Origin of the sequence: Pseudomonas sp. S9, assembly GCF_000222125.1 — a bacterium.
GTDB lineage: Bacteria > Pseudomonadota > Gammaproteobacteria > Pseudomonadales > Pseudomonadaceae > Aquipseudomonas > Aquipseudomonas segetis.
Genome location: NZ_AFFX01000001.1, coordinates 57,672 through 288,357, shown reverse-complemented (window position 1 = coordinate 288,357; position 230,686 = coordinate 57,672). Strand labels below are relative to the sequence as shown.

199 protein-coding genes, 12 tRNA genes and 6 pseudogenes (1 of these 217 running past the window's edge) are annotated in these 230,686 nt (G+C 56.8%); 96 read left to right on the top strand and 121 right to left on the bottom strand.

Annotated elements, in window-relative coordinates:
- Positions 1–51: 51 nt before the first annotated feature.
- Positions 52–809: pseudogene (locus tag PSES9_RS22880) on the top strand (YciK family oxidoreductase).
- Positions 810–1,024: 215 nt separating this feature from the next.
- Positions 1,025–1,951, top strand: coding sequence for a GGDEF domain-containing protein (locus PSES9_RS0101385; RefSeq protein WP_010483268.1), 927 nt, complete (start codon positions 1,025–1,027; stop codon positions 1,949–1,951).
- 78 nt (positions 1,952–2,029) lie between these two features.
- Here PSES9_RS0101385 and rluB read toward each other — a convergent pair whose 3' ends face one another.
- From rluB to PSES9_RS0101355, 6 genes are all read right to left on the bottom strand, one after another.
- On the bottom strand, positions 2,030–3,193 hold the full coding sequence (gene rluB, locus PSES9_RS0101380) for a 23S rRNA pseudouridine(2605) synthase RluB (protein WP_010483266.1): 1,164 nt from the start codon (positions 3,191–3,193) through the stop codon (positions 2,030–2,032).
- Between the two features lie 341 nt (positions 3,194–3,534).
- On the bottom strand, positions 3,535–4,524 hold the full coding sequence (gene scpB / locus PSES9_RS0101375; RefSeq protein ID WP_010483265.1) for an SMC-Scp complex subunit ScpB: 990 nt from the start codon (positions 4,522–4,524) through the stop codon (positions 3,535–3,537).
- Positions 4,511–5,227, bottom strand: coding sequence for a segregation and condensation protein A (locus PSES9_RS0101370; RefSeq protein ID WP_176443136.1), 717 nt, complete (start codon positions 5,225–5,227; stop codon positions 4,511–4,513). The genes scpB and PSES9_RS0101370 overlap by 14 nt, the downstream gene beginning before the upstream one ends.
- Before the next feature lie 127 nt (positions 5,228–5,354).
- Positions 5,355–6,569 carry a tryptophan--tRNA ligase gene (locus PSES9_RS0101365; RefSeq protein ID WP_036988025.1) on the bottom strand — a complete coding sequence of 405 codons (1,215 nt, stop codon included), beginning with the start codon at positions 6,567–6,569 and terminating at the stop codon, positions 5,355–5,357.
- Positions 6,570–6,679: 110 nt separating this feature from the next.
- Positions 6,680–7,306 carry an L-threonylcarbamoyladenylate synthase gene (locus PSES9_RS0101360; protein WP_010483260.1) on the bottom strand — a complete coding sequence of 209 codons (627 nt, stop codon included), beginning with the start codon at positions 7,304–7,306 and terminating at the stop codon, positions 6,680–6,682.
- 1 nt (position 7,307) lies between these two features.
- Positions 7,308–8,183, bottom strand: coding sequence for a PHP domain-containing protein (locus PSES9_RS0101355; RefSeq protein WP_010483259.1), 876 nt, complete (start codon positions 8,181–8,183; stop codon positions 7,308–7,310).
- Positions 8,184–8,601: 418 nt separating this feature from the next.
- Here PSES9_RS0101355 and PSES9_RS0101350 point away from each other — a divergent pair, with 418 nt between their 5' ends.
- From PSES9_RS0101350 to PSES9_RS0101330, 5 genes are all read left to right on the top strand, one after another.
- Positions 8,602–8,901, top strand: a complete 300-nt coding sequence (locus PSES9_RS0101350) for a YciI family protein (RefSeq protein WP_010483258.1) — start codon at positions 8,602–8,604, stop codon at positions 8,899–8,901.
- A 47-nt stretch (positions 8,902–8,948) separates the two neighbouring features.
- The gene (locus tag PSES9_RS0101345) at positions 8,949–9,341 is read left to right on the top strand and encodes a hypothetical protein (protein WP_010483257.1); all 393 of its coding nucleotides are present in this window, start codon (positions 8,949–8,951) and stop codon (positions 9,339–9,341) included.
- Positions 9,342–9,346: 5 nt separating this feature from the next.
- Positions 9,347–10,030 (top strand): response regulator transcription factor, encoded by a 684-nt coding sequence (locus tag PSES9_RS0101340; RefSeq protein ID WP_010483255.1) that lies wholly within the window; start codon positions 9,347–9,349, stop codon positions 10,028–10,030.
- A 124-nt stretch (positions 10,031–10,154) separates the two neighbouring features.
- Positions 10,155–10,544 carry a Spy/CpxP family protein refolding chaperone gene (locus PSES9_RS0101335; RefSeq protein ID WP_010483253.1) on the top strand — a complete coding sequence of 130 codons (390 nt, stop codon included), beginning with the start codon at positions 10,155–10,157 and terminating at the stop codon, positions 10,542–10,544.
- A 252-nt stretch (positions 10,545–10,796) separates the two neighbouring features.
- Entirely contained in the window at positions 10,797–12,122 is a 1,326-nt protein-coding gene (locus tag PSES9_RS0101330; RefSeq protein ID WP_010483252.1) for a HAMP domain-containing sensor histidine kinase, read from the top strand.
- 24 nt (positions 12,123–12,146) lie between these two features.
- On the opposite strand, the gene PSES9_RS0101325 is transcribed toward PSES9_RS0101330, so the two are convergent.
- Together PSES9_RS0101325 and PSES9_RS0101320 are read right to left on the bottom strand one after the other, a co-directional pair.
- Positions 12,147–12,707 (bottom strand): nitroreductase family protein, encoded by a 561-nt coding sequence (locus PSES9_RS0101325; protein ID WP_010483251.1) that lies wholly within the window; start codon positions 12,705–12,707, stop codon positions 12,147–12,149.
- A 170-nt stretch (positions 12,708–12,877) separates the two neighbouring features.
- Entirely contained in the window at positions 12,878–13,249 is a 372-nt protein-coding gene (locus PSES9_RS0101320) for a YkgJ family cysteine cluster protein (protein ID WP_010483250.1), read from the bottom strand.
- Between the two features lie 162 nt (positions 13,250–13,411).
- Between PSES9_RS0101320 and PSES9_RS0101315 the strand changes: the two genes are divergently transcribed.
- Positions 13,412–14,866 (top strand): TrkH family potassium uptake protein, encoded by a 1,455-nt coding sequence (locus PSES9_RS0101315; protein ID WP_010483249.1) that lies wholly within the window; start codon positions 13,412–13,414, stop codon positions 14,864–14,866.
- Positions 14,867–14,952: 86 nt separating this feature from the next.
- A complete protein-coding gene (locus PSES9_RS0101310) occupies positions 14,953–16,413 on the top strand; it encodes a TrkH family potassium uptake protein (RefSeq protein ID WP_010483246.1) in 1,461 nt (486 codons plus the stop codon).
- A gap of 112 nt (positions 16,414–16,525) precedes the next feature.
- Here the strand turns inward: PSES9_RS0101310 and PSES9_RS0101305 are convergent, their stop codons facing one another.
- Complete coding sequence (locus PSES9_RS0101305) at positions 16,526–17,527, bottom strand: AraC family transcriptional regulator (RefSeq protein WP_029529312.1); 1,002 nt, start codon at positions 17,525–17,527, stop codon at positions 16,526–16,528.
- Positions 17,528–17,837: 310 nt separating this feature from the next.
- Here PSES9_RS0101305 and PSES9_RS0101300 point away from each other — a divergent pair, with 310 nt between their 5' ends.
- The 3 genes from PSES9_RS0101300 (at position 17,838) to PSES9_RS0101290 (ending at position 20,293) form a co-directional block, all read left to right on the top strand.
- Complete coding sequence (locus tag PSES9_RS0101300; RefSeq protein WP_010483242.1) at positions 17,838–18,155, top strand: Mpo1-like protein; 318 nt, start codon at positions 17,838–17,840, stop codon at positions 18,153–18,155.
- A gap of 13 nt (positions 18,156–18,168) precedes the next feature.
- A complete protein-coding gene (locus tag PSES9_RS0101295) occupies positions 18,169–18,741 on the top strand; it encodes an HD domain-containing protein (RefSeq protein WP_010483241.1) in 573 nt (190 codons plus the stop codon).
- Between the two features lie 211 nt (positions 18,742–18,952).
- Positions 18,953–20,293 (top strand): adenylate/guanylate cyclase domain-containing protein, encoded by a 1,341-nt coding sequence (locus tag PSES9_RS0101290; RefSeq protein WP_010483239.1) that lies wholly within the window; start codon positions 18,953–18,955, stop codon positions 20,291–20,293.
- 59 nt (positions 20,294–20,352) lie between these two features.
- Here PSES9_RS0101290 and PSES9_RS0101285 read toward each other — a convergent pair whose 3' ends face one another.
- Entirely contained in the window at positions 20,353–21,372 is a 1,020-nt protein-coding gene (locus tag PSES9_RS0101285) for a glycosyltransferase family 4 protein (RefSeq protein ID WP_010483237.1), read from the bottom strand.
- Positions 21,369–22,184, bottom strand: a complete 816-nt coding sequence (locus tag PSES9_RS0101280; protein WP_010483235.1) for a UDP-2,3-diacylglucosamine diphosphatase — start codon at positions 22,182–22,184, stop codon at positions 21,369–21,371. Before PSES9_RS0101280 ends, PSES9_RS0101285 begins: the two co-directional genes overlap by 4 nt.
- Before the next feature lie 164 nt (positions 22,185–22,348).
- On the opposite strand from PSES9_RS0101280, the gene PSES9_RS0101275 reads away from it, so the two are divergent.
- From PSES9_RS0101275 to PSES9_RS0101265, 3 genes are all read left to right on the top strand, one after another.
- A complete protein-coding gene (locus tag PSES9_RS0101275; RefSeq protein ID WP_010483233.1) occupies positions 22,349–23,104 on the top strand; it encodes an AraC family transcriptional regulator in 756 nt (251 codons plus the stop codon).
- 81 nt (positions 23,105–23,185) lie between these two features.
- Positions 23,186–23,521 (top strand): tRNA-binding protein, encoded by a 336-nt coding sequence (locus PSES9_RS0101270; RefSeq protein WP_010483230.1) that lies wholly within the window; start codon positions 23,186–23,188, stop codon positions 23,519–23,521.
- Positions 23,518–24,369, top strand: coding sequence for a DMT family transporter (locus tag PSES9_RS0101265; RefSeq protein ID WP_010483228.1), 852 nt, complete (start codon positions 23,518–23,520; stop codon positions 24,367–24,369). The genes PSES9_RS0101270 and PSES9_RS0101265 overlap by 4 nt, the downstream gene beginning before the upstream one ends.
- Positions 24,370–24,398: 29 nt before the next feature.
- On the opposite strand, the gene PSES9_RS0101260 is transcribed toward PSES9_RS0101265, so the two are convergent.
- The 4 genes from PSES9_RS0101260 to recQ all read right to left on the bottom strand — a co-directional run bounded on the left by PSES9_RS0101260 (position 24,399) and on the right by recQ (position 29,877).
- Positions 24,399–24,692, bottom strand: a complete 294-nt coding sequence (locus PSES9_RS0101260; protein ID WP_010483227.1) for a SelT/SelW/SelH family protein — start codon at positions 24,690–24,692, stop codon at positions 24,399–24,401.
- Between the two features lie 66 nt (positions 24,693–24,758).
- Positions 24,759–26,855 (bottom strand): FimV/HubP family polar landmark protein, encoded by a 2,097-nt coding sequence (locus PSES9_RS0101255; protein WP_010483225.1) that lies wholly within the window; start codon positions 26,853–26,855, stop codon positions 24,759–24,761.
- A 309-nt stretch (positions 26,856–27,164) separates the two neighbouring features.
- Positions 27,165–27,599 carry a MarR family transcriptional regulator gene (locus PSES9_RS0101245; protein WP_010483221.1) on the bottom strand — a complete coding sequence of 145 codons (435 nt, stop codon included), beginning with the start codon at positions 27,597–27,599 and terminating at the stop codon, positions 27,165–27,167.
- Between the two features lie 142 nt (positions 27,600–27,741).
- Positions 27,742–29,877 carry a DNA helicase RecQ gene (gene recQ / locus PSES9_RS0101240; RefSeq protein WP_010483219.1) on the bottom strand — a complete coding sequence of 712 codons (2,136 nt, stop codon included), beginning with the start codon at positions 29,875–29,877 and terminating at the stop codon, positions 27,742–27,744.
- 286 nt (positions 29,878–30,163) lie between these two features.
- Here recQ and PSES9_RS0101235 point away from each other — a divergent pair, with 286 nt between their 5' ends.
- The 4 genes from PSES9_RS0101235 to lapD all read left to right on the top strand — a co-directional run bounded on the left by PSES9_RS0101235 (position 30,164) and on the right by lapD (position 34,246).
- Complete coding sequence (locus tag PSES9_RS0101235) at positions 30,164–30,751, top strand: UPF0149 family protein (RefSeq protein WP_010483216.1); 588 nt, start codon at positions 30,164–30,166, stop codon at positions 30,749–30,751.
- A gap of 15 nt (positions 30,752–30,766) precedes the next feature.
- Positions 30,767–31,174 (top strand): YbaN family protein, encoded by a 408-nt coding sequence (locus PSES9_RS0101230; protein ID WP_010483215.1) that lies wholly within the window; start codon positions 30,767–30,769, stop codon positions 31,172–31,174.
- Between the two features lie 420 nt (positions 31,175–31,594).
- The gene (lapG, locus tag PSES9_RS0101225) at positions 31,595–32,284 is read left to right on the top strand and encodes a cysteine protease LapG (RefSeq protein ID WP_010483212.1); all 690 of its coding nucleotides are present in this window, start codon (positions 31,595–31,597) and stop codon (positions 32,282–32,284) included.
- 9 nt (positions 32,285–32,293) lie between these two features.
- Entirely contained in the window at positions 32,294–34,246 is a 1,953-nt protein-coding gene (lapD, locus tag PSES9_RS0101220) for a cyclic di-GMP receptor LapD (protein WP_010483210.1), read from the top strand.
- Between the two features lie 172 nt (positions 34,247–34,418).
- On the opposite strand, the gene PSES9_RS0101215 is transcribed toward lapD, so the two are convergent.
- Together PSES9_RS0101215 and PSES9_RS0101210 are read right to left on the bottom strand one after the other, a co-directional pair.
- On the bottom strand, positions 34,419–34,757 hold the full coding sequence (locus PSES9_RS0101215) for a hypothetical protein (protein WP_010483209.1): 339 nt from the start codon (positions 34,755–34,757) through the stop codon (positions 34,419–34,421).
- Between the two features lie 106 nt (positions 34,758–34,863).
- Positions 34,864–42,144, bottom strand: a complete 7,281-nt coding sequence (locus PSES9_RS0101210; RefSeq protein WP_010483207.1) for a retention module-containing protein — start codon at positions 42,142–42,144, stop codon at positions 34,864–34,866.
- A 457-nt stretch (positions 42,145–42,601) separates the two neighbouring features.
- On the opposite strand from PSES9_RS0101210, the gene PSES9_RS0101205 reads away from it, so the two are divergent.
- From PSES9_RS0101205 to PSES9_RS0101195, 3 genes are read left to right on the top strand one after another with little or no spacing between them, the layout of a single operon-like run.
- Entirely contained in the window at positions 42,602–43,957 is a 1,356-nt protein-coding gene (locus PSES9_RS0101205) for a TolC family outer membrane protein (protein WP_010483205.1), read from the top strand.
- A 30-nt stretch (positions 43,958–43,987) separates the two neighbouring features.
- Complete coding sequence (locus PSES9_RS0101200; RefSeq protein ID WP_036988023.1) at positions 43,988–46,138, top strand: type I secretion system permease/ATPase; 2,151 nt, start codon at positions 43,988–43,990, stop codon at positions 46,136–46,138.
- Between the two features lie 9 nt (positions 46,139–46,147).
- Positions 46,148–47,494, top strand: a complete 1,347-nt coding sequence (locus PSES9_RS0101195) for an HlyD family type I secretion periplasmic adaptor subunit (RefSeq protein WP_010483201.1) — start codon at positions 46,148–46,150, stop codon at positions 47,492–47,494.
- A 270-nt stretch (positions 47,495–47,764) separates the two neighbouring features.
- Here the strand turns inward: PSES9_RS0101195 and PSES9_RS0101190 are convergent, their stop codons facing one another.
- Complete coding sequence (locus tag PSES9_RS0101190) at positions 47,765–48,370, bottom strand: tRNA-uridine aminocarboxypropyltransferase (protein ID WP_010483200.1); 606 nt, start codon at positions 48,368–48,370, stop codon at positions 47,765–47,767.
- A gap of 12 nt (positions 48,371–48,382) precedes the next feature.
- Positions 48,383–49,294: a LysR family transcriptional regulator gene (locus PSES9_RS0101185; protein ID WP_010483199.1), complete on the bottom strand. Its 912-nt coding sequence runs from the start codon at positions 49,292–49,294 to the stop codon at positions 48,383–48,385.
- A gap of 166 nt (positions 49,295–49,460) precedes the next feature.
- On the opposite strand from PSES9_RS0101185, the gene speB reads away from it, so the two are divergent.
- Positions 49,461–50,420 carry an agmatinase gene (gene speB / locus PSES9_RS0101180; protein WP_010483198.1) on the top strand — a complete coding sequence of 320 codons (960 nt, stop codon included), beginning with the start codon at positions 49,461–49,463 and terminating at the stop codon, positions 50,418–50,420.
- A 124-nt stretch (positions 50,421–50,544) separates the two neighbouring features.
- Positions 50,545–51,939, top strand: a complete 1,395-nt coding sequence (locus PSES9_RS0101175) for a sodium:solute symporter (protein ID WP_010483196.1) — start codon at positions 50,545–50,547, stop codon at positions 51,937–51,939.
- Positions 51,940–52,177: 238 nt separating this feature from the next.
- On the opposite strand, the gene PSES9_RS25470 is transcribed toward PSES9_RS0101175, so the two are convergent.
- The 4 genes from PSES9_RS25470 to PSES9_RS0101150 all read right to left on the bottom strand — a co-directional run bounded on the left by PSES9_RS25470 (position 52,178) and on the right by PSES9_RS0101150 (position 57,235).
- Positions 52,178–52,312 (bottom strand): PA1414 family protein, encoded by a 135-nt coding sequence (locus PSES9_RS25470; RefSeq protein ID WP_010483193.1) that lies wholly within the window; start codon positions 52,310–52,312, stop codon positions 52,178–52,180.
- 119 nt (positions 52,313–52,431) lie between these two features.
- Entirely contained in the window at positions 52,432–54,468 is a 2,037-nt protein-coding gene (locus PSES9_RS0101160) for a TonB-dependent receptor family protein (RefSeq protein ID WP_138942982.1), read from the bottom strand.
- A 49-nt stretch (positions 54,469–54,517) separates the two neighbouring features.
- Positions 54,518–56,248: a bifunctional isocitrate dehydrogenase kinase/phosphatase gene (gene aceK, locus PSES9_RS0101155; RefSeq protein WP_010483191.1), complete on the bottom strand. Its 1,731-nt coding sequence runs from the start codon at positions 56,246–56,248 to the stop codon at positions 54,518–54,520.
- Positions 56,249–56,356: 108 nt separating this feature from the next.
- Positions 56,357–57,235: a LysR family transcriptional regulator gene (locus PSES9_RS0101150; RefSeq protein WP_010483190.1), complete on the bottom strand. Its 879-nt coding sequence runs from the start codon at positions 57,233–57,235 to the stop codon at positions 56,357–56,359.
- 105 nt (positions 57,236–57,340) lie between these two features.
- On the opposite strand from PSES9_RS0101150, the gene PSES9_RS0101145 reads away from it, so the two are divergent.
- The 5 genes and pseudogenes from PSES9_RS0101145 to PSES9_RS22870 all read left to right on the top strand — a co-directional run bounded on the left by PSES9_RS0101145 (position 57,341) and on the right by PSES9_RS22870 (position 62,538).
- Positions 57,341–58,693 (top strand): acyclic terpene utilization AtuA family protein, encoded by a 1,353-nt coding sequence (locus tag PSES9_RS0101145; RefSeq protein WP_029529310.1) that lies wholly within the window; start codon positions 57,341–57,343, stop codon positions 58,691–58,693.
- A complete protein-coding gene (locus tag PSES9_RS0101140) occupies positions 58,693–59,016 on the top strand; it encodes an AtuA-related protein (RefSeq protein ID WP_010483186.1) in 324 nt (107 codons plus the stop codon). Before PSES9_RS0101145 ends, PSES9_RS0101140 begins: the two co-directional genes overlap by 1 nt.
- A gap of 86 nt (positions 59,017–59,102) precedes the next feature.
- Complete coding sequence (locus PSES9_RS0101135) at positions 59,103–60,416, top strand: CitMHS family transporter (protein WP_010483184.1); 1,314 nt, start codon at positions 59,103–59,105, stop codon at positions 60,414–60,416.
- A gap of 167 nt (positions 60,417–60,583) precedes the next feature.
- Positions 60,584–60,907: pseudogene (locus PSES9_RS22875) on the top strand (EamA family transporter); the annotation flags it as partial.
- Positions 60,908–60,945: 38 nt separating this feature from the next.
- Positions 60,946–62,538 (top strand): recombinase family protein, encoded by a 1,593-nt coding sequence (locus PSES9_RS22870; protein WP_085987568.1) that lies wholly within the window; start codon positions 60,946–60,948, stop codon positions 62,536–62,538.
- On the opposite strand, the gene PSES9_RS25610 is transcribed toward PSES9_RS22870, so the two are convergent.
- On the bottom strand, positions 62,456–62,848 hold the full coding sequence (locus tag PSES9_RS25610; RefSeq protein ID WP_083840230.1) for a KilA-N domain-containing protein: 393 nt from the start codon (positions 62,846–62,848) through the stop codon (positions 62,456–62,458). The two genes, PSES9_RS22870 and PSES9_RS25610, sit on opposite strands and share 83 nt — an antisense overlap.
- 867 nt (positions 62,849–63,715) lie before the next feature.
- On the opposite strand from PSES9_RS25610, the gene PSES9_RS25605 reads away from it, so the two are divergent.
- The 6 genes from PSES9_RS25605 (at position 63,716) to PSES9_RS0101105 (ending at position 66,954) form a co-directional block, all read left to right on the top strand.
- Positions 63,716–63,940 (top strand): DUF2116 family Zn-ribbon domain-containing protein, encoded by a 225-nt coding sequence (locus PSES9_RS25605; protein ID WP_083840229.1) that lies wholly within the window; start codon positions 63,716–63,718, stop codon positions 63,938–63,940.
- A complete protein-coding gene (locus PSES9_RS0101120; protein WP_010483179.1) occupies positions 63,930–64,187 on the top strand; it encodes a hypothetical protein in 258 nt (85 codons plus the stop codon). Before PSES9_RS25605 ends, PSES9_RS0101120 begins: the two co-directional genes overlap by 11 nt.
- The gene (locus tag PSES9_RS24850; RefSeq protein ID WP_010483177.1) at positions 64,187–64,420 is read left to right on the top strand and encodes a hypothetical protein; all 234 of its coding nucleotides are present in this window, start codon (positions 64,187–64,189) and stop codon (positions 64,418–64,420) included. The genes PSES9_RS0101120 and PSES9_RS24850 overlap by 1 nt, the downstream gene beginning before the upstream one ends.
- A 13-nt stretch (positions 64,421–64,433) precedes the next feature.
- Complete coding sequence (locus tag PSES9_RS0101115; RefSeq protein WP_010483175.1) at positions 64,434–64,913, top strand: hypothetical protein; 480 nt, start codon at positions 64,434–64,436, stop codon at positions 64,911–64,913.
- A 143-nt stretch (positions 64,914–65,056) separates the two neighbouring features.
- Positions 65,057–66,334: a primase-helicase family protein gene (locus PSES9_RS0101110; protein ID WP_010483173.1), complete on the top strand. Its 1,278-nt coding sequence runs from the start codon at positions 65,057–65,059 to the stop codon at positions 66,332–66,334.
- Between the two features lie 362 nt (positions 66,335–66,696).
- Positions 66,697–66,954: a hypothetical protein gene (locus tag PSES9_RS0101105; protein WP_010483171.1), complete on the top strand. Its 258-nt coding sequence runs from the start codon at positions 66,697–66,699 to the stop codon at positions 66,952–66,954.
- A 280-nt stretch (positions 66,955–67,234) separates the two neighbouring features.
- Here the strand turns inward: PSES9_RS0101105 and PSES9_RS0101100 are convergent, their stop codons facing one another.
- Positions 67,235–68,605, bottom strand: coding sequence for a hypothetical protein (locus PSES9_RS0101100; RefSeq protein ID WP_238530348.1), 1,371 nt, complete (start codon positions 68,603–68,605; stop codon positions 67,235–67,237).
- A gap of 664 nt (positions 68,606–69,269) precedes the next feature.
- On the opposite strand from PSES9_RS0101100, the gene PSES9_RS0101095 reads away from it, so the two are divergent.
- Both PSES9_RS0101095 and PSES9_RS0101090 read left to right on the top strand, forming a co-directional pair.
- Complete coding sequence (locus PSES9_RS0101095) at positions 69,270–69,629, top strand: hypothetical protein (protein WP_010483167.1); 360 nt, start codon at positions 69,270–69,272, stop codon at positions 69,627–69,629.
- A gap of 180 nt (positions 69,630–69,809) precedes the next feature.
- Positions 69,810–70,382, top strand: coding sequence for a recombinase family protein (locus tag PSES9_RS0101090; protein ID WP_010483165.1), 573 nt, complete (start codon positions 69,810–69,812; stop codon positions 70,380–70,382).
- Positions 70,383–70,613: 231 nt separating this feature from the next.
- Here PSES9_RS0101090 and PSES9_RS0101085 read toward each other — a convergent pair whose 3' ends face one another.
- Both PSES9_RS0101085 and PSES9_RS24225 read right to left on the bottom strand, forming a co-directional pair.
- Positions 70,614–70,988, bottom strand: coding sequence for a hypothetical protein (locus tag PSES9_RS0101085; protein WP_138942980.1), 375 nt, complete (start codon positions 70,986–70,988; stop codon positions 70,614–70,616).
- A gap of 64 nt (positions 70,989–71,052) precedes the next feature.
- Positions 71,053–71,508 carry a hypothetical protein gene (locus tag PSES9_RS24225; RefSeq protein WP_010483162.1) on the bottom strand — a complete coding sequence of 152 codons (456 nt, stop codon included), beginning with the start codon at positions 71,506–71,508 and terminating at the stop codon, positions 71,053–71,055.
- An 802-nt stretch (positions 71,509–72,310) separates the two neighbouring features.
- Between PSES9_RS24225 and PSES9_RS22860 the strand changes: the two are divergent.
- The 3 genes and pseudogenes from PSES9_RS22860 to PSES9_RS0101065 form a co-directional block, all read left to right on the top strand.
- Positions 72,311–72,934 (top strand): annotated as a pseudogene (locus tag PSES9_RS22860) (DMT family transporter); the annotation flags it as partial.
- Positions 72,935–73,350: 416 nt separating this feature from the next.
- The gene (locus PSES9_RS0101070) at positions 73,351–74,499 is read left to right on the top strand and encodes a M20 metallopeptidase family protein (protein ID WP_010483159.1); all 1,149 of its coding nucleotides are present in this window, start codon (positions 73,351–73,353) and stop codon (positions 74,497–74,499) included.
- 32 nt (positions 74,500–74,531) lie between these two features.
- Positions 74,532–76,088 carry an AbgT family transporter gene (locus tag PSES9_RS0101065; protein ID WP_010483158.1) on the top strand — a complete coding sequence of 519 codons (1,557 nt, stop codon included), beginning with the start codon at positions 74,532–74,534 and terminating at the stop codon, positions 76,086–76,088.
- Between the two features lie 227 nt (positions 76,089–76,315).
- Here the strand turns inward: PSES9_RS0101065 and cysK are convergent, their stop codons facing one another.
- A complete protein-coding gene (cysK, locus tag PSES9_RS0101060) occupies positions 76,316–77,290 on the bottom strand; it encodes a cysteine synthase A (protein ID WP_010483157.1) in 975 nt (324 codons plus the stop codon).
- Between the two features lie 196 nt (positions 77,291–77,486).
- Here cysK and PSES9_RS0101055 point away from each other — a divergent pair, with 196 nt between their 5' ends.
- From PSES9_RS0101055 to PSES9_RS0101045, 3 genes are all read left to right on the top strand, one after another.
- On the top strand, positions 77,487–78,551 hold the full coding sequence (locus PSES9_RS0101055; protein WP_029529305.1) for a DUF748 domain-containing protein: 1,065 nt from the start codon (positions 77,487–77,489) through the stop codon (positions 78,549–78,551).
- A gap of 150 nt (positions 78,552–78,701) precedes the next feature.
- Entirely contained in the window at positions 78,702–79,547 is an 846-nt protein-coding gene (locus PSES9_RS0101050; protein ID WP_010483153.1) for an AAA family ATPase, read from the top strand.
- 140 nt (positions 79,548–79,687) lie between these two features.
- Positions 79,688–80,866, top strand: a complete 1,179-nt coding sequence (locus PSES9_RS0101045; protein ID WP_010483151.1) for a vWA domain-containing protein — start codon at positions 79,688–79,690, stop codon at positions 80,864–80,866.
- 41 nt (positions 80,867–80,907) lie between these two features.
- On the opposite strand, the gene PSES9_RS0101040 is transcribed toward PSES9_RS0101045, so the two are convergent.
- The 3 genes from PSES9_RS0101040 to PSES9_RS0101025 all read right to left on the bottom strand — a co-directional run bounded on the left by PSES9_RS0101040 (position 80,908) and on the right by PSES9_RS0101025 (position 82,952).
- A complete protein-coding gene (locus PSES9_RS0101040) occupies positions 80,908–81,432 on the bottom strand; it encodes a DUF2937 family protein (RefSeq protein ID WP_010483150.1) in 525 nt (174 codons plus the stop codon).
- A gap of 24 nt (positions 81,433–81,456) precedes the next feature.
- A complete protein-coding gene (locus PSES9_RS0101035; RefSeq protein ID WP_010483149.1) occupies positions 81,457–82,233 on the bottom strand; it encodes a class II glutamine amidotransferase in 777 nt (258 codons plus the stop codon).
- A 245-nt stretch (positions 82,234–82,478) separates the two neighbouring features.
- Entirely contained in the window at positions 82,479–82,952 is a 474-nt protein-coding gene (locus tag PSES9_RS0101025; protein WP_010483148.1) for a hypothetical protein, read from the bottom strand.
- A gap of 113 nt (positions 82,953–83,065) precedes the next feature.
- Here PSES9_RS0101025 and PSES9_RS0101020 point away from each other — a divergent pair, with 113 nt between their 5' ends.
- Together PSES9_RS0101020 and PSES9_RS0101015 are read left to right on the top strand one after the other, a co-directional pair.
- Entirely contained in the window at positions 83,066–85,096 is a 2,031-nt protein-coding gene (locus tag PSES9_RS0101020) for a S9 family peptidase (protein ID WP_010483147.1), read from the top strand.
- 104 nt (positions 85,097–85,200) lie between these two features.
- The gene (locus PSES9_RS0101015; RefSeq protein ID WP_010483146.1) at positions 85,201–85,674 is read left to right on the top strand and encodes a cyclic nucleotide-binding domain-containing protein; all 474 of its coding nucleotides are present in this window, start codon (positions 85,201–85,203) and stop codon (positions 85,672–85,674) included.
- A 99-nt stretch (positions 85,675–85,773) separates the two neighbouring features.
- Here PSES9_RS0101015 and PSES9_RS22855 read toward each other — a convergent pair whose 3' ends face one another.
- Positions 85,774–86,121: a hypothetical protein gene (locus PSES9_RS22855; RefSeq protein WP_010483145.1), complete on the bottom strand. Its 348-nt coding sequence runs from the start codon at positions 86,119–86,121 to the stop codon at positions 85,774–85,776.
- 133 nt (positions 86,122–86,254) lie between these two features.
- On the opposite strand from PSES9_RS22855, the gene PSES9_RS0101005 reads away from it, so the two are divergent.
- Positions 86,255–86,626, top strand: a complete 372-nt coding sequence (locus tag PSES9_RS0101005) for a YajD family HNH nuclease (protein ID WP_010483144.1) — start codon at positions 86,255–86,257, stop codon at positions 86,624–86,626.
- A 56-nt stretch (positions 86,627–86,682) separates the two neighbouring features.
- Positions 86,683–87,150, top strand: coding sequence for an RNA methyltransferase (locus PSES9_RS0101000; RefSeq protein ID WP_010483143.1), 468 nt, complete (start codon positions 86,683–86,685; stop codon positions 87,148–87,150).
- 91 nt (positions 87,151–87,241) lie between these two features.
- On the opposite strand, the gene PSES9_RS0100995 is transcribed toward PSES9_RS0101000, so the two are convergent.
- From PSES9_RS0100995 to PSES9_RS0100980, 4 genes are all read right to left on the bottom strand, one after another.
- A complete protein-coding gene (locus tag PSES9_RS0100995) occupies positions 87,242–87,979 on the bottom strand; it encodes an S-methyl-5'-thioinosine phosphorylase (RefSeq protein ID WP_010483142.1) in 738 nt (245 codons plus the stop codon).
- Positions 87,980–87,989: 10 nt separating this feature from the next.
- The gene (gene nagZ, locus PSES9_RS0100990; RefSeq protein ID WP_177313034.1) at positions 87,990–88,988 is read right to left on the bottom strand and encodes a beta-N-acetylhexosaminidase; all 999 of its coding nucleotides are present in this window, start codon (positions 88,986–88,988) and stop codon (positions 87,990–87,992) included.
- A gap of 21 nt (positions 88,989–89,009) precedes the next feature.
- Complete coding sequence (locus PSES9_RS0100985; protein WP_010483140.1) at positions 89,010–89,534, bottom strand: L,D-transpeptidase; 525 nt, start codon at positions 89,532–89,534, stop codon at positions 89,010–89,012.
- Between the two features lie 312 nt (positions 89,535–89,846).
- Positions 89,847–90,554 (bottom strand): TetR/AcrR family transcriptional regulator, encoded by a 708-nt coding sequence (locus PSES9_RS0100980; protein WP_010483139.1) that lies wholly within the window; start codon positions 90,552–90,554, stop codon positions 89,847–89,849.
- 258 nt (positions 90,555–90,812) lie between these two features.
- Between PSES9_RS0100980 and lexA the strand changes: the two genes are divergently transcribed.
- Together lexA and sulA are read left to right on the top strand one after the other, a co-directional pair.
- A complete protein-coding gene (gene lexA / locus PSES9_RS0100975) occupies positions 90,813–91,421 on the top strand; it encodes a transcriptional repressor LexA (RefSeq protein WP_010483137.1) in 609 nt (202 codons plus the stop codon).
- 10 nt (positions 91,422–91,431) lie between these two features.
- Positions 91,432–91,905 carry an SOS-induced cell division inhibitor SulA gene (sulA, locus tag PSES9_RS0100970; RefSeq protein ID WP_010483135.1) on the top strand — a complete coding sequence of 158 codons (474 nt, stop codon included), beginning with the start codon at positions 91,432–91,434 and terminating at the stop codon, positions 91,903–91,905.
- A 153-nt stretch (positions 91,906–92,058) separates the two neighbouring features.
- Here sulA and PSES9_RS0100960 read toward each other — a convergent pair whose 3' ends face one another.
- The 6 genes from PSES9_RS0100960 to fadB all read right to left on the bottom strand — a co-directional run bounded on the left by PSES9_RS0100960 (position 92,059) and on the right by fadB (position 99,456).
- Positions 92,059–92,292 (bottom strand): hypothetical protein, encoded by a 234-nt coding sequence (locus tag PSES9_RS0100960; protein ID WP_010483133.1) that lies wholly within the window; start codon positions 92,290–92,292, stop codon positions 92,059–92,061.
- Positions 92,293–92,368: 76 nt separating this feature from the next.
- On the bottom strand, positions 92,369–92,887 hold the full coding sequence (locus tag PSES9_RS0100955; RefSeq protein ID WP_010483131.1) for a DUF6586 family protein: 519 nt from the start codon (positions 92,885–92,887) through the stop codon (positions 92,369–92,371).
- 124 nt (positions 92,888–93,011) lie between these two features.
- Positions 93,012–95,624 (bottom strand): type I DNA topoisomerase, encoded by a 2,613-nt coding sequence (gene topA, locus PSES9_RS0100950; protein WP_010483129.1) that lies wholly within the window; start codon positions 95,622–95,624, stop codon positions 93,012–93,014.
- Positions 95,625–95,727: 103 nt separating this feature from the next.
- Positions 95,728–95,976, bottom strand: coding sequence for a DUF1653 domain-containing protein (locus tag PSES9_RS0100945; RefSeq protein ID WP_010483127.1), 249 nt, complete (start codon positions 95,974–95,976; stop codon positions 95,728–95,730).
- A gap of 127 nt (positions 95,977–96,103) precedes the next feature.
- Complete coding sequence (gene fadA / locus PSES9_RS0100940; RefSeq protein ID WP_010483125.1) at positions 96,104–97,279, bottom strand: acetyl-CoA C-acyltransferase FadA; 1,176 nt, start codon at positions 97,277–97,279, stop codon at positions 96,104–96,106.
- Between the two features lie 29 nt (positions 97,280–97,308).
- A complete protein-coding gene (fadB, locus tag PSES9_RS0100935) occupies positions 97,309–99,456 on the bottom strand; it encodes a fatty acid oxidation complex subunit alpha FadB (protein WP_010483123.1) in 2,148 nt (715 codons plus the stop codon).
- A 478-nt stretch (positions 99,457–99,934) separates the two neighbouring features.
- Here fadB and PSES9_RS0100930 point away from each other — a divergent pair, with 478 nt between their 5' ends.
- Positions 99,935–100,756 (top strand): hypothetical protein, encoded by an 822-nt coding sequence (locus PSES9_RS0100930; protein ID WP_029529304.1) that lies wholly within the window; start codon positions 99,935–99,937, stop codon positions 100,754–100,756.
- A 110-nt stretch (positions 100,757–100,866) separates the two neighbouring features.
- Here PSES9_RS0100930 and PSES9_RS0100925 read toward each other — a convergent pair whose 3' ends face one another.
- Positions 100,867–101,304 carry a hypothetical protein gene (locus PSES9_RS0100925; RefSeq protein ID WP_010483119.1) on the bottom strand — a complete coding sequence of 146 codons (438 nt, stop codon included), beginning with the start codon at positions 101,302–101,304 and terminating at the stop codon, positions 100,867–100,869.
- An 88-nt stretch (positions 101,305–101,392) separates the two neighbouring features.
- Here PSES9_RS0100925 and PSES9_RS0100920 point away from each other — a divergent pair, with 88 nt between their 5' ends.
- A complete protein-coding gene (locus PSES9_RS0100920) occupies positions 101,393–101,833 on the top strand; it encodes a universal stress protein (protein WP_010483117.1) in 441 nt (146 codons plus the stop codon).
- A gap of 51 nt (positions 101,834–101,884) precedes the next feature.
- On the opposite strand, the gene PSES9_RS0100915 is transcribed toward PSES9_RS0100920, so the two are convergent.
- Together PSES9_RS0100915 and PSES9_RS0100910 are read right to left on the bottom strand one after the other, a co-directional pair.
- A complete protein-coding gene (locus tag PSES9_RS0100915) occupies positions 101,885–102,571 on the bottom strand; it encodes a DUF6901 family protein (protein WP_010483116.1) in 687 nt (228 codons plus the stop codon).
- 109 nt (positions 102,572–102,680) lie between these two features.
- On the bottom strand, positions 102,681–104,603 hold the full coding sequence (locus tag PSES9_RS0100910) for an ATP-binding cassette domain-containing protein (RefSeq protein ID WP_010483115.1): 1,923 nt from the start codon (positions 104,601–104,603) through the stop codon (positions 102,681–102,683).
- Positions 104,604–104,919: 316 nt separating this feature from the next.
- On the opposite strand from PSES9_RS0100910, the gene PSES9_RS0100905 reads away from it, so the two are divergent.
- Positions 104,920–106,848, top strand: a complete 1,929-nt coding sequence (locus tag PSES9_RS0100905; RefSeq protein WP_010483113.1) for a transglycosylase SLT domain-containing protein — start codon at positions 104,920–104,922, stop codon at positions 106,846–106,848.
- A gap of 63 nt (positions 106,849–106,911) precedes the next feature.
- On the opposite strand, the gene PSES9_RS0100900 is transcribed toward PSES9_RS0100905, so the two are convergent.
- Positions 106,912–107,718 (bottom strand): MOSC domain-containing protein, encoded by an 807-nt coding sequence (locus PSES9_RS0100900; RefSeq protein ID WP_010483111.1) that lies wholly within the window; start codon positions 107,716–107,718, stop codon positions 106,912–106,914.
- 64 nt (positions 107,719–107,782) lie between these two features.
- Between PSES9_RS0100900 and PSES9_RS0100895 the strand changes: the two genes are divergently transcribed.
- Positions 107,783–108,259, top strand: a complete 477-nt coding sequence (locus PSES9_RS0100895) for a DUF1499 domain-containing protein (RefSeq protein WP_051120900.1) — start codon at positions 107,783–107,785, stop codon at positions 108,257–108,259.
- A 24-nt stretch (positions 108,260–108,283) separates the two neighbouring features.
- On the opposite strand, the gene PSES9_RS0100890 is transcribed toward PSES9_RS0100895, so the two are convergent.
- Together PSES9_RS0100890 and yegS are read right to left on the bottom strand one after the other, a co-directional pair.
- Positions 108,284–109,210, bottom strand: coding sequence for a chemotaxis protein CheV (locus PSES9_RS0100890; protein WP_010483107.1), 927 nt, complete (start codon positions 109,208–109,210; stop codon positions 108,284–108,286).
- Positions 109,211–109,352: 142 nt separating this feature from the next.
- Positions 109,353–110,249 carry a lipid kinase YegS gene (yegS, locus tag PSES9_RS0100885; RefSeq protein ID WP_010483105.1) on the bottom strand — a complete coding sequence of 299 codons (897 nt, stop codon included), beginning with the start codon at positions 110,247–110,249 and terminating at the stop codon, positions 109,353–109,355.
- Between the two features lie 292 nt (positions 110,250–110,541).
- Here yegS and PSES9_RS0100880 point away from each other — a divergent pair, with 292 nt between their 5' ends.
- Together PSES9_RS0100880 and gliR are read left to right on the top strand one after the other, a co-directional pair.
- Entirely contained in the window at positions 110,542–111,240 is a 699-nt protein-coding gene (locus tag PSES9_RS0100880) for a pirin family protein (protein ID WP_010483103.1), read from the top strand.
- 126 nt (positions 111,241–111,366) lie between these two features.
- The gene (gene gliR / locus PSES9_RS0100875; RefSeq protein ID WP_010483102.1) at positions 111,367–112,392 is read left to right on the top strand and encodes an AraC family transcriptional regulator GliR; all 1,026 of its coding nucleotides are present in this window, start codon (positions 111,367–111,369) and stop codon (positions 112,390–112,392) included.
- On the opposite strand, the gene PSES9_RS0100870 is transcribed toward gliR, so the two are convergent.
- Positions 112,389–113,603 carry a molybdopterin molybdotransferase MoeA gene (locus PSES9_RS0100870; RefSeq protein WP_010483101.1) on the bottom strand — a complete coding sequence of 405 codons (1,215 nt, stop codon included), beginning with the start codon at positions 113,601–113,603 and terminating at the stop codon, positions 112,389–112,391. The two genes, gliR and PSES9_RS0100870, sit on opposite strands and share 4 nt — an antisense overlap.
- Positions 113,600–114,139, bottom strand: a complete 540-nt coding sequence (moaB, locus tag PSES9_RS0100865; RefSeq protein ID WP_010483100.1) for a molybdenum cofactor biosynthesis protein B — start codon at positions 114,137–114,139, stop codon at positions 113,600–113,602. The genes PSES9_RS0100870 and moaB overlap by 4 nt, the downstream gene beginning before the upstream one ends.
- Before the next feature lie 68 nt (positions 114,140–114,207).
- Here moaB and mobA point away from each other — a divergent pair, with 68 nt between their 5' ends.
- Both mobA and PSES9_RS0100855 read left to right on the top strand, forming a co-directional pair.
- Positions 114,208–114,810: a molybdenum cofactor guanylyltransferase MobA gene (mobA, locus tag PSES9_RS0100860; protein ID WP_010483099.1), complete on the top strand. Its 603-nt coding sequence runs from the start codon at positions 114,208–114,210 to the stop codon at positions 114,808–114,810.
- A 68-nt stretch (positions 114,811–114,878) separates the two neighbouring features.
- On the top strand, positions 114,879–115,100 hold the full coding sequence (locus tag PSES9_RS0100855; RefSeq protein ID WP_010483098.1) for a YgdI/YgdR family lipoprotein: 222 nt from the start codon (positions 114,879–114,881) through the stop codon (positions 115,098–115,100).
- A gap of 51 nt (positions 115,101–115,151) precedes the next feature.
- On the opposite strand, the gene PSES9_RS0100850 is transcribed toward PSES9_RS0100855, so the two are convergent.
- On the bottom strand, positions 115,152–116,057 hold the full coding sequence (locus PSES9_RS0100850; protein WP_051120894.1) for a chemotaxis protein: 906 nt from the start codon (positions 116,055–116,057) through the stop codon (positions 115,152–115,154).
- A 22-nt stretch (positions 116,058–116,079) separates the two neighbouring features.
- A complete protein-coding gene (locus PSES9_RS0100845; RefSeq protein WP_010483096.1) occupies positions 116,080–116,316 on the bottom strand; it encodes a glutaredoxin family protein in 237 nt (78 codons plus the stop codon).
- Positions 116,317–116,694: 378 nt separating this feature from the next.
- Between PSES9_RS0100845 and PSES9_RS0100840 the strand changes: the two genes are divergently transcribed.
- The gene (locus PSES9_RS0100840) at positions 116,695–117,963 is read left to right on the top strand and encodes an OprD family porin (RefSeq protein WP_010483095.1); all 1,269 of its coding nucleotides are present in this window, start codon (positions 116,695–116,697) and stop codon (positions 117,961–117,963) included.
- A 58-nt stretch (positions 117,964–118,021) separates the two neighbouring features.
- Here PSES9_RS0100840 and PSES9_RS0100835 read toward each other — a convergent pair whose 3' ends face one another.
- Entirely contained in the window at positions 118,022–119,230 is a 1,209-nt protein-coding gene (locus PSES9_RS0100835) for an ammonium transporter (protein ID WP_010483094.1), read from the bottom strand.
- A 371-nt stretch (positions 119,231–119,601) separates the two neighbouring features.
- Here PSES9_RS0100835 and PSES9_RS0100830 point away from each other — a divergent pair, with 371 nt between their 5' ends.
- From PSES9_RS0100830 to PSES9_RS0100800, 7 genes are all read left to right on the top strand, one after another.
- Positions 119,602–119,916 (top strand): DUF883 family protein, encoded by a 315-nt coding sequence (locus PSES9_RS0100830; protein WP_010483093.1) that lies wholly within the window; start codon positions 119,602–119,604, stop codon positions 119,914–119,916.
- 16 nt (positions 119,917–119,932) lie between these two features.
- Positions 119,933–120,316, top strand: coding sequence for a phage holin family protein (locus PSES9_RS0100825; protein ID WP_010483092.1), 384 nt, complete (start codon positions 119,933–119,935; stop codon positions 120,314–120,316).
- A complete protein-coding gene (locus PSES9_RS0100820; protein WP_010483091.1) occupies positions 120,313–120,639 on the top strand; it encodes a hypothetical protein in 327 nt (108 codons plus the stop codon). Before PSES9_RS0100825 ends, PSES9_RS0100820 begins: the two co-directional genes overlap by 4 nt.
- Positions 120,640–120,734: 95 nt before the next feature.
- Positions 120,735–121,895 carry an EAL domain-containing protein gene (locus PSES9_RS0100815; RefSeq protein WP_010483090.1) on the top strand — a complete coding sequence of 387 codons (1,161 nt, stop codon included), beginning with the start codon at positions 120,735–120,737 and terminating at the stop codon, positions 121,893–121,895.
- Positions 121,896–121,993: 98 nt separating this feature from the next.
- Complete coding sequence (locus PSES9_RS0100810) at positions 121,994–123,325, top strand: deoxyguanosinetriphosphate triphosphohydrolase (protein ID WP_010483089.1); 1,332 nt, start codon at positions 121,994–121,996, stop codon at positions 123,323–123,325.
- A gap of 54 nt (positions 123,326–123,379) precedes the next feature.
- Positions 123,380–124,384, top strand: a complete 1,005-nt coding sequence (locus PSES9_RS0100805; RefSeq protein WP_010483088.1) for an FUSC family protein — start codon at positions 123,380–123,382, stop codon at positions 124,382–124,384.
- Between the two features lie 96 nt (positions 124,385–124,480).
- Positions 124,481–127,474: an HD domain-containing phosphohydrolase gene (locus PSES9_RS0100800; RefSeq protein WP_029529301.1), complete on the top strand. Its 2,994-nt coding sequence runs from the start codon at positions 124,481–124,483 to the stop codon at positions 127,472–127,474.
- A gap of 79 nt (positions 127,475–127,553) precedes the next feature.
- On the opposite strand, the gene PSES9_RS0100795 is transcribed toward PSES9_RS0100800, so the two are convergent.
- Positions 127,554–127,895: a YggL family protein gene (locus PSES9_RS0100795; protein WP_010483086.1), complete on the bottom strand. Its 342-nt coding sequence runs from the start codon at positions 127,893–127,895 to the stop codon at positions 127,554–127,556.
- Between the two features lie 241 nt (positions 127,896–128,136).
- On the opposite strand from PSES9_RS0100795, the gene dacB reads away from it, so the two are divergent.
- The gene (gene dacB / locus PSES9_RS0100790; protein WP_010483085.1) at positions 128,137–129,579 is read left to right on the top strand and encodes a D-alanyl-D-alanine carboxypeptidase/D-alanyl-D-alanine endopeptidase; all 1,443 of its coding nucleotides are present in this window, start codon (positions 128,137–128,139) and stop codon (positions 129,577–129,579) included.
- Positions 129,580–129,679: 100 nt separating this feature from the next.
- Here the strand turns inward: dacB and rlmKL are convergent, their stop codons facing one another.
- Positions 129,680–131,926 (bottom strand): bifunctional 23S rRNA (guanine(2069)-N(7))-methyltransferase RlmK/23S rRNA (guanine(2445)-N(2))-methyltransferase RlmL, encoded by a 2,247-nt coding sequence (gene rlmKL, locus PSES9_RS0100785; RefSeq protein ID WP_010483084.1) that lies wholly within the window; start codon positions 131,924–131,926, stop codon positions 129,680–129,682.
- Between the two features lie 426 nt (positions 131,927–132,352).
- Between rlmKL and rmf the strand changes: the two genes are divergently transcribed.
- Positions 132,353–132,568, top strand: a complete 216-nt coding sequence (gene rmf, locus PSES9_RS24415; protein ID WP_010483083.1) for a ribosome modulation factor — start codon at positions 132,353–132,355, stop codon at positions 132,566–132,568.
- Positions 132,569–132,652: 84 nt separating this feature from the next.
- Here the strand turns inward: rmf and PSES9_RS0100780 are convergent, their stop codons facing one another.
- Both PSES9_RS0100780 and PSES9_RS0100775 read right to left on the bottom strand, forming a co-directional pair.
- Positions 132,653–133,678 carry a quinone-dependent dihydroorotate dehydrogenase gene (locus tag PSES9_RS0100780; protein ID WP_010483081.1) on the bottom strand — a complete coding sequence of 342 codons (1,026 nt, stop codon included), beginning with the start codon at positions 133,676–133,678 and terminating at the stop codon, positions 132,653–132,655.
- Between the two features lie 158 nt (positions 133,679–133,836).
- The gene (locus PSES9_RS0100775) at positions 133,837–134,058 is read right to left on the bottom strand and encodes a DUF2835 domain-containing protein (protein ID WP_010483080.1); all 222 of its coding nucleotides are present in this window, start codon (positions 134,056–134,058) and stop codon (positions 133,837–133,839) included.
- Between the two features lie 129 nt (positions 134,059–134,187).
- On the opposite strand from PSES9_RS0100775, the gene PSES9_RS0100770 reads away from it, so the two are divergent.
- Entirely contained in the window at positions 134,188–135,063 is an 876-nt protein-coding gene (locus tag PSES9_RS0100770; protein ID WP_010483078.1) for a DUF6685 family protein, read from the top strand.
- Between the two features lie 141 nt (positions 135,064–135,204).
- On the opposite strand, the gene PSES9_RS0100765 is transcribed toward PSES9_RS0100770, so the two are convergent.
- Positions 135,205–140,055, bottom strand: coding sequence for an NAD-glutamate dehydrogenase (locus PSES9_RS0100765; RefSeq protein ID WP_010483076.1), 4,851 nt, complete (start codon positions 140,053–140,055; stop codon positions 135,205–135,207).
- A 709-nt stretch (positions 140,056–140,764) separates the two neighbouring features.
- Here PSES9_RS0100765 and PSES9_RS0100760 point away from each other — a divergent pair.
- The 7 genes from PSES9_RS0100760 (at position 140,765) to PSES9_RS0100730 (ending at position 148,340) form a co-directional block, all read left to right on the top strand.
- Positions 140,765–141,751 (top strand): AAA family ATPase, encoded by a 987-nt coding sequence (locus PSES9_RS0100760; RefSeq protein ID WP_010483074.1) that lies wholly within the window; start codon positions 140,765–140,767, stop codon positions 141,749–141,751.
- 4 nt (positions 141,752–141,755) lie between these two features.
- A complete protein-coding gene (locus tag PSES9_RS0100755) occupies positions 141,756–142,697 on the top strand; it encodes a DUF58 domain-containing protein (RefSeq protein ID WP_029529299.1) in 942 nt (313 codons plus the stop codon).
- On the top strand, positions 142,694–143,188 hold the full coding sequence (locus PSES9_RS0100750; protein ID WP_010483071.1) for a DUF4381 domain-containing protein: 495 nt from the start codon (positions 142,694–142,696) through the stop codon (positions 143,186–143,188). The genes PSES9_RS0100755 and PSES9_RS0100750 overlap by 4 nt, the downstream gene beginning before the upstream one ends.
- On the top strand, positions 143,181–144,206 hold the full coding sequence (locus PSES9_RS0100745) for a vWA domain-containing protein (protein WP_010483069.1): 1,026 nt from the start codon (positions 143,181–143,183) through the stop codon (positions 144,204–144,206). The genes PSES9_RS0100750 and PSES9_RS0100745 overlap by 8 nt, the downstream gene beginning before the upstream one ends.
- The gene (locus tag PSES9_RS0100740; protein ID WP_010483067.1) at positions 144,199–146,022 is read left to right on the top strand and encodes a VWA domain-containing protein; all 1,824 of its coding nucleotides are present in this window, start codon (positions 144,199–144,201) and stop codon (positions 146,020–146,022) included. The genes PSES9_RS0100745 and PSES9_RS0100740 overlap by 8 nt, the downstream gene beginning before the upstream one ends.
- The gene (locus tag PSES9_RS0100735) at positions 146,019–147,665 is read left to right on the top strand and encodes a BatD family protein (RefSeq protein WP_010483066.1); all 1,647 of its coding nucleotides are present in this window, start codon (positions 146,019–146,021) and stop codon (positions 147,663–147,665) included. Before PSES9_RS0100740 ends, PSES9_RS0100735 begins: the two co-directional genes overlap by 4 nt.
- A 141-nt stretch (positions 147,666–147,806) precedes the next feature.
- Entirely contained in the window at positions 147,807–148,340 is a 534-nt protein-coding gene (locus PSES9_RS0100730; RefSeq protein ID WP_010483063.1) for a DUF2780 domain-containing protein, read from the top strand.
- A 125-nt stretch (positions 148,341–148,465) separates the two neighbouring features.
- Here the strand turns inward: PSES9_RS0100730 and PSES9_RS0100725 are convergent, their stop codons facing one another.
- The 10 genes and pseudogenes from PSES9_RS0100725 to PSES9_RS0100680 all read right to left on the bottom strand — a co-directional run bounded on the left by PSES9_RS0100725 (position 148,466) and on the right by PSES9_RS0100680 (position 162,785).
- A complete protein-coding gene (locus PSES9_RS0100725; RefSeq protein WP_010483062.1) occupies positions 148,466–150,826 on the bottom strand; it encodes an efflux RND transporter permease subunit in 2,361 nt (786 codons plus the stop codon).
- 18 nt (positions 150,827–150,844) lie between these two features.
- Positions 150,845–151,936 (bottom strand): WD40/YVTN/BNR-like repeat-containing protein, encoded by a 1,092-nt coding sequence (locus tag PSES9_RS0100720; RefSeq protein WP_177313031.1) that lies wholly within the window; start codon positions 151,934–151,936, stop codon positions 150,845–150,847.
- A 195-nt stretch (positions 151,937–152,131) separates the two neighbouring features.
- Positions 152,132–153,502, bottom strand: coding sequence for a DUF1329 domain-containing protein (locus PSES9_RS0100715; protein ID WP_010483058.1), 1,371 nt, complete (start codon positions 153,500–153,502; stop codon positions 152,132–152,134).
- A 93-nt stretch (positions 153,503–153,595) separates the two neighbouring features.
- Positions 153,596–155,557, bottom strand: a complete 1,962-nt coding sequence (locus PSES9_RS0100710) for a DUF1302 domain-containing protein (RefSeq protein WP_010483056.1) — start codon at positions 155,555–155,557, stop codon at positions 153,596–153,598.
- Positions 155,558–156,111: 554 nt separating this feature from the next.
- Positions 156,112–158,771 (bottom strand): annotated as a pseudogene (gene pepN / locus PSES9_RS22850) (aminopeptidase N).
- A 131-nt stretch (positions 158,772–158,902) separates the two neighbouring features.
- Positions 158,903–159,733: a DUF2797 domain-containing protein gene (locus tag PSES9_RS0100700; RefSeq protein ID WP_010483050.1), complete on the bottom strand. Its 831-nt coding sequence runs from the start codon at positions 159,731–159,733 to the stop codon at positions 158,903–158,905.
- 21 nt (positions 159,734–159,754) lie between these two features.
- Positions 159,755–160,018 carry a YeaC family protein gene (locus PSES9_RS0100695; protein ID WP_010483048.1) on the bottom strand — a complete coding sequence of 88 codons (264 nt, stop codon included), beginning with the start codon at positions 160,016–160,018 and terminating at the stop codon, positions 159,755–159,757.
- Between the two features lie 38 nt (positions 160,019–160,056).
- Positions 160,057–160,923, bottom strand: coding sequence for a rhomboid family intramembrane serine protease (locus PSES9_RS0100690; protein ID WP_010483046.1), 867 nt, complete (start codon positions 160,921–160,923; stop codon positions 160,057–160,059).
- Positions 160,920–161,894, bottom strand: a complete 975-nt coding sequence (locus PSES9_RS0100685) for a metallophosphoesterase (protein ID WP_010483044.1) — start codon at positions 161,892–161,894, stop codon at positions 160,920–160,922. The genes PSES9_RS0100690 and PSES9_RS0100685 overlap by 4 nt, the downstream gene beginning before the upstream one ends.
- On the bottom strand, positions 161,895–162,785 hold the full coding sequence (locus PSES9_RS0100680; RefSeq protein ID WP_010483042.1) for an NAD(+) kinase: 891 nt from the start codon (positions 162,783–162,785) through the stop codon (positions 161,895–161,897). It lies immediately after the preceding gene.
- Between the two features lie 218 nt (positions 162,786–163,003).
- Here PSES9_RS0100680 and PSES9_RS0100675 point away from each other — a divergent pair, with 218 nt between their 5' ends.
- Entirely contained in the window at positions 163,004–163,963 is a 960-nt protein-coding gene (locus PSES9_RS0100675) for a DUF1853 family protein (protein ID WP_010483040.1), read from the top strand.
- A 97-nt stretch (positions 163,964–164,060) separates the two neighbouring features.
- Here PSES9_RS0100675 and PSES9_RS0100670 read toward each other — a convergent pair whose 3' ends face one another.
- From PSES9_RS0100670 to PSES9_RS0100650, 5 genes and pseudogenes are all read right to left on the bottom strand, one after another.
- Complete coding sequence (locus tag PSES9_RS0100670; protein WP_010483038.1) at positions 164,061–165,257, bottom strand: lytic murein transglycosylase; 1,197 nt, start codon at positions 165,255–165,257, stop codon at positions 164,061–164,063.
- Between the two features lie 79 nt (positions 165,258–165,336).
- Positions 165,337–166,304, bottom strand: a pseudogene (locus PSES9_RS22845) (1-aminocyclopropane-1-carboxylate deaminase/D-cysteine desulfhydrase).
- A gap of 6 nt (positions 166,305–166,310) precedes the next feature.
- The gene (locus tag PSES9_RS0100660) at positions 166,311–167,681 is read right to left on the bottom strand and encodes a chromosome segregation ATPase (protein ID WP_010483033.1); all 1,371 of its coding nucleotides are present in this window, start codon (positions 167,679–167,681) and stop codon (positions 166,311–166,313) included.
- 371 nt (positions 167,682–168,052) lie between these two features.
- The gene (locus tag PSES9_RS0100655) at positions 168,053–168,466 is read right to left on the bottom strand and encodes a nuclear transport factor 2 family protein (RefSeq protein ID WP_010483031.1); all 414 of its coding nucleotides are present in this window, start codon (positions 168,464–168,466) and stop codon (positions 168,053–168,055) included.
- 26 nt (positions 168,467–168,492) lie between these two features.
- Positions 168,493–170,526 (bottom strand): NADPH-dependent 2,4-dienoyl-CoA reductase, encoded by a 2,034-nt coding sequence (locus tag PSES9_RS0100650; protein ID WP_010483029.1) that lies wholly within the window; start codon positions 170,524–170,526, stop codon positions 168,493–168,495.
- A 266-nt stretch (positions 170,527–170,792) separates the two neighbouring features.
- Here PSES9_RS0100650 and PSES9_RS25600 point away from each other — a divergent pair.
- Positions 170,793–171,961: pseudogene (locus tag PSES9_RS25600) on the top strand (nitrilase-related carbon-nitrogen hydrolase).
- Positions 171,952–172,995: an AraC family transcriptional regulator gene (locus PSES9_RS0100640; RefSeq protein ID WP_010483027.1), complete on the top strand. Its 1,044-nt coding sequence runs from the start codon at positions 171,952–171,954 to the stop codon at positions 172,993–172,995. Before PSES9_RS25600 ends, PSES9_RS0100640 begins: the two are co-directional and overlap by 10 nt.
- Positions 172,996–173,233: 238 nt before the next feature.
- Here the strand turns inward: PSES9_RS0100640 and PSES9_RS0100630 are convergent.
- From PSES9_RS0100630 to leuC, 19 genes are all read right to left on the bottom strand, one after another.
- Positions 173,234–173,310: transfer RNA gene (locus tag PSES9_RS0100630), tRNA-Asp, on the bottom strand.
- A gap of 102 nt (positions 173,311–173,412) precedes the next feature.
- Positions 173,413–173,489 (bottom strand) — tRNA-Asp (locus PSES9_RS0100625).
- Positions 173,490–173,522: 33 nt separating this feature from the next.
- Positions 173,523–173,598: transfer RNA gene (locus PSES9_RS0100620), tRNA-Val, on the bottom strand.
- 213 nt (positions 173,599–173,811) lie between these two features.
- Positions 173,812–174,579 (bottom strand): SDR family oxidoreductase, encoded by a 768-nt coding sequence (locus PSES9_RS0100615; RefSeq protein WP_036988039.1) that lies wholly within the window; start codon positions 174,577–174,579, stop codon positions 173,812–173,814.
- A gap of 20 nt (positions 174,580–174,599) precedes the next feature.
- Positions 174,600–175,811: an O-succinylhomoserine sulfhydrylase gene (locus PSES9_RS0100610; protein WP_010483024.1), complete on the bottom strand. Its 1,212-nt coding sequence runs from the start codon at positions 175,809–175,811 to the stop codon at positions 174,600–174,602.
- Between the two features lie 51 nt (positions 175,812–175,862).
- Positions 175,863–177,368: an amidophosphoribosyltransferase gene (purF, locus tag PSES9_RS0100605; RefSeq protein WP_010483022.1), complete on the bottom strand. Its 1,506-nt coding sequence runs from the start codon at positions 177,366–177,368 to the stop codon at positions 175,863–175,865.
- A 58-nt stretch (positions 177,369–177,426) separates the two neighbouring features.
- Positions 177,427–177,972, bottom strand: a complete 546-nt coding sequence (locus tag PSES9_RS0100600; protein WP_010483021.1) for a CvpA family protein — start codon at positions 177,970–177,972, stop codon at positions 177,427–177,429.
- 67 nt (positions 177,973–178,039) lie between these two features.
- Positions 178,040–178,675: an SPOR domain-containing protein gene (locus tag PSES9_RS0100595; protein WP_010483019.1), complete on the bottom strand. Its 636-nt coding sequence runs from the start codon at positions 178,673–178,675 to the stop codon at positions 178,040–178,042.
- Positions 178,659–179,966 (bottom strand): bifunctional tetrahydrofolate synthase/dihydrofolate synthase, encoded by a 1,308-nt coding sequence (gene folC, locus PSES9_RS0100590; RefSeq protein ID WP_010483017.1) that lies wholly within the window; start codon positions 179,964–179,966, stop codon positions 178,659–178,661. The genes PSES9_RS0100595 and folC overlap by 17 nt, the downstream gene beginning before the upstream one ends.
- A complete protein-coding gene (gene accD / locus PSES9_RS0100585) occupies positions 179,963–180,862 on the bottom strand; it encodes an acetyl-CoA carboxylase, carboxyltransferase subunit beta (RefSeq protein ID WP_010483015.1) in 900 nt (299 codons plus the stop codon). The genes folC and accD overlap by 4 nt, the downstream gene beginning before the upstream one ends.
- A gap of 165 nt (positions 180,863–181,027) precedes the next feature.
- Entirely contained in the window at positions 181,028–181,651 is a 624-nt protein-coding gene (locus PSES9_RS0100580; protein ID WP_010483013.1) for a phosphoribosylanthranilate isomerase, read from the bottom strand.
- Positions 181,652–181,743: 92 nt separating this feature from the next.
- Positions 181,744–182,628 carry a tRNA pseudouridine(38-40) synthase TruA gene (gene truA / locus PSES9_RS0100575; protein WP_010483012.1) on the bottom strand — a complete coding sequence of 295 codons (885 nt, stop codon included), beginning with the start codon at positions 182,626–182,628 and terminating at the stop codon, positions 181,744–181,746.
- Positions 182,629–182,631: 3 nt separating this feature from the next.
- Entirely contained in the window at positions 182,632–185,469 is a 2,838-nt protein-coding gene (locus PSES9_RS0100570; RefSeq protein WP_010483010.1) for a FimV/HubP family polar landmark protein, read from the bottom strand.
- A gap of 154 nt (positions 185,470–185,623) precedes the next feature.
- Positions 185,624–186,634, bottom strand: coding sequence for an aspartate-semialdehyde dehydrogenase (locus tag PSES9_RS0100565; RefSeq protein WP_010483008.1), 1,011 nt, complete (start codon positions 186,632–186,634; stop codon positions 185,624–185,626).
- A 305-nt stretch (positions 186,635–186,939) separates the two neighbouring features.
- Positions 186,940–188,052 carry an aspartate-semialdehyde dehydrogenase gene (gene asd / locus PSES9_RS0100560; protein WP_010483005.1) on the bottom strand — a complete coding sequence of 371 codons (1,113 nt, stop codon included), beginning with the start codon at positions 188,050–188,052 and terminating at the stop codon, positions 186,940–186,942.
- Positions 188,053–188,104: 52 nt separating this feature from the next.
- A complete protein-coding gene (gene leuB / locus PSES9_RS0100555; protein WP_010483003.1) occupies positions 188,105–189,187 on the bottom strand; it encodes a 3-isopropylmalate dehydrogenase in 1,083 nt (360 codons plus the stop codon).
- A 54-nt stretch (positions 189,188–189,241) separates the two neighbouring features.
- Complete coding sequence (locus tag PSES9_RS0100550; protein WP_010483001.1) at positions 189,242–190,000, bottom strand: class I SAM-dependent methyltransferase; 759 nt, start codon at positions 189,998–190,000, stop codon at positions 189,242–189,244.
- Between the two features lie 46 nt (positions 190,001–190,046).
- Positions 190,047–190,694 (bottom strand): 3-isopropylmalate dehydratase small subunit, encoded by a 648-nt coding sequence (gene leuD / locus PSES9_RS0100545; RefSeq protein WP_010482999.1) that lies wholly within the window; start codon positions 190,692–190,694, stop codon positions 190,047–190,049.
- Positions 190,695–190,704: 10 nt separating this feature from the next.
- A complete protein-coding gene (leuC, locus tag PSES9_RS0100540) occupies positions 190,705–192,132 on the bottom strand; it encodes a 3-isopropylmalate dehydratase large subunit (protein WP_010482998.1) in 1,428 nt (475 codons plus the stop codon).
- Between the two features lie 132 nt (positions 192,133–192,264).
- Here leuC and PSES9_RS0100535 point away from each other — a divergent pair, with 132 nt between their 5' ends.
- The 3 genes from PSES9_RS0100535 to PSES9_RS0100525 all read left to right on the top strand — a co-directional run bounded on the left by PSES9_RS0100535 (position 192,265) and on the right by PSES9_RS0100525 (position 197,805).
- Positions 192,265–193,158: a LysR family transcriptional regulator gene (locus PSES9_RS0100535; protein ID WP_010482996.1), complete on the top strand. Its 894-nt coding sequence runs from the start codon at positions 192,265–192,267 to the stop codon at positions 193,156–193,158.
- 81 nt (positions 193,159–193,239) lie between these two features.
- Complete coding sequence (locus PSES9_RS0100530; protein ID WP_010482994.1) at positions 193,240–196,911, top strand: PAS domain S-box protein; 3,672 nt, start codon at positions 193,240–193,242, stop codon at positions 196,909–196,911.
- 147 nt (positions 196,912–197,058) lie between these two features.
- Positions 197,059–197,805 carry an SDR family oxidoreductase gene (locus PSES9_RS0100525; RefSeq protein ID WP_010482991.1) on the top strand — a complete coding sequence of 249 codons (747 nt, stop codon included), beginning with the start codon at positions 197,059–197,061 and terminating at the stop codon, positions 197,803–197,805.
- A gap of 113 nt (positions 197,806–197,918) precedes the next feature.
- Here the strand turns inward: PSES9_RS0100525 and PSES9_RS0100520 are convergent, their stop codons facing one another.
- Positions 197,919–198,890, bottom strand: a complete 972-nt coding sequence (locus tag PSES9_RS0100520; RefSeq protein WP_010482990.1) for a tRNA dihydrouridine synthase — start codon at positions 198,888–198,890, stop codon at positions 197,919–197,921.
- 294 nt (positions 198,891–199,184) lie between these two features.
- On the opposite strand from PSES9_RS0100520, the gene PSES9_RS0100515 reads away from it, so the two are divergent.
- Complete coding sequence (locus PSES9_RS0100515; protein ID WP_010482988.1) at positions 199,185–199,595, top strand: hypothetical protein; 411 nt, start codon at positions 199,185–199,187, stop codon at positions 199,593–199,595.
- Here PSES9_RS0100515 and PSES9_RS0100510 read toward each other — a convergent pair.
- From PSES9_RS0100510 to PSES9_RS0100465, 10 genes are all read right to left on the bottom strand, one after another.
- Positions 199,592–200,041 carry an acyl-CoA thioesterase gene (locus PSES9_RS0100510; RefSeq protein ID WP_010482986.1) on the bottom strand — a complete coding sequence of 150 codons (450 nt, stop codon included), beginning with the start codon at positions 200,039–200,041 and terminating at the stop codon, positions 199,592–199,594. The two genes, PSES9_RS0100515 and PSES9_RS0100510, sit on opposite strands and share 4 nt — an antisense overlap.
- A 198-nt stretch (positions 200,042–200,239) precedes the next feature.
- Positions 200,240–200,779, bottom strand: coding sequence for a TetR/AcrR family transcriptional regulator (locus PSES9_RS0100505; RefSeq protein WP_010482984.1), 540 nt, complete (start codon positions 200,777–200,779; stop codon positions 200,240–200,242).
- A gap of 161 nt (positions 200,780–200,940) precedes the next feature.
- Positions 200,941–201,016 (bottom strand) — tRNA-Glu (locus tag PSES9_RS0100500).
- 75 nt (positions 201,017–201,091) lie between these two features.
- Positions 201,092–201,167: transfer RNA gene (locus tag PSES9_RS0100495), tRNA-Ala, on the bottom strand.
- Between the two features lie 52 nt (positions 201,168–201,219).
- Positions 201,220–201,295 (bottom strand) — tRNA-Glu (locus PSES9_RS0100490).
- Between the two features lie 75 nt (positions 201,296–201,370).
- Positions 201,371–201,446, bottom strand: a tRNA-Ala gene (locus PSES9_RS0100485).
- 52 nt (positions 201,447–201,498) lie between these two features.
- Positions 201,499–201,574 (bottom strand) — tRNA-Glu (locus PSES9_RS0100480).
- A gap of 70 nt (positions 201,575–201,644) precedes the next feature.
- A tRNA-Ala gene (locus PSES9_RS0100475) sits at positions 201,645–201,720 on the bottom strand.
- A gap of 144 nt (positions 201,721–201,864) precedes the next feature.
- Positions 201,865–203,346, bottom strand: a complete 1,482-nt coding sequence (gltX, locus tag PSES9_RS0100470) for a glutamate--tRNA ligase (RefSeq protein WP_010482982.1) — start codon at positions 203,344–203,346, stop codon at positions 201,865–201,867.
- Positions 203,347–203,424: 78 nt separating this feature from the next.
- Positions 203,425–204,345: a LysR family transcriptional regulator gene (locus PSES9_RS0100465; RefSeq protein WP_010482980.1), complete on the bottom strand. Its 921-nt coding sequence runs from the start codon at positions 204,343–204,345 to the stop codon at positions 203,425–203,427.
- A gap of 107 nt (positions 204,346–204,452) precedes the next feature.
- Between PSES9_RS0100465 and PSES9_RS0100460 the strand changes: the two genes are divergently transcribed.
- The 3 genes from PSES9_RS0100460 (at position 204,453) to PSES9_RS0100450 (ending at position 208,041) form a co-directional block, all read left to right on the top strand.
- Positions 204,453–205,502: an HlyD family secretion protein gene (locus PSES9_RS0100460; RefSeq protein ID WP_010482978.1), complete on the top strand. Its 1,050-nt coding sequence runs from the start codon at positions 204,453–204,455 to the stop codon at positions 205,500–205,502.
- Positions 205,492–207,048: an MDR family MFS transporter gene (locus PSES9_RS0100455; protein WP_029529295.1), complete on the top strand. Its 1,557-nt coding sequence runs from the start codon at positions 205,492–205,494 to the stop codon at positions 207,046–207,048. Before PSES9_RS0100460 ends, PSES9_RS0100455 begins: the two co-directional genes overlap by 11 nt.
- Positions 207,049–207,141: 93 nt before the next feature.
- The gene (locus PSES9_RS0100450) at positions 207,142–208,041 is read left to right on the top strand and encodes an EamA family transporter (RefSeq protein ID WP_010482974.1); all 900 of its coding nucleotides are present in this window, start codon (positions 207,142–207,144) and stop codon (positions 208,039–208,041) included.
- Positions 208,042–208,159: 118 nt separating this feature from the next.
- Here PSES9_RS0100450 and uvrB read toward each other — a convergent pair whose 3' ends face one another.
- Positions 208,160–210,175: an excinuclease ABC subunit UvrB gene (gene uvrB, locus PSES9_RS0100445; RefSeq protein WP_010482973.1), complete on the bottom strand. Its 2,016-nt coding sequence runs from the start codon at positions 210,173–210,175 to the stop codon at positions 208,160–208,162.
- A 185-nt stretch (positions 210,176–210,360) separates the two neighbouring features.
- Between uvrB and PSES9_RS0100440 the strand changes: the two genes are divergently transcribed.
- The 4 genes from PSES9_RS0100440 to PSES9_RS0100425 all read left to right on the top strand — a co-directional run bounded on the left by PSES9_RS0100440 (position 210,361) and on the right by PSES9_RS0100425 (position 211,863).
- Positions 210,361–211,557 (top strand): amino acid aminotransferase, encoded by a 1,197-nt coding sequence (locus tag PSES9_RS0100440; protein WP_010482971.1) that lies wholly within the window; start codon positions 210,361–210,363, stop codon positions 211,555–211,557.
- 66 nt (positions 211,558–211,623) lie between these two features.
- A tRNA-Asn gene (locus tag PSES9_RS0100435) sits at positions 211,624–211,699 on the top strand.
- 5 nt (positions 211,700–211,704) lie between these two features.
- Positions 211,705–211,781, top strand: a tRNA-Pro gene (locus tag PSES9_RS0100430).
- Positions 211,782–211,787: 6 nt separating this feature from the next.
- Positions 211,788–211,863 (top strand) — tRNA-Lys (locus tag PSES9_RS0100425).
- Positions 211,864–211,984: 121 nt separating this feature from the next.
- On the opposite strand, the gene PSES9_RS0100420 is transcribed toward PSES9_RS0100425, so the two are convergent.
- Positions 211,985–212,302: a ComEA family DNA-binding protein gene (locus PSES9_RS0100420; RefSeq protein ID WP_010482970.1), complete on the bottom strand. Its 318-nt coding sequence runs from the start codon at positions 212,300–212,302 to the stop codon at positions 211,985–211,987.
- Positions 212,303–212,520: 218 nt separating this feature from the next.
- Here PSES9_RS0100420 and PSES9_RS0100415 point away from each other — a divergent pair, with 218 nt between their 5' ends.
- Complete coding sequence (locus tag PSES9_RS0100415; protein ID WP_029529294.1) at positions 212,521–214,083, top strand: glycoside hydrolase family 17 protein; 1,563 nt, start codon at positions 212,521–212,523, stop codon at positions 214,081–214,083.
- Between the two features lie 3 nt (positions 214,084–214,086).
- On the opposite strand, the gene PSES9_RS0100410 is transcribed toward PSES9_RS0100415, so the two are convergent.
- Positions 214,087–214,476: a hypothetical protein gene (locus PSES9_RS0100410; protein ID WP_010482966.1), complete on the bottom strand. Its 390-nt coding sequence runs from the start codon at positions 214,474–214,476 to the stop codon at positions 214,087–214,089.
- A gap of 119 nt (positions 214,477–214,595) precedes the next feature.
- Here PSES9_RS0100410 and PSES9_RS0100405 point away from each other — a divergent pair, with 119 nt between their 5' ends.
- From PSES9_RS0100405 to PSES9_RS0100385, 4 genes are all read left to right on the top strand, one after another.
- Positions 214,596–215,099 carry a GNAT family N-acetyltransferase gene (locus PSES9_RS0100405; RefSeq protein ID WP_010482964.1) on the top strand — a complete coding sequence of 168 codons (504 nt, stop codon included), beginning with the start codon at positions 214,596–214,598 and terminating at the stop codon, positions 215,097–215,099.
- 60 nt (positions 215,100–215,159) lie between these two features.
- Entirely contained in the window at positions 215,160–216,458 is a 1,299-nt protein-coding gene (locus tag PSES9_RS0100400; protein WP_010482962.1) for a serine protein kinase PrkA, read from the top strand.
- Positions 216,451–217,230 carry an MlaA family lipoprotein gene (locus tag PSES9_RS0100395; protein ID WP_010482961.1) on the top strand — a complete coding sequence of 260 codons (780 nt, stop codon included), beginning with the start codon at positions 216,451–216,453 and terminating at the stop codon, positions 217,228–217,230. Before PSES9_RS0100400 ends, PSES9_RS0100395 begins: the two co-directional genes overlap by 8 nt.
- Positions 217,231–217,416: 186 nt before the next feature.
- Positions 217,417–218,271: a pirin family protein gene (locus PSES9_RS0100385; RefSeq protein WP_010482959.1), complete on the top strand. Its 855-nt coding sequence runs from the start codon at positions 217,417–217,419 to the stop codon at positions 218,269–218,271.
- A 78-nt stretch (positions 218,272–218,349) separates the two neighbouring features.
- Here PSES9_RS0100385 and PSES9_RS0100380 read toward each other — a convergent pair whose 3' ends face one another.
- The 10 genes from PSES9_RS0100380 to ccmA all read right to left on the bottom strand — a co-directional run bounded on the left by PSES9_RS0100380 (position 218,350) and on the right by ccmA (position 225,661).
- Positions 218,350–218,673, bottom strand: a complete 324-nt coding sequence (locus PSES9_RS0100380) for a hypothetical protein (RefSeq protein WP_010482957.1) — start codon at positions 218,671–218,673, stop codon at positions 218,350–218,352.
- Positions 218,670–219,890 carry a c-type cytochrome biogenesis protein CcmI gene (gene ccmI / locus PSES9_RS0100375; protein ID WP_010482956.1) on the bottom strand — a complete coding sequence of 407 codons (1,221 nt, stop codon included), beginning with the start codon at positions 219,888–219,890 and terminating at the stop codon, positions 218,670–218,672. The genes PSES9_RS0100380 and ccmI overlap by 4 nt, the downstream gene beginning before the upstream one ends.
- Positions 219,890–220,387, bottom strand: coding sequence for a cytochrome c-type biogenesis protein (locus PSES9_RS0100370; RefSeq protein WP_010482955.1), 498 nt, complete (start codon positions 220,385–220,387; stop codon positions 219,890–219,892). Before PSES9_RS0100370 ends, ccmI begins: the two co-directional genes overlap by 1 nt.
- The gene (locus PSES9_RS0100365) at positions 220,384–220,920 is read right to left on the bottom strand and encodes a DsbE family thiol:disulfide interchange protein (RefSeq protein WP_010482954.1); all 537 of its coding nucleotides are present in this window, start codon (positions 220,918–220,920) and stop codon (positions 220,384–220,386) included. The genes PSES9_RS0100370 and PSES9_RS0100365 overlap by 4 nt, the downstream gene beginning before the upstream one ends.
- Positions 220,917–222,890: a heme lyase CcmF/NrfE family subunit gene (locus PSES9_RS0100360; protein WP_010482952.1), complete on the bottom strand. Its 1,974-nt coding sequence runs from the start codon at positions 222,888–222,890 to the stop codon at positions 220,917–220,919. Before PSES9_RS0100360 ends, PSES9_RS0100365 begins: the two co-directional genes overlap by 4 nt.
- Before the next feature lie 11 nt (positions 222,891–222,901).
- Entirely contained in the window at positions 222,902–223,360 is a 459-nt protein-coding gene (gene ccmE / locus PSES9_RS0100355; RefSeq protein ID WP_010482950.1) for a cytochrome c maturation protein CcmE, read from the bottom strand.
- Complete coding sequence (gene ccmD, locus PSES9_RS0100350) at positions 223,357–223,533, bottom strand: heme exporter protein CcmD (protein WP_010482948.1); 177 nt, start codon at positions 223,531–223,533, stop codon at positions 223,357–223,359. Before ccmD ends, ccmE begins: the two co-directional genes overlap by 4 nt.
- The gene (locus tag PSES9_RS0100345; protein WP_085987573.1) at positions 223,530–224,288 is read right to left on the bottom strand and encodes a heme ABC transporter permease; all 759 of its coding nucleotides are present in this window, start codon (positions 224,286–224,288) and stop codon (positions 223,530–223,532) included. Before PSES9_RS0100345 ends, ccmD begins: the two co-directional genes overlap by 4 nt.
- Before the next feature lie 72 nt (positions 224,289–224,360).
- Positions 224,361–225,032 (bottom strand): heme exporter protein CcmB, encoded by a 672-nt coding sequence (ccmB, locus tag PSES9_RS0100340; RefSeq protein ID WP_010482946.1) that lies wholly within the window; start codon positions 225,030–225,032, stop codon positions 224,361–224,363.
- On the bottom strand, positions 225,029–225,661 hold the full coding sequence (gene ccmA, locus PSES9_RS0100335) for a cytochrome c biogenesis heme-transporting ATPase CcmA (RefSeq protein ID WP_010482944.1): 633 nt from the start codon (positions 225,659–225,661) through the stop codon (positions 225,029–225,031). Before ccmA ends, ccmB begins: the two co-directional genes overlap by 4 nt.
- Before the next feature lie 330 nt (positions 225,662–225,991).
- Between ccmA and fliK the strand changes: the two genes are divergently transcribed.
- Positions 225,992–227,533, top strand: a complete 1,542-nt coding sequence (fliK, locus tag PSES9_RS0100330) for a flagellar hook-length control protein FliK (protein ID WP_029529292.1) — start codon at positions 225,992–225,994, stop codon at positions 227,531–227,533.
- A complete protein-coding gene (locus PSES9_RS0100325) occupies positions 227,530–227,838 on the top strand; it encodes an EscU/YscU/HrcU family type III secretion system export apparatus switch protein (protein ID WP_010482941.1) in 309 nt (102 codons plus the stop codon). The genes fliK and PSES9_RS0100325 overlap by 4 nt, the downstream gene beginning before the upstream one ends.
- Here PSES9_RS0100325 and PSES9_RS0100320 read toward each other — a convergent pair.
- The 5 genes from PSES9_RS0100320 to PSES9_RS0100300 form a co-directional block, all read right to left on the bottom strand.
- Positions 227,835–228,296: a rhodanese-like domain-containing protein gene (locus PSES9_RS0100320; protein WP_029529291.1), complete on the bottom strand. Its 462-nt coding sequence runs from the start codon at positions 228,294–228,296 to the stop codon at positions 227,835–227,837. The two genes, PSES9_RS0100325 and PSES9_RS0100320, sit on opposite strands and share 4 nt — an antisense overlap.
- 194 nt (positions 228,297–228,490) lie before the next feature.
- Positions 228,491–228,895, bottom strand: coding sequence for a DUF2802 domain-containing protein (locus PSES9_RS0100315; RefSeq protein WP_029529290.1), 405 nt, complete (start codon positions 228,893–228,895; stop codon positions 228,491–228,493).
- Between the two features lie 3 nt (positions 228,896–228,898).
- A complete protein-coding gene (locus PSES9_RS0100310; protein ID WP_010482934.1) occupies positions 228,899–229,378 on the bottom strand; it encodes a chemotaxis protein CheW in 480 nt (159 codons plus the stop codon).
- A 53-nt stretch (positions 229,379–229,431) separates the two neighbouring features.
- Positions 229,432–230,334 (bottom strand): CheW domain-containing protein, encoded by a 903-nt coding sequence (locus tag PSES9_RS0100305; RefSeq protein WP_010482932.1) that lies wholly within the window; start codon positions 230,332–230,334, stop codon positions 229,432–229,434.
- 72 nt (positions 230,335–230,406) lie between these two features.
- Positions 230,407–230,686: the 3' portion of a ParA family protein gene (locus PSES9_RS0100300; RefSeq protein WP_010482930.1), read on the bottom strand. 509 nt of this gene lie beyond the right edge of the window; the window shows 280 of its 789 coding nt (coding positions 510–789); the start codon falls outside the window, past its right edge; the stop codon is at positions 230,407–230,409.

The following is a 230,686-nucleotide window of genomic DNA, read 5'->3' as shown; positions in this document are numbered from 1 at the left end:
GAATCCGGCGACGACGCAGCCGCGACGCCGCCAAACAAGCGAGACCGAGTCATGTTCGATTACACCGCCCGCCCCGACCTTCTCAAAGACCGCGTTATCCTTGTGACCGCGTTATCCTTGTCACCGGTGCAGGCGGGGGTATTGGCGCAGCAGCAGCCAAGACCTTTGCCGCACATGGCGCGACGGTATTACTGCTGGGCAAGACTGAAAGCAACCTGAGCAAGGTCTATGATGAAATCGAAGCAGCCGGCCACCCGCAAGCTGCGGTAATTCCATTCAACCTCGAAACCGCCCTGCCACATCAGTACGATGAGCTGGCAGCAATGATTGAAAGCGAATTTGGCAAAGTTGACGGCCTGCTGCACAACGCTTCGATCATCGGCCCGCGCACTCCGGTCGAGCAGCTGTCTGGCGAAAACTTCATGCGTGTAATGCAAGTCAACGTCAACGCCATGTTCATGCTGACCAGCACCTTGCTGCCCCTGCTCAAGCTTTCAAGCGACGCCTCGGTGGTGTTCACCTCAAGCAGCGTTGGCCGCAAGGGCCGTGCCTACTGGGGCGCCTACGGCGTATCGAAATTTGCCACCGAAGGTTTTATGCAAACCCTGGCGGATGAACTGGAGAATGTTGCTCCGGTCCGTGCCAACAGCATCAACCCCGGTGCAACCCGTACCGACATGCGTGCCCAGGCCTATCCGGGTGAAAACCCGGACAACAACCCAGTACCAGCCGACATCATGCCGGTCTACCTGTACCTGATGGGCCCGGACAGCACTGGCGTCAGCGGCCAGGCATTTGACGCGCAGTAACGCTCGATAGTGGCAAAACAATGCCAGTTTATTGGCAGCCGACCGGCAAAGGTTTGCCGGTCTTTTGTCATCAGCATCAGCCGCTCCTTTGGCTTTAGCCACCCAACCGCCATAAGTGATTGAGTTCACAGTTTTTTTCATGAAAATGAAACGGCTGGCACGAAAATCGCTCTAACCGACCATTGCCGCATTTTAGCGCCAGAGGTTTAGCGTTCATGGCCCCCCCAAACTCCAGCAACACAATTGATTTCGATGCGGCCAAGCTGCAGCGTCTCGGCTATTCGAGCAAGCGAAAGCAATCACTGCAGCCCCTTACCCTTGCCCAACTGCGCCAGCACCTGAATTTGCAACTGCAAACCAGCCTTGATGCAGAACGCACACTGAACCTGTTTTTCAGCGAAGTTCAGCGCCTGGTTGCACTGGACGGCTTGTCTTACCAGCACAATATCAGCGATCTGAACCTGGAGTTCGGCCAGGCTGCAGGCAATGCAGCCAGCTACCGCCTGAGCCACGAAGGCGAATACCTTGGCGAGTTGATATTCCGGCGCAAACTGCGCTTTAGCGAAGAAGAACTTCATCAGTTGGAGGCTTTGCTTGGCAGCCTGCTCTATCCGCTGCGCAATGCCTTGCTGTATCGCACAGCCATCCAGAATGCATTACGCGACCCGCTGACCAATACCGGAAACCGTATTGCGATGGAGCAAATGCTGCATCGTGAAGTGGATATGGCGCGACGCAATCTTCAGCCCTTGTCGCTGCTGATGCTCGACCTTGACCACTTCAAGCAGATCAACGACAACCATGGGCACGGTGTTGGCGATGAAGTCCTAAAGGCCGTGGCGACCACCATCAAGGCGCAACTGCGCAATGTGGATATGATTTTCCGCTACGGCGGCGAAGAGTTCCTGATATTGCTGTCAGGAACCGGGCGTGACGCCTCGGCAATGGTCGGCGAGCGCCTGCGGCATTCGGTCGAGCAACTGCAGTACATCAACCAAGGCCAGCCACTTGCACTGTCGATCAGTCTTGGCGGTGCCAGCCTGTTGCCAGGCGAGTCCGATGAAAGCCTGCTGCGCCGTGCCGACAATGCGCTCTATATCTCCAAGCGCGATGGCCGCAATCGCTTGAGCATGGCCGGATAATCCCGCCCCTCGCAATTGAGAACCCATAGAAAGCAAAAAGGGTCGCACAAGGCGACCCTTTTCTATTTGCGCTTGAGCTTATGCCTTTGGCCCAGGCTTGCGACCGCGACCAAAGCCAGGACGCTGCCCGTCTGCTGCTGGTGCGCCACGACGCTTGGCCGGTGCACCCGCTGGCTTGCGCCCACCGCGCTCGCTCGACTCTGAACCCGCGCGCTCAGGGCGCGGCTTGCCGGAGGTCCGCTGCTTGTTCATGTCGCTTGGACGCTCGGCAACCGCAGACGACTTGCCTGCACCGCCACGGGACTGGTCCCGCGAACCGCGACCTGAACGTCCATCGGCTTCAGCCGGGCCACCATGGGCAGGACGCAAGGTGCGCGCCGAACGCTCACCGCGACCGACCGGCTTGGCCGACTTACGCTGCTGGCGATCCAGCTTGTCGCGCGCCTTCTCTTTCATGTCCGGCAAGGCAACAGGCTTGAGGCCGACTTCTTCGCTGAGAATATCGACTTCGCGCTGGCTCATTTCACGCCACCGGCCCATGGTCAGGTCGGAGGTCATGAATACCGGGCCGAAACGTACACGCTTCAAGCGGCTGACCACCAGGCCCTGGGATTCCCACAAGCGGCGCACTTCACGGTTGCGGCCTTCCATCACCACGCAGTGATACCAATGGTTGAAGCCTTCACCGCCGGGGGCTTCCTTGATGTCGGTGAACTTGGCTGGACCGTCTTCGAGCATCACACCTGCCTTGAGGCGCTCGATCATCTCTTCATCGACCTCGCCACGCACACGCACCGCGTATTCACGGTCCATCTGGTAGGAAGGATGCATCAGGCGGTTGGCCAGTTCACCGTCGGTGGTGAACATCAACAAGCCCGTGGTGTTGATGTCGAGACGACCGATGTTGATCCAGCGACCTTCTTTAGGACGCGGCAGGCGGTCGAACACGGTCGGACGACCTTCAGGGTCGTCACGGGTGCAAATCTCGCCATCGGGCTTGTTGTAGATGATCACACGACGCAGGTTTTCAGTCGCTTCTTCGCGCTTGATAACCTTGCCGTCGAGGGCAATCGCGTCATGCAGGTCGACACGTTGACCCAGGCTTGCGGCTACGCCGTTGACCTTGACGCGACCGGCGTCGATCCAGGTTTCGATCTCGCGGCGCGAGGCCAGGCCCATGCGCGCAAGGACCTTCTGCAGTTTTTCGCCTGCAGGGCTGGTTTGTTCAATTTCTTCACTCATCTGGGCACCTCCCGGTGTTTCTCTGTGATGCGACGACATCTCGTCGAGGGCGCGCATCATACGCGCCCGCTGAAAGAGTAGCCAGTCGTAAAGACCTTATTGGAATTTCTGCCGACCGGAACTCCTGGCATTTGAACCATGGTGGACAAGCTTCGCGTTGTCACACCCTACGAAACCTCGAAGCGTAGGGTGGAAGACGCTTCACCCTTCCACCATAGTCAGAGCCCCCGGATGCGCGGTGGACAAGCTTCGCGTTGTCGCACCCTACGAGGCCTCGAAGCGTAGGGTGGAAGACGCTTCACCCTTCCACCATTGTCAGCCGCATCCCAGGACTCCAGCGACTAATAGTTGCCGTTAAGCTCATCGGCGATAGCGGCCTGCAAGGCGCGCTCGGCTTCGGCCTCTTCATCCAGCGCAGCCTGGACCGGGTCATAAGGCGTCAGATCCGGTCGGGCGGGCTCAATGCTGCCAGCACCGATTGCCGGGGCTGGCGCTTGTGAGTCCTGATTTTCAGCTTGCATGTCAGGCTGCTCGGAAGACTCTGGCGGCTCATCATCAGGAAGCGACGGTTCTAGATCATCGAAATCTATTTTCAGCCCTTGCTCCATGTCATCCAACTCGGCCAGCAAGCTGCTGAAACTGGTTTCTTCCGGGACTTTCTCGGCCACAGGCGCCATATCGTCATCGCCCTCTTCCCCGGCCAATGCCAAGTCGGCCCGCGCCTGCAAGCTGGCTGGCACCGGCGCCTCACCTTCTGCATAGCCGACAAACTCAGGTTCTGGCTCGGCGCTCGGCTCCAGCTCACGCAGGTCAGCCAGTGGCGGCAGTTGATCAAGGCTTTTCAGGTTGAAATGATCGAGGAACTGCTTGGTGGTCGCCAGCATCGCCGGTTTTCCAGGCACCTCGCGGTAACCGACCACGCGGATCCACTCACGCTCAAGCAGGGTTTTGACAATGTTGCTGTTGACTGCAACACCGCGAATATCTTCAATTTCACCACGCGTAATTGGTTGACGGTAGGCAACCAGCGCCAGGGTTTCGAGCATTGCCCGGGAATAACGCTGAGGCCGTTCTTCCCACAAGCGACCAACCCAGGGAGCAAATTTTTCACGCACCTGCAGGCGATAGCCACTCGCTACCTCGACCAGCTCCACCGCTCGCCCGTCACAGGCCTTGCGCAACACTTCGATGGCTTTCTTGAACACCGCAGATTCCGGCCGCTCGCCCTCCTCGAACAGTTCATACAAGCGCTCAAGCGTTTGCGGCTTGCCGGAAGCCAGCAAGAAGGCTTCAAGCAAGGTGGCCAGGTCTTTGGGTTCATTCAAATTCATTTATTTGCTCAGCTCGCGCCCGGACGTGAATTGGACCATAGGGCTCATTTTGCACTAACTCAGCCAGGGATTCCTTGATCAACTCAAGCACCGCCATAAAGGTTACCACCACCCCCAGGCGCCCTTCCTCGGCGACAAACAACCCGACAAAGGGAACGAATTCACCGCCCCTGAGCCGTTCGAGCACATCACTCATGCGCTCGCGGGTCGAGAGGGTTTCGCGGGTAATCTGGTGGCTCTCGAACATATCGGCACGGCGCAGTACCTCAGCCATGGACACCAGCAACTCCTCCAGGCTGACGTCTGGCAGCAACTTGCGCGCTTTGGCTTGGGGCGCATCCAGGCGTGGCACCGTGAGATCGCGGCCAACCCTGGGAATGCCGTCCAGGCCTTCGGCTGCCGCCTTGTAGCGCTCATACTCCTGGAGACGGCGGATCAATTCGGCACGCGGATCGTCTTCTTCCTCTTCGGCATTGGCCGAGCGCGGCAGCAGCATGCGCGACTTGATCTCGGCCAGCATGGCCGCCATCACCAGGTATTCGGCTGCCAGCTCCAGGCGCACGCTGTGCATCAGTTCGACATACCCCATGTACTGGCGGGTAATCTCGGCAACGGGGATATCCAGCACATCAATATTCTGCTTGCGGATCAGGTACAGAAGCAGGTCCAGCGGCCCTTCAAACGCCTCGAGAAAGACTTCCAGGGCGTCTGGCGGAATGTACAGGTCCAGAGGCATCTCCGTGAGCGCCTCGCCGTACACCTTGGCAAACTGCAGCTCTTGCTGGGCATTGGCCTGATCTGCCGCTGGCGTGGCTTGGCTCATGACAGGCTCACCGGTAATTCATGCCAAGTGCCTGGCGCACTTCGACCAAGGTATCGCGCGCTTCATCGCGAGCACGCTCGGCGCCGCTGGCGAGAATGCCGCGCACCACGTCGAGATTATCCTCATATTCAGCAGCGCGCAGCTGGATCGGCTGCAGGTCCCGCTGCACTGCCTCGATCAGTGGCTGCTTGCACTCCACACAACCGATGCCCGCGCTGGTGCAACCCTGCTGCACCCAATCACAGGTGGTCTCGCTGGAATACAGCTTGTGCAGCGGCCACACCGGGCAGCGTGCGGGTTCACCCGGGTCATTGCGGTGCACGCGGGCCGGATCGGTCGGCATGCGCTTGATCTTCTCTTCGACCTGTTCCTGGGTGTCGCGCAGGTAGATCGCGTTGTTGTGCGACTTGGACATCTTGCCGCCGTCCAGCCCGGTCAGGCGTGGCGACTCACTGAACATGGCCTGGGGTTCAGGCAGCACCAGCTTGCCGCCGCCTTCGAGGTAACCCAGCAAGCGCTCCTTATCACCCAGGGTGATGTTTTGCAGTTCCTTGAGCAGCGCCCTGGCCGTGTCCAGCGCCTCGCTGTCGCCTTGTTCCTGGTAGGCCTGGCGCAAGCTGTTGTAGAGCTTCGAGTTTTTCTTGCCGAGTTTGCGGATTGCAGCCTCGGCCTTGACTTCGAAGCCAGGCTCGCGGCCATAAAGATGGTTGAAGCGCCGGGCCACATCGCGGACAAACTCGATATGCGCCAACTGGTCGGAACCGACCGGCACTATTCCAGCGCGATAAAGCAGGATGTCAGCGGCTTGCAACAAGGGATAGCCGAGAAATCCATAGGTTCCCAGGTCACGCCCCTGATGTTGTTCCTGCGACTCTTTGTACGAAGGCACACGCTCCAGCCAGCTCAGCGGACAAAGCATCGACAACAGCACATGCAACTCCGCATGCTCAGGCACCTGTGACTGGATAAACAGGGTTGCCGAGCTTGGGCTCAAGCCGCAGGCCAGCCAGTCGATCGCCATGTCCTGCACATGCTTGGACAGCAGGCTGACATCTTCATAATCGGTGGTCAGCGCGTGCCAGTCGACGATGCAAAAAAAACAGTCATAGCTGTGCTGCAGCTTGACCCAGTTTTTTAATACGCCGTGATAATGGCCAATATGCATCTGGCCGCTTGGACGCATGCCTGAAAGTACGCGCCGCTCAGAGTCTACAAGGTTCAAACCGGGTTTCCCGCTAAAAGCAATTGCACAGACATTACCAAGTCACAGCGCATAACGACAGCCTGGCGAACCACGGGTTCTTCAGCCTGCATCACAGTCCAATCAATGCTTCAAGGATTCTCGAAGGGTTGCGGATCGCCACAGCCGACACGCACGATCTCGGGCTCTGCTTCAGACAGATTGATTACTGTAGAGGCTTCCAGGCCACCGAAGCCGCCATCGATGATCAACTCCACATGATGCTCAAGCAGCGAGCGCATTTCATAGGGATCACTCATTGGCAGCGTCTCACCCGGCATGATCAGGCTCACGCTCATGATCGGCTCGCCCAGCTCCTCAAGCAAGGCCTGGGCAATCGGGTGGCTCGGCACCCGCAGGCCAACAGTCCTGCGCTTGGCGTGCAGCATGATACGCGGCACCTCACGCGTGGCATTGAGGATAAAGGTATAGGGCCCCGGCGTATGGGTCTTGAGCAGACGAAAAGCCCCGGTGTCGACCTTGGCGAAGGTACTCAGTTGTGACAGGTCCCGGCAGACCAGGGTGAAATTGTGCTTGTCATCGAGCTGACGCAAGCGACGAATTCGCTCCAGGGCGTTCTTGTCCCCCAGGCGGCAACCAATGGCATAGGATGAGTCGGTCGGATAGACAGCCACGCCACCGCCTCGGATGATTTCCGCAGCCTGTTTTATCAGGCGCGACTGTGGGTTCTCCGGGTGGACCTGGAAGAATTGACTCACATTAGCTCCCTGCTCGTATGACTGCTGATTGTTGAACATGCTCAAAGCGCGTCCATAGTGGCAAGAGGTCTTCTGGCACGGGGCGATACATTCCCAGTTCCGACCAGTTGCCCGGTGCATGAAAGTCACTGCCGGCACTGACCAGCAACTCAAACTCACGGGCCAATATGGCCAAGCCGCCAACTTGCTCAGGTGGCTGCATGCCATTACAGACCTCAAGTGCATGCCCACCTGCTTCTGAAAATGCGGCAACCAAACGGCGTCGCTTACTACGAGTAAAGTCGTACTGCCACGGGTGCGCCAGACTAATCAATGCATCGGCCTGCCGTAAGGTCGCGACGGCCTCGTCAAGCGTTGGCCAGTGCTGCTTCACATCGCCCAACTTGCCGGAGCCAAGCCATTTGCGAAAAGCTTCGGCGCGATCTTTCACAAAGCCTGCACGGACCATGAATTCGGCGAAATGCGGCCGCGCAGGTGCATTGCCGCTATCGCCCAGCTCTTGCTGAATCGCACGTGCACCTTCAAGCGCGCCGGGCATGCCCTTGGCGGCGAGGCGCTGGTCAATTTCCGCAGCACGTAGCCAGCGACCCTGATGCAAATCTGCAATGGCCTTATTCAATGCAGGCGCATCGCTGGCAAAGGCATAGCCCAACACATGAATGGTCGCACCACCCCACATGCAGGACAGTTCAATACCATTGACCAGTTGCATACCATGTTCATTGGCGGCGGCACGGGCCTCATCAAGCCCCTCAATCGTGTCGTGATCGGTCAATGCGAGCAGCTTGACCCCACGCTCATGTGCCCGCGCCACGACCACTGCCGGCGCCAGCGCGCCGTCGGATGCAGTGCTATGACAATGTAAATCGACATCCATATGGGCACTATCTCAATAATCTAGGGTTGATATTATGCAGACAGATGGAGATTCTTGCTGGATTAAGTCGCACTCAGGAAACCTATGAAAGACTAGTGCACCAGGTGTTACTGGGGTGCCATTGCTACGGCCCCCAAGGGGTGAGCAACGCGAATCAAGTGTTTATTCAGACCAACTAAAGTTGAGCGTGCCTCCAGTTGTTTTCGCACTTTTATTCGCTGGCGCTTGCCCTTAACCCAGTACTTGGCTGTTAATCCAGTTGGTCGTTACCTCCTGCACTGCCGTCGCTCGTTAGCTTTTTCAGAGGTTCCACAACTGTTTCATAGACGCAAAGGTTATGATTCCCACAGCATGCTTCCTGCAACTGTGTAACTTAAGCTTAGGCCACCGCGCCCACCATTATTGAATGAGGATCAAGATGCTCTACGCCATTATCGCCACTGATGTAGAAAACTCCCTGGAAAACCGTATGGCTTCGCGCCCGGAGCACCTTGCGCGTCTTGAACAGCTTAAAGCTGAAGGTCGTCTTGTTCTCGCTGGCCCGCACCCGGCCATCGATAGCAACGACCCAGGCACTGCTGGTTTTTCTGGTAGTTTAATCGTAGCTGAGTTTGACTCGCTGACAGCCGCACAAGAATGGGCCAGCGCCGATCCCTACAAGGCAGCTGGCGTGTACAGCTCGGTTGTAGTCAAGCCTTTCAAGCGAGTCCTGCCTTAAACACCACACCTGCTCGAGCCAATCAACAGTAGGACTAAGGAGCTCTAATGCGCCCTACTACGCTCACCTTGTCACTTGCTCTATGTTTGCTCGCGCCTGCCCTGCATGCCGAGCAAGCCCCAGAAGAAACCGAAGCAACCCAAGCCCGGATTGATGCACTGGAACAACGCCTGGCCTTGAGCGAAGACCAACGCGTACAACTCAGTGAGCAACTACAAGAGCAGAGCGCCGAGCGCGAGAGCATTCAACTGCAACGCCTGCGCCAGGAAAACCAGCGGCTCAAGCTCCAACTCAAAACCGCCCAGGCCCAAACCCCGCCACCGCTGATCAATGAGCGCCAGCAATGGTTTGCGGTGGGCGCTGGCGCAGGACTACTGGGCGTACTGATTGGCGCGTTGTTGCGCGGCAGTCGCCGTAAACGCCGTGAATGGACCAACTGATCAACATGAGCGCACTTTTACTCATTGACGATGACATCGAACTTTGTGAGCTGCTGAGCCACTGGCTGACCCAGGAAGGCTTCGAAGTGACAGCCTGCCATAATGGCCAGCAGGCTCGCGAAGCCCTGGGCCACTCGGCGCCCGATGCCGTGGTACTGGACGTGATGCTGCCCGACGGCAGCGGCCTGGAGCTGCTCAAGCAATTACGCAGCGAGCATGCCGAGTTGCCGTTACTGATGCTCTCCGCGCGAGGCGAGCCCCTTGACCGGATCCTCGGGCTTGAGCTGGGCGCCGATGATTACCTGGCCAAGCCCTGTGATCCCCGTGAATTGACGGCCCGTTTGCGCGCGGTATTGCGCCGCAGCAGCACTCCAGCCTCGACCACACCACAGCAACAGTCATTAGGCGACCTGCAACACAGCCCTGCCCGTGGCATCGTCAACATTGGTGAAACCGAGGTATTGCTCACCCTTTCCGAAAGCCGGGTGCTCGAGGCGTTGCTCAATACGCCGGGCGAGCCGGTCGATAAACAGGAGCTGGCGCAACTGGCCCTGGGCCGCAAGCTCACACTCTACGACCGCAGCCTTGACATGCACGTCAGCAACCTGCGCAAGAAGATCGGCCCCCACCCAGACGGCAGGCCACGCATCATGGCCCTGCGCAGCCGTGGCTACTACTACAGCCTGTAGAGCGCTTGCGGGTTGGTTTGCGATCTTTACCTTGGCTTTACCGTTCGCTGACCGCGCTTGACCAAGACCTGCATAAACTGAGCTCATCCGGTAACGAACCGGCCTTGAGATTAGGAGATACATCATGCGCAAGACTCTCACTGCAGTATTACTCGCCCTGACTCTGCCAACACTGGCCATGGCTGCAACAGATGGCGGTCACCATGACGGCAAAGGCCCAGGTCATCGCGGTGCCATGTTCAAGGACCTGGACCTGAGCAAGGAACAGCGCCAGAACATGCGCAAGCTGATGGGCGAACAGATGAAAACCCGCCACGAAATCACCAAGCGCTATCTGGAAAAACTGCCCGAGAAAGAGCAACAAGCCATGAAGGCTGAGCTTAAGGCATCTTTCGACAAGCAACAGGCCGCCATCCGCAGCTTGCTGACGCCCGAGCAGCAAAAGAAGTTTGATGAGCATGTAAAGAAGATGGAAGAGCGTCGTGCTGAAAAGCACAAAGCCAAAGCCGAATAAATAGCCAGACCACAGCCTCGCTTGCGAGGCTAACTAATCTACTGTCAAGCCCGGCAATTTCATGTTGCCGGGCTTGAGGGCTTCTGAAAAACATAGCGAGCGAAGATAGAACGAGGCAAAAACTGTGAAAAATCGACCGGGGTCGCGCTCGACTTTAGGTGCTGTAAATGAGCATTTTGAACAGTTCTTAACGCCCTGATATCAAGCGAAGTAGTTTTTCGGAGTGTCCTTAACTGCAACAAGGAGTTATTCGTGCGGTCATTGTTCTGGCGAATCTTTGCGAGTTTCTGGCTGGCCATCGCCCTGGTTGCAGGTTTGTCCATGCTCCTCGGCCGCGCCCTCAACCAGGACAGTTGGATACTCAATAACACCCCGGCCCTGCAGGGGATTGCCGAAACCTGGACCGAACGCTACGAAAGTGCCGGCAAAGGCCCCGCACAAGCCTTTCTCAGGCAACACAAGGATCAATATCAGGTAGACGTACAGGTACTCGGTGAAAACGGCCAACAGTTGGTCCCCGGTACATTCCCGGCACGCGCCGCAGCCTTTGAGTCGCGGCAAAAGAACAAGCGCCTGCCTTGGCGACGCTTGACCACCGAATACGTAAGCCCCAGCACCGACAAAACCTACCTGTTTATCTATCGCATTCCCTATCCGGTACTCAACGCCTGGCACCGCGACAGCCTGCTCTGGCCGATCAGCGCACTGGCCATTGCCTTGGTGGTATTAACGGCACTAAGCCTGCTCCTGACCCTGTCGATCACCCGGCCGCTGAACCGATTGCGTGGCGCGGTGCACGACCTCGGCCAAACCAGTTACCAGCAAAATAGCCTGGCGCACCTGGCCAAACGCCGCGATGAGCTGGGCGTACTGGCAAGCGACTTCAATCGCATGGGTGCCCGCCTGCAAGGCCTTATTGGCAGCCAGCGCCAGCTATTGCGCGACGTATCCCATGAACTGCGCTCCCCCCTGGCTCGCCTGCGCATTGCCTTGGCGCTGGCCGAACGTGCCAGCCCCGAAGAACGTGAAAAACTGTGGCCGAGACTGACCAAGGAATGTGATCGCCTGGAAGCATTGATCAGCGAGATTCTCGAACTGGCCCGCCTCGATGCCAATCCAGGCGCAGTTCAACCGATCAGGCTGGAGGGGATTGTGCAAAAACTGGTTGAATATGTGCATATCAGCGCCCCGGAACAACGGGTCGCAATCAACATAGCCCCAGGTCTTGAGCTACAAGGTTGGCCCAACATGCTAGAGCGCGCGCTGGACAACCTGCTGCGCAACGCCCTGCGCTTCAACCCTCCTGGCCAGCCGATCGAAGTCAGCGCACAGGCTAAAGATGGCGCGGTGCTGATCCGCGTACGCGACCACGGCCCTGGCGTCGATGAAAAACACCTGGGTCAACTGGGCGAGCCATTTTTCCGTGCTCCCGGGCAGACAGCACCTGGCCACGGCCTGGGGCTAGCCATCGCACGCCGCGCAGCAGAGCGCCATGGTGGCAAGTTGATCCTGGAGAATCACGAGGACGGTTTTTGCGCCAGCCTGGTCATTGCAACCCAGCCGAACGCAAAATCCTGATATTTCCCGGCCAGCCTTGATGATCTAGCCTGGCCAGGCGCTGACAAAGTCATCGATATTGAGTGTCGGCGGCGTGCGCAACTCCCGCTCAGGCGTCCCCAGATACAGATAAGCCACGACCTGCTCGTTTTCCGACAACCCCAGGCCATTAGCCACATGGGCATTGGTCGCCATATCACCGGTACGCCAGACGGCACCGATACCCTGGGCATGTGCCGCCAGCAAAATGCTGTGTGCGGCGCAGGATGCGGCTATTACTTGCTCCTGCGCCGGTATTTTCGGCGATGCCTTGATGCTGGCAATCACCACCACCATCAATGGAGCCCGCAAAGGCATCGCATGGGCCTTGTTCAGCGCTTCAACGCTGGGCTGCGAGCCTGAAGCCGATAACGCCTGGGCAAACAACTCCCCAAGCTGCTTGCGCGCATCACCTTCGACCGTCAGGAATCGCCAAGGTCTCAGTTGCCCGTGATCCGGGGCTCGCAGTGCAGCACGAAACAACACCTCACGCTGCGCCGCATCAGGAGCGGGCTCGCTCAAGCGCGGTACAGAAACTCGGTTTATAAGTGCGTCTAGCGCGTCCATCGATCACCTCTCGCAGAACATGAAGCTAAATTCTAGAGCCTGCGAGATAGCCTGTGGGAAAAACCTGCTCGAAGCGTTCGGCCCGAAATGCATTCGCTTGGCCCTGCACAATGAAAAATGCGCCCAGTGGCAAGCCACTGGGCGCATTTTATTTCGTGCCTTGGATTGCCTCAGGCAACCCGGTTCGGTGACACGCTCGGCTGCAAGGGTGGTGTCAGCGGCGGTAGGCCGTAGGCCTTGCGCGCATCGTCACAACGAGCATTGTGTTCACCGTTGGCCCAGGAGGCTTCAAACTCACGGCACGGGCTGGAACGTTGTTCATATAATGTACAACGCACCCCTTCTCCGACATTCCCCAGCAGTGCATTGCAGCGTGCTGGTTTATGTTCAGTACCACGCATGGCAACACGTTGCGGGGTAATCAATACAACTTGATCATCCGGTACCGTACCGCCAGCAGACTGGCACTCGCCCCAAAAGAAAGACACACGAAAATACGCGCAGCAGGCGCCACACGTTAAACACGGATTAGTTTCAGACATGATTATAGGACTCAGAAACCGGCAAGGGCCGGCACCTGGCGGCTATTCTATGCTTACCCGAGGCGTTGTAAAGCACAGATAATGGTGGTTTACAGCTTTCTTGTCCCGGGTAGAATGGCGCCCTTTGTAACTTTCCGTCTGTCCTCCACTTGAGCCCCCTTTATGGCCTTGGCGACACTGCGAATTATTGGCTTCATCCTCGGTATCTTTTTATTGACACTGGCGCTCAGCATGATGATTCCGCTGCTGACGCTACTGGTATACGGACGTACCGAAGACCTCGACCCATTCCTCTGGTCAAGCCTGATCACCGCCGGTGCCGGTATGGCGCTGGTCATCCCGGGACGCCCGGAAAACGCCCAGCTGCGCCCACGCGACATGTACCTGCTGACCACTGCCAGTTGGTTGGTGGTGTGCATATTTGCGGCATTGCCAATGGTGCAAATCCACCATATCAGCTACACAGATGCATATTTTGAAACCATGTCGGGCATCACCACCACCGGCTCTACCGTGCTCAGTGGTCTCGACAGCGCCTCTCCGGGCCTGCTTATCTGGCGCTCGATGCTGCAGTGGCTTGGTGGCATTGGCTTTATCGGTATGGCGGTCGCGATTCTGCCGCTGCTGCGGGTCGGTGGCATGCGCCTGTTCCAGACCGAATCCTCGGACTGGGGCGAGAAAGTCATGCCGCGCTCGCACATGGCTGCCAAGTACATTCTGATTGTCTACCTGGGTTTGACCTTGCTTGGCTTTGTCAGCTATTGGCTGGCGGGCATGACGCCATTCGAGGCGATCAACCATGCCATGACCTCGATCTCCACTGGCGGCTATTCAACTTCGGACTCATCGCTCGCCCACTGGGATCAACCTGCGGTGCACTGGGTTGCGGTTGTCATGATGATTTCCGGCAGCCTGCCCTTCACCCTTTACGTTGCCAGTGCACGAGGCAATCGGCGCGCACTGGTTCGCGACCATCAGGTCCACGGTTTCCTGGGTTTCCTGGTCTTGACCTGGCTGGTCTTCGGTACCTGGTTGTGGATCAACTCGGACTACAGCTGGATGGACGCTGTGCGTATCGTGGCGGTCAACGTCACTTCAGTGGTTACCACCACAGGTTTCGCCCTGGGCGACTACACCCTTTGGGGCAGTTTCGCGGTAATGCTGTTCTTCTACCTGACCTTTATCGGCGGATGCTCGGGTTCAACCGCTGGCGGCCTGAAGATATTCCGGTTCCAGGTGGCCTATGTCCTGCTGCGCGCCAACCTGCAGCAACTGGTTCATCCCCGGGCAGTGATCAAGCAGCAGTACAACAACCACAACCTCGACGAAGACATTGTTCGCTCGCTGATTACCTTCTCGTTCTTCTTCACCATCACCATCGGCGTCATTGCCCTGGGCCTGGCGCTCTTGGGCCTCGACTGGATCACCGCCCTGACCGGTGCGGCAACGGCCGTATGTAACGTTGGCCCTGGCCTGGGGCCGATCATTGGCCCGGCGGGCAACTTCGCCAGCCTGCCTGATGCAGCCAAATGGTTGTTGACCCTGGGCATGCTGCTCGGCCGACTGGAAATCCTGACGGTGCTGGTCTTGGTCACTCGCTCGTTTTGGCGTCACTGATATCAGCAGACTAGAATGCCAGGAAAAGAACCACAGGGAAGTCGGTTCCATAATGAAAACCATATTGCGCGCGGGGGTTGAACTGGATGTCTAAATCGACACTGCGCATTCTCGCCTTCATCAACGGTGTGTTTCTCGTGACCCTGTCGGTGAGCATGCTGGTGCCGGTCATTACCCTGCTCGTGTTCGAGCGACCTCACGAAATCAACTCATTCCTTTGGTCGAGTCTGATCACCTTTGTCAGCGGCTTGATCCTGATTGCCCAGGGCCGTAGCCGCCAGCAGGCCTCGCAATTACGCCCTCGCGACATGTACATGCTGACGGTTTCGAGTTGGGTGCTGGTTTGCCTGTTCGCCACGCTGCCATTTATTTTCAGCCAGCACATGGGCGTCACCGACGCCTTGTTTGAAAGCATGTCCGGTATCACCGCAACAGGCGCGACCGTGCTCAGCGGCCTGGACAACATGTCGCCGGGCATCCTGATCTGGCGCTCCCTGCTGCACTGGCTCGGCGGCGTCGGCTTTATCGCCATGGCCGTTGCCATTTTGCCGATGCTGCGTATCGGTGGCATGCGCCTGTTCCAGACCGAGTCGTCGGACCGCTCCGACAAGATCATGCCGCGCTCGCACATGGTCGCCAAATATATGGTGGCCGCCTATGTTGGCCTGAGCATTTTCGGCGTCGTGGCACTGTGGCTGGCGGGAATGGGCTGGTTTGATGCGATCAACCACACCATGTCTGCAATTGCCACGGGCGGCTTCTCAACCTCGGACAGCTCCATCGGCCATTGGCAGCAACCTGCGGTGCATTGGGTAACCGTGTTGCTGATGATTCTCGGCAGCCTGCCATTCGTGCTCTATGTCGCGACGCTGCGTGGCAACTTCCGGGCGCTGTATTACGACCAGCAGGTTCGTGGCTTCCTGGGGATCTTGCTCAGCACCTGGCTTATCCTCGGCACCTGGTATGCGCTGACCACTGACCTGCATTGGCTGGAAGCGGTGCGCCACGTTGCGGTCAACACCACCTCGATTATCTCCACGACCGGCTTCGCCTTGGGCGACTACACCCTTTGGGGCGGCTTTGCCGGCATGCTGTTTTTCTACCTGGGCTTTATTGGTGGCTGCTCAGGCTCAACCGCAGGCGGCTTGAAGATCTTCCGCTTCCAGGTGGCCTATATCCTGCTCAAGGCCAACCTCAAGCAACTGGTCCACCCCCGGGCGGTGATCAAGCAGCAATACAATCAACACCGCCTGGACGAGGACATCGTCCGCTCGATCCTGACCTTCTCGTTCTTCTTCACCACCACCATCGCGGTCATGGCCCTGGGCTTGAGCCTGTGTGGGCTGGACTGGATCACCTCGCTTAGCGGCGCTGCCAGTACTGTCTCCGGGGTTGGTCCGGGAATGGGACCGATCATCGGGCCGGCGGGTAACTTTTCCAGCCTGCCGGATGCCGCCAAATGGATACTGACCTGCGGCATGCTGCTCGGCCGCCTGGAAATCCTCACGGTGATGGTGGTACTGATGCCTTTGTTCTGGCGACATTAAACGGCAGAACAACTGGAAGCACTCGGCATCTGCGCCGATTGAGGGCATAAAAGCGGCATTTATCACCGAAAACCCAACATGACCTCATGTTCTCAGGCGACCAATGGCCGGGCTAGATGCGTGCCCGATATTCACTGGGCGTTAGCTCGAACCAGCGACGGAACGCGCGGAAGAAATTACTCGGATCGGCAAAGCCCAGCAGATAGGACACCTCCAGCAGGGTCAGGTTTGGCTGCGCAAGATACTGTTGCGCCAGCTCGCAGCGGGTGTCGTCGAGCAACTGCTGGAAACTGGTGCCCTCTTCCTGCAAACGCCGCTGCAGGGTGCGCTGCGACATGTGCAATGTTTGCGCGACAACTTCACGCTTCGGCTCGCCCTGGGGCAGCAATCGACAAATCACCTGGCGCGCCTGGTGAGTGACCCGACTTTCCGAGAACCTCGCCAGAAATTCGCCGGCAAAACGATCATGTAATTGCGCCAGCGACGGATTGGCCGTGGGCAAGGGCATTTCCATGTCGGCACCCTCGAACAGTAATCCGTAATGACTGGCATTGAACTCCAGCGGCGCTTGAAACACCTGCTGGAAGGGTTCGATATCCGCCGGCGGCTCACCTTGCAGAAGAATTCTGCGCGGACGAATCAACTTGCCGGTCATCCACCGGCAAAAAGCCAATGCATAGGCCAGGGACGCCTCCGCGCTCTGACGTGCCGGCGGCAGGCGATCACCATGGATCGCCAGCACCAGCTCATAGCCATCGGGAGTTGGCCTGAAGCTCAGGTCCGCGCCCTCGGCAATAATCCGTTGATAACGCACCAGCCGCGCCAGGCCTTCCTTGAGCGAACTGCTCGACATCAGCGCATAGCCAACCACATGAAACGAGGCGGGACGCACCACCTTGGCCATGTTCAGGCCAATGGCGGGATTTCCCGAGAGCTCGACGGCACGGGTCCAGAGCCGAGTCATGCCGTCTTGCGGAAACCGCGCATCCGGATCCTCGAGCAATGCGTAGTCGAGGCCAAGCTCGGGAAAGATCGAGCGACAGTCTACACCGCCCATCTCTAACGCCTGAACGATGCCTAAAGCCCAATTGGAAGATGTTGTGCGCTCACTCATTGTGGATTCTTATTCTAAAAGTTCGACATATAACCGCTAAGGAACCTCTGAAAAACTACTGCGCTCGATATTACTGCGTTAAAAAACTGCTCAAAATGCTCGTTTAGGCCAACTAGACTCCGATTTTTCGCACTTTTTTGCCTTGTACTCTCGTCGCTCGCTACCTTTTTCAGAGGTTCCCTAAGCGTAACCGACTGCAATGGCGGGCAAGGATACTAATGTGGCACTTAATGTCACTGGTTGATCGTTGTCCAGCGCCTAGACTGTAAGCATTAGTGAGCCTGACTAAAAGAACAACAGGAGGCACGCCATGACTGCCCAAACGACTGACCGCTTTCACTCCTTTGCCGATTTCTACCCTTACTACCTGCAAGAGCACAGCAACCCTACCTGCCGGCGCCTGCATTATGCTGGCAGCACCCTGGTGTTGCTGATACTGGCCTACAGCTTGCTCAGCCAGCAATGGCTTTGGTTGCTGGCAATCCCCCTTGCCGGCTACGGATTTGCCTGGGTGGGGCACTTTATCTTTGAAAAAAATCGCCCGGCGACCTTCAAGTATCCCCTGTACTCACTGATGGGGGACTGGGTGATGCTCAAGGATGCCTGCACGGGTCGCATTAAATTTTAGTAGGGGCTCAGTAATGAATATGCATGCACGCTTTACCCATATGGAAAACGGCACACAGGACGACTGGGCCATTATCGCCAAGGACTTTCGTGCCTTTGCCGATCAGCTACCTGATCGCATTCTCACCCACCTCAAGCTGTTGGACGGTGACTTTGGCGGCTTCCCGGTTGATCGCCTGACCCATTCACTGCAAACCGCAACCCGCGCGCACAAAGATGGTCGCGACGAGGAGTACGTGGTCTGCGCCCTGCTGCATGATATTGGCGACACCCTGGGCAGCTACAACCATGCCGACATTGCTGCGGCCATGCTCAAGCCTTTTGTCAGCGCAGAAAACCATTGGATGGTCGAAAAGCACGCGATCTTCCAGGGCTACTATTTCTTTCACCACCTGGGCATGGATCGCCACTTGCGCGAGCAGTTCAAAGACCACCCGCAGTACCAGGCGACTATCGACTTTTGCGCCAAGTATGACGCCTCGGCCTTTGATCCCGAGTATGAATCCCTGCCGCTGGAGTTTTTTGAACCTATGCTGAGGCGCGTCTTTGCCCAGCCCAAAAACTCAATCTACCGTGATGCAAAATAAAGCGCTTTGACAACCGGTAATCCGCCAAAATGATGCATTCGTCATTGCAGCTTGGCGGGTAAGCTGCGCTTGGTTATGATCCCTGTTTGGCCGGAGCCGGTTAGTTCCAGGCCAATTAACGCCCAACTAGAGGCGTTCCTTTATCAGGGATCATTGCCGTACCATGACTGTCCGCACCGCTACCCTACCCAGCGTACTACCGGGGCCGGTGATGCGTGAATACTATTCGCGCGTCCTAGCCTACATCTCTATTGCAGCCAGTATTGCTGCGGGTACCTACGTCCAGTATTTTTCCTACAGTATTCTCTGGATTGTTCCATACGCCCTGCTTTATCCGCATTTGGCGCATCAGATTGGCCAATACTACAAGCGCCAGTACCCTGAAAAAGCCACCCAAGGCTTGATGATTGTCGACGCGATTCACTGTGGTTGCCTGGCCGCCCTGCTGAACTTCTCCCCGGTCCTGAGCCTGATGAGCCTGCTGACCCTGCTGTTCAGCTCCCTGGTTGTCGGCGGCCTGGCCAATATGACCCTGGTGCTTGTGACCACGCTGATCAGCACCTTGGCCTGCTCGGCCCTGATCGGCCCGAAATTCATAGGCCAAACCCCGACAGCAGTGTCACTGGTGTGCATTTTGTTCACCACCTTCCACATCACTATTACCGCGTACTTTGTCCACCAGCAAGGCTTGCATCTGGCCCAGGTGCGAAGCGATATCAGGCGCGAACAGGAAAAAGCCGCGCGCCTGGCCCGCAACCTTGCCAAATACCTGTCTCCGCAAGTCTGGGAATCCATATTCAGCGGCAAAAAGTCGGTGCGCCTGGAAACCCAGCGCAAGAAACTCACGGTATTTTTCTCCGATATCAAAGGTTTCACCGAGCTATCGGAGGAACTTGAGGCAGAGGCACTGACCGACCTGCTCAACACCTACCTCAATGAAATGTCGAAGATCTGCCTCAAGTATGGCGGCACCATTGACAAGTTCATTGGCGATAGCGTCATGGTGTTCTTTGGTGACCCCGCCAGCAAAGGCGCAAAAAAGGATGCCGTGGCAGCCGTTTCAATGGCCATTGCCATGCGCAAGCACATGAAGGTGCTGCGCCAACAATGGCGGGCCCAGGGCATCACCAAACCCCTTGAGATTCGTATGGGTCTCAATACCGGCTACTGCACCGTGGGTAACTTCGGGGCCGATACGCGCATGGACTACACCATAATTGGCCGCGACGTAAACCTGGCCAGCCGCCTGGAAAGTGCTGCCGAATCAGGCGAAATCCTGATCTCGCACGAAACCTACTCCTTGGTCAAAGACGTCATCATGTGCCGTGACAAAGGCCAGATCACCGTCAAGGGCTTCACCCGCCCGGTGCAGATTTACCAGGTTGTGGATTTCCGTCGCGACCTCGGCGCAACCTCGAGCTATGTCGAGCATGAACTGCCTGGCTTCTCAATGTACCTGGATACCAATGGCATTCAGAACTTCGACAAGGAGCGGGTGATCCAGGCGTTGCAACAGGCCGCCAAAGAGCTACGCGACAAGGTCATCATGTAGCCCCGCCAACAAAGCCGCCCATTGGCGGCTTTGTTATTGGCGGTACGTATCGCCAGCAGTCAGGCCAACTGCTGCTGCAACTCGGCATCAAGCCACGGTTGTTCTGCCAGGAACTCTTGTGCGCAGACCTGCCATGATTGACTGGCCGACTCAGCGGCACAGCATGCTCGGCTTAACTTGAGCGCCTGCAAGCACGCATGGCCGAGGTCTTCATGCATAAAGCCGGTGATGCCCTGTTGCAGCACATCAAGCGGCCCGCGCACGGCAAATGCGGCAACGGGCGTGCCGCAGGCCAGCGCTTCAAGCATGACCAGGCCATAGGTGTCGGTCAGCGATGGGAATACCAGCACGCTTGCCTGTTGGTATTCCCTGGCCAACTCTTCAGCATGCCGATAACCCGTAAATTCAACCTGCGGATACTGGTGCTGCAATGCCTGGCGCTGGGGCCCATCCCCCACCACTCGCTTGATACCGGGTAAATCCAGGCTTAAAAAAGCCTCAAGGTTCTTTTCCGGGGCGAGTCGTCCAACATAGAGAAAAACCGGATCGGCACCGACCTCCCGGGGTTCAAGCGGCTTGAACAGCCTGGGATCGACCCCTTTGCGCCAGAGTTTAAGGCGCTGTATCCCCCAGTTGGAAAACTCGCTGCGCAGGTGCTCGGTTGTCACCAGAACCGCCTGGCTGGAGCGATGAAAGCGACGCAGGTAGGCATAGCCCCAGCTCAGGGGAATCCAGGGGCAGCGTGTGCTCAGGTATTCCGGGTAACGGGTATGGATGGCACTTGAGAAAGCCAGGTTACGCTTGTCCAGCCAACGCCGCGCCGCCCAGCCCAGAGGCCCTTCCGTGGCCAGGTGTATGCAATCGGGCTGAAAAGCCCTGATTGCAGGTCCCACTCGCCAAAGATCCCAAGCCAACGAGATTTCCGGATAGGTCGGGCAAGGTATGGAGCGAAAGTCAGTCGGTGACAGCAGTTTTACCTCATGCCCCATGCCCCGCAACTCGCTCATCAAGGCCTGCAGGCTGGTGACCACGCCATTGACCTGCGGCGTCCAGGCATCACTGACGATAAGCACCCTCACGCGACAGGCTCTGCAGCCGCAGCGAGTTGTTGCGCCTGCCGCGCTTGATCATCAGCCAGGCGGTAGAGCTCGATATGCCCGTCAATGTGCTCGATCAGCGCGGTACAGGACTCGACCCAATCACCGCAGTTCATGTATTCCACATCACCCATGGGGCGGATTTCAGCGTGGTGGATATGCCCGCAAACCACACCGTCGAAGCCACGCTTGGCGCATTCATGGGTGATGGCCTGCTCGAAATCACTGATGAAGTTAACCGCGCTTTTGACCTTGTGCTTGAGATAGGCAGACAGCGACCAGTAGCCGTAACCGTAACGGCGACGCCAGTGATTCAGCCAACGGTTCAGGGTCAGGGTGAACTCATAGGCTGAGTCCCCCAGAAATGCCAGCCAGCGGTGATAACGCGTGATAACGTCAAACTGGTCACCGTGAATCACCAGCAATCGGCGACCGTCGGCGGTGAGGTGCTCGGCCTCGTCGACCAGGTGGATATTGCCCAGGATCAGCTTGGAGTAGCGGCGTAGAAACTCGTCATGGTTGCCGGTGACATAGACCACTTCGGTACCGCGCTTGCTCATGGTCAACAAGCGCCGGATAACGTTGCTATGGGCCTGCGGCCAGTAGACGCCGCTGCGCAGCTTCCAGCCGTCGATGATATCGCCAACCAGATACACCTTATCGGCCTGGTAGCGCTTGAGAAAGGCAGACAAGTGCTCCGCCTGGCAATCACGGGTTCCCAGATGGACATCCGAGATCCATAGCGTCCTGACACGTTGCTTGCGGCTTGGCTTGATCAACTGTGCACTCGTCATCCGGGCATCCTCAGGCAGAGTTTTACTGAGCTTGCGTGAGACCGGTGAACGCAATATGACGCCATGACTTCAATTCAATGACAGCTGCACGCTTGTGCACTGACTCGCCTGCCGGAGTACGCCGGGTACTGATAGAATCCCCAGACCTTAGGGGGAACACTGGTATGCATCCACTACTGTCACTGCGTCATTACAGTCACGACCTGCTGAGCCACAGCCACGATCACGCACAACTGGTGTTCGGCCTTAACGGCCTGCTCGAATTCCAGGCCGCGGGCGTCGGCAGCCGGGTGGTTCGTCAATCCGTGGCGATAGTTCCAGCGGCAACCGAGCATGCCTGTGGCAGCCCGGCTGGCAGTGACTGCCTGGTCCTGGATGTTCCCTCAGAGCACTGGCTAAAAACCCATCTGGGCGCCCATGCCGATGCCGGCCTGCGCCTGACCGACACCACCCGCTCCTTAACGTTGAATGATGCACAGGGCCAACTGGTCAGCTGGTTGGCTGCCAGCCCGATCAACGACCCGGTGATCGCCGAGCAAGGCGCTGCATTGTTGCTGGCGAGCCTGCTGAGTGAACAATCCTGCGCCGCTTCAAGCGAAATTCGCCTACCGCTGCAGGCGATAGATAAGTATATCCATGAGCACGCAGCGCACCCCTTGCAGGTGGCGGATCTTGCACGCCTGGCCGGGCTGTCGACCGCACGCTTTCACAGCCGCTTCCTGGCCGAAACAGGGCGCACGCCCATGGAGTATGTGCGCAATCAACGGCTCGAACTGGCGCGCCAGATGCTGCGAACCAGCCATCTTGGTATCGGTGAAATTGCTGCGCGGGTTGGCTACTCGTCACAAAGCGCTTTTGGCGCGGCCTTGTCACGCTACTTTGGCTGCAGTGCGCGCTCCATTCGCGCAGCGCAACAGTAGCGCGACAAAAATCGATACTCCTGCGACAGACGTCTGCCCTGCACCCCTCTAGAATGGCGCCAAATAAACCCCGGAGGCGTTATGCAGCAGATTGAATGGCAAGATTTTGCCCGTGTTGAACTGCGTGTTGGCACCATTATCTCGGCCGAACCCAACAGCAAGGCGATCAAGCCTGCGTACGTGCTTGAGGTTGATCTAGGCGAGCATGGAATCAAGACCTCAAGCGCGCAAATCACCGCTCACTATAAGGTCGATGAGCTGATTGGCCGCCAGGTGTTGTGCGTCTGCAATTTTGCGGCAAAGCGCATTGCAGGTGTCCGCTCGGAAGTATTGGTCACTGGTGTTTACGACGAAGCGAACAAGGTGGTGCTGGCAAGCTTTGACAAGCCAGTCGCCAATGGTGCTCGCCTGGCATGACTGAACGTCAGGCGTTATTCGCCATTCACCTGGGCGCCCTGATGTTCGGGCTTTCAGGCATTTTCGGCAAACTAGCCACGACCTCGCCCCTGAACATATCGGCCGGCAGGGCCGTGTTTGCAGTGCTTGCGCTGGCCCTGTTTGCACAGCTGTCGAAGCAGTCCCGTGGCATGCGTCCAAGCGCGCGGCAACTGGGTCTATTGGCACTTGGCGGACTGCTGCTCGGCAGCCACTGGATCACCTTCTTTGAATCGGTAAAGGTTTCCGGCGTCGCCATCGCAACGCTCGGCTTCGCCAGTTTTCCTGCTTTCACCGTACTCCTCGAAGGCTTGTTGTTTCGCGAACGCACCCGTGGTCGAGAGTTCTTGATGGTTGGCGTGGTCTGCCTCGGCCTGATTCTGGTGACACCCGAGTTCAACCTCGGCAGCGAGGCCAACATCGGCCTGTTGTGGGCGGTGCTATCAGGCTTCTTGTTTGCACTGTTATCACTGCTCAACCGCGCCAGCACCCAGGGCCTGGACCCGGTAAAGGCTGCGTTGTGCCAGAACCTCACGGTGATGCTGTTGTTTATGCCGCTGGCTTGGCAGCAACTTCCAGAAGTTACACTGGTCAACTGGTTCTGGCTGGCGTTGTTGGGCGTGTTCTGCACCGGGCTCGCACACAGCTTGTTCGTTGCCAGCCTGCGGGTGATAAAGGCTCGCACCGCGGCAGTGATCTTCGCCCTGGAGCCGGTCTACGGCATTGCCTTCGCATGGTGGTTGTTCAGCGAGCAGCCGAGCCTGCGCATGCTCGCAGGCGGCACCTTGATCATCCTGGCGATAGTTGTATCTGCACGAATGGCCAAATAGCCCACCGCTGCCGACGCCAAGGCGACTCTTCAGTGGATCTTGCGATCATCGTTATGACCAAGATCGCGCTGGGGATCGAACTGATCACGCACCCGTTGCTTGAGCACCTTGGCCTCGGGAAAGCCCCCATCGGCTTTGCGCTCCCAGATCTGCACGCCGTTGCAGACAATCTTGAACACACCGCCGGTTGCGGGCTCAAGCGTCACTTTTGCCAGGTCATCGGCGAAGGTCGAGAGCAGTTCCTGAGCCAACCAGGCGGAGCGTAGCAACCACTGGCACTGGGTGCAGTAGGTGATGGTGATTTCAGGTTTGGCGCTAGGCATAGTGGTTCTCAACTGTCACGGACAGCCCATGATAGCGCGTGCTCGCCTGCTTGATCTGGAAATGAGTCAAGCAATTTTGGCCAACAGCTTGCGGGCCTCCTGCTTTTGCTTGTCATCACCGTCATTAAGCACTTCGTTGAGTATATCGCAGGCACTTTCGATACTGCCTTGCTCGATATAGGCCAACGCCTGATTGAGCTTGAGCATGTTGCTGGCATTTGTGTCGAAATCAGACAAATTGTTGAGATTGGCAGGCGAACGGGGATCATCTTCAAACCAGGCCCCAAGCGCAGCGTCGTTTTCTGCCGTCAGCGCGGCGAACTCATCGTCATCATGGGGCAACTCTTCAAGGCTGGGTAGATCACGCAAGTTTGTATCTATATCCACCTGCTCGGGTGTGGCCGGCTTTGCCTTGGTTTTGGGCGAGAACGGGCTCACCAGATCCCAGTCTGCATCCAGGGACAGGTCGTCAAGGTTGAGCTGATAATCATCCGCCGGACTCGGCGCTGGCGCCAAATCGGCGGGCTCATCAAGCTCCAAAGCATCGAAATCGAGCTCTTCACCATGTAACTGCGGATAACGCGCATTGAGCTGGTCAATGCGCTCAGGCGCAAAGCTGCTCTGGCGCAACAGCGCTTCTTCTGCCTGGTAATGCTGTGCATCGCCTTGCAAGGCCAGGACCTCAAGCAAGCGAAAGCGAATATCGTGACGCTCAGGATGAGCCTGCAAGGCCTTGCGCAAAGCACTGACCGCTTCGGGGTAGCGACCGTAGGTTATGTAGATATTGGCAGCCTCAATGGCGTCCACCGGCAATTTCTGACGACTGGCCGCAGGTGCAGGTGCAGGTGCAGGTGCAGGCTCAGTAACCGGGGCTTGAGCATTGAGTGCAACCGGTTGGAAAAGCGGTTCTTGCGGCTTCTCCACACTGGCCACGGCGATTGCAGGCGCTTCAGGCGCTGGTGTTCGCTCGCGCTTGGAGCGCCACAACAGCGCCAGCAAACCAGCAAGCAACAAGGCGAGCAAGCCATAGAGGTAAGGCATCCAGTCAGTGGGCTGCTCAACCGGCTCCACCGGGGCTGGCGCTGTCACCTGAGGCTGACCACTGGTTTGCGGCGCAGGTCCGGCGTCAAGCTGAGATTGCAGCTCGGCGAGCCTCTGGTCCTTGGCCTCGACCTGGGTTTGCAGCGCCTGCACCTGCGCCTGCAACTGGGAAATGCTCTGCTGCAGCTGCAAGCTCAGGTTCGACTGATTGGCCAGCTCGAGATCCAGGCGCTGCTGGATCTCGGCCAAGGCCTGAGCATCCGCCCTGTCTCCAACCACTGCAGGGGCGACCTCCGCACTGCCAGCGCTGGATGGCTGGCCACTGGCAGCATCGTCTTGGCTTGCACTAATCGCGCGTTGATTCGAGTTGCTGTTGGGTGATGATCCTGCCTGGCTGGTATTTACAGCGCTGTCGGGCAAGCGCAAATCAACGCCTGCCTTGAGTCGATTGATATCACCATTGGCAAACGCCTGGGGGTTGAGGGCATAGATATCATTCATCAGGGACTGCTGCGAAGCATTGCTGCCTTGATCACGCAGTTGTGATGCCATCTGCCACAGGGTATCGCCACTGCGCACCTGGTAGGTCTGGCCGAGTGTGGCGGCGGGCATGACCTTTGGCGGCGCCGGACGTACAGGTTGTGCAAGCTCAACGGCAACGGTCGAAGTCGAGCGAGTGCTGTACTGGCTGCTTGGCGCAGGTGAAGCCGAGCCATAGATCGAGGTAATGGGTGGATCAAGCAGTACGGTGTACTCACGCAACAACTGGCCATTGGGCCGTGAGACTTCGACAATAAAATTCAGGTAGGGCTCGCGCACCGCCTGGCGCGAAGTGACCCGCACAATACTGCGCCCGTTGCTCAATACCGGGGTAAAGCTCAAATCATTGAGAAAAACAAAACGCTCGACGCCTGAACGACTGAACGCCTCCGCCGATGCAAGCTTGACCTTGATTTCGTTGGCGCTCAGATCACCCACCTGGAGCAGCTGGATATCAGCCTCGAGAGGCTGGTTCAAAGCCGAATGCAGGGTTATTTCACCAAGTCCAAGTGCCGGGGCAAAACTCGAATACAGTGCTGAGCCAGAGGCTAGGCCGATTAATACATGGCGAACTCGAGACATGGATACTCCTAACGCTTAACAACCCAGTATCCGCCACAAGCCCAGTGCGTAAGCACCATTCACAGCGGATCTGCCTGTAGTTGTAGAACTTCGTTCGGGAGTAACGTTCCATGTGCAACCCGGCTGCAGCGAAGTATAGCCATTATTCAAATAGCCAGCCTACAGGGGCCGGGGCCTTTTTTAAGGCAAATAGCCATCACCCATTCGAGGCAATGGCCACAAACCCTGCAGGGTTAATTAAGTTGATCGAGATCACATTCCTGCAAACGAGCGCAGTTTTTATCAGCGATGCGGCTGATGCAGGCTGATTTAGCGCCGCTCCAGGTTGCTCAATATCTTGGCATGGACCTGCTGGCAGCGGTCCAGGTCCTGCTCATCGATTCCGGCAAAGAGCTCTTGGCGCAACTCGGTGGAAATTGCTTCGATTTTCTTGATCAAAGGTTCAGCTTGCGGGCTGAGGGCAATTTTCTTGGCGCGACGATCTTCGGGCACGGCCTGGCGACTGACCAGGCCCTGGGCTTCCAGGCTGTCCAGCAGGCGCGCCAGTGTCGGCCCTTCGACGCCAACGCTCTGGGCCAGTTCGCGCTGGGTTGGCAACTCATCGAAGCGAGCCAGATGCAGTAGCACCAGCCAGCGCGCCTGGGAAAGGCCAAGGCCGACAAGGCGCCGGTCGAGCTCGGCACGCCAGGCACGGGACATTTGCGCAATTTGCATAGCAAAACGATGTTGGTCTGATGACGACATGATGAAACGGCTCTTATAACTATAAAAAACTAATTATTAGCGAGCTAATCATAACCTTGGCGCCAGAGCAAGGTTCATATCGGCCAATGACTTACAAGATATTCCAAAGCGTGCACCAAGGTCCAAAAATGTCGCCTTTGCGCTACTCAAGCCCACCTTCGAATTCGGCATGCAATGCCGCACGCACGCAGTGCAGGACACCCTCTTCGACCCGTCCTGAGAGCAAGGCGCTAACTTCAGCAGCAGTCGGCAACTCGCCATCGCCGCTCAAAAAGGCATCTTGCACCTCGCCCAACAGGGCCTCTGGAATATCCAGGGCTTGCTCAAGGGATAACTGCTGGCGACCTATGGCTTCGGCGAGCATGCCATAGACACTTTTAGTGCCGCATTGCAGTTGGTTGGCAATCTGTTCCGGGGTCATGCCCGCTCGTGCCAGGCTAACCAGCTCATGACGCATGTCGGTTACCACTCGCGGCGCTTCAGCCTTGCCGCCGAGCACGTCCAGGAAAGCCGCACCGTAACGTTCAAGCTTGCGTGCACCAACACCACTGACCTGGGCCATTTCACTCAGGCTGCCAGGTTTGCTGCGAAGCATTTCAAGCAAGGTTGCATCAGGGAAAATAACGTAAGGCGGTACGGCGTGTTCCTCGGCAAGTTTGCGCCTAAGTGTACGCAGCGCCTCCCACATTTCTCGCTCTTCGCCCCGCACAAGCTGGCTGGCGGCGCTGCTCGAAGCCTTGGCGCTTTGCTGGGGCTTGAGGTCGCGACGCAGCTCAAGTTGCACTTCGCCACGCAACAGTGGCCGGCAACTCTCGGACAGACGCAGGCCGCCAAAGCCTTCAAGATCGACATCCGCCAGCCCACGCGCCACCAACTGGCGGAACAGTGAACGCCAATCCCCTTCAGCCCGGTCCTTGCCTACGCCAAATATGGACAGGTGCTGATGACCCAGACTACGCACCTTATCGTTATCACGCCCCAGCAACAGGTCGACCAGGTGGCCCACGCCATAACGCTGCCCGCTGCGGTAAATAGCCGACAATGCCTGGCGCGCCGGCTCGGTGGCATCCCAGGTTTGCACACCATCGATGCAGTTGTCGCAGTGCCCGCAAGGCTTTTCCAGGACTTCATCGAAGTAACCCAACAGCACCTGGCGGCGACAGCGCGTTTCTTCACAAAGGGCCAGCATGGCATCGAGCTTATGCTGCTCGATTCGCTTGTGACGCTCGTCACCATCGGAGTTGTTGAGCATTTGCTTGAGCAGCAATACGTCTTGCAGGCCATAGGCCATCCACGCATCGGCGGGCAAGCCATCACGCCCTGCCCGACCTGTTTCCTGGTAATAGGCCTCAAGGGATTTTGGCAAATCCAGGTGCGCAACAAAGCGCACGTTGGGTTTGTCGATGCCCATGCCGAAGGCAATGGTCGCGACCATGATCAGGCCTTCCTCATTGAGGAAGCGCTTTTGATGGTAGGCGCGAAGCTCGCTGGGCAAACCGGCGTGATAAGGCAATGCCGGGAACCCTTGGGCACTGAGAAAGGCTGCAACCTCATCGACTTTCTTGCGCGACAGGCAATAGACAATGCCGGCATCGCCCTTGCGCGCTGCCAGAAACCCCAGCAATTGCTTGCGTGGCTGCTCCTTGGGCACGATGCGGTAAAAGATATTGGGCCGGTCAAAACTCGACAGGAACCGCTCTGCATCCTGCAGGTGCAGGCGATTGATGATTTCTTCGCGGGTGCGCATGTCTGCCGTCGCCGTCAGGGCGATACGCGGCACCTGCGGGAAGTACTCGGCCAGTTGCCCCAGCTGCAAGTATTCCGGACGGAAATCATGCCCCCATTGCGATACGCAATGCGCCTCGTCAATGGCAAACAGGGCAATCTCCAGGCGCTGGAGAAAAGCCAGCATGCGCGGCTGCACCAGGCGTTCAGGCGCCAGATAAAGCATCTTGACCTCGCCCCGGCGAATCCGGTCGGCAATATCGCGCTGCGCATCGCTGCTCAAGGTCGAGTTCAAGGCGACGGCTGCAACCCCGAGTTCATCAAGGGTTGCAACCTGGTCATCCATCAAGGCAATAAGAGGTGAAACCACTACTGCCAAGCCGTCACGCATCAATGCAGGCACCTGGAAGCACAACGACTTGCCGCCGCCGGTCGGCATCAGCACCAGGGCATCACCGCCGCTGGCCACACGTTGAATAATCGCCTCCTGACGGCCACGAAAGCTGTCATAGCCAAAGATGTCTTTGAGGATGCGTTGTGCCGCGTCTTGCATGAAAGGCCTCCAAATCGAGGTCGGCATTATACGCACGTGCTCGACTCAGAAAATTTCGCATCTGTAATTTGTCGAAGGTTAAGCCATGGATAGAGGTCAAAAGCGCATGCCAGAGGTGCTTTTCGGGCTTAAATACGCCTTATATCAATGATCCGGATCAAATAAACCAGCGAATAACACCCACCACCCCGCAAGCGTTTATGCATGGGTTAGACTAGAGCTATGGCCGCTGCGCGCTGTCTAGACTAGAATCCAGCCTCGTTTACTTCTTCAAGGTAGCCCTACGATGTCCTTTGCCGAGCAACTGTCCCGCCTGCAAGCCTTCCTCGATGCCGATGAGTTGCACGAAGAAGCCCTGGACTACGTCGCCGCCCATGGCTACCTCACTGCCCTGTCGATTTGTACGGAGCAGGTGCCGGAGCGTGAGTGGATCGACGCCCTGTTCTCTGAAGCACCTCACTATCGCAGCGATGCCGAGCGCGAGGAAATCGAAGCCACGCTGGTGCTGCTCAAGGCTCATATTGCCCGCCAGTTGGCGAGTGACGACGAGCCGGAAATGCCTTGCGAGCTCGATCTGGGTGAAGACCCGGATGACTCGGACCTGCGCGGCTGGTGCATCGGTTTCATGGAAGGCGTGTTCCTGCGTGAATCTGTCTGGTTCGAAGACTCGGAAGACGAAGTCAGCGAGTTGCTGTTGCCGATCATGGTCGGCTCCGGCTTGTTTGACGAGCAACCCGAATTTGATGAAATCGCCCGTGACCGCGACTTGGTAGACAGCATGGTCGAGCAGATTCCTGAACTGCTGACCGCACTGTTTCTTCTGTGCAACGCCCCCGAAGAAAAACCGGCGCTGCTCAAGCCGCGTCACCACTAATCCTCTGCCGTCCGCATGACGGGTAAGATCAAGCACAACCCTGCAGTTCGCTACGCCCTACTGGCCATAGGCTGGTTGAGCGTAGCGCTCGGGGTGATTGGCATATTCCTGCCCGTCCTGCCCACAACCCCCTTTCTCCTGCTGGCTGCCGCCTGCTTCATGCGCAGCTCCGAACGCTTTTACCATTGGCTGGTCGATCACCCAAGGCTGGGGCCCTGGATTCGCGACTACCTGGAAGGTGAAGGCATTCCGCGCAAAGCCAAGATCTACTCGATAAGCCTGATGTGGCTGAGCATTGGCCTGTCCTGCTACCTGGTCCCGATGTTCTGGGCCCGACTGTTTATGCTGACCAGCGCGGTCTGCGTGACTGTCTATATCCTGCGCCAGAAAACCCTGGCAACACCGCCTTGCCCCAAACGCTAAATAGTCAATCCGTGTGAAACCTTCGGCAGACAAGCTTCGCGTTGTCACGCCCGCATGCCCGTAGGGTGGAAGGCGCTTCACCCTTCCACCAGCATTCAACACCGATATTTCGCCGTGCCCTTCGGTGGACAAGCTTCGCGTTGTCACACCCTACGCATGCCGTAGGGTGGAGGCGCTTCACCCTTCCACCAAGCATTCAACGCCGATATTTCGCCGTGCCCTTTGGCGGGCAGCTGAGCGTTGTCACACCCACATGCCGCAGGCTGGAAGGCGCTTCACCCTTCCACCAGCATTCAACGCCGATATTTCGCGGTGCCCTTCGGCGGACAGCTGCGCTTTGTCACCGCCAGGGGTGTTTTTCTGAGGCACAAAGCCATTACTGCACCTAGACTTTGAACGACCTCCAGCGAGTCGTTGCAGATGCAGCCATGCCCGTCCAGCACCTTTGCCCTGCGTTTCAGCCACCTATGGCTGGGCACGCTGGTCTTTGCCCTGGGTTTAGCCACCGCTGCGGCCAATTGGGATTTCGCCCTGATCATCCAGAATGCGCAGGCGCGCTATGGCTCCTTGGGCCCCGCCGAACAGCGCCTGCAGCAGTGGCAGCAACTGATCGAAAGCAATCTGCAAAGCCCCGAGAACCAGCAATTAAAAACGGTCAATGCATTTTTCAACCGGCAACTGCGCTTTGCCGATGACCGTCGCACCTGGCGCCAAACCGACTACTGGGCAACGCCCGTGGAGTCACTGGTCAAAGGCGCTGGCGACTGTGAAGACTACTCCATCGCCAAGTACTTCACCTTGCGCCGTCTTGGTATTGCCAGTGAAAAATTACGTATTACCTACGTCAAGGCGCTCAAGCAAAACCAGGCGCACATGGTGCTCACCTACTACTCAAGCCCCAGCAGCGAACCGCTGGTACTCGACAACCTGATTGGCGAGATCCAACCGGCATCACAGCGCAAGGATCTGCTACCGGTTTACTCATTCAACGCTGAAGGTGTCTACCTGCCAGGCTCGAACAGCAAGAAGAGCGACACCAAGAAATTATCGCGCTGGCAGGAACTGCTCAAGAAAATGCGTACGGAAGGCTTTGCCATAGGCGAAGGCTAGGAGACCCCGATGTCATTACTAAAACAACTGTTCATCGCCATTTGCCTGTTCCTGGTGGTGGCATTCACCGGCAGTTTCATCAGCGGCATGGAAAGCTCGCGCGAACAGTTATTGAGCCAGTTGCGCTCGCATGCACAGGATGCCGCAACCGCACTCGGACTGTCGTTGACACCTCATATCGATGACCCGGCGATGATCGAACTGATGGTCAGTTCGATATTCGACAGCGGCTACTACGCGACAATCCGGGTGGTCAACATTGCCGACAACAGCGTGATTGTCGAGCGGCGTACCACCACGGCGCCAGAGAATGTACCGGCCTGGTTTGTCGACCTGGTCGACCTGACTCCGGAAGGCGGCGATGCCTTGATCATGCGCGGCTGGGAACAAGCTGCACGGGTTGAGGTGCTCAGCCACCCGCAATTCGCCCTGACCAGACTCTGGGACAGCGCCATCGGCAGCCTTGGCTGGCTACTGGCCTGCGGACTGGTTAGCGCCGTACTCGGCGGATGGTTGCTGCGCACCCAGTTGCGACCGCTGGACGATATGGTCAAGCAAGCCCAGGCCATCACTCGGCGCGAGTTCCTGAGCATGCCCAAGGTGCCACGCACGCCTGAACTGAAACGTGTAGTGCTGGCCATGAACCTGATGGTCGAGAAACTCAAGAACCTGTTCGCCGAGGAGGCTGCGCGCAGTGAAAAATTGCGGGAAGAGGCCTACCAAGACAGCCTCACCGGCTTGGCTAACCGGCGCTTGTTCGATCTCAAGCTGGCTCAACAGCTAGAGGTCTCCGAGCAGAATACCGACGGTTACCTGATGCTCTTGCGCGTCAATGACCTTGGCGGTCTCAACCAGCGTCTTGGCGGACAGGAAACCGACAACCTGATCCAGGCGATTGGTCTGCAACTGACCCAACTCATGCAGCAGCACCAGGCCAGCGGTTGGCTTGCATCCCGTAATCGCGGCGGCGAATTCACCCTGCTCGCCCCCAGTCTCAGCGCCGAAGACGCCGACAAGCTAGCCCTGCAACTTAGCGAACAACTGCAAAGCCTGCACCAGACCGGCGCCAGTGACTGCAACCCGGTGGCGCACATGGGCATTGCCGCCTATCGCCCGGGAGAAAGCCCGGGCACGGTTATCGGCCGTGCCGACCAAGCGCTCGCACAGGCGCAAAGTAAAAAGCCGGAACAACCCTGGGAGCGCCTCGATGACTTCAACCTGGCAACGGGCCAGGGTATTCACGAATGGCGCCTATGGCTCGACGAAGCCTTGACTGGCGAGAAGATCCAGCTCTACTTCCAGCCGGTGAGCCGGTGCGACGACACCCGCCAGTTGATACACCAAAAAGTTCTTGCGCGTTTGCTCGACCAGCAAGGCCAAGCCATTACCGCAGGACGCTTTATCCCCTGGATCGAACGGCTCGGCTGGGCGGCAAGATTCGACCTGGCCATGCTTGAGCACAGCCTCAGCCATTTGCGCCTGCACCCCGAGCCACTGGCCCTGAGTTTATCCGCGGCCACCCTGCGCGAGCCTGAAAGCTGGGCCAGGCTGCTGGATGTGCTTAAACAGCATCCTGAACAGGCAGCCTTGATGACCCTGGAACTGGATGAACGTCACTTGCCCTCGGCACCGGAGCTGGAAACCCTTGGCCAGCAGATACGCGCGACGGGCTACCAGCTTGGCCTGCAACACTTTGGCGGACGCTTTAGCTTGATCGGCAACCTGACCAATCTTGGCCTGGCCTACCTTAAGGTTGATGGCAGCTATATTCGCGCAATCGACCGGGAAAGCGATAAGTGCTTGTTTATCGAAGCCATCTTCCGCACGACCAACAGTATTGACCTGCCGCTGATTGCCGAGATGGTGGAAACCGAGGCTGAACTCAAGGTGCTCAACGAGCTGGGTATCGAGGGTGCCATGGGTCGCCTGATTGGCGCGCCAAGCCCCTGGCAGGGTTCATAATGCGGAACTCCGGTGGGTGACATTTTTCACCCAGGCTTGGTTATCGCGCACAGGACTTGGCGGGCAAGCTTCGCATTGTCGCACCCTACGCATCGCCTGTAGGGTGGAAGACGCTTCAGCCTTCCACCAGCTTTCGTCGTGGCCCTTGGTGAGCGAACTGAGCATTCGCAGCCTATGGAATGCGTTCGTCTGCATCACCGAGCAAGCCACTCAAGCCATCCAGGGTGGCCCGTGCCTCTGCGCGAACATGCAGCTTGCGTCGCGCCGCCTCGGGCAGGTCGGTGTAGCGGATAACACCGCGGTCGACCAGTACCGTGACCAGGTCTTCGAGTACGCGCACCATTTCCAGGTCTGAGCGCTGTAGGTCAATCAGTCGATTGTTCAAGGCATGGCTGGCCAACCAGGCCTGTACATCAGGATTATCTTGCGGCAAGGTTTTCGTCATGCTCGCAAACGGCTCTTGTTCAACACGCAGGATTCGTTGTTTCTCATCAAGCTGAACATAAACCATGGCATTGCCTCGTGCAGACCCGAAAAAGCCCGCCAGCCTTGCAGCTGACGGGCCTTATTAAGGTTAGACGCTGTTTACAAAACAGCACCCTGCCAGGCAGGTGGTTTCAGGATACCAGCGTGTGGTTATCCAGCATGTTTTGAATAATGCTCGCGCTATCCCCTCCCGAGAGCGTGACATTGGCCAAGGTTACCGTCTGATCGATGCTCCCTGGATCTGCTACCTGCCCGGTGCTGGAGATGTTGATTTGCGTGTCGCTGCCGCTCGGCGCAAAACTCAAATACGCACTGAGTTCAGCCGCACTGCTGTGATCAACCACGCCAACCAACAGGGATGACAGGTCCAAGGCGTCCCCATCAGCCATGTTGAAGTCACGCACCACATCATGGGAGCCGCTGTCTCGGTCAGCACTGTTCCAGACAAAGGTATCCGCCCCGGTTCCGCCAAATAGCTGGTCATCGCCGATACCGCCAATGAGCAGGTCATCACCACCCTGGGCAAACAGCCAATCATTGCCACTGCCGCCTTCGAGCAGGTCATTGCCGCCCGAGTTGGGTACTGAAGCCCCAAGGGCCAGGGCATTGTTTTCGATAAAGCTGATCAGTTGCGCCTGACTCGGCGCCGTACCGCCGTTGACATCGGTCAGGTGGCTGACCAACACCTGGAAGCTCGGCGCTGTGGTTTCATAGCCTGCAATCCAGGTGGTGTTAAGTGCATCACCAAAGATCAGGTCATCGCCTGCACCGCCGACTAGATGATCATTACCCAATGGCGACAAGGCTCCCGGCGTTACATGCCCAGGGTCGAGCGTTGCCAAGAGCTGGTCAGCTGTGAGTACGATCTCGGGCTGGCCAACCTGCGCGTGAACAGTACCGCCCACAACATTGGTGCTGACATTGCCGGTGAGCTGGTCGGTATTGTCGAAGTAACGCAGCACGTCGCTGTTGATACCCGAGCCGATGCCAATTGCATGCAGCTCGGCACGGCCCATCAGGACGCTTGCGTCATCCAGCGCACGGGTTACGTCATTGATATTGACGGTACTGCCGGTATCGCTGTTGTCACCGCTGTAGGTTGTCGGGTCCCCATCGGTCAGGAAGTAGGCCAGGTTTTCATAGTGATTGCCCTCGATACCGGCAAACCATGCGTTGGTGGTTTTGAATGCCGCCTCATAGTTGGTGCCGCCATCCGCGGTGACCCTGGCCAAGGCATCATTATTGCCACTTAGCGCCGCTTGCACATCGTCCAGCGTTCCGCTGAGCAGTATCGATGAGGTCGAGGAAAACACCACCAGGGCGATATTGATATTGCCCGGGTGCGCATCGAGCTTATCCAGGAAGGAACGCACTGCATCCTTGAGCAGGCTCAAGCGTCTGCTGTAGCCCCCGCTTCCATCCGGATCGTCGGCCATGCTGCCTGAACGGTCGAGGATCAATGCGATGTTGTAGTTTTTCGCAGGGTCGACGGTTGGCGCACCAGCCCCGCCGATATCGCCCACCAGGGTGTCATTGCCACCCACACCCGCAATCAAGCCCTTGCCGTCACTGTCAAACGGGCTGGCGATAAAGTGCGGCGTGGTCGAACTGCTGGCCCCAGTGCCAAAGTCGCTGGCATTGTTGCCGACCACCAGCACCGATTGGTCGCTGCGGATACAGATATCCAGGTTGGCGCTGCTTGGATCGCCATCACCATCGACCACTGTGTAGGTGAATTGCTGGGTAACCTGGCCGGTTTCTCCAAACACCAGATCGGCATTGGCCACAAAGCTGAAATCCCCCGCAGCGTGGCCAGCGGAGCTGTCAAGATAGATAGCCAGCTTGCCTGTGGCAGTGGTCAGGGTCAGTTTATCGGTAGCTGCATCGTAGCTGTTTGTGACCGGGCCAGCCCCGCTGCTGATGATGCCATTGCCAGCTGCATTGAGGCTGAAGGTTTGCGTGCCAACGGTGATCGACTGGATATGGTCGATGCCATCGGCGCCCGGTTGATCGTTAGCCAGCACATTGCCCGAGACATCACCGCCCACGCCAGCGAGATCGGCCAGCGTCGCCGACAGGTTCTCCGGCGAGGTGTTGATCACCACATTGCTGCTGGAGATTTGTTGCAGGTAGGAACCGCTGAAACTGATGCCGACCGAATAGGCCTGGAAGTTGTTGGTCGCCGGGTTGCCATCACCGTCGATATCGCCGATGAAGTTGCTCCAGTTGTGGTTGATCCAGTTGGTCAGTGCTTGGCCGGTCTTGCCCGCGGTGGGTTCGCCATCGGAGATGAAATACAGCTTGTTTTGCTGTGCGGGGTCGGCACCAAATGCCGCCAGATCATTGCCGATTTCTGTTTTAGCAACGCCCAGTGCGGCCTCATAGTTGGTGTTGCCGCTCGCACTCAAGCCCTGCACCTTGGCCAGCAAGTCGATATAGCCCTGGTCAGTGGTCGATGAAAAGCTGTAGTCGCCAATCTCGGATGCCGATCCGGCAAAGGCAATCAAGTTTATATGAACCGCAGTGCCCAGTTCGGCATAGGCAAGTGCAAGGTTGGCCACGGCGGCCTTCAATGCAGTCAGCTTGGCGCCTTGCATGCTGCCGGAGACATCCAGCACCAGGGTCAGGTTCACCTCTGGCAGCGCTGACTGAACAATGCAGGCTGGCTTGTCATCAACGGCGGTCGGCACATCGTCGATCACCGTCACATCCAGCGTTGCGCTATCAGTATCCCCATCGAGGTCGGTAACCTTGATGGCAAACTGCTCGACAATGGTGTTTTCGCCATTGGCTGCTGGATGCATCGACGGGTCTTGCAAGGTATAGGAATAACTCACAGTACCGCCGGCAATAGTGCCGGTGAAGCCCGTGATATGCAGAACGCCGGCCGGGCTGTCGATAGTCAAAGGAGCGCCCGGCGTAGCGCCTTGCAGTTGCGCAAAAGTAAAGCTGTTGCTGCCAATCTCAACGCTGGATATTCCATCGCCCGCAGTGATGGTGAAGGTGCCGCCATCACTGAGCAGCGCTGCATTGGGTGAGCTGCCGTTGGCCAGGTTTTCTTCGTTGAAGCTCAGCTCGCCGCCTTCTACATTCAAGCCTTCTACCGTCACTCCCGTGTCGCTGCCGACAATCTTGATAGTCAGGGTTGCGGTTGAAATATCACCATCGAAGTCACGCATGGTGTATTCGAGACTCTGGCTGATCTTTTGCCCGTCGGCCAGCGCGATAGTATCTGGATCGCTGTTGTCGAGGGTAAAGCTGTACTCACCGGTGACAGGGTTCAGCACCAGGGTGCCGTACTTGCCCAGCTCGGCCATGGCAGCGCTATTGAGCGTGTTATTCCAACCGACGAAGGCTTTGCCACCGTCATTGCCTGCCTGGTCGTTGGTCAACACAGAACCGGAGGCGACATTGCTGGCATTGCCCTCGACCAGGGTTTGCGCACAATCGTCGTTCGCCGTTGGCGCGTCGTCCCTGAAGCTGATCAGCTTGCCCAGATCCAGGGTGCTGTCTACCGAGTCGCCATCATTGTCGGTTGCGGTTGCGGTCAGGTGGATCAGGTCGCTGCCCAGCACCTTGACTTCATCAGGGTCGCTGCTTGGGTGAACAATGGCCCGCACCTGATCAAGGGTCACGACACCCGCCGCGCTTACGCTGACAGTGAACACCAGGTCACCAGAACTGGTACGCCCCTCGACCTCGCCAGCGGAATTTACCGAGAGCAGCACCGCTTGGTTACTCAGCGAGTCGACCAAACCCGAATCAAGGATACCGAACACAGGGTCGGCAATACCCAGCGAATATTCCAGGCTGCGCAAGCCATCGGCACCGGCTTGAACGTTGAAGATGCCGCTGAAGTCACGACTGACATCAATATCAAGACGTGTTTCGTCGACCTGTAGTTGCCCGCCCCAGGTGACCGAGGTGCTGACGTCGTTGTAGTCGAAGTCGGAGCTCAGTGTCTGGTCTTCCCAGTTCTGGTTGCCAGGGTCCGCGGTATCCTGCAGGTGTGCCCCGCCCGGATTGAGGGTCGCATCACTGAACAGCACATTGGCGCCATCGGCCCCGGTCAGCGCAGCGCCACCGAGTTGGGCCTGCCATTTACCGTCAACCAGGGCGAACGTCAGCTCGGCGCCGTCTGCCAGGCTCGCATTTGCGCCACCGTTTGGAATGATAAAGAAGCCAACATCTTCAGGGTTCAAGCCATTCAAGCTGGCGGTTTGCCCCGGATCCACATCCTGAACGTTTGCCCAGATCACCTTGCCTTGCGCCGGTGTTCCATCCGGATTCTTGACGTAGTAGCCATAGCTGTTGGCATACCCGGCATCACTGCCGTTGAAGGTCACGAACGAGGTATCGGCAATCGCGCTTTGTTCGATCGTTGGGGTGTCATCGTCGATGGTGACTTGCAGGGTCTTGGTCACTGCATCCGAGTCGCCATCGGTGACGGTGAAGTCGATGTTGAGCAGCGCATCATTTTCTGCACCGCCCTCTGCATGCAGCACCGGCTGCAACAAGGTCAGGGTATAGGCGCCAGTCGCAGGGTTGAGCACCATCGTAACCAGATCACCCCGTGAGGAAGATAGAGTCAGCGTGTTGCTGCTGGCATCCCACTTCGACACAACATCTTCATTGCCCAGCTTGTCCGGGCCGCTAAGCACCACTGACTTCAAGCCATCGGCGCCTGCGGCATAACTGAGCGTGCCACTGACGCTGGTGGCGGCGTCCGGGGTGTCGCCAACGCCTCCGTTGATCCCGCCGTACAAGCCTTCATCATCAAGGATCAATGGCGCAGTCGCATTTTGCGCAACTGGCACATCATCCTCGATATTGATGGTGAAGGTATTGGCCGCGAATCCGCCGACCAGCGGGTCGCCATCGCCATCGGTAGCGCTGAGAATGCCCGAGAAGTCGATGCCCAGCCCCGGCAGGGTTTCGGCATCATTGCCATCGGCTTGCGGATGATCAATAGGGCCTTTGAGCACGAATTCGTAGCCGCCGCCAGCGCTGACACTCAGGGTGAAAATCGTATGGCCATTGGCGCTGGCGGTCAGTGTATTACCGGAGAAGGAATAGCTCAGTGCCGTGCCTTCACTGGTCAGGTTTTGCGCCAGCAGCGATGCGGTCTTGCCGTTCAACGAGAACTCGCCCGGACCATCGGCACCGAAACTGACCAATGCCTTGAGCACGCCATCCGCGCCCTGTGCTGTGACTGTCTGGCCGCCTTCGGCATTGCCTTGGTAAGGCGCGCCATTGGCGCTGAGCAACGCATCTTCCTGCACGCTACCACCGACCACCGGGCTGTTTTCGCTGCCGATCAGGATCGGCACGTCATCTTCGATATTGATGGTGAAGGTATTGGCCGGGAAACCGCCAGCCAGCGGGTCGCCATCGCCATCCGTCACCCCGAGCGATGCAGAGAAATCGATGCTCAGAACCGATTGATCCTCGCTGTCATCGCCATCGATGAGCGGATGGTCAATCGGGCCCTGGAGCACAAAGTCATAGCCGCCGGCAGCAGTCACCGTAAGGGTAAAGATCGGATGGCCATTGGCGCTGGCAACAAGGCTATTGCCGACCAGAGCATAGCTCAGAGGCGTGCCTTCGCTGGTCAGGCCCTGGGCATTGAGCTGGCTGACATCGGCCTTGAGGAAAAACTCGCCCGGACCATCGGCTCCAAACTTAACCAGGCTGCCAAGCAGGCCTGCATCACCATGGGCGGTGACCGTTTGCCCACCCTCGGGATTGCCTTGATACGGCGCGCCAGCCGATGTTTCCAGCGCATCCTCCTGGACGTTGCCATGCACCCCAAACGGCTGAGCGGCAGCAAGTGACATGCGTCCTGCATCCTGGCCGCCTTGAGGCCCGGCAAATACCGGTACATCGTCTTCAATGTTGACGGTAAAGCTACCGGCCGGGAAAGCCGTTGCCAGGGAGTCGCCGTCGCCATCGGTTGCAGTGATCAGCGCAGAAAGATCGAGCGGGAAGCTCAGCAGCTCATCGTCGTTGCCATCAGTAACCGGGTGGTCGACAGGGCCGCTGAGGGTGAAGTTATAGCTGCCGTCTGCGCCCACCACAAAGGTGAAAATGGTTTCGCCGTTGGCCTCTGCGGTCAAGGTATTGCCCACCACGCTGTAACTCAGGGCTGCTCCGCCCGAAGTCAGACCCTGGGCAGTAAGCGAGCTGATTGCCGCGCCGCTGTTCGACAGGCCAAATGAGCCAGCACCGTCGGCACCGAAGTTGACCAGTGTATTGAGCGTACCGGGCGCGCCCGAGGTGACATTGGTGGTGCTATCGCCATCGGTATTACCCTGGGCGGTTTCATCTTCATCGACAAACAGGTGAATCTGCGCCGCCTCGCCCACCGCAGCAACAGGCCCGTCGTCATTGACCAGCACGTCCAGGGTTGCGATTGGGGAAACATCGCCATCCAGATCAGTAACCCGTACGCTGAAACTCTCGCCGACCTGGTCATCAGCACCTGTTGCGTTCGGATTGGTGTGATCCAGGGTATTGGCGCTCAGCACGTAGTTCCAGTTGCCGTTGGGGTCAATCGTCAGCACGCCGTATTGGCCTTGTACTGTGCCGCCTTGGGTAACATTGACCCAATTGCCATTGACATCCATTACTTCAAGCGCCGAGACGCCATCACGGGACTCGACCACCAGCTTGCCACTGGCTTGCTCGCCATTACTCGCCGGGTTGGTGCCCTGGGCCAGGGCGGATTCCTCGACTATGGCCGGGCCGGCAATTACGCTGCCGACAAAGTCCTGGTAGTCCACGGTGACCACAGGCGTGAAATCAGTCGGTTCCGGCTCTGTAGGCGGCACCACGACCGGAGGTTCGACCGGTGGCTGGACCACGGGTGGCTCAGGTGTTTCAGCAATCGGCAACCGTGGATCGACCTCAATGTCGGGATCGACAAATTCAGGGCCGTCGTTGAAACCTGCAGTAGGAAAACCCAGTTCAGGATCGACAGAGCCACCGATCGCATCCAGCAACACAAAGCTGTGCCCGCCACCAACACCTCCCGCGCCACCAGAGCTGCCGGGGCCAGCTGCGGTTGCTTCAGCCTCCTGAGTGGGGTCGACACCAGCCTCGATCGCGGCCTGCAGTTTTTCAACCTCGGTCAGGTCATTGGCAGTCGGCGCCGGGGTGTCCTGCTGCGGCGCGTTAGAACCCTCCCCGACCTGGGCGAGCATCTGCTCGGACAGCGCCAGGCTGCTGTCACGGCCCAGGGTCAGCAGCTCACCATTGCTCAGCTTGACCGCCAAGGCGCCGGTAGCACCGGTATTGATTTGCTCCCCTGCGAACAGGCGATCGCCTTCAACCAAGGGGCGCCGTGAACCGTTGCTGGCTACAACGAATACTTCGCCAACTACCTGGGTTACTACACCAATCAACGTCGCCATGGTCTCGTCCTCATCTACGGCAGCCGGTGTTCAACCGGCCTGTTTCGTTGACGACGAACACACAGATTTCGGGTATCGAGCGTTGCAAAAAAACAGATTCAAATGGCGCGGCAGGCAATCAAGAAAACGACATGCCAAAAAAATGTCGCATAAAGATTTGCCTGCCACGTCCATCTGAATCAACCCCGCCCTAATACTTGTTTCTTGGTATTCGTCTTAGCACTCAAGTTCCAGAAAATGCGCCAAACCCATTATTTGCTGGCTCACTTACCAGTAACAATGTGCCGATTTTCTCAGAGTACCTAAGATTTTTTAGGAATAACCCTTGTGAGAAATTTTTATGAGGCTGGGCCAAAGATGTTCTTAGCTTTGTTGTTACAAACCTGAAACGGTTTAACACTAAAAAACGTCAACTAATTGGCGACAAGACTAGGGCACGGAACAAGGAGTTCTTCAAATGCGCGCATTAAACTTACTCTACAGCAGCATTCTCATCGCACTTTCGTGCTCTCAGGCCCAGGCAATGTCCTTGTCTGAAGCCATCCAAAGCACGCTCGACAATCACCCTGAACTGCATGCGGGCATGAACAGCCGGCTATCGGCCGACGAAGAGGTCAAGATCGCCAAGGGTGGCTATCAACCCAGCATCGACCTGCTGGCCGGTTATGGCCGGGAAAATACTGACAGTCCAAGCACCCGGGCATTGGGCAATCACAATGACGAAACCCTGAACTACGCGACATCGGAACTGCGCTTGCGGCAGATGCTCTTCGATGGTTTCAACACCCCCAACGAAGTCGCGCGCACCGAGGCCGTAGTCAACTCCCGCGCCTACTACGTGCGCGGCACTGCCGAGAGCCTGGCGCTGCGTACCGTTGAGGTATACCTCGATGTGCTCAAGCGTCGCGAAATGGTCAACCTGGCCAAAAACAACCTGCAAGCACACCAGCGCATCAACGACCAGATCGACCTGCGCAGCAAACAAGGCGTCGGCAGCACGGCGGACTTTGATCAGTCCAGCGCGCGCCTGGCCCTGGCGGAAAACAACCTGTACACCGAGCAGGTCAACCTTGCTGATGCCGAAGCCAATTTCTTCAGCGCAGTCGGTCCTCCTGCCGATGACCTGGAGAGCCCCGCCACCATCCGGGGCAGCATGCCGCAAGACTTGCTCACGGCCAGGCAAACCATGATGGAGTCCAACCCCTACCTCAAGTCCGCGCAAGCGGATGTCAATGCCGCCGAGAAACAATACGAGGTTGCCAATTCGCCGTTCTACCCTCGTTTCGAGGGTGAACTGGCCACCACAGCTGACAACAATATCCAGGGCGATGAAGGCGACTACAACACATGGCGAGCCGCGGTGGTGATGAACTACAACCTGTACAACGGCATGCGCGACAAGGCGCGGATGCAATCCTCTGCGCACCAGGTCAACCAGTCGATGGACATTCGCAACAATGCATTGCGCATGCTCAACGAAAACCTCTCCCTGGCCTGGAACGCCTTGCAAAACGCCCGGCTGCAAACGCCCAAGGCGCGTGACTACGCCAACTACACCGCCAGCGTGCGCGAGGCTTACCAGCAACAGTTCAGCCTGGGGCAACGGACCCTGCTCGACTTGCTCGACAGCGAAAACGAACTGTTCACCGCCAACCGGCGCTACACCGACGTGCGCTACACCGAAGAATTTTCGATGTACCGCGTCATCGCGACCATGGGTGATTTGCTCCAGCAACAGCAAGTGATTGTTCCGGCCGAGGCCATCGCCTTGAGCGAAGTGAAAAGTGAAGCACGACTGCCAGAAATGAAATAGCCAGCGCGAGGAGCACTGACCTTGACCACCATGGAGCTGCCAGCAAGTCACGGCGACCCGCGCTTGAGCCACGACGATCCATTACTGGATGGTCTGTTGATTCTATGCAGGCTACACGGCTGCACTGTCAGCCGGGGGAGCTTGAGCGCGGGCCTGCCCATGCCCAAACAGTGCCTGACCCCGGAACTGCTGGCCCGCTGCGCGGCCAGGGCTGGCCTGCAAGGTCGCTTGTTACGCCGTGACTTGAACGCAATATCCGCACTGAACCTGCCGGTGCTGTTGCTGCTGAACGACGGTCGCAGCGCGGTTTTGCATAAATGGCTTGATGCCGACCAGGCCCAGATACTGCCCTGCGAAGCTGACGGCGGCGAACAGACGGTCAGCCGTGACGAGCTTGCCGCGGTCTACACCGGACATGCGTTTTTTGCCCGCCCACGGCATGAACTCGAAGAAGCCCGGCAACCGCTTGTGCCACGAATCGAAGCCTGGTTCCGCGACACCTTGAAACTCTCGCGCTGGCTGTATGCCGATGCGGTCCTGGCCAGCCTACTCATCAACCTTCTGGGCTTGCTGGTGCCCTTGTTCGTCATGCAGACCTACGATCGCGTAGTGCCCAACCAGGCAACCGCGACCTTGTGGGTATTGGCCATCGGCTTGTTTGTCGGCACCAGCTTTGAACTGTTGCTGCGCATACTTCGCGCGCACCTGCTCGACACAGCGGGGAAAAAGACTGACGTGGTGCTCTCGGCGACTCTGTTCGAGCGCATCACCGGGATGTCGATGAGCTCACGCCCCAGCAGTATTGGCGGCTTTGCGCAGAGCATCCATGACTTCCAGGGGCTACGAGAATTCCTGACCGCTGTCACCTTGACCAGCCTGATTGACCTGCCATTTTCCCTGCTCATGATTACCGTGATCGGCCTGCTGGGCGGCTGGCTGGTGGTGATCCCGCTGCTGGCTTTCCCGATTACCGCGGTGTTTGCCTTGATCATTCAGGTGCAACTGCGCGACACCGTGGAAAAAAGCCTGGCACTGGCCTCGCGCCGCCAGGCGCTGTTGATCGAGACCCTCGGCGGGCTGGAAACCCTCAAGGCCTGTGGCGCCGAAAGCGAGCGCCAGCATGATTGGGAAAAAACCCACGGCGCCCTCACCCGCCTCGACACCCATGCGCGCTTTCTCGCCTCACTGGCAACCAACGGCACCCTGTTCCTGCAGCAGTTCGCCGGCATGGCGACCATAGTCGCCGGGGTCTACAGCATCATCGCCGGATCACTGAGCGTCGGCGCACTGGTTGCCTGCTACATGCTCGGCAGCCGGGTATTGGCACCACTTGGGCAAATCGCGGGTTTGATCACGCGCTACCAACAAGCACGCCTGACCATGACCAGCACCGACGCACTCATGGCCATGCCCCAGGAGCGCCAGGCCAAGCAGCGGCCACTTGAGCGCACGCACCTGTCTGGCGCCATACAGGTTCGCCAGGTCAGCTTCAGCTATCCCAACCAGTCCAGCCCGGCATTGAACGATGTCAGCCTGCAGCTGGCGGCGGGCGAAAGGGTCGGCATCATCGGTCGCAGTGGCTCTGGCAAAAGCACGCTGGCCAAGTTGATCATGGCGTTCTACATGCCGACAGAAGGCCAGGTGCTGCTCGATAACCTGGACCTGCGCCAACTCGATGTTGCCGACCTGCGTCACCAGATAGGCTTCGTCTCCCATGACTTGCCGCTGCTCAGCGGCAGCTTGCGCGACAACATCACCCTGGGCGCACGTTACGTCAGTGATACGCGCATGCTCGAAGTGGCCGAACTGACCGGAGTCAGCGAGCTGGCCAAGCAACACCCGCAGGGTTTTGATCGCCCGGTTGGCGAACGCGGCCAGTTGCTTTCTGGCGGCCAACGCCAGGCCGTGTTGATGGCCCGCGCCATGCTGCTCGATCCACCCATAATGCTGCTGGATGAACCAACCAGCGCCATGGACAACACCAGCGAAGAAATCCTGCGCAACCGCCTGCAAACCTGGACGCAAGGCAAAACCCTGCTGCTCATCACCCACCGCGCATCAATGCTCAGCCTGGTAGACAGGCTGATCGTCCTGGATAACGGGCGCATTGTCGCCGATGGCCCGAAAGAATCGGTTATCGAAGCCTTGCGCAAAGGCCGCGTCGGCCCGGCAGCGGTCTAGGAAAACATCATGAGCCAGCAGATCCTGAGTAACTACTTCGCCCACGGCAAAGGCGACACCGAGTTCATGCCCGAGGTCGACGGCGCAGTGCTTGAAGACACGCCATGGTTTGCCCGCATTACCATCTGGGTCGTCACAGCCTGCATCCTCAGTGCTGTGGCCTGGGCCAATTTCGCAGTGCTAGATGAGGTCACCACCGGCCAGGGCAAGGCCATTCCCTCGAGCAAGATCCAGGTCATCCAGAACCTTGAGGGCGGAATTGTCAGTGAGATTTTTGTTCGTGAAGGCCAGGTGGTTAGCAAGAACGATGTCTTGCTGCGCCTCGATGACACACGTTTTTTGTCCAACAAGGGTGAAAGCGATGCCGACCGCTTGGCGCTGATTGCCCGCGTGGAGCGCCTGAGTGCAGAGGCGGAAGGCCGGCCGCTGGCAATGCCCGAGGAAATAACCCGCAGCGCCCCACAACTGGCCGAGGACGAAGCAGGCTTGTACAGCTCACGACAACAACGGCTGCAAAGCGAACAACGGACACTTGGCGAGCAGCTTCGGCAAAAGAACCAGGAGCTGGCAGAGTTTCGCTCCAAGGCGCAACAGTATCGGTCCAGCCTGGGCTTGATTCAGCAAGAACTGAACATGTCGACCCCCCTGGTCAAGGCCGGCGCCATTTCACCGGTCGAGATTCTCAGGCTGCGGCGCAGCGCGGTTGAAGTCCGTGGCTCGCTCGATGCAACCAACCTGGCAATTCCAAGGGCGGAATCGGCAATCAGCGAGATCAAAAGCAAGATCGAGGAATCCGAATTGGGCTTCCGTGCCGATGCCTTCAAGGAGCTCAATGATGCCCGCACTGAACTGAAGAAGATCAACGCCAGTGGCTCGGCGATTGACGACCGCGTCAGCAGAACCACGGTAATTTCACCCGTCAACGGCATCATCAAGCAACTCAAGGTCAACACCATTGGCGGCGTCGTCCAGCCCGGCAGCGATATGCTTGAGATAGTGCCACTGGAAGACAATTTGCTGATCGAAGCCAAGGTGCGTCCGCAGGATGTGGCATTTCTTCATCCGGGCCAGAAAGCCATGGTCAAGTTCAGCGCCTATGACTACACCATTTATGGCGGCCTCAAGGCCAACCTGGAACTTATCAGCGCGGACACCATTACCGATGATGAAGGCAACAGCTTCTATCTGATCCAATTACGCACCGATAAGAGCCATTTAGGCAGTGATAAACAACCGCTGATGATCATCCCCGGCATGGTTGCCACTGTCGATATCATTACCGGCCAGAAGAGCGTGCTTGACTACCTGCTCAAGCCGGTGCTCAAAGCCCGCACCGAGGCGCTGCGTGAACGCTAAGGAACCTCTGGACAACTACTGCGCTCGATAATACGGCGTTGAAAAGCTGCTCACAGCCTTTAGGCTGAACGAACTTCAGTTCGGCCCCGAAGGGGTGAGCAACGCGAATCCAATGCTCATCTAGGCCACTAGAGTCGAGCGCGACCCCGGTCGCTTTTTCGCACCTTTGACTCGCTGGCGCTCGCCCTCCGGGCCAACCTTTGGCTGTTACTCCCGTTGGCCTTGTACTCCCGTCGCTCGCGACCTTGTTCAGAGGTTCCCTAAGGCCCCCTATGTCTTGTTTGAATGATTACGCGCAAAGGTGTGAGCGCCCATGGCCCTGATCTGCCCCTCGATCAAGGCATCGAAAGGCTGCAACAGCGCGGCAAATGATTGCTCCGGCTCAAGCAACTGCAAGGCAGCGGTGACCGCCTCGATAGTCGATAACGAGCCCTCCATCGGCGCCTTTCGCAGGCGATAGCGCGACTGCTGGCCAGGCGGCAAGGTTACGCGCGGCAGGTTTGCCAACAGCGAATTAAGGTACAGCAACTTGCGCGCCTTGCGCCAAGTGCCATCGGGAACCACCAGGCGCACGGGCATCTGATCGGCCTCTTGCCGAACAGCAGTCAAGGGCTGCGCAGCCTCCCCCGGAAACAGCAGGTAACTGCGGTAACCGGGTTGCGCCAGGTATGCGGCCAGTTGCTCGAACTGCTCGCCAACCCACAACTCTGCATTCTGCAGTCCAAGCGCCAGCAAACCTGCGGTATTGAGCGCGTGCCTGACCTCGCTTGGGTGCTGCAGGATCAATACCTGGGTGCGGCTATGCAGGCTTGGAATCAATGCGCAAAGGCAATGCTCAAGCGGTCGAGCACATCGCTCGCAGCGGGGGCGAGGCATAAAAATAACTCCTTAGCCAGCGACGTTCTTATCAGCCGCGTTCAACTGCGTCTTGAGCAGATCGCGAAAGGTTTGAATCAAGGGCTCGCGCGAACGGCCTCGACGCAGGATCAACGAAAACGGTGCTTGATAACCAAAGGTCGCTGGCAGCAATACGCGCAACTGCTGCAACTCGACCCAATGCTGTGCGTAGTGCTCGGGCAAATAACCGATGTAGGCGCCTGACAACACCAGGATCAGCTGGGCCTCCATCGACTCGACAGTCCCCGCGCTGTGCTTGAAGCCATGGCGCGCCAGTTCTGCCTGGCTCCAATAGCCACGCCCCACCATGCGTTGCTGGGTAATGACCTCGGCGGGAATGCGCCGCTGCTTGAACAGCGAGTGACGCTCGCTGCAGTACAGCCAATGCTGTTCGCGGTACAAAGGCTGGTACAGCAAGCCATTCATGCGGGTCGAGAACGCACCGATGGCAATATCCAGGCGATTGTCCAGTACCGCAAGCTGTAATTCATAAGGGCTCAATACAGACAAATGCAGGTGCACCGCCGGGTGTTCATGGCTGTAGGCACCAATTACTTCAGCCAAAGGTAAAGCCATATCACTTACCGTTGAGTCGAGCACCCCGAGATTCAGGGTTCCGCGCAGCTCGCCCTTGAGCGCTGCCGAGTAGCGTTCAAAACCCTCCAGCTCACTCAGCAGGCGCAAGGTTTCCTGATGAAACAACTCGCCCTTGCTGGTCAGACTGAAACCGCCACGCCCTCGGTGGCACAGGCTAAGCCCCAGCGAACTCTCGAGTTGGCTCATGTAGGTGCTGATTGCAGAAGTCGATAGCTTCAACTCCTGCTGAGCCGCAGCAAAGCCCTGGTGGCGCACCACGCTGGCAAAAATCCTGAGCAACTTCAGGTCGGGTAACGCCTGACTCATAACCACTCCGCAACACCAGAAATCAACTAATCGACGATTCTAAGCCCTGCGCCATTAGTTTAGAAATTTATGAACTAATTTTTTGCTCTCAGCGATTTGTCACAGCGCAGCGATGGCCAAGAATCGGCGCACTTTATTAAAACCATAACAACCGTGAGGCCATCCCATGGACAAGATTTTGCACCAACCCCTGGGCGGTAACGAAATGCCGCGTTTCGGCGGCATCGCCACCATGATGCGCCTGCCGCACATCCAAACCCCTGAAGAACGCAAGCAACTCGATGTGGGCTTTGTCGGAGTCCCGCTGGATATTGGCACCTCGCTGCGTTCCGGCACCCGCTTTGGCCCGCGTGAGATTCGCGCCCAGTCGGTGATGATTCGCCCCTACAACATGGCAACCGGTGCCGCGCCCTTTGATTCGCTGAACATTGCCGATATTGGCGATGTGCCCATCAACACCTTCAACATGGCTGAAGCGGTGCGTATTATCGAGGATGCCTACGACCAGATTCTCGAAGACGGCATCCTGCCCCTGACACTTGGCGGCGACCACACCATCACCTTGCCGATCCTGCGGGCGATCAAGAAGAAGTTCGGCAAGGTCGGGCTGGTTCACATTGATGCTCATGCTGACGTCAACGACCATATGTTCGGTGAAAAAATCGCCCACGGCACAACCTTCCGCCGCGCCGTCGAAGAAGACCTGCTCGACTGCGATCGCGTGGTGCAGATTGGCCTGCGCGCCCAGGGCTATACCGCCGAGGATTTCAACTGGAGCCGCAAGCAGGGCTTTCGCGTGGTCCAGGCCGAAGAATGCTGGCACAAGTCACTTGAACCATTGATGGCTGAAGTGCGCGAGAAAGTCGGTGGCGGCCCGGTTTACCTGTCATTTGATATCGATGGTATCGACCCCGCCTGGGCACCTGGCACCGGCACCCCGGAAATTGGCGGCCTGACTACCATCCAGGCAATTGAAATCATCCGCGGCTGCCAGGGCCTGGATCTGATCGGCGGCGGCCTGGTTGAAGTCTCCCCGCCCTATGACACCACCGGCAACACCTCGCTGCTCGGCGCCAACTTGCTTTACGAAATGCTCTGCGTGTTGCCTGGCGTGAAAAATCGCTAGCACAAGCCTGTTGGTCGAAGCCGTCCATGCACCAAGACCGCTTCGACCAAGACGCCAACACCTGAATTAAAGATTTGCACTCAGACAAGTGCGAACATAAAAACAATTAAAAGAGACACTGCAAATGACTCTGGATCTTCTAGTAATTCTTATCTACGTAGCTGCGATGCTTGGCCTGGGTTTCTATGGCATGCGCCGCAGTAAAAACCGTGAAGACTATCTGGTTGCCGGGCGCAACCTTGGCCCCATGTTCTACCTCGGGACGATGGCGGCAACCGTACTCGGCGGTGCTTCAACCATTGGTACCGTGCGCCTTGGCTATGTCTACGGTATCTCCGGCTTCTGGCTCTGTGCATCACTGGGCCTGGGCATCATCGGCATCAGCCTGCTGCTGGCCAAGCCGCTGCTGAAACTCAAGATCTACACCGTCACCCAGGTCCTGGAGCGCCGCTATAGTCCGACGGCGCGGCATGCAAGCGCAGCCATCATGCTGATCTATGCACTGATGATCGGCGCCATTTCAACCATTGCCATCGGCACTGTCATGGAAGTGCTGTTTGGCCTGCCGTTCTGGGTGAGCATCCTGATTGGTGGCGGTATTGTCGTCGCCTACTCGACCATTGGCGGCATGTGGTCACTGAGCCTGACCGACATAGTGCAATTCCTGATCATGACCATTGGCCTGGTGTTTATCCTGATGCCGATGTCGATCAGCGATGCGGGCGGTTGGAATGCCCTGGTTGCAAAACTGCCTGCCAGCTACTTTTCGTTCACCGCGATTGGCTGGGACACCATCATCACCTACTTCCTGATCTACTTCTTCGGCATCTTTATCGGCCAAGACATCTGGCAGCGGGTGTTCACTGCGCGCAGTGAGAAGATTGCAAGGTTCTCCGGTACAGCCGCTGGCGTCTACTGCATTCTCTACGGCTTGGCGGCCGCACTTATCGGCATGGCGGCCAAAGTGGTATTGCCCGACCTGGATAACGTCAACAATGCCTTCGCCAGCATCGTCCAAACCAGCCTGCCAGATGGTATTCGCGGCTTGGTGATCGCTGCTGCACTGGCTGCATTGATGTCAACCGCCAGCGCCGGGCTGTTGGCTGCCTCGACCACTGCCGCGCAAGACCTTTGGCCAATGTTCAGCAAGCGCAAGAACACAAGCGAAAGCGCAATGACCAACCGGATCTTCACTTTATTGCTAGGTTGCCTGGTACTTGCGATTGCCTTGGTTGTCAGCGACGTTATCAGCGCCCTGACCCTGGCCTATAACCTGTTGGTTGGCGGCATGTTGATTCCACTGCTGGGTGCAATCTACTGGAAGCGTGCGACCACCGCAGGCGCCATTGCCAGCATGGTGCTGGGTAGCCTGACGGCGGCATTCTTCATGTTCAGCGATGGCCTGGAAGCCAATACGCCGATTTATTACAGCCTGGCAGTTGGCGCAATCAGCTTTATTGCGGTCAGCCTGTTTACTCCCCAACTGGCCAAACAGCAAGGCTTGGCCACCAACGATTAATCGACAAAAATTAATGCCTCGACTGACAATAATCGCCGCACTCATGCGGCGATTATTGTTTCTGCGGCGCGAAAACCATTGCGCGCCGCAGGTTCGTTAGAGATAAGAAATGCTGCAAGTGAAGGCTGCCAGCGCAATCAACAACGGCTGGCGAGAAGAATATTCAGTTGCCCGAGCGATTGAACAGCGACACTAAAGCCACTGTTCAACACGGGCGACGTGAACGACTGAGCAATACTCAGCGCTGGCGGCGCGGCTCTCGTGGCCGACGAGGGTCGTCATTGCGCACGGGAATGGGTTGCAGCTTGGGCCGGTCAAGCAGCCCCAGCGCGACCAGAAGATCGTGAAAAGCATTCTGCATCTTGGCGATCATTTAACGTCCTCCTGCCAAGGCTTACGGATAAGACGCATAGCACGTCTTGCATAAGCATAGATTACCTCGAATCACTCTGCCTCGATTGATACTCGTCAGTTATCCGTCAGCAACTTTGCTCAAAATGTTACACGCAGCCCTGTATAGACCGTACGCCCGGGCCCCGGTTCATAATAACGACTGTTGGCATCGTTGATTCGCACGTTGTCGTAATACTCACGGTCAAACAGGTTGTCGACGCCCAGGTACGGCTCCCAGGTCTGCCCGCCCGCCTTTATCAGCTTGCCGATGCGCAAGTTGGTCAGTGCATAGCCGCTGACTTCCACATTATTGGCATCGTTGGCATACATGGCGTCATAGGCACTCATATTCAAGCGCGCATAGTTGCCCTCGTGCTCGTAGGCCACTTCGGTGAATAAGGTTTGCCGAGGAATACCGGCCAGTGAGTTGCCATGGTAATCATTGTCGTCAACCTGATAGTCATCGAACTTGAAGCGGCTGTAGGCATAGGCACCGGTCAGGCGCCAGGCATCCGCCATTTGCCAGCTGAGGCTCATCTCCAGTCCGTCGCGGCGCGACTTGCCAGCATTACGATAGTAATTGCGCCCCGATTCGCCCGGCAAACTGTAGCCAACCAGCTCGTCATCGAGCTTCATGCTAAACAGCGCCACGTCATAACGCAGCGTCGACCACTCACCTTTCAGGCCAATTTCGCGATTGAGCGTGTGGACGGGTTCAAGCGATGAGTTAAAGCCACCACCATTTGGATTGGCCAGCTCACTGATGGTCGGCGTCTCGAATGAAGTACCCACCTTGGCGTATAGCGACTGATGAGGATCAAGCCTGTAGCTCAGGCCCGCGCTGTAGTTCCAGTCTTCCAGGTTGCGTGAGCCGGAATTGTCGCCATCGCTGAGGAAACGGTCGTCAACCGACAGGCGTACCCGGTCGTAACGCACGCCCAGGGTCGCTTGCCAGGCATCTGTCAGGTCAATCTGGTCTTCGATAAAGACGCCGCTGCTGTCGGCATTTTCATCTTGCTTAAGGGTCTCGTCACCGCGCTCGCCGAGCAAATTGTCGTAGCGCCTGCGGTCATCACGCTGCACTTCAAGATCGAAACCGCCGGTGAATTTATGCGACATGCCCAACAGCTCTTCGCGGTGGCTGTATTGCCCACCCATACCGGCAAACAGGCGATCAAAGGTAGTTTGGCCGCCATTGGTGAACGACAAGCTGTTACCAAACTGGCGCTGGCCCACATAGCTGCGCAGCTGATATTCATCGTCACCGGCACCGTAGCCATCCCAGACAGCACTCAGACGTTGCTGGCGAATCCATTCATCGGCGTCGTAGCGCAGGTTATTCGGCGCGGCCTGTCCGCGATCATCAGCGACTTCACTGGCCCTGAGCCCGCCTGGATCTTCAGCGCGATTGTCGATGGCATTGAAGTTGATGCCCAGCCGACCGTAGTCGCTGTACCAGCTCAGCTTGCCGGTCAGGCTATTGGTTTCAGCTTTTGCATGGTCGCGATAGCCCTCTGACTGGGTGCTGTTGAATGCCAGCAAAGCACCGATATCCCCTGCAGTGCCGCCGGTTTCCACCCGTGCGCGCTGATAACCCAGTTCGCCGACGCTCAGGTCAAAAAAGCTGTAAGGCGTGGCAGGCGGCTGGCGCGTTTCAATATTGAGCACACCGCCCGCCGCGTTGCCGTAAAGCACCGAAGAAGGGCCGCGCAAGACTTCCATGCGTTCGACCAGGCCCAGATCCAGGCCATCCAGCTCGGTTTGACCGTCAGGCATGGTCAGCGGTACGCCATCGACCAACACGCGCACGCCACGGACGCCAAAGTTACCACGCGAGCCATAGCCCCGAATCGAGGGGCGCAAGCCTTGCGCAAGGTTATATTGGTTCTGGCTGAACACCCCGGGAACAGAGGCCAGCAGTCCCTGTAGAGCGAGGTTCTTCTCCGCGCCGGACTGATTGGCTTCAACCACGCTTACCGCCGCTGGCGTGCTCAGCCAACGCGTGCTTGTGCGGGGTGAAACAATCACCAGGGGTGCCATTTCAAGGGTCTCATCCGTGCGCGGCTGAGCCGCGTTCAGTACGCCTGCATTCGCGCCAAGCAGCACGCCAGCCGCCGTTACCATGGTTAATCTCAAAACAACCTCATGCCTACTTGAGAATCCCTAGCTGAACACATCAACCGGGCTATTCGGATTTGCGCCGATACGGAAACACATCGATGACCTTGCCTTCAACAATTGCCGCCTGCAGGCTCTTCCAGTAATCGGCATCGTAAAGCTCACCGTGCAGCTGGCTAAAGAGCCGCCGCTGTTTGATATCGGCAAATAGGAACGGAGGAAACTCCTCCGGAAACACGTCGTTGGGTGCAACTGAATACCAGGGCTCGGACGCCATTTCATCTTCTGGATAACGTGGCGGCGGAATGCGCCTGAAGTTGACCTCGGTCAGAAAACAGATTTCGTCGTAATCATAGAACACCACCCGGCCATGGCGAGTCACACCAAAATTTTTCAGCAACATGTCTCCGGGGAAAATATTCGCCGCTGCCAACTGTTTGATTGCCAGGCCATAGTCCTCCAGCGCTTCACGCACCTGTGCCTCGCTGGCACTTTCAACATAGAGGTTAAGCGGCGTCATGCGTCGTTCAGTCCAACAGTGGCGAACCAGCACTGTATCGCCTTCGATCTCGACGGTGGATGGCGCGACCTCAAGCAACTCAGCCAAACACTCGGGGCTGAACTTGGCCTTTGGGAAACGAAAATCCGCAAACTCCTGGGTATCGGCCATGCGCCCTACCCGGTCGACGCTTTTAACCAGGCGATACTTCTCGATGACAGTGTCACGCACCACCGTCTTGGTGTGCGAGAAGCGATCCTTGATGATCTTGAATACCGTATTGAAGCCCGGCAAGGTGAACACGCTCATCACCATGCCACGCACACCTGGCGCCATGATGAACTGGTCATCGGTCGTCGCCAGGTGGTTGATCAGCGCCCGGTAGAACTCGGACTTTCCATGCTTGTAAAAACCAATGGAACTGTAAAGCTCGGCAATATGCTTGCCCGGTAGAATGCGCTTGAGAAAGCCGACAAATTCAGCGGGAATCTCCACATCGACCATGAAGTACGAACGGGTGAAGGAGAAAATAATCGACACCTCCGCCTCGTCGGTAATCAGCGCATCAACCTGGATACCCAAGCCTTCGCGGTGCAACAGTGGGAACACCAGCGGCCATTGTTCGTCCCGGTTGAACACGCGCCCGACCAGATACGCCCCCTTGTTGCGATAGAGCACCGAATAGAACAGCTCGATGGTCAGCTCCGGGTCTTTGCACACCCAGTCCGGCAGGCTCTCGCGCATTTTCGCCTCTAGCCGGGCCAGGTCACGCGGCAAGTCTTCAAAGGGCGCGCTGAAACTGTAGTCATTGAAGATTGACTCAAGCATCCGGGCCAGCCCCCGGGCGTTCCCATGATCCGGGCCGAGGCTGTAGAGACGCGTCTGCGCTGCGCGCTGGCGGCTGTGTATGGATGGCCGCGTGGTATGAATGAACATGCAGTCATCGCTGATTTGATCATGACTGAACAAACTGCAAAAAATCGAGTTGAACCAGGTTTCGGAGAGTTCATCGTCGAAACGGCTGTCGATCAGCTGGATATAGTCCGACTTGACTTGCGACCAGTGGCTGATATCCAGCAACTCGACGCCAATCCCGTCGCGCAGGCGCAGGTTGAACTCCCTGACCTTCTCTTCGTAGAGGTTGATACGCGCCGCAGAAGCCTGTTGACCGGCCTGCCATTGCGCTTGCTCGAAGCGTGTTCGGGCACCGTCGGTGATGCGGCGAAAATGCTCGCGATAATCATCAAAGCCATCAAGAATCAGGCGAGCGATATCCGCCGTTAGCGCTTGCTGAGTCATGGGCAAACCTCTGCTGGACCTGTTGCGTTGCAACCGAGCTTAGCCAGATGCCAGCGCCAGCGAAAGCACAACCGAGCCGCCAAGTGAATCGAAGCGGCTCCGGCACGTCTAGGCAAATGCCTGGCTCAGGCGACTATCGAGGTACTGCATAAAGATTTGCAGCGCTGGGGTTTGCCTGACCGGTTTACGTTGCAGCAGCCCCAGGGAGCGCTGCACCGGTTGTGCCACGGGCAGCACCAGCAGGGCTTCGCCGAACTGCAAGAAGGATGAGCAGCTTGCCGGCAGTAGCGTAAAGCCCAGGCCCTCGCGAACCATGGCGGCTGCGGTGCTCATGTGTGCTACTTGCCAGGTCGGCTGGGCATTTACGCCCAAGCTGAGCAGTGTCATGTCCGCCAGCGGGCGAATACTGGTGTCTGCCGCCAGAGCGATATAGGGCTTGGTCTTCCAGCTTTCGAGATCGCCGCCTTCATCGCGCACCAGCAATACCAGGTTATCGTTGACCAAATGCTTGAACTCAAGCCCGAGCATGTCTTGCGGCAAGGAGGTAATACCCACATCGACCTCGCCCGCCAAGACCCAATCCCTGACCTCCCCGGCGCGGCCATCGAGCAAGGACACCTGAACCCCCGGATGTTCACGGCTATAGGCTGCAATCACCCGAGGCAGGAATGATGCAGCCGCAGTGGGCAAGGCCGCCAAGCGCAATGTGCCGCTGTCCAGGTTCAACAGTTCCTGCGCATCGCTGACCGCATCGCCCATCACCCGGAGCAATTGCTGGGCCTGCGGTAAAAAATGCTCACCGGCTGGAGTTAACTCAACACTACGTGTGTTGCGCGCGAGTAGCTTTAGCCCCAACGCCTCTTCCAGCCGGCGGATGCTGTAGCTCAGTGCCGGTGGCGACAAATGCAGGAGTTCCGATGTCCGGGTGAAACTCAGGGTTTGCGCGACCAGGGTAAATGCCCGCAACTGGCGAAAGCTGATATCCACGACGACTCTATTAAATTTTATGGAATAGTTATTCTTATAATTAAAATTCACAGAAATATCAATTGACGCCACTATGGCCGGGCCACAGATACCGAGCCTTGAGCCATGACAAATATAATCCACATCGGTTGCGGAGCCGGGTTTGCCAGTGATCGTCCAGACGCAACATTGCGCCTGGCCCGAAGCCTGGCGACGCGCTCCGGAAAACGCTATTTGATGCTCGAGCTGCTTGCCGAGCGAACCCTGGCTGAAGCACAACTGCGCAAACAGCTGGATCCCAGCAGCGGCTATGCCAGCCGCCTGTTCGATTTCCTCGACCCTATTCTCGATATCTGCCTCGAAGCCTCCATCCCGATCATTACCAATGGTGGCGCAGCCAATCCCCAGGCGGCGGCGCTGAGCCTGCGCAACAAGCTGGCCGGGCGCCATGCAGACCTGAAAATTGCCTGTGTGCTGGGTGACGACCTGCTTGCACTCGGTCAAGCGCATTTCCAGCAATGGCTTGCGACCTCTGACCTACCCGGCGAACTGGTGTCGGTTAACGTCTATACCGGCGCCGACGGCATTACCCAGGCGTTGGCGCAAGGTGCCAATATCGTCCTCTGCGGCAGAGTGTCCGACCCATCACTGGCGGTCGGTCCAATTCGCCATGGGCTGGGCTGGGCCTTTGATGACTGGCAAAAAATGGCGATCGCCACAACCGCTGGGCACCTGCTGGAATGCTGCACACAGGTGACCGGCGGCTACTTTGCTCACCCCGGAATCAAGGATGTGCCCAACCCGGCTAACCTGGACTGCCCGATCATAGAAGTCAGTGCCGATGGCGACCTGGTCGTGACCAAGGCCGAAGGCAGTGGTGGCTGCGTCAATGAGCGCACGGTCAAGGAACAATTGCTTTACGAGATCCATGATCCACGCCGCTACCTAACCCCCGACGTGGTACTCGACCTGGGCCAGGCGCAGGTCGAGCTTGTTGCTGAAGATCGCGTGCGGGTCAGCGGCATTCAAGGCCACCCGCGCCCGGAAAAACTCAAGGGACTGGCGGGCGTACGCGGACTCTGGTTTGGCGAAGCCTCCATCAGCTATGCCGGGCCTGGGGCTGTTGAGCGCGCCAGCCTGGCCCGCGAGATCCTGCAACAACGCTTCGCACAACTAGGCCCGTCGCTAACCCCCTGGATTGACCTTGTTGGCGTTGCCAGCTTGTTCAATGACCAGCACGGCGACTACCTGGACAAGCGCCTGGCCTGCCCCCCGGTGGTGGAAGATGTACAGGTCCGTGTCGGCATCGTTGATGAGAATCGCCAGCTGATAGAGCAACTCCAGGCCGAGGTGGAGTCGCTCTACACCAACGGCCCAGCTGGCGGCGGCGGTGTGCGTAGGCACCTCAGCGAATCCATTACCACTCGCGATTTCCTGATCCCGCGCAGCGCCGTTCAAACCCGACTGGAGTGGTACTGATGAATACGAGCATTACCCTGGCCGACTATGCCCATGCCCGTGCCGGCGACAAAGGCAACATTCTGTGCGTCGCCGTGTTCCCTCTGAACCCCGATCACTATCAGTGGCTCAAGCGCGAATTAACGCCAGAGCGAGTGGCCGCGCAATTTTCGGGGCGACGCCCGGCGTCCATCAAACGCTATGAAATCGATTCACTGCAGGCCTTGAACTTCGTCCTGGAGGGTGCACTGGAAGGCGGCGTGACCCGCAGTCCGGGGCTTGATCGCCACGGCAAAAGCTTGAGTTACCTGCTCCTGGCCATGCAATTGCCGCCGCCAGCTTGAGCGCGCCCGAACCAGACAGATAAAGGTCGCCGCACTGAACAACGCGGCATGTTGAACAATAAAAACAATGATTGAGGTTGAACACAATGATCACAACCCTGGGTTTTGTGATGATGCTTGGCATCATCTCGTTGATTCTGCTGCGCAAGATGAGTCCGGTAGTGGCTTTCACCACCATCCCTGTCGCGATCTGCCTGCTGGCCGGTTTTACGCCTGGCGAAACCGGCGGCTTTATCAAGAGCGGTCTGATAACAGTAGCTCCGACTGCCGCACTCTTTTTTTTCGCCATTTTGTATTTCGGCATCATGCGTGACCGGGGACTGTTCGATCCGCTGGTCAACTTCCTGATTCGGCGCACGGGCGGCAAGCCGTTGGCTGTGGCACTGGCCACGGTATTGATCACGGCATCGGTGCACCTCGATGGCGTTGGCGCCGCGACGTTCCTGCTGGTCATCCCAGCGTTGCTGCCCATCTACAAGCGCTTGAACATGAGCCCCAACCTGCTGTTGATGCTGGTGGGCACGACAGCCGGGGTCATCAACATGGTGCCCTGGGGTGGCACCACCGCCCGAGCAGCGGCCACCACCGGGCTGGACGCCACCGAACTGTGGCTCGGCCTGATCCCGGTGCAACTGCTTGGCCTGGGCATGATGCTACTGATTGCCGCCTGGCTCGGCCTGCGCGCCCAACGCAGGGTCCCCAAGTCCCTCGGTGCCGCGGCGACCTTCGACACCAGCCTGGGGCAGCCCGAGTCGCGGGAGTTCGGCTTGTCGCCGCGTTCGGTGCGCTACTGGTGCAACGTCGCGCTCACCGCTGCAATCCTGGCCTGTCTGTTTACCGGTACATTCCCACTCTATGCATGCTTCATGGTCGGGCTTGGCATAGCCTTGCCGCTGAATTTCCCGGATCTCAACCTGCAGACCGAGCGCATCAAGGCCCATGCCGCCGACGCCCTGCAAATGTCGCTGGTGATGATGGCAGCCGCGGTGCTACTGGGTGTGTTGTCCGGGGCCAAGATGTCTGATGCCATGGCCCTGTCGATCATCGACATCCTGCCCCATGGATCAGCTCAATACCTGCATGTGCTGGTTGGCTTCTTCGGTGTCCCGCTGGGCATGATCTTCTCGCCCGATGCCTATTACTTTGCCTTGCTGCCGGTTATTCGTGATGTCGCCGTAGCAGCTGGCGTGCCCTTGGAATCGGTCGCGCGGGCCATGCTGATTGGTGAAAACACCGGTTTTGCAATCAGCCCGGTTGTGCCGAGCGTCTATCTCGCCCTGGCACTGGCGGGCGTAGAGTTGCGCAAGCACATTACCTATACCTTCTTCTGGGCCTGGAGCGTAAGCCTGTTGATGCTGACTTTCGCCCTGCTGACTGGAGCGGTGCAATTGGGCTCCTGATCAGGCGAGCACGAGTGATAACCGCCGAGACGCCAATGGCGCTCGGCGGTTTTATGCCTTGATCGGGGCTACAGCAAGCAAATAAAAAGATTCAAGAGCAATTTTCGGATTGCTATCGCGCCTGTAGATGGAAACACTATGCGCCTTGCCTGCCCTGGAGTTTCACCGTGCGCCTGACTGATCTATGCCGACTGCTGTTGCTTGCCGCCATCTGGGGCGCCAGCTTCATGTTCATGCGTATCGTCGCGCCCGTGCTTGGCAGCATGCCGACCGCATTCTTTCGCGCCACGCTCGGCGCTCTGGGCTTGCTGGTTATTCTGCTGGTGATGCGGGTCGACTGGGATTTTCGCGGCAAACTCAAGCAGTGCCTGGCACTTGGCGTGATCAACGCGGGCCTGCCTTCGGCAATGTATTGTCTGGCCGCCCTAGTGCTGCCAGCGGGTTACTCATCGATCTTCAACGCGATGACCCCGAAGAAATCCGCAATGTTATGATTGGTGCTCGACACTCAACAGCGTGAGCGTTTCCAGTGCCTACAGCCTACTCCTACATCAGATTTTCCAGTGCACAACAGGCACATGGTGCCAGCCTTGCTCGACAAGAAAGCATGGTTGCAACTTGGCTACAGCATCACTCTGATTACCAGCTCAGCACCTCCAGCTTTGAAGACCTAGGCGTCTCTGGATTCTCTGGCAAGCATTTAGATAATGGCTTCGGAAAACTCCTAGCAGCTATCGAGAACGGAGCAATCAAATCAGGCGATTGCATCCTGATTGAAGCTATCGACCGTGCTGGGCGTCTGGAGCCATTAGAGATGCTCCCTCTGATTTCCCAGATCGTTAAAGCTGGCGTTGACATCGTCACTTTGGATGACGGCATTACATACACACGGGAGAGTGCCAACAGTAACCACCTGTTTATGTTGGTTGCCAAAATCCAACAGGCACACCAATACAGCGACACTCTCAGTCGTCGGGTAAAGGATGCTTACGCTCGCAAACGCACTAAGGCTAAAGCTGGTGAAGGTGTAACCCGTCGCACGCCAGCTTGGCTAGACAGGGATAACAATCTGATTCCTGAGCTTGTCCCGTTGGTTAGACAGGCATTTGAGGATTACGCCTCAGGCATTGGAGAGCGTCGTATTCTGAGCCGCCTACGTGGTAAGCACCCATTGCTAGACACGATCAACCCCAGCACGATCAAACGTTGGTTCAACAACAAGATTGCTATAGGGACATGGTCAAACAGCCACCTCAGAGACAAAAACGGCAAGCTTCCTCCTACGATCCCAGAGGCTGACGACATCCCGAACGTCTACCCTCCTGTGGTCAGTGAGGAGTTGTTCTATCGTGTGCAGGAACGTCTGAGACAGCGGTACAAGCCAAAGTCTGCATCATCCCTGTATCTCCTTTCGGGCCTAGTTGCCTGTGCTGTCTGTGGCTCCAAATTTTGTGTGCTCAAGTCTCCAGTGTCTCCCCTCGCAATGGTGTGTATGAATCGTCATCGCTTGGGTGTTGAGCACGGTTGCACTAACAGTAAATCCATTCCATACGCAGTGCTTGAATACATCCGGGTTACAACGTGCAACGACGCAGTACTGAAGGCCATGCAGAGCCAGCAACTCAGCACCAGCGGTAAGAGACTGATAGCTCTTGAGGCAGAGCTTATGGAGCAACACACAGCCTCAGAGAGGCTCACAGACTTAGTTGCTGAACTAGGCGCTGATATTCCAGCCTTGGGCGTAAAGTTACGTGAGGTGGCTACAAAGATACGAGAGCTTGAGCTTGAACGTACGCTGCTCGCATCGACAGAGACCGCAATCGATTACATAGACGCAGCAGACTTTGAGGACACTTTACGGATTGACGAGAATGACACTGTGAAGCTCAACGCCTTGCTCCAGAACGTCGGCTACGTCATCCAGTGCAATGGCTCCACGATTACAGTTGACCAGCCTTCAATCGATGACGGAGCTGCTCAACAGGTCTATGAGTATGTATTTGCCAGTCGCTCAAAGAATGCTTACATCCTGCGACACCTCAACACCCAGACAGAGCACCATCTGCCGATCCCAAACAGCCGTACGACTCAGGAGTACGCAGAAGCACTTTCACAGCTTTGAGGTGATATTCCGCAGGAGACACGACAGTGACGACCATCCACATTGCATATGCATACACGAGTTCTTTTACGGCGTAGGTGCCGCCATAGCGACCCTTCTTGGATGTCAGGGGTTCAAAGCACGGATATCCGTGCTTTAGTTCAGTAATAAGTTCTGCGGTTTCTCCTAGAGATTTCCAGCGCCAGACTTTCGTCTGCTCACTGCCACCAGCTGCTCTGTGCAAGTCGTTGAGGCAATACCGGCCCTCGGCATCCTGCTGCACAACCCAACCATCAATCACCACAACTTTATCGTCCTGTGGCTGCTTCATTTGCAAAATCTTACTCAGTGATGAGCACCGCCAAGCACGGTCTCAAACCCACTTATAACGCTGCAGCGATATTGGGCGTCACCAATGACGCCGAACTATACCTGTGATGCCCATATATCTGGGGTGCCTAAAAGACATACCTATATAAGGCAGTTTTCCCGAGCAGGGGAAGCTGCCCCTCTACTGGGATTTATCCTCACTGGGAATCTCAATTCTTGGGATGTTTACCCGGTGCTACGCACAGACAGAATAGGATGTGTATTCCATACACTGCTAACCCTCAACACCAACGCCTCCCTTCCGGTCGTACGTAGATCAATCAAAAGAAGTCAACGCAAAACCGCATTTGCTTTTGATCTTGATTACTGTGTGCATCACTTGGCAGGATGCCCCACAAAGCCACAGGAAGGCCATTACGCCAAAATCCCAGCAAAAATGGGTATAGGAAATCCTCTAGCGAAGTCTCAGGCATTTCACGCACTCTCGGCATGCACAACATAGAGAGACAACTAAGCGACCCGCAGATCGCTTATCATATATTTTTCATTTTGTACACATATTTATTGACAAGTGGCACTAACGTGCTATACTATGTGGGTAGGGTACGAAAGGTTTATCGCTTCTCCTTCTCTTGGCCCTTCGCATGGATCGTCCTCCTAGTACCAGCAGCCTCATCCTGCTCTCCAGTGCCCCGCAGTGCACAGTACGTTACTGCCCAAATTCTTAGGCCTCCTCGTGGGGCACACTTGAAGAGATTCGTTTCGGCGGTCTCTTTTCTTTTCGCCTCACACTGTGACGTTGCGTTCTCAACTGCACGGAAAATCAAACTCAAATCAAAACTATCACCAATTAAATGGAGGGCACTTTATGCCTACGATTCAACAACTCGACGCTCTGCTCAACTTCGCAGAGCTTCAAGAGCGCTTCAAACCAGTATTACACCGTACATGCGTAATTTGCGGTGAACCCCTTGCCCGAGATCAACGACCACACACTAAAACCTGTTCTTCGAAGTGCCGCTCTCGTTTATATCGTGCACGGCAGGAAGTACGTAATCGATTGCAACATGAGGAACTTCCAAATGTCGCCTAAACAGAAACGATTGCTTGAGAAACTGGAGACATCGGCCATTAAAGCGATATCAGTTCTCAATCGTGCGATTGCTGACGACTCCATGTCAGCTGCCAAAAAAGCAACCGCCGCTAATTCCCTGCTTTCCCTGTACGAGAAGTTGGCTCGATTACTGAATGAACAACACCCAGCTACGCCATCGACCACCCAAGCAGACAGCGGCATAGCTGACTTGAAAACCAAGATCAAAGCCTTAGGAGATAAATAATGAAAGACCACGAAGAAGCACTTGAAGTATTCGGATACTTGCACGCTGTCATCGATAACCCAGACTTGCCGGGAGCTATCACAGACGAGGCTAATACAAAACTTGCACAGCTACTTACTAATACAACGGTAGGCGAGCCAGTAACACGAGACGGCAATTACTTGATTCCTTCTGGATCGTGGGTACATCCCAGCCTTATCCATCCCTCAAATAACAATGTAGTTCGATACTAAAAGGAGAACACCGATGAAAATTACACACAACTTCGTTCAACAAGACTTGGACGCTTTAATTGATAATGCAATTGCTTGGTACAACTCTCGAGAGGATGTGACAAACGAGCGTGGAGCTATTACATACGTCAGCACCAATACGGCAATGGAACACCTGACAGCCTACGGAGAGTACCTTACAGCCGGGTACACGTTGCACCCAACCTATCCCGTAAGTGCTGGATTTACCAACGGTGTCGGCCTCTTCGGTTTCTATGTGGTGAAGCCTCAAGCATTACGCGACTCAGATATTGAAGCTATCAAGGCAGAGGTTGAAGCTGACTATCGTGCAAGTTTGAAAGTTAAGTATGACGCACACGTCGCTTCAATCGTGTCCGAGTCTGTAGCTCGTGCCGAAAATGAAGCTCAACGCAAGGCAGAGCAAGCACACGAGAAGCTTGTTGCAAAAGCGAAGGCGGATGCCATAAGTGCACTCGGTGAGTTCCATGCGTAAGACATGCACATGTAAAGAGTGCGGCCATGTATTCATAGCCAAGAAAGTCCAGCCATTTTGCAGCGGCCAATGTCGCTGCAATTACTCAACAACAAACCCAAAACCAAACACCCCAAACAACGCTAGCCAAGAAGGAGCATATAATGCAGAACGTAGTACAACTAGTCACTAACACCCCCGCCGCCCTATCTCAATCAACCACCAACGCCCTAGAAGCTCTCACAGGTCGTTTTGTAAGAGTCCCTAACACTACAGCATCTTATCCGAAATTTCGTGACCTACTAACAGGCTTAGATCAAGCTGACGCCGATATTCTGTGCAACTTTTACTATGGAGCAGCCAAAGGCACCGTAGATAAATTAGATAAACAGACATTACTATCTAAACTGCATTGGTGTTATGGAGAAGACTTTAAGCCAAACGGCTCAGCAATCTTAGAAGGTGGTCTGGCCAACATGTGGCAACCTCCAAAATTGAAGCCAACCGGAACGAATGACAAAGAAGAAGTCGCATTGTTCTTAGAGTTCTTAGAGCGTTGGTTTCCTGACCGCCAACAACGAAAGTACTTTTTATGGTGGATTGCTCATAGTGTAAGACGCCCTGAACAACGCATTACGGCCACCCTCTTGCTTCGTAGCGAGCATGGTGTAGGCAAAGGGTTCTTTGCCGAAACTCTAATGGCAAACTTACTTGGCCGATCATCAGTAGTTTTGTGCTCACTGAAAGACGTTGTTGGTGATTTTAATGACGTCATCGAAGGTAAGACATTCATCTTGATTGATGAAGTGTACCGATCAAAGAAAACCACAGTTGACGCACTAAAAGCAATCCAAGGCAATGCAACGTTCACACTCCGCAGAAAACATAAGCCAGTTGTGTCAATCGAGAACTATATAAATTTTGCGATCACATCTAACGACCATATCCCTCTGATGCTAGAGAGCGAGGATCGACGCTTCTGGGTTCCTGATTACATCACCCACAAAGAGGACAAGCACGAGACCGAGCAATTTATTAACAATGCTCTCAAGCCTTGGCTTGTCTCTGGTGGTTTTCAGAAGGTGCGAAACTTCTTAGAAACTATCAACTTAGATTGGTACACCCCCACAGCACCCGCACCGATGACGGAAAGCAAACAGGCCCTTATGGGCTATTCCACTGCTGACCAGATTGACGGGATACTTGAAAGCTATTTGGAAAGCCTCCAAGTGGTGACGCTGTCTTGGCTCAAACATGCATTGGAACCAAAGCTGGATCGTGAACTAACAGACATGCAAGTAAGTGGTTCGTTATTGAAGCAAGGGTGTGTAATGAAAAGAGCCAAGACTCAACGCTATTACATTACGCCCAAAGGTATCGCAGCCGGTCTAAGTTCTACGTCTAAACCTAAAGATTTAGATGCTCTCCTCCCACAAAGGTGACAGCTAAAGGTGACAGGGTGACACCTCATATCAAAGCCGTCACCCAAGCTGTCACCCTCTACAGACCCCGCCAATGCTGGGGCTTAGACCCAAAGGTGACAGGGTGACACCTGAACAAGGTCTTTTATTAGTATTGATTATGGTTCTGCGTTAATGAGGACGTAGTCCGAGTGATAGCAGAATAGTTGAGGGACGTAGTCCTGAGACGAGTTGAGTGCGTTTTCTCTCCCGCCCATCTATGGGCACATCACGCACAAAGCTATTCCCGTTGGCGTCAGCCAGCATTCTCACACACAAAACTAAAGCCACTGCTATCAGGAAAGCCATTCCTGTGGCGGAGCCATGCACAAAGGAAACCCAAGATGAAAATCGATCACACCCGCGAGCTATTGCTCGCTCAATACCACCCAGCAGCCCATAAGCCAGCTCCTGTGGAGCAGGAAGTCACCAAGGCTGCTGCCTCAGTTGATGAACAGCTAGCCTTGCTAGCCCAGCACATGCCCAACGCCGTGACCAAGGCGCTCACACTGGAAGACCTCAGCACAACCCTAGCAGCCCTGCCATTTGCCGACCGCCGTAAGGTGTTGGCAATGGCCCTCACAAGTGAGACTGCACAATGAAAACAATCACCATCCACAACTTCACTTACGGTTCTCTTGGGTCACGAACACCTCAACCAGCGAGATATGGACATCCATTGAGTTGAGTTTCTTAGGGACTGGGTAATCACACAGACCTGCACATCTATGTGCACTCGGCCTGACCAATCATTTACATCAGACTTGGCCGGATTGATTCGCGACCCTGACTTGCAGAGAACGAGCCGAAGCTACCAGTCGCGACAGGCAGCAATCCACCAGAAGCAGTCAATTACGTATCAACGAAATTAGGAACGATCCATCATGGATTGCCCGGATAGTCTTTGCTCGGAAAGATGAAAGGAGCTGCGGCGGCGTCAAGCTTATCTATTGTGATAGTAATATCATCGTCATCGGAGTCCATGCCATCAGCTACCCCAACGCTGCTGATCATAAATCCCTTCTTGAGAGCACTCGCAAAAGGGTTCATGGGGTTCGCAGGGTCATCCCATCCGTGCGCACGAGTGAAATCTTCAGTAGAAATCTCCCCTGCAAGAAGCCTAAGTAGTCCTCTAGATGAGATTGTGAATTTATTGCCTTCCATAGAATAGTTTCCCAAGTGATCGCATCCAACGCCAAGAGTTTTCAGTAGCGAGGCAGAATGATAGGCAGGGCGTAATGGCCTCGGCAAGTATGTTAAAGCGTCATTCAACGCTGCGACTAATGATTCGATTGACTTGTTCGTAGCTCGGAGAGAACGGTCTTGAGGTGGAGCGCAGACTAGCTCGTAGTTCATTTGATATTCTGCTGAGATACCAAGTGAATAATGTTGCTCATCTACGGTGACTAGTAATACAGCATCAATATTACTATTCTGACGAAGAAAGTCTTCTGAAACCTCTCTCGCAGTATAGGTATCGTGTGATACCCCTCTATTACCTCTTCTAATTAAGTCACACCCACCATCGCAAGCGATGACAACACGAAGAGAGTCTTCCGGCGCGCCGTTTAACTGCTTAACTTTGCCTTTGAGAGCGCTAAACAAAGGGTTAATATTTTTTGATGTGGCTACAGTGTAGCTAGTATGGCTGCCACCACCATTCTCCCGGTTCGGATCATAAATTATTTTAAGATTGATATTGTTTTCGTTAACTTCAAATATGGACTTTATCGAGGGGGATTCTCTGATGCTATAAATCCAAGGTTCAAGCCTTGTTTTGATGAAACTACTTATCGCAGATTTTTCAGGCAACATCAGGCGCATTTTGCTTCTTTGGCGAGGCCCTGTCGTCTCTCCACGAACATCAGTCCAAAAATTTCCGGGACGCAATCCAAGCTTAGATGCAAGTCGGATGGTTTCGTCAGTTAAATAATTTAGGGGATTCTGAGCGTCAAGCCCATCATCGGATATTGTAGTGATATCGCCAAAAATCGTTAGTGCACTGCCGTCTTTTTGTTTTATAATCCAGGGGATATCTGGACGACGTCCATTCGGCAGCGTTAGTTCGTGCTTGAGGTGCCCCACCTGTGAGAGTCCATGTAGTATTACTAACTCCCACATCATATGGAGCCGGGTGGCATCCGCAGCATTAAGTCTATTAATGATTGCAGTGAGTTGAGTGGAGCTAAGGGTTTTCGCAAGATCATTAATACGAGCTTGCATTGCTCTACGTGAAAATACGAAATTAGTCACTCATTGTCCCCACAAGCCAGTCATCGTCCGTGGGAGCATTATGACACTTCACTCGGCGAAGGGCAGTTATCGATCGAAAGCTGGCTATTAGGAGCATTCGCTTCAGCGATCGGCTTGTGTAAAACGTTTGCGTATCAAGCACCAAAGAATGGACTGGAAATCGCGCATCTATGCAAAATCTTGGTTAGCTCGAATGCGATCGACTGTCAGTGGTTGTGCAAATGGATATCAAAACGAAAAACGCAGCCACCAACAACCCACTGATAACCCATTGAAAACATAGGAAAACCGTACCAATTTCCCGCCTTCAGCACTCCCGCAGTGCCCTCCTCCTCTCCCAGCTATAAGCCACAGCCCAGCATTTTCAGGCCTTGCATGCCTTATTGCTAAACCGGGTGATTTTTCTCTCTCAGCTGGCACTCAGAATGATTTTTTACACGCAAATGCAAAATCCTCTCTCTGAGATATTCCAGACACGCACAGGAATGCTAGACGGCAGACAGAGTCAGCATCTTGTTTGGTTTGCAGGAGCTTAGGAGGCGGAGGGATAGCTTGGCGAGGTCGCGATTATACACCCAAGCAAGACACGTGCCAAGTCTAGACGACTATATGCAACTAGCGCATTATGTATCAATCACAACCAAGCGCAGAGAGCAAGAACTTTATGAACGCGAACGACAAAGAAGTGTATGAGGCACTGGCGCAGGTTCATTGCCTTAAAAAATATACTGGTCTCAGTGAAACCTTGATTCTCAAGTCCCTCATTACCGCTGGCTATATCAGCACTGTTCGTCATCAACCTATCTCTGGTGCCGTGTGGCTTTGTAATCCAGAACTGACGCATGCAGGTGTACAGCGACTTGAAGGCCTTAAGGACGCCTCAACGTTTGTATTGGTACGCTCCAGCTTCTGGCACTCTCTGCCACTTAAAATAGTTAAGCCCCTACTTTCGTGCTCCATGGAGGTATTTGTCGGCGTGCTTATAATTGTTCTGGCTGCGCTGATTACCCCAATCATTACCTAGAACCCCAGAAGTACAGACTTTAAAATCACTGCCGAACGCCAGTGTCATAAACGGTCGTTTTTGAACCCAGTTCAGACCAGTGGTATATAGGTGTCATAAAATAGAGTTGATACTTTTGACACTATCAGTCATTATGACTCTACGTTATTGACACCAGTCAACCACTAGAGGATTTCAGCCATGTCACGCACTTTTGCATATTGCCGTGTTTCCACCACAGGCCAGACCACAGCTAACCAAGTGCAAGAGATCAAAGCAGCTGGATTCGACCTTGAGCCACAGCGTGTTATTGAGGAAACAGTCTCAGGCTCTACAAGTGCCAGTGAGCGTGCAGGCTTCCATAAGCTGCTAGACCGCATGGAAGCTGGCAATGTTCTAGTTGTAACCAAGCTCGACCGCTTAGGTCGTAACGCCATTGACGTGCAATCAACAGTCCAACTGCTGGAGAGCAAGGGTATCAAGGTTCACTGTCTGGCCTTAGGTGGTGTAGACCTCACCAGTGCCGCAGGTAAGATGACTATGGGCGTACTCGCCTCTGTAGCTCAATTCGAACGTGACCTACTTATCGAGCGTACTCAAGCTGGCCTAACTCGTGCCAAATCCCAAGGTAAGATTCTCGGACGCCCTGCTGCTGTAAGTGCTGACAAAGTGCAGCTACTCAAGAATCAAGGCCTTTCGCAGAGTGCAGCGGCCAAAGAGCTTGAAGTCAGCTTGAGTACGATCAAACGTCTCTGGACAGCCAAAGCGGTCTAATCCCAGCAGACTCAGTACACCAATCTCCTCTCTGTGTGCCTGAGGCCCTGCTTATGCGGGGCTTTTTGCTTTCTGACGACTCAGATATTTTAAATTTACGACCGGCATGCATAGGCCCTAGTGGGCTGTGTTAAGCAGCGCTCCTATAGCGAAGCCCTCAACAGATATTTTCAGTATTGAAGCACCAGCAATCGCTCGATGTGCTCGGTTTTTCTGGCGGGGAAATGGGGATTAAGTTTTAAGTGGTTTGTCTCGTACCATGAGGGTGAAAGCCAAGATCATGAGAGCTATCCCTAGGATGATATGCAACCAGAAAGGCACGGAAAACCCTACGAAAAACGATGCCCCAACGATAGACAGAAATGGTGTCAGGAACGCCAGTATCGTGGCCCCAGTAAAAGAGTTAAGCGCCCAATTGGCAATTTTAGGCATCCGTCTACCAATTACTTTAAAGAGTGAACAGAGGAGGATTGCCACGGTGGTGACCATTGCAGCCAACATGCCCACTCCCCTCTCGCTACTTGGGTAACTCACGCACAACCACGGCATTGCCACCCCCGCGATAAAGGCCAACATTGGAACCCACATCCAATTATCTTTGCTCATCGCAGTACCTTAAGGGGGGATTTTTTGTATGGTTGCATCAGGCAGCTAAGCCTTTTCACTGCACTTATTGCCAGAAGCATTTACTGCGTTTTGCCTCCATCAACTGGATGGTTAGATCAAGCTCGTCATGAAGTCGTGTCCTCTTACTCTCGGGCCCGTAGTCCTTCCAGTCTTCTTTTAATCCTTTCAGAATACGCAAGCTCACCGGGAAGTACTCTTTGAAATTTCGGAGTTCAAAGACAACAGCAATCTGTCTGTCGATACGCAGTGGCATGTCATTACGTTCACGCTCAACCAGTTGTTGTATCAGTTTGTGGTATGCGTCGAAACGCCTCTCTTTGAGGTCTTGTTTCTTGATGGAAAGGTGCGTGTAGACGCTCCAGCAGAGCGGTAGAAGTACTAGCAACAACGCTAGAACACCTGAGTTAGCGTTTAGCCACGCCCACATAATTTCGAAAACATTTTTGTCTATCGGGGCCAATACGCCAAAAGGTTTGTCCGGTATGTCGTCAAAGCGCATTACATCTCCATATTGCCACTCAGGCCAAGTTAGTATTATTGGGCTTCAGAGAGCTTTAAATCGTCATTACGGTTGCTCTGAGTCTGCTAAAAAGCCAAGAGTCCCAAGCGGTACGCAGAGTACCACTTGAGTAGCAATTGAATTGCTACCATCAGCTGTCAGTCTGGGGCAGGGCTTCACAAGGATATCTGTGTAGCACAGTGTTGGAACGGGGCAGCATTGCCACCCCGCCCGTATCAGTTAGAAATCAAACTCAAACTGATACGGCTCTTCGTCACGGTGTCCGACCTTAGCCGGGTCTAGAGGGTGCAACTCTGTTTCATGCTCAAGCATGGTTGTGAGTCCTATGCATCACCGTGCCGCTCGGGTAAAGAGTCTGCGATTCAATGCCACGATATTGAAATACCGCAGCGTGTATCCCATACTCTAAACCTAAGTCGGTTACGGCTTAGTTGTGGTTAAGCGCTTGGGTATCGGTCTGCAAAACTACACCCAAGAGCGGTTCGAAAGCCCGGGGCCTTATGGCTCTGGGCTTTTTTATGCCTGCAACAATCTCAGGCAAAACGGTTTTTAGCGATCTTCTGCCCCTTGGTCAAGGCACACGAGCATCAGTAGCCAAGCCAAGAAAACTGCCTCCCATATCTAAGGATAGTTCGGAATCTTATAAGTCAAGGAAACGAGAACAACCCCTTAACAAGCCCTCCGCAACCTGCTGCTAGATCATAACTGCAAACACCAACCAAAGTGCTGTCATCCCTGCACAACTGGGGAGATTGGATATCTCAATCATAATATTGCAGACACTAGCCCGCTTATGGGCGTGCTCATCGGCATGCTGTTCTTCAGCGAAGCCCTGACCACCAGCAAGGCAGTCGGTGTTGCGTTGGGTTTATTTGGCGTCTGGCTCTTCACTCAGACCGGCCCCATCAGCGTCGACCTGCACATGCTGCTCGGCGCGGCCGCCTGCCTGGTAGCAACCACCTGCTATGGCTTCGCCGGGTTTCTGACCCGCAAGTGGATTGGACAGCAAGGCGGCCTCGACAATCGTCTCACCGCCTTTAGCAGTCTGGTGGGCGCCAGCTTGTTCCTGACCCCCTTGTTTATCGGCTCCCTGGTGATGCAGCCGCCTGTCTCCTGGGGTGGCGCCGGTGAATGGCTGTCATTGGCGGGTCTTGGCTTTATCTGCACGGCGTTCGCCTACGTGCTGTATTTCCGCTTGATCAGCGACATAGGTCCGGTTCAGGCATCAACCACGACCTTCTTGATCCCCGTGTTCGGCGTGCTTTGGGGCTGGCTGTTGCTGGACGAGCCGTTATCCTGGGCCTATGTCTATGGCGGCGCGGCTATTGCGCTGGCCTTGTGGCTGGTGGTGCGCCCAAGCCGGCCCGCTCCTGTGCCCTCGACCACACAAAGTACTGCCCGCTAATGCCATTGGCGGGGCAGTAGTGCCCTGCCCCGCTTGATGCCGAACCCTGCCGCATCGGCCGAGGCGTTTGGAACGCAACCGGAATGTGACGCAGCCAACTGGACGCGACACTCCTGCCCGACAGGCAAATACCATCATCAATATCAGGGGCTGGTGACTGTGCCAGCACTGATAGCCCGCGTTCAGTCAGCTTGATTGATGGACATGCCCACCTGCCTATGGCGGCACTGCAACTGCGCGCTCGCCCAGCACAATCCCCGTCCATGAATGTGTCGCTTGCCGAAAGATGCGCAATAGCTGGCGTTAACAGCCCGCACTCGTCATTCAGCTAGCCAAAAGGCTGGCGCGTTAATGCTTGGGTATTTCTTATATGTGACTGGCTAGTCAGTTCGTTCACTTAGAGAGCAATAACAACAATGATTGACACTAACAAGTACGTGGAACTCCGGCATGAAATCCACAAACACCCCGAACTCAAATATGAAGAAACCAAGACCGCGCAATTGGTGGCCAGAACCCTGAGAGATCTGGGCTATGAAGTCTGCGAAGGACTGGGCAAGACAGGGGTAGTTGGCATGCTGGATACCGGTAGGCCAGGCCCTTGCATTGCGTTTCGCAGCGACATGGATGCGCTGCCCATCCATGAGCAAAACTGCATTCCCTACAAGTCGACCATCGATGGAAAGATGCATGCCTGTGGCCATGACGGGCATACCGCAGCCTTGTTATGCGCCGCTGAGGCACTGCTGCAGAGAAAGGACCGGTACGTCGGAAAAATCAAGCTCATATTCCAACCTGCTGAAGAAGGTGGCGCTGGCGCCAAGGCCATGATTGACGACGGCGTTCTGCAAACCCCACAGGTGGACATGATCTTCGGCTTCCATAACCGTCCGGGCTTCGAGCAGGGCTATATCTTTGCCAAACCCGGCTCTGCAATGGGTGGCGACACCTCCATTGAAATCACCATTACCGGCAAAGGCGGACACGCCGCCATGCCTCATCTGGCCCATGACCCCATCGTTGTGGCGGCGCAGTTCATCAATCATGTCCAGGCGGCGGTTGCCAGGCAGTTATCGCCTTTGCGTTCAGGCGTGATAACGGTGTCGAGCATCCAGGCCGGTAGCAGAAAGGGCATCAATGTCATCCCGAACAACTGCAATCTGACCATCAGCTTGCGCTCCGACTCGCTGGAAACCCGTGACATGCTGGTCGCGGCAACTGAAAACGCACTGAAATCGGCATGCCTTGCAGGCGCCTGCGACTATGGCTTCAACATACTGCTGGACATCCCCGCGCTGATCAATGATGCCCAGGCAACCGACACGGCAATCAATGCCTTCCGCAAGCACATGCCTGATCGCAGGGTCGAGAAAATTGACTACATGCCCACCATGGGCGCCGAAGACTTTAGCTTTTACCTTCAAGAAGTTCCCGGGTGCTACTTCTTTATCGGCAACGGCATGGATTCAGCCTACCTGCACAACCCTCACTATGACTTCAATGATGCACTTATCGCGGTTGCAACGGATTGCTACCTGAGCCTTGCCGACGCGTTGCTGTCTTAATCTTAAAATAAAATACAAGAAGGAAAAGGCACATGAGTAAATCTGCCGAAATGGCACTGCCTGAAATGGAACATTCATCTGGCGTGCTAGGGGCAATTGAACGGGTTGGTAATAAGCTTCCACACCCGTTCTTTTTATTCTTTTACTTATCACTTATCACCCTGGTGCTTTCAGCAGTATTAAATTATTTCGGGGTTCACAGCATCAACCCTAAAACCGGTGAAGCGGTACTGGTTAAAAGCCTGGCCAGTGGCGAAGGTATTGTTCATATCTTTACCAGCCTGGTCAGCAACTTTGTCAACTTCCCGGTACTGGGCACCATTATCATTGTGATGTTCGGTATCGGTGTTGCCGATCACGTCGGGCTCATTTCAATCGTGATGAAGCAGACCGTGACCAAAGCGCCAAGGCACCTGCTGACCTTTCTGGTGTTTATCACCGGGGTTTCGTCATCCATTGCTTCAGATGCCAGCGTTTTGATTTTCACCCCCTTGGTCGCAATGATCTTCCTCTCTGTCGGCCGCCACCCTATCGCCGGAGCCGCGGCAGCATATGCAGCGGTAAGTGCTGGTTATGACGCCAGCCTCTTTGTTACCGCCGGTGATGCAATCTTCTCCGGACTTGCAACGGAAGCAGCAAGGATCATTGACCCAAATGCCTATGTGTCGCCAGTCGACAATTATTATTTTGCCGCCTGCTCGGTTGTCATTCTCGCCATTGTCGGCACCGTCATCGTCGACAAGATCGTTGAACCTCGGCTCAATCGAATCCTGCCAATGTCGGTATTGACCATCAACACAAAGGCTCAGACTTCACTGGAAGCTGCAATCACCCCTGAGGAGAAACGCGGATTAAAGCATGCGGGCCTGTTCACCCTGGCGTTCGTAGGCTTGATACTTCTGATATTGCTACCTGCGGACTCGGCATTTCGAAATGCCGAGGGCGGTCTGATTCCCTCGCCGTTCATGAAGTCATTTGTGCCCTTCCTGTTTATTTACTTCCTGGGCGTGGGCTATGTGTATGGCAAGGCGACGGGGGTAATCAAGAAGGCTGAAGATATTCCGGAAATCATGACCGGGTGCATAAAGAACCTCGCCTCGATCTTGGTGTTGTTCTTTATGATTTCACAGTTTATCGCGCTGTTTAAATGGAGCGGGATCGGCAGTTTGATTGCCTTTGAGGGCGCAACTTTTCTGACTTCGCTGGGATTAACCGGTTATAGCTTGATCGTCGGCTTCATTTTGCTCACCGCGCTGATGAATATCTTCATGACATCAGGTTCTGCGCAGTTTGCCTTATTCGCACCGATTTTCATCCCCATGCTGATGCAGTTGAATATCGAGCCTGCATTCACCATGGCCATGTTCCGCGTGGGAGACAGTACGACCAATATCATTTCCCCGCTGTCGCCATATTTCGCCGTGGTATTGGCCTTTATGCAGCAATACTATCCGAAGTTGAGACTAGGGACTCTGATGGCGACCATGTTGCCGCTGTCGCTGGGTTTCCTGGTGTGCTGGACAGCGTTCATGCTGTTGTGGACGATGCTTGGCTTGCCGGTGGGGCCGAATATCTATATGCACATGTAGCCGCTACAACCCGGGGTGGTCGAGGCATGGAACTCGACCGCCCTGGTCCAGGTTAATGCGTTGTAGTGCGTGCCTGTGAGCATAGATGCGGCGATGCGGCACCCGGCCACAAAGGCAAGCACATTGGGAGCGCGCTAGCCTTGAGGAAAATCATGCCGGTGCATTGCTCGGGCGCGCGGCTTTCATGCAGAGCAGCCGCATCCTTAGCGGCTGCGGCCTTCAGGCTACTACTGGACCATTTCCTGATCGCTGAACATATCGCTGAACAACATGCTCGACAGGTAACGCTCGCCAGAATCCGGCAGGATAACCACGATCGTCTTGCCTTGCATGTTCGGCTCATTGGCGATTCTCATTTCCACGGCCATGGCCGCGCCACAGGAAATACCGCAGAGAATGCCCTCCTCGCGCATCAGGCGCAGCGCAACGGCTTTTGAGTCTTCGTCACTGACCTGCTCAACCCGGTCAACCATGTCCAGATCAAGGTTTTTCGGTACGAACCCCGCGCCTATGCCCTGGATCTTGTGCGGACTCGGCTTGACCTCGTCACCCGCGATGGTCTGGCTGATAACCGGGGAACTGGTGGGCTCGACAGCGACCGAAAGGATCGGCTTGCCCTGGGTCTTCTTGATGTAGCGCGAAACCCCGGTAATGGTACCGCCAGTACCTACGCCGGAGACCAGCACATCAATTGCACCTTCGGTGTCATTCCAGATTTCCGGGCCCGTGGTCTTCTCGTGAATCTCCGGATTTGCCGGGTTCTCGAACTGCTGTGGCATAAAGTATTTGCCACTGTCCGACTGGGCAATTTCAGTGGCTTTTTCGATAGCGCCCTTCATGCCTTTGGCTGGCTCGGTCAGCACCAACTCGGCACCAAGCGCTTTAAGTACCTTGCGTCGCTCAAGGCTCATCGACGCTGGCATGGTCAGCAACAGTTTGTAGCCACGCGCAGCGGCCACAAACGCCAGGCCAATACCGGTGTTACCGGAGGTTGGCTCGACAATGGTCATGCCGGGCTTGAGAACGCCGCGTGCTTCCGCATCCCAGACCATGTTGGCGCCAATCCGGCATTTGACTGAGTAGGCAGGGTTGCGACCTTCGATCTTGGCAAGAATGGTCACCCCTTTGGGGCCCAGGCGATTAATCATCACCAGCGGTGTATTGCCGATGGCTTGTGCGTTGTCTGCAAAGATGCGGCTCATGATGGGATCCTTGTACGGAGTTAGCTGATTAGCCTATGACGCAAGCTTGCGCGCGTCCAGTAGCCAGGCAACTTCTGCAACATTAGGCCGCGAATAATCACAACCGTACAGGCCAGCACGGCGCTCCAAGCGTGCACATCCAGCCCAATGGGTTGATTACTGGAAACCAATTACGCGTTAGCGAGTCAGTTTAATTATGAGAAAACGTTTCGCTATACCTCTGTGGACTCTAATCAGCATCGCCTGCCTGTTGGTGGTGCTGCACATTATGCTGCCATCATTGGTGCGTGATTACCTTAATGAACAGCTCGCCGACATGGGTGATTATCGCGGGCATATCACCGATGTCGACCTTGCGCTGTGGCGCGGCGCCTATCGCATTAACCAGTTGAACATCAGCAAGGTCAACGGCAAGGTCCCGGTACCGCTGCTGGAGGCACCATCAATTGACCTTTCGGTGAGCTGGAGCGCTCTGTGGAACGATCATGCCGTGGTTGCGAGTGTGGTGTTCGAGCAGCCTAAATTGACCTTTGTCGATGGCGGCAATGCCGCAGCCTCGCAAACCGGTGAAGGGGTCGACTGGCGCCAGCAACTCAAAGCCTTGTTGCCCATCACTCTCAATGAAGTCAGGGTCAACCAGGGCACCCTGGCCTTTCGCAACTTCAACTCGAAACCGCCGGTGGATATAAAAGCCACCCAACTGAATGCCACGCTGTTGAATCTAAGCAATACCAACGCCAGCAAAGCGCTGTTGCCGGCGAGTTTCGAGGCCACCGCTAAAATCTTCGGCAACGCGCCACTGCAAACCAGCGCCAAACTCAATCCGCTGGGCAAGCTGGATGATTTTGACCTAAAGCTGCGCGTTACCGATATCGAACTCAAGCAACTCAATAGCTTCACCCGCACCTACGCCGACTTTGACTTTGTCAAAGGCAATGGCGACTTCGTCATGGAGCTAGAGGCGCGTAAAGGCAAGATCGATGGCTATGCCAAGCCATTGCTGCGTGACATGGAGATTTTCGACTGGCAACAAGATGTCGAGGCCGAGGATAAAAACTTTTTCAGCGGTATCTGGGAAGCCCTGGTTGGCAGCGGCGGCTGGCTGCTGAAAAACCACAGCAAGGACCAATTCGCCACCCGCATCGAGATTGCCGGCGACCTCAACGCCTACGACGTCAGTAACTGGCAGGCCTTCAAATCGATTCTGCGCAATGCCTTCGTCAAGGCATTCAGTAATCGTTTCGACTCAACCCGGCAATGACCGGTCCCAAGGAACGTTTGCAAGGTGACTCGCCATTCAGTGACTGAATACCCCGTCTTCGTTCACAGCGGCCCAACCGGCACGGTATAGTTGGGCTTTAACCCATTGACCCGTGGCGATTACCCGGGCGTACCGGTGTGAGGATTTAGCATGAAGTTCGAAGGCACTCAGTCATACGTCGCAACCGACGATCTCAAGCTTGCGGTTAACGCTGCCATTACCCTGGAACGCCCGTTGCTGGTCAAGGGTGAGCCTGGTACCGGCAAGACCATGCTGGCCGAGCAACTGGCCGAGTCCTTTGGCGCGCGCCTGATCACCTGGCACATCAAATCAACCACCAAGGCCCACCAGGGCCTGTATGAATATGACGCGGTCAGCCGCCTGCGCGACTCGCAACTCGACTCCGACAAGGTCCACGATGTACGCAACTACATCAAGAAGGGCAAACTCTGGGAAGCCTTTGAATCCCAAGAACGAGTCATCCTGCTGATCGATGAAATCGACAAGGCCGACATCGAATTCCCCAACGACCTGCTGCAAGAACTCGACAAGATGGAGTTCTACGTTTACGAGACCGATGAAACCATCAAGGCGGTCCAGCGCCCGATTATCATCATCACCTCGAACAACGAGAAGGAACTGCCGGATGCCTTCTTGCGCCGCTGCTTCTTCCACTACATCGCCTTCCCCGATCGGGACACCTTGCAGCGCATCGTTGACGTGCACTACCCGACCATCAAGAAAGACCTGGTCAGCGAGGCCCTCGACGTGTTCTTCGATGTGCGCAAGGTGCCGGGCCTGAAGAAGAAGCCTTCGACCTCCGAACTGGTTGATTGGCTGAAACTGCTGATGGCCGACAACATCGGCGAAGCGGTATTGCGTGAGCGCGACCCAACCAAGGCGATTCCGCCGCTGGCCGGGGCCTTGGTCAAGAACGAGCAGGATGTTCAACTGCTCGAACGCCTGGCCTTTATGAGCCGCCGCGCCGGTCGCTAATTGTCCGATCGTGGCGACTCCGCTCGGCCGGTCGCTCTCGGGCGAGAGCCCGTGTAGAGAGTCCTCGCTGGCCAGCCAAGCCTGCCTGCGAGGGCCGAAGCGCAGCAGCCCGATCCGAACCTACACATGAGGGTGCAGCCATGCTGCTTAACCTATTCAACGAAATGCGTGCAGCCAAGGTGCCGGTCTCGGTGCGTGAGTTGCTCGACCTGATCAACGCGTTGAAACACAACGTGGTGTTCGCTGACATGGACGAGTTCTATTACCTCGCCCGCACTATTCTGGTTAAGGACGAGCGCCACTTCGACAAGTTCGACCGCGCCTTCGGCGCCTATTTCAATGGCCTGGAAAACCTCAACCAGCATATTGAAGCGCTGATCCCGGATGAATGGCTGCGCAAGGAGTTCGAGCGTTCGCTCAGCGAAGAAGAACGCGCCAAGATCGAATCCCTCGGCGGCCTGGACAAACTCATCGAAGAGTTTAAAAAGCGTCTCGAAGAACAGAAAGAGCGCCACGCTGGCGGTAACAAGTGGATTGGCACGGGCGGCACAAGCCCCTTCGGTTCAGGCGGATTCAACCCGGAAGGGATTCGTGTTGGAGATGCCGGCAAGCGCCAGGGTAAAGCCGTGAAAGTGTGGGACCAGCGCGACTATAAGAACCTCGACGACCAGGTTGAGCTGGGCACGCGCAACATCAAGGTTGCACTACGCCGCCTGCGCAAGTTTGCCCGCCAGGGCGCCGAAGATGAGCTGGATCTCGATGGCACCATCGACCATACCGCCAAGGACGCAGGCCTGCTCAACATCCGCATGCGACCGGAGCGACGCAACACGGTCAAACTGCTGATCCTGTTCGACATCGGCGGCTCGATGGACGCCCACGTCAAGGTTTGTGAAGAGCTGTTTTCCGCGTGCAAGACCGAGTTCAAGCACATGGAGTACTTCTACTTTCACAACTGCATTTATGAGTCGGTGTGGAAAAACAACCTGCGCCGCACCTCCGAGCGTTTCTCCACCCAGGACCTGCTGCACAAGTATGGCGCTGATTACAAAGTCGTATTTGTCGGGGATGCGGCCATGGCGCCCTATGAAATCACCCAGGCCGGTGGCAGCGTCGAGCACTGGAACGAAGAACCAGGTTATCTGTGGATCAAGCGCTTCATGGAGAAATACAAGAAACTCATCTGGATCAACCCCTACCCCAAAGACACCTGGGGCTACACCGCCTCGACCAACATCATTCGTGAACTGGTCGAGGACAAGATGTATCCCTTGACCTTGCAAGGCCTAGAAGACGGCATGAAGTTGCTGTCCAAATAAGCAAATGCCGCAGGCTCACCTGCGGCAGCGCTTGAGCATGCTTATCGCCAATGACGGTCACGCACGCGACGATTCTGGCCACCGCCAAGCAGTTGTACAATGGTCACCAGCAACAGTTCGACCAGCAACGCCAGCAACAAGGCGCAGACAATTCCCCAGGCAATCGCCTCGGGCACCAGTAACACCTGGAAGCTATAGGCCGCGTAGGTTTCCCTGAGCAACTCGGAATCGGCAGCGGTAGCCAGATGCCAAACCTGCTGATACCAGGGGCCATGCATGGCTTTGGATTCAGCCTTAAGCCAGTCCGAACGCATCACCAGGGTATTGACGCTCTTTGCATCGCTTTGCATCACCGGATCATCACTGGCCTGATAATGCGCCACCAAGGCAAGCATATCGCCCTTGAAAAAGCGTTTTGCAGTGTCACGGAAGCCTTGCAGGCTTTGCTCGGACTCCTGCAGGTGCGCATCGACACGCTTGCTGTAATCGTCGATATAGCCAGGCACCTGCACACCGACCAGCAAGCCCAAAGCAAACAGCGCCAAGCGTAGATAGCTTTTAAACATCCGCCCCCTCCCCTTTATTCCTGGTTAATCCGCCAGGCCTTGTGCGATACATTCCCCCGCGCGCCACAAACGCCACTCTCCCGGCTGGTACAAATTCCAGCTCTCGTTATTGGTCAATGGCGCCGTTGCCAGCACTGTGACTATGTCATTGGGCGTGGTTTCTGACTGAAAATCGACCTGCACATCAACATCCGTCAACTGTGCCGGCCCGAAAGGTGCGCGACGGGTGATATGGGCTAGCTTGCTTGAACAAAAGCTAAATAGCCAATCGCCATTACTGAGCAGGCAATTGAAAACGCCCTTTCGCCGGTAGGCGGCACAGGCCTGAACCAAGGTCGGCAACATTTGCTCGACCTCAACCGCACAGGGAAACTCAGCCCGTAGCCGGTTGAGCAAATCGCAAAAGGCCGCTTCACTGTCCGTATCGCCAATGGGCTGGTAGAAGCCCAGTTCGGGAGCAAAGTCCGCCAACTGGCCGTTGTGGGCAAAACACCAGCTACGCCCCCACATTTCGCGTACGAAGGGATGAGTATTGGCCAGGCAGACCCGGCCAACATTGGCTTGGCGAATATGCCCGATCACCACTTCGCTCTTGATCGGGTAGCGCTGCACCAACTTTGCCACTTCCGACTCATAACTGGCGCTGGGGTCTTGGAACAAGCGCAGACCGCGCCCTTCATAAAAACCTATCCCCCAGCCATCGCGGTGCGGGCCGGTACTGCCACCGCGCTGCATCAGCCCGGTAAAGCTAAAAACAATATCAGTCGGCACGTTGGCACTCATGCCCAACAGTTCACACATCCTGTTTTCTCCAACCGCTGTAGTAACCTGGACGCACTATGGTTTTCAGGGATTTCTCAGCGCCTTGCCATTGCGCAAAGTGCGTTTGCACAAGATTAGCCCAGGCGCTACCCGGCAGTCGCCCGCCATATGCAGGTTGCGATAGTTTTTGTTCGGCGGGGTAAGCTTTGCCAGTCGCACTCAGTTGCCAGCAAAAGCAAGAAAATCAAGCCACTTGCCGGTGCGGGCAAGCGGCTTGATCAAGGCTAGAGTCTTGGCTCTACACGCATGCCGTGGCGGTCATGCTGGGCATAGGTGGGCTCGGCATCGCCATCATCCATGATTTCACGCAGGGTGCGTGGGTCTTGCTCCTCTTCAGGCTCCAGCCTGGCCTGGCGACGTTCTTTCCACCAACGCTCGATTGGCCAGCGAATGGCCACGAAAACCAGGTAGGCGGCAAAGGCAATCATGCCGTAAAGGGCCAGATCAGCCACTGCACGCCAGAGGTTATTACCCACCTTGAATAAAATATCCAGGGCACTAACCGCGATAGCCGGGGCAAACAGCTCCTTACCCGGGTCGACAATGGTCGGGCTGAATAACAAGACCGCGACCAGAACCCGCAAAGGTTCGCGCACGTAACGCCACATCCAGCGGGTTAAACGGAACCAAACCAGTAGGCAGCCCAACGCGGCAACGGCGTAGACGGCCCATGCGAGTAGGTTTTCGTTCTCAAACATAAGGTGGCAAATCCCTGGCAAGATGGCGGGCATGTATGGTGGCCCTTATGATAACGACTTTTACGCCCAACGGCGCCCCTGCCGTCGGTACTCAATGATTCCGGAGTAATCCCATGGCCAACGCCCCTATCGCCCGCAGTGAGGCTGGCAGCGATCCCTATCGCTGGCTGGAAAATCGCGACAGTGAAGATGTTCTCCAGTATCTACGGGCCGAGAATGACCACCTCGAAGCGCAACTGAGCGATCAGGCCGAGCTGCGTGAGCACCTTTTCCAGGAGATTAAAGGCCGCATCCGCGAGACCGACCTGTCGCTGCCCTCGCCCTGGGGGCCTTATTTGTACTACCAGCGCACCACCGCCGGTGATGAATACCCGCGCCACTACCGCTGCAAACGCCCGGCAGATGGCTCCCACACTGTCGATGAAAGCAGCGAGCAATTGCTGCTCGACCCAAACGAACTGGCCGACGGCGGATTCTTTTCCCTCGGCGCCTTTAGCATCAGTCCTGATCATCAGCGCCTGGCTTACAGCACCGATACCAGCGGCGAAGAAATTTACCAGCTGCATGTCAAGCAACTCAGCGATAACAGCGTCCAGACCCTGGCTTTTGAAGATTGCGATGGCAGCATGGTCTGGGCCAACGACAGCCAAACGCTGTTCTTTGTCGAACTCGATGAAACCCATCGCCCGCATAAGCTTTACCGCACCAGCCTGGGCAGCGACAAGGCCGAATTGGTGTTTCATGAGCCCGATGGGCGTTTCTTTATGCACTGCTACCGCGCCTCATCGGAACGCAAGCTGATCCTGATGCTGGGCAGCAAGACCACCAGCGAAGCCTGGGTTCTGGATGCCGAGACGCCCGGGCAAGCCTTCAGCTGCGTGGCCCCACGCCAGGAGGATCACGAATACGACGTTGATCACGGCCTGCACCATGGCGAATGGCAATGGTTTATTCGCAGTAACCAGAGCGGTATCAACTTTGCGCTGTACCGCGCGCCCGAGCATGCCTTCACCCGCGATCACTGGATTGAACTGCGCACCCATGACGACCAGGTGATGATCGACGGCATGACGCTCAATGCCAATGCATTGCTGCTAAGCCTGCGTGAGGGCGGCTTGCCGATCATTGAAGTAACACCCACCGGCTTGCCGAGCTATCGCGTCAGCCTGCCGGATGCGGCCTACAGCCTCTATGTGCAGGATGCGCTGGAGTTCGAGAGCGACAACATGCGCCTGCGCTACGAGGCGCTCAATCGCCCCGCCCAGGTTCGCCAGCTGAACCTGGCCACGGGTGCGCAGCAGGTGCTCAAGGAAACGCCGGTCGAAGGCCCGTTTGATGCCGATGCCTATGTCAGCCAAAGGGTCTGGGCAACGGCAGGAGATGGCCAGCAAATCCCGATTAGCCTGGTCGCACGCAAAGACTTGATCGGCACGCCCTGCCCGCTTTACCTCTATGGTTATGGCGCCTATGGCGAATGCCTCGACCCATGGTTCTCCCACGCACGCCTGAGCCTGCTTGATCGCGGTGTGGTATTTGCCATCGCCCATGTACGCGGCGGTGGTGAGTTGGGCGAAGCCTGGTACCGCGCAGGTAAACTGGAGCACAAGCACAACAGCTTCGATGACTTTATCGCCTGCGCCGAACACCTGTGCGCAATCGGTTACACCCGCCGTGAACAACTGGTCATCAGCGGCGGTAGTGCCGGGGGCTTGTTGATGGGCGCGGTGCTTAACCAGCGCCCGGATCTGTTCGCCGCTGCCATTGCTGAAGTGCCTTTCGTCGATGTGCTCAACACCATGCTCAACCCGGACCTGCCGCTCACTGTCACCGAATACGATGAATGGGGCGACCCGAACCAACCCGAGGTGCATGCCACCATCAAGGCCTACGCGCCTTATGAGAACGTCAGCGCCCAAGCCTATCCGGCCATGTTGGTGGTGGCCGGCTACAACGACAGTCGAGTTCAATATTGGGAAGCAGCTAAATGGGTGGCCAAGCTGCGGGCCAGCAAAACCGACCAGAACCTGTTGTTGCTCAAGACCGAGCTGGATGCGGGCCATGGCGGCATGAGCGGTCGCTACCAGGCGCTCAAGGACGTTGCCCTGGAATACGCCTTTATCTTCAAGGTTCTGCAGCTTGGCTAGCGGCCTCAAGATATCTTGTGAGCACCCGCCTGTGCGGGCGTTCACAACTTTGACCACGCCAGGACTGGCATGCTTGAGCCACCTGGAAACGGCCTTGAAAGACGATGACTGAGCGCTCATACCTGATCAACGAAATACGCGACATGCTGCTCGACAGCGGCCTGTTCAATAGCTTGCACCCTGCCGATGTCCTGGCGGCGGCGGGCTATTTCAGCATCAGCAAGTATGAGCCTGAACAATTGATATGCAGCGAAGGTGAGGCTGGCACCTTTATGTGCGTCATTCATTTCGGCGCCGTATCGGTCTGCAAGACCAATTCAAACGGCGACACTGTTGAAATCGCCAAGCTGCGCAAGGGGCGCGCCTTCGGTGAAATGGCAGTGCTCGACGGCGAGCGCCGCTCAGCCAGTTGCGTGGCGGTGAGTGACTGCACCTTAGTGGTTCTATCACGGGACTCGCTGGAAAAAATGATCAACGAATCGCCAAAGGCCGCCGCCAAACTCGTCCGAGCGATTGCCGTGGCCATGTCCAAGCGCTTGCGCATGGTGGACGGTCAACTTGTGGAACAGCAGCTTTGAGAGCGTTACAACCACTCCGTAGGGTGCGACAACGCGAAGCTGGGCAAGCACGTACTTGAACGCGCTGGCCAGCGGTGACTGAAAAAAGCGTAAGCCACCCTACTGTTCGGGCTTTTGCTCTTGCTTGAACCCCTCGCGGTTGCGCTGCAGTTGCTCTTCAAGCTCGGGAATAGGTTCGTCCGCCGGGCTCAAGGTGGTGGTTGGCCTTTGCTGGCGGATCGGTTGGTTAACCGAATTGTTAAGCAGGCGTGGGCTACTGGCTGGCGCACCACCTGGCGTTGAACGCAGTCGCGGTTGATCATAGGGCTGTGGGGTTGGGCTGCCCGGTGCACCTGCAGACGAACCACTGCCGGAACCGAGAGTGCCGTAATTCTGTGCCAGCGCCGGCGCCGCCGTGGCGCATAGACTCAGCGCCACAGCGCCGATAATGGGTTTCATGCCTTGCATAGCAACCTCCAATAATCCCCGACCTCAGTTTAGCGCCTCTGCCTGACATTGGACGGCAGGTTATCAAGACAGTTCTCGCTGAGCGACACTGGCGCTAAACTGACAGCCAAGGTCACTTACTCGGACAACCTCCATGAATTCGCAAAAGCCACCAGCCACCGCCAAGCTAGACCGTATCCTTGCTGACGCCCAGCGCAGCCGCGAAGAAGGCTATCGCGACAAGGCACTCAAGATGTATCCGCACGTCTGTGGTCGCTGCGCTCGTGAGTTCTCCGGCAAGCGCCTGAGCGAGCTGACCGTTCATCACCGCGATCACAACCATGACAACAACCCGCAGGACGGTTCCAACTGGGAACTGCTTTGCCTGTTTTGCCACGACAACGAGCACTCGCGATACACCGACCAGCAATACTTCTCTGAGTCATCGACCGGCTCGCCGAAAAAAACCCAGGTCACCCACAACCCATTTGCCGACCTGGCGGCGCTGCTTAAAAGCAAAGAGTAATCACCGGCGCGCAACTGCACGTATAATCAGCGCCTTTTGCGCAAAGGGCACAGGCCGTGGCGAACAAACGATACAGTTGCATTGGCTTGGTCAACCCGAAGTCACCCGACAACGTAGGCTCTATCATGCGGGCTGCAGGTTGCTACAGTGTCAGCAGCGTGTTTTATACCGGCACCCGCTATGACCGCGCCAAGGACTTTGTCACCGACACCAAGCGCGTGCATCTTGATATTCCATTGATCAATATCGACGACTTGCAGAAGATCATTCCGCTGGGGTGCACGCCCGTGGCCGTGGAGTTGGTTGATGGCGCCCACGCCTTGCCGGAATACACCCATCCTGACCGCGCGATCTATATCTTTGGCCCGGAAGACGGCTCGCTCAGCAAGGAAATTCGCGCCTGGTGCGAAGATGTGGTGTACATCCCCACTCAAGGCTGCATGAATCTCGCGGCGACGGTGAATGTAGTGCTCTACGACCGCATGGCCAAGGGCAATAACACCAAATCCGGGCCAAAGTTCTAGGTCGGATAATACCGCAGGGCTTGATTAGCACTAACCAGGCAGGCAACTCGACAGGGTGTGCAACGCCAAGCGCGCCCACCCTTTACCCGAATCAGGCGCTCAGCACCCGCGCCAGGACGGCCTTGACCTTGTCCATCCCCTCGACCAGCGCCTGCTCGATCTGGGCCATGGTAATCAGCTCATTGCTCTTGCCGGCAGCCGGGTTAACCACCAGCGACAGACAGGCATAAGGCAGCGTCAACTCACGCGCCAATACTGCTTCCGGCATGCCGGTCATGCCAACAATATCGCAGCCATCGCGCTCCATGCGGGCGATCTCGGCCATGGTTTCAAGACGCGGACCTTGGGTCGCACCATAAACCCCATGATTACTGAATTCACAGCGCTCGGCAGCCAATGCCTGGCAAAGCTTGCTGCGCAGCGCCTCATCATAAGGATGACTGAAGTCGATATGGGTCACGTGCTCCAGCTCGCCGGCGAAGTAGGTGTGCTCGCGCCCGCTTGTGTAGTCAATGATCTGATGCGGCACGCAGAAGTGCCCGGTCCCCATGGCCATATGGATACCACCGACGGCGTTGACCGCAACAATGGCCTGGGCTCCCGCCTCTTTCAACGCCCACAAATTGGCGCGGTAATTGACCTGGTGCGGTGGAATTCGATGCGGATGACCATGGCGCGCCAAAAACAACACTTCGCGTCCTGCGTATTCACCTCGCAGCACCGGTGCGGACGGTGCACCAAAGGGCGTATCGATATTCAGCGCAGCGGTAATGGTCAAGCCTTGCAACTGCGTCAGGCCAGTGCCACCAATGATCGCGTAGACAGTCATCTCGTTATCCTTATTCAACCAACTGTGCAGCGCGCAATGCGCCAATAGCCTCAAGCCAGCGCGGACTCTGACGGTATTCTATGCCCGGGAATGCCTGGCGACGCATCCGCCCCAAACCGTCAGGCGCGACTACATTGAGGCGCTGCGCGGCACTCAAGGCCAACTCGGCTGCTGCTCGATCATTGCAGACCAGGCCCATGTCGCAACCGGCATTGAACGCCGCTTCGATTCGGCACGCCGCATCGCCAACTACATGGGCGCCCGCCATCGACAGGTCATCACTGAAGATCACACCCTCGAAGCCAAGTTCGCCACGCAGGATGTCTTGCAACCAACGGCGTGAGAAACCGGCAGGCTGATCATCGACTTTCGGATAGATAACGTGCGCTGGCATCACCGCGGCCAGCTGATTTCCCAACTGGGCAAATGGCTGCATGTCCTGGCTGCGGATCTGCTCAAGGCTGCGCTCATCCACGGGAATTGCTACGTGCGAATCAGCCTCTGCCCATCCGTGCCCGGGGAAATGCTTGCCTGTTGCAGCCATGCCTGCCTGGCCCATGCCACGAATAAACGCACTGGCCAGTTGCGTCGCACGCTGCGCATCGCCCTCGAAGGCGCGGCTACCGACCACGGCACTGCGCTGATGATCGAGATCCAGCACCGGTGCAAAGCTCAAATCCAGGCCTGCGGCCAACACTTCGACAGCCATGATCCAGCCACAATACTCGGCAAGCTGCTCGGCATTGGCATTATCGGCAATAGCACGCATTGCAGGTAATCGCACAAAACCCTGGCGCAATCGCTGCACCCGACCGCCTTCCTGATCGACAGCAATTAATAAATCCGGGCGAATTTGCCGAATAGACGTACTCAATTCACGCACCTGGCGCGGATCTTCAATATTGCGTGCGAATAAAATCATGCCGCCAACTTGCGGTTGACGCAGAATCTGGCGGTCTTCGGCAGTCAGCCAGGTGCCGTCAATGTCGAGCATCAACGAGCCTTGCAAAGGTGAGCTCACAAGAAATCCTTAATCAAGAGGTATAGCGGCCCAGTCAGGGCACGGTGCTTCATCTATCACCAGCGCGCAGTTGACCGGCACTTGCGGGAACAGTTGCTCAATGTCGACGTTGCGCAAACGAATGCAGCCGTGGGAAAGCGGCCTTCCCATCGGCTCGGTATCCGGCGTGCCATGCAGGTAAATATAGCGGCGGAAGGTATCGACATTGCCCATGCGATTGCGTCCGGGCTCACAGCCACTGAGCCAGAGAATCCGGGTCAGTATCCAGTCTCGCCCAGGAAACGCTTCGGCCAGCGCTGCCGACCAAATCTCCCCGGTCCAGCGGCGGCCGCGCAATACAGCAGCCAACGGCAGGCCAGCGCCGATTTTAGCGCGCACCTGATGTCGCCCACGGGGCGTACAGCCGGAACCGTTTTTCTCGCCAACACCATTAAGTGCGGTTGATACCGGCAGGCGCAGCAACAGTCGTCCATCAGCAAAACCATAGAGGCGCTGATCGGCAATTGAGATATGTATGAAATCAAGAGTAGCCATGGGCAGCTAGCTTAGCGGATCAGCCCCGCCAAGCCCACCCGGGAACCTCTGAAAAAACTACTGAGCCAGAGATAAGGGCGCTAAATAATCCGCACTGACTTCAGGCTGGACGAACTTCAGCTGGGCAACCCTTGCTGCCCCCCCGAAGGACTGGTAGAGCGAATCAAGTGCTCATTTAGTTCGCTATGACGAAGTGCAAAATCGGTCGCTTTTTCACATTCTTCGACTCGCTGCGCTGACCCTTCAACGGCTATTTCCGCGTGTCGCTTGCACCATAGTCACTCGTGACCGGTTTCAAGGGATGCCAAGACATCAAACCTTGGCTGCGACGGGCGGATTTTTTACCCGTGGACGCAACTGTGCAGCCGCCAAAGCCGGATCACTCAAGCCTGATTCCGAACGCATACCGGCGGCGAGAAACGGCACCATCAGGCGCATCACCTGTTCGATCGAAGTATTGACCCCAAAATCGGTTTCCGACATTGCCCGCAGTGCCTTGATCCCGGACATACTGAATGCCGCGGCGCCCAGCATAAAGTGCACGCGCCAGAACAGTTCGAGCGGCGGGATACGCGGCGCGGCCTCGTGAACCAGCATCATGTAGCGGCGGAACACCTTGCCATAGACTTCTTCGAGATATTTACGCAAGTGGCCCTGGCTCTGACTGAATGCCAGGCCGAGCAGACGCATGAAGATAGAGAGATCGTTACCACTACGCGGCTTGACCGCAAGCGCATGCTCGACCAGCAGTTCAAGGAGCTCTTCGAGCGTTGCCTGGGTGTCTTGCTTGGCCTGGCGACGGTCCAGTTCACGCTCGAGACTGGCACAAAAAGGCCCGAGAAAGCGCGAGAACACCGCTTGAATCAGGGCTTTTTTCGAACCGAAATGATAGTTCACTGCAGCGAGATTGACCCCAGCCTTGCTGGTAATCAAACGCAACGAGGTTTCCGCAAAACCTTTTTCGGCAAACAGTTGCTCTGCAGCATCCAGAATGCGTTCAACAGTTTCCGACTGGGCCATTATCTATCACCTAACAAACACTTGTTTGAAACATACGTTTCAGTTCTATGCATTGTCAAGCATTGCAATGCTGTCTTTTGCATCGACCCTCAGGGTTGAGGAATCACGTCTATGCAAGACGTCCAGCAAAGCCATCAAGTAACAGGTCCGCACAGAGAAAATAGCACGATTAAATTAACCAATTGCAAAAGTATGATTGCCAAGCCGCTTTCACTGTATATAATTCCAGTCACTGTATATAAAAACAGAGCCAACCCAATGATAAAGCTGACGCCCCGCCAAGCTGAGATTCTCGCCTTCATCAAGCAATGCCTTGAAGACAACGGCTTCCCACCTACCCGTGCGGAAATTGCCCAGAAGCTCGGTTTCAAATCTCCAAACGCCGCCGAAGAGCACCTCAAGGCGCTGGCCCGCAAAGGCGCAATAGAGATGACCCCCGGCGCCTCGCGTGGCATTCGTATTCCTGGCTTCGAACCTAATGCAGAAGAAGACGGCCTGCCCGTCATCGGACGAGTGGCCGCTGGCGAGCCGATTCTGGCGCAGCAACATATCGAGGACTCATGTCGCATCAACCCCGAGTTCTTCCACCCCAAGGCTGACTACCTGCTGCGCGTTCGCGGCATGAGCATGAAGGACATCGGCATATTCGATGGCGACCTGCTGGCCGTGCATACCACCCGCGAAGCGCGCAATGGCCAGGTTGTCGTGGCACGCATTGACGACGAAGTCACGGTAAAACGCTTCAAGCGCGAGGGCAGCAAAGTCTGGCTGATCGCCGAAAACCCGGAATTTGCGCCAATAGAAGTCAATCTCGAAGAGCAGGATCTGGTTATTGAAGGGCTAAGTGTCGGCGTCATCCGCCGCTAATGGAGTATTTATGCAGCTGTCTCAACCGCTAAACCAGACACAACTTCCACTGTTCGAGGCTTTTATGGCTGCCAGTGCCCCCGCACTGCCGCAGGAAGCACTCAAGGATGCCTGGCAGGAACAACCCCAGGCATTTAGCGAATTGTCGCTCAGAGGCGCTACGAGACACTGCCTGACTCTGCTCGCCCCGATCCTGCGTGAACTCAGCGAAAATGACAGCGAACGCTGGCTGACCCTGATTGCACCGCCCAGCAACCTGACCCAAAGCTGGCTGCGCGAGGCCGGTCTGAACCGTGAACGCATCCTGCTACTGCACCCGCGCGGCGAGCAAAGCGCACTGCATCTGGCAGAAGAAGCGCTCAAGCTGGGCCGTAGCCACACCGTTGTCAGCTGGTTTCACCCACTTGAGCGTGCAGCGCGCCAGACACTTGAAAATGCCGCCCGTGAAGGCGCTGCGCAAAGCCTGAACATCAGCCTGGGCTGAATGCGCAGAAAGGTGGACGGCCTTTTCTTGCCCCACCCTGCTCCTGCGCAACTATGCTGGGCTGCGAGCCAGACAGTCGCCTCGGGCGAACAGGTAGAGGATGACTTGATTGAGCACTAACGGGCCTTTTACAGGGCGGTAGATGCGACTGACTCAGTGAAGAACCCGCGCTTCGCCTTCATGCTGAAAATCATTCTCGGCCAGGCGACCTGCCATTTGCACACCCACATTAAGCATCGCCTTGGCTACTTCTACGTGCTGACCTTGCAGGAATGACTTCGCGTCTGATGAGAAATCCAGCACTACAAGCGCCTCCTCATCGTCTGCACGGCGCAAGGCGATACGGCCATCTGGTAGTTCTACGATTTCTAAAAACGAAGTAGGCATAGGTTTGAGTCTCCACGTTAGCGGTGCATTGTAGCAGCCGACGGGAGCCTCACCCTAGCCCGCTGATCAATAAGACCTACCACTCGCTGAGCGTTTCGCGGAAACGTCGTGCCAAGGCAGTGATATCTTTGCGCCAGGCCTCGAGTGTTTCACGCTCAAGCAACTCCGGCTCATGATCAATACTGACCGCCACTATCAAAGGCGTAGCCGGATCGACCTTGGCCTTGTGTGGCATCTGTGGCGGCTTGTGCAGGTTTTTGTAGGCTTCGAGCAATTGCGCCAGCCAGGTCTCAGGGTTGGCTGCCAATTCAATCAACTCGGAAAACTCGGGGCTTGGCGCAGCCTCCAGCATCGAAACATCTAGCAAAACCTCAATCCGGGTCGACTGGCTGTTGGCCAAGCGATAATAACCGGCGATCTCGTGACACAGGCCCAATACAGCGCCGAACAGATGGAACAACGCAGCTTCGCGCTCAGCCTGAACCAGGCCCTGGGCATTGATCGCGCGCGACTCTTCAGCCTTGCGCCAGGATTCCAGCGCCAGGCCCGCGTAAAAGATTTTTTGGTTGGTGCGGGTATACAACTCGTTAGCCATGACTCACCACTCCTCGACAGATCAGCGATCAACGCCCGACCAGGCTGAACGACCCGGCCAGGTCAACTCTGGGCCAGCTACAGGCCCAGCCGTGCCGGCCCCAAGGCTTGCACGGCTGCTCTGATCAACGCTTCTTGTCTTCGACCTTCCACTTACCGCCGTCAAAGAATGCTTTCCAGCCTGTAGGCTTGCCATCGACCTCAGTCTGTACATATTGCTCTTTGGTTTTGCGACTGTAACGAATAACTGCCGGACGGCCTTCCGGATCTTTCTGTGGCGCACTGAACAGGAACTCGTACTTCGGGTCGATCTCGTCTTTGTGCGGCAGGATCTCGATTACCAGTGGAGCACGAGTCTCGCGATTCTTTGGAAACTGGCTGGCGGCCAGGAACAGACCCGAGGCACCGTCGCGCAGCACGTAGGTGTCATCCACCTTCTCGCACTTGAGTTCCGGCATCTTCACCGCGTCCATCTTCGGTGGCGCGGGCTCGCCGCTGCGCAGCAATTTACGAGTGTTTTTGCAGGCGCTATTGGTGCAACCAAAGAACTTGCCGAAACGGCCGGTCTTCAGTTGCATCTCGCTGCCGCATTTATCGCACTCAAGGCTCGGGCCCTCGTAACCCTTGATCCGGTATTGGCCTGTCTCGATCTCGTAGCCCGCACAATCCGGGTTGTTACCGCAGATATGCAGTTTGCGCGTTTCGTCCAGTAGATAGGCATCCATGGCGGTGTCGCAAATTTTGCAGCGATGCTTGCCGAGCAACACCAGGGATTCCGACTCACCCTCATCGTCCGCGGCAATTTCATCGCCAGGCACCAGGTTGATGGTCGACTTGCAACGCTCTTTGGGCGGCAAGCTGTAGCCAGAACAACCAAGGAACACCCCGGTCGATGCGGTACGAATCATCATCGGACGACCGCACTCGCGACAGGCAATGTCGGTCAAGGTCGGCGTATTGGCACGCATGCCAGTGTCACCGTCGGCCGCCACTTCAAGCTTTTTCTTGAAATCGCCGTAGAACTCGTCAAGCACGTTCTTCCACTCGCGCTCGCCCTGGGCAACGTCATCGAGATTCTCTTCCATGCCGGCGGTGAAGCCGTAATCCATGAGATTGGAGAAGCTCTCAGAGAGTCGCTCGGTAACGATGTCGCCCATCTTTTCCGAATAGAAACGACGGTTATGCAGGGCAACGTAGCCACGATCCTGAATAGTCGAAATGATCGCCGCGTAGGTCGATGGGCGACCAATGCCACGCTTTTCCATTTCCTTGACCAGACTGGCTTCGGAGTAACGTGCAGGGGGCTTGGTGAAGTGCTGGCTAGGATCGAGCTTGATCAGCTTGAGCGCCTCGCCCTGCTTCATCTCAGGCAACACAGCGTCATCGCCGGCCTTGCTCAGCTGTGGCAATACGCGGGTGTAACCATCGAACTTGAGAATCCGGCCCTTGGCGCGCAACTCGAAATTCCCAGCCTCGACGGTAACGGTCGTCGAAAGGTACTGCGCTGGCGGCATTTGGCATGCGACGAATTGGCGCCAGATCAGCTCATAAAGCCGCTCGGCATCGCGCTCCATGCCACTCAACTGAGTTGGCTTGGTATTGACGTCGGAGGGACGAATCGCTTCGTGGGCCTCTTGCGCGCCTTCCTTGCTGCTGTACATGTTTGGTTTTTCCGGCAGGTACTTCTTGCCGAATTCATCCTCGATGAAGCCACGCACCATGCTCACCGCATCAGCCGACAGGTTGGTCGAGTCGGTACGCATGTAGGTGATGTAGCCAGCCTCATACAAGCGCTGAGCCATCATCATGGTCTTCTTTACGCCAAAGCCCAGGCGATTGCTCGCCGCCTGCTGCAGGGTCGAGGTGATAAAGGGCGCAGAAGGCTTGCTGCTGGTCGGTTTGTCTTCACGCTTGGCGACACTGTAGCTGGAAGACTTGAGCGTCTCCAGCGCAGCTGTAGCCTGTGCTTCGTTGAGCGGCTTTAAGGCTGCGCCGTTTTCACGGGCGACTTCAAAACGTACGGTGTCTTTTTTGTCGGTGGCCAGGTCAGCGTGCACTTCCCAGTATTCTTCCGGGACAAAGGCACGGATCTCTTTCTCACGCTCAACCACCAGCTTGACCGCCACCGACTGCACACGACCGGCCGATAGACCGCGCGCGATCTTCGCCCACAGCAGCGGTGAAACCATGTAGCCCACGACGCGATCAAGAAAGCGTCGGGCTTGCTGGGCATTGACTCGATTGATATCGAGCTCGCCCGGCTTGGAGAATGCCTCTTGAATGGCTTTCTTGGTGATCTTGTTGAACCCCACGCGCTTGTAGCGGCTGTCGTCACCACCAATGGACTCGCGCAGGTGCCAGGCAATGGCTTCCCCCTCGCGATCCAAGTCGGTTGCGAGATAGATGGTGTCGGCGTCTTTGGCTAAGCGGCGCAGTTCATCAACGACTTTCTCTTTGCCGGGGAGGATTTCGTACTTGGCTTTCCAGCCATGTTCGGGGTCGACTCCCATGCGCGCAACCAGTTGGCGCTTGGCTTTTTCCTTCGGTGACAGAGCCGGAGCCTCGCCCGCAGCGGCTTTTCCGCGCTTGGCCGGTTCTTTGGCCGCACTTGCCGAACCACTAGTAGGCAGGTCACGGATGTGGCCGATGCTCGACTTCACCACGTACTCGTTGCCCAAGTACTTGTTGATTGTCTTGGCCTTGGCCGGGGATTCCACGATGACCAGCGATTTACCCATGGATCAGAAAATTCCTGAATGTGAAGAAAAGAAAAGGCAGCAGACGCCTTGTCTGGCACCGCTATATATAGTGGCGCTTAAGGCAAGGTCAAGCTTAGGTGTTCTACTGAGTGCTTTGAGGTTGGTCAAAAAGTGGCGCTTCGGCTTCAATCAGGGCAAAGCGCGGAACGCTTTCTCCGTCGACATCAACACGCTCACAAAACATATCAAGCGGCCGGACCCAAAGCCCATAATCACCGTACAACGCCTGATAGACAACGACCTGCTGCTCAGTTTCGGAATGTTGGGCGACACCAAAAACGCGGTACTCGGGGCCTTTGTAGTGGCGGTAAAGTCCGGGTTTTATCTGCATCGCTGTGTATCCTTAAATTAAAATTTATCGCGGCGCGCCCCCTGAAAAGATAGCGCAGTATTGCTTCGATGATTTGCGAACAAACAAAAACCGGGGCACATGGCCCCGGTTTCACATCTCTAGACGATTAAACGCGTTCGAAGATGGTGCTGATGCCCTGACCGAGGCCCACGCACATGGTTGCAACACCCAAGGTGCCGTTGTTTTGCTTCATCACGTTGAGCAGGGTACCGGAGATACGTGCACCGGAACAACCGAACGGATGACCCAAGGCAATCGCGCCACCGTGCAAGTTAACCATCTGATCCATCTTATCAAGCACTTTGAGATCCTTGAGCACAGGCAATGCCTGGGCTGCGAAGGCTTCGTTGAGCTCCATAAAATCGATATCAGCCATGGTCAGGCCAGCACGCTTCAGCGCTTTCTGGGTCGAAGGCACCGGACCGTAACCCATGATTGCCGGATCAACACCTGCAACGGCCATTGCACGCACTACGGCTATCGGCTGGATACCCAGGTCCTGGGCACGCTGCGCCGACATCACGATCATGCATGAAGCGCCGTCAGTGATCTGCGAGGAAGTCCCCGCGGTAACGGTGCCGCCTTTCGGGTTGAACGCTGGACGCAGGGTTGCCAGGCTCTCAAGGGTTGTTTCCGGACGAATGGTCTCGTCGTAGTCGAAAACCTTGAGGAAACCATTCTCGTCGTAGCCTTCCATCGGGATGATTTCATCCTTGAAGTTGCCTGCGACTGTGGCCTTGTGCGCCAAGCGGTGCGAACGCTCGCCAAACGCATCTTGCTGCTCACGGGTAATGCCGTGCATTTTACCGAGCATTTCAGCAGTCAGGCCCATCATGCCCGACGCTTTGGCGGCATACAGCGACAAATGCGGGTTCGGATCGACGCCGTGCATCATGCCTACGTGGCCCATGTGCTCGACACCGCCAACCACGAATACATCGCCGTTACCGGTTTGAATAGCCTGCACGGCAGTGTGCAGGGCGCTCATTGAAGAACCGCACAGGCGGCTAACCGTCTGGCCTGCACTGGTGTGCGGGATCTGAGTCATCAGCGACGCCATGCGTGCGATGTTCCAGCCCTGCTCCAGCGTCTGGTTTACACAGCCCCAGATCACGTCTTCGACTTCAGCCGGATCGATCTTCGAGTTGCGATCCAGCACGCCGCGAATCAGGTTTGCCGACATGGTCTCGGCACGGGTGTTACGGTGCATGCCGCCTTTGGAGCGCCCCATCGGGGTGCGACCGAAGTCGACAATCACTGCATCTCTTGGGTTCAAGCTCATAATTTTACCCTCGCTAAATCGTTGCGCGATTAACCGAAAAACGTCTGGCCGTTCTTGGCCATTTCACGCAGCTTTTCAGTTGGCTGGTACAACGCGCCCAGATCGGCGTACTTATCGGCCAGGGCTACAAATTCCGCTACACCGATGCTATCGATGTAACGCAGTGCACCACCACGGAACGGCGGGAAGCCGATACCGTAGATCAGGCCCATATCGGCCTCGGCAGCGGTTTCGACGATGCCGTCTTCGAGGCAACGAACGGTTTCCATGCACAGCGGAATCATCATGAAGTTGATGATGTCTTCATCAGTCAATTCACGCTCTTCACGCACGATTTCCTTGAGCAGCTCGTAGGCTTTAGGGTCAACGACCTTTTTCGGCTTGCCGCGCTTGTCGGTCTCGTAGGCATAGAAGCCCTTGCCATTCTTCTGGCCCAGGCGATCTGCCTCGTACATCACATCAACCGCAGTACGGCCTTCAACGGCCATGCGATCCGGGAAGCCTTCAGCCATCACGTCACGGCCGTGGTGGCCAGTGTCGATGCCGACAACGTCAGACAGGTACGCCGGGCCCATTGGCCAGCCGAACTTTTCCATGACCTTGTCGATACGGGTGAAATCAACACCGAACTCAAGCAGCTTGGAGAAACCACCGAAGTAAGGGAACAACACACGGTTGACCAGGAAGCCTGGGCAATCGTTGACCACAACCGGGGTCTTGCCCATCTTCTTGGCATAGGCAACGGTAGTAGCGATGGCGGTTTCGCCAGATTTCTCACCGCGGATAACTTCAACCAGCGGCATCATGTGCACAGGGTTGAAGAAGTGCATGCCACAGAAGTTTTCCGGGCGCTTGAGCGCCTTGGCCAGCAGGCTGATGGAAATGGTCGAGGTGTTGGAAGTCAGGATCGCATCCTCACGAACCACGGCTTCAACCTCAGCCAGCACAGCTTGCTTGACCTTCGGGTTTTCAACTACAGCTTCAACCACGATATCAACGTGACCAAAGTCACCGTAAGACATGGTTGGGCGAATGGCGTTAAGCGCCTCAGCCATTTTGGCCGGGGTCAGGCGACCTTTTTCGACGCGCTTGCCGAGCAGCTTGGAAGCCTCGCTCAAGCCCATCTGGATACCCTCTTCGCGGATATCCTTCATCATGATCGGCGTACCTTTGACCGCCGACTGGTAGGCGATACCGCCACCCATGATGCCAGCGCCGAGCACGGCAGCCAGTTTCACGTCTTTTGCGATTTCGTCGTAGCGCTTGGCTTTTTTCTTCAGTTCCTGATCATTCAGGAACAGGCCGATAAGGCTTGCTGCAACCGGTGTCTTGGCCAGTTTCACAAACCCTTTAGCTTCAACTTCCAGCGCTTTGTCGCGACCGAAATTTGCAGCTTTCTGAATGCTCTTGATCGCTTCAACCGGCGCCGGGTAGTTCGGGCCAGCCTGACCAGCAACGAAACCTTTGGCGGTTTCAAAGCACATCATCTGCTCGATTGCGTTGAGTTTGAGCTTTTCCAGCTTAGGCTGACGCTTGGCCTTGTAATCGAGCTCACCGCTGATGGCACGCTTGATCAGGTCCAACGCAGCGGCTTGCAGCTTGTCAGCCTCGACAACGACGTCGACAGCGCCAGCTTTGAGTGCATCTTCAGCACGGTTTTCCTTGCCGGCGGCAATCCACTCGACAGCATTGTCGGTACCGATTACACGCGGCAAACGCACGGTGCCGCCGAAGCCCGGGTAGATACCCAGCTTGACTTCAGGCAAACCGACTTTAGCGCTGGTGGCCATGATGCGGTAATCCGCGGCCAGGCACATTTCGAAACCACCGCCCAATGCGATACCGTTGATAACGGCTACGGTCGGAACGCCAAGGTCTTCAAAATCGCTGAAGATCTTGTTGGCTTCAAGGTTGCCCGCGACCAACTCTTCGTCAGGCAGCTTGAAATTCTCAACGAATTGGGTGATATCGGCACCGACGATAAATACGTCTTTGCCGCTGGTAACAATCACGCCCTTGATCGAACCATCGGCCTTGATTGCATCTACGGACTGACGCAATTCGTTCAGGGTAAGACGGTTGAACTTGTTGACGGATTCACCCTTGAGGTCGAAATTCAATTCGACGATGCCACTTTCAAGAGCTTTAACCGTGATGGCTTTACCTTCGTAAATCATCAACTGATCTCCACGATATGGAAGCTAAACAGTACACATCAGAGCCAACCAGCAAGCTGCTCCACGGCTGAGCCGTCTAGAGTAGCGTGAAAATGCCTGGCACACCCACTGACGCGATATTCGAGCAGTAAAGGCGTTGTTTATGACAAACAAACGCTCAATTCATACGCCCGTTTGATTTGGGTCGGCACACATTCAGGGAAAAGACTGAACTTGTCAATTGTCGATCTGCGGTCGCAGTTTGGCAAAAGCCCTCTAAAACAGGCAAAGACCCAGTTACGGCGGGGCTTGCAAAGGATAATCAGCTAATCTTTTAGCGCATAATTCAGCACCGACAGCCAGGCAAGCCAAGGCGAGATCAGGCTGGCAAATCACTCTGCGGCCCGGTACATTTGACCGCAGATGTCAGGCAAGGACTCACCTTGGCTTGGCACCCAAAACAACAACGAACCCTAGCAAAGGGTCTATGGAGCACCGCATGACAAGCCAAATGCTTGCCATTTCCCTACGCACCTTGTTTGTATCCGCCCTGCTTCTGGTCAGCACACTCAGCCAGGCAGCAACCGCCCCGGCAGACAGCCTGCTAACGCTCCATCAAATGCGCCTGGACAGTCAAAAAAACCTCAGTAGCTTCTACATGTACAACAACATGGAGGGCGACCAGCGCTATGCGCAGATGATCAATGAATCGCTCAGCAACGCCAGCCAGGCCCTGGCCACCTTGCAAGACCTGAGCGGTGACAGTTCCAAAGCCCTGAGCGGCCAGTTGGTTGGACTCTGGAATGACTACCAGAACAACCTCAAGAATCTGGTCGAGACACTCAAGACGCAAGGCTATACAGACCTGCAACCAGTAGCAGACCTGGCTGAGCAGAATCAAAAAATCATGGCGCTGAGCGAGGAGCTGTACAACAAAATCCAGCAGGAAACTGGCTACAGCGTGCCACCCTTGATTCAGCAAAGCCGCAAGCAAAGCTTGCTGATGCAGGCTATTGCAGTCGATTACTCATCGCGCAGTGCATCCGTGGGGGCAACCTTCATGGGCGGCGGCGACAGTCGTAGCATGGAGGAGCTGGTCAACGAGTTTGCCGCCACCCTCAAGGCGCTCAGCCAGGCCCCCGAAAACACCGCCCAGACCACTAAAACACTGAACAATGTGGGCACCAAGTGGCATTACATTGAAAAATCATTGAAGAACTACAATGAAAACAGTGTACCCTTCTTGGTTAGCAAGTACTCCGACAGCATTATTGATGAGCTGGAACAGCTATCCTCGCAGTACGCGGCAGCATCGACTTAAGAGCTCAAGCAACAATGTCTATGAGTCACGTCGATATGCACACACAGAATTTACCGGCCTGCCTGGCCAACCTTCCAGCCCGGTGCTTGCATCGGGCTTTTCTTTGCCCGCTAGAAATAGCTTTTGAGAAAGTCCCTGATTGCCTCCAGCCCCTGCCCTTTGGCTTGCTCGCCCCAGCACACGGCGACCATTTGCGGGCTAAGTTCAGCCTTGTAGACATCTGCCGGCAAGCTCGCCAGGCGTTGCGCCAGTTCGCTGTCCGCGCAGGGCTCGCGCCACTGGTTGCACCATTTTCCTGGCTCAACCTGCCAATAACACCAGCTGTCTTGATGCCCCCGGCGACGCGCAAGATGATACTGCGGGCACGTCGCAGCCTGCCCGCGCTGCATCCAGTGCGGCCATTGCTGTTGCGAAAGGTTCATGGCCAGGCCGAACTGCCTGGCCTGCATGCGCACATCCATGCGGCCACGCAAACGCCTGGAGGGCATCAGCATCGCCAAGGGACTGAGCACACAAAAAAGCAATGCCAGTACTATCCACGTGGTCATAAGTTATATCTCTGCCGTAAAAGCCTGCCGCAAGCACCCATTAAGGTTCATACTTATATTCATCGACTGTCCATTTAAGGAGTCTCTCATGTCCTACACACACATTTTGGTCGCCGTTGACCTAACCGAAGAATGCGACCCGGTCATGACCCGCGCGCAAGTCCTGGCACGCAACAACCAAGCGAAGCTGTCGGTGGTGCATGTCGTCGAGCCAATGGCCATGGCGTTTGGTGGTGACGTGCCAATGGACTTGTCGATGCTGCAACAACAGCAATTTGATCAGGCCCGTGAGCGCCTTGATGCATTTGCCGTGAAATACAACGAACTGGCTGCCGACCAGCGCCACCTGACCTATGGCCAGCCGCGCCAGGAAATCCATCGCCTGGCCGAAGAACAGGGTTGTGACCTGATCATCGTCGGCAGCCATGGTCGCCATGGCCTCGCCCTGCTGCTGGGTTCCACCGCCAATGACGTCCTTCACGGTGCCCCCTGCGACGTACTTGCAGTGCGGCTGAAAAAGCCCGAGTAACACGCGAAGCACCGCCTGGGCCTGCCGCTTGGCTGGCAGGCCCGGGTAGTTTTATTCTGGACTCTCACCCGCACTCATCACCATTGGCCGGATTTTCTGCAATTGCGTCTCCAGCGAATAGGTCATGCTCGAAGACATCGAAAAGAAGGTCAGGAACGCCTTCAAGTTGGAGTCTCCCTTGCAGGTGTCGTGAATACGCTGCCAAAAGGCCTGGTTGACCAGTTGCAATTGCTGGAACATGCGCACCAACCCCTTCAGCTCCCAATCAGCATGGCGCCCTTCTCGCGAATTGAAGTACTGGCGAGACAAGTAGAGCGAAAATGCCCGCAGGATAAACTCCTGGTTACTGGCAAAGGGCAAGTGATTCTGCGCCATTGGCTTCAGCTTACCCAGTACCGGGCAGGCACTGGTTGCCATTATCACCCCGAGCAACGCCCGAAGGCCTTCTTCAAGCCCGGCGTGCTTGGTGTATTCACGCTCAGGTGTGCGCACCCAGACCATGGCCTTGGTGAAGGCCGGTAACCCTTGAAAATCTTCAACCACGCGGTGCAGATCGACCGCTGCCGGGCAGTGACTGAAACTGTCTTTGCTCAAAGGGCAGTTGCTGCATTGCTGGTTGCCAAGGCGAGTCCATGCCGGGGCGCTGCTTGCTTCAACTGGATCGTATTGGCGTTCCAGCTCGATGCGATAACTAAACTGATGACTGTCGTCGAGAGTAATGCGGTACTCGATAGACATTAAATTCTCCAGCAGGCGTAGGCATTGCAGTCAACGACTGCATACATGCCCAGCCCTCTAGGGCGAGGACTGGGACCTTATATTCAAGACAGCCCAGACTATCGGAGAATTAGCCTTCCAGCTCTGCCCAACGTTCCAGTAAGTGATCCAGTTCTTCTTGCAGCGCCGGCAATTTCGCCAAGACCTCGGCTGTTGTCTCTGCAGGCTGCTGATAGAAAGCCGGGTCAGAGATTTGCGCCTGGATCGTAGCCATCTTTTGCTCGACAGCATCAATCTGTGCCGGCAACGCTTCAAGCTCGCGCTGAAGTTTGTAGCTGAGTTTTTTCTTGGCTGGAGCGCTCTGCTCCGGCAAAGGCGAAGCTACTGGTTCAGGCGCCGCGACCACTGCCGAAGCCAGTTCGGGCTTACCCGCTTTACTTTCGCCAACACCCAGCAAGCGCGCCGAGCCGCCTTGGCGAATCCAGTCCTGGTAGCCACCGACATACTCACGCACGCGACCCTCGCCTTCAAATACCAGGGTGCTGGTCACTACGTTGTCGAGGAATGCCCGGTCGTGGCTGACCATCAGCACGGTCCCCGGGAACGTAAGCAAAACCTCTTCGAGCAATTCAAGGGTTTCAACGTCGAGGTCGTTGGTCGGTTCGTCCAGCACCAGCAGGTTGGCTGGCTTGCTGAACAACTTGGCCAGCAACAGGCGCGCACGCTCACCACCGGACAATGCCTTGACCGGCGTACGCGCACGCTGTGGGCTGAACAGGAAGTCACCCAGATAGCTGAGGACGTGACGGTTCTGGCCATCGATCTCGATAAAGTCGCGACCTTCGGCGACGTTGTCGATAACGGTTTTTTCCAGGTCCAGCTGATGACGCAACTGGTCAAAGTAAGCCACGTCAATACGCGTGCCTTCCACGACCGAACCACTGGTAGGCTGCAAACCGCCGAGCATCAGCTTGAGCAAGGTGGTTTTACCCGTGCCGTTGGCTCCCAGCAAACCAATGCGATCGCCACGCTGCAGCACCATGGAGAAATCCCTGACCAGCATTGGGCCGTCCGGATGGGCGAAGCTGACATTTTCGAGAACCATTACCTGCTTGCCGGATTTCTCGGCAGTTTCCAGCTGGATATTGGCCTTGCCGGTACGCTCACGGCGCTCACTGCGCTCGACACGCAGCGCCTTGAGCGCTCGCACGCGACCTTCGTTACGGGTGCGGCGCGCCTTGATCCCCTGCCGGATCCACACTTCCTCTTGCGCCAGACGTTTGTCGAACAGGGCATTGGCCGTTTCTTCAGCCGCCAGCACAGCCTCTTTATGCACCAGGAAGCTTGCATAGTCGCCGTTCCAGTCGATCAGGCCGCCACGGTCCAGTTCGAGAATGCGTGTGGCCAGGTTCTGCAGGAATGAACGGTCGTGGGTAATAAACAGCACCGCTCCCTGAAAACCAACCAGCGCCTCTTCCAACCAGGCAATCGCACCGATATCCAGGTGGTTGGTTGGCTCATCGAGCAGCAACAGGTCGGGCTCGGAAACCAATGCCTGGGCCAACAGCACACGGCGACGCCAGCCACCGGAAAGCTCGGCCAGGGTCTTGTCCGCCGGCAACTGCAAGCGACTCAGGGTGCTGTCGACCAATTGCTGCAAGCGCCAGCCATCACGTGCTTCAAGGTCTTGCTGCACATGCATCAACTTATCGAGGTCAGCATCACTGTGGATGTTCTGGCTCAGGTGGTGATACTCGGCGAGCAAGGCACCGACGCCATCCAGACCTTCGGCCACCACATCAAATACGGTACGACCGTCGGCACGGGGCAACTCTTGCGGCAACTCGCCAATTTTAAGTCCGGGTGCGCGCCACACAGCACCGTCATCGGGCTTTTGGTCGCCCTTGACCAGCTTGAGCATGCTTGATTTGCCCGTGCCATTACGGCCGATGATGCAAACCCGCTCGCCTCTGGCAATCTGCCAAGACACCTTGTCCAGCAGCGGCATGGCGCCGTACGCCAGGGAAACATCGGTGAACTTAAGCAGGGTCATGGTACGCCTCAACATTTATGCAACGAATGCGCTAGCACTGTTATTCACAGAAAAGCCGCAAGTCAGGTGGCAACTGCAGGCAACGCCTTTGAATACAGTGTTCGCATCGCGAAATTTGATTAACGGAGCCTCAAAGCTCCGATAAAAAACTGGGCGCGCATTCTAACCGAGTTGAGCCTGCTTATTGCGGGCATTTTTCATTATTAGCGCTGCAAGGGGCCAACCGACTTTCGCCCACCCCTGGCAAACAGCTAAGCTAGAGCAATCAAGCACCAAGCTGTACGGTGCTCAATTGACCCCCACACCCGGAAGTGTCATGTCCCGCCGATTTCTAAAACTATTTTCTTGCTTGATTATCTCGGCCACAGCGCTGTCCACTGCGCAGGCCGCAAGCCTGAGCCAGCAACGCCAATACTACGATGAAGCCAAGCGCGCCCTTGATAAGGGCGACAGCGGCCCGTACCGGCGTTACGCCAGCGCCTTGAGCGATTACCCCCTTGAGCCTTACCTGGCCTACACCGAACTGACTGCACGACTGAAATCCGCCAGCAATGCAGAAATCGAACGTTTCCTGGCTGATCACGGTGACCTGCCCCAGGCCAGCTGGATGAAACTACGCTGGTTGCGCTGGTTGGCGGAGCGTGGCGACTGGTCGACCTTTGCAAAATATTACGACCCCGGGCTGAATTTCACCGAACTCGACTGCCTCAATGGCCGCTACCTGATGAGCCATGGCAAGGTTGCTGAAGGTTACGCCGCGGCGGAAAAACTCTGGCTGGTGGGCAAGTCCCAGCCCGAGGCTTGTGATCGCTTGTTCGACGAATGGGCAGCGGCAGGCCAGTTGACCGAGAGCAAGCGCTGGCAACGTGCCAAGCTGGCGGCCGAAGTGCGCAACTATGGCTTGGCCAGCTACCTGACGAAAAACTCACCGACGCTCAGCGAAGAAGGCAAGTTGCTGATTGAAGTTGCGCAAAAGCCACAACTGCTAAGCAACCCTGCACGCTTTACCCCGGTCGATGAGCCAATGTCCGACATTGTCGGCCTGGGTTTGCGCCGCCTGGCACGCCAGGACCCGGAAAAAACCCTGAGCCTGCTCGATAGCTATGCCGAACGCATGCATTTCTCTGATGCCGAGAAGCTCTCAATCGCCCGTGAAGTGGGTTTATCCCTGGCCAAGAACTTTGACCCCCGCGCACTTGCCGTCATGGCCAAGTACGACCCCAAGCTGCAAAACGACACCGTCAGCGAATGGCGCGCTCGGTTGTTGATGCGCCTGGGCCGTTGGGAAGAAACCTACAAACTGACCCAGCAAATGCCAACCGAACTGGCCCATACCAGCCGCTGGCGCTACTGGGCTGCGCGTAGCTTGCAGCTGGCCAAGCCCGACAGCGCGCAACCGGCAAAGCTTTATCGCAGCCTGGCCAGTGAGCGCGACTTCTACGGTTTCATGGCCGCCGATCAGGTCAAGGTGCCCTACAAGTTTAATAACAAGCCACTGGCCCTGGACCCTAAAGTGGTCAAGAAAGTGCGCAATACACCAGGCATACAACGTGCCCTGGAATTCCACGACCGCGGCCAGATTGTCGATGGCCGTCGTGAGTGGTATCACGTGAGTCGCCAGTTCAACCGCGACGAGCTGGTGGCTCAAGCACGCCTGGGTTATGAGCTTAAATGGTACTTCCCGGCGATTCGCACCATCAGCCTGGCCAAATACTGGGATGATCTTGATGTACGCTTTCCCATCACCCATCGCTCATCGCTGAACAACGAGGCCAAGAAACGCGGCCTTCACTCCAGCTGGGTGTTTGCGATCACCCGCCAGGAAAGCGCTTTTATGGCCGATGCAAAATCCCCTGCCGGAGCCATGGGCCTGATGCAGCTGATGCCCGCCACGGCCAAGGAAACCGCGCGCCGTTACGATATTCCGCTGAGCAACCCCAACAACGTGCTGATTCCCTCGGTCAACATTCAACTTGGCGCGGCTTACCTGAGCCAGATCTACGCACAATTCAACGGCAATAGGGTGCTGGCGACTGCGGCCTATAACGCGGGGCCGGGTCGTGTCCGTCAGTGGCTGCGCGGCGCCGACCACCTGCCTTACGATGTCTGGGTTGAAAACATCCCCTACGACGAAACCCGTCAATACGTGCAGAACGTGCTGTCGTATGCCGTCATCTATGGCGAAAAGCTTAACGCTCCACAGCCGCTGATAGCCTGGCATGAGCGTTACTTTGATGATCAGTAAGCATTGAGCCAATAACAAAAGGGGCCTTGTGGCCCCTTTTGTTATTGCAGCCTGCGCCAGTGGTTATTCGAGCACTTCAACCGGCATTCCAAGCTCCAGTTGCCCCGAAGACAAGGCAATCAGGTTTTGCCCAAAGAACACATCCCCTTCTATCTGCCGATAGGTTTTCAAGGTGGTCAGTGGCTCGCGGTCAGCACTGCGCTCGCCCGTAACCGGATCAAGGGTGGTCATGATGCAACGCGAGCAGCCCTTGGCAACCTTGAACTCGATACCGCCAATGGCAATGCGCTTCCAACTGTCTTCCCCATAGGGCTCACTGCCCTGAACCACCAGATTGGGACGAAAGCGCAGCATTTCCAGGTCGCGCCCCACCCGCCGGGACAAATCCTCAAGCGAGGCCTGGCCAATCAGCAGCAAAGGAAAACCGTCGGGGAATGCCACTTTCTGGCCGATCTCGGCGTACACCGGATCGATCTGCCTGGCCCGCTCTGGCGCGACGTACACCAGCCGGCAATCGCGTTGCAAAAACTGGCTCAACCACTGGGCGGCGGCATCGCCGGCATCCGGCACCCGCAAACTGTCACGCCAGATGTGCACACCGCGCAAATCACCATCGCCCTGCGGTACCGCAACCGGTAGATCGGGCATACCTGGCGCGCTCAAAAGCAATTGCTCGGCATTTTGCCAGCGTGCTGTGATCCTATTCATTGTGCCCAGAAGGCGCTGGGTAATGAAGCGTCCGCTCTGCGCATCGACTACCATCCAACGACGATCACCTTGCACACCCAGCGAATCCAACTGAGTGCCTTGCAGCGGTTCGGCAGCGCCAGACTTAAGCGGATAACGATAAAGACCAGAGAGATGCAACATGAGCCAGCACTCCAAAACTGAAAACCTTGTTATACGAGCATGCGCCAATGCTCACAAGCCTCCAATGGGCCTATGGCGTGCCGCAAACAATAATCCCCTGGTCAGGCGCGGGATTCTGCCCCTGATGATGGGCCTGGCACTCAGCGCTTGCAGCGCCAGCCCGCCGGCCAGCCTCGGCGTCCATGCCGGACGCTTCGAGCCCTGCCCAAGCTCGCCAAACTGCGTAAACAGTCAGGCAACCGACAGCGAACATAGGATTGCGCCCTTGGCGCTCAATGGCGACCCCGCTGAAACACAGGCCCTGCTATTGCAAGTTATTGCCGAGCAGCCCCGGGCGACCCTGATCAAAGCCGAAGGCAATTACCTGCGGTTCGAGTTCACCAGTGCATTGCTGCGCTTTGTCGATGATGTCGAATTCCTGGTTGGCATGCATCAAGTCGAGGTGCGCTCAGCCTCACGCCTGGGTTACTCCGACATGGGGGTAAATCGCCAGCGGATTGAAACTATCCGCAAGGCACTTGCAACAGCCAAGCGGCCTTGAATAGCCGCGAGGTTGTTCAAGGCTTCAGGCGTCCTGCTCGAGACGTTGGCGCACCACATCAACCAATTTGTCGGGCTGGAATTTCGACAAGAAATTATCGCAGCCCACCTTCTTGACCATGGCATCGTTAAAGCTGCCCGACAGCGAAGTGTGCAAGACGATATACAAACCGGCCAAGCGCGGGTCCTGGCGGATTTCGGTGGTGAGTCGGTAACCGTCCATTTCCGGCATTTCCGCATCGGTAAAGACCATCAGCAGCTTGTCCGTAAGCACCTCGCCCGCGTCGGCCCATGCCTTGAGCATGTTCAGGGCCTTCAACCCATCACTGGCGACATGCATCTTCACCCCCAACTGCCCGAGGGTTTCACGCAACTGAGACAGCGCAACACTGGAATCATCGACCAGCAGCACCTCGCGCCCACGCGCCTTGTGCAGCAGCGGATCATTCAGGCGATCACTTGAGATTTTGGCGCTGTAGGGCACGATTTCGGCCAAGACCATCTCGACATCGATGATTTCTACCAGTTGTTCCTCGACCTTGGTAATGGCCGTCAAGTAATGCTGACGTCCTGCCCCGCCGGGCGGCGGCAGTACAGCTTCCCAATTGAGGTTAATGATGCGCTCGACCCCTCCTACCAGAAACGCCTGGATTGAGCGGTTGTACTCGGTCACTATGATGGTGCTTTGTTCGGTTGGCACAATCGGGCGCATGCCGATCGCTTGCGACAAATCAATCACTGGCAAGGTTTTGCCACGCAAGTTGACCACCCCACAGACACAGCGGTGACGGTTGGGCATCAAGGTTAACTTGGGCATGTGCAGGACTTCCTGCACCTTGAAAACGTTGATCGCAAACAGCTGACGCCCGTTCAATCGGAACATCAGAATTTCCAGACGATTTTCACCCACCAACTGCGTACGCTGATCCACCGAATCGAGAATTCCGGCCACTGCAAGCTCCTGTTATGTAGGCATCAACACCGACTACAAAAGCTGTATCGGCAGGCCTTTGCATAACTGGAGCGCGCCCTGAAAAATTCATCAGGCGGTCAGCCGCCACGCACGGCAACATTTGCAGATGCAGGGCATGTTTTTAATGCGTCAATAACGGTGAATAGGCTGGCAAATGCACACGCAACGCCTTGGCGCGGGCCTTGAAACTCAGTTTGGTGGCGCTCATCGGCTCGCCATCAAGATTCAGGTCAAGCCCCTCGGGCGCTTCTACCTCAAGCCAGGCAACACGCGTCATCTGGGACACGCTTTCGACCCCATTCATCGAGCCTGACAACATAGTCCCCAAGGTACCCACCACATCTGGCGCGGCAGGCACTATGCACACATCGAGCAAACCGTCATCGATCCGCGCCTTCGGACACAACACATGGCCTCCACCCGCTTGGGAGCCATTGCCAATGCCCAGCGCTAGAAACTCGCCTTCCCAACTGAAGTCCGGCCCCTTGAAGCGACCAAACGCCGAGTGGACTTCCGCAAAGCGGCTCAAACCGGTGAGGAAATAGGCCGCACCGCCGAGCAACTTCTTCAAGTCTTCCGGGGTGTTTGTAGTCACGCTGGTGCCAAAGCCGCCGGTAGCCATGTTCAGGAACAACTGCCCGTTCACTTCACCCAGGTCGATGGCAGTAGGCTCGATGTCGAGCAAATCAAGCGCCTCGTTCAGATCAACCGGCACACTGGCGGCCGTGGCAAAGTCGTTGGCGGTGCCCAGGCCCAGTAAAAGCAGGCTGGCATCACTGTCAGAAAGTGCAATCACCTCTGCAACCGCGCGCAGGGTGCCATCGCCACCACCGGCGATCAGCGTCGGGTAGCCTTCGGCAAGCGCTTCGCGGGCCAAGCGTTGCGCATCACCTGCTTCCCAGGTCACCCTCACCGCAATCTCCCAGCCCTGCTCGCGCTTGGCGTAGACAGCAGTGCGCAACACCTCGTTCATTGCCTGCTTGCCATGCAAAATCAACAGCGCTTTGCGTTCACTCATTGACCGCTCCTTGTAGAACCTAAAGCTCGGTAGATAGAGGGGAAACCTAGTTAACAGACCACAACAGCAGGCATTTGTCCCTGGCGGCCAAATATTCTTCAACCCGAGGACTATAGCCTGCACCAACAGCACAGTGCTGACTTAAATCATGACTCAAAAAATATCGATTAATTAGATAAATTAAATCCACAAATAGCGCTATTAACAACAATTAAACTGATAGAAAATCACCTCATGACCACTTGATAGCGTACCGCTTACCGGTTGCGTATCACTCACTGAGGATCTCGAAATGATTGAAGTTCGCGCTTTTGCAGAACTCGGCGGCGCCGAGCACGGCTGGTTGAATGCTCGCCACCATTTTTCTTTCGCTGAGTACTATGACCCGCAGCGCATGGCATGGGGCGATCTGCGCGTATGGAATGATGATGAAATCGCACCGCACTCAGGCTTTCCACCGCACCCGCACCGCGACATGGAAATCATCACCTATGTGCGCCAGGGCGCGATTACCCATAAGGACAACCTGGGCAACCATGGCCGCACCGAGGCGGGTGATGTACAGGTCATGAGCGCAGGAACCGGTATTGCCCACAGTGAATACAACCTGGAAGACGACACAACCAAAATCTTCCAGATCTGGATCACGCCGAACCAGTTTGATTCACCACCGTCATGGGGCGCCAAACCTTTTCCAAAAGGCGACCGTGCTGGCAGTTTCGTAACCTTGGCAAGCGGTGACAGCGACGACCAGGATGCGCTGCCTATCCGCGCCAACGCACGCGTTGCAGCGGCGACCCTGAAGGCCGGGCAAACCACCGAGTATGTACTTGGTGCCAAGCGCAAAGCCTATCTGGTGGCCTCAACCGGTGCGTTCGAAGTCAACGGTGTTGCCGCCCAAACCCGCGATGGCGTTGCCGTTCGCGACATTGAGGTGCTGCATGTAACAGCGACCGAAGACACTGAAATCGTCTTGGTCGATGTTGCCTGATTAACACTTCGTTGCCTGTAAAAGCCTCCAGCCAGCTTTATGGCTGGAGGCACTATTCGGCTATTTGAATCTATTTGCTTATACTGGCCGCAGCCAACACTCGGATTGGCTATTGAGCCTAATAACATGAACAGTCTTGGTTTCACCGCCGCGCCTGCCCTGCTTAAATACCTGCGCCATGCCGAATCCCTGGGCCTGGATACCGACCTGGCCTTGCAGGCAGCACAGCTGTCCCGCGAAGACCTCAGCGACAACGCCAAACGCATCCCCGGCGACAGCCATGAACGCTTGCTCAAGTATCTGCTGAACCAATGCGACGACCCGTTGTTCGGCCTGCACAGTGCCCGCTATGTACAACCAGGATCATGGAGCGTGCTGGGATATATCACCCTGAACTGCGCCACGCTCGGTGAAGCCATCAGTAGAATAGTGCCCTACGAAAAGCTGGTTGGCGACATGGGCGTCAGCCGTGTGGAAAGCGATGCTGAGCACACCCGGTTGATCTGGAGCTGCCGCCATGACGAACCACTCATCCGCCGGCACATGGTTGAAAATGTACTGGCGTCCTGGCTGCTGTATGCCCGCTGGATAGCCGACAAGGACTACTCACCGACAGCGGTATGGTTCGAGCATGCCCAGCCCAATGGCGTGCACAAGCAAGCCTATCAATCTGCATTTGGCTGCGAGGTATTATTCGAACAACCCTGCAATGCGCTGATAGTTCCTGATCAGTTACTCGCCATAGAGCTGCGCCAGGCAGATCCGAACCTGCTACGCACACTGGAGGAGCATGCCCTGGCGCTGATGGCAAAACTTGATGATGAGCAGCCATTGACGGCACGGGTCAAGGGTACGTTGCGCCTGCTGCTCAAAGATGGCCTGCCGCGTAAAGAGCGGGTTGCCGAGCGATTCGGTATGACCGTGCGCACCCTGCAAAGACATCTGCAACAAGCGGGCACAAGCTACCAGTCAATCCTTGATGAGCTGCGCCAGGAACTGGCCGAGCATTATTTATTGCGCAGTGACTTGCCGGTGCAAGAGATCGCCAGTTACCTGGGCTTCAGTGAATCGCGCTCGTTTCATCGCAGCTTCAAAACCTGGACGGGGCAAACACCTGGCGAGTACCGGCAAGCGCAGCGCCCCGTCCGTTAACCGAGAATCTCACTCATTGGGATAAACCGCAGGCTATCGCCCTCTGCCAGGGTCTTGCCTTCAAGGATCTCAGCCAGCCCTTCGGCCCATGACGCACTGCGCAGCACTCCGGAGCTCTGGTTTGGATGCATCACCACCCGGCCATTTTCAATCCGCGCGCGCACGTACTCGCGACGATGACCAGCATGACTCCAAACGAACCCAGCAGGCATCGGAAAACCCAATGGCTCGACCTTGGAAGCCCCCATCCGTCGCAACAGATACGGGCGCGCCAGCAAACCAAATGTCACCAATGTAGAAGCTGGGTTGCCGGGCAAGCCCAATACTGGCACGCCTCGAAAAGCGCCAAAGGTCAAGGGCTTGCCAGGCTTGATTGCGAGTTTCCAGAGCGCCAGCTCGCCCTCTTCGCGCAGTGCAGCGCCAAGAAAATCAGCCTCGCCCACGGAAACGCCGCCGGTTGAAAGAATCAGGTCCACATCATCGAGTGCAGCCAGTGCATCGCGAGTCAGCTGCAGGTCATCGGCCAGAATCCCGGCATCAATCACCTCACAACCCAAGCGCTGCAACCATGCACAAAGAAGACGCCGATTGCTGTTGTAGATCTGCCCTGGCCCCAGAACCTGGCCTGGCTCGATCAACTCATCCCCAGTCGAGAGCACAGCAACCCTGGCCCGCCGATAAACCACCAGGCGGTCCGCGCCCAGCGACGCAGCCAGACCCAGCTCGATAGGCCCCAGGCGTATACCGGCCGGCAACACGCAATCGCCAACCTTGGTCTCCTGGCCTTGTGCCCGAACGTTCTGGCCAAAGCGCATGCCCTGGCTGAAGCTGACGCGTTGATCGTCGCCCACCTGCACATTTTCCTGCATTTCAACGACGTCCGCGCCCGCGGGCAAAGGCGCGCCGGTAAATATCCGGGCGCAGGTGCCGGGCTCAAGGGCTGACGGCAAGGTGCCTGCAAGAATACGCTGGCTGACAGGCAGTGGCTCGCCTTGCCAGTCAGCAAGACGCAGCGCATAACCGTCCATTGCGCTGTTTGCCCAAGGCGGCAAATCCAGTGATGAGACCAGCGCTTCGGCGAGCACTCGACCATCGGCCTGCTCCAGCGTGACTGATTCCGTCTGGTTGATCGGCGCAGCATCCGCCATCGCCAACAAACGCTCCAGGGCCGCTTCTACCGGCAGTAATCCCGGCTGATCACAACTGCTCATCCACGGCTCTCGCAAGCGGCGGCTTGTTTAAGGTGAGGAACAAAATTACAAGGACGATGGCTGGCGTCCAATTGCTCGGCAAGAATCCCATCCCAGGCGGTACGACATGCATTTGTCGAGCCCGGCAAGCAACACACCAGGGTGCCATTGGCCAACCCTGCCAAGGCCCTGGACTGAATGGTCGAGGTGCCGATATCAGGCACCGAGATTTGCCGGAACAACTCGCCGAAACCATCAACCTGCTTGTCCAGCAAGCAGCTCACCGCTTCTGGCGTGCTATCGCGCGCGGTGAATCCCGTGCCGCCGGTGATCAGCACCACTTGCACCTGATCTTCGGCAATCCAGGTGGCCACCTGGGCGCGAATCTTGTAGAGATCGTCCTTGAGCAACACGCGGCACGCCAGGGTGTGGCCTGCAGTCTCAAGGCGATCAACCAAGGTCTGGCCCGAGGTATCGGTGTCCAGGCTGCGGGTGTCGCTGACGGTCAATACTGCGATATTCAACGGGACAAAGGCGGTGTCGAGTTTATGGCCCATAACAGACTTCCGGTTGTTCAAATAATAGGTCAATGTTATATCACAGGCCCACTTTGAGAGACTGCCCTATGTCAACTCCATCCCCGATCAATGCCTGCTCGATATTGCTGCTGGCAGGTGGTCGAGGTCAACGCATGGGGGGCCGTGATAAAGGACTGGTGCTCTGGCATGAGCGACCACTGATTGCTTGGCTGCATGACTTGGTGCGTCCACTTAGCGATGACCTGATTATTTCCTGCAATCGCAATGAGGCCCAGTACGCCGCCTATGCCGATCAAGTCGTTGCCGATGATGACACCGGCTTCCAGGGACCGCTTGCAGGTATCCGCGCCGGGCTGAAAGTGGCCCGCCACCCCTATATGCTGATACTGCCCTGTGATGCTCCGATGCTTGACCGAGCGCTGTTGACGGACCTGATGATGCTTGCCGGGGACGCCCCTGCCGTGGTGCGTCAAGGGCAATACCTTGAGCCATTATTCAGCGTGATCCCATGCCAGCTTCGCAGCCAATTGGAAAATGCATGGCTGGCCGGCGAGCGCAGCCCGCAGCGTTGGCTGCGCAGCCTCGATCCACGCCCCCTTGACTGCCCTGACCAGGATCCGCGACTGGCCAACATGAACACGCCCGAACTCCTCGACACCTCCAAAATCAAGCAATATCACGGAAATTGACGGAACTTTGGCGCCAGCACCCTATCTTAAGTTTGGTACGCAATTTCAAACCCATGAGGAGATACACCATGAGCCAACGGACAATCGCAGCACTATTTCTGAGCTTGGGCCTTGCAACTCTGGCAGGCTGCGCTTCACCGACGGTAATCACCCTCAACGACGGTCGTGAAATTCAGACTGTTGACGAGCCTGATTTTGATGATGACACAGGCTTCTACGAATTCGAGCAACTTGATGGCAAGCGCGCACGCGTCAACAAAGACGAAGTTCGCACCGTTAAAGAGCTGTAAGTTTCACCCCAACCGCCTGTTGCCAAGCCAGCAGGCGGTTGGGTTCCCCGCCTAACTGAGCGCCTGGAATGCCCTGACCAGAGCATTGCTCAAATCTACCGTTGAGAATTTGGTCAGCATATCGTTGGCCCCCACTGAACGTGCTTTTTCAGTATTCATCGTGCTGTCGAGCGAGGTGTGCAACAACACGTAGGTGTGGCCTATGTCCGCGGTCTTGCGAATCTCACGCACCAGGCTGTAGCCATCCATCTCTGGCATTTCAATATCTGAAACCAGCACTTCAATCGGCGTACCCGCCTGGTGTTGCTCCTGCAGTACCGCAAACGCACTACCAGCGCTGCGCACAGATTGGCAATCAAGACCCAGTTTGCGCAAGGTATTGACCGTCTGATGCAACGCCACGTGCGAATCATCCACCACAAGCACCCGCCGTCCTTCCAGCATTTGCAGGTCGGCACTGGAGATCAGTGATTCATCAATTTCTTCGGGTTCAGCCGGGGCGATGTCATGCAGGACCTTTTCGATATCGAGTACCTGCACTATTGCACCGTCGATCTGGGTAACCCCGGTGATAAAGGCGCGACTGCCAGACCCGGCCGGTGGCGGCTTAACATCCCGGGTCGAACACTGCACGATACGCTCTACATTCTGTACATGCAGGCCCTGGCGCGAGCGGCTGAGTTCGGTAACGATCAGGCAGCCTTCCTGACTCGCGTTATTGCCACGCTCACCTATCGCTCGGGCCAGATCGATTACAGTCAAAGAAGCGCCACGCAAACTGGCGATGCCCCGTACATGCGGATGCCGGTTAGGCAACTTGGTCAAGGCCGGGCAGGCAATAATTTCATTAACCTTGAGCAGGTTAATCCCCAATAAACGACCACTGTGCAGACGAAACAACAGCAGCGACAAGGAATCTCCCAAAACTGCATTCACCGCGCCACTCCCCTTCGTCATTAAATAATGCTGAGCAAATTAATCAGCTCAGAAATGCGACCACCTGTTCAGCTTCGAATGGCCAATCCAGTTCGGCCCCGGTATCACACCGGCGCAGTACCGGAATACGCAAGCCATAACGCTCGACCCATACCTCGTCTTCAGCAATATCCACCAATTCGACGAGCAGACCGTGCTCGACAAAGGGCATCAACAATGCTTCGGCCACTTCACACAGGTGACATCCTAGGGTGCCAAAGAGTTGGCATTCGGGCAGCATTTGAGGATCTCCTGTTTCAGTTCAGGCTTTGAAGCCAGCAGTTTAAACACAGCTGCCGCCCAAAACATCCAGGAACCTGCTATCGCTCGCCCAATCAATGCGTCCGGCCAGCCACTGCCAAACCAGGACCCTGAAGGTTCCCCTAGCGATCTAATTAACGTTGACGGCTGCTTCAGGGAAAACTTTAACGGCAAAAGTACAGTACTCGGCGACCAACCCGACGAACTGCCAAATGCCTGCAAATGGCCTGCTGGCAAGCACCGCAAATACCGGCCAGGAACACGCCGACTAAATTCAAAAAGCAGCCCGCCAAATCTCATGCTTTATTCAACAGCGCCGTACCAGATGGTCCCGCACCCACTCGAGGAGAAAACAATAATGATTCGAACTCCCCTTGCCCGTGCCGTGGCTGCAGCCACGCTAGGCGCTTGCTGCGCATTGCCTGCGATTGCCCATGCTGAGTTTTTCAAAGACAGCAAAGCTACCATCGAGGCTCGTAACTTCTACTTCAACCGTGACCTGCGTGACACCACATCCGCCCAGCAGTCAAAACGCGAAGAATGGGCACAGGGATTTATCGTTAAAGCCGAATCGGGCTTTACCGAAGGGACTGTTGGCTTTGGCCTGGATGCCTATGCAGGGCTTGGCCTGAAGCTTGATTCATCGGCCGATCGGACAGGTAGCGGCCTGCTACCCGGAAGTTTCGGCAATGAAGCCCCAGACGACTATTCGGAAGCCACCGCCACCGCCAAAGTGAGGATTTCCAAGACAGTCGGCAAGTTTGGTGGCCTGACGCCAAAACTGCCCACCATCTCGGCAAATGATTCGCGCCTGCTGCCGCAAACTTTCCTCGGCGGGCACATCAATTCACAAGAAATTGCCGGCCTGAACATTGATGGTGGTGTAATCAAGGAACAAAACCAACGCGACTCATCCAACTTTGAAGACCTGAGCATCAACGGCGGCGGCAAGCGCAATATTGTCTTGGGCGGCAGCCAAGCCGACGATTTCAATTTTGCCGGGGTATCCTACAAATGGAGCGACAACCTCACCACTGGCTACAACTACGGTGAACTGGAAGAAATCTACAAGCAACATATCGTCAACCTGGTCCACGTATTGTCGATTGGTGACAAGCAAAGCCTCAAGACCGACCTGCGCTATGCCCGCTCCACGGACGATGGCAATACCAACGTCGACAACAACGCATTTGGTGCCATGTTCACCTATTCCCTAGGTTCCAGCAGCTTTGGCCTGGGTTATCAGTCAATGAGCGGCGATACCGGTTATGCCTACATCAACAGCACGGACCCGTTCCTGGTCAACTACGTGCAAATCGGCGATTTCGCCAACAAGGACGAGAAATCCTGGCAGGCACGCTTTGACTATAACTTTGCCGGCATGGGCATTCCCGGCCTGACCTTTATGACGCGCTACCTCAGCGGCGACAATATCGACCAGCTGAGCGCGACCACCAATGAAGACGGCAAGGAGTGGGAACGCAACACCGACATTGCCTATGTATTCCAGGACGGCCCATTGAAGGACCTGGGAATCAAATGGCGCAACGCCACGGTACGCAACAACTTTGCCAATGACCTGGATGAAAACCGCCTGATTATCAGCTACACACTGGCCCTGCAGTAAGCTGCAAACAGGCAATAAAAAACCCGGGATAACCGGGTTTTTTATTGCCTGCAAATCATCAATCCTGGCTGACGGCACCAATCTTGTGAACCGACAGATCGGCACCGTTGTATTCCTGCTCCTGGCTCAAGCGAATCCCCATGGTCAGCTTCAGTAGACCATAGACAGCAAAACCACCTATCAACGCCACAACCACGCCAAGGCCGGTACCGAGCAACTGGCTGATCATGCTTACCCCGCCGAGACCGCCCAGGGCCTGCTGACCAAACAGGCCACAGGCAATACCGCCCCAGACGCCGCACAAGCCATGCAGGGGCCACACGCCGAGCACGTCATCGATTTTCCAGTTTGCCTGCGCTGCAGTGAACGCCCAGACAAACAAGGCACCGGCTATGGCGCCCGTAGCCAAAGCCCCAACCGGGTGCATCAGGTCTGAGCCCGCGCACACCGCAACCAAGCCGGCCAGCGGACCGTTGTGCAAAAAACCGGGGTCATTGCGACCAACAAACAACGCAGCAATGGTACCGCCCACCATCGCCATCAAGGTGTTGACCGCGACCAGGCCACTGACACTGCCAAGGGTTTGTGCGCTCATCACGTTGAAACCAAACCAGCCGATAATCAATATCCAGGAGCCCAGCGCCAGGAAAGGAATATTCGACGGCGCGAATGCCACCAGGCGACCGTCACGATAACGCCCGTCTCGACGCCCCAACAAGATCACCGCGCCAAATGCTAGCCAGCCGCCCATTGCATGAACCACCACGGAGCCGGCGAAGTCGTGAAATCCTGCACCGAACTGCGCCTCAAGCCAGGCTTGAAAGCCAAAGTTAGCATTCCAGATCAACCCCTCGAAGAAGGGATAGATGAAAGCAACAATCAACACAGTCGCGCAGAGTTGCGGACCGAATTTTGCGCGCTCGGCAATACCACCGGAGATGATCGCCGGGATTGCCGCTGCGAAGGTCAATAGGAAAAAGAATTTGACCAAGGCATAGCCATTGCCTTCGGTCAGCACCGTGGCGGGCTGAAAAAATGTCACGCCATAGGCAATCCAATAGCCTATAAAGAAATAGGCCAATGCAGAGATTGCAAAGTCGGAAAGAATCTTCGACAAGGCGTTGACCTGATTTTTCTGGCGCACCGTCCCCACCTCAAGGAAGGCAAACCCAGCATGCATCGCTAAAACCATTACAGCACCCAGCAGAATAAACAGGGTGTTGGAACCATGAATCAGCGTCTCTACAGCACTGTTGATGTTTTCCATCGGCAGGTAAAACTCCGTCTACAGACCAAGAGCACCAATTCGGATCTTTTTATCAATGCACGCACCAAAAACAGGCGTACTGAGTTGAAAGCGCATCGCGTCGACCGCTCCAGATGCGCCAATTGCGTGCTGTCCGAATTTAGCTAAATTCAACTTAGTCGTTATTTATCAATAGGTTAGTTTCGCACCAAGGCCCTAGACCGAGAACTCTGAAAGCCCCAATTAGGCGCGCATGCGCGCCGGCCCGCACCAGGACAATGCAAGCGCTGTACCAAGCAAATAACAGGGGCTCAGGCTGATATCAGATTGAACCCTTCTAATGGATGCCACTCGAAGTACACAGGCGTTCTAAAACATCAAGGAGAGTAGAAATGGCACGTAAAAAAACCGCTTCGAACCAAGATGAACTGCTAAACGAATTCCAAGCACTGGTACGTGACACAGAGTCACTGCTCCAGCAATCCGCCAACCTCGCAGGCGATCAGGGCGAAGCACTGCGCGATCAGATACGCAACAGCCTGGATCGTGCACGCTCAACCCTGCACTCAGCCGAAGAAGCCGTGATGGAGCGAGGCAAAGCTGCCGTCGACGCCACCGAAGGCTATGTGCAAACCCATCCTTGGCAATCTATTAGTATCGCTGCCGGTGTTGGTATGCTACTGGGTATGTTGATAACCAAACGCTAAACGGACATCTCTTTACATGGAAGCCAGATCACAGCCCAGTGCCGGGAACAATCCTTCACCCCGCAGATTTGCAGGAGCCCTTCTGGGGCTCCTGCAGGGCCATGTTGCGCTGTTCGGAGAAGAGCTCAAGGAGCAGCAGGCCCACGCAGTTCGCCTTCTGCTGCTCACCAGCTTGAGCCTGGTTTTTGGCTTGCTGCTGGTAATAGGATTGTCGGCAACCCTGTTGATCTGCTTCTGGGATGATTACCGTATCCCTGTGATTATGGGCTTGTGTGTATTTTATTCAGTGGCGCTGATTGCCAGCCTAGTGACACTGATCAATTATCTGCGCAACGCCCCGAGTCCTTTTAGTGCAAGCCTTGAAGAGCTTGCACGCGACCGCGAGCAATTGTTGCCATGAACCAGACGCCTTTGCCGCCACTGCCCGTAAATGCATCACGCCGTGAACTGCGCAAAGCCATGCTACGCATGCGCCTGGAGATGCATCGCCAGGAACTGCGCCACGAAACCCTGGTCATGCTCGAACCACTGCGCAAGGCCAAGAGCTTCGGCGGCCAGTTGGCTGGTGGCGGTTCATCATTGTGGATTACCGGCGGCGCAGTGCTGCTTGCAGGCTTGGGCCTGAAGAAAAGCAACTGGCGGCGCTGGATCAAAATCGCCCTGATTGCCCTGCCGCTGCTGCGCCGCTCCCCTCCCCGTCAGCAGCCTCCCGCTAACCACTAGCGGCACGCCATCCAGTCTTTGCACCTCGGCCCTGCAGATTGGCCACGTTCTTGCTTTAGCTCTTGCATGCTGCCCCAACTGCTAAGGACGCCTAAGTGCTCGACGGCCAACCCACTGTTGTGTTTCAACCCTTTATCGACACTGCCACCGGGCAGATTGCAGGTGTTGAAGCGCTTGCACGGTTACGTGACAGCAAGGGGCAACTGCACTCGGCAGGACCGCTGTTCAGCGACCCGAAAACACCTCTGCCCGGCTTGCGCAGGCTTGACCGAACCATTCGCCAGCAAGCCCTGCAGCGCTTTCACCAGGCGCCTGGCGAGTGGTTCCTTAGCCTGAATATCTCCCCACGCTGGGTGAGTCGCTTGCGCATTGGCCAACCCCTGCCCAGCCTCAAACAATTGCAAAGAAGTGGTGTTGCCCCAGAACGAGTGGTATTCGAAATCACCGAACTGGGCGGCGCCAGCCAGCGCTTGCCAGCCGTGGTAGCGGCCTATCGGGCAGCTGGTGCGAGGGTCGCGATTGATGACTTTGGCGCCGGCTATTCGCAACTTGATCGAGTGCTGGCCTTGCAGCCCGATATCCTCAAGCTTGATATGCGCCTGTTCAAGGCCGCAGCGCTTGGCGGTCCCAGTGAGCAAATTGTCAAGGCACTGGCACAGATGGCCGAGCGCACCGGATGCTGGATCATCGCCGAAGGCGTTGAAACCGAAGCAGAGCTCAGCTTTGCCCTGGAGTGCGGCGCTCGCTACGTCCAGGGATACCTGTTTGCCAAACCAGAACTGGAGTTCTTTTCCACCGACGCCTTTGTCCAGCGTTTTGCCCAACTGCGTAACCAGTACGTCAAACACAAACTGCGTGAGCGCGCACAGCTTATGCAATTACGCCAACAACTAAGCCTGCTGATGGCAGAGCTATACCTGTGGGCACACAAGAGTGAGGGTCGTGAACGACTGCCCGCACCGGACGCCTATCCCTGGTTGCGACGCGTCTTTATCTGCGACAGCCAAGGCACACAGCTGTCCCCCAACCATGAGTGGCGTAACGCAAGCTGGCACACCGATAATCGCTATGTTGGCCACAACTGGTCGTGGCGACCTTACTTCTATCAATTACTGGCTGAAGGTTGGGATGAGCGACGCTTGATCCTGTCAGCGGTCTACCGCGACGCGACCAGCAACCAGTATTGCCTGACCGCCGGGAAATTTATCGATAACAACCGGCTGATACTGGTCGACATAGACGCCGCTGGTTTTTAAATCAGCATCTCGCAAGTATTTCTCCGACTAACCCCTTGCAGGGAGACGCTGCTACCCTGAAGCTAGCGATATTAGCCACGTAACGGCGAGGAGCTGCCTTGGACTGGCAAACACTGTTGAACCGCGAACGACTGGGCAAACCATCCCATAGTGCCGAAGAGCTTGGCCGCAGTCCGTTCCACAAAGATCACGATCGGATCATTTTCTCAGGCGCATTCCGGCGCCTGGGTCGCAAAACCCAGGTTCATCCTGTTTCCAGCAACGATCATATCCATACGCGCCTGACCCATTCACTTGAAGTCAGCTGCGTGGGTCGGTCACTGGGTATGCGGGTGGCCGAGATGATTCGCGACAAACTGCCCGACTGGTGCGAACCCAGCGACCTGGGCATGGTCGTGCAATCCGCCTGCTTGGCGCACGACATTGGCAACCCACCCTTTGGCCATTCTGGCGAAGACGCCATTCGGCACTGGTTTCAACAAGCGGCCGGGCGTGGCTGGCTTGACTCCATGACCAGCATCGAGCGCAGCGACTTCCTGAGTTTTGAGGGCAACGCCCAGGGTTTTCGTGTGCTGACCCAGCTCGAATACCACCAGTTCGATGGCGGCACCCGCTTGACCTACGCGACCCTGGGCACTTACCTGAAGTACCCCTGGACGGCTCGTCATGCTGAAGCCCAGGGGTACAAGAAACACAAGTTCGGCTGCTACCAGAGCGAGTTGCCATTACTTGAGCAAATTGCCAACAAGCTCGGACTGCCGCAAATCGAGGAACAGCGCTGGGCACGTCACCCACTGGTTTATCTGATGGAGGCAGCAGACGATATCTGCTACGGCTTGATTGATCTCGAAGACGGCCTGGAAATGGAGCTGCTCGAATACAGTGAAGTTGAAGCCGTGCTACTGGATCTGGTTGGCGACGACCTGCCGCAAACCTACCGTCAACTGGGGCCCAGTGACTCGCGCCGACGCAAGCTTGCAATACTGCGGGGCAAAGCCATCGAACACCTGACCAATGCAGCCGCCCATGCATTTGTCGAGCAGCATGATGCGCTGCTGGCGGGCACCTTGCAGGGAGATCTTGTCGAGCATATGCATGGCCCGGCTAAACGCTGCGTGCAGAGTGCAAAGAATATGGCCCGGCAGAAAATCTTCCAGGACAAGCGCAAAACCCTGCATGAAATCGGCGCCTATACCACCCTGGAAATCCTCCTCAATGCCTTTTGCGGCGCGGCACTGGAACAACATGGCGGTCGAAGACCCTCGTTCAAGCACCGGCGCATCCTGGATTTGCTTGGCAACAATGCGCCTGATCCAAATGGCCCCTTATACACATCCTTTTTACGCATGATCGACTTCATCGGGGGCATGACTGACAGCTATGCTACTGAAATGGCCCGTGAAATGACGGGACGCTCAAGTCCGGTGTAACCCATGGCAAATGAACACAGATCACCACGCCAAAGGCTGACGGGGCCTCCCACCATGGGACCGGCGATAATTGCTGGCATGGGCTGCGCCCTACCATTGCTATTGGGATTGTTCAGCGGCCACCCGGGGTTTCTATGGGCATCGGCCGGCGCCTTTCAAGCGGCTCAGATCAATCCTTTGCATCGCCTTGGCATGTTGCGCATGCTGCTGATCATTTTCCTCGGTGCTGTATGCGCCGGTTGGGGGTTCTGGGCTGCAGCATATCCGGGCCTGAGTTTTGCGGTATTTGCAGCCTTTGGCTTTATCCTGGCCTGGCTGCAGCGCTTTGGCGCCGAGGCCGGAAAACTCGGTGCGGGGCTGGCGGTGTGCATGTGCCTTGGCCAGGGTGAAACAGCGGGAAGCCACCTCAATAATCCCTATGCCATCGCCATGCTTTTTATCCTTGGCGGGCTTTGGGTCACCCTCCTGGCTTTTGGCTTGCGTGGTGTGCATGGCTTACGCATGTGGCCACAGGCACCACGTGTGATTAGCATCGTCAAGGTTCTCAAGCGCTATGCCAAACGGCTGCCGGAACAACGCTGGCGTCAGCATGCGTTGCGTTGCACCCTGGCCTTCGGCTTGGCCGGCTTGCTCGTCAGCCTGAAAAACCTGCCACACGGTTATTGGCTGACCATGATAGTGATCGGCACCTTGCAATTTGAGCTATCCAACAGCCTCAAACGCCTGCTGATCCCCCATTTGGTCAGCCTCACGCTTGCGACAATCATGATTGCGGTGGGCTATAGCCTGCAGGACCCGCTAATCATGGTCAGCGCAACCTTGTCGCTGATTGTCTTGTGCCGAACCTTCCAGGCCCATCATTATGGGCTTTACTTACTGCAGCTATTGGTCTGCTTCATGGTGCTGGTCGAAAGCCTTTCACTCGACTGGCAACTGGCACCGCAACGGCTGTTTAACAGCCTGTTTGGAGTGGCGATTTCGCTTGCAGTGGCAATGCTGATTTATGCACTAAACAAGGGCCTTCTCAGGATAAAAAACAGGGCCTCTGCACATCAGTAATAGGCTAGAAAAATAACTATAAGATCTATTAGCGCATAGTTCATTATTCACTATGCTTTCATTCTGCCATCACCGCAGTTTCGGGAGCAATTCTGCATGACAGTTAGTGAACTAACCGGAAATAGGCGTTTTCCGCTTCACGTCCATATTAGTTTTCTATTTACTTTGCTACTGCTTAGTACCGGTATCGTGCTGGGTATTTTTAATTATCAGCAAACCAGCCGAATTATTCTTTCAAGCAGCCTCCAGCTATTCGAACATATCAGCGATCAAGTCGATCGCGATCTGCACGATACCTATATCCCAGTCGACAACCTGCTCAACCTGCTCGCCCTGGATGAGCGCAACATGGGCGAAACCCGCGACGCACGCTTGTCAATGCTGCCCGTGTTTGCCCAGGCCCTCAATGACCACCCGAAACTTGCCTCCTTGTACCTGGGCTATACCGACGGCGACTTCTTCATGGTGCGTCCACTGCGCACCGAAAAGCTGAAGAAAATCTTCGACGCCCCGGACAATGCTGCCTTTCAGGTGTGGAGCATAGAGCGCACCAAAGGTGCTCCAACCAAGGCTACGCACCTCTACTTTGATACCAAGCTCAACTATCTGGGTGAACGCGAGATTAACAACGAGCCCTATGATGCGCGAACCCGGCCCTGGTACCAGGAAGCGATGCATAGCAATGCAATGTTTACCACCGAGCCCTATGTGTTCTTCTCCTCCGGCGATGTCGGAACCACAGTTTCGCGGGTCAGCATGGGCCGCAGCGTTATTGGTGCGGACATCACCCTGGCTGACCTTTCACAAACACTTGCCAAGCACGAGATTACCCCCTCGACCGAAGTCGCCCTGTACAGCCCGGATGGTTTGGCCGTTGCCTATCCAGACATTAGGAAACTCATTACAGGGCACGATAAAGCCCACCGCGCCAGGTTTGCAGAACTCAGCCCAGTAACCGCCAGCCTCAGCAAAAAAGATCCAGATGGTTCGCTCCAGGGTTCGATTGAACTTGATAAGCGCGATTGGCTGGTTTCCCAGATGAAGCTGGACATGGGTGGGCCCGAGGGGTTGCGCCTGACCATTATGGCGCCAGAGGACGAGCTGCTTGCAGAAGCCCATAGGATGCGCTGGATAAGTGCAGTAATCACCTTGGGCATTTTATTGCTGTGCATTCCGCTGGGCTGGTCCCTGTCCCGGTTGCTGGTAAAGCCGCTGCGTGGACTGGTCAGTGAAGCAGAAGCGATACGTCGCTTCGACTTTAAGCATCCCTCCTGCGCCAGCTCGCCAGTGCTCGAAATAGAACTCCTTGCCGTGGCGATGGCGCGGATGAAGGAAACCATCTCCAGCTTCCTTGAGATCGCAGCCAGCCTTTCGGCTGAAACACGCTTTGAGGCCCTGCTCGAGCGCGTACTCGAAGAAAGCTTTGAGGCCCTGCTCGAGCGCGTACTCGAAAAACCCGCCGGGATCAGCCAGGCGCACGCCGGCTTGATCTACCTGAACGACGCCGATGGCAAACACCTGGAAGCCAAGGGCTTGTACCTCGACGGCCCGCCAATGAGCCTGGAAGACCTGCAAATCAGCAGCTTTGCAATCGACGATGAGCGCATGCCGGATTGGCTGAAAAATCCGGTCAGAGGAGGCGCAAGCAGTATCGCCTCTATCGGTTTTGACCAGGCGGGCGATTACCAGAAACTGCTGCAAGCGATGGACTCACCACGCACTCATATCGTTGCCACGGGCTTGCATAATCGTCAGGGCGATACTGTTGGAGTGCTGGTGCTGCTGCACAAAGACAGCGGCACCGAAGCAGACATCCCGTTCCAGAGCCCGGCGCGGGTCGCATTTGTCGAAGCCGTGTCCGGGGTTGCCGCACTGTGCATTGAAAGCCAACGCCTGCTGGATCGACAAAAACAACTGCTCGACGCCTTTATCCAACTGATTGCCGGCGCAATCGACGCCAAGAGCCCCTACACCGGCGGGCATTGCCAGCGAGTGCCGGAAATCACCATGATGCTGGCCAAGGCTGCGGCCAGGAGCCAGGCCCCGGCCTTTCGCGACTACAGCCCCACCGAAGAAGAGTGGGAAGCACTGCATATTGCGGCGTGGCTGCATGATTGCGGCAAGGTCACCACACCTGAGTACGTGGTCGACAAAGCGACCAAGCTTGAAACCCTGTACGACCGTATCCATGAAATTCGCAGCCGCTTCGAGATCCTCAAGCGCGATGCCTGGATCAGTTATTGGCAAGCGCGCGCGGAAGGCGGCGACGATGGGGTGCTGTTAGCCGAGCGCGACCAGTTACTGGCTGAACTCGATGATGAGTTCAGCTTTGTTGCACGCTGTAACCTTGGCGGCGAAGCCATGGCCGAAGCCGATATCCAACGCCTGCAGCGTATCGCAGAACGAAAATGGTGGCGCACCCTGGACGACCGGCTCGGACTGTCATGGGAAGAAAGCCAACGGATGGAAGGCACCCCATCACCCGAGCTTCCCGTATTGGAAAACCTGCTGGCCGATCAGCCCCGGCATTTGGTCGAACGCCCCGCAGGTGAGCTGATTGCCGAAAACAACCCTTGGGGCTTCAAGCTTGAAGTCCCGCAATACAAGTTCAATCGTGGCGAACTCTATAACCTGAGCATAGCGCGAGGCACATTGACCGCCGAAGAGCGCTATATCATCAACCACCACATCGTCCAAACCATACTCATGCTTGATCACCTGCCCTTCCCCAAGCACCTTAAGAACGTAGCTGAAATCGCCGGCGGGCATCATGAAAAAATGGATGGCACCGGTTATCCAAAACGCTTGCTTCGCGAAGAGATGAGCCTACCGGCAAGGATGATGGCAATTGCCGATATCTTCGAAGCCCTGACCGCAGTCGATCGTCCCTACAAGAAAGGCAAGTCACTGTCAGAGGCAATTGCGATCATGGCTGGCATGTGTAAAGGCGCGCACATTGACCCCGACCTGTTTGGCCTGTTTATCCAGGGCAAGATCTATAGGCAGTATGCAGAACGCTTTATGCGGCCGGAACAGATTGATGAGGTGGATGAAGCCCAGGTACTGATCAAGGCGGGACTTGCTGATTAAGGCCTGGGTTCGATGCGTCGAACCCAGGCACAGCACAATCAATGACCGGGCACGCATTGCGCGCGCCCGGCTTCAGGCTTCAAGCCTTGTTGATTGGGTTTTCCGGGTACCAAACGTCGAGCAATGGGCTGACATTGAAATCAGCCAGCTCAGAGCGACCCTTGAGCCAGGCTTCAACATTGGCGCGCTGTTCTTCGCTGACCGAGCCGCGCTTGTCAAGGCAAACCAGGCCGTAGTCATCGCCACCGACATAACCAAGACCGTTGCCTTCCATTGCCTCTTTCAGAAACTGATCAAGGAAAGCGTCAACGACTTCATCGGTCAAATCGTCTTTAAAGTTCAGGTTCAGCTCAAAACCCAGCTCCTGAAATTCATCGACGCATAGTTTTTTGCGCAGACGGCGGGAACGATTAGTAGCCATGAAACAATCCTCAAAAGTGATATCGCCGCGCACTTTAGCAGTTCCAGCCTATTTATGCCCGAAACTCTGCAACTCATCGACTACCGACCTACCTTAAAACACTAAATTGATGTGCAATCTTGTTCACATATTTCGCACAAACCTATGCTTACGGCATAATGTGTCATGTATGAAACATAGATCGCAGCAGTATCTCGCAGATTACAAGTCACTTTTCAGCTACGCCCAGGGGGCGTAAATCATGATCAAACAACTGCGCCAGTTAGCCATTGTCAGTTTGTTACTACCTCTTTCTTTACCTCTGTATGCCGCCGTCAACGCCACTATTCCGGCCAAGGTTGAGCAGGCGCTTAAAGCTAACAAGGTCAGTCCGAAATCTTTTTCCCTCGTCACCATCCCGCTTAACGGTCCAGGTAACAGCACCTATTACAACGCTGATGTTTCGGTTAACCCGGCCTCGACCATGAAGTTGATCACCACCTTCGCCGCACTTGAATTGCTCGGCCCGAATTACCAATGGGCGACCAGCTTTTACACCGACGGTACCCTGAGTAATGGCGTACTCAAGGGCAACCTGTATTTCAAGGGAGGTGGCGACCCCAAGATGAACATGGAGAAGCTGTGGTTGCTGCTGCGTGACCTGCGTGCCAATGGCATCAAGCGCATTACCGGTGACCTGGTGCTTGATCGCAGCTATTTCATCCAGCCGCAACTGCCTCCGTTCAACGATGATTCGGGCGACAGCTACAAGCCCTACCTGGTGGCCCCTGATGCGCTGTTGATCAACTTCAAGGCGCTGCGCTTTATTGCTCACTCCGAAAGCGGCCGGGTGCAAATTACCACCGAGCCGCCAATCGCCAATGTGCGCGTCGATAACCAGGTAACAGCGCTTAAATCCGGCAAGTGCCCGTCATGGCGCGACGGCATTCGCTTTAGCCCAACGCCCACCGCGACCGGCTTCACGGTAACCGCGCAAGGCAAGCTGGCTGATGGCTGCACCACGCAGAGCTACATATCCCTGCTCGACCAGCCCAACTATGCCGCAGGTACGGTGCGCGCATTGTGGAAGGAACTGGGCGGCAGTATCGATGGCCAGGACCGCCAGGCGCCTGTACCGAGCAAGGCTCGCTTGCTGAGTCGCGCCTACTCGCCTGACCTGGCGGAGATCATCCGCGACATCAACAAGTACAGCAACAACACCATGGCGCGTCAGTTGTTCCTAAGTATCGGAGCCAAGTTCCGTACCAGCGCCGACGCTGACGACGCCAAGGCCGCACAGCGGGTAATCCGCGCCTGGCTCGCCCGCAAGGGTATTACCGCATCGCAACTGGTGATGGAAAACGGTTCTGGCCTGTCACGTGCCGAACGCGTCAGTGCCCGTGAAATGTCGAAGATCCTGCAAGCAGCCTGGAACAGTCCTTACGCCGCAGAGTTCATCAGCTCGATGCCCCTGGCTGGTCGAGACGGCACCATGCGCAAGCGCCTGCGCAACACGCCGATGGCCGGTGAAGCGCATATCAAGACCGGGACCTTGAACAACGTGCGCGCGATCGCAGGCTTCAGCCGCGACAACAAGGGCAAGAGCTGGGCGGTGGTGGCAATCATCAATGATCCAAAACCCTGGGGCGCGTCATCCGTGCTCGACCGGGTACTGCTCGAACTGCAAAAGCAGCCATCACGCTAGGTGTTGGCAATACAGCCAAAGCCTAGCCTCAAGCGCCAGGCAAGACATGCAAAAAGGCCACGCTTAGCGTGGCCTTTTTGCATGTCGTCGATAAACAACCCTAACCGCGAGCGGTGATACGCCAGGCGCGGTGAATCTTGCTATTGCGGGCAAAGTCCGGGTCCAGGGTCGAGGCCGTGATTTCTTCAACCTGGTAACGCGCCGCCAGGGTCTCATCGAGAACAAACTTGCGGAAGTTGTTGGAGAAATACAGCACGCCACCGCTGGCCAGGCGCGCCATTGCCAGATCCAGCAAAGCCACATGGTCACGTTGAATATCGAAGATGCCTTCCATGCGCTTGGAGTTGGAGAAGGTCGGCGGATCAATGAAGATCAACTCGTATTCGTTGCGATCCTCGGCCAGCCAGGCCATGACATCGCCCTGCTCGAGTTTGTTCTTGTCAGAAAAGCCGTTGAGCGACAGGTTGCGTCGCGCCCAATCCAGGTAAGTCTTGGACAAATCAACACTTGTGGTGCTCCGAGCACCGCCCTTGGCCGCATGGACCGAAGCTGTCGCTGTGTAGCAATACAGGTTGAGGAAGCGCTTGCCTGCGGCCTCGCGCTGAATGCGCAAGCGCAGTGGCCGGTGATCGAGAAACAAGCCGGTATCGAGGTAGTCGGTCAGGTTGACCAGCAACTTGACCCCGCCCTCGTTGACCTCCATGAACTGGCCCTGGGTACTCTGGCGCTGGTACTGCTTGGTTCCGCTCTGGCGCTCGCGGCGCTTGATCACGACCTTGCTCTTGTCAACATTCAACGCCTGCGGGATAGCGGCAAGCGCATCAAACAGCCGCGCCTGGGCCTTCTCTGGCTCGATGGAGCGTGGCGCAGCATATTCCTGCACATGCACCCAGTCGCCATAGAGATCGACAGCCAGCGCGTACTCAGGCATATCGGCATCGTACAGGCGGTAACACTGCACTGCTTCCTTACGCGCCCACTTGCCCAGTTGCTTGAGGTTCTTTTGCAGGCGATTGGCAAACATCTGCCCCCCTTCGCTCAACCGCGCCTGCTCCACCGGCACGGCAGCAGGTGCTGCTGACTTGGCTGCGACGACCGGTGCAGCGCTGGCGACCAACTCGTTTTGTTCACGCTCGCGCTCACGCTGCTCGGGTGTACGCCGCTCGCCGGTAACAAACTGCTCAGGCTGGACCTTGATCAACAACAGCTTGCACGGCAATGCCCCGTTCCAGAATGCGTATTGCTTGTGGCTGCGGATACCCATGCGCTTACCCAGGTCCGGCGCACCGGTAAATACCGCTGCTTCCCAGCCCATGCAGGCCTGGCGCAGGCGCTCGCCAAGGTTCTGGTAGAGATACAACAGGCTGGCTTCGTCACCCAGGCGTTCGCCGTAGGGCGGGTTACAGATGACCAAGCCTTTCTGGTTCTGATCGGGGCGTGGCTCGAAAGTGGCCACCTCGCCCTTGTAGACCTTGATCCAGTGGCTCAGGCCTGCCCGATCGATGTTGTTCTTGGCTGGCTGAATCAAGCGTGGATCGGCCTCGTAGCCGCGTATCCACAATGGTGGCTTGGCCATGCCAATGTCGGCGCGCTCCTGCGCTTCGGCTTGCAACTTCTTCCAAATCGCCGGCACGTGGCCCAGCCATTTGCTAAAGCCCCATTGCTCACGGGTCAGGTTCGGCGCCACATCAGCGGCCATCATTGCCGCTTCGACCAAAAACGTACCAACACCGCACATGGGGTCAGCCAGGGCGCCGCCTTCGGCGGCAATGCGCGGCCAGCCAGCGCGGATCAGCACGGCGGCTGCTAGGTTTTCCTTGAGCGGCGCAGCACCTTGCTGCAAACGATAGCCACGCTGGTGCAGGCTATGCCCGGAAAGGTCGAGCGACAAGATTGCCTCAGCGCGATCCAGGCGCAGGTGAATACGCAAATCCGGGTTGAGCTTGTCCACCGATGGCCGGGTCCCGTCTTTCTGGCGCAGCTTATCGACAATCGCGTCCTTGACCTTCAGCGCACCGAAATGGGTGTTATCAATGCCCGAGCCATTGCCGCTGAACTCAACGGCCAATGTACCGTTTGGCTCCATGTGCTCGTACCAGTCAACTTCCAGTACGCCTTCATACAGGCTCTGGGCATCTTTGACTGGAAAGCGCTTGAGCACCAATAGCACCCGGTTAGCCAGGCGGGACCAGAGGCACAAGCGATAGGCGGTTTCGATTTGGGCAAAGCCGCGAACGGCTGAAGTGTGTTCGCGCACCTCTTCCAGGCCCAGTGTGCTGGCCTCTTCAAGGAGCAACCCTTCAAGACCTTTTGGGCATGTGAGGAAGAGTTCGTAACGATCCGACATGAGAATTTCCAGTGGCTAACGCCGTTAGTGGCAGGCAAACAGATGTGCACAGCCAAAATAAGTGACAAAAAGTCTCAGCGCGACCCTTCGTCGGAATAAATAACAGTTGCAATCGCGACCAGTTCGCGATGGCAGATTACCAGTAAAGCATCGGCAAAGCCCCGCCCGGCCTGTGCCGTATCAACAAACCAATGATCGGGCCAAGATGCCTTATGGCCATACCATCAAAACTGTTACGCCCTTATGACAAAACGATCATTCACACAGGCCCACGCATTGGTTAGAAATCTACCTAGGTTATCGCCGCAACGGCGACAACACAGGAGGCTCGCGACGCCGGCAGCGGACTCCATCGGCAGACCTTTCTGCCTGATCTCGCCATGAGATCTACAGGACATAACAGTCAACAAGTGAGGGCAACACCCTATGAGAAGACTTAAGCGTGATCCTTTAGAAAAAGCTTTTTTACGCGGCTATCAGTACGGTATTCATGGTAAATCACGAGAGCTCTGTCCATTCACCCTTGCCTCAGTTCGCCAAGCTTGGTTAAACGGCTGGCGAGAGGGCCGCGGAGACAACTGGGACGGTTTAACAGGCACTGCCGGTATCCATAGACTCAACGAACTTCATGCGGTCGGTTAATTCCAGGACATAACCGACACAATAAAGTGCGCCCCAGCCGGGCGTCGGGCTAAGCCCAAGGGGCTCCTATTCAAGGAGCCCTTTTCATTTTTGCGGCAACCCCGCGATGGCATCCACTGCCTCACGAATCAGCGCAGGGCCTTTATAAATAAAGCCTGAATAAATCTGCACCAGGCTTGCACCTGCAGCGATCTTCTCGGCGGCATGCTTGCCCTCGGTGATACCGCCCACGGCGATAATCGGCAAGCGCCCCGCCAGTTCAGTCGCCAACACCTTGACGATATGCGTGCTCTGCTCGCGTACCGGCGCACCAGACAAACCTCCAGCCTGATCGGCATGTTCAAGGCCCTTGACCCCTTCACGCGAGAGTGTGGTGTTGGTTGCGATAACCGCATCCATACCTGTCTCAACCAGCGCCTGGGCCACCTGCACGGTTTCCTCATCGGTCATGTCTGGAGCAATCTTGATCGCCAAGGGCACGCGCTTGCCATGTATCTGGGCCAGGTCTTCCTGGCGCTGGCGCAACGCTTCGAGCAACTGCTTGAGCGAGTCGCCGAACTGCAAGCTGCGCAGCCCCGGTGTGTTTGGCGAGCTCACATTGACTGTGACATAGCTGGCGTGGCGATAAACCTTGTCCAGGCAGATCAGGTAGTCATCAACAGCCCGCTCGACCGGGGTGTCAAAGTTCTTGCCGATATTGATGCCCAGGACGCCTTTGTATTTTGCCGCCTGCACACGAGCCAGGAGATGATCAACGCCATGGTTGTTGAACCCCATGCGATTGATGATGCCCTCGGCCTCGGGTAGACGAAACAAGCGCGGCTTGGGGTTGCCAGGCTGCGCACGCGGGGTCACGGTGCCAATCTCGACAAAACCAAAGCCCAGTTGCGCGAAACCGTCGATGGCATCTCCATTCTTGTCCAGGCCAGCCGCCAGCCCCACCGGGTTGGCAAACTGCAACCCCATGACATTGACCGGCAAGCTGGCAGGCGCCTTGGTCAGCAAGCCGTTGAGACCCAGGCGGCCACCAGAACCAATCAGGTCAATGGACAGTTCGTGGGAGGTTTCAGCGGAAAGCTTAAACAGCAGCTCGCGGGCCAAGTTATACATGGGCAGGCTCAGCTCGATTTATCAGAGTTGGAAAGGCGGTGATTATACAGACCAGGGGCACAGCGAGGAACCATCAACCAAAGCCAGCCCGTGAAGCGGCTGCACAACCTGGCCAACGGGCCAGGAAAATCCAATTCACAGCCTCTAACTCTGGTGTCTCAGCTCAAACGACGTAAACTGAGCAGCTTGCCGAATTCATTGAATTCGATTTCAAATACACCATTGACGCCCAAGTGGGTGACAAAGGGACGCAAGTGATGGATCGGCATGTTGACCCGCCGCCCCTCGCGACTTGTCAGCACAAGACGACTTGCATCACCTTGGTAATACAGTTGAAGTGTTTGCCTGGAAAGCGCTATATCCAGCAGCAAGCTAGGCATGGAGGCTCCTTTAGTAATGCTATTGATACAAGCGCGGCCCAGCGCCCCCGGACAACACTGCGTTTTGCGTGCAGCAAGCCGGCGAGTCTGCCACACTGGCTCTGGCGCACACAGAGTATGTAACCGGCTATGAGCCCGCACGCCCCAAACAGCAGCATCAGCTCTCGTCTCACTGCCCTCGCCCAGCGCTTGGGCCTGATTGGTCGTGGCCCGCGACAAATTCTGGAGCGCGCCAGTGAATTAAAGCTCGCGTTCAATGATATCCCCAAACGCGAGTCCACCATCAGTTGGGAGCACGGCATCCCCTGGCACTATCTGCTCGACCTGCCGCGAAGTGCGTTATCCGGCCCCGTGCAGGAGGACAAGGCCCATGCGCGATCAATGCTGCTCAAGGTCGTCAAGACTCAACAACACAGCGAGGACAGATTGGACCTGCGCAAGGTTGATGGACTTGCCCATTGCCCATCGGAGCATTCGCGCCTAATCAGCCTTGAACAGCTTGCTGCCACGGACTTCTGCCGCCAGGCACGAATCATCAGCTACAAGGACTTCGTCAAAACCATCAGCCTTGCACTGCCGCGCTTTCTCGCTGCGGAGGCAGTCCAGCTGCAGCAAGCCAGTTGGCATGGCACACGCCTGTTCTGGGGCGGTGACAGCAACGGCGATGCGTTTGCCAGCGCCATTGTCTATGCCAGGCGACGCGAACTGGAAGTCAGCATGCCCATCCTGATGACCAGCTATCAACTAGACAGCGAAGGCTTGCAGCAATTAAACCTGCACTACCATGTGCTGGCCATGCCTGCCGCGGCCTGGAGTGATGCCGGTTTCATGGCGCTGCTACTTGAAGTGCCCTACTCGCGACTGGCCTTCAATGGCCGCTCTGGCGCGACTGAAATACTCCTACTGCCCAAGCAATCGGCGCAGGCTTGCGCCCTGGGTGAAGGCTTGTTGATCGCCGGCGCCACTGACGTGGCAGCACACCTGCAAAAAATTGCCACGGGTTGACACCGCCACCCGCCAAGCCCTGTTGACCGGCGCCTGTCACTAGCGCCCTCGCGCCCGGAATACAGTCAGCAGCGCCTGCAATTGTGCAGCCAATAAAAAGCCCCGCACTTGGCGGGGCTCATAAGTCACAATGACTTGGGCTTAGCTTGCACTTCCGGTTTGCGCCAGGTCCATCAACTCCCGGTTAGCCACTGCATACATGGCGTAATCGGTGGTTGTCGCGGCACGCAGTTCCGCCAGCATGAACTTCCAGCGCTCGACCATGCGCCGATGCTCTTCTATCCAGACCTGAACACGCGCCTCGATATCCTCTGGTGCATCGGTCATTTGCAGAACCGATACAGTGATTCCGCGCTGCTGGTAATCCAGGTCGTCACGGAAGGCTTCGCGGGCCAGTCCCTGCCAGTTATTTTCAACCGGCAAGCCGTTGATCTGCTGCAAGTACCACGACAGCTCCAGGCTATCGCCAATCGCGAAGTAAGCCTCGGCAACACGCGCCGGATCCTGTCCGGTGACATCCGAAGCCTCGATGATAGGCAACAAGGTATAGAGCTGGCTGGTGCCTGCAACCACTTGGGCCAGTTCTTCCGGCACACCAGCTTCGACATAAGCCTGGAAGCGCGCCAGCCACTGCTCACGCGCCGGGCCTTCAAGCAAGTCCTTGAGGCTCAGTGCCAGGGCCTCAACCCGCGGCCCAAAGTGCGCGACATCGCGTGCGGCATCCAGGTCGTTACGACGACTGCGCAAGAACCAACGGGTTGCACGACGACCCAGGCGCATCAGCTCGTCCATCATCTGCAATTGCAGCTCGGCAGGAACCTTGTGATCAAGCGCCTCGATCTGCTTCCACCAGCGCGGCAGGTGGAACACATCACGCACTACCACATAGGCGCCAGCCACATTGGCCGAACTCATGCCGGTGGAATCCTTCAGCCGCTGGACGAAGGTAATGCCCATGTGGTTGACCAGATCGTTGGCAAGCTGGGTGCTGACGATCTCGCGCTTGAGGCGGTGCTGACGCATCGACTCGCCAAACTTGTCGACCAAAAGCGCCGGGAATGCGCTCTCCATTTCGCGCGCCAGATACTCATCATCAGGCACTCGCGAAAGCAGCAACGACTCTTTCAAGTCGATCTTGCTGTAGGAGATCAATACCGATAGCTCCGGACGGGTCAGCCCAAGGCCGTTGGCGGTACGTTCGTTGAGTTCATCATCCGTGGGCAAGAACTCCAGCGCACGGTCCAGTTTGCCTGCGGCCTCAAGCACCAGCATCAAGCGCTTGTATTCACCTACGCGCTCACGGGCGCGGCGCGTAGCTACCGACAATGCCTGTGTTTGCTTGTAGTTGTTACCCAGCACCAGCGCACCCACGGCATCGGTCATTTCTGCCAACAGCTTGTTACGCTGCTTGCCGGTCATGTCGCCTGCGGTCACGGTTTCGTTGAGCAGGATCTTGATGTTCACTTCATGGTCGGAGCAGTCCACACCACCGGCGTTATCGATGAAGTCGGTGTTGCTGGAGCCGCCATGCAGGCCAAACTCGACACGACCCAGCTGGGTCATGCCGAGGTTACCGCCCTCGCCCACAACCTTGGCTCGCAGCTCGCGTCCGTCGACCCGCAATACGTCGTTGGCCTTATCGCCCACATCGGCATGGCTTTCCTTGCTCGACTTGACGTAAGTGCCGATCCCGCCGTTCCAGATCAGGTCAACTGGCGCCTTGAGCAATGCATTGAGCAGCTCGGTCGGGGCCAGCTTGTCTTCACTGATATCGAAACGCTCCTTCATCTCCGGGCTGATGTCGATGCTCTTGGCGCTGCGCATGAAGATGCCGCCACCTGGAGAGATCAGCGAGGTGTCGTAATCCGTCCAGCTTGAGCGGGGCAGATCGAACATGCGTCGACGTTCGACAAAGCTTTTTGCGGAGTCCGGGTTCGGGTCGATAAAGATATGCAAGTGGTTGAATGCCGCCACGACCTGCAATTTATCCGAGAGCAACATACCGTTGCCGAAGACGTCACCGGCCATGTCGCCAATACCGATCACGGTGATCTCATCGGTCTGTACGTCGATACCGCGCTCACTGAAGTGACGCTGCACCGACACCCATGCGCCCTTGGCGGTGATGCCCATGCCTTTGTGGTCATAACCGGCCGAGCCACCCGAGGCAAAGGCATCGCCCAGCCAGAAGTCGTATTCGGCGGCAATACCGTTGGCGATGTCGGAGAAAGTTGCGGTGCCCCTGTCAGCCGCCACCACCAGGTAAGGATCATCCGGGTCATGACGCACAACATTGGCCGGCGGAACGACTTCGCCTTCCTTTAGGTTGTCGGTGATATCAAGCAAACCGCTGATAAAGATGCGGTAGCAGGCAATACCCTCGGCCTGGATCTCATCGCGCGTACCATTGAGCGGCAACCGACGGGGCAAAAAGCCGCCCTTGGCGCCGACTGGAACTATGACCGCGTTCTTGACCTGCTGCGCCTTGACCAGGCCCAGCACTTCGGTACGGTAGTCTTCCTCGCGGTCGGACCAGCGCAAGCCTCCCCGCGCGACCTTGCCGCCGCGCAGATGCACGCCTTCGACACGTGGCGAGTAGACGAACACTTCGAACATGGGTACCGGCTTCGGAATTTCCGGAACGGCCCGAGGGTTCAACTTGAAGCTGAAGTACGACTTGCTCTGGCCGTTGGCATCAGTCTGGTAGAAGTTGGTGCGCAGTGTCGCCTTGATCAGGTCAAGGTAACGCCGCAGGATGCGATCCTCGTTAAGCACTGCAACATTGTCCAGCGCGCCAATGATGGCCTGCTCGAGCTTCTGTTGTTTATCCTCAAGGTCATCGGCTGTCAGCTTGCGCGCCAGGTAAAAGCGCGTGCGGAACAAACGCACCAGTTCCTTGGCGATATCGGCATGATTAAGCAGGGTTGCCGCCACATAGCTCAACGAAAAGCCCAGGCGAATCTGCTTTTGGTAACGTGCATAGGCCCGCAGCAACGCGACTTCGCGCCAAGGCATGGCCGCTGTCAGCACCAGGCGGTTGAACGCATCGTTCTCGGCATTGCCGCTGACGATATTGACGAAGGCGTCTTGCAGCGTGTCGTTGAGTTGCTGGATATCGACATCAAGACCTTCGGCATAGGTGAAAGCGAAATCGTGGATCCAGTATTCCTTGCCATCGCTTTGGAACAAGCGGTACGGAAACTCGCCCAGCACTCGCAGGCCCAGGTTTTCCAGGATGGGCAATACATCGGACAATGGCAGCGGCGTATCGGCGTGATAGAGCTTGCAGTGCAGCAAGTTATCGCCTTGCGCCAGTGGCTGATAAAAACTCATGACCAGCGGGCGCTCGGCGCTGAGGCTGAGCAGGTGCTGCATGTCGACCACCGCCGAATGCGGTGCAAAGCGCTCGCGATAACCGGCCGGGAAGCCTTTCGGGAACTCAGCCAGCACGTTGGTGCCCTGGGCCTCGCCGAGACTTTCAATCATCAAGCTGGCGTAATCGTCCTTCCACGAACGGCAGGCTTGAATCACCTCTTGTTCAAGGCGTGCAGGATCGATGGTCGATTTGTTCTTCGGGTCTACCCGCAAGATAAATTGAACCCGTGCCAGCACGGACTCGGAGAAGAAAGTCCAGAATTCGCAGTCTGTCGCGTTGAGGCGCTCCATCAGCACTTGCTGGATCTTGACCCGCGTTTCAGTCGAATAGACATCGCGCGGCACATAGGCCAGGCAATAGCAGAAACGGCCATAAGGGTCACGGCGCAGGAATACGCGGATCTTGTTACGTTCCTGGATCTGCACAATCGACATTGCCGTGTTGAACAGCTCATCGACTGGAGTCTGGAACAGGTCATCGCGGGGCAATACTTCCAGGACTTGCGCCAGTTCCTTGCCCAGGTGAGCCTTGCTGTCGAAGCCGGAACGTTGCTCGATCTCGGTAATTTTGCGGCGGATGTAAGGGATCTTCCACACACTTTCGGAGTAGACCGCAGAGGTGTACAAGCCCATGAAACGGTACTCTTTGACCACCTTGCCCTTGCTGTCCAGCTCACGGATGGAGACAAAGTCCGGGTACGCCGGTCGGTGAACACGGCTTGGCACTGCGGCCTTGGCAAAGGAAAGCAGCTTGGGCTCGCGCAGGTAGCTTACGGCCTCTTCTTCAATGTGCAGCTCTTGGCTGCTCAGGCCGGTACGCAGCCCCTTGGACAATCCCAGCAGTGATTTTTCGTCATACACCAACTGGCCGCCACCAGGCGCGTCGACAACGGTAAACTCCTCGTAGCCGAGGAAGGTGAAGTTGTTGTCGAGCAGCCAACTCATGAAGACCTTGATTTCTTCCAGCTCGGCAGAATCAACCTTGAGCTTGGTCTTGCTCAGCCAGACCAGCAGCTCTTGTGCCTTGGCTTTCATTGGCAGGAAGTCTTCGACACTGGCCCGTACTTCAGCGAAAACTTCATGGAGTGACTTGGCCAGGGCCTGCATTTCCGCGTTGTTGGCGCAGCGATCGATCTCCAGGAACATCAGCGCTTCCTGGGTAACATCCTTACCGGTCGTGCCCTTGGGCAGAATTTCCTGCAGCTCGCCTTTCTTATTGCGGCGAACATTGAACACGCTGTTCTGCAAGGTATGGATATTGTAGCCACGGCGGTTGAACTCCATGCGTACCGAGTCAACCAAAAACGGTGTATCCGCATGCAGGATCTCGACAGCCGTGTGGGTGGACTGCCAGCCATGCTTCTCGTAATCAGGATTGAATACACGAACCTGTGGTTCGCTCGGATCAAAACGTTCAAGCAATCGCCAGGAGGACAATGTGCAGCCAATCAGGTCGGACAATCGACGCTGGATCAGCTCCTCAAGTGCAATAATTCCAAAAAATTGCTCAGCGAAAAGGCTTATTTGTGGTAGCCCTTGTTCGCTAACGTGCTGAGCCAACGCCGCTTGCAGTTGATGCTGAAAGTCGGCTTTGCTGGCCGCCGTAAAGAACGCCATGGCTTGTATGCTCCGTTTGGCTTGTAAAGAAACTAAGGCAGTGTCGATAAGGTTTAGTGCCCCAACGTAGTAACGTTAGTCTACGAGGCGCCTATTGCATTACAGTGGCACCTCTTTGTATCTGGCGACTTTCGAGACTGGCGGGTCACATTTGCCAGCCCAGCTTACCGATGGAGCACGGCCAAGCGCTTGTCAGGCTGCGACATTTTCTTTCACTAAGCATGCGTGCTTCCCATACAGCGGACATCAACGCCAGCTGTCCAGCGGCTGCATACCCTTGACCCAAAGTTCACAAGCGCCTGACCCGGATCGGCCAGGCCTGTGTTTTTGCTCTGAACCCTGGGCGATCACAGGCAGTTCCGAATCAGCAATGCGGCGAAATGTCACTACACCCACGCTTGAGCAGAGCGTAAAACATTGGCGTCAAACATGGGCCAAGCCACCACGCCTGATGGAGAGCATGTTTTTTTTGCAACGCCCCCTAGTTTTTTCGCCCGGCGACGCCATATGCACTGCATAGGCAAAACTTACTTCCGGTAAGCGCTCGAATCGCTCAAAATCAGCCGTTATCGCCCGGCCCTGTTGTGCGATCATGTGGCTATTGCTGCGGGTTCGCAGAGACGTGTACCGGTAGCGGCCTAAACCCAATAGTTTTACGTGCGGTGCGTTGAACAAGCTGTCACACCTTAATTGGTACAGGATTGGTATTTTGGAAAACACAGAAACCGCGAAAGGCCCGGATCACCGGGCTGCATTGAATGAACTACGCCACTTTCTTTCAAGCCAGATCCTCGGCCAGGAAAAACTCGTCGAACGACTGCTGATTGCCCTACTCGCCGATGGCCACATGCTGGTCGAGGGTGCGCCCGGCCTGGCCAAGACCAAGGCGATCAAGGAACTTGCCGAAGGCATCGAAGCGGAATTTCACCGGATACAGTTCACCCCGGATCTACTCCCGGCCGATATTACCGGCACCGAAATCTACCGCCCGGAAACCGGCAGCTTTGTGTTCCAGCAAGGGCCAATCTTCCACAACCTGGTACTGGCCGACGAAATCAACCGTGCGCCAGCCAAGGTCCAGTCGGCCTTGCTCGAGGCCATGGCTGAGCGCCAGGTCAGCGTTGGTCGCAGCACCTATGACTTATCACCACTGTTCCTGGTCATGGCCACGCAGAACCCAATCGAACAGGAAGGTACATACCCGCTGCCCGAAGCCCAGCTTGATCGCTTCTTGATGCACGTGAAAATTGGCTTCCCGGATGCAGTGGTTGAGCGCAAGATTCTCCAGCAAGCCCGTGGCGAAGCACTTAACGGCGAAGCCAAGCCTGAACACAGGGTAAGTCAGCAAGCCATTTTTGCCGCACGCACCGAAATTCTCGGCCTGTATATGGCTGAAGCGGTAGAGGAATACCTTGTACAACTGGTCATGGCCTCACGCACCCCGGCCAAGTTCGACGCGGAACTGGCCGAATGGATTGCCTATGGCGCCAGCCCCCGGGGCACCATCTCGCTGGATCGCTGTGCCCGTGCCCATGCCTGGCTTGCCGGTCGTGACTTTGTCAGCCCGGAAGATGTGCAAGCCGTGCTTTTTGACGTGTTGCGTCACCGCATTATCCTGTCGTTCGAGGCAGAGGCAGCGGGCATCGACCAGGACCGTGTTATCCAGCGTATTCTCGACGTAGTGGCAGTTGCCTGACACCATGCACCTATCTCCTAGCCAGCCTGGCGTTCGCGTTAATCTCGCGGAATTGATCGACATGCGCCATCGCGTGCGTGAAGTACAGCTGTTCTCTTCACCCTCCAGGCGCAGCCCGCTGATTGGCCTGCATCACTCCAAGTTGCGCGGGCGCGGTGTCGATTTCGATCAAGTACGTATTTACCAGGCTGGCGATGATGTACGCACCATTGACTGGCGAGTAACGGCCCGCACCCAGGAACCGCACACCAAACTCTTCCATGAAGAACGTGAGCGCCCCATCTATATCCTGGTCGAGCAGAGTCAGCGCTTGTTCTTCAGCTCCAGGCTGATGTTCAAGTCGGTACTGGCCGCGCAGGTAGCCAGCTTGATTGGCTGGGCAGCGTTGGATCACAACGATCGCGTTGGGGGCCTGGTGTTTGGCAACAACGAGAATCACGAAGAAAAGCCACGGCGCAGCAAGCAAAGCCTGCTGCAATTACTCAGTCGCCTGGCAAAGGCCAACCAAGCCTTGCCTGGCGACTTACAAAACAACCGCGACGCCTTTGGCCTGGCCTTGCGCCGCGCACGCGAAGTACTGCGCCCAGGAAGCCTGGTCGTGGTGGTTTGTGATGAACGCACCTTGAATGACGCCAGCGAACAGCAACTTGGCCTGCTTGCCCGCCACTGCGAAATCCTGTTGCTGCCGATCTCCGACCCACTCGACCAACAGTTACCGGATGCCGGCCGGTTGCGCTTTGCCCAACAGGGTGCCCAGCTGGAGCTGGACAGCCACAACAGGGATCTGCGCAAGGCCTACCAAACCCAGGGGGAATCCCGTACGGCGCGCTGGCAGCGGCTTTCGCAAAAGCTCGGTGTGCCCTTGCTACCACTCACTACCGAGCGCGAAATGGTTGACCAACTACGTGACCACCTCAATGGCCAGCGTAGCAGGAAGCAGTCATGAACCCACTCGACCAACTCGAACCCTTGATCGCACCGCAAGCCGTCGGCTGGTGGCCGCCAGCACCTGGTTGGTGGCTGCTGCTACTGCTCGCCCTGGCGGCAACGATCTGGGCCATACGCATCTATAGACGCCGTGCGCCCAGACTTAAAAAGACGCGTACGGATTCAGCCATGGACCCTGCTCGCCTCGCCGCGCTAGCTGAACTCAATCAACTGCAAAAGCCCTACTACGGCGCCGCTGCCGGACCTTGGTTACAACAGCTCAACGCCCTGCTCAAGCGCTTGTGCCGACAACGCTATCCCGACAGCAACAGCCATGTGCTTAGCGGTCGTGAGTGGCTGGCATTTCTCGACAACCGCTGCCCTGCCGCTGGACTGACGCGCTGGATGGTGCTGGTCGAGGGCAACTACAAGCCCAACTGCATACTCGACGACAAGGCGATTGAAGGCCTCAACAGCGCCGTTGATATCTGGATTCGCAAACATGTTTGAATTCACCTGGGCATGGATTTTCCTGCTGGCGCCCTTGCCCTGGCTGCTACGCATGGTATTACCGGTTGCCGATAGCGGCGAAGCGGCGCTGAACGTCAGCTACCTGAGTGAACTCGAAGGCCTTAGTGGCCGCAAGGCGCGGGCCAACTTGTCCAAATGGCGGCGCCAAGCCCCCTTCGCCCTGCTCTGGATTTGCCTGCTCTGCGCAGCAGCACGTCCGGAATGGGTCGGCGAACCACTGCCATTACCCGCCAGTGGTCGTGACCTGATGGTAGCCGTGGATATTTCCGGCTCCATGGAATACGCCGACATGCAGATGGACGGCCACGACGTCAGCCGCCTGACGCTGGTCAAACATTTGATGGGCGAGTTTATTCAAGGCCGAGTCGGAGACCGTGTTGGCTTGATCCTGTTTGGTAGCCAGGCATACCTGCAAGCACCGCTCACCTTCGACCGAAAAACCGTGCATACCTGGCTTGATGAAGCCGTCATTGGCATCGCTGGCAAAAACACCGCCATCGGCGATGCCATTGGCCTGGCAGTCAAGCGCCTGCGCGAACGACCGGCAACCAGCCGTGTACTGGTGCTGGTCACCGACGGCGCAAACACCGGTGGTGAAATCGAACCAATGCAGGCTGCGCGCCTGGCTGCGGACTCGGGCGTAACCATCTACACCATTGGCATAGGCGCGGACCCACAACAAGGCGGAATCATGGGCATGCTTGGCCTGAACCCTGGCCTGGACCTTGATGAGCCCACGCTGCAGGGCATCGCCGATCTTACCGGCGGTGAATACTTCCGTGCCCGCGACAGCGACGAGTTGCAAGCCATCGAAGCCACGCTCGACAAACTGGAGCCGGTGGAGCAAAAACCAACCCTGGCCCGTCCCGCCAAGGCGCTTTACGTCTGGCCGCTCGGCATTGCCATGCTTTTGAGCCTGTTGCTGGTGATCCGCGAGGTCTGGCCACAAATCCAGCAAGCCATGAGTCGCCTGCTTCTGCGAGGCCGCAATGATTGAGTTATTGAATCAAGCCTGGCCGCACTGGCTGCGTCCCTACTGGCTAGCAGTATTACCACTGCTGTGTGCATTACTGTGGCTGCTGTGGCGCCGGGAAAAACGCGCTGGAAGCTGGCAACAAATCCTACCTCCGGCCTTCCACGCAGCCTTGCTCAGCGGTGGCGATGGTCGTCGCAGTCGACTGCCCTGGTTATTGCTCGCCTGCGCATGGCTGCTGGCCTTGGTCGCCTTGGTCGGACCAAGCTGGCAACAGATCGAACAAAAAACCCTCAAGCCTGCTGACCCGCTGGTCGTGATGCTAGAACTGTCACCCCAGATGCTTGCCGCCGACCTGTCGCCGGACCGGCTCGAGCATGCCAAACGCAAGATCATCGACCTGCTCGAAGCGCGCCGTGATGCCCAATCGGCAATTGTGGTCTATGCCGGCAGCGCCCATACGGTGGTGCCACTGTCTGATGACCTGGCCACCTCACGCAACCTGCTCGAAGCACTCAAACCCTCGATCATGCCGGAACCTGGCCACCGCGCCGACCTGGCACTGGCCAAGGCGCTCGACCTGCTCAAGCAAGGCGGCCAGGGCCATGGCCGCCTACTGCTGATCACCAGCGGCTTGAGCAGCCAGGAACAAGACGGCATCGCCAGCGCCATGGGAGGTTCTACCAGCCACCTGAGCATACTGGCCGTTGGCACCAAGCAAGGTGCGCCTATTACCCAGGAAGACGGCAGCTTCCTCAAGGATGCCAAGGGCTCAATTCTGATTCCGCGGCTGGATAGCCAGGGCCTCAGCCAGTTTGCCCAACGGCTTGGAGCAGGTTACCAACGCAGCACCATCAGCGATAACGACATTGAGCGCCTTGGTTTGCTCGATGGGCCCAGCCAGATGCGCGACAACGGCCAAAAAAGCCGCTTGCAAGCCTGGGCAGACCAGGGACACTGGCTGTTATTGCCCCTGCTACTGCTGGCTGCATTTGCCGGGCGACGCGGTTGGCTGATGTGCCTGCCAATGTTGCTGCTGAGCATGCCGCAACCTGGCTACGCCTTTACTTTCGACGACCTATGGCTTCGTCCGGATCAACAGGGCCAGCAACTGCTGCAACAGAACCGACCTGAAGAGGCTGCCAAGCACTTCACTGACCCCCAGTGGCAGGCCCAGGCGCTCTACCAGGCAGGCAACTATCCTGGTGCAGCCGAACGCTTTGCCACCAGTGACAGCGCTGCCGCCCACTACAACCGGGGCAATGCGCTAGCCCGGAGCAATGAGCTGGAAGCCGCAATCGAAGCCTATGACCAGGCCCTTGAATTGCAGCCCGACCTGACCCAGGCGCAGAAGAACAAAGCACTGATCGAACAAATGCTCAAGCAAAAGCAGCAAGAGCAAAACGACAAGAAAAACCAACAGGACCAACAGGACCAACAGGACCAGGATAAACAGCAACAACAGGGCCAAGGCCAGGACCAGCAGGCAGGTGACTCGCAGAATCCCGGCCAGCAAGCCAAGGACTCATCACAGCAGGACGCTAAGTCCAAGCCTGATCAGCCTTCCGACCCAGCCAGACAGCAAGGCGCCGACAAAGCCCAGTCCAAAGACCCCGGCGAGCAAGACAAAAAACGTCAAGGCACACAGGCCAATGCGCCAGACAAAGCGGCGGACAAGCAAGCCAAAGCCAAGCTCGCGGATGACTCAACCAGCCCAATGGACGCCGAGCGCCGCCAGGCTATGGAACAATGGTTGCGACAGATCCCCGATGACCCGGGCGAATTGCTGCGCCGCAAATTTTGGTACGAACAGCAACAGCGTCAGGAAACCAAACGATGAAACGCCTGTTTTGCACTTTTCTCCTCTGCCTGCTCGCCTTCACGGCGCAAGCTGGCGAGAACTTTACTGCCAGCGTGGATCGAAGCCAGATCGACAGTGGAGAAATGGTCGAGCTGACACTGGAGTCCGATGACACCACCTTGTTTGGCAAGCCAGACTTGAGCCCGCTGACCAAGTTGTTCGATGTATACAGCACCCGCCAGGTCAACCGCCTGACCAGCGTCGACGGCGCATCACGCGCCACCACGCGCTGGATAGTGACCATCTCCCCCAAGCACGACGGCTATGTGGTTATCCCGCCCATCAGCCTTGGCGATAAGACCACAGAGCCAATCACCCTGCATGTGCTGAAAGCCTCCGAGCGTAACGACAAAGATAAAATGGCGCCGGTATTCATTGACGCCAGCATCGATAAACAAAGCGTCTACGTACAGGCCCAGGCGATTCTCACCCTGCGTATCTATCACTCGGTTTCGCTTTACGATGACAGCAGCCTGACGCCACTGGAAATTGACGACGCACGGGTCGAACCATTGGGCAAACCGCATACCTACGAGAAACAGATCAATGGTGTGCGCCATGGTGTAATTGAACTGCGCTACGCCATTTTTCCGCAAAAAAGCGGCACTCTGACTATTCCTGCCCAAACCTTCACCGCCACTACCGTTGGTCGTGCAAACCCCAATGACTTCAACCCATTTGGCCCTCGTCCAGGCAAGGTTGCCCGGGTCAAGTCATCGGCCATCCCACTAACGGTCAAAGCCAAGCCGGCCAGCTACCCAAGCGATGCCCCCTGGTTGCCCGCCAGCGCACTGAGTTTGGCTGAGTCCTGGTCACCGGAACCGGACAAGGCCAAGGTCGGAGACTCGTTGACCCGTACTTTGCTACTCAAAGCCGAAGGCCTGTCCAGTGCTCAACTTCCGGCCCTGCCGCAAACCCAATCCAGCGGCTTTAAACGCTACCCGGATAAACCCCAGCTAAGCAATGAAGCCAGCGAGCAGGGAATAATCGGCAGTCGCGAGGAGCGTGAAGCCCTGGTCGCCAATCAGGCTGGCAAGGTTGAACTGGCTCCGGTTGAAGTGGTGTGGTGGAACACTGACAAGGATCAACTCGAACGCACCAGCGTGCCTGGACGCACACTTGAGATTGCCGCCAATAGCGACATCACCACCGACCCGATACCAGCTCCCGCCCTACCCGTCACGTCCCAGGCTGGGCAAGCCGTCTGGCCCTGGCAACTGGCATGCTTCATATTGAGCCTGACCAGCCTGATCGGCTTTGCCCTGTGGTGGTACGCACGTCATCAGCCTGCAATCACCCGTGTCGCCCCGACCGGGCCGAGCCCGCGCTCACTGCTTGATGACATCAAGCGTGGCTGCCTGGCCAACGATACACAGGCCAGCCGTGCCGCGCTCGATGCCTGGGCGCGCCAGCAGCCGGAAACACTGGCAGAAATGGCTGCGCGATACGAACCCCTGTCTGCAGAACTGCACAACCTCAATGGTGCGCTTTACAGCGAAACAGCCCAACATTGGCAGGGTGAGGCCTTGTGGCAGGCGGTGCGTTCGTTGCCGCCTCTGGCCCCGAGCGAGACAGCCAGCAACGCCGATAGCAGTGCCTTGCCTGCACTTTACCCGCGCTAAAACAACCGCTCTTGAAAGGCAGGCCAGGAACCTGCCTGGGCAACAAGAGTCTATTCATGGCAACAGATGTACAGCACAAAATCCCCCTGGCCTGTCCGCAGTCCAAACCATGGCATGTCAATCATTAGAGGAACGATCCCCATGTTGAAACCTTCCAAACTATTACTGCTCAGCCTCACCCTTGCAGCCACTCCGGTGTTTGCATTCAACCTCGGTGACGCTGTCAACAGCGTTTCCAGCATGACTGGAAACTCTCAAGCCACAGGCGAGACAGGACAACTGCTAAAGACCCTGTCCAGCCAACTTGGGGTGAACCAGCCGCAAGCCACGGGCGGTACCGCGGCACTGCTGGGCCTGGCGAAAAACAACCTTGAGCCCAGCCAGTTCTCAGAGCTGACCAAGTCTGTACCAGGCCTGGAGCAACTGACCCAAAACAGCGAACTGCTTGATCAGGCCAGCTCACTGCTGGGCAAGGGTTCAGGCTCTGAGTCCACCAGCATCACTTCGCTGCTGAACAACACCAAGGACATGGGTGATGTCACCAGCGCCTTCAACAACCTGGGCATGAATGCTGAAACCCTGAACAAGTTCGCCCCTACACTGCTTGACTACATGGGTAAGCAAGGCCTGAGCGAACCCTTGATGAAATCGCTGACCAGCCTTTGGGGCGTCTAAGCCCGCTGCTCCTGCCTGCAGGAGCAAGCTGACACCAATCAGCGACAATAAAAAAACCGCGACCATTCAGGTCGCGGTTTTTTATTGCTGCAACGCTGCTTATCCAGCAGCGTGCATGGGCTGTATCAGGCGCTAGCCTTGTTACGCAGCTTCTCCGGATTGATCAGGAAGCGAGCCAGGGCTGGCAACAGCCAGATTGCACCGAACATATTCCACAGGAACATGAAGGTCAGCATCAGGCCCATATCCGCCTGGAACTTGATCGCCGAGAAGATCCAGGTGGCTACACCAATGGCCAGGCACACGCCGGTGAAGAGCACCGCTTTACCGGTCGACTTGAGCGTCTCGAAATACGCCTCTTGCAGGGACAGACCTTGGCGCAGGTAAGTCTCCAATCGACTGTAAATATAGATGCCGTAGTCGACACCGATGCCAACGCCCAGGGCAATTACCGGCAAGGTCGCAACTTTCACCCCGATGCCCATGTAAGCCATCAGCGCATTACCCAATACCGAGGTCAACACCAGCGGCAGCATTACGCACAGTGTCGCGGCAATCGACCGGAAGGTGATCAGGCACATCAGGCCAACTGCGGCGTAAACGGCAAGCAGCATGGTGGTTTCGGACTGGTCGATAACCTCGTTGGTTGCCGCTTCAATACCGGCGTTACCTGCAGCGAGGATAAACTCGAGGCCTTCCTTGTTGTTTTCCTTGATGAAGCTTTCAGCTTCGGCAACCACACGACTGAGCGTTTCAGCCTTGTGGTCATTGAGGAACACCAACAATGGAGCCACTGAGCAGTCCGCGTTGTACAGGCCATCGGCACGGGCGATCGAGTTATTCAGTACATCCTGGTTACGCGACAGGGTTTCCCATTTCAGGCTCCCTTCGTTCATGCCCTTGATGACTTGACGCGAGACAGTGACCATCGAGATCGCCGACTGCACGCCCGGTGTGTTCTCCAGGGTCCAGGACAACTGATCCATCGCCGAAAGCGTCTGGTAGGTCGAGCAGCCCTCGGCCGCGGTCTTGACCATGATCACCAGTACATCGGAGCTGGTCGAGTAGTTGCGGATAACGAAATCGTTGTCCAGGTTGTAGCGTGAGTCAGGACGCAACTCCGGCGCACCCTGGTCAAGGTCACCGATCTTCAGGTTCTGGCCATACCAGACACCACCCACCAGCGCGACAATGGCAATCACCACCGAAACAGGCGCCACCACCGGGTGAGCGAAATTGGAGATCAAGCGCCAGAACGGATGGTCGCGTACTGCATCTTCGCGACTGATCTTCACTGCCTTCTTGCTGATACCGATGTACGAGATCATCACCGGCAGCAGGATCAGGTTGGTCAGGATGATGACCGCAACGCCCATGGATGCGCCGATGGCCAGCTCGCGAATAACCCCGATATCAATCAGCAGCAAGGTGACGAAACCCACCGCATCAGACAGCAAGGCCACCAGGCCCGGAATAAACAGTTGGCGGAAAGCCATGCGTGCAGCCGACAGCGAGTCAGTGGCTTCGCCAGAAGCAATCGCGATACCGTTGATCTTCTGCACGCCATGGGAAATACCAATGGCGAAGACCAGGAACGGCACCAGCATGGAATACGGATCAAGCCCGAACCCGAGGGTTTTCAGCAAACCGAGCTGCCAGATCACCGCGATCAGCGTGGTGCAGACCACTGCCAAGGCGCTTTTGAAGCAACGCGTGAACCACAGCAACAAGACAAAGGTGATGCCGATCGCCACGGCAAAGAACAACGCGACCCCCACAAGGCCATCGATCAAGTCACCGACTTTCTTGGCGAAACCGATGATGTGGATTTTCACATTGGGGTTTTGCGCCTGGTACTTGTCGCGGATCTTCTCTTCAAGCTCGTGGGAGAACTTCTGGTAATCCAGCGGCACCAATTTGCCTTGGTCTTTGGGATCTGGATACGACTCCAGCAATGGAACATCGATGATGCTCGACTTGAAGTTGTTACCCACCAGGCGGCCAATCTGGCCCGACTTGAGCACGTTATCGCGCAATTCCTCAAGACTGGCAGGCGAGCCGTCATAGGTCTGCGGAATCACTTCACCGCCACTAAAGCCTTGCTCGGTCACTTCGGTCCAGCGAACGCTTGGACTCCACAGCGACTTAAGGCCCGAGCGGTCAACGCCGGGGATGTAGAACACCTCGTCGTTAATCTGGCGCAGGGTCTCCATGTACTCTTTGCTGAAGATGTCGCCATCAACCGCTTCAACCGAGATCCGCACAGTGTTGCCCAGGTTGGCAAGGTCGTTACGGTGCTCGAGCATTTTCTGGATGTAGGGATGACCCAGTGGAATCATTTTTTCAAAGCTGGTTTGCGGGCGAACCTGCGCAGCTTGGTAAAACAAAAAGGCACTGATCAAAACGCACAGCACGATAACGGCTGGGCGGTTGTTAAAAATCAAGCGCTCGAGAAAAGACGCAGGTTTTTGTTGATGCTTACTCATGCAAACGCTCCCGGCTTATTATTGTTGGCCCAGATCGGCGCCTGTTGGCGAAGCGACGTGTACACCGCCTTGCCCGACCAGAATCAGCTTGCCGTTATCCGTAGTTGCAGCACTGCTCAGGGAAACCCGATCAGCGCGATTTACTAAACTGAAATTGCGGCCATCATCCGTGCTTTTCAGTACGGTGCCGCCATGCCCAACCACCACGATCGAGCCATCGGCCAGTAGCTCACCATCGGCCAGGCCGAACTCCAGAGGACCGTTATTGGGGGTATTGATCTCGATTTGTTGCCAAGTGTCGCCAAAGTCGCTGGAGCGGAACAAGTGACCGCGCAGACCGTAGACCAACAAGGTGGCTGGTTCTTTGGTCGCCACGGCACCGAACAGCGAACCGTCGTAGGGACTTTCTACGGTTTCCCAGGTCTGGCCCCAGTCAGCCGAGCGAAACATTACGCCCAACTCACCGACCACGAACAAACCGGAGTCTTTTACCGCGATGATCGAGTTCAGGTGATAGCCATCCTCGTTGTTCATCCGGTCGCTGACATCTTCCCAATTGGCACCGCCATCGGTTGTCTCCAGCAAAGCGCCATAGGCGCCGACCGCAAACCCCGTCTTGGCATCGTCCTTGAACCAGATATCCAGCAGTGGGGCCTCGCGTGACAGGTCCTCGAACTGCTTGACCCAGGTCTGGCCACCATCGGTCGTTGCCAGGATTTGCGCGTCATGGCCAACAGCCCAACCGTGCTTGTCATCGACAAAATAGACAGCGGTGAGCAATTGACGCGTGGGAACCTTGCCCTGGGTCCAGGTGGAACCATTGTCGTCGGAATACAGGATATGGCCGCGATCACCAACGGCTACCAAGCGCTTGCCGGCGGCCGTGATATCGAGCAGCAACGAGCTTTGCGCTCGCTCGGACATGATGGAATAGAGGCTGGCGGGCTCGGCGGCCTGCACAGTAAGTGGCGCAACAGTAAACGCTAGGATTGACAGCACACTGCACAGCGAGAGCGCTTTGCCCAGCGGCGAATAGATGCGCGACACCGGTGTGCGACTGGATCTCGCTAGACCACCGGACAAGGTGCGCCGCATTACGGGCTCACTCATAAACCTTCCCCCTTTTATTTTTATAGTTCCTGCATATAGCAGTTTGCCTATGCTACTTAGCTTTAGAAGGCCCTGACAATCGGCATGACGTTATGTTTTGTTAAAGCAAACCCGCGTGATTGACGCTCTATAGGTTTCACTAATACACAAAAGCCGCTACGACTGTAGCGGCTTTTGAGCAAGACTACACGAGAATCAACGTGTGCCACGACGGCGCAGGGCCGCGGGTTTGAAATAACCATCGTCTGGAACTGGCTGGCTGAAGTCGATAGTGGTCGACTCTTCGTTGTCCAGGTTCTGCACGTAGTAACGACGCGCCTGCAGGTCGTGGAACACATCCAGCGCAGACCAGGTGGTCGGCAACTCGTAATAGTTCTTCAGGTAGGCAATCGACACGCGCCACAACTCGCCACGGCCGTCGTATTGATCAACCACTGCTGCCTGCCAGCTATCTTCATCAAGGTACAGGGTACGCTTGGAGTAGATATGCCGCGCACTGCTCTTCAGCGTGCCCTCGACCACCCATACACGGTGCAATTCATTGCGTGTGTAAGCCGGGTTGAGATGCCCTTCTTTGAGCAGATCATCGTATTTCACGTCTGGACTGGTGACTTTATAGTTGTTGTAAGGAATATAGATTTCCTTTTTACCCAGCACCTTCCAGTCATAGCGATAAGGCGCACCGTTGAACATGTCGGTGTCATCGGCGGTTCGCAGGCCGTCAGCCGCCGCGATGGGAGTGTCATAGGCAAGGTTCGGTGCACGACGCACGCGACGCTGTCCGGCGTTGTAGCCCCAGGCCTGACGCTGTTCCTTGACCTGGTCGAGAGTCTCGTGGACCAACACCGCGCCACCGGCCAGGCGCGCCGGGCTTTTGGTGAAGGACAGGTAATAGAACATGATGTTGTTCAGGTCAGCGAACGAACCTTTAGGGTCGTAGTACTTGAACAGGGCTTCCTGCTGGGAGGTCACCAGGGAATAGCTGCCGTTGCGCTGTACCGCGACTTCCGAGGCGCGACGCACGATATAGGTGCCGCGATAGCGGGCGATGTGGTTCCACAAGGCCTCGACACCGTTCTGCGGGATCGGAAACGGAATGCCGCCATAAGCATCGGCAAAGCCATTACCACCATCGAGCAGCTTGGCCGTGGTTGCGTTCTTGCGCGTATTGTCATACACCCACTGCGGCGCAGAACCCGAACGACGCGTCTGGTAAACCGGCATCTGGTAGGTGTCTGGATAGGTGTTGAACAAGGCAATCTGGCCTGGGGTCAGGTTAGCCTTGTACTGGTCCAGGTTGGCCTTGGTAATAGTGAACAGCGGTTTGTCTGCCGCAAATGGGTCTGGGTGGTGCTGGCCCGGCCCCTTGTAGTCAGCCGGTACCTTGGTGATACCACCGGTCCAGGCGGGAATAGTGCCAGCCGCATTGCCGGCTTTCTCAGCACCAAAGGGGGTCAGAGTAGTGCCCAGCTTTGCTGCTTCTTCGGCTGAAACGGCCGCCAGCGCGTTGCCGGTGAATAACACCAGAGCAATCGCGGTACCGATCAATTTGTGCTTGTTCAGCATCCTATTTCTCCTCCGGGCGCCGATTGACGCCCAGTTCAGTTGTCTTTGGAACCACAGTTGCCCTGCTGCTGGGCACGGCAACTGGCTCGGCTATCAGAACGAGTACTTGACGTTGAGACCAATGTTGTCGCGGTCGCGCGAGGAGTTGTTGCCGCCGGCACCGTAGAACTCGGTGTAGGCAAGCTCCGCTTCCAGGCTGTTCAGGTAATTGGCCTTGACGCCCAGCGTGTAAGCCTTGCGACCTTCGATAAAGTTGCCGGTCTGGTAGGAGTTACCTTCGAAGTCTTCGCGGTAAACCACGTAGGGCGACAGGTTCACACCCGCATAGACATCGTTCCAGGTGCCAGAGAGGACCATGGTGTAGCCATAGGCATTCTTGTTGACCTGGTCGTTACGATCATTGTCATCGATATAGGCGCTATTACCGCGTCCGGAGTAGTAGCGGGTCGAACCGTCACGGGCGGTGTATTGCAGGTCACTCCCACGCAGGTGCTCGGACGCAAGCTCGGCCACGCCAAACAGCGAGTCGAAACCCAGTGAAGGGCCGAAGTTATAGATGGTCCCAAGCGAGGCGTTGAAGGCTTCAACGCGCTCATAGTTGTGGATCTCGTCTTCCAGGCCAACCTGCTGCCCGGCGATGTTAATCTTGTCGCCGCCGGCCAAAGGCGCCGCTTGCGTCAGCAAGTCACCGAGCAGGTCGTTGGTGGTCGAGATACCGATCGGCAGGTTCGGACGATAGGACAGCTCACCGAACACCGAAGCCAGACCCACAGTGGTGTTGAAGCTCATGCCGTACATGCGGATATCTTCAACATACTCACGACGGGCATTGACCTGGTTGGCCACATCCACCGCCGCTGCGCCATTGACCAGGCCCAGGATTTGCCCGGCACCGGCATTACCGCTGGCAGCCGCTGCCTGCAGGTCGTCATAGCTGGCAAAACCACCCAGGCCCGCCAACTGATCGATGTTCAGGCCTGCGTAGCTGCTGTTCAGGTCAGCATTGATCAGCGGTTCCTTCGAGTGATAGTTGACGAAGTAGAAACCGAATTCGGTGCTGTTGAAATCTTCAGCGATGTAGCGCAGTGCAGCACCAAACTGACCATCGTTCCTGGCATTGATGTCGGAGCCAATGTTGGCCACCTTGATCACGCCGTTTTGATCGAAGTAGTCATTGCCCTGCAAACCGGCAAAGTTACCCGCGCTCAACTGCTGATAAAGGCCGCGTACCGGCGCCAGGGCAGACTGCGTGCTGTAGGCAGTATTGCCGCCATCGGCAAAGAGGTCTGTCTCGGAGTAGAAGGTGCCGACTGGGTCAATCGCGGTTTCCTTCCAGTTGAACTGGTAGAAGGACTCAAGCGACAGGTTGTCAGTCAGGCCAACGCTGAAGTTAAGCGCCTCGACCGGCACCAGCACTTCCTTCAACTCCGCGCCTGGCAAGCGGAACTTAGCCGCATCGACCGGGTTGGTGGTGTTGATACCACCGCGATAGAACAGGGCCTCACCCCAGTTGAATACCTGCTTGCCCAGACGCGCAGTCACCGGCATATCGGCGACGTCCCAATCACCATAGACGTAGGCATCGAGGATCTGCGCGTCACGACCGGCCTTGTGCCGCGTCTCGTAGGTAAAGCTATTGTCGCGTGGAAAGCTCTGGCTTGGCTGCGCCGGACCGCTGGCATCGTAGAAGTCGTTGCGCTTATCCATGATCTGGGTGTCGTAGAAGGCACTGCCACGGACAAACATGCCGTAGTTCTTGTAGGTCGCGCCGAGATCCGAGGTGACTTTATAGACCTCCGAAACCAGACCGGTATCGAAGTTACGGTTACCGTCGTTGCCGTTGATATCGTCGTTGCTCCTGTCCTGGCCCTGGACACGCCACAACTGGCCGTAGGACACGGTGGTGTCGATGGAACCATTGATTTCGTTATCGGCAAAACTGAATTCGACAGCCTGGGCTTGAGCAGCCACAAGCAGCGGTAGAATTCCGGCAAACGCAAAACCAGCCTTCACTGGTGCAAAACACACCCGTGGATGGCGAGACTTGATACCCATCGAAAATTACTCCTGGCAGATCATTCTTTTTATTGCGCCTATCTAGGACGCGGTTCAGCCGTACTGATGACGACTTTTGGTAAAACCGAAAAACATAATCCCCCGTGGTTTCACGCCCACGATTGAGGAAAGCTCCCTTGCGAGGCTCAATCTTCAGAAGCAGTGCAACCATGATGCCAATTCAAACAGTCGTATTATTTAAAAGCACTTTGCACAGCTGTTTCGATTCGTGACTCTATAACCACGCTTAAAAACGTCAGATTTAAGGCGGTACTTTTCAGCCATGTCCTACAATATGGCCCGAATAGTCACTAAAGCACCGATCTAGACGCACCGGACAAAAAAGACAGATCCTCTGGAAAAATCCATAAAAAGCCGTTTTATTAGCCTTCAGATCTAAAAGGTGGGATTTTCATTCCTTTGAGTAACAAAAAAGTGTTACCAGCCTACGCCGGTAACACTTCAGGTTGACTCATCCAATACCCTGCAAGCAGGGTATTTTCCCGGTCAGAATTGCTCTAGACCGGGCTTGCTGGAAGGTGCTGATTCAAGGTTTATGCAAGGCTCTTGCTAACCACCTCGAACACATCGCTCGACAGGTCGCCAGAGGCCACAATCCGCTCCAGCTCGGACTTCATCTGCGCCTGGCGCGCAGGCGCATATTTGCGCCAGCGGGTCAGCGGGGCCAGCAGCCGTGAAGCAATCTGTGGATTTAGCGCATTGAGGGTAATGACCTGGTCAGCCAGGAAGCGATAACCGCTGCCATCGGCCTTGTGGAAATTGATCAGGTTCTGGCCAGCAAACGCCCCGATCAGGGCCCGGACCTTGTTCGGGTTCTTCAGGGTAAATGCAGGGTGCTCCATAAGCGCTTTAACCCGCTCCAGGCCACCGGGCAAACCACAGGCTGCCTGTACACTGAACCACTGATCCATGACCAGTGCATTATCCTTGAAGTGCTCGGCAAAGCTTGCCAGCACCTTGGCCCGCTCATCGGCAAACGGCGAATTGACCAGCACCGCCAGCGCGGTCAGTTGCTCGGTCATATTGTCGCTGTTCTCGAACTGATCCATGCAAGCGCCCAGAACCTCGGGTGTTGCATTGAGCATCAAGTACGACAGGGCTATGTTCTGCAAGCTACGGCGGGCAAAGTGCTCGGCCTCGGCAACATACTCGCTGTTGCGCGAAACCTCGCGATTGGCCTGGTAGCGCGCCCAAAGTGCATCCCGCAGCGCCTCGGCCAACTGCAGGCGAGCAAATTCACGGGCCTGGTGAATGGCTTCCACATCCGCCACCTCACTGATTTCGGTGAGATAGGCCTCCCCTGGCAGCGAAAGCATTTCCGCAACCATTGCTTGATCCAGTTGCGTATCTTCAAGCACGGTTCGCAGGGCGCTGACCAAGCGCTGATCCATCACCATCGCTTCGCCCGCTTGCTGCTGGGCGATCAGCTCCTGAAGCACCTGTACCGACAATTGCTGGCCAGCTTCCCAGCGATTGAAGCCGTCGCCATCGTGCTGCACAGGAACATCAGTTGGTCGCGGCTGGAGGGGGAACTCAACTTCACGGGCGCCGAGAAGCCACGCAGCAACGATGGCAACGGCTGCTCGGCAATATTGATGAATGTCAGCGTCTGCTCGGCTTGATCGATGGCAAATACCCGGCTGTGCGCAACAGCACCGCCCTGCTCGCCTTCAAGCTGCAAGGCCAAAGGCTGGCCCTGGGCATCCAGCAACCCCAACTCGACAGGAATCACAAAGGGCAGCTTTTCGCTTTGGCCTGGCGTTGCCGGGCAGCTTTGCCTGAAGCACAGGCTGTAGCGCTTATTAGCTGCATCGTAGCTCTCGCTGACCGCCAGACGCGGTGTGCCCGCTTGGCTGTACCAGCGCTTGAACTGGGTCAGGTCGACACCGCTGGCATCTTCCATGGCCTTGATAAAGTCATCACAGGTAACAGCCTGTCCATCATGACGCTCGAAATACAGGTCACTGCCCTTGCGGAAGTTATCAGCACCAAGCAGCGTGCGAATCATGCGCACCACTTCTGAACCTTTTTCATAAACGGTCAGGGTGTAGAAGTTGGAGATTTCGATAAAGGCGTCCGGGCGCACCGAATGCGCCAGCGGACCGGCATCTTCGGCAAACTGGTGGGTGCGCAGGTAGGCCACGTCCTCGATGCGCTTGACCGTGGCCGAGTTCATATCGGCACTGAACTGCGAATCACGAAATACCGTGAAGCCTTCCTTCAACGACAACTGAAACCAGTCACGGCACGTGACGCGATTGCCCGACCAGTTGTGGAAGTACTCGTGGGCGACAATCGCCTCAACCCGCTGGTGCGCGGCGTCGGTGGCGGTTTCAGCTCGTGCCAGCACGGCGCTGGAGTTGAAGATATTGAGCCCTTTGTTTTCCATGGCCCCCATGTTGAAGTCGTTGACCGCCACTATCATAAAGATGTCGAGGTCGTACTCACGGCCATAGGTTTGTTCATCCCAGCGCATCGACTTCTTCAAGCTGTCCATCGCGTGCTGGCACTTGTCGACATTCTCTGGCTCGACATAAATGCGCAGCGCTACTTCACGCTGGCTCATGGTGGTGAAGGTATCTTCGATGCACCACAGGTCACCCGCGACCAAGGCAAAGAGGTATGCGGGCTTCATAAATGGATCTTCCCAGGTCGCCCAGTGACGCCCGTCCTCCTCGCTGCCACTGGCAATAGGATTGCCGTTGGACAGCAGCACCGGATAATCATGCTGCTGCGCGCTCAGGGTGGTGGTGAACTTGCTCATCACATCCGGGCGGTCGAGGTAATAGGTGATCTTGCGGAAACCTTCGGCCTCGCACTGGGTACAGAACATGCCACTGGACTTGTACAAGCCCTCCAGCGCGGTGTTGCTTTCCGGGTGGATCTTGACCGTGGTATCGATCACGAAACTGGCGCTGTCAGGATGCAAGGTCAGCGACACATCCGTCAGCTGATAGTCCGCGGCCGTAAGCTGGCGGTCATTGAGCGCAATCGAGATCAACTCAAGCTCTTGCCCATCGAGCTCCAGCGCTGGCAGATCGGGACGCAATGCCGGATTACGACGCATAACCAGTTGAGCATGGACCAGGCTGTGGTCTTCAAACAGCTCGAAAGTCAGGTGCGTTTCATCGATCAGGTAATCCGGCGCCTTGTAGTCCTTGAGGTAGATCATCTTCGGTTGTTCGGTGCGCATGGTCGCCTCTCTTGATTGAGCCGCTTGGGAATCGCTGAAAAACTACTGCGAGACGATTCCTTGCAAAAATTAATTGTGTCAGGCCGTGGGTTGATACAACCAGCCTCGCACGGTTTGAATCGACTGCAGTCTCAGTTGCTGCTCACCGCCAACTGATAGGCGGTGTACTTGCGAATATTGATAACACCGGTATCAAACAACAGATACTGGCCCTTGATACCGGTCAAGGTGCCTTCGGCGATGGGGTTCTTATCCAGATTAAAGCTGGTGATCTTTGGCGGATAGGCTTCAATCGGATAGCCGATTTCCAGCGTTTGCGCGTCACTCACCGGCTGGATCGCCTGTATACCAAAGCGTTGTTGCAACTGTTGCATGCCCTCGGCGCAGGCGCTGAGAATTTCATTGCGCACGCTTAGCAGGTCGACTGGCGCGGCATCGCCCTTGAGCAGCGCACGCCAGTTGGTTTTATCCGCTACCTGGCTACGCAGCAGGTCTTCGACAAACCCGGACTGCTGACGCGTTGCCACCCGCATGATGGGCAACGCCTGGGTTGCGCCCTGGTCGATCCAGCGGGTCGGCACTTGCGTGGCCCGGGTAATACCCACTTTTACCCCGGACGAATTGGCCAGATAGACCACATGGTCAGTCATGCAGAACTGCTCACCCCAACTCGGTTCACGACAAGTGCCTGCGTCATAGTGGCAGCGCTCCGGACTCATGATGCAAATATCGCACTGGGCAAGCTTCTGCATGCACGGATAACAATAGCCCTGGCTAAAGCTGGTCTTGGTCTTGCGGCCGCAGTGGCAGCAGTGAATCGCACCCAAAAACTCCAGGCGCACGGTCTTGCCGATCAACGGATTGACTGCAATCAGCTGGTCATCCAGACGAAACGAATACTGCACCGGGCTTTCCAACCGCGCCGACATTTTGCTCAGCGCACCGCGCCCCAATTCATTCATTAACAACTGCCACTCTCAAATTCAGTGCAAGGTATCGGAAGACTTGAACAACAGGTTCGGTACAGGCTCGGACTTGGAGCTGCATTCCTGTGGCCCCATGTAGCCGATGCGCTGGTCTTCCGGCAGGTTTTTGATTTCCCAGGCAATCAGGGCCTGCAAGCTCAACTCTTTTTGCTCTTGAGTCAGCTTGCGACCATCTGGCCATTTGCCAATTTCTACCGCCAACTTAAGGCTCTGGTAGATTTCGGGGGTGATGTTTTCAATAGTTTGCAAAAACGACGACATAACCCGCCTCCAGATAAAACCAGTATTTTAACAGGCTGCTAACGGCGGGCGCGCTGCCACAACCCACCACACAACCCAGTCAGGCAACCCGCCACCAGCCCGCCGACATGCGCGGCATTGGCGATGGAGCCAAATTGCAGTAGTTCAAAGACGCCGGTCATGCATATCAGCAACCAGGCCAGCATCATCACCAGCACGCCAGGCGGCAGGCGATATGCAGGGTTAGGCGCAAGTCGCTGGTAAATCCAGCAGTGGCCCAATAACCCGTAGAGCACGCCGGACAGCCCACCAAAGAGCGACGGCCCGGAGAAGCTGTATTGCGCCACGTTCGATGCCAGGCTGAATACCAGGGTCAACCCAAATAACGCCAGGGCTCCTTGGCAAGACTCAATGCGCCGCCCCAATTCCCAATACCACAGGCTGTTCATGGCCAGATGCAGAAAGCCGAAGTGAATCAGCATGGGCGTGATCAATCGCCACCACTGCCCTGCCTGCAAGCCTTGCTCGGCCGAGGCGAAATAGATGTACTCGCCCTGGATCTTGAAGTCGACAAAACTCAACCAGCGAATCGCCGAGAAGTTGTCGCCCAGCAGAGTAATGGCCGCGACGATAAAGGTCAGCAGCAACACCGCACAGGTCAAGGGATTGCTTTTAGCTTGCTGGATGAACCCGGGGCGAGTCGCGCCCGGCACAACCGAGGCCTCAAGCGGCGCGTCATCATTGCCCTCGGGGTAACGACTGTAGAGCTCACGCACCTGCTCGGCCAATGACTCTCCCGGCACCCACAGCACTTGCTCGCCGGCCTCCTCGCTCACCCTGTGCGGCACCTTGAGGCGCTGCAACAATGCGATAAAGCCGCTCAGATTGGTTTGTGTTGGCAAACGTAGAACCGCCACGGGACTCATTTCGGCGCCTCCGGCTTTTCAACCTCGACCCAGACAAATTTACTCGAATCCAAACGATGCTCCTGGTCCAGGCGATAAGCGACCAAGCGTCCATACATCACGGCGCTGTAGTCCAGGCACGCCAGGTTGGCGCGAATAGGTGAAGGCTTGCCGCTGCGCCAATAGTGGCCGACAAATAATAGGGGCTGGTCGGCGCCATATCTGAGCAGCTCGTTCTTCTGCATTTCCGTCAATGGTGTTTGCGCGGCCAACTCGGGAAGCGCATCGGGCTGGAACACGATATCGCCGTATGTTTGCGGGTTCTCTTCCCAAAACTTGGTGCGGAAGAAAGAGCGGGTGAAACCGTCGTCGCTGGTCAGCGTCATGCCGTGCGGCAGGCGCATGTCTGTCCCGCGCAGCAAGCGGTTGAAGGCGGTATTGGCAAAGCTGCCATGCTCGGCCGCCGCCTTGACGAAAGCCTGGTTGATTCGCCCATCCGGGAACTGCGCGCGCAAGGGATTGATCAACTCGTCATCCCAGCAGGCATGCACGGCGCGAAAGCGCCCGGCATCGATAAACAAGGGGAGCTGGTAGAACCACTCAAGGGTTTCCCGCCACTCGGCTGGGGAGGGTGGGTATTTATCCAGGGTTTCCGCGATCATGCGCGCATGGCGGGCGTTATGCTCACGAACAAACTGGCGACCGCTGCCCGGCTTTGCCGGTGTCGTCCACGCCAGGGCATTAAACTCATGGTTGCCCATGATGCACACGGCAGAACCGCCGTCGACCATGGCGCGCACCAGGTTGACGGCTTCGCGAATTCGCGGGCCACGGTCAACCAGGTCACCCAGGAAGATGGCCGTGCGTGTCGGGTGACGCCAGACGCCAGCCTCTTGCCGGTACCCCAGCTTATCCAGCAAGCGTGCCAGGGTCCGCGCACAGCCATGGATATCGCCGATCAGGTCGTAACTTCGCTCAGGGTCCAGGCGCATTTACTCGCCTCCACCACCAAGGCGGCTGCCCCACCCTAGCTTGGTGCGACAGACCTCGTAATAGTTATGGTCAAGCGGATGAATCAGGCATAGCTTTTGCGGTTTCTTGCGGATGGTGACGGTATCACCAGGCGCGCAGGTAAAGTGATTCTGCCCGTCACAGGACACCTGCGGGTAAATCTGCAGGTCCTTGGACACAACAATTTTCAGCTCGCTGTTGCCATCGACCACTATGGGGCGACTCGACAGGGTATGCGGGTACATGGGCACTATCACTATTGCATCGAGCTTGGGATGCATGATCGGGCCGCCCGCAGACAAGGCATAGGCCGTGGAGCCGGTCGGGGTCGAGACGATCAGGCCGTCAGCTTTCTGGCTGCAAACAAACTGGCCGTCGATAAACAACTCGAACTCGATCATCCGCGTCGACTTGCCCGGATGCAAAACCACATCGTTAAGCGCATCGCCCTGACCGATGGCTTCAGCATTACGCCGCACTTCGGTTTCGAGCAAAAACCGGTTTTCGGTCAGGTAATTGCCGTCCAGCACCTCGGCGACCTTGACTTCAAGCTCGTCGGGGCGGATATCGGTCAAAAAGCCCAGGCTGCCACGGTTGACCCCAAGTACCGGAATCTTGTGGCGCGCCAATGCCCGCGCAGCGCCCAACAAGCTACCGTCGCCACCGACCACAATCACCAAGTCACAGATTTCCCCGAGGTTCTTGCGCGAAGAGGTCTGCAAGCCATGGCCCGGCAGGACTTCAGCAATCGAATCTTCCAGAATCACATGGGTGTGGCGGTCGAGCAGAAACTTCTTCAGTCGACGAATAGTGTCGAGCACCTGCGTGCTGCCGAGGCGACCAATGATGCCGATATTCCGAAATTGCTCCATGGTGCTCCCGCAGGCTGAATCTCTAAAGAGTTAGATTATGGTCGAAAGCCTGCAAGCGCAGCAAACTTGCGCTGCTAACCATGGGTTTCCAGGCAACGGAAAGCTGAGGCACTACAACGACCACTTGCTGGTTAATTGGGGGCATTTGCCTCGATTGCAACCTCGGCCAAGGATACAGCGCTTGCTTGCAACCGGGTAAATAACGCTATGCTCGTGGCATGAATCCGTTTCGATCCCTGACTGATCTGCCTCAGCGCTTGCGCCAGCCCGCAGTGCGCGACCTGGCGTGGGTCATACTTGCCCCGCCGCTGCTGAGCCAGACCCCGACACGCCAGCGTCATCCTTTGGCGGCCAGCCGCTGGAGCCGTGAGCCGCAACAACTGGCGCACTGGCTACTGACACTGGACGATGATTGCTCAAGCCTCAGCCATTGGCTTGCCGAGCGTTCGGTACGCAGGCTTGGACTGTATTACGAACGACTCTGGCAATTTGCCCTGAACTCGGCACCTGATGTCGAGATTCTTGCCGCCAACCTGCCTATTCGTCGCGAAGGGCACACCCTGGGTGAACTGGATTTGATTCTGCGTGATGACGACGGCCTGCACCATCTCGAGCTGGCGATAAAACTCTATCTGGGCGAGCAAAACACCAGCGGCACTGCCAATCACCACTGGCTCGGCCCGGGAAGCCGTGACCGGCTGGACCTGAAACTCAGCCACATAGCCGAGCACCAGTTGCCGCTGTCGAAAACCGAACAGGCGCTGAGCACCCTGGCCCAGGAGGGGATAAACAGCCAGGCGGTACAAGCCTCGATGTGGGTCGCCGGTTACTTGTTCTATCCCTGGCCTGCGGGATGCCTGCCGCCTGCCGGTGCTCACCCCGAGCATTTGCGTGGCAATTGGGTGCATCAGCGCGACTGGCCAGCACTGCTTGCCCAATATCCAGGCGCCAGCTGGCAAATACTGCCGCGTCATGACTGGCTGGCTCCAGCTCGAATCAGCCCCGCCGACCATTGGCCCAACGACCAACTGCAAATCTGGTTCGCGACGCTCGAAGCCAATACCAATGCGCAATTGCTGGTACGCCTTGAACAGAGCCCGGATGGCTATTGGCTGGAGCAACAGCGGGTATTCCTGGTCAGCGACAGCTGGCCAGAAACACTCAGGCCCTACCGCTAACAGGCCATAGGGTGCGACAACGCGAAGCTTGTCCACCACAGCCTGGTCCAAATCAGCCGTCAGGCCCGTCAGGCGAATCAGTATTAACCGGCTCGCCTTATTGCGCCTGCATCGCCTTGAGGATCTTCTTGCCCGCGCGGCCATCATAGGGCTGCAATCCCAGGCGCTTTTGCTCCTCGACAATGGCTTTGCGGGTATTGGTGCCGATCAAGCCGTCCGACTCGCCAATGTCGTAGCCACGGGCAAGCAATAACTCCTGCAACTGCTTGCGCTCGATACGACTGAGGCCCGGGTCATCGGTTGGCCATGGCGTCACGATCTCGTCACCACCGCGTAAACGGTCGGACAAATGCGCGATTGCCAATGCATAGCTTTCAGCCGCGTTATAGGAATAGATCGCATCGAAGTTGCGCATCACAATAAATGCTGGCCCCTTGGCACCTGCGGGCAGCAAGATACCAGCTGGCGTATCGCTTGGCGTGATCGCCGAGCCATCGACCTTGACCACGCCACGGGCGACCCAGTCTTTGAGCGGACGTTTGTTTTTGCGCCCCGTTGCCGAGGTATCGAAGCCTGCGGGCAGCTTGACCTCATACCCCCAAGGCTGGCCGGTGCGCCAGCCTGAACGCTTGAGGTAGTTGGCGGTTGAGGCCAGCGCATCGGGGATGCTTGCCACCAGGTCGCGGCGACCGTCACCGTCGCCATCCACGGCGATACGTTGATAGGTCGAAGGCATGAATTGGGTATGACCAAAGGCGCCTGCCCATGAACCTTTCAGTTCCTGAGCCTGAATATCCCCGGATTGCAGCAGCTTCAGGGTGGCAAAGAACTCACCTTGAAAGAACGCCTGGCGCCGACCGTAACATGACAGGGTGCCGAGCGAAGTGAGCAATGGCCGCTTGCCAAAGGTTTTCCCGTAGTCACTCTCAACACCCCATACCGCGACCACAGTAGCCGGATCAACGCCATAGCTGCGCGATACCTTGGCCAGGGTGTCGGCGTGCAACTTCAGCATCTGGCGACCTTCATCGACGCGCTGCTGATCGACCAGCGCAGCCAGGTAATCCCAAATGGGAGTGCTGAATTCAGGTTGTGAGTTGAGCAGCTCGAGCACGCTCATATCGGGCTCAAGGCCTTGTGTATAACGGTCGAAGGTCGCGCCAGAAACCCCCTTTGCCGCAGCCTTGGGGCGCAAGTCGCCGAGGCATTGCTGAAAAGATGCTGCCTGCGCCTGGGTTGCCAGGGCCCCCGCACTGAACAGAACCGCACCTAAACGGATGATCATTTTATTCATCGCATATTCCCTGATACTGAAACAGTCCACATATAGGGACAGTGTAATGATCAGAGACAGCTTAGTCGCGGCAGTTCCGTTACAAGCCTTTAGCCAAGGCGGCAGCGCGCCCCTGCAAACCGCCAGTATGGACGAATATCAGCCGCGTTCCACGAGGAAACGCGCCCTGCTCGACCTGCTCACGCAAGGCCAGTAGCGCCTTGGCGGTGTAGAGCGGTTCGAACAGCATCTCAGACTCGGCTTCACATGCCTGCATGAAATCCAGCAACAGCGTATCGACTTTGGCAAAGCCGCCGCGCGCGGCATCAAGCAAGCGATACCCCTGGTCGGCCTGCTGCGCCTGGGTCAAGACACTGGAAATCTGCAGCTGCGCGCCATGCCTTGCCGGAACAGCTAGAGCACCGTAGACCGGGTGAGCCCCGGCTTCAGCCAGAACCAGTCCGGCCAGCGTGGTACCAGTCCCCACCGCCAACCACCAAGCGTGGTAATCGGGCCAATCAAGCTGGTCCAACTGGCTGCGTACCATTTCGACCAGAAGCTGGCAGCCTTGGGCGCCAAGCAAGCCACCACCGCCTTCCGGAACCGGTAGCAGTTGCGGGTAACGTGAACGCCAGGGCTGCCAAAAACCCGGCAAATTACGTCCACGGTAACCGCCGTAGCCAAGCCAGTGTAACTCCATGCCCAACTGTTCGAGCTCAGCGCTGGTAGGCGTTAGCTGAGGATTGCCACGCAGCAGGCCAACGGTTTGAAAGCCAAAGCGATTGCCCGCAGCAGCCAGGGCATGCAAGTGATTGGAGTGAGCGCCACCCAGGCTGATGAGGCCCTGGGCGCCCTGCCTGGCCGCGGCCTCGATATAGGGCGCCAGCTTGAACCATTTATTGCCGCTGACCTGCTGATCAATCAGGTCAAGGCGCAGCACCGCCACTTCGACCCCGGCGTCCCCCCCCCCCCCCCCCCCCCCCCCCCCACTTCGCCCCCGGCTTTTGCCAGCCAATACAGGTTTAACCGCTGTACGGGCGCTGTCGGCCTCCACTCGGGGAGTTTCAACGCCGATCACCCCAGGGTGCGCATGCGCTCGGCATCCTTGTGACGGGCGCAACAATTGGAGTCACCGAGCTTGAAGCGGCTTGGTGCATCGACTCGATCAATACGAATGGCGCAACGCTGCCCATTGGCCAGCAACGCTTCGCAGGCGGGCTGTTGATAATGTGCCAGCCACTGCCTGTACTGTTCTTCGGAGACAAAACATTTGGATGCGGCATAGGCAAGCGGGTTTTCCTGGTAGCGAGCAATATCTTGCAAGGCAACGGTCAAGTGCCCGGCTCCAGGATGATAAACCACAAATACCATGCCCAGGTTCGACAAGCGCTCAAGAATCTGGTCGCCACTTTGTCCGGTCAGTTGTTCGCGTTCGCTGTTGAGACGCTCGATCTCCTGCTGGAGCTTGCCGTCGAGCTCCTGACGATAGGCAAGCTCGACATCACGAATGGCAATTTGCTCTTTGTACTCAACCACTGCCGAGGCAATCTTTGCCTGCATCTCAGTGTCGAACTGCGCGCGCATCAGGTCGATTTCACTGCGTCCATTGGTTTGCAGTGTACGCAGTTGCTCGGTCATCTTCTCCCGTGATGACTGAAAACTGGCTGCTTGTTCCGCCAACTGCCGTTTCAGATCAGCATTGAGTTCCTTCTGCTGCGCCAGGGCTTTTTGCACCAGGGCCATTTTGGCCTCGATGACTTCTCGGTGTTTCTCGCTGGCCAACTTGAGTTTGGCCAGCTCTTCTTCGTGCTGAAGACTCAGGCTACCGATACGCAAGCGCTGCTGCTTGATCAGCTGTGCAGCTTTCAGGCGCTGCTCCTGATTCAACTTCTCTGCGACCTTTTGCGCCTCTTCCAGCGCCGGATCAGGCGAGTACCATTTGTCATCCGAGACCATCTGCAAGCGCTCGGCAACAACCGACTGGCCGCTGTCATCCTCAATCAACAGCCCCAACTGATTGGCCTTGACCGTATCGCGCAAAGTCACCAGGTCATTCTGCCCAGGCGCCAGGCTTGGGTCCCAAAGGTGCATCTGGTGCCATGACACCGGGCACTGGCTGCGACACGCCAAGCGAATCGGGCCAGCCCCCATGTCGGGGCCTCGCCCGGACTTTTCAGCCAAATGCTGCAAGGGGATATTCCAACCGTTATCGGGAGCCCCCTTTTCATCGAAATCGAGGTAGAAGAACACCACTGAACGGATCAATAACCTTGGATTGATCATCAAGTAAGCCGCCCGCACTTGCTGGTCGGCGAACTCGGGCATATTGACCATGCCATCGAGCAGGGCTTCAAACTCGGTGAAGAACATTTGCTTGCAGACACCACCGTGTTCACTGAAGAACATCACTGCATCAACCATCTGCGGCTTGTTCTGCATGCTCATCCGATTCCCTCAAAGCTAGATTGACAACACTCATCTGACGTCGCGCGTGGCTATGTATCCAACCCAGAGGAGCAGAACATCCTCGGGCGATAATAACGCCTAAGATCACAGGCCAGTAACTGACGCGCACAGAAACTGACGCGCACAAGCAGTCAGGCACATCCCAGCCGTTTGAGCGAGTCTAGGGGAAAAACCGTGGGCAGCAATGTGACTGGGTTGGCAGTCGTCTTGCGATAGGAACAATCCTACTCAACTGCACAACGAAACTGTGATGGGCTTGGTACAAACTGTCAGCATGAGACATTTTTCGTCAGTTGCCAGCCAGGCCTGGATGACATGCACAATGCCATCCAGGTAACAGGGGTTGCAGGCTACAGCGCGCCGCGCAGGCGCTTGCCCATTTCCTCGCCCAGAGCCTGCAGGCCACTCATGGGCCGGACCATGACCTCGAACTCGACAATCTGGCCCTGCTCATTAAAGCGCACCATGTCGATGCCCTTGAGCTCGCGATCAGCCACTGTGGCGCTGAACTCCAGCACCACATTCAAGCCATCAGCCGAAACCAGTTCGCGATGGTAGCGAAAGTCTTCAAATACCTTGATCACGGTATTGAGGATCATCGCCACCTTGTCCGCGCCTGCGTATGGCTTGAACGCCATGGGCGAACGAAAAACCGCGTCCGGGTGCAATAATGCCGGCAGGCCACCGAGGTCCTGGCTGGCAATCATCGCATGCCATTGCTGCATGGCTGGGGCAATATTGGGCTTAACCGCTAATGCTGTCATCTCTACACCTCGGTTGGGCTTATGGATTAAATTTCAGCAGCCAGTCGCGAGCCCTGATTGATTGCACGCTTGGCATCCAGCTCGGCAGCCACGTCCGCGCCACCGATCAAGTGCACGCTTTGGCCTGCCGCCTGCAACCCTTCATGCAGCTCACGCAGCGGATCCTGGCCAGCGCAGACAATAATGGTGTCGACCGGCAATACCTGCGGCTCGGCATCGGCAATGCTGATATGCAGGCCGGCATCATCAACCTTGAGGTACTGCACCTTATTGAGCATCTGCACCTGCTTGTTCTTCAGGCCTGCCCGGTGAATCCAGCCGGTGGTTTTACCCAGGCCATCGCCCACCTTGGTCTTCTTGCGCTGTAACAGGAAAACCTGGCGCGCCGGCGCATGTGGCTCGGCGGTGATACCTGCGACACCGCCGCGCGCCTGCAACTGATCATCGATACCCCACTCTTTCCAGAAAGCATCGCGATCCAGGCTGGTTGCCGTACCGGCATGGGTAATGAACTCGGATACGTCAAAGCCAATGCCGCCCGCGCCTATCACCGCAACCTTCTGGCCCACTGGCTTGCGCTGCAAGATTGCATCGAGATAGCTGATGACCTTGGGGTGATCAATGCCAGGGATATCTGGCGTACGCGGGGCAATACCGGTTGCCAGTATCACTTCATCAAAGCCACCGGCCACAAGCTCATCAACATTGACCCGGGTGTTCAGCCGGAGGTCGACCCCGGTGGTTTCCAGCTTGCGCTTGAAATAACGCAGGGTTTCAAAGAACTCCTCTTTACCCGGCACACGCTTGGCAACATTGAACTGGCCACCGATCTGGGCAGCGCTGTCAAACAGCGTGACCTGGTGCCCGCGCTCGGCGGCAACGGTCGCTGCCGCAAGGCCCGCCGGCCCCGCGCCGACCACGGCGATTCTTTTAACCGCGCGGGTAGCAATGTAATTCAACTCGGTTTCGTGACAGGCGCGCGGATTGACCAGGCAACTGGTCAGCTTGCCACCAAAAGTGTGGTCCAGGCAGGCCTGGTTACAGCCGATGCAGGTATTGATTTCATCCGCACGGCCTTGTGCAGCCTTGTTTACAAAGTCCGGGTCAGCCAGGAATGGACGGGCCATGGAAACCATATCGGCATCGCCCTCGGCCAGGACTTGCTCGGCGACCTCCGGCGTATTGATGCGGTTAGTGGTGATCAATGGAATCGATACCGAACCCCGCAGCTTGGCCGTGACCTTGGTGAAGGCCGCACGCGGAACCTTGGTCGCGATGGTGGGGATACGTGCTTCGTGCCAGCCGATACCGGTGTTGATCAAGGTTGCACCAGCCTGCTCAATGGCCTGGGCCAGTTGCACGATCTCTTCCCAGGTGCTGCCGCCTTCGACCAGGTCAAGCATCGACAAGCGATAGATGATGATGAAGTTGGGGCCAACAGCCTGGCGCACCCGGCTGACGATTTCTACCGGCAAGCGCATGCGATTTTCGTAGCTACCGCCCCAACGATCGGTACGATGATTGGTGTGCGCAGCCAGAAACTGGTTAATGAAATAACCTTCCGAACCCATGATTTCCACACCGTCATACTCGGCCTGTTGCGCCAGCATTGAGCAGGTGACGAAATCCTGGATTTGTTTTTCGATGCCCTCTTCATCCAGCTCAGTGGGCTTGAATGGGTTGATTGGCGCCTGAATGGCACTGGGCGCCACTGACTTGGGGCTATAGGCGTAGCGGCCAGCGTGAAGAATCTGCATGCAGATCTTGCCATCGGCCTCGTGCACGGCTCGGGTCACAATCTTGTGCTGTTCGGCTTCTTCAACAGTGGTCAACTTGGCTGCGCCGGAGTAAACCCCGCCCTCGACGTTAGGGCCGATGCCACCGGTAACCATCAGGCCAACCCCTCCGCGCGCACGCTCGGCGAAATAGGCCGCCATGCGTTCAAACCCACCCGGTTTCTCCTCCAGGCCGGTATGCATCGAGCCCATCAGGGTACGGTTTTTCAGGGTGGTGAAACCAAGATCAAGCGGGGCCAGCAAATTGGGGTACAGAGCACTCATGGAAGTCTCCACATCAGGCATTGAGATTCACGGTATGCCGCGATTTCTATTGATGCAGGAGGCAGCCAGCACATAGCAAATTGACAGTGCGGTGATTCTGCCGCCCGCGGATGAATCGCGATCAGTATGCAGAGCACGATAAATAGCCCCAGCGCACAGCTCAATGACTCTAACTAACAACTTATTGATCCAAATGCGCAGCAACCCCTTGGCAACCGCGACGCGCTCCCCTACCCTGAGAATCGAACCCTCAACGCTGAACGACCATGCGCCTATTTATTACTATCAGCATTCTCATCCTCTTGCTCGGCAGCGCCGGTGGCTATGTCTACTGGGCACAGCAGCGTCCAGACGTTGGCATCATCCTTACCGACCTGAGCAGCGAAATCAGCGTCAACCAGGGCCAGCCGGCTGATCGTGGCAACCTGCTCGGCATACAACCCCTGCTGTTTGCCAGTGATTACAAAAGCCGTGAAAGCCTGCACCTGAAGCTTGCGGCCTATCTCGAGAAGGCCCGCGACGAAGGGCTGCTCAACGCCAAGACCATTGCCATCCTGCCCGAGCACATTGGCACCTGGCTGGTCGCCGCCGGCGAAAAACCCGAGTTCTACGGCGGGTCGCCGCCGGCGAAAAACCCGAGTTCTAAAAAAGCGACAGCCTGCAAGAAGCCGTCAAATGGCTAGCCGCCAGCCATCCACTCGGTGTGCCGCAAGCCCTGCTTGAAACCCCGAGCAATAAAGACTTCAGCGACGCCCTGTTTCGCCTCAAGTCCGAACAGATGGCCGCCGATTACCAGAGCCTGTTCAGTGGCCTGGCCAAGGACTTTGGCATCACCCTGGTTGCGGGCTCGATTGTCTTGCCTGAGCCGCGCAATGAGGATGGCATTCTGCGCATCGGCACAGGTCCGCTGTACAACATCAGCGTGGTCTATGGCGCCGACGGCAAAGCCATTGGCCAACCGCAACGTAAGGTCTATCCATCAAGCCGCGAACGCAGCATCATCGCGGCGGCGCCTATTGAGCAATTGCACACATTCGCCACACCAGCCGGTCAGCTGGCAGTACTGATCGGCACCGACAGCTGGTACCCCGCCAGCTATGCAGCGCTCGCCAAGCTCAACACAGAGCTTCTGGCAGTACCTGGGTTCGTCAAAGGCAAGACGCAGTGGAACAAGCCCTGGAAAGGCTACAAGCATGCCGCCAAACCGCAGACGCCTACCCTGGCCGACAACAGTGTCAGCGAGGGCCAAGCCTGGCAACAACTGGCGATACCCAACCAGTTGCACGCCAGCGGTGCACGGGCCGGCGCCATGGTGTTTATGCGCGGCCAATTGTGGCGCATGGGCATCGATGGACGCAGCGTTGTCAGTGATGGCCAGCAACATGCAATTGCCGGTGACAAGCGCGCCGCCCACCTCGTCAACCTATGGCTGTAACGAGTCCGCGCATCCGCCTTGGCGACCTTTCGGTGGGCTTTGTCGACAGCCTGGCCGAGGCCATGCGCAGCTGCGGGCAGGATCCGCTCGCGCTCCTCGACAGTTACGGCCTGGATCCTGCTCGCCTGGCCACCCCCCGGGCACGCCTGTCGATCCCGCGCTATATGCGCCTGGGCCACGCCGCCATTGAGCAAACCGGCCAGCCGGACCTGGGCCTGATCATGGGCAAGCTCAGCCGCCTGGGCCAGCTGGGGCTTGCAGGTGTAACTGCCGCCCAAGCCCCGACCGTACGCCAGGCAGCGCGCAGCCTGATTCGCTTTGAGCCTTTGTATGCCTCCAACTATCGCGGCCACGCCAGCTTTGCCGAGGACCATCAAGGTGGCTGGCTGCGGTTTTACTCGATCAGTCCGTACAACGCCTACAACCGCTTTGTCATTGACTCGGTGCTTGCCGGCTGGACCCGACAACTGGAACAAGTCGCCCAGCAGCCCATCACCCCGGAGCGGGCGCATATCGAATTTCCCGCGCCCCATTACAGTGACGCCTACGAGCCCGCGCTGGCCTGCCCTGTCGAGTTTGCAGCCGAGCATAATCAGCTGCGCCTGAGCCAGGCCACGCTCAACCTGCGCAACCCACAGCATTGCCCAAGCACTTGGCTGCACCTGCAAGAGTTGTGTGAACACGAACTGGAACAGCTGACCCGTACCCGCAGCCTGCGCGAGCGCATCATTCAATTATTAGGGCCACTGCTGCATGGGCGCGAACCTGACTTGCAGGAAGTGGCTGCACGCCTGCAAATGCCAACCTGGACCTTGCGCCGCAAGCTGGCGGAGGAAGGCACCCAGTTTCGCGCCATCCTCAACGAGACGCGCCATGACCTGGCGGTGGCCTATATTCGCGATACCGAACTGGCCTTCGGCGAGATAGCCTACCTGCTCGGCTTTGCTTCGGCAGAGGCGTTTCAACGCGCATTCAAGCGCTGGAACCAGCAGACGCCAGGCGAGTTTCGCCGGGCACAGCGCCTGGGTAGCTGAAGCTACAAGCCAGGGTTACAACTCGGTAGCATCCTCAGCCAACTCAGGCGCATCCAGTTCAACAGCCTGCGCTTCCAGCAGTTCGTCTTGATAGTCTTCCATAGCATCTCTCCCCTGCACTGTCGACGCGAGCCAACCCCGCGTGGAGGCAGTTTAAAAAGTCGAGATGACGCCTGGATGACAGCAAACGACAGGCAATAAAAAACCCTCAGATATTGCTATCTGAGGGTTTCGTATTTGGCGCAGCGGACGGGACTCGAACCCGCGACCCCCGGCGTGACAGGCCGGTATTCTAACCAACTGAACTACCGCTGCATGTTATTCGGGCTTGCACCCTAAAACAGGTCACTTCATCTGGCAGTACAACCGCGTTGGCTTGTGCTTACCTCATGCCGATTAAACTCGTCATGGAAAATATGGCGCAGCGGACGGGACTCGAACCCGCGACCCCCGGCGTGACAGGCCGGTATTCTAACCAACTGAACTACCGCTGCGCATTTCCCGGACTTTCATCCAGATTCACAAAGTGGTGGGTGATGACGGGATCGAACCGCCGACCCTCTGCTTGTAAGGCAGATGCTCTCCCAGCTGAGCTAATCACCCTTGGCTTTGCGAGGACGCGAAATTTACGCGTGGGTCGCACCTAAGTCAATAGCCTGCTTAAAGTTTTTCCAAAAACAGGGTAAATAAATTGAAATCTGAAAGCCTTGAATCGGCGACTGGTCATTTGCTGATCAAGCCAGGACAAAATAGCCCTGCGCAGTCGTATAAAAACCGACGAGACAGCCAGGTCGCCAAAAGCATCGACTTTGATGCTTATTGATAAATCATCTTCCTTGTCATGCCACCGTCGACCACAAACTCCTGGCCGGTGACAAATCCTGCGCGACTCGAGAGCAACCAGGCAACGAGCGCCGCAACATCCTGAACGCTGCCCACCCGCCCAACCGGATGCTGTGCATGATCGGCGGCAGACAAGGGCTCGGCGCGCTGCTCGCTGGTGTCACGGGTATCAATCCAGCCCGGACTGACCGCATTAACCCGCACCTCAGGCCCAAGGCTGATCGCCAGCGAATGAGTCAAGGCCAACAAGCCGCCCTTGCTCGCCGCATAAGCCTCGGTATTGGCTTCTGATTGATGGGCACGGGTCGAAGTCAGATTAACTATCGCGCCGCGATGCGCACGCAAATACGGCACGCAATGCTTGGCCAACAACATGGGCCCGGTCAGGTTAATGGCCAGGGTTTTGTTCCAGCGCGCCAGGTTGAGGCTTTCCAGGTCCAGGCTGTGCGGCTCGGAAATCGCGGCATTGCAGACCAAGGCATCCAATCGGCCAAACTGGCCAAGCACTTCGGCAACGCCCATGGCAACCTGATCCTCATCGGAAACATCCATGGCAACGAACCAGGCGTTTTCACCCAGCGCCCTGGCCACGACCGAACCTCGTGCACGGTCCAGGTCAGCCAACACCACTTGCCAACCTTCGGCAATCAACCAGGCACTGATACCCAGGCCGATACCGCGCGCAGCCCCGGTCACCAGCGCTACCTTGCCGGTGGTCGGGGCGCTGACTTCAAGATTCAAGTCAGCCTGCAACGTATCGCTCAAAGCGCCGCCAGGCCACGCGCCAGATCAGCCTGCAGATCCAGCACATCTTCAAGGCCAACAGCCACGCGGATCAGGTTATCGCCAATCCCCGCATTGGCACGCTCTTGCGGCGACAGACGACCATGGGAAGTGGTTGCCGGGTGGGCGATGGTGGTTTTGGTATCACCCAGGTTCGTGGTGATCGATATAACCCGGGTGGCATCAATAAAACGCCATGCCGCCTCCTTTCCACCAGCGACTTCAAAGCTGACCACGGCACCGAAGGCACTTTGCTGACGCTTGGCCAGCTCATGTTGCGGATGGCTCGGCAAGCCCGCGTAATAAACACGTTCAACTCCCGGCTGCTGCTCAAGCCACTGGGCCAGTTGCTGAGCACGAGCACAGTGCGCCTGCATGCGCACACTGAGGGTTTCGAGGCCCTTGAGGAAAATCCACGCATTGAACGGGCTCAGCGTTGGCCCGGCCGTGCGCAGGAAGCCGACGATTTCTTTCATCAGCTCGCCACGGCCGGCAACCACACCGCCCATGCTGCGACCCTGGCCATCGATGTACTTGGTGGCGGAATGCATCACTATGTCGGCCCCGAGCTTCAGCGGCTGCTGCAGCGCCGGAGTACAGAAGCAGTTGTCAACGGCCAGCAACGCACCTTTGCTGTGGGCGATTTCAGCCAGTGCGGCGATATCAACCAGCTCAGCCAGGGGGTTGGACGGCGACTCGACGAACAATAATTTGGTATTGGGCTTGAATGCCGCAGACCATGCATCGAGATCAGACAGCGGCACATAGTCGACTTCAACACCGAAGCGCTTGAGGTACTTTTCAAACAAGCTGATGGTCGAACCGAATACGCTGCGTGAGACCAATACATGGTCGCCACCAGAACACAGGCTCATGACTATCGAAAGAATCGCCGACATCCCGGTTGAGGTGGCAACCGCCTGCTCGGCCCCTTCCATCGCCGCGATACGTTCTTCAAAAGCGCGCACGGTAGGGTTGGTATAGCGCGAATAGACATTGCCTGGCACTTCACCAGCAAAGCGCGCCGCTGCGTCGGCAGCGGTACGGAACACATAGCTGGAGGTCAGGTAAAGCGCCTCACTGTGCTCCGCCTCGGGCGAGCGATGCTGACCGGCGCGCACCGCCAGCGTTTCGAGGCCAACACCTTCCAGGTCGCTGTCCAGACGTCCGGCATCCCACTCTTGAGACATCTTGTTCCCTCTCGAATAAAGCACTGGGGCCGCATAAGCGACCCCAGGGTATCAGTTGTTGTACAGATCGATAATCGCGCTGACCGCCTGCGATTTGATCTTGGTCGAATCATTGCGCGCTTGCTCGATCTTGTTCAGGTAGAACTCATCGACATCGCCGGTGACGTACTCGCCATTGAATACGGCGCAATCAAATTTCTCGATTTTGATCTTGCCGCCACCGACCGCATCGATCAAGTCCTCAAGATCCTGATAGATCAGCCAATCGGCGCCAATCAGCTCGGCAACCTGTTCAGTACTGCGGTTATGCGCAATAAGCTCATGGGCACTTGGCATGTCGATCCCGTACACGTTCGGATAACGCACCGCCGGCGCAGCGGAACAGAAGTAGACATTCTTCGCTCCCGCTTCACGGGCCATCTGGATGATCTGCTTGCAGGTAGTGCCACGCACGATCGAGTCGTCGACCAGCATTACGTTCTTGCCACGGAACTCCAGCTCGATAGCGTTGAGCTTCTGGCGTACCGATTTTTTGCGAGCCGCCTGGCCCGGCATGATAAAGGTACGACCGATATAACGGTTCTTGACAAAGCCTTCGCGAAACTTGACGCCCAGGTGGTTGGCCAGCTCAAGCGCCGCGGTGCGGCTGGTGTCCGGGATCGGGATGACCACATCGATATCGTGATCAGGGCGTTCGCGAGCGATTTTCTCGGCCAGCTTCTCACCCATGCGCAGGCGTGCCTTGTACACCGAGACACCATCCATGATCGAGTCGGGACGAGCCAGGTAAACGTGCTCGAAGATGCACGGCGCATACTGCGGGTTCTCAGCGCACTGGCGGGTGAACAGCTTGCCGTCTTCGGTGATGTAAACCGCTTCGCCCGGTGCCAGGTCGCGAATCAGGGTGAAACCGAGCACGTCCAGGGAAACACTTTCCGAGGCGATCATGTACTCAACGCCTTCGTCGGTATGGCGCTGGCCAAAGACGATTGGGCGGATGCCATGGGGGTCGCGGAACCCGACGATGCCGTAACCGGTAATCATCGCAACCACTGCATAGCCACCCACACAACGCGAATGAACCTCACTGACCGCGGCAAATACATCTTCCTCGGTAGGCTGCAACTTGCCACGCTGGGCCAACTCGTGCGCAAACACGTTGAGCAGCACCTCGGAATCTGAATTGGTGTTGACGTGGCGCAGGTCGGACTCGTAAATCTCCTTGGCCAGTTGCTCAACATTGGTCAGGTTGCCGTTGTGGGCCAAGGTGATGCCATATGGCGAGTTGACGTAGAACGGCTGCGCTTCGGCCGAGCTGGAGCTGCCAGCCGTTGGGTAGCGTACATGGCCAATGCCCATGTGGCCCACCAGACGCTGCATGTGGCGTTGTTGAAAGACATCGCGCACCAGACCATTGTCTTTGCGCAGAAACAGGCGACCATCATGACTGGTCACAATACCGGCAGCGTCCTGGCCGCGGTGCTGAAGAACGGTTAAACCGTCATACAGCGCCTGATTGACGTTCGATTTACCGACGATACCGACAATGCCGCACATGTGGCGCAACCCCTACGTTGAGAAACAAACTAAATCGCAATGCACTCATTACAGCCTGTCAAGGCGGTGTGAGAACCTGTTTAAACGGCAGCTCAGCCGGAGCACTGATGCCACTTGCCAGCCACTCACTGGACATTCCCAAGATAAGGTTCTTGGACCAGTCAGCGACCAATAAAAAATGCGGCACCAGCGTTGACTGCTGCCACCACGTATCTTCCTGTACCGGCACCAGGCTCACCAGCCCGACCAACAGCACAACCAACAAACCGCCCCGCGCAGCGCCAAAGACCATGCCCAGGAAACGATCGGTACCGGACAAGCCGGTCACCCGGATCAACTCGCCGAGCAAATAATTGACCAACGCACCGACCATCAATGTAGCAATGAACAGCAATGCACAGGCGGCGATGACTCGAGCCGACGGCGTTTGGATAAATCCTTCGAGGTGGTGCGAAAGTGCGCCGCCAAACATCCAGGCAACGGCGCCCGCAATAATCCAGGTGAGCAACGACAAGGCTTCCTTGACGAAGCCACGGCTCAGACTGATCAAACTTGATACGCCGATAACGGCGATAATGGCCCAATCGACCCAGGTAAATGCCACGATTAAGGCTACCGACAGAAATGGCGCTGTATTTTAACAGAGCGAGGCGCTACGAGTAAGCGGTCGATCAACTGCTTTCTGGTTTAAAACGAACAACAAATCCGTTTAATTTCTGCTTGCGGTTCAACTGATCACGCAGGCGATCCGCTTCGGCGCGCTCGACCAGCGGGCCAACAAAGACCCGATTCATGCCTTCAAAGGTGCGGATATAGGCGTTGTAGCCTTGCGCACGCAGGGTCTTTTGCAGGTTTTCCGCACCGCTGCGGCTGGACAGGCTGGCCAACTGAACCGACCAGCTCACCGGCAGGCTATTGGCATCCAGGCGCTCAGCAGGTTTGGGGGCTGGCTCCACAGGTTGCTCGGCACGGGCAGCGGCATCGGCCTTGGCCTGCTCGCGCACTTCTGGCGGCGGCGTGGCCGGTACCGGGTTGATTTCAGGCTCGTCAGTGATCGCGGTTATGGGTTCAGGGCCTTGATCTTGCTGCTCGGGCGCTTCGTCGATGATTTGCGGCTTGGGTACAGTGACCGGCTGCATTTCGATTTCGGGCATGGCCGGCGCTTGCGGCATGCTCGGCGCATCGACCACCACGCGCTGCATGTCATCCTGACGAGACAGCAGCATGGGGATAAAAATAATCGCCAAGGCCAGCAGGACCAAAGCGCCAACAATACGTTGCAGCAAGTTTTTATCCAGCAAAGCCATCCTGACCTACTCCCGTGGCATGGCCCGCCAGCCATTCCAAGGCCTCGGCCACACAATAAAACGACCCGAACAGCAGAATTTCATCCCCTGCCGAGGCTTTAGCGCATTGTGCATCCAATGCAGAACACACATCATCAAATACCGCGACCTGCGCGGCACAATCTGTCAAATACCTGGCCAACTCTGCAGCCGGTCGCGTACGACTTGTCGGTAATGGTGCCACAGCCCAATGGGCAAAATTTGGAATTAATGGCATCACCAGACCCGCCAAGTCTTTATCTGCCAGTAAAGCAAATACGGCAGAAAGCTTGCCAGTGACAGGTTTCATCCCCAAGCGTCGCGCCAGATACTCGGCTGCATGTGGATTATGCCCAACATCCAGCAACAGCGTCAGTGGCTTTCCTTGCCAAATCAACTGGCGACGATCAAGGCGCCCGGTTACACGGGTGCGCAGCAATGCCTGGCGAATTTTTTCTGGTTGCCACGCAAGGCCCGTCAGCGCATAGGCTTGTAGTGCCAGCGCGGCATTTTCCATGGGTAGATCGAGTAAAGGCAAATCCACAAGTTCCAACGCCCCGCCCTGGGCATCGGTTCCGCGCCAGGTCCAGCCCAGCTCACCAGCAACCAGGTCGTAATCACGAGCACGCAAGTAAAACGGCGCGTCAAGCTCGGCCACAGCGTCCAGCAGTGGTTGCGGCGGGTCAAGATCGCCACACAAGGCAGGTTTACCAGCACGGTAGATACCCGCCTTTTCGACGGACACGGACTCACGGCTGTCACCCAGCCATTCGACGTGATCCACACCAATGCTGGTGACCAGAGCGATATCCGGGTCGACCAGGTTAACCGCATCGAGACGCCCGCCCAGCCCGACTTCAAGCACAACGGCATCAAGCCGTTGTTGCTTGAACAGCCAGAACGCAGCCAGCGTACCCATCTCGAAATAGGTCAGGGAAATATCGCCACGCGCCGCCTCTACCGCTGCAAATGCGTCACAAAGCAACTCGTCACTGGCCAGTTCACCGGCGATTTGCACCCGCTCGTTGTAACGCAGCAGATGGGGCGAACTGTAAACCCCGACACTGAGCCCTTGTGCCTCAAGCAGTGAAGCGATAAAGGCGCAAGTAGATCCTTTGCCGTTGGTGCCAGTAACGGTCACGGTCAGCGGGGCCAACTTGTCCAGGCCCAAGCGCTGCGCAACCAGACGAGAGCGCTCCAGGCCCATATCGATGGCACTGGGATGCAATTGCTCCAGGTATGCCAGCCAATCAGCCAGAGAGCGTTGACTCATGCAGAAGCCGTCTCGACTACAGAGCTGCTGACGCTAGGTGTTGGCAAGTGCTGCATTTGCGCAAGCAGACGCGCCAGACGTGGGCGCAGCTCACTGCGCGGGATGATCATGTCGATCGCACCGTGCTCGATCAGGAACTCGCTGCGCTGGAAACCTTCAGGCAGTTTCTCGCGCACGGTTTGCTCGATCACGCGCGGACCGGCAAAACCAATCAACGCCTTGGGCTCGGCAACGATCACATCACCAAGCATGGCCAGACTGGCAGACACGCCACCATAGACCGGGTCGGTGAGCACCGAGATAAACGGCAGGCCTTCTTCGCGCATGCGCGCCAGTACCGCCGAGGTCTTGGCCATCTGCATCAGGGAAATAAGGGCTTCCTGCATACGCGCGCCACCCGAGGCGGAAAAGCACACCAGTGGACAACGCTTTTCCAGGGCGACATTGGCTGCGAGAACGAAACGCTCGCCGACCACGGCCCCCATCGAGCCGCCCATGAAGGAGAATTCAAAGGCACAGGTGGCAATCGGCATACCCTCAAGCGTGCCGCTGATGGCGACCAATGCGTCTTTCTCGCCAGTCTGCTTCTGGGCACCGACGAGGCGGTCCTTGTACTTCTTGCTGTCGCGGAATTTCAGGCGATCGACAGGCTCCAGATCAGCCCCGATCTCTTCGCGACCTTCTTTATCAAGAAAGATATCCAGGCGCGTACGTGCGTCGATTCGCATGTGATGGTTGCATTTCATGCATACATCAAGCGTCTTCTCGAGCTCTGGCTTATACAGAACAGCATCGCAAGACGGGCATTTATGCCAGAGGCCTTCTGGTACTGAACTCTTAGCCGCCTCAGAACGCATGATCGACGGAATCAGCTTATCTACCAACCAGTTACTCATGCTCATCTCTCCCAAGCTGTGGTTCTGAATATGTCAGCAACACTGCATATCCAAACAAATGGCGCCTGCAGTGCCCGGCCTGGCCGGCGCCCGTGGCGCTCAACGCCAGGGGCATGCACTACAGCACATGCAATAGGTTTATGGACGGCCAAGCTCAATAAACCGTCACATCGCGCTACGTACTGCGTGAACAAAGGCCTGCACCTTGCTCGAATCCTTGATGCCTTTACTCGCCTCGACCCCACCACTGACGTCTACTGCGTAGGGCCTGACCTGCCTGATCGCAGCCTCTACATTATCAGGCGTAAGACCGCCCGCCAGGATAATGGGCATTTCCAGCCCTTGCGGGACCAGTGACCAGTCAAATGCCTGCCCGGTTCCACCGGGTACGCCACTGACAAAGGTATCGAGCAGAACCCCGCGGGCCGAAGTATAGGCCGCGACCTGGCTGGCAATATCGTCACCCGGCTGGACGCGCAGCGCCTTGATATAGGGACGAGCGAAGCCTTCACATTGCGCTGGCGTTTCGTCGCCATGAAACTGCAACAGATCCAAGGGTACCTGTTGCAGTAGCTGGCTTAACTGCTCACGCGGCATATCGACAAACAGGCCGACCGTGGTCACAAAGGGCGGCAACTGCGCAATTATGGCCTGGGCCTGCTCGATTGTGACGGCTCGTGGACTTTTCGCATAAAACACAAAGCCAATCGCATCCGCGCCTGCCGCCACCGCAACACGCGCATCTTCAAATCGGGTAATGCCGCAAATCTTGCTTCTAACGACTGACAACAACTGATTTCCTATTTGAGACAGGTACAAGGCACACAATTTGACAGCTTAACGTGCAGACAGAGGCATCTGCATCATAAATAGTGCTGAAACTAGCTATTGCCCCCACCCTCGCCCTCAGCCATGACATCTGGCAGGCCCGAGAGAAAATGCGGCCCGAGATAACGCTTGGGCAGATCAAATTCCGCTGGGTAGTCCACCTGCACCAGGTACAGACCATAAGGATGAGCCGTCACGCCTCCGGTACGCCGCACACCGGTCTCAAGCACTTCCTTGGCCCACTCGACCGGACGCTCGCCAGCTCCGATTGTCATCAGCACGCCAGCGATATTGCGCACCATATGATGCAAGAATGCATTGGCGCGGATATCCAGCACGATAAAACGCCCATGCTCCAGCAACTGCAGATGATGAACGGTCTTGATTGGTGACTTGGCCTGGCATTGGCGCGCCCGAAAGGCACTGAAGTCATGGGTACCAACGAAATACCGGGCCGCCGAACGCATGAGCTCGATATCCAGCGGACGATGATTCCAGGTCACTTCCTCGGCCATATGCGCGGGCCGAATCTGGTCGTTGTAGATGACATAGCGATAGCGCCGGGCCTGGGCACAAAAACGTGCATCAAAGTGCTCGGGCATGCTCTTGGCCCAAGCCACGCTGATATCACCAGGCAGGTTCATATTGGTGCCCATGGTCCAGGCATGCATGCTGCGCTCGACCGTGGTGGTGAAGTGCACCACCTGCGCGCTGGCATGGACCAGGGCATCGGTGCGTCCGGCGCAACTCAGCGTTATGGGTGCGCCGCCGGCCACTTTCGAAATAGCTTTTTCAAGCGATTCCTGGACAGAAGGCACACCGGCCTTCTGGCGCTGGAAGCCACGATAGCGGGAGCCTTTGTATTCAACACCAAGGGCTATTTTGAAAACGCCAACGGCGGCCCTTTCGGCCGCCGTTGCAGGTAGAGCATCAGACATTTATCAAACCAGTTTATCGATCAACTCTTTGGCTTCTTTCTGTTGATCGTCATTACCTTCAGCAACTACTTCATCAAGGATGTCGCGTGCACCCTCGGAGTCGCCCATGTCGATGTAAGCCCGCGCCAGGTCCAGCTTGGTCGCGGTTTCATCAGTGCCAGAGAGGAAGTCGAAATCATCTTCGTCATCAAAAGCTGCAACAGAGGACGCCTCGGTAAACTCGGGCACATCAAGCTCATCAGCCGCTTTCTGTTGCTCAAGGCTTTCACTCAGTTGATCGAGTTCAGCCGTGACCTCATCCAGCTGGGCGGCAAAGTTATCAGGTTTTTCCTCAGATGCAAGATCACCCAGATCATCGTTCAGCGACAGGTCGAAGCCATCATCGGTCTCTCCCTGCGGTGCCGCTTCAGCGACAGGGTCAGTGCTTGATGACAAATCGGCATCATCCAGGCTGAGCAGGAAGTCATCGTCTGCACCCGCATCCGCCGGCTGGTTGACAGCAGCGTCGCTGGCTGGAGCGCTGTCCAGATCAAAGTTGAAATCAACCAGTTCGTCCGCCGGCCCGGTATTTTTTTCGACGTCCTCGTCAAGGCTCAGCTCGAAGCCCAGGTCATCGTCCTGGGTTGCAAGTGGAGCATTAGCCGCCTGACCAAGCTCGTCGTCCAGATCGAAACGCTCCAGATCATTGCTGGCAGTGGACTGCAACTGACTGTCCAGCTCGGATTCCAGATCATCCAGACTCAGGTCAAAGGAGTCATCGGCATCTGCTGCCTGGGGCGGATTAGTCGTTGCGTCGACATCATCCATGGTCAAGTCATCGAGGCTGAAACTGTCGAGGTCGTTGTCCACGCTACCCGCCACGGCCAAACCACCTGCCAGACCAGCCATTGCCGGGTACTTGGCATTGAGCTGGGCAACCTCTGGCGCTGCCGCACCCATTTCACGCAATTCTTCCTGCTGGCGAGCGTAACCCTCGCTGTCACCCATTTCTGCGTAGACTTCCATCAACTTGAGGTGCAGGTCACTGCGCTCTGGCTCGTCGTTGATAGCGTTTTGCAGCAGCTCGGCCGCTTGATTGAAACGCCCATAAGCAATGTAGATATCGGCTTCGCCCAGTACATCCGAGGTCTGCGGGGTGGTTGACTGCTCGGGGGCGACCTCAGCCTGCTCGTTGCCCAGGTCGAAATCATCATCCAGACCAGCAAAGTCATCGGCTGGCAAATCAGACCCGGCCGCAAAGCTATTGTCGGGCTCCAGGTTATCCTCGGCGGACTCGGACTCTTTCATCGCTTTGCGACGCGAGATGATCATCAGCACGACCAACAACGCCAGCAAGCCACCCGCAGCAACTATGCCGAGCAGCATTGGATTGGCCAAGAGGTCATCGATCATGGAAGCCGGAGCCGGAGCTGGCTGCGCCGCTGGAGCGGCTGGCTTGGCGGGCGCCGGGGTCTCGGCCGGAACCGGCTTGGGCTCGGGCGCAGGAGCCGCTACCGGTGCAGATGCTTCTGGCTGGGGTGCAGGCTCTTCGCTGTAGTTGAAGTCAGGCTCCTGGGCCGTCTCCGGCACCTGCGCGGCTGGTGCATCGGCTGCTGGTGCCACTGGCTCAGGTTGCTGGGCCTCGGCAGTTGTTGCAGGCGGGGTCTGCCCGGATGTCGCCGCATCAGGCGTGGCGACTCCAGGCGTTACAGCTGCGCCACCCTGGCTGGCCAGATCAGCCTGCAACTTGGCCAGTTGATCATCTTTAAGCTTGATCAGACGCTGCAGCTTATCGACCTGGCTCTGCAGGTCAGCCATGCGGTCGGACAGCTCTTCATTGGCACGACGTGTCGAGTCCAGGCTTTCCTGGGTCACGGCGAGCTTGTTGCTGATCGCGTCGCTGTCAGCCTGGCCTTTATCGCTGCCGGCAGTTGCCTTGCCCGACTCGGCCGAGACCAGCTTCAGCTTGTCTTGCGCATCAGCATTCGCAGGCGCCGCACCTGCAACCTCACGCTTGGTAGCGTCGAGTTGACGTGCACCGGCAGGCGCGCTGCGACCTTCACGCCAAGCGGCATTTTGCTGGTTAACCTGGGCCAGAGCCTCGGCTTGCGAGCGCTTATTGATATCATCCTGGGTTGGCAGACGCAGCACTTCGCCGCTTTTCATGCGGTTGATGTTGCCATCAATAAAGGCATCAGGATTCAGGTCCTGAATTGCCAGCATTGCCTGGTGAATGCTGCCGTTCTGTCGCGAACGTTGGGCAACTTCCCACAAGCTGTCATTTTTCTGTGTGCGGTATTGATTGCTACCAACAGCACTTGGCGCGGCGACACTGGCTGCGCTATTGCTTGCTGGGCGGGGCGCTTGTGCCTGAGTAGCTGGGCGTGCAGCAGGACGCGGGGCCGGGCGCGCAACGGGTGCGGTGACTGCAGCACGGGGAGCAGCAGCGGCCTGCGGCGAATACAGTGGCGGATCAAGCAACACAGTGTATTCACGCAACAGTCGGCCATTTGGCCAAAGCACTTCAACCAGGAAGTTCAGGTACGGCTCACGCACCGACTTGGTTGAAGTAACGCGAATCACGCTTTTACCGTTCGGCTTGATCACCGGGGTAAATTTAAGGTCGGTCAGGAAGAACTGACGCTCAACCCCCGCCTTATTGAATTCTTCCGGGGACGCCAGGCTCGGCAAGACTTCATTGGGGGCCAGATCTCTGGCTTCAACCAACTCAATTTCTGCCTCCAATGGTTGATTCAGCGAGGACTTCAGGGTGACTTCACCCAGACCCAGCGCGTGCGCCATACCGGAGGACAGTGCCGAAGCAGCTGCCATTGCCAGCACCAGTTTGCGAACCCGAAGCATATTTTAATCCCTTGTTTTTTTCTTTTATCTCGGCGTACAAAACGGCCCAGAATGTGTCTGCCTACATTCGCGAAACGCGATTCCCCATTCAGATACATTCCGAAGCCGTAGTGCCAAGCTCGAAAAATTCTTTAAATCACCAGCTAAGTATCTTTTACAGATAGTGTTTTATCAATAACTCAGCTAACTGCACAGCATTTATGGCTGCGCCTTTCCTCACATTATCAGACGCAATCCACAAATTAAGTTCTGCGGGATCGTCGAGACCCGCCCGAACACGCCCAACGTAGATTACATCCTGGCCCACCGCATCACCGACTACAGTCGGATAATCCTCGAACTCTACACACTCCAGCGCCGGAGCACGCTGCAAGGCATCACAAACTTTAGCAAGATCAACAGCTTTAGTGGTTTGCAATGAAAGACTCAGGCTATCGCCAAAAAACACCGGCGCCTGGATACAGTTTATTGACATCCTTAACTTCGGCTCGACCAGCAATTCCTTTAGCTCGCCAGCCACACGCTTTTCAAGCAGGCCATGCCCCTGCAGGTCAGGTTGGTCAACCTGGGCCAGCATATTGAAAGCCATTTGCCGACCAAAAACCTGTGGCTCAAACGCGCGACCATTGAGCAACTCAGCCGTTTGCCGAGCCAGTTCACTGACCCCTTCTCGGCCGCGGCTCGAAACCGCCAGGCAGGCGGTCAGGTTGATTCGCTCCACATTAACGACCTGCCGCAGCGCTGCCAGCACGCAACCCAAGGCCACACTGACCGACGACGGACTGGTAACCACATAGGGCGCACCGAGATGCTCCAGCGCTTGAGGGTTCACTTCGGGAACCACACGCGGCGCCTGCTCCGGCGGTAAGCCACCAGACAGGTCAATAACCATGCAGCCTGCTGCGCGAGCCTTGTCGATGAACTGCGCAGTGACACTCTGCCCTGCGGCAAAGAACACCAGCTGCACAGTACTGAAATCAAATGCCTGCACATCGCGAACGCGCAAGTTTCGGCCTTTATAGCTGGCCGTTTGCCCAACAGAGTCAGCACCCGCCAGGGCATGCAAAGTGCCAACCGGCAATTTGCGCTCCTCCAAGACCTGCACCAAAGCCTCACCAACACTGCCGGTGGCGCCTACAACTGCTACATCCAAGCTATGGGTCATACTCAACTCTTGAGGTTACTGATCAACAGGGCGAGGTAAAAACATCACCCCTGCTCGCAAGGTGTCTAAGTGCAAAGCTTAATCGCAGGGTGTGACAACGCGAAGCTTGTCCACCGAGGACCATTGATCTTGCCGAGTCTTTGCGAAGGATGATGGCGGACAAAAAAGCACTGTCCGTCCTGCACACGTTATGCGAAATGCAACTTATAAACGCATAAAGCGAGCTTAACAGGAATCGTTTATACGATAGCTGCTTAGCTCGCTTTATGCCGGGTCAATGCCTGTGTACGAAAAAACGCTGTTGATCAACGCTCCAGCAGGATCCGCAACATGCGGCGCAACGGCTCAGCCGCGCCCCACAACAGTTGATCGCCAACAGTGAATGCGCCCAGGTACTGCGACCCCATGTTGAGCTTACGCAGGCGCCCGACTGGCACACTCAAGGTGCCAGTAACCGCAGTCGGGCTCAGGTCGGTAATGCTTTGCTCGCGATGATTTGGCACCAGCTTGACCCAAGGGTTGTGCTGGCTGATCAGCGCCTCGACATCCGAGATCGGCACATCTTTGTTCAGCTTGATGGTCAGGGCCTGACTGTGGCAACGCATGGCGCCGATGCGCACGCAGATACCATCAACCGGGATTGCACTCTTGAAGCGACCGAGAATCTTGTTGGTCTCAGCCTGGGCCTTCCACTCTTCACGGCTCTGCCCGTTAGGCAGCTCCTTGTCGATGTATGGAATAAGGCTACCAGCCAGTGGCACGCCAAAGTTATCGACCGGGAAACCTTCACCGCGCATGCTTTCGGCAACACGACGATCAATATCCAGAATGGCGCTTGCCGGGTCAGCCAGCTGCTCCGCCACCGAACTGTTGATGGTGCCCATTTGCTTGATCAGCTCGCGCATGTTCTGCGCACCGGCGCCGCTTGCCGCCTGATAGGTCATGGCGCTAGCCCACTCAACCAGGCCCGCCTCGAACAGGCCGCCCAACCCCATCAGCATCAGGCTGACGGTGCAGTTGCCGCCGATGTAGTTCTTGGTGCCTGCATCAAGTTGCTGGTCGATTACCTTGCGGTTGACCGGGTCCAGCACGATGACGGCATCGTCGTTCATGCGCAGCGATGATGCGGCGTCAATCCAGTAGCCCTGCCAGCCTGCCTCACGCAACCTGGGGAAGACATCGTTGGTGTAGTCGCCGCCCTGGCAGGTCAGGATGACATCAAGGCTCTTGAGCTCATCAATGTTGTAGGCGTCCTTGAGTGGCGCAATATCCTTGCCCACAGCCGGCCCCTGGCCACCAACATTGGATGTGGTGAAGAATACGGGCTCGATCAAATCGAAATCCTGTTCTTCAAGCATGCGCTGCATCAACACGGAACCAACCATGCCACGCCAGCCGATAAGACCTACACGTTTCATAACAACTACACCTATATAAATCGCAGCCGAAGCTCTTGGGCCGCGCGAAGAATTACAAGCTACGCAGTGCCTCGACGACCGCGTCACCCATTGCGACAGTACCCACCTTGGTGGTACCCGCCGAATAGATGTCGCCAGTACGCAAGCCCTGGTCGAGCACATTGCTTACCGCTTTCTCGATGGCACTGGCCGCCTCAGCCTGGTTGAAGCTGTAACGCAGCATCATCGACACCGACAAGATGGTCGCCAACGGGTTGGCAATGCCTTGGCCGGCGATATCAGGAGCAGAACCATGGCACGGCTCGTACATGCCCTTGTTGTTGGCATCCAGCGAGGCTGAGGGCAGCATACCGATAGAGCCGGTGAGCATCGAGGCCTCATCCGACAGAATGTCGCCGAACATGTTATCAGTGACCATCACGTCGAACTGCTTTGGCGCGCGCACCAACTGCATTGCCGCATTGTCTACATACATATGCGACAGCTCGATATCCGGGTAATCCTTGGCAACTTCCTCGACCACTTCACGCCACAGCTGGCTGGAGGCAAGCACGTTGGCTTTATCGACCGAGCAGAGTTTCTTGTCGCGAACCCGGGCCATGTCAAAACCAACACGGGCAATACGACGGATTTCACTTTCACTGTAAGGCAGGGTGTCATAAGCCTGACGCTCACCGTTATCCAACTCGCGGGTGCCACGTGGCGCGCCAAAGTAGATGCCGCCAGTCAGCTCGCGAACGATAAGAATATCCAGGCCTGCCACCACTTCTGGCTTGAGCGACGAAGCATCAGCCAATTGCGGATACAGGATCGCCGGACGCAGGTTGGCAAACAGGCCCAGCTGCGAACGAATCTTCAACAAGCCGCGCTCCGGGCGGATATCGCGCTCGATCTTGTCCCATTTTGGACCGCCAACCGCGCCGAGCAATACCGCATCGGCCTTGCGTGCGCGCTCCAGGGTTTCATCGGCCAGGGGCACGCCGTGCTTGTCGATTGCAGCGCCACCGATCACGTCATGAGTCAGCTCAAGACCCAATTGGAACTTTTCAGTCGCCAGTTCCAGTACCTTGACAGCCTCGGCCATGATTTCCGGGCCAATGCCATCACCAGGAAGAACCAGAATCTGTTTACTCATGCTTTCCTCTCAAACGGCGCTAACGGCGCCAACACATATTTAAAGCTGATCTATTTAGCGCTCGGCCCAGAGCAACAAAACATCGGTGCTGAATGAGCCATCTTGTGCAATCTCGAAATACTCGCGAACTTCTTCGCCTACCGCCTGCTGCACAGCCAGGATGGCTTGGCGAAACAGCTGCGGAGTGCGCATGCGCTCGACCCAACTGCTGAACTCCAGGCGCAAGCGTTGACGGCTGCAACGGGTCTGCACCAGGCCAGCCTCGCCTACCAGTCGCGACCATTGCGACGGCGAATAATCACGCACGTGGCTGGTATCGCGCAGCAACTCAACGGCCTGCAAATGGGTGTCGAGCAATGGCAACTCTGGGGCGGCAACATCAATGAATGCAGCCACCCCGCCCGGCTTCAATACCCGGCGCACTTCACGCAAAGCCTGGCCGACATCGCGCCAGTGATGCGCCGAATAGCGGCTGAAGACAAAATCAAACTGTTCATCAGCAAAGGGCAAGCACTCAGCCCGCCCGCACTCGGTCCGGATATTGGCCAAATCACGCTCAGCGGCGGCAGACGCTACCACATCCAGCATCTGCTGAGACAAATCGTATGCAACCACTTCATTCGCCAATGGCGCGACCTGAAAGCTGACATGGCCCGCACCACAACCCAGATCGAGCACCCGGGCACCAGGCCGTGCCGCAACACTTTCGCGCAGCAGGGCGAACTCGCTGCCTTGGGCGTGCACCGCACTGCTCAAATAGGCACTGGCCTGCTCGCCGAATTGACGCTCGACAACCTGATCGTGATCACTCATTGCCCTGCCTCCACCTGCAATCAAGCCTTGCTTGAGCAGGCCTGAATCACTTGATGGCGCCAAACAACCAGGGTTGCTGCTGACGATAACCTTCTTCAAAGGCGCGGATGGCATCGCTGTCCTGCAAGGTCAGGCCAATGTCGTCCAAACCATTGAGCAGGCAATGCTTGCGGAACGCATCGACTTCAAAGCTGTACTGCTTGCCGTCGGGACGGGTCACTGTCTGCGCTTCAAGATCAATCGTCAGTTGATAGCCTTCGATCGCCTCGGCTTGTTCAAACAGCTCATCCATCTCGCTTTCAGCCAGGATGATCGGCAACAGGCCGTTCTTGAAGCTGTTGTTGTAGAAGATGTCCGCGAAGCTTGAGGCCAAAATGGTCCGGAAACCGTACTCTTCCAGCGCCCAGGGCGCGTGTTCACGGCTTGAGCCACAGCCAAAGTTCTCACGAGCCAGCAATACGCTTGCCCCCTGGTAACGCGGGAAGTTAAGGACGAAATCCTTGTTCACCGGACGCTTGGCGTTGTCCTGGTTCGGTTGACCGACATCCAGGTAGCGCCACTCATCAAAGAGGTTCGGGCCAAAGCCGGTACGCTTGATCGACTTCAAAAATTGCTTGGGGATGATCTGGTCGGTATCGACGTTGGCACGATCCAGCGGCGCGACAAGACCTGTGTGTTGGGTAAAGGCTTTCATGGCGGTCTCCTCAGGCCTGAATCAATTCACGAACATCAACAAAAGTGCCAGTAACCGCAGCAGCCGCGGCCATCGCCGGGCTTACCAGGTGAGTACGACCACCAGCGCCCTGGCGGCCTTCGAAGTTACGGTTGGAAGTCGATGCACAATGCTCGCCACTGCCAAGCTTGTCCGGGTTCATCGCCAGGCACATCGAGCAACCCGGCTCACGCCATTCAAAGCCAGCTTCGATAAAGATCTTGTCCAGGCCTTCTTTTTCAGCCTGCTGCTTGACCAGGCCAGAACCCGGTACAACCATGGCCTGCTTGATGGTTGCGGCAACTTTACGTCCCTTGGCCACTGCAGCCGCAGCGCGCAGGTCCTCTATCCGTGAGTTGGTGCACGAGCCGATGAATACACGATCAAGCTGGATATCGGTGATCGCCTGGTTGGCGGTCAACCCCATGTATTTCAGCGCGCGAGTGATTGAATCACGCTTGACCAGGTCGGTCTCGGCTGCCGGGTCCGGCACATGCTGATCGACCGCCAAGACCATCTCTGGCGAAGTGCCCCAGCTGACTTGCGGCTTGATGTCTTCCGCACGCAACTCAACCACAGTATCAAAATGGGCGTCGGCATCGGAAACCAGGCCGCGCCACTGGGCAACAGCTTGCTCCCACTGCTCGCCCTTGGGCGAGAATGGACGGTTGGCAACGTACTCGATGGTCTTCTCATCGACAGCCACCATGCCCACACGGGCACCGGCCTCGATCGACATGTTGCAGATGGTCATGCGCCCTTCCAGCGACAAATCGCGGATCGCGCTACCGGCAAACTCCAACGCGTGGCCATTACCGCCAGCGGTGCCTATCTTGCCGATGACCGCCAGCACGATGTCCTTGGCGGTGACGCCAAACGGCAACTTGCCCTCGACGCGAACCTGCATGTTCTTCATTTTCTTGGCGACCAGGCACTGGGTAGCCAGCACATGCTCGACCTCGGACGTACCAATACCGTGCGCCAGGGCACCGAAGGCTCCGTGGGTCGAGGTGTGTGAATCGCCACAAACCACGGTCATGCCGGGCAATGTTGCACCCTGCTCCGGCCCGACCACATGCACGATGCCTTGGCGGACATCGTTCATCTTGAACTCGAGGATGCCGAAGTCGTCGCAGTTTTCATCCAGGGTTTGCACCTGGATACGTGATACTTCATCGCTGATCGCTTCCAGGCCACCTTGGCGCTCGGCCTTGGTGGTCGGCACGTTGTGATCCGGAGTGGCGATATTGGCGTCGATGCGCCATGGCTTGCGCTGGGCCAGACGCAAACCCTCGAATGCCTGCGGCGAGGTCACTTCGTGAAGGATATGCCGGTCGATGTAGATCAGTGACGAACCATCGTCACGGCGCTTGACCTCGTGCATTTCCCAGAGTTTGTCGTAAAGCGTTTTGCCGGCCATCAGTGTTTTCCTCATCAGCATATTTCTGTGCTTCAGGAGTATCCCTTTAGCTTATGTGGCAATTTTATGGGCTTGCTATAAATTACTCAAATTCATATTTTTCATCTATTGGATAACTACTAGGAATACAAAATGGACCTGGCAACCCTCAATGCATTTATCGCGATTGCCGAGGTAGGCAGCTTCTCTGACGCCGCCGAACGCCTGCATCTGACCCAGCCGGCAGTCAGCAAACGGATCGCTAGCCTGGAACAGCAACTCAATGTACGCCTGTTCGACCGACTGGGTCGTGAAGTCAGCCTGACTGAAGCGGGTCGTGCCCTGCTGCCCCGGGCCTACCAGATTATCAATGTGCTCGATGACACACGCCGGGCCCTGACCAATCTGAGCGGTGAAATCAGTGGCAGATTGACGCTAGCGACCAGCCATCATATTGGCCTTCATCGTCTACCCGCACTGCTACGTGAGTTCACTCGCACTCATCCGCAGGTCGCGCTGGACATCCAGTTTCTCGATTCAGAAGTTGCCTACGAAGAAATACTACACGGGCGCGCCGAGCTGGCTGTAATCACCCTGGCGCCGGAAACCCGACCCCCTGTGAGCGCAGTCTCCGTATGGGATGACCCGCTGGATTTTGTAGTCGCGCCGGAGCACCCTCTTGCCCAGCAACCGGATGTCAGCCTTGCCGATATAGCCAGGCAACCTGCTGTGTTTCCTGGTGGCAACACCTTTACCCACCACATCGTCCAGCGTCTGTTCGAAGCCCGGGGATTGAGCCCCAATATAGCCATGAGCACCAACTACCTGGAGACGATCAAGATGATGGTATCCATTGGCCTGGCCTGGAGCGTACTGCCGCGCACCATGCTTGATGAACAGGTTCATCGCCTGGCCCTGCCCGGCATCCAGCTAAGCCGGCAACTAGGCTACATTTCACATAGCGAGCGCACGCTTTCAAATGCCGCACGAGCCTTCATGCAATTGCTGGACGCTCAAGGTGACCATCTTGCACGGACGACTCGATAACGGCTAACGTGAAGCTATAACTATCAAATGCCAGTACAGAGCACCAGCCACTGGCTACTTCGCTTACTCATAGAGCCTCCAATGGCAAAAAATCATGAGCGCACGGTAATCCTGCCCCACATCCCCGCACTTGATCCTGCCGCGTTCGAACAGGCATGGGATGACACGCCACGTCTTCTTGCAGCACTCAACGGCGCCAAGCTGGGTGCTTGGCTGTGGGACATAGAAAGTGGGCAAATCAGTTGGTCCCGTGGCGCCCAGGCGCTTTATGGTCTTGATCCAAACCAGCCACTGAACCAGCGCGTCGAATACCTGGACCTGGTACCGCCAGAAGATCACCAGCATGTGCTGTCACTATTCCGCAAGATTGTCGATGGCACCCCGGACCTGCGGCCCATGCGTCACCGGATTATCTGGCCAGATGGCAGCCTGCACTGGATTGAAGTCAACGGCAGCCTGAAATCCGATGACCAGAATCGGCCACACATGTATGGCGTGGTACGCGACTACACCCTCCAGAAACAGCGCTCCGACGCATTGATCAACTCGGAGCAGCGCTTTGCCAGCCTGTTTCAGCTAAACCCCGACATTGTGATGCTGGTTCGCTTGACCGATGACAGCCTGATCGAGGTCAATCAGCACTTTGAGCACAGCCTCGGCTGGAGCGCCGAAGAGGCGATCGGCTGCAGTTGCGATACACTCAATATCTGGGTGCACGACAGCGAGCAGCAATACCTCAAGCGAGCCATCGCCGAAGTGCGCGCCCCCATTGTGCAGCAGGTTCAGCTACGTACCCGCAGCGGCGACATCCTTGACGGCGTGCTCTCCAGCCAATACCTAGAGCTGGAAAACCAGCCGTTCATGCTCAGTTCCTTCACCGACACCAGCCAACAAAAGCGCGCCGAGGAAGCCCTGCGCATCAGTGAAGAAAAATTCTCCAAGGCCTTCCAATACAGCCCTGACGCGGTGGTCATCACCAACCTGGGCACAGGCCGCTTTGTGGAAGTGAACCCAAGCTTCGAGCGCCGATTCGGCTGGAGCAAGGCCGAAGCAGTGGGCCGCACCTCGATTGAACTGGGCATCTGGACGGATCTGGACAGTCGCCAACGCATGCTCGACGCCGTAAAGCGTAACGAACTCAACGAGCTTGAAGTGCGCCTGCACAGCCGCGACGGCAGCATCAGCACCAACCTGTTGTTTGGCGGGGAAATTATCCTCGACGGCCAGGCCTGCCTGATCCTCACCGTACGAGATATTTCCAAGCAACGGGCCCAGGACCAGGTATTGAATGAAAGCCAGGAGCGCCTGAACCTGGCGCTCGATTCGGCCGATCTTGGCACCTGGGACTGGCATATTCCCAGCAACCTGATTTACGGCTCGCAGCGCACCTCGACACTACATGGACTGGCAGCCGTGCCTTACCACGGCGACTTCGAGACACTGCTCAGCCATGTGCCACTGGAAGACCAGCGCATGATGCTCAAGGCCTACAAAGAGCTGCTGAGCGGTGCGCGCCAGTCCTATCAGGTGATCTATCGAGCACGCCATGCCAACGGTGTGACCTACTACATAGAGAGCACTGCCAAACTGTATCGCGATACCGACGGCTCTCCCCTGCGCATGACCGGCATATTGCTCGACATCACCGAGCGCGTTCAACGCGAACAGCGCCTGGCGGCCTCGGAAGAGAAATTTGCCACGCTGTTCCAGGCCAGCCCCGACCCTATCTGCGTCACCCGCGTCAGTGACGGCGTGTTTATCGACATAAACCCCAAGTTCAGCAAGACCTTTGGCTGGGAAGACAGCGATATCATCAACCGCAGTAGCCTGGATATCTGCTTCTGGAAAGACCACAGTGACCGTGAGCGCCTCTATCAAAAACTCAACCGCGAGCAAGCACTGGATGAAGAGGTCGCCTGCTTTTACCATCGCTCAGGAACCCTGTTGACCTGCGCCATCTCGACCCGGTTTATCCGGGTCGACCGTCGCCTGTGCATCACCACCACCTTCCGCGACATTACCGAGCGCGTCTTGTCCGAAGCAGCACTGCGCGCCAGCCAGGAGAAGTTCGCCAAGGCTTTCCACTCAAGCCCGGATGCCATCACCATCACCGAGCGCGACAGCGGACGCTATATCGAAGTCAACGAAGGCTTTTGCAAGCTCACTGGCTACAGCGCCGAAGACGTCATCGGGAGGACGGCCTACGAGATCAACATCTGGGCCAACGCCGAAGAACGCCAGATGATGCTGACGCGTCTGGCGCACCACGGCCATGTCCACCACATGGAAATGCGTGGCAAGCATCGTGATGGCAGCCAAGCAGTAGTTGAAGTCTCGGTCGAAAATATCGAGCTCAACGAAACGCCATGCCTGCTGCTGACAGCCCGCGACGTGAGTGAACTCAAGAGTGCCCAGGCTCAGGTCCAGCACATGGCCTATCACGACCCGCTGACCAACCTGCCCAACCGCAGCTTGCTGATGGATCGCCTGACCCAGCAGATCGCGCTGCTCAAACGCCACAATTTGCGCGGCGCACTGCTGTTTATCGACCTGGATCACTTCAAGCACATCAACGATTCCCTGGGCCATCCGGTTGGCGACAATGTACTGCGCCTTATCACTGCACGCCTGGAAGCCAGCGTACGCCAGGAAGACACCGTTGCACGCCTGGGTGGTGATGAGTTCGTCATCTTGATCTCAAGGCTCGAGGGCGACACAGAAGTGGTCACGCGCCAGGTCACTGAAATTTCCAACCAGTTCCGCACATTGCTGGCTGAACCCATGCTGCTTGATGGCCAGCGCCTGCAGGTCACACCCAGTATCGGTATCGCACTGATCCCTGATCACGGCGACACCCCGGCCGACCTGCTAAAACGCGCCGACATTGCCCTATATCGCGCCAAGGACTCCGGACGCAACACCATCCAGCTGTTTCGCAACTCCATGCAAGAAGCCGCGAGCGAGCGGCTACGCCTTGAAAATGACCTGCGCATGGCCCACGTGCGCGGCGAATTCGAACTCTACTTCCAGCCCCAAGTCGATGCGCGCAGCAACCAGATAGTCGGCGCCGAGGCACTACTACGCTGGGATCACCCAAGCCTTGGCCCGCAGTCACCCGGGCTGTTCATCCACATCCTCGAGGAAAGTGGCCTGATCCTCGAAGTTGGCAGCTGGGTGCTTGCAGAAGCCTGCCGGGTGTATGCACAACTATTGGCCGAGGGTTTATTCGAACGCGATAACTTCAGCCTCTGCGTCAACATCAGTCCGCGCCAGTTTCGCCAGGAAGAGTTTGTTACCCTGGTCAAGAGCTGCCTTGATCCCGAAAACATGCCGCAGCTCAAGCTCGAGGTGACCGAAAGCATTATCATCGAGAACATTGATGACACCATCCGGAAAATGAACCAGTTGCGCGACATAGGCGTGAGCTTCGCCATGGACGACTTCGGTACCGGCTATAGCTCACTGACCTACCTCAAGCGCCTGCCGGTAGACGTGCTTAAGATTGATCAGTCTTTTATCCGCGATGCCACGACCGACCCTAACGATGCAGAAATCATCCGGGCCATCGTTGCCATGGCCAAGAGCCTTGGCCTGACAGTCATTGCCGAAGGTGTTGAGCAACAAGAACAACTTGAATTCCTGCACAGCCAGGGCTGCTTTCTCTATCAAGGCTACCTGTTCAGCAAACCGGTGCCGCTTAATGAATTCAAGGCATTGCTGCACCGCTTGCCTGACCAGCAAAAACGCAGCTAATCCAACCTCAAGCCTTCGGTCAGCGCGAAACAAGCTGACAGGCAACAGTCACAACAACCAGCGGGAAAATCCCCGTTATCAAGTGCAGTAGTTATTCAGCAATTGCCCGGCTGGAAATGCTGCACAGCTGGCACAGGAGACCTTTTTATGCGCAAAGTCATGCTTATAACCGGTGGCAGTCGCGGCATTGGTGCGGCCACAGCGCGCCTGGCAGTAGTCGAAGGCTACGCCGTATGCATCAACTATCACCAGCAAAGCGCCTCGGCCGAGGCACTGGTTGCCGAAATCAAGGCTGCAGGCGGCGAAGCCATTGCACTGCAAGCCAACATTGCCGTCGATGCCGAGGTTGAACAGCTATTCAAAGCCATAGACCGCTACTTTGGGCGCATCGACGTATTGGTCAATAACGCTGGCATTCTCGAACCGCAGATGCGCCTTGAACAGATGGACAGCGCACGCCTGCAGCGGGTTTTCGCCACCAATGTGTTCGGCAGCTTTGCCTGCGCCCGTGAAGCGGTGAAGCGCATGTCCAGCGATAATGGCGGCCAAGGCGGCGTCATTATCAACCTGTCCTCGATTGCCGCCAAACTCGGCGCCCCAGCCGAATACATTGATTACGCAGCAGCCAAAGGCGCGATCGATAGCATGACCCTGGGCCTGGCCAAGGAAGTCGCCAGCCAGGGCATTCGCGTTAACGCCGTGCGTCCCGGCGTGATCGATACTGAAATTCACGCCAGCGGCGGCGAGCCAGACCGGGTTGCCCGGGTCAGCGCCAGCGTGCCCATGGGCCGTGGCGGTAGCGCCCAGGAAGTGGCTGAAGCGATCATCTGGCTAGCCAGTGACAAGGCTTCCTATGCCAGCGGCGCGCTGCTCGATATCAGCGGTGGGCGCTAGAAAGCGAACGGCACTCCGGATGGGTGGCTGAAAAACCTCAGCCGCCCTGCAAATAGCAGGCAAGCCTTAGGGTGAGACAGCGCGAAGCTTGTCAACCTCCCTACAGCATCTGCCTAACTGACAAGTTCGGCGTTCAGAGGCAGTTCAACACCAAGCATGGCATCAATGCGCAGGCAATCATTCTCGCGCCGCAACTGATCGAACAGCAGCACCGCCTCAGGGTAATTTCGCGTCAGCAGCGCCAACCATTGCTTGAGGCGGCCCGGGGCAAAGCGTGGCGAAAGTTTCTTGCGCGCCTGTAGCCAAAAGTCATTGAGCAAGGGCTGAAACTCTTGCCAGGTCATTTCAACCACGGGTTCACCGGCCTTGACCATGGCGATTTGCCGCGCCAGGTCGGGACGACTCACCAGGCCTCGGCCAATCATGATGTCATCGACACCACTGACTTCACGGCAGCGTTGCCAGTCGGCAACCGTCCAGACATCACCATTGGCAAACACCGGAACATTCACGGCCTCTTTGATCAGTGCCACCCACTCCCAATGGGCCGGTGGCTTGTAGCCTTCGACCTTGGTCCTGGCGTGCACCACAATCTGCTCTGCACCGCCTTCAGCCAGCGCTTGCGCGCACTCGATGGCGCCCCCTTTATCATCAAACCCCAGGCGCATCTTGGCGGTTACCGGAATATCAGCTGCAACCGTGCGCCTGACCTCACGCAGGATTCGATGCAGCAACTCAGGCTCCTTGAGCAACACGGCTCCGCCGCGTGATTTGTTCACGGTTTTCGCCGGGCAGCCAAAATTCAAATCAATGACCGGCGCACCCAGCGTGCAGGCAAACGCGGCATTGTCGGCCAAACACTGCGGATCGGAGCCCAACAACTGCACGCGCAATTGGGTCCCGGCACGGGTTCGCGCAGCGGTAAAGAGTTCAGGGGCCAGCTTGCGATAGGCAGAAGCTGGCAGCACACGCTCGGTGACGCGAACAAACTCTGTCACGCACCAGTCAATGCCGCCAATGCGGGTCAGCACGTCGCGAAGAATATGATCGACCAACCCCTCCATGGGCGCCAAGGCGATTTGCATAGGGTTACTCTCGAAAAAAACGTTGCGCAGTGTACGCAGTTGGACGCTTAAGTTGAAATATTGCCGATCAAGGACACTTTGATAAGCCCCTCTGAAAAAGCTCGCACTCGACTTTAGCAACCTGAATGCGCATTTGATGCGCGCTGCTCACCCCTTGGGAACCGCAGCGATGGCTTGCCCCGTGATATCCAGCGCAGCGGTTTTCAGAGGTTACCTAAAGACTTATCCGGGCTTTCCGTTACACTGGCTAAACGCCTGCAAAGGCAGCCCGAAGACGCAAGATCAAGGATCAAGATGCGAAGCAAACTCCTGCTATGCGCCGGCATACTTAGCAGCTGCCTGAGTCAGGCGGCGCAAGTAGAGCAGCCGGAGATTCATTTTGAAGCGGTTCCAGAGTACGCGGCAAAAGTCGTGATCAGCCGTGACCGCAACGCACCAACCGCCTGCGATGTCGAGATATTGATCAGCGGCCAGGCACCCTTGGCCCTGGGAGTTGGCGAGTCGATTGAGCTAAAAATCCCTGCAGGTAATTTCAATGCAGAGCTGGCTCTCTCCCCCGCCGGCTATTGCGGCTCCATCAACCTGCGCAGCCAGCAGTCGATGCTGATCAAGCCCGGTGAAACCCGTTACTTCCAGGTACTGGTCGACCGGCACAGCCTATTTCTTTCACCCAGCACTGCACCTGGGCAAGCACCAAACAGCTAGAGTTCCATCGGGAAAACAGGTTGCAACGCCTGGCCATAGCCATCAATAAACTCTGGCGGCATGCGCTTGGGTTTACCGCTGGACAGCTCGATACAGACAAATGTTGTCTTGGCGCGCAGCAAGGTGACCCCGTCTTGTGGGCGAATCAATTGAAAGCGGCGATCCATCTTCAGGCGCTGATCAGACTCGACAATCCAGGTTGCCATCTGCAGCTCCTGGTCTTCATAGGCGCTGGCCAGGTAGTCGATTTCGTGACGGGTCACGGCCATCGCTCGATCCAGGCGCTGGTACTCAACCAGATCCAGGCCCAGAAATTGCGAGTGACGCCAGGCGCAACGCTCGAGCCAACTGACATAGACCGCATTATTGGCATGCCCAAGACCGTCGATATCATCTGCACCCACAATAATGTCGATCACAAATGGATTGGCCATATCCCAGTTCATCTACACAGCTCCACACTGCCCACAAGCAAGCATGAGCAGCCGATAAAAGTCACAGTCAGATAAAGCCAGCTCAGGCAGGCCCCACCTCTAAGCCTTGCACACTGCCAGAGCCAGGCGCTTGAAACAACCATCGACATTAATCGCTATCGCCAGACATAGCGCACCGGAATGTGTCGATCGATGTGCAACGCCTGGCTTTCAAACAATGGCCGACTTGGCCGCGCGCAACACTCGATCAGACATATCACCCGGCCCCAAGGCGCGCGCCAGCGACAGGCCACCGATCATCATCGCCAAATCGGCAAGCACGGCCGAAGACTGTTCCGGCGTCTGCGCAAGCTTGGCAACAATCAACTCCAAGTGCCTTGCCAGGGCCTCGCGAAAGCTTTCGGGCAAACGCGCTATCTCACTCAAGGAGGCTGGCAAGGGACAACCCGAGTCCGCGCTGTCACGGTGCCTGCGCGACAAATAGAACGCAGCCATCAGGCTGCGCCGCTCACTTAATGGCAAATCACTGTCCAGCTCGCTCAAGCCCGCACGCCGCTTGCTCAGCAGCCGCTCGAAAGCCTCAAGCATCAGCGATTCCTTGCTGTCAAAGTGGGCGTAGAAACCACCAACCGTCATTCCAGCGGCGGCCATTATCTCGCTAACGCTGGGCTCAACCGGTCCACGCAAGACCAGTATCGACTCAGCAGCACGCAAAATTCGTTCGCGGCTTTGCAATTTCTTGTCGCTCATCAGCCAGCACTCCAATCCAAACGCCATTAAATATTATAACTATCATATTTAACGGCACAGCTATTGGCCAGAGCGCAGCATATGGGGAGATTAAATCGCAGATAAACAAAAGGGCCATTCTTTGCAGAATGGCCCTTTTAAAACCCGACAGGCGGGTAAAATGGCGTCCCCTAGGGGACTCGAACCCCTGTTACCGCCGTGAAAGGGCGGTGTCCTAGGCCACTAGACGAAGGGGACGAATCCTTCGAAAAACAAGGCCAGCAAAAAGCTGGCCCGTGGCAGTTTCAAAACACAAACGTGCTACTGCAAAATTGGTGGAGATAAACGGGATCGAACCGTTGACCTCTTGCATGCCATGCAAGCGCTCTCCCAGCTGAGCTATACCCCCGGATTTATCGCCTCTCGGCTCACAGCACCTGACGGAACTGCTTTTTAAATAGTGGCGTCCCCTAGGGGACTCGAACCCCTGTTACCGCCGTGAAAGGGCGGTGTCCTAGGCCACTAGACGAAGGGGACGAATCCTTCGAAAAACAAGGCCAGCAAAAAGCTGGCCCGTGGCAGTTTCAAAACACAAACGTGCTACTGCAAAATTGGTGGAGATAAACGGGATCGAACCGTTGACCTCTTGCATGCCATGCAAGCGCTCTCCCAGCTGAGCTATACCCCCGGATTTATCGCCTCTCGGCTCACAGCACCTGACGGAACTGCTTTTTAAATAGTGGCGTCCCCTAGGGGACTCGAACCCCTGTTACCGCCGTGAAAGGGCGGTGTCCTAGGCCACTAGACGAAGGGGACGCAAAAGCCTTCCAACAACTCGACCCGTTCAATGAACCGGCCGTGGCAAGCCTTTTGGCTTTAAAGAAATTGGTGGAGCTAAACGGGATCGAACCGTCGACCTCTTGCATGCCATGCAAGCGCTCTCCCAGCTGAGCTATAGCCCCATCTCAAGGACGGGGCGCATATTAAGTGCGGTCCCGCCCCCTGTCAACATAATTCTAACCATATAAGTATTCTTTATGCTGACAGAACAACCACTTACCCTTGCCCAGCGGGATACCACAAATCTCCAGAGGCTGGCCAAGTCATTACTTGATTGCGCCAAACAGTTTTTCCCACTCTTTGGTTTCTTTTTTCGATACACCGCCAAGCAACTCAATCGCCTGACGCAGACGAAAACGGGTCAGGTCCGGCCCGATGATTTCCATGGCATCAAGCACCGAAACTGAGCTGGCCTGGCCGGTAATTGCGGCAAACATCAGCGGCATGGCATCACGCAGCTTCAACTCCAGGTGCTCGACCACGGCCTGAATGCAGCCAGTGATATTGTCTTTTTGCCAGTGACGCAAGGCTTCGAGCTTCCACAGGATCAACTGCATCACCTGGCGAACCTGGTCGGACGAGAGTTTCTTGTGCTCGAACAGCGCAGCATCTGGATTGACTCCACCGGCGAAGAAAAAACCTGCCAATGGCGCAATCTGGCTGAACGTCTCGACACGGCCTTGTACATGAGGCGCAATCTGCTTGACGTAGTCGCTATTGAACGCCCACTGCTGCGCGCCTGCAATGAAATCCTCGACACTCAACTCGCGCATCCACTGGCCGTTGAGCCAGGACAGTTTTTCCAGGTCGAAAATAGGCCCACCCAGGGAGACACGGTTGATATCGAAGTGCTCAACCATCTCTTCAAGGGTGAATTTCTCACGCTCGTCAGGCATCGACCAACCCATGCGCCCCAGATAATTGAGCATGGCCTGCGGCAAATAGCCCATGCGCTCGTAGAAGGTAATGGAGGTCGGGTTCTTGCGCTTCGACAGCTTGCTCTTGTCCGGGTTGCGCAGCAGCGGCATGTAGCACAGCTCGGGTTGCTCCCAGCCAAAATACTCGTAGAGCAAAATCAGCTTGGGCGCCGACGGCAGCCACTCTTCGCCGCGCAATACGTGGGTAATCCCCATCAAGTGATCGTCAACCACGTTGGCCAGGAAGTAGGTTGGCAGGCCATCGGTCTTCATCAGCACCTGCATGTCCATGCGATCCCACGGGATCTCGACATCACCACGCAGCATGTCCGGCACCACGCAAACGCCTTCGGTCGGCACCTTCATGCGCACGACATTTGGCTCGCCAGCTGCCAGGCGCTGCTTGACCTCATCTGCCGGCAGATTCATGCACAGGCCGTCGTAACGGGGAGTCTGCTTGGCCTCCATTTGTTCGGCGCGCAGCTTGTCCAGGCGCTCAGAAGTACAGAAGCAATGGAAGGCATGGCCCTTATCGACCAGTTGCTGGGTGTGTTCCTTATAAATGTCGCCACGCTCGCTCTGCCGGTACGGGCCGTGCGGACCGCCAACATCAGGGCCTTCGCTCCACTCGATACCCAACCAGCGCAACGCATCGAAAATTTGCTGTTCGGATTCACGCGTAGAACGCAGCTGGTCGGTGTCTTCAATACGCAGAATGAATTCACCACCGTGCTGGCGTGCAAAACACATGTTGAACAAAGCGATATAAGCGGTGCCTACGTGCGGGTCACCGGTAGGCGACGGCGCAATACGGGTACGAACAGTTTTCATGGTTGCTCTCTTGCAAGCGGTGCGAGGCGCAATGGAACCCTGCAGCCGCATCAGGCTGCAGGGTTCTTCAAGCGAGGATCAGGTTGCCAATATTAGCAGGCCTGCCATGGCAGGCTCCAGTTCACGTGCTTGTTGTTCGGCCAGGCTCTTCATCAGGAAATCGAGAAAGGTCTTAACTTTCATCGCCTGGAAGCGCCGTGATGGGTAGATCGCATAGACCTCAACCGTTGGCAAGGCAGCCTCGGGCAGCAACTCGATCAAGCGCCCTTCGCGAATCGCCAGCTCACAGATCATGTTCGGCAACGCGGCAATACCCGCCCCAGCCAACACCGCTTCGCGTGCGAATGTAATGTTGTTGCACAGCAGCACCCGCTCACAGGCAATGGTGTCGTCCAGCAAGGGCCAATACCGGGAGGCGTCCCGTTGCAGGAGAATAGCCCGATGCTGGGCCAAATCCTCACTGCAAGCGGGTGTCCCATGGGCAGCCAAGTAGGCTGGGCTGGCACACAACCTACACCGGGCTTCAAACAACTTGCGTGCAACCAGTGTCGAGTCTTGCGGCTGACCTACAAGAATCACGATATCAACCCCCTCCTCGACAGGGTCAACGTTGCGTGAAGTCAACTCCACTTCAGCCGTGATACTCGGGTATTGCCGCATGAACTCGCCCAGCACGCGACCAAGAAACTGCTGGCCAAACTCGACCGCCGCAGTAATGCGCAGCAAGCCAGAGGGTTCCTGCTGCAGTTGCATGACCGCCTGCTCGGCTTCAGCGAAATCGAGCATGATCTGCCGGCAGCGCTCGTAATAAGCAGCACCGACCTCGGTCAATCGCAACTTGCGCGTAGTCCGGTTCAGCAGACGCACCCCCAGGCGCTCTTCGAGTAAGACAATGCGTCGACTCACCGTTGATTTCTGCATATTCAGGCTGTTAGCCGCCTGGGTAAAGCTGTGATGTTCAACCACCCTGGTGAAAATCAGCGCATCATCTAACCCCATGATTGTTCCCTATAAGCAACAAAGTTTATGAAGTCTAACGGCTAGAGGCCGAAAAGGAACACTGTTAGATTTGCAAGAATTATTGTCTACGCTTTGAGTCAGCCACCATGCCTGCCCAATTAAAACGCCGTTTGTTTGTCTTTTTGGCCATCCTTGCGGTCATTGCGGCTGCATTTTTTGCACATTGGTGGCTGATCGGTCGCTTCCATGAAGAGACCGACAACGCCTATGTCCAGGGCGAAATTACCCGTGTATCAAGCCAGCTCAGTGCCCGCGTGGAAAAGGTACTGGTGCAGGACAACCAGCATGTCGAACAGGGTCAACTGCTGGTCGAGCTGGAAAACAGCGATTTCAAACTGGCATTGCAACGCGCCGAGGCCACCCTGGCCACGCGTGAAGCACAGCTGGCACAAACGCAAAGCACCCTCAGCCAGCAGAACAGCATGATCGCGGCCAGCAAGGCTGATGTCAGCGCAAGCCAAGCGACACTAAGCCGCGCCAAGATAGATATGCAGCGTGCAATCACATTGCGCCAGTCCGGCTATATCTCGGAAGAACGCGTCACCACCCTTGATGCCGACAGCAGCGTTGCCCGCTCCCAAGTGGCCAAGGCCGAAGCTGATCTGCAGGCGCAAAAACAGCAGATCGACACCCTGCAAGCTGAAATCAAGAGCCTCAACGCGCAAATTGCCAGTGCCCGCGCCGACATTGAACAAGCCAAGCTCAATATCAGCCGAACTGAAATCCGTGCGCCTATCAGCGGCTTCGTCGGCCAGCGTGCCGCTCGTAATGGCCAGTATGTGCAAACCGGTGCTTACCTGATGTCGCTGGTACCGGACCAGGACATCTGGGTCCAGGCCAACTTCAAGGAAACCCAAATTGGCCACATGCGTGCAGGTCAAAGCGCCGAGCTGACCTTCGACAGCTTTCCCGACACGCCGATCAAGGGCAAGGTCGACAGCCTGTTCGCCGCATCAGGCGCGCAGTTCAGCCTGTTGCCACCAGATAATGCCACTGGCAACTTTACCAAGGTGGTGCAGCGTATCCCGGTCAAGTTGATGTTCGACAAGGACAACCCGCTGCATGGCCTGATTCGCCCCGGCATGTCGGTTGAAGTAGTCGTAGACATCAGCGACGACCAAAGCCATGGCGGGTGATCAACTCGTCCGACCGACTGGCGAACCCAGCAGGCGCGACTGGATTGCGGTAATGAGTGTGATGCTGGGCGCCTTCATGGCGGTGCTCGACATCCAGATCACCAATTCATCACTCAAGGACATCCAAGGCGCGCTTTCAGCCACGCTTGAAGAAGGTTCGTGGATTTCCACGTCCTACCTGGTCGCTGAAATCATCATGATTCCACTGACCGCCTGGCTGGTGCAGCTACTGTCTGCACGGCGCTTGGCGATCTGGGTCTCGATCGGTTTTCTGGTTTCATCCCTGCTCTGCTCGATGGCCTGGAGCCTCGACAGCATGATCGTGTTCCGCGCCATGCAAGGCTTTACCGGCGGCGCACTGATTCCCCTGGCATTCACCCTGACCCTGATCAAGTTGCCGGAACATCACCGCGCCAAAGGCATGGCACTGTTTGCCATGACCGCCACTTTCGCCCCCTCAATAGGCCCAACGCTGGGCGGCTGGCTGACAGAACAATTTGGCTGGGAATACATTTTCTACATCAATATCCCACCCGGCCTGCTGATGATCGCAGGCCTGCTTTACGGCCTGGAAAAGAAAGCCCCTCACTGGGAACTGCTGAAAAGCACTGACTACGCCGGTATTGTCACCCTCGGCATCGGGCTTGGCTGCCTGCAAGTGTTCCTTGAGGAAGGCCATCGCAAGGACTGGCTGGAATCCAACCTGATTGCCGGGCTTGGCAGTATTGCCAGCATCAGCCTGATCCTGTTTGTGATTTTGCAGTTTTCCCGCAGCAACCCACTGATCAATTTACGAATCCTGGGCGAGCGCAACTTTGGTCTTTCCAGCATTTCCAGTGTCGGCCTGGGCATGGGCCTGTATGGCTCGATTTATGTGCTGCCGCTCTACCTGGCCCAGATCCAAGGCTACAACTCCCTGCAGATTGGCCAGGTTATCATGTGGATGGGCATTCCCCAGCTGTTCTTGATTCCGCTGGTACCACTGTTGATGAAGGTGATTTCCCCAAAATGGCTGTGCGCGCTGGGTTTTGCCCTGTTTGGCGCAGCGAGTATTTTGTCCGGCGTGCTCAACCCGGATTTCGCCGGGGAACAGTTCAACCACATCCAGATTATCCGGGCGCTGGGCCAGCCGATGGTGATGGTCACCGTATCGCTGATCGCAACCTCCTACATCATGCCCCAGGACGCGGGCTCCGCATCCAGCCTGTTCAATATCCTGCGTAACCTTGGGGGCGCCATCGGCATCGCTTTGCTGGCCACCCTGCTCGACAGCAGGGCCAAGGTTTACTTCGATTATTTGCGTGAGTCACTGGTACCGAGCAACCCACAAGTCGCGGAACGCATGGCCATGCTCACGGACAAGCTCGGCAGCGAGCAAGCGGCATTGGCAAGAATCAGCCAAATCACCCATGAGCAAGCGATGATCATGGCTTACAATGATGCCTTTCACTGGATTGGCATTGCCTTGTGCATCAGCATGACCGCAGTTTTACTCACCAAGAAACTGCCCGCGAATGCGAGTACAGCCGGCGCTGGCGCTCATTGACAGCCACCGCACCGGCTTTGCGGGCTGGGTAAGCTATCCGTTTCACATCGACCTGCACCGCTGACCCGGCGGTGTGCATCTACCAGGCTGAACATGCCCACAACTGACTCCCGCGCCCGCACATTGATGCTGATTGGCGCCTTCAGCGTTATCTACATTGGCTGGGGCACCACCTATCTGGCCAATCACTTCCTGCTTCGCGAGCTGCCGCCTTTCGTTCTCGGCAGCCTGCGCTTCACCCTGGCAGGCGCCCTGGCGCTGACCTGGGTGCTTGCCAGTGGGCAACTCAGGTTTAAACGCAGCGATATCGGCGGCGTTTTCATAGGCGGTTTGTCGCTGATCGCCATTGGCCAGGGCGCCCTGATCTACGCCAACCAATACCTGCCGACAGGCATGGTGGCAATGCTCTACACCACGCTGCCGTTGTGGAGCGTGGCGCTGGAATGGTTGCTCGGCGAGCGCCCACCCCTCTGGGTACTGTGTGGCCTGGCAATTGCCTGTACCGGCATTGTCCTGTTGATGAGCAACGGCCTCGGCAACAGCGCTTCATCAGCCCAGTGGTTTGCCGGCGCGACAGTGGTTATCGCCACGCTGATCTGGGCCACCGGGGCCTGGCTGCTGCGTCAGCGCCCGGCATTCAGTTCAAGCTGGTTTGGGCTCAGCTTGCAAATGTTGATTGGCGCGCTGCTGCTGGCAATCTTCGGCGCCTTGCATGGTGACTGGCAAAACCTCGACCTCGGTTCGCTGAGCAGCCAGTCATGGTTGTGGATGGCCTACCTGGTGCTACCTGTTAGCCTGGGCGTGTATCCCGCTTATTTCTGGTTACTGCGCGAGGTGCGGCCAAGCCTGGTTTCGACCTTCGCCTTTATCAATCCGGTTGTAGCGCTACTGCTTGGCTACCTGCTGCTCGATGAACAGCTAAGCACCTTGGCGATGCTGGCCTGCGTCATTACGCTTGGCGGTGTGATGTTGATTATCTTCGGTAGACGCTAACGCCCTGGCGAACAAAAAACAGCCTCACGGGGCGACAACGCAAAGCTTGTCAGCGTCAACTTAAGCATCGACAGCCGTTGCAGTGGGTGAAGACATCGCCCACCAACACATTTCCGGGCTAGACCTTAAGCAGGCGCTCGCGCAACTTCTGCACTTCGTCACGCATTTGCGCTGCGGCCTCGAACTCCAGATCCCGCGCCAACTGGTACATTTTTTCCTCAAGCTGACGAATGCGCTTGCTGATTTCGCTTGGCGAGCGCAGCTCATTTTCATAGCGAGCCTGCTCCTCGGCGGCCTTGGCCATGCCCTTGCGCTTGTTGCTGCGCGCCCCCGGAACCACGGCGCCCTCAAGAATATCCTGAACATCCTTGAACACCCCCTTGGGCACGATACCGTTGGCCTCGTTATAGGCAATCTGCTTATTACGTCGCCGTTCGGTCTCGCCAATCGCCCGCTCCATCGAACCGGTCATGCGATCGGCATAAAGAATGGCCCGGCCATTGAGGTTACGAGCCGCCCGGCCAATGGTCTGGATCAGCGAGCGCTCGGAACGCAGGAAACCTTCCTTGTCGGCATCGAGGATCGCGACCAGCGAAACCTCGGGCATGTCCAGGCCTTCGCGCAGCAGGTTGATGCCGACCAACACATCAAAGGCGCCGATACGCAGGTCGCGGATAATCTCGACGCGCTCAACAGTGTCGATATCCGAATGCAGGTAGCGCACCCGAACACCGTGATCCGCCAGGTAATCGGTCAGGTCCTCAGCCATACGCTTGGTCAGCGTGGTGACCAGGACACGCTCTTCAATGGCCACGCGCTTCTGGATTTCAGACAGCAAGTCATCCACCTGGGTCAGCGCCGGCCGCACTTCAATTTGCGGGTCAACCAGGCCGGTCGGGCGCACCACCTGCTCAATGACGCGCCCGGCATGCTCGGCTTCATAGGGACCGGGGGTTGCCGAGACGAATATGGTCTGCGGGCTGGCGTTTTCCCACTCCTCAAAGCGCATTGGCCGGTTATCCAGCGCCGATGGCAAGCGAAAGCCATACTCGACCAGGGTTTCCTTGCGTGAACGGTCGCCCTTATACATGGCCCCGACCTGGGGCACGCTGACGTGCGATTCGTCGATCACCAGCAAGGCCTGGTCAGGCAGGTAGTCGTACAGGGTCGGCGGCGCTTCGCCGGAATCACGCCCCGACAGATAGCGTGAGTAGTTCTCGATGCCGTTGCAGTAACCCAGCTCGATAATCATTTCCAGATCGAAACGGGTGCGCTGTTCAAGACGCTGCGCTTCGACCAGTTTGTTCGCGCCACGCAGGTATTCAAGGCGCTCGGCCAGTTCGACCTTGATCTTCTCCACCGCCTCAAGCAGGGTTTCACGCGGCGTCACGTAGTGACTCTTTGGATAGAAGGTAAAACGCGGCAGCTTGCGGATGACTTCGCCGGTCAGCGGGTCGAAGGCGGAAATGCTTTCAACCTCATCGTCGAACAACTCGATACGAATCGCTTCAAGGTCGGATTCAGCCGGGAAGATATCAATCACATCACCACGAACGCGAAAGGTCGCGCGGGCAAAATCCATGTCATTGCGGGTGTATTGCAGATCAGCCAGGCGGCGCAACAAGGCCCGCTGATCCATCTTGTCGCCTCGATCGACGTGCAGCACCATCTTCAGGTACAACTCGGGACTGCCCAAGCCATAGATACATGACACCGTGGTGACGATGATAGCGTCAGGACGCTCCAGCAGCGCCTTGGTCGCTGAAAGGCGCATTTGCTCGATATGGTCGTTTATCGAGGCGTCTTTTTCGATAAAGGTATCAGACGAAGGTACATAGGCCTCAGGCTGATAATAGTCGTAGTAGGAAACAAAGTACTCGACCGCATTATTGGGAAAGAATGCCTTGAACTCGCCATAGAGCTGGGCGGCCAGGGTCTTATTGGGTGCCAGCACCAGCGTTGGCCGATTGATCTGGGCAATCACATTAGCAATGCTGAATGTCTTGCCCGACCCCGTTACCCCAAGCAAAGTCTGGTGCGAAAGCCCAGCTTCGAGCCCTTCAACCATCTGCCGGATTGCCTCTGGCTGATCACCAGCAGGCTGAAAACGGGTAACCAGTTCAAAATCGGACATAACTAACCTCAACAAACGATGTGACGCGACCCGATAGAGTACGTCATACCTTGCGAAAAGCATGCATACGCAGTCGCAGCACGCTATCTAGCCCGCTATACTAACGGGCCACTGACGCATTCCCTAATGCCAGACATCCGGGAATGCCTGCCTCCCACTTCTCTCAAAACAGAGCTGCCACACTCATGAGTCTGTTCACCGCCGTCGAAATGGCTCCGCGCGATCCGATCCTGGGCCTCAACGAAGCATTCAACGCTGATACCCGTGCCCATAAGGTTAACCTTGGCGTTGGCGTATACACCAACGAAGAAGGCCGCATCCCTCTTCTACGCGCTGTGGCCGAGGCGGAAAAAGCACGTATTGAAGCCCATGCCCCACGCGGCTACCTGCCAATTGAAGGCATTGCCGCCTACGATCATGCAGTTCAGACCCTGCTGTTTGGCAGCAATTCCCGCCTGGTCAGTGAAGGCCGGGTCATTACCACTCAAGCGCTGGGCGGCACCGGTGCTCTCAAGGTCGGCGCCGACTTCATCAAGCGCCTGCTGCCCGATGCCTGCGTTGCCATCAGCGATCCAAGCTGGGAAAACCATCGCGCCCTGTTTGAAGCTGCGGGCTTCCCGGTTCGCAACTACCGCTACTACGATGCCTTCAGTAACGGTGTAAACCGTGGCGGCATGCTCGAAGACTTGAAAAACCTGCCGACCCGCTCGGTTGTTGTGCTGCATGCCTGCTGCCACAACCCAACTGGCGTCGACCTGAACATCGAAGACTGGCAAGCGATCCTGGAGATTATCCGTGAACGCGAACACGTGCCATTCCTCGATATCGCCTACCAGGGTTTTGGCGATGGTATCGAAGAAGACGCCGCAGCCGTTCGCCTCTTTGCACAGTCGGGGCTGACCTTCTTTGTTTCAAGTTCATTCTCGAAGTCTTTCTCGCTGTATGGCGAGCGAGTTGGCGCATTGTCCATCGTGACCAGCTCAACGGATGAAAGCAGCCGCGTGCTGTCGCAGGTTAAACGTGTCATCCGCACCAACTACTCCAACCCGCCAACCCATGGCGCAAGCGTTGTCGCTACCGTACTCAACACACCTGAGTTGCGTGCAATGTGGGAAGCCGAGCTGGGTGAGATGCGTGACCGCATTCGCAACATGCGCCTATCCATGGTCGAGCAATTGACGGCATTGGGTGCCAAACGCGACTTTAGCTTCGTGGCCCAGCAACGCGGCATGTTCTCCTACTCCGGCCTGACCACCGAGCAGGTCGAACGCCTGAAGACCGAGTTCGGTATCTATGCCGTGGGCACAGGCCGCATTTGCGTGGCAGCCCTTAACGTGCGAAATCTGCCGGCCGTGACCGAAGCCATCGCCAAAGTCCTTTAAATATTAAAAAAGGGGTCGTCAGAGGCTTGACTTCCCCTTAATAATCAGTAGGATACGCGTCGTTGTTCCGCGATAGCTCAGTTGGTAGAGCAAATGACTGTTAATCATTGGGTCCCTGGTTCGAGTCCAGGTCGTGGAGCCACTTGTCGGGGTATAGCGCAGTCCGGTAGCGCGCCTGCTTTGGGAGCAGGATGTCGGGAGTTCGAATCCCCCTACCCCGACCATTATTTGGGTCGTTAGCTCAGTTGGTAGAGCAGTTGGCTTTTAACCAATTGGTCGTAGGTTCGAATCCCACACGACCCACCATTTTCGCTCTTGCTGTTGATAAGAGTTGAATCTTAGGAACAGAGTCATTAACTCTGTTCCAATTAAAAAAGCGCCGCCAAGGCGCTTTTTTATTGCCTGCAATATAAGGCACAGACTAACGCTACTTGACCCTGAGCTTGCTGCGATTCTGCTCAAGGATCACCGCCCCGATCCCCTTGACCTCAAGCAGCTCATCGACCGAGGCAAATGCCCCGACGCTATCTCGGTAGGCAACGATGGCCTTGGCCTTCATCTCACCAACACCGGTCAGCCCTTGCTGCAAGGTGGCTGCATCTGCGGTGTTCAAATTGATGGTCGTTTGCGCTTCAGCCCGCTCAGCAACAGCTTGTTGTTTTGCCGCGGGCTCCGCAGCGCTAAGGGTGAATGGGACAACTGTGCAAGCCAAAGCCAGCAGCACTGGCAAGATATAAATGCGCATATTGAAATATCCTATTCAGGTTACCGGGCTCCCTGCCCGAACTGCACCCATGTGCAATAACCCGACCCTAGCGTTCCGATTCCCACATTCGAACCAAACCAAAGAACAAACGTCATATTAACGCTGCCAAGCACTGATCTTGTGCAGTTGCATTTGCTTGTGCCGTCGCCATCCAGTATCCGTTACCATTGCCAGCGTCCTCCTCCGTGCGCCCTACTATGCCTGCTATCCAACGCTTTTCATTGCTTGCTTACCTACTTAGCACCCTGTTGGGATTAATCCTCTTAACCGGGCTTTGGTATGGACTTGGCAAACCCGTGCAGCTACCCGATGTCGCCAGCGCCTCGCACAAGATGCAGTGCGCTTCGTACACCCCCTTTGGCAAAGACCAGTCCCCCTTCCAGAAACCCTTGCGCATCAGCAATGAGCGCATGGATATAGATCTCGGGATTCTCGCCGAACGCTTTGACTGCCTGCGCACCTACTCCGTGACCGGCCTTGAAGCACTGCCAGACTTGGCCAGGAAGCATGGCCTGACCCTGATGATCGGCGCCTGGGTCAGCCGCAGCCCGGTTGAAACTCAAATCGAGATCAAAGGCGCGATCAAGGCCGCCAACGCCAATCCTGATATTGTCAAGGCGGTGATAGTCGGCAACGAAACCCTGCTGCGCAAGGAAGTGACCTCCAAACAGCTGGTCAAACTGATCAACCAGGTCAAGTCCCAGATCAAGCAGCCAGTGACCTATGCCGATGTCTGGGAGTTTTGGTTGAAACACCCTGAAATCGCGCCCGCAGTGGATTTTCTGACAATTCACCTGCTGCCTTACTGGGAAGATGATCCGGCGGGCATCGACACGGCACTGGCCCAGGTCGCCAAGGTTCGCAACCTGTTTGCCAAGAAATTCGCACCCAAGGATATCCTGATCGGCGAGACCGGCTGGCCAAGCGAAGGTCGCCAGCGTGAAACGGCCCTGCCGAGCCGGGTCAACCAGGCCAGGTTCATGCGCGGTTTCGTCACCATGGCGGAAGAAAATGGCTGGCGCTACAACTTGATCGAGGCCTTTGACCAGCCCTGGAAGCGCACTAGCGAAGGAGCCGTCGGTGGCTACTGGGGCTTGTACGACGCCGACCGCAAAGACAAGTCAGTGCTCGCAGGCAGCGTCTCGAACCTGCCTGGCTGGCCGATCTGGCTGGGAGTCAGCGCTTTGCTCTATGGCGCAATACTGCTCTTGGCATGGCGCCCGCAACCCATGCACCATAACCTGCTTCAGCCACTGCTGGCCGCTGTCGGGGTTGGCTGCATGGGCCTCTGGGCAGAGCAGAGCCTGATCACCAGCCGTTATATTGGCGAGTGGCTGTGGGCTGGCGCACTGCTGGCCCTGAACATGATTGTCCTGATGCACATCAGCCTGGCCATGAGCGACTGCAACACTTGGCGCAAGGCACTGTTCGACTGGCTAGATAGGCGGCGCCATTGGTGGTTGATTGCCAGCGGCTTTGCAGGTGCAGTTATGATGCTTGCGCTGGTCACCGATGCGCGCTATCGCAGCTTCCCAAGCCCTGCATTGCTGCTGCCAGCCTTGGTTTATCTGTGGCGTCCGGTTGCCAGTTTTCGCCGTGAGACCCTGGTGCTGCTGTTACTGATAGCAGCTGGAATCCCGCTGCAACTCTTTGAAGAAACCCTGGGCAATATTCAGGCAATCGGCTGGGCCATGGTCAGCGCACTGCTTGCTGCAGCGCTGTGGCGCAGCCTGCAACAACGCCCAGCCTCGCCGAGCTAGGCTTCAGGCGTTGGGCGCCGCAACCCTTGATGACTGCGGCGCCCGCACCAACCGCAACAACGCCAGAACCACGGCAAAAACTGAAATACTTGCGCTGTACAGTACCAAACCTGCCAGCCCCAGCAGCAACCCGGGCGCAGCCAACCACCAACCCAGTCGCCCGGGCAGCAAAAAGCCGAGACCGGCCAGTACAATGGCAGCCCAGGCAATGACTCGCAGGTGAATCATCCAGCCCAGTGTTGAGCGCAGGCTGCAGGCAAATAGTTCAGGAGTATCGGCGCAGGCGCCCACCCATTCATCGCCCTCCATCAGGCCATAACGCAAGCCATAACAGGCAGCCAGGCTCAGTAATACCAAAGCTACAAAAATGGCCAGAAACCAGGGGCGAGGCATGGGTAACTCCAATCTAATAGGCGGTGCCCAGAATAATCGCACGGTCAATGGATGCAAGTAATGTTGATCATCTCCATCCATACCGGCATGCTGGGCAGGTTGAGTAAAAAGGAAATTTTATGAGTCGTATTAATGTTCGCCCAGCCACGCGTGCAGACATGCCTTTGATTTTGACCCTTGTCGCCGAGCTGGCTGAGTACGAAAAGCTTGGGGATCAGATCACCTCCGACCCTGAAGAGTTCGCCAACCACCTTTTTGGCCCACGCCCGTATGCGGAAGTACTGATTGGCGAACTCGACGGCCAGGCCAGTGGCTTTGCCTTGTTCTTCCATAACTTCTCGACATTCCTGGGTAAGCCAGGCATCTACCTTGAGGATCTGTACGTGCGCAGCGAAACGCGCGGTTCAGGGCTCGGCAAGGCGTTATTGAGCACACTGGCTAAACTTGCGGTTGCTCGCGGCTGTGGACGTCTGGAATGGTCTGTACTTGACTGGAATGAGCCGGCAATTGGTTTCTATAAACAACTCGGCGCCCATCCCCTGGAAGATTGGACACAATTTCGCCTGACTGGCGGCGCGCTCAGGGACTTGGCAAAAGTTACAGACGGACTTGCACTTGCTTAACTTTCAATTGTCATAAATCAATACTTCAATATTACGTCATCTTCTAAAGGGACTTTACCCATGTCGCTTACCCGCCGCCTTGCTGCGCTTGTCTGCGGCCTAACCCTCAGTGCACCACTGTGGGCGGCTGATGTAGACATCGAAAGCTATGGCTACCCGATTACCAACCCGTTTGAGGCGACCATCGCCACAACGCCGCCAGACCTGCGCCCGAGCTTGCCGGACGACAGCGATATCGACCAGAGCGACTACAAGATATTGCTGCACCCGGAGCGTGAGTACGAGTTGCCGGATAACCTCTGGGCGGTCACCAAGATGAAATACCGCCTGGCCGAGCAAGACGGCGAAGCGCCACTGATCTTCATTATCGCGGGTACCGGCGCCCAATACTCAAGCAGCACGCCTGAATACCTGAAGAAGCTGTTCTATGGCGCGGGCTTCCATGTGGTCCAACTCTCGTCACCAACCAGCTATGACTTCATGGCATCAGCCTCGCGCCATGCCACGCCTGGGCTATCGGAAGACGATGCGGATGACCTGTACCGCGCCATGCAGGCAGTTCGCGCCCAGCATCCAGACTTGAAAGTCAGCGACTACTACCTGACCGGCTACAGCCTCGGCGCGCTAAATGCTGCCTTCGTCAGCAAACTCGACGAGCAACGGCGCAGCTTTAATTTCAAGCGTGTATTGCTGCTCAACCCGCCGGTAAACCTCTACACCTCGATCAGCAACCTCAACAAATTGGTGCAGACCAAAGTCGAGGGGATCAATACCAACAGTAACTTCTTCGACCTTATCCTCGGCAAGCTGTCGCGCTATTTCGAGCAGAAAGGCTACATCGACATGAACGAGGCCATGCTCTATGAATTCCAAATGTCCAAGGAGCATTTGACCGACGAACAGATGGCCATGCTCATTGGTACGGTGTTCCGTTTTTCTTCATCGGATATCGCCTATACCTCCGACCTGCTTAACCGCCGCGGCTTGATCACACCACCTGGCACGGTCATCAAATCCAATACCGACATGACACCTTATCTGCGCCGTGCATTGCAGTGCGACTTCGACTGCTACATGCGTGAGCAGCTGATTCCCATGTGGCGTGCCCGCTACGACGGTGGCAGCCTCGATCAACTGGTGAACAAGGTCAGCCTCTACGCCTTGGAGGACTACTTGAAGAACAGCCCAAAGATCGCGGTCATGCATAACGCCGACGACATCATTCTTGGCCCGGGCGACCTGGGTTTCTTGCGCCGTACCATGGGCGACCGCCTGACCGTATACCCGCTTGGCGGACACTGCGGCAACCTAAACTACCGCGTCAACAGCGACGCCATGCTGGAGTTCTTCCGTGGTTAAGAAAATTCTCCTGCTCGCCCTGTTGCTCAGCGCAAAATCCGCGTGGGCCGAAACGACGCCACCAATCGGTGAAGATGGCTTCAAGAACCCTCTGGAACGACTCGAGTTCAACCCAGGACTTGATCAGCATGTGTTCGAACAGTCGAGCTTCCAGGCCCTGGATGTCTACGATCCCTGGGAGTCAATCAACCGGCGCATCTACCATTTCAACTACCGCTTCGACGAATGGGTATTTATTCCGGTAGTCGATGGCTATCGCTGGATCACACCTGACTTTGTTGAAAGCGGGGTCAGCAACTTCTTTGCCAATATCGGTGATATCAGCAACCTGGCCAACAGCTTGCTGCAACTCAAAGGCAAGCGCTCGATGGATATCACCGCGCGCTTGCTGCTCAACACCACCATTGGCGTGCTTGGTGTATGGGACCCCGCGACCAAAATGGGGATCCCCAAGCAACGTGAGGACTTCGGCCAGACACTGGGTTACTACGGCGTACCTGCCGGCCCTTATTTGATGCTGCCTATCCTGGGGCCCTCAACGCTGCGCGATGGCACTGGGCTGGTTGCCGACTTCGAAGGCCTGGCAACCCTCGACTTCCTCGACTTCTTTGCATTCAGCTTTGACTCCCCGCAACTTGAAGTCAGCACACTCTGGGCGATCGACACACGCTCTACCGTCAACTTCCGCTACGGCCAGCTCAACTCGCCGTTCGAGTACGAGAAGATCCGCTACTTCTACACCGAAGCTCGCAAACTGCAGATCAACGAATAGCGTTAATCCTGCAAAAATAAAACGCCCAGCTCGAACTGGGCGTTTTTTATGCCTCGGAAACCTGTCTTGTTGAACATATAACCAATCGAATTAATCGATTGGTTACTCAAGAATTTAGCACCCATCTATCTAATAAGATCCAATACCATAGCGCCATTAACATCATGTCAGCTATGGAGGTGCCTGATGAAAAGCATGCGCAGAATTCTCTCCGTGCAACCGGGCCAAGCCGCATCCGACGGCGCCGGGGTCAAACTGAACCGGGTAATTGGCGGTGCAGGTCTGGAGCGCTTTGATCCGTTCCTGATGCTTGATGAGTTCGCCACGGAAAATCCAGACGACTACATTGCCGGCTTCCCGCCCCACCCTCATCGCGGCTTTGAAACCATCACCTATATGATTGAAGGACGCATGCGCCACGAAGATCACATGGGCAATGTCGGCCTGCTCGAAAGCGGCAGCGTGCAATGGATGACCGCAGCCCGCGGTGTGATCCACAGCGAAATGCCAGAACAGCAGGATGGTGCCATGCGCGGCTTCCAGTTGTGGCTCAACCTGCCGGGCAAAAGCAAGCTCAATGACCCGGACTACCGCGATATAGCCGCCAGCGAAATCCCTCGCCTGAGCACTGAGCAAGGCGTCGAGGTGGTGGTGATTGCCGGCCAGTTCAGCGATGGCCAACTGACTCAGGATGGCGCCGTGCAGCGTCCGGACACCGAGCCTCAGCTATTCGACCTGCATCTGGCGCCAGGCAGCCAGGTCCAGCCCAGGTTACCCGAGGGCCACCGCGTGATGCTCTATGTCTACGAAGGCAGCCTGCAGTTGCCCGAAGCCAGCCCTGACAGCGTCCATGGCGGACGCCTGATACGACTGTCGGATCAGGGCGAGTTGCACCTGGCCAGTGCCACGGGCGCCAAGGTCCTGTTGATCGCGGGCAAACCCATTGGCGAGCCCATCGTCCAATACGGTCCCTTCGTGATGAACAGCCGCGAGGAAATCGAGCAAGCATTGCGCGACTTCCGTGACGGGGTATTGGCCTGACGGCAACCAGCTTGCCGGGATTGACAGAGCTAACGCGGCCAATAGCCAGCTGCGGCGGATAGGAAGCTCTTATCCGCCCTACTTGGCGTAGTAATGATACAAGGCCGGCGGCACTTCACTGCTGTCGGCGTCTTGCCAGGGCCCATTGGCACTGAGTCCCCAGCTCCAGCCATTACTCCAGCGATAGTAGGTACGCTCGCGGTAGTAAAGGTCACGGGCACCTTCAACCGAATACACACCCAATGCCGGGACCCAGTGGCTTTGAGCCCCCGGAGGTGGCGCATAGCGAGGGTGCGACGGTTTGACTGGCAAATCCGTGACTTGGGTGCCCGGGCCATGGGTGGAGCAACCTGAGAGCAGCAACAGCGCGGCCAACCCCGCGTAGCCCAGCCAGGTTCTCATTGGACGGAAGCCTCGGCACTGTCAATCGTCAGTTGCTGCAGCTCATCGCTATTGGTGGCGACAGCCTTTGGTTTTGCGACCCATTCACCTTGGGTTGCATTGCCGCTACGGGATATCCGGGCAACCAATTGAACCTGATCAAAGCCGGAAATCTTCAATTGCGGCATCATTGCATCGGCGTCAGACAGGCTGACCTCAACCGGCAAGTCCGCAACGGTCAAGCGCTTGACGGCCAAGGGCATTGGCGGGCCAGAAACAGCGCGAGCAAAGATAAACACGCTGTCGCTCGGCTGCACTTTATCTTTCAACGCAGTGGCCAGCTCAACCTTGACCTTGAGCTTATGCCCGGTATTGGCCGTCGCGCCTGGAGCTGGCGCTGCAGTACTGGTTGCGGCATCGGGGTCAAGCTCGCCACGCGCACGCTCGATACCGCCCTGGATAGCCTGGCGCGATGGATCGTTCTCAGGCAATACGGCGACCAGTTTTTCCCATGAATCGACCGCATCCTGGAAGCGGCCTTGTTCGAATGCCGCAATCCCCAGCAAACCCAGGCTGGTGACTTCTTCAGGATCAGCCTTCAGCGCTTCATCGGTAAGGCTTTGCAATTGTGGCGACCATTGCTTGTCGCCAGCAAAGTAGATCGCCTGTGCCCACTGACCAAGCAAGGCTGGATCACGCCCGGCCAGGCCAACGGCCTTCTCGAACGCCTTCGCTGCTTCTGCCGCGCGCTCCTGGGCCATATAGGTCCGACCCAGAAAATACCAGGCTTCAGCCGAGTCGGGATTTTCCTTGACAGCGGTTTCAAGGCGCGCGGTCATGGCTTCAATGGTTTGCGGTTGGTCGGCAAAGGCGAGGGTTTGCTCGACCTGATCAATGGCGCCCCAGTGCATGTACAAGCCGTAGCCGAGCAGCGGCATCAGCAGCGCTACAATCAGCGGCACCTTGCGCCCCAGAACGCCAGCCTTGGCGGTGAGCCCCTCGGTATCCGACAACAGCTCACGAGATGCCTCGTCGCGCCCCACTTGCATCTGCTCGGCGGTCAATACACCGGCGGCAAGCTGGGCCTCAAGTTCCTTGATTCGCTCCTGATAGAGCGTCACGTTTAACGCGGTACGATCTTCTTCAGCCTGAAACTTACGGGCACGCACAACAGGAATCAGCAGAAACCCCAAGGCGGCCAGGATTAACAGACCCGCACATAGCCAAAATTCAATCATCAGTCTTTCTTATCCAAAGGCGCTTGATTTAGTACCGCAGCCAGACGTTGCTGCTCATCCGTTGACAGACCTTCATATCGCTCGGCCTTGCGCCGACGCTTACCCAGCACGATCACGGCCAACAGCACGAAACCACCGATCAACAAGGCTGCCGGGCCATACCACAGCACCAGGGTACGTGCCGTCACCGGCGGCTTGTACAGTACGAAGTTGCCGTAACGGGCGACCAGGTAATCAATGATTTGCTGGTCACTCTCGCCGCCTTCGATCTTCTTGTAGATCTCGGCGCGCAAATCCAGGGCAATGGGTGCATTGGAGTCGGCGATGTTCTGGTTCTGGCATTTGGGGCAGCGTAACTCTTCAGTCAGGTGACGGTAGCGCTCGCGCTCGGCCTCGGTCTTGAATTCATAGGTATCGATGGCCGCATGCGCCGTGCTTACCAAGGCCAACCCCAATAGCAGCGCTGCGCAGACTCGGCGCCAGGTCAAGTGCTTCATGGCTTGGCCTCATCGATCATGGCCTGATACAACGGCGCCAGTTGGTCCCGCCAGACGTTGTCATCGATCACTCCGACGAACTTGTGGCGAATGATGCCGTCCTTGTCGATCAGGAAGGTTTCCGGCGCGCCATAGACCCCAAGGTCAACCCCCAGCGAGCCCTTGGCGTCACTGATATTAAGTTGATAAGGGTTGTGGAATTCCTTCAGCCACTTTTGTGCCTCGGCATTGTCATCCTTGTAATTGACGCCATAGATATTCACGCCCAGCTTGGCGATCTTGTTCAGCACCGGATGTTCGACCCGGCACGAAATGCACCAGGTCGCCCAGACGTTGACCAGCGCTGGCTTGCCCTTGATATCGGCCAGGGTGATGGTTTTACCATCCTGCACCGAAGGCAGCGAAAACGCCGGGAACGGCTTATCGATCAGCGCCGAAGGCAGCTCGGACGGATCGAGAAACATGCCGCGATAAAGCACCACCGCGATGGCCAGAAACAGCGCCAGCGGCAACAGCAGGATCAACCGTTTCATGCAGCAGCCCCCGTCATGCTCAATGCCTCGCGCACGCGCGTGCGCACCTTGACCCGGTAGCGCTTATCCAACGCCGCCAGCAAACCGCCAAAGCCCATCAACAAGGCACCCAGCCAGATCCAGCGCACGAATGGCTTGATGTGCACCCGCACAGCCCAGGCGCCGTCTTCCAATGGTTCGCCCAAGGCCACAAACAGGTCACGGGTGAAGCCTGCATCAATTGCAGCCTCGGTCATCATTGACTGCTGCACCTTGTAGAAGCGCTTTTCCGGGTGCAACACGGCGATTTGCTGACCATCTTCGAGCACTCGCATGGTGCCGCGGTCGGCGCTGAAGTTTGGCCCTTCACGGTGCTTCGAGCCTTCAAAGACAAACTGGTAGGCGCCCACTTGAACCTGGTCGCCCGGCGCCATGCGCATGTCACGCTCCAGGTTGCCGACGCTGGTCAGGACCACGCCCAAGGCACAGACGGCCATGCCAAAGTGCGCCAGTTGCATGCCCCAATAGCTGCGGGTCAGCTCGCGCATGCCTTTGAACAAGCCCTTGTTGCGGGTCTTGTCGAAAATGTCGCGTACGCCAGCCAGCACGACCCACGCAGCCAACATGCACACCGCCATGACACCCCAGTTGAAATCACCGAAGGCAAACGCCGCGATTGCCCCAACCGCAACACTCCCCAGCAACACGGGCATAAGCATGCTCACCAGCCATTTGACCGGCGTGCTTTTCCAGCGCACCAGCACACCGACGGCAATGACCAGCATCAGCAGCCCCATCAGCGGAACAAACAGCGCATTGAAGTAAGGGGGGCCCACCGAAAGCTTGGCTCCGGTCAGTGCATCAAGCACCAATGGATACAGGGTTCCAAGCAGGATCATCGAAGCGGCCACTACCAGCACCAGGTTATTGACCAATAGCAGTGTTTCGCGTGACCACAGGGCAAAGCCCACCTGGCTCTTAACCACCGGCGCCCGTACCGCAAACAATGCCAGCGAACCGCCGACCACCAGCAACAAGAACGCCAGGATAAACACACCACGCTCGGGGTCACTGGCAAAAGCATGCACAGATGTCAGTACACCGGAACGAACCAGGAAGGTGCCAAGCAGGCTCAATGAGAATGCAGCAATCGCCAGTAGCACGGTCCAGCTCTTGAATACACCGCGCTTTTCAGTAACCGCCAGCGAGTGAATCAGGGCAGTGCCCACCAGCCACGGCATGAACGAAGCATTTTCTACCGGGTCCCAGAACCACCAGCCGCCCCAGCCAAGCTCGTAATAGGCCCACCATGAGCCCAGGGCGATACCAATGCCGAGAAAGGCCCAGGCAACTATGGTCCAGGGCCGCGACCAACGCGCCCAGGCAGCGTCCAGCTTGCCACCAAGCAGTGCAGCAATGGCAAAGGAGAAGGCTACGGAAAAGCCAACATAGCCCATGTAGAGCATTGGCGGATGGATAATCAGGCCGAAGTCTTGCAGCAAGGGGTTAAGGTCGCGGCCATCTGCTGGCATGTTTGGCAACAGGCGGGCAAAGGGATTGGACGTAATGATCAGGAACAGCAAGAAGCCAACGCTGATAATGCCCATTACGGCAAGCACACGGGCCAACATTTCTTCAGGCAACTGGCGCGAGAAAATCGAAACCGCAAAGGTCCAACCGCCCAGAATCAATGCCCAAAGCAGCAGCGATCCTTCGTGGGCGCCCCATACGGCGCTGAACTTGTAGTACCAAGGTAAGGCACTGTTGGAGTTACTGGCGACGTAACGCACCGAAAAATCGTCGACCATGAAGGCATAGGTCAGGCAGGCAAAGGAAAACAGCAGGAACGCAAACTGCCCCCAAGCTGCCGGCTGCGCCAGGCTCATCCACTGGCGATCGCCACGCCAGGCGCCGATCATTGGCAAAGTGGCCTGCACAAGGGCCATACACAACGCCAGGATCATCGCCAAATGGCCGAGTTCTGGAACCATCAACATGGCACTCATGCGCCACCCTCCTTCGCATCAGGCTTAAGCTTGCCGCTTTCTTTAAGCGCCTTGGTGACCTCAGGCGGCATGTAATTCTCGTCGTGCTTGGCCAGGACCTGGTCGGCGATCAGCACGCCATCTGCATTGAGCTTGCCAAGGGCGACTATGCCCTGCCCTTCACGGAACAGATCAGGGAGGATGCCGCGATAGCGAATGGGAACGCTATTGGCAAAGTCAGTGACGAGGAACTCGACTTCCAGTGAATCCGCCGAACGCTTGACCGAGCCTTCGGTGACCATGCCGCCCGCGCGAATTCGCGCGTCTTGCGGCGCCTCGCCATTGGCAATTTGCGTCGGGGTATAGAACAGGTTGATATTCTCTTGCAGGGCAGACAATGCAAGGCCCACAGCGATAGCCACACCGGCGACCAGGGCAAGAATGATATACAGGCGTTTTTTACGAACCGCGTTCACGAATTGCTCTCCCGGCGCAAACGGCGCGCCTCGTCTTGCAGATAGCGCCGTTTGGCGAGAATTGGCATGGCAATGTTCAAACCGAGCACCCCAAGGGTGATGCCATAGGCCGACCAGACATAGACGCCGTGGCCACCCATGGCAATAAAGTCACTCAATGATGCGAAACTCATGGACGCGCTCCCACCAGCTTGCTGACTTCCGCTTTTGCCCAGGCACTGCGTGATTCACGCTTAAGCACCTCAAGTCGCATGCGCATCAGCACCAGCACGATAAACAAACAATAGAACCCCAGCACCGAGAGCAGCAGCGGCAGCCACATTTCGGCGCTCATGCTGGCTTTGCCAGTAATCTTGAAGGTCGCTGGCTGGTGCAGGGTACTCCACCACTCGACCGACTTCTGGATGATCGGGATATTCACGGCGCCGACCAGTGAAAGCACCGCACAGGCCTTGGCTGCACTGTCACGGTTGCTGATTGCCTGCCCCAGTGCGATCACACCGAAGTACAGGAACAGCAAGATCAGCATCGACGTCAGGCGTGCATCCCATACCCAATAGGTTCCCCAGGTCGGCTTGCCCCAGATCGCACCGGTCACCAGCGCGATAAAACACAACCAGGCCCCCACCGGCGCGGCTTGTTGCAGGGCAACATCGGCGATCTTCATTTTCCAGATCAAGCCAACCGCGCCCGCAAGCGCCATGGTCAGGTAGCAAGCCTGGGCGAGGAATGCCGCCGGTACATGGATGTAGATAATTCGATAGCTATCGCCTTGATAACGTTCAGGTGGAGCAAAAACCAGGCCCCAGACCAATCCCGACACCATCAACAGCGCTGCGGCTGCAATCAGCCACGGCAGCCAACGACCACTGATCTCATAAAACCACTTGGGCGAACCCAGCTTGTGAAACCATGTCCAGTTCATCAGGTTACTCATCAGTTCTACAGTCGACCACGGCATGCCGAGCACGGTGGCCACTTATCTTTATAGTTACAACGCCTACTCAGCGACGCTTATCCGAAGGCCCGCGGCGATGGCAAAAGGACTGAATGTCACCGCCAAGGCTGTCAAGCATGCCATCCAGAGCAAGTGCCCCACCGCTGGCAAACCCTGCAAACTCGCCTGCAAGGCACCACTGCCCAGAATCAGCACCGGGATATACAGCGGCAAAATCAACAATGCCAGGAGCAAACCACCGCGCTTGAGGCCAACAGTCAATGCCGCGCCAACCGCGCCCAACAAGCTCAAGACCGGCGTCCCAAGCAACAACGAAATCAGTAAAACAGGTAAACAATGGGTCGGCAGCCCCAGCATAAGCGCCAGCACTGGCGACAGGATGACCAGCGCCAAGCCTGAAAAAGCCCAGTGTGCCAGCACCTTGGCTAAAACCAGAAGAGCCAGGGGGTGCGACGAAAGGACCCACTGTTCAAGCGAGCCATCTTCAAAATCACTGCGGAAAAGCCCGTCCAGCGAGAGCAGCACTGCCAAAAGAGCCGCCACCCAGACCAGCCCCGGTGAAAGGGTTTGCAACAATTGAGCTTCGGGACCCACCGCCAAGGGGAACAAGGCGATGACAATGGCGAAGAAAACCAAGGGGTTGGCCAGTTCAGCCGGACGCCGGAACAGCAAGCGTGCTTCGCGTGCCACCAACAGGGTGAATAGGTTACTCATAGTTGGCGCAATCCCAGATCAAGCACACGATAGCCCTGCGGCTTGACCGATAGGCTGTGGTGGGTCGTCATCACGACCAGCCCACCCTTCTCGCAATGCGCAGCCAGGTGCGCCTCGAGCTGGGCGACGGCAGCAATATCAAGCGCGGTGAACGGCTCATCGAGAATCCACAGCTCTGGCCCCGGCAAGTACAAGCGGGCCAGACCTACTCGGCGTTGCTGGCCAGCTGACAGCGAATGACAAGGCACATCCTCGTAACCCCGCAGACCGACAGCAGCAAGCGCCTGCCAGATCTGTTCGCGCGGCGCCGGTTGTTGCAGGGCGCAAAGCCAGGTGAGGTTTTCCTCTGGAGTGAGCAACCCCTTTATCCCGGCGGCATGGCCAATCCAGATCAACTTGCCAGGTTCGGCGCGCTGTTTATCCAATGCACAGCCATAGAGCCGGACTTCGCCAGCGGTTGGCTGCATCAACCCTGCCAAAAGGCGTAGCAAACTGGTTTTACCACTGCCGTTAGGGCCTGCAACCTGAAGCATTTCGCCGGGAACCAGAGACAGTTCAAGATGCTCGAAAAGCATGCGCCAATCACGCTCACAGGCGAGCGACCTGGCTTCGAGAATTGGGCTGATCACAGCATTCTTACCTAATAAATGATTCAAGATGACGGCATTCCAGCCGCTATATAGTCAAGCAGGCGCCTCCGGGGAACCCTTGTATAACTGCGCGTTGGGCTTATGCGACGTAAAAGGTGCGAAAAGCAACTAGGATCATGTTCAACATAAGAGTTGTATATGAGCATTCGCCTCGCCCGGCCCAGTCCTTGAAGATCGAGGATTGTGAGCCGTGTTTTACCAAGTGATAACTAACGCAGTACTTTTGCAGGGGTTCCAATCCAGCGGCGGCATTATACATGCCTGACCCACCTCCCCGCAGTTGGCTTTTCGACAGGGTGTAACGCGTCCATGAGTGAAATAAGCAGCAGTCGGCCATTACCCCCCACGCCCGCGAGTAACCGCCCAAGCTCGGTGGCCAGCGACATGGCCGTAAAGCTGCTGCAACCACTTGAAGGACTGTTGGCCAAGGGGGAAAGCGCCACCGCCGAAGTAATTAGCCTCAAACAGGTCGCACAGAGTTTTCAGCTAATGCTCAGGCTGACCCTGGACAGCGGCCGTCAGACCACCCTTGAAGCCAGCAGTAGTCGGCCCATTGCCCAGGGCTCTGCCCTGGCCATTACCGCACTCACTGACAGCAAACTGCTTGTGGCCCTGCAGCCAGGCGGCGACAAACCACTCGACAGCCTGGACCTCAAGCAGTTTCCGGTCGGCACGCTGATTCAAGGCAAGGTACTGAGCAGCGAACAACTCGTGCAGGGCAAGGCCCAGGTCATCTACAAAGTCTTGGTCAGTCTGCTCAACACCTCATTGGCCGGCAGCAAACTGTCAATCGAGACGCCCTTGTCGCTACAACCGGGAAGCCTGCTTAGCGCCCAGGTGCAGGGCAACCAGGCGCTCAACCTACTGCCATTGAGTGGCCGCCTGGATCAACTCGCCCTGACGCAACAACTGCAGAGCCAACACAGCAACCAAGGCTCGTTGCAAGGGTTATTCAAATCCTTGCAGGGCCTGAGCGAGCGCAGCGATATTCCGAGCAGCGTACGCAATAGCATCGACAAATTGATAGGCGCACTGCCCGATGGCCAGCAACTGAGTGACGCCAAAGGCTTGAGCAAGGCGGTGGAAAGCAGCGGCGCATTTCTTGAAAGCAAACTGCTAGGCCCGCAGGCCAGTGCCTTGCCGACGGACCTGAAGGCCAACCTGCTCAAGCTGATCAGCCAGCTACAACTCAATCTACCGGCACAGGGCACACTACCGGGGGCCGCCGCCAGCGCCGTCATGGCCCAGTCCTTACCGGCCCTGGCCCGCAACCTGCTGGGTAGCATCAATCAAAACAGCAGCAAACAGCAGGCGCTGAGCTTCCCGCTGCCCTCAAGGCTTCTGCAGGCCCTTGGCGAAGAGGGGGACCTTGAAGCCCTGCTCAAGCTGGCATCTGCAGCGGTATCGCGCTTGCAGACCCACCAACTGTCCAGCCTGGCGCAAACCCAGGTAGGACCAGACGGTAATATCCTCACGACCTGGCAACTGGAACTGCCAATGCGCAACCAGCAAGAGTTGGTGCCGGTGCAGTTGAAAATCCAGCGTGACGAACCACAAAAACCAAGCGCCCAGGAGCAAAAGGAAATGCTGTGGCGCATCGACCTGGCCTTTGACCTGGAACCACTTGGACCGGTGCAAGTACAAACCCAACTGGCCCGTGGCTGCCTCTCGAGCACGCTCTGGGCCGAGCAGCCAAGCACCGCCAGGCTGATCGACAGCGAACTGGTCAATCTGCGCCAGCGCCTGATTGATGCCGGGCTACAGGTCAGCGCCCTGTCCTGCGCCCAGGGCACGCCACCGCAGGGCCCAAAAACAGCGTTGCAACAGCGCTGGGTGGACGAAACCGCATGAGCAAGCACAACAAGCCCCGCCAAGCGATCGCCCTGAACTACGACGGCCAGCAGGCCCCCACGCTCAGCGCCAAGGGCGACGATGAGCTGGCCGAGGCGATCCTGGCGATAGCCCGCGAGTACGAAGTGCCCATTTACGAAAATGCCGAGCTGGTGCGCCTGCTTGCTCGCCTGGAACTTGGCGACAGCATTCCTGAAGAACTCTACCGCTGCATCGCCGAGATCATTGCCTTTGCCTGGCATCTCAAGGGTAAATGCCCGGCAGGTTTCAATTCAGGCCCACCGGATAGCCCCTTGGATAGTTAGTCGGTCAAGCGCTTGAACCCGTATGACATGGCATACAACTGCGAATCATTACTCTCGCCCTTGTCCAGCGGGAAATCGAGCAACTGCCAGGCAAAATAGCCACTGCGAAAGAAATACACCTGGCTGTAACCCCAACTGACGGCCTTGCGTACGGCCTCGGCGCTGCGCTGACTGAAATCGTTGTCGCAATAGACGACCAAGGGCGTGTCGCGTGCAATGTCAGCGGTCGCCAGGTGCGCAAAGCGGGTATCGATGTCCAGGTGCGCAGCGCCCTGCACATGGCCCCAGGACCACTCGCGCAAGGGACGTACATCGACAAACATTGCGCCTTGCTCGTAGAGGATTCGAGCCTGCAGGACATTAATGGTGCTCGCTCCCGCTATGGTTTCCGGCACTTGCTGGGCCATCACCGGAAACCCCATGCTCAACATCATCAATACCGCCAGTAACCTAGTCATAAAGCCCCCTGTTACTACTCGCTTACTAACAGCTTAGGTAACCGGGGTCGAATGCTAGGAACGTTTTAACTGGCAATGCATCGCGCTAAGAACCAGCGAAACTAAACAAAAGAAGGGGAATTTAACTGTAAAGGTGGCGTTGTTATTGCTTTGTCAGGCTTGAAAACAGGGCAACCACTGAGTCAGACAAGGGTTTATAACTGGCCCGGCTTGGCCTGATGCAGCTTGCTAACCAGTTCAGCTTCAGCCTTGCTCAGGCCGCAAGACTGGGTCAGATCATCGACACTGGCACCCAGCCCTACCAGGCGAGCCGCCTGGGTGAAGGATAAATTAGCCGGATCGCGCTGTTCCATCTGGCTGACCTTGTCAGGCAGCGGCGCCACAGTCTGGCGCAACTCATGCAACTCCTCGCCCATGCGAATACTGCCTGTGAGATAAGTGTCCAGGCGCTTGCTTAGATCCTTGATCCGCTGGTCTCGTGCGGCATCGCGCTCCTGTTGAAGTGCAACACTGCTCTTGAGCTGGGAATACAGCCACACGCAAGCACCGATCAATGCAACACTGACCAGGGCCATTACCACCAGTGCGGCTTCAAGCATCATTCAAATTGACTCCAGCTCCGACCACTCTTCTTCAGTCATCATCTTGTCCAACTCGACCAGGATCAGCAACTCGCCATTTTTGTTGCATACGCCCTGGATGAACTTGGCGGACTCGTCATTGCCCACATTGGGCGCCGTCTCGACCTCAGACTGTCGCAGATAAACAACTTCGGCAACACTGTCGACCAGAATGCCCACAACCTGCTTGTCGGCTTCGATAATCACCACGCGGGTGTTATCGGTAATGTCCGCAGGCGCCAGGCCGAAACGCTGGCGGGTGTCGATCACCGTCACCACGTTACCACGCAGGTTGATAATGCCCAGGACATAGGAAGGCGCGCCCGGGACAGGTGCAATCTCCGAATAGCGCAGCACTTCCTGCACCTGCATGACATTGATGCCGTAACTTTCGTTATCCAGGCGGAATGTTACCCATTGCAGGATTGGATCCTCAGCACCTTGAGCAGAGCTTTTATTCATATTCCTAGCCTCTTGGAATGATCGGTTTCGAGCCGTTGCCCGATCGAAAATGATTAATGTACCTGGCCATTGACCAACCGCTTGGCTGCGCCGCTGGTGATCAACTCAGCCAAGGCCGAGACATCAAGCAACGCGCACATGTGTTCTATTACCGTACCCGCCAGCCAGGGTCGCTGCGAACGCTGGCTACGCCATTTGATTTCGTTGGGATCAAGGCGAATCGAGCGGCTGACCTGATGCACCGCCAGCCCCCACTCGTAACCCTGGACCGAAATTACAAATTGCAGGCCCTGGCGAAAATCGTCGCGATAACGGTCAGGCATTACCCAGCGCGCAGTGTCCAGCACCTTAAGGTTGCCCGCCTGGCAGGGCAGAATGCCGAGGAACCAGTCCGGCTGGCCGAACAATGGCGTCAGGTCATGGCCTTCGAGTGGATAAATCGAACCGAGGCATACCAGCGGTACAGCCAGCGTCAAACCGGCCACATCGAACAACAGGCACTCAAAGGGTTCCTGCGCCCACTGCGGCCGTCCATCTTCCGCCAGGGCCGGCTCAAAGGTAGCAGCAGACGACGGCTTGTACAGCTCAACGATAGGCTCGACGATGGGGGCTGGCGGCGCGGGCTCCAAGGCTTCGGGCAGTTCGAGCAAGGCCATTGGCGCCACCGCCTCGGGCAGCTCATTGGCTGACTCGACCTCGGGTGGCCCCCCCGCCTCGGGCAGCTCATTGGCTGACTCGACCTCGGGCGGCATCTCTGGCGCCAGTGTCAGCAGCGGTTGTGGCGCAGTGCTGGCGTCACGCGCCTGCTCTTCGCGCACGGCGGCTTCGAATTCATCCAGGCTTACGCTCGCCGCCAATTCCAACGACGCGTCCTGAAGCAAGCTGTCCAGATAGGTCTGCAGCGCCAGTTGTGGAACTGTGGTGGTGGCAGGCGCGCTAATAGTGAATATCCGCAAAAAGAATCTGTAGCCTTTATTGGCAGCGATCCAGGCAGACTTGGGTAGCCGTTTGCAAAAAATAGCGGCATATCACGCCACCTGCGCAGACAACTGGTGTGCCAGCAAATGCTTGAGCAAGGCTCGGTAAGCCAGGGTGCCGCGACTCTTGGCATCAAACTGCGAAGGTGTCTGCCCTGCCCGGCTGGCATCACGCAGGCGGGTATCGACAGGAATATAGGCCTGCCACAAATTATCCGGGTAAGTGTTTCGCAACAGGCGCAAGGTCGACATCGAAGCCTGCGTACGACGGTCAAACAAGGTTGGCACAATGGTGTAAGGCAGTGCCTGCTTGCGTGAACGGTTGATCATC

What these genes read in the sequence shown, in the direction of transcription:
- PSES9_RS0101385 (WP_010483268.1), top strand. Translation starts at nt 1,025, where the DNA reads ATGGCCCCCCCAAACTCCAGCAACACAATTGATTTCGATGCGGCCAAG.
- rluB (WP_010483266.1), bottom strand. Translation starts at nt 3,193, where the DNA reads ATGAGTGAAGAAATTGAACAAACCAGCCCTGCAGGCGAAAAACTGCAG.
- scpB (WP_010483265.1), bottom strand. Translation starts at nt 4,524, where the DNA reads ATGAATTTGAATGAACCCAAAGACCTGGCCACCTTGCTTGAAGCCTTC.
- PSES9_RS0101355 (WP_010483259.1), bottom strand. Translation starts at nt 8,183, where the DNA reads ATGGATGTCGATTTACATTGTCATAGCACTGCATCCGACGGCGCGCTG.
- PSES9_RS0101350 (WP_010483258.1), top strand. Translation starts at nt 8,602, where the DNA reads ATGCTCTACGCCATTATCGCCACTGATGTAGAAAACTCCCTGGAAAAC.
- PSES9_RS0101345 (WP_010483257.1), top strand. Translation starts at nt 8,949, where the DNA reads ATGCGCCCTACTACGCTCACCTTGTCACTTGCTCTATGTTTGCTCGCG.
- PSES9_RS0101340 (WP_010483255.1), top strand. Translation starts at nt 9,347, where the DNA reads ATGAGCGCACTTTTACTCATTGACGATGACATCGAACTTTGTGAGCTG.
- PSES9_RS0101335 (WP_010483253.1), top strand. Translation starts at nt 10,155, where the DNA reads ATGCGCAAGACTCTCACTGCAGTATTACTCGCCCTGACTCTGCCAACA.
- PSES9_RS0101325 (WP_010483251.1), bottom strand. Translation starts at nt 12,707, where the DNA reads ATGGACGCGCTAGACGCACTTATAAACCGAGTTTCTGTACCGCGCTTG.
- PSES9_RS0101320 (WP_010483250.1), bottom strand. Translation starts at nt 13,249, where the DNA reads ATGTCTGAAACTAATCCGTGTTTAACGTGTGGCGCCTGCTGCGCGTAT.
- PSES9_RS0101315 (WP_010483249.1), top strand. Translation starts at nt 13,412, where the DNA reads ATGGCCTTGGCGACACTGCGAATTATTGGCTTCATCCTCGGTATCTTT.
- PSES9_RS0101310 (WP_010483246.1), top strand. Translation starts at nt 14,953, where the DNA reads ATGTCTAAATCGACACTGCGCATTCTCGCCTTCATCAACGGTGTGTTT.
- PSES9_RS0101305 (WP_029529312.1), bottom strand. Translation starts at nt 17,527, where the DNA reads ATGAGTGAGCGCACAACATCTTCCAATTGGGCTTTAGGCATCGTTCAG.
- PSES9_RS0101300 (WP_010483242.1), top strand. Translation starts at nt 17,838, where the DNA reads ATGACTGCCCAAACGACTGACCGCTTTCACTCCTTTGCCGATTTCTAC.
- PSES9_RS0101295 (WP_010483241.1), top strand. Translation starts at nt 18,169, where the DNA reads ATGAATATGCATGCACGCTTTACCCATATGGAAAACGGCACACAGGAC.
- PSES9_RS0101290 (WP_010483239.1), top strand. Translation starts at nt 18,953, where the DNA reads ATGCGTGAATACTATTCGCGCGTCCTAGCCTACATCTCTATTGCAGCC.
- PSES9_RS0101280 (WP_010483235.1), bottom strand. Translation starts at nt 22,184, where the DNA reads ATGACGAGTGCACAGTTGATCAAGCCAAGCCGCAAGCAACGTGTCAGG.
- PSES9_RS0101275 (WP_010483233.1), top strand. Translation starts at nt 22,349, where the DNA reads ATGCATCCACTACTGTCACTGCGTCATTACAGTCACGACCTGCTGAGC.
- PSES9_RS0101270 (WP_010483230.1), top strand. Translation starts at nt 23,186, where the DNA reads ATGCAGCAGATTGAATGGCAAGATTTTGCCCGTGTTGAACTGCGTGTT.
- PSES9_RS0101265 (WP_010483228.1), top strand. Translation starts at nt 23,518, where the DNA reads ATGACTGAACGTCAGGCGTTATTCGCCATTCACCTGGGCGCCCTGATG.
- PSES9_RS0101260 (WP_010483227.1), bottom strand. Translation starts at nt 24,692, where the DNA reads ATGCCTAGCGCCAAACCTGAAATCACCATCACCTACTGCACCCAGTGC.
- PSES9_RS0101255 (WP_010483225.1), bottom strand. Translation starts at nt 26,855, where the DNA reads ATGTCTCGAGTTCGCCATGTATTAATCGGCCTAGCCTCTGGCTCAGCA.
- PSES9_RS0101245 (WP_010483221.1), bottom strand. Translation starts at nt 27,599, where the DNA reads ATGTCGTCATCAGACCAACATCGTTTTGCTATGCAAATTGCGCAAATG.
- recQ (WP_010483219.1), bottom strand. Translation starts at nt 29,877, where the DNA reads ATGCAAGACGCGGCACAACGCATCCTCAAAGACATCTTTGGCTATGAC.
- PSES9_RS0101235 (WP_010483216.1), top strand. Translation starts at nt 30,164, where the DNA reads ATGTCCTTTGCCGAGCAACTGTCCCGCCTGCAAGCCTTCCTCGATGCC.
- PSES9_RS0101230 (WP_010483215.1), top strand. Translation starts at nt 30,767, where the DNA reads ATGACGGGTAAGATCAAGCACAACCCTGCAGTTCGCTACGCCCTACTG.
- lapG (WP_010483212.1), top strand. Translation starts at nt 31,595, where the DNA reads ATGCAGCCATGCCCGTCCAGCACCTTTGCCCTGCGTTTCAGCCACCTA.
- lapD (WP_010483210.1), top strand. Translation starts at nt 32,294, where the DNA reads ATGTCATTACTAAAACAACTGTTCATCGCCATTTGCCTGTTCCTGGTG.
- PSES9_RS0101215 (WP_010483209.1), bottom strand. Translation starts at nt 34,757, where the DNA reads ATGGTTTATGTTCAGCTTGATGAGAAACAACGAATCCTGCGTGTTGAA.
- PSES9_RS0101210 (WP_010483207.1), bottom strand. Translation starts at nt 42,144, where the DNA reads ATGGCGACGTTGATTGGTGTAGTAACCCAGGTAGTTGGCGAAGTATTC.
- PSES9_RS0101205 (WP_010483205.1), top strand. Translation starts at nt 42,602, where the DNA reads ATGCGCGCATTAAACTTACTCTACAGCAGCATTCTCATCGCACTTTCG.
- PSES9_RS0101200 (WP_036988023.1), top strand. Translation starts at nt 43,988, where the DNA reads ATGGAGCTGCCAGCAAGTCACGGCGACCCGCGCTTGAGCCACGACGAT.
- PSES9_RS0101195 (WP_010483201.1), top strand. Translation starts at nt 46,148, where the DNA reads ATGAGCCAGCAGATCCTGAGTAACTACTTCGCCCACGGCAAAGGCGAC.
- PSES9_RS0101190 (WP_010483200.1), bottom strand. Translation starts at nt 48,370, where the DNA reads ATGCCTCGCCCCCGCTGCGAGCGATGTGCTCGACCGCTTGAGCATTGC.
- PSES9_RS0101185 (WP_010483199.1), bottom strand. Translation starts at nt 49,294, where the DNA reads ATGAGTCAGGCGTTACCCGACCTGAAGTTGCTCAGGATTTTTGCCAGC.
- speB (WP_010483198.1), top strand. Translation starts at nt 49,461, where the DNA reads ATGGACAAGATTTTGCACCAACCCCTGGGCGGTAACGAAATGCCGCGT.
- PSES9_RS0101175 (WP_010483196.1), top strand. Translation starts at nt 50,545, where the DNA reads ATGACTCTGGATCTTCTAGTAATTCTTATCTACGTAGCTGCGATGCTT.
- PSES9_RS25470 (WP_010483193.1), bottom strand. Translation starts at nt 52,312, where the DNA reads ATGATCGCCAAGATGCAGAATGCTTTTCACGATCTTCTGGTCGCGCTG.
- aceK (WP_010483191.1), bottom strand. Translation starts at nt 56,248, where the DNA reads ATGACTCAGCAAGCGCTAACGGCGGATATCGCTCGCCTGATTCTTGAT.
- PSES9_RS0101145 (WP_029529310.1), top strand. Translation starts at nt 57,341, where the DNA reads ATGACAAATATAATCCACATCGGTTGCGGAGCCGGGTTTGCCAGTGAT.
- PSES9_RS0101140 (WP_010483186.1), top strand. Translation starts at nt 58,693, where the DNA reads ATGAATACGAGCATTACCCTGGCCGACTATGCCCATGCCCGTGCCGGC.
- PSES9_RS0101135 (WP_010483184.1), top strand. Translation starts at nt 59,103, where the DNA reads ATGATCACAACCCTGGGTTTTGTGATGATGCTTGGCATCATCTCGTTG.
- PSES9_RS25610 (WP_083840230.1), bottom strand. Translation starts at nt 62,848, where the DNA reads ATGAAGCAGCCACAGGACGATAAAGTTGTGGTGATTGATGGTTGGGTT.
- PSES9_RS25605 (WP_083840229.1), top strand. Translation starts at nt 63,716, where the DNA reads ATGCCTACGATTCAACAACTCGACGCTCTGCTCAACTTCGCAGAGCTT.
- PSES9_RS0101120 (WP_010483179.1), top strand. Translation starts at nt 63,930, where the DNA reads ATGTCGCCTAAACAGAAACGATTGCTTGAGAAACTGGAGACATCGGCC.
- PSES9_RS24850 (WP_010483177.1), top strand. Translation starts at nt 64,187, where the DNA reads ATGAAAGACCACGAAGAAGCACTTGAAGTATTCGGATACTTGCACGCT.
- PSES9_RS0101115 (WP_010483175.1), top strand. Translation starts at nt 64,434, where the DNA reads ATGAAAATTACACACAACTTCGTTCAACAAGACTTGGACGCTTTAATT.
- PSES9_RS0101110 (WP_010483173.1), top strand. Translation starts at nt 65,057, where the DNA reads ATGCAGAACGTAGTACAACTAGTCACTAACACCCCCGCCGCCCTATCT.
- PSES9_RS0101105 (WP_010483171.1), top strand. Translation starts at nt 66,697, where the DNA reads ATGAAAATCGATCACACCCGCGAGCTATTGCTCGCTCAATACCACCCA.
- PSES9_RS0101095 (WP_010483167.1), top strand. Translation starts at nt 69,270, where the DNA reads ATGAACGCGAACGACAAAGAAGTGTATGAGGCACTGGCGCAGGTTCAT.
- PSES9_RS0101090 (WP_010483165.1), top strand. Translation starts at nt 69,810, where the DNA reads ATGTCACGCACTTTTGCATATTGCCGTGTTTCCACCACAGGCCAGACC.
- PSES9_RS0101085 (WP_138942980.1), bottom strand. Translation starts at nt 70,988, where the DNA reads ATGAGCAAAGATAATTGGATGTGGGTTCCAATGTTGGCCTTTATCGCG.
- PSES9_RS24225 (WP_010483162.1), bottom strand. Translation starts at nt 71,508, where the DNA reads ATGCGCTTTGACGACATACCGGACAAACCTTTTGGCGTATTGGCCCCG.
- PSES9_RS0101070 (WP_010483159.1), top strand. Translation starts at nt 73,351, where the DNA reads ATGATTGACACTAACAAGTACGTGGAACTCCGGCATGAAATCCACAAA.
- PSES9_RS0101065 (WP_010483158.1), top strand. Translation starts at nt 74,532, where the DNA reads ATGAGTAAATCTGCCGAAATGGCACTGCCTGAAATGGAACATTCATCT.
- cysK (WP_010483157.1), bottom strand. Translation starts at nt 77,290, where the DNA reads ATGAGCCGCATCTTTGCAGACAACGCACAAGCCATCGGCAATACACCG.
- PSES9_RS0101055 (WP_029529305.1), top strand. Translation starts at nt 77,487, where the DNA reads ATGAGAAAACGTTTCGCTATACCTCTGTGGACTCTAATCAGCATCGCC.
- PSES9_RS0101050 (WP_010483153.1), top strand. Translation starts at nt 78,702, where the DNA reads ATGAAGTTCGAAGGCACTCAGTCATACGTCGCAACCGACGATCTCAAG.
- PSES9_RS0101045 (WP_010483151.1), top strand. Translation starts at nt 79,688, where the DNA reads ATGCTGCTTAACCTATTCAACGAAATGCGTGCAGCCAAGGTGCCGGTC.
- PSES9_RS0101040 (WP_010483150.1), bottom strand. Translation starts at nt 81,432, where the DNA reads ATGTTTAAAAGCTATCTACGCTTGGCGCTGTTTGCTTTGGGCTTGCTG.
- PSES9_RS0101035 (WP_010483149.1), bottom strand. Translation starts at nt 82,233, where the DNA reads ATGTGTGAACTGTTGGGCATGAGTGCCAACGTGCCGACTGATATTGTT.
- PSES9_RS0101025 (WP_010483148.1), bottom strand. Translation starts at nt 82,952, where the DNA reads ATGTTTGAGAACGAAAACCTACTCGCATGGGCCGTCTACGCCGTTGCC.
- PSES9_RS0101020 (WP_010483147.1), top strand. Translation starts at nt 83,066, where the DNA reads ATGGCCAACGCCCCTATCGCCCGCAGTGAGGCTGGCAGCGATCCCTAT.
- PSES9_RS0101015 (WP_010483146.1), top strand. Translation starts at nt 85,201, where the DNA reads ATGACTGAGCGCTCATACCTGATCAACGAAATACGCGACATGCTGCTC.
- PSES9_RS22855 (WP_010483145.1), bottom strand. Translation starts at nt 86,121, where the DNA reads ATGCAAGGCATGAAACCCATTATCGGCGCTGTGGCGCTGAGTCTATGC.
- PSES9_RS0101005 (WP_010483144.1), top strand. Translation starts at nt 86,255, where the DNA reads ATGAATTCGCAAAAGCCACCAGCCACCGCCAAGCTAGACCGTATCCTT.
- PSES9_RS0100995 (WP_010483142.1), bottom strand. Translation starts at nt 87,979, where the DNA reads ATGACTGTCTACGCGATCATTGGTGGCACTGGCCTGACGCAGTTGCAA.
- PSES9_RS0100985 (WP_010483140.1), bottom strand. Translation starts at nt 89,534, where the DNA reads ATGGCTACTCTTGATTTCATACATATCTCAATTGCCGATCAGCGCCTC.
- PSES9_RS0100980 (WP_010483139.1), bottom strand. Translation starts at nt 90,554, where the DNA reads ATGGCCCAGTCGGAAACTGTTGAACGCATTCTGGATGCTGCAGAGCAA.
- lexA (WP_010483137.1), top strand. Translation starts at nt 90,813, where the DNA reads ATGATAAAGCTGACGCCCCGCCAAGCTGAGATTCTCGCCTTCATCAAG.
- sulA (WP_010483135.1), top strand. Translation starts at nt 91,432, where the DNA reads ATGCAGCTGTCTCAACCGCTAAACCAGACACAACTTCCACTGTTCGAG.
- PSES9_RS0100960 (WP_010483133.1), bottom strand. Translation starts at nt 92,292, where the DNA reads ATGCCTACTTCGTTTTTAGAAATCGTAGAACTACCAGATGGCCGTATC.
- PSES9_RS0100955 (WP_010483131.1), bottom strand. Translation starts at nt 92,887, where the DNA reads ATGGCTAACGAGTTGTATACCCGCACCAACCAAAAAATCTTTTACGCG.
- topA (WP_010483129.1), bottom strand. Translation starts at nt 95,624, where the DNA reads ATGGGTAAATCGCTGGTCATCGTGGAATCCCCGGCCAAGGCCAAGACA.
- PSES9_RS0100945 (WP_010483127.1), bottom strand. Translation starts at nt 95,976, where the DNA reads ATGCAGATAAAACCCGGACTTTACCGCCACTACAAAGGCCCCGAGTAC.
- fadA (WP_010483125.1), bottom strand. Translation starts at nt 97,279, where the DNA reads ATGAGCTTGAACCCAAGAGATGCAGTGATTGTCGACTTCGGTCGCACC.
- fadB (WP_010483123.1), bottom strand. Translation starts at nt 99,456, where the DNA reads ATGATTTACGAAGGTAAAGCCATCACGGTTAAAGCTCTTGAAAGTGGC.
- PSES9_RS0100930 (WP_029529304.1), top strand. Translation starts at nt 99,935, where the DNA reads ATGACAAGCCAAATGCTTGCCATTTCCCTACGCACCTTGTTTGTATCC.
- PSES9_RS0100925 (WP_010483119.1), bottom strand. Translation starts at nt 101,304, where the DNA reads ATGACCACGTGGATAGTACTGGCATTGCTTTTTTGTGTGCTCAGTCCC.
- PSES9_RS0100920 (WP_010483117.1), top strand. Translation starts at nt 101,393, where the DNA reads ATGTCCTACACACACATTTTGGTCGCCGTTGACCTAACCGAAGAATGC.
- PSES9_RS0100915 (WP_010483116.1), bottom strand. Translation starts at nt 102,571, where the DNA reads ATGTCTATCGAGTACCGCATTACTCTCGACGACAGTCATCAGTTTAGT.
- PSES9_RS0100910 (WP_010483115.1), bottom strand. Translation starts at nt 104,603, where the DNA reads ATGACCCTGCTTAAGTTCACCGATGTTTCCCTGGCGTACGGCGCCATG.
- PSES9_RS0100905 (WP_010483113.1), top strand. Translation starts at nt 104,920, where the DNA reads ATGTCCCGCCGATTTCTAAAACTATTTTCTTGCTTGATTATCTCGGCC.
- PSES9_RS0100900 (WP_010483111.1), bottom strand. Translation starts at nt 107,718, where the DNA reads ATGTTGCATCTCTCTGGTCTTTATCGTTATCCGCTTAAGTCTGGCGCT.
- PSES9_RS0100895 (WP_051120900.1), top strand. Translation starts at nt 107,783, where the DNA reads ATGGGCCTATGGCGTGCCGCAAACAATAATCCCCTGGTCAGGCGCGGG.
- yegS (WP_010483105.1), bottom strand. Translation starts at nt 110,249, where the DNA reads ATGAGTGAACGCAAAGCGCTGTTGATTTTGCATGGCAAGCAGGCAATG.
- PSES9_RS0100880 (WP_010483103.1), top strand. Translation starts at nt 110,542, where the DNA reads ATGATTGAAGTTCGCGCTTTTGCAGAACTCGGCGGCGCCGAGCACGGC.
- gliR (WP_010483102.1), top strand. Translation starts at nt 111,367, where the DNA reads ATGAACAGTCTTGGTTTCACCGCCGCGCCTGCCCTGCTTAAATACCTG.
- PSES9_RS0100870 (WP_010483101.1), bottom strand. Translation starts at nt 113,603, where the DNA reads ATGAGCAGTTGTGATCAGCCGGGATTACTGCCGGTAGAAGCGGCCCTG.
- moaB (WP_010483100.1), bottom strand. Translation starts at nt 114,139, where the DNA reads ATGGGCCATAAACTCGACACCGCCTTTGTCCCGTTGAATATCGCAGTA.
- mobA (WP_010483099.1), top strand. Translation starts at nt 114,208, where the DNA reads ATGTCAACTCCATCCCCGATCAATGCCTGCTCGATATTGCTGCTGGCA.
- PSES9_RS0100855 (WP_010483098.1), top strand. Translation starts at nt 114,879, where the DNA reads ATGAGCCAACGGACAATCGCAGCACTATTTCTGAGCTTGGGCCTTGCA.
- PSES9_RS0100850 (WP_051120894.1), bottom strand. Translation starts at nt 116,057, where the DNA reads ATGACGAAGGGGAGTGGCGCGGTGAATGCAGTTTTGGGAGATTCCTTG.
- PSES9_RS0100845 (WP_010483096.1), bottom strand. Translation starts at nt 116,316, where the DNA reads ATGCTGCCCGAATGCCAACTCTTTGGCACCCTAGGATGTCACCTGTGT.
- PSES9_RS0100840 (WP_010483095.1), top strand. Translation starts at nt 116,695, where the DNA reads ATGATTCGAACTCCCCTTGCCCGTGCCGTGGCTGCAGCCACGCTAGGC.
- PSES9_RS0100835 (WP_010483094.1), bottom strand. Translation starts at nt 119,230, where the DNA reads ATGGAAAACATCAACAGTGCTGTAGAGACGCTGATTCATGGTTCCAAC.
- PSES9_RS0100830 (WP_010483093.1), top strand. Translation starts at nt 119,602, where the DNA reads ATGGCACGTAAAAAAACCGCTTCGAACCAAGATGAACTGCTAAACGAA.
- PSES9_RS0100825 (WP_010483092.1), top strand. Translation starts at nt 119,933, where the DNA reads ATGGAAGCCAGATCACAGCCCAGTGCCGGGAACAATCCTTCACCCCGC.
- PSES9_RS0100820 (WP_010483091.1), top strand. Translation starts at nt 120,313, where the DNA reads ATGAACCAGACGCCTTTGCCGCCACTGCCCGTAAATGCATCACGCCGT.
- PSES9_RS0100805 (WP_010483088.1), top strand. Translation starts at nt 123,380, where the DNA reads ATGGGACCGGCGATAATTGCTGGCATGGGCTGCGCCCTACCATTGCTA.
- PSES9_RS0100800 (WP_029529301.1), top strand. Translation starts at nt 124,481, where the DNA reads ATGACAGTTAGTGAACTAACCGGAAATAGGCGTTTTCCGCTTCACGTC.
- PSES9_RS0100795 (WP_010483086.1), bottom strand. Translation starts at nt 127,895, where the DNA reads ATGGCTACTAATCGTTCCCGCCGTCTGCGCAAAAAACTATGCGTCGAT.
- dacB (WP_010483085.1), top strand. Translation starts at nt 128,137, where the DNA reads ATGATCAAACAACTGCGCCAGTTAGCCATTGTCAGTTTGTTACTACCT.
- rlmKL (WP_010483084.1), bottom strand. Translation starts at nt 131,926, where the DNA reads ATGTCGGATCGTTACGAACTCTTCCTCACATGCCCAAAAGGTCTTGAA.
- rmf (WP_010483083.1), top strand. Translation starts at nt 132,353, where the DNA reads ATGAGAAGACTTAAGCGTGATCCTTTAGAAAAAGCTTTTTTACGCGGC.
- PSES9_RS0100780 (WP_010483081.1), bottom strand. Translation starts at nt 133,678, where the DNA reads ATGTATAACTTGGCCCGCGAGCTGCTGTTTAAGCTTTCCGCTGAAACC.
- PSES9_RS0100775 (WP_010483080.1), bottom strand. Translation starts at nt 134,058, where the DNA reads ATGCCTAGCTTGCTGCTGGATATAGCGCTTTCCAGGCAAACACTTCAA.
- PSES9_RS0100770 (WP_010483078.1), top strand. Translation starts at nt 134,188, where the DNA reads ATGAGCCCGCACGCCCCAAACAGCAGCATCAGCTCTCGTCTCACTGCC.
- PSES9_RS0100765 (WP_010483076.1), bottom strand. Translation starts at nt 140,055, where the DNA reads ATGGCGTTCTTTACGGCGGCCAGCAAAGCCGACTTTCAGCATCAACTG.
- PSES9_RS0100755 (WP_029529299.1), top strand. Translation starts at nt 141,756, where the DNA reads ATGCACCTATCTCCTAGCCAGCCTGGCGTTCGCGTTAATCTCGCGGAA.
- PSES9_RS0100750 (WP_010483071.1), top strand. Translation starts at nt 142,694, where the DNA reads ATGAACCCACTCGACCAACTCGAACCCTTGATCGCACCGCAAGCCGTC.
- PSES9_RS0100745 (WP_010483069.1), top strand. Translation starts at nt 143,181, where the DNA reads ATGTTTGAATTCACCTGGGCATGGATTTTCCTGCTGGCGCCCTTGCCC.
- PSES9_RS0100740 (WP_010483067.1), top strand. Translation starts at nt 144,199, where the DNA reads ATGATTGAGTTATTGAATCAAGCCTGGCCGCACTGGCTGCGTCCCTAC.
- PSES9_RS0100735 (WP_010483066.1), top strand. Translation starts at nt 146,019, where the DNA reads ATGAAACGCCTGTTTTGCACTTTTCTCCTCTGCCTGCTCGCCTTCACG.
- PSES9_RS0100730 (WP_010483063.1), top strand. Translation starts at nt 147,807, where the DNA reads ATGTTGAAACCTTCCAAACTATTACTGCTCAGCCTCACCCTTGCAGCC.
- PSES9_RS0100725 (WP_010483062.1), bottom strand. Translation starts at nt 150,826, where the DNA reads ATGAGTAAGCATCAACAAAAACCTGCGTCTTTTCTCGAGCGCTTGATT.
- PSES9_RS0100720 (WP_177313031.1), bottom strand. Translation starts at nt 151,936, where the DNA reads ATGAGTGAGCCCGTAATGCGGCGCACCTTGTCCGGTGGTCTAGCGAGA.
- PSES9_RS0100715 (WP_010483058.1), bottom strand. Translation starts at nt 153,502, where the DNA reads ATGCTGAACAAGCACAAATTGATCGGTACCGCGATTGCTCTGGTGTTA.
- PSES9_RS0100710 (WP_010483056.1), bottom strand. Translation starts at nt 155,557, where the DNA reads ATGGGTATCAAGTCTCGCCATCCACGGGTGTGTTTTGCACCAGTGAAG.
- PSES9_RS0100700 (WP_010483050.1), bottom strand. Translation starts at nt 159,733, where the DNA reads ATGAATGAATTGGGGCGCGGTGCGCTGAGCAAAATGTCGGCGCGGTTG.
- PSES9_RS0100695 (WP_010483048.1), bottom strand. Translation starts at nt 160,018, where the DNA reads ATGTCGTCGTTTTTGCAAACTATTGAAAACATCACCCCCGAAATCTAC.
- PSES9_RS0100690 (WP_010483046.1), bottom strand. Translation starts at nt 160,923, where the DNA reads ATGAGTCCCGTGGCGGTTCTACGTTTGCCAACACAAACCAATCTGAGC.
- PSES9_RS0100685 (WP_010483044.1), bottom strand. Translation starts at nt 161,894, where the DNA reads ATGCGCCTGGACCCTGAGCGAAGTTACGACCTGATCGGCGATATCCAT.
- PSES9_RS0100680 (WP_010483042.1), bottom strand. Translation starts at nt 162,785, where the DNA reads ATGGAGCAATTTCGGAATATCGGCATCATTGGTCGCCTCGGCAGCACG.
- PSES9_RS0100675 (WP_010483040.1), top strand. Translation starts at nt 163,004, where the DNA reads ATGAATCCGTTTCGATCCCTGACTGATCTGCCTCAGCGCTTGCGCCAG.
- PSES9_RS0100670 (WP_010483038.1), bottom strand. Translation starts at nt 165,257, where the DNA reads ATGAATAAAATGATCATCCGTTTAGGTGCGGTTCTGTTCAGTGCGGGG.
- PSES9_RS0100660 (WP_010483033.1), bottom strand. Translation starts at nt 167,681, where the DNA reads ATGAGCATGCAGAACAAGCCGCAGATGGTTGATGCAGTGATGTTCTTC.
- PSES9_RS0100655 (WP_010483031.1), bottom strand. Translation starts at nt 168,466, where the DNA reads ATGACAGCATTAGCGGTTAAGCCCAATATTGCCCCAGCCATGCAGCAA.
- PSES9_RS0100650 (WP_010483029.1), bottom strand. Translation starts at nt 170,526, where the DNA reads ATGAGTGCTCTGTACCCCAATTTGCTGGCCCCGCTTGATCTTGGTTTC.
- PSES9_RS0100640 (WP_010483027.1), top strand. Translation starts at nt 171,952, where the DNA reads ATGGCTGTAACGAGTCCGCGCATCCGCCTTGGCGACCTTTCGGTGGGC.
- PSES9_RS0100610 (WP_010483024.1), bottom strand. Translation starts at nt 175,811, where the DNA reads ATGTCTCAAGAGTGGGATGCCGGACGTCTGGACAGCGACCTGGAAGGT.
- purF (WP_010483022.1), bottom strand. Translation starts at nt 177,368, where the DNA reads ATGTGCGGCATTGTCGGTATCGTCGGTAAATCGAACGTCAATCAGGCG.
- PSES9_RS0100595 (WP_010483019.1), bottom strand. Translation starts at nt 178,675, where the DNA reads ATGGCTTTGCTGGATAAAAACTTGCTGCAACGTATTGTTGGCGCTTTG.
- folC (WP_010483017.1), bottom strand. Translation starts at nt 179,966, where the DNA reads ATGAGTCAACGCTCTCTGGCTGATTGGCTGGCATACCTGGAGCAATTG.
- accD (WP_010483015.1), bottom strand. Translation starts at nt 180,862, where the DNA reads ATGAGTAACTGGTTGGTAGATAAGCTGATTCCGTCGATCATGCGTTCT.
- truA (WP_010483012.1), bottom strand. Translation starts at nt 182,628, where the DNA reads ATGTCTGATGCTCTACCTGCAACGGCGGCCGAAAGGGCCGCCGTTGGC.
- PSES9_RS0100570 (WP_010483010.1), bottom strand. Translation starts at nt 185,469, where the DNA reads ATGCTTCGGGTTCGCAAACTGGTGCTGGCAATGGCAGCTGCTTCGGCA.
- PSES9_RS0100565 (WP_010483008.1), bottom strand. Translation starts at nt 186,634, where the DNA reads ATGACCCATAGCTTGGATGTAGCAGTTGTAGGCGCCACCGGCAGTGTT.
- asd (WP_010483005.1), bottom strand. Translation starts at nt 188,052, where the DNA reads ATGAAACGTGTAGGTCTTATCGGCTGGCGTGGCATGGTTGGTTCCGTG.
- leuB (WP_010483003.1), bottom strand. Translation starts at nt 189,187, where the DNA reads ATGAGTAAACAGATTCTGGTTCTTCCTGGTGATGGCATTGGCCCGGAA.
- PSES9_RS0100550 (WP_010483001.1), bottom strand. Translation starts at nt 190,000, where the DNA reads ATGAGTGATCACGATCAGGTTGTCGAGCGTCAATTCGGCGAGCAGGCC.
- leuD (WP_010482999.1), bottom strand. Translation starts at nt 190,694, where the DNA reads ATGAAAGCCTTTACCCAACACACAGGTCTTGTCGCGCCGCTGGATCGT.
- leuC (WP_010482998.1), bottom strand. Translation starts at nt 192,132, where the DNA reads ATGGCCGGCAAAACGCTTTACGACAAACTCTGGGAAATGCACGAGGTC.
- PSES9_RS0100535 (WP_010482996.1), top strand. Translation starts at nt 192,265, where the DNA reads ATGGACCTGGCAACCCTCAATGCATTTATCGCGATTGCCGAGGTAGGC.
- PSES9_RS0100530 (WP_010482994.1), top strand. Translation starts at nt 193,240, where the DNA reads ATGGCAAAAAATCATGAGCGCACGGTAATCCTGCCCCACATCCCCGCA.
- PSES9_RS0100525 (WP_010482991.1), top strand. Translation starts at nt 197,059, where the DNA reads ATGCGCAAAGTCATGCTTATAACCGGTGGCAGTCGCGGCATTGGTGCG.
- PSES9_RS0100520 (WP_010482990.1), bottom strand. Translation starts at nt 198,890, where the DNA reads ATGCAAATCGCCTTGGCGCCCATGGAGGGGTTGGTCGATCATATTCTT.
- PSES9_RS0100515 (WP_010482988.1), top strand. Translation starts at nt 199,185, where the DNA reads ATGCGAAGCAAACTCCTGCTATGCGCCGGCATACTTAGCAGCTGCCTG.
- PSES9_RS0100510 (WP_010482986.1), bottom strand. Translation starts at nt 200,041, where the DNA reads ATGAACTGGGATATGGCCAATCCATTTGTGATCGACATTATTGTGGGT.
- PSES9_RS0100505 (WP_010482984.1), bottom strand. Translation starts at nt 200,779, where the DNA reads ATGAGCGACAAGAAATTGCAAAGCCGCGAACGAATTTTGCGTGCTGCT.
- gltX (WP_010482982.1), bottom strand. Translation starts at nt 203,346, where the DNA reads ATGAAAACTGTTCGTACCCGTATTGCGCCGTCGCCTACCGGTGACCCG.
- PSES9_RS0100465 (WP_010482980.1), bottom strand. Translation starts at nt 204,345, where the DNA reads ATGGGGTTAGATGATGCGCTGATTTTCACCAGGGTGGTTGAACATCAC.
- PSES9_RS0100460 (WP_010482978.1), top strand. Translation starts at nt 204,453, where the DNA reads ATGCCTGCCCAATTAAAACGCCGTTTGTTTGTCTTTTTGGCCATCCTT.
- PSES9_RS0100455 (WP_029529295.1), top strand. Translation starts at nt 205,492, where the DNA reads ATGGCGGGTGATCAACTCGTCCGACCGACTGGCGAACCCAGCAGGCGC.
- PSES9_RS0100450 (WP_010482974.1), top strand. Translation starts at nt 207,142, where the DNA reads ATGCCCACAACTGACTCCCGCGCCCGCACATTGATGCTGATTGGCGCC.
- uvrB (WP_010482973.1), bottom strand. Translation starts at nt 210,175, where the DNA reads ATGTCCGATTTTGAACTGGTTACCCGTTTTCAGCCTGCTGGTGATCAG.
- PSES9_RS0100440 (WP_010482971.1), top strand. Translation starts at nt 210,361, where the DNA reads ATGAGTCTGTTCACCGCCGTCGAAATGGCTCCGCGCGATCCGATCCTG.
- PSES9_RS0100420 (WP_010482970.1), bottom strand. Translation starts at nt 212,302, where the DNA reads ATGCGCATTTATATCTTGCCAGTGCTGCTGGCTTTGGCTTGCACAGTT.
- PSES9_RS0100415 (WP_029529294.1), top strand. Translation starts at nt 212,521, where the DNA reads ATGCCTGCTATCCAACGCTTTTCATTGCTTGCTTACCTACTTAGCACC.
- PSES9_RS0100410 (WP_010482966.1), bottom strand. Translation starts at nt 214,476, where the DNA reads ATGCCTCGCCCCTGGTTTCTGGCCATTTTTGTAGCTTTGGTATTACTG.
- PSES9_RS0100405 (WP_010482964.1), top strand. Translation starts at nt 214,596, where the DNA reads ATGAGTCGTATTAATGTTCGCCCAGCCACGCGTGCAGACATGCCTTTG.
- PSES9_RS0100400 (WP_010482962.1), top strand. Translation starts at nt 215,160, where the DNA reads ATGTCGCTTACCCGCCGCCTTGCTGCGCTTGTCTGCGGCCTAACCCTC.
- PSES9_RS0100385 (WP_010482959.1), top strand. Translation starts at nt 217,417, where the DNA reads ATGAAAAGCATGCGCAGAATTCTCTCCGTGCAACCGGGCCAAGCCGCA.
- PSES9_RS0100380 (WP_010482957.1), bottom strand. Translation starts at nt 218,673, where the DNA reads ATGAGAACCTGGCTGGGCTACGCGGGGTTGGCCGCGCTGTTGCTGCTC.
- ccmI (WP_010482956.1), bottom strand. Translation starts at nt 219,890, where the DNA reads ATGATTGAATTTTGGCTATGTGCGGGTCTGTTAATCCTGGCCGCCTTG.
- PSES9_RS0100370 (WP_010482955.1), bottom strand. Translation starts at nt 220,387, where the DNA reads ATGAAGCACTTGACCTGGCGCCGAGTCTGCGCAGCGCTGCTATTGGGG.
- PSES9_RS0100365 (WP_010482954.1), bottom strand. Translation starts at nt 220,920, where the DNA reads ATGAAACGGTTGATCCTGCTGTTGCCGCTGGCGCTGTTTCTGGCCATC.
- PSES9_RS0100360 (WP_010482952.1), bottom strand. Translation starts at nt 222,890, where the DNA reads ATGGTTCCAGAACTCGGCCATTTGGCGATGATCCTGGCGTTGTGTATG.
- ccmD (WP_010482948.1), bottom strand. Translation starts at nt 223,533, where the DNA reads ATGAGTTTCGCATCATTGAGTGACTTTATTGCCATGGGTGGCCACGGC.
- ccmB (WP_010482946.1), bottom strand. Translation starts at nt 225,032, where the DNA reads ATGAGTAACCTATTCACCCTGTTGGTGGCACGCGAAGCACGCTTGCTG.
- fliK (WP_029529292.1), top strand. Translation starts at nt 225,992, where the DNA reads ATGAGTGAAATAAGCAGCAGTCGGCCATTACCCCCCACGCCCGCGAGT.
- PSES9_RS0100325 (WP_010482941.1), top strand. Translation starts at nt 227,530, where the DNA reads ATGAGCAAGCACAACAAGCCCCGCCAAGCGATCGCCCTGAACTACGAC.
- PSES9_RS0100320 (WP_029529291.1), bottom strand. Translation starts at nt 228,296, where the DNA reads ATGACTAGGTTACTGGCGGTATTGATGATGTTGAGCATGGGGTTTCCG.
- PSES9_RS0100315 (WP_029529290.1), bottom strand. Translation starts at nt 228,895, where the DNA reads ATGCTTGAAGCCGCACTGGTGGTAATGGCCCTGGTCAGTGTTGCATTG.
- PSES9_RS0100310 (WP_010482934.1), bottom strand. Translation starts at nt 229,378, where the DNA reads ATGAATAAAAGCTCTGCTCAAGGTGCTGAGGATCCAATCCTGCAATGG.